Here is a 230,686-nt window from a genome sequence, read left to right on the forward strand (position 1 = left end):
ACAGCGCTAACAGGCCTATTGCCTAACGTCCTATTAGCCAGGGCCAAGCCAGCAGCAGCTGTCTCCATAGAGGTTAGGGGATCGATAACAATCCATCCCGTTTCCCCTTTGATCAAGGTCATATTGGCTAGGTCTAGTGAGCGAACCTGGTAAATCCCTTCAACAACTTCAAACAACCCATTGTTCAAAGCATTAAGTTGAGCCTGCCGCCAAAGACTCGGATTAACTGTATCCTTTGGCGCCCCATCTAGAAATTGCATCTGAGCCAGTCCATAGACCTCTCTTCCCATAGCGTTTGTAACCTGTGCTCCCGGAATCGTGGCAATAAACCCACGTTTGGCTAGGCGGAAATCCAAGTCATTGGAGAAAGGCAATTGCTTCGCTACAGACAAGTTATGCGCTTTGGTAACTTTACTCGCCGGCTTAACTTTGGCATTCAGTTCCTCAGAATGTTTGGTCGCTTTTTGTGAATATTCACCACAAGCCATCAATAAAAGACAAAGCACCCCAAAAATAAAAAAAATACGCATACAGAATCTCCTTATAAATCATTGCCATAGGCTTAGCCCTAGAATAAGAAAATAGAATCATGGGCCAGCACACCTGAACGCAACAGCTTATCTCTGCGTATTGAGGTGGTCTTGTTTTAACTTCCCAAAGAAGCTATCGCTCACACGTCATAAAAGCCACCAATATTAAAAAATAGTGTTATGCTCCCGTATTTATTTCGTCATTTTCAACAATTAAATTTTTAAAGAAGCTTAACAACCAAATAGATTACATTTAATCCTTAGAAATTATTCACCAAAGACACAGGTGATTAGCACCTATAAAATCACGATAGATAAATACGTATAACGTCCAATATCGCCCCCCAAAAAACCACGCTAGTCAATATTATTTATTTATCATCCGCTGGAAATAAAACTCTTTCTCAGCTGCTTGGTCCGACAAAGCTCGCAAAAATCACGTCGCCAATATAGGCTATATACCTCTTTAAATTCGTAAGAAAGACCAAATTAAAAAGCTGTAATCTGCATTCCTTATCGTATGGAGATGATTGCAATGCGATTCTATAGAGCTTCACTCGGTACCGCTCTTTTCATCACACTGTCATTATTGGCGTCAAATACGTATTCTGCTGAGGAGGAGGTAGTGACCGATCCCGTCACCCGCCAGGGCCCTAAGGACTTCCAACCTAAATCAAACCAATTCTGGTGGCCCAACCAGCTGGATCTGCGCCCCTTGCGGCAACACTCCCCAAAGTCTAACCCCATGGGAGGAAACTTTAATTATGCCGAGGCGTTTAAAACACTGGATCTCAAAGCAGTAAAGAGTGACATTGAAACGCTGTTAAAAACTTCCCAGGAGTGGTGGCCTGCAGATTATGGGCACTATGGCCCCTTTATGATCCGAATGGCCTGGCACAGCGCAGGTACATACCGGGTTAACGACGGACGCGGAGGCGCAGGGGGGGGGCAGCAGCGATTCGACCCTCTGAATAGTTGGCCAGATAATGCCAATCTAGATAAAGCACGGCGTCTGCTGTGGCCTATCAAGCAGAAATACGGCGCCAATCTATCATGGGCTGACCTAATGGTGCTCACTGGCAACGTTGCTCTTGAATCCATGGGATTTGAGACCTACGGCTTTGCCGGTGGCCGTATAGACGACTGGGAGCCAGATCTGGTTTATTGGGGCCCGGAAACAAAGATGCTGGCCGATGAGCGCTACACCGGTAATCGCCAGTTAGAAAGACCACTGGCGGCCGTTCAGATGGGATTGATTTATGTAAACCCAGAGGGTCCTAACGGTAACCCTGATCCCAAGGCTGCGGCTATCGACATTCGTGAAACCTTTGCCCGTATGGCCATGAACGATGAAGAAACGGTTGCTCTGATCGCTGGTGGCCATACTTTTGGCAAGGCTCATGGCGCGGTAAAAGCCGATTGCTTAGGCCCAGAACCGGCAGCAGCCCCAATTGAGCAACAGGGACTGGGCTGGAAAAACAAGTGTGGTAAGGGTAATGCCGATGACACAATGACCTCTGGGCTTGAAGGGGCTTGGTCGGCCCTTCCTATTAACTGGAGCCAACAATACTTGGATAATTTATTCAAGTTTAACTGGGTAAAAACCAAGAGCCCCGCTGGTGCAGTACAGTGGATCCCCGATGATCAAGCTGCGGCCAACTTGGTGCCAGACGCTTTTGATAAAAACAAGCGGCATGCACCAATCATGTTTACCACCGATTTATCTTTAAAGTTTGATCCCAGTTACCGGGAAATTGCCAAGCGCTTTCAGGAAAATCCTGAGGAATTTAAACGCGCTTTCGCCAAGGCATGGTTCAAGCTGACTCACCGCGATATGGGCCCACAAGCGCGTTATCTGGGTGTGGAAGTTCCCAAAGAGGATCTGATCTGGCAAGACCCAGTACCAAAAGTCGATCACCCTCTAATAGATGACAATGATGTCGGCCAACTTAAAACGAAAATCCTCTCCTCAGGCCTTACCGTGCCTGAGCTGGTAAGAACGGCCTGGGGCTCTGCTTCAACTTTTCGCGGCTCAGATATGCGTGGAGGAGCAAATGGCGCACGTATACGGCTGGATCCCCAGAAACAATGGCCAGTCAATGACCCAGAGGAACTTGCCAAGGTTCTAGCACAGCTAGAAAAAATTCAGCAAGAGTTTAACAATGCCCAATCTGGGGGTAAGAAAGTCTCTCTCGCCGACCTTATTGTTCTCGGTGGCACTGCCGCTGTTGAGAAAGCAGCTGCGGATGGGGGGCAAAAGATCAGCGTTTCTTTCAAGCCCGGTCGTACCGATGCAAGCCAGCAACAGACTGATGTTAATTCCATCGCCATGCTTGAGCCCACAGCCGACGGCTTTCGCAATTATTTCAGCAGTAATAATAGCCGTACACCCACCGAGATGCTGGTGGACCGCGCCAGTCTGTTGACCCTCACTGTACCGGAAATGACGGTTTTGATTGGCGGTATGCGCGCGCTGAACGCCAATACTGATGGATCGAAAAACGGCGTCTTTACCGATAAACCAGGAATACTCACTAACGACTTTTTTGTCAACTTACTAGACATGTCCACAATATGGAAAAAATCCGATAAAGCAGAGGGGGTTTATGAGGGTAGCGACCGCAAAACCGGTAAGGTAAAGTGGACGGCAACCCCTGTGGATCTAATCTTTGGCTCCAACTCTGAGCTCAGAGCAGTCGCTGAGGTCTATGCCTTCAATAACTCTCAGCAGAAATTCGTGCAGGATTTTTCTAAAGCCTGGACTAAGGTAATGAATCTGGATCGTTTTGACACAGCTAGTCAGTAAATGGTTCTTACGATAATTACTTCAAGGTAAACCAGCATATCAGCCGGTTTACCTTGTCTCTTTTACCCACATCAAACTTTAATCCAAGTTTGCAAAAATTATTTCTCCTTCAATAAATTTCAACTGGTGCGATGATATAACTCTGACATCCTTATAGCCGACTGCAAATAATTTATTTGCCAATCTTTTTGCCCGTGTGCCACTTTTGCAGTAAACCAATACCATCTCGTCAAGACCTATTGTTAAATGCTCTCTCATTTCATCGAAATCACCTAGAGGGACATTAATTGCACCGTTTACATGTCCAGCCTCAAACTCCCCCACTGTTCGCGCATCAACTAGAGTCAATAGGGATTGGTCCTGCATATAAGCAGATAGTAGTTCTGCTTCAACACCCACCATTTCGCGACTTACTTCCTGTGACGGCATCTCTTTTTCAGTTCCAACACCAGCACATCCAAAAAAACTTATCAATGCAGCTAATACAATAAATCTACCACCAATTCTATTCCACATAATTCACCCTAACCCAATATATTCCTGAACAGATCCACCAAAAATCACTTAGTAGATTATTTGCACTCCCAATTTCCTCAAACAACATAATCCATGAGAAAGAAAGTAAACAAAAAATATCAATCACCAAAAATGATTGAACACAATATGAGACAAATAGAGATGTTCTTGGGATGATTGGAGACTTGGTACAAAAAATGTAGAAGGAATAAGGATGGTATCAGTACTTCACTGATCAAACCCCAAGCTTTATTTGCCTGGGGTCCTGATATACAGAAAATAATATAACTAAAATTAGCTATCTTTGCGTAAATGTCGATCAAAGAAATCTCTGATCATTGTGTACTGGTGAATCCGAGTTTGTTTACCGCGCAAACTATGCTTCTTGCCAGGGTAGGTCATCAATTCAAACTGCTGGCCATTATCCTGCAGCTGTTTGATCAGTCGGGTGGTGTTAGTAAACAAGACATTATCATCCGCCATACCGTGATAAATCAACAGGGAGCCCTTAAGTCCCTCAGTGTACGGAAAAACTGATGAAGCCTGATAGGCATCCGCATCGGTCTCGGGTTTCCCCATATAACGCTCAGTATAATGGGTATCATAAAGGGACCAATCGGTAACAGGAGCACCGGATACACCTGCCTTAAAATAGTCACCCGCTTTAAACATACTCATAAGAGTCATATAGCCCCCATAACTGTGCCCAAAGATACCAATATTCTCACTATCGACAAAAGGTAGTGTGCGCAAGAATTTCACCCCAGTAACCTGATCTTCAACTTCAGGGCTACCCATATTTTTAAAAATGGGGTTCTCAAAAGTCGTTCCGCGGTTAGCAGAACCTCGATTATCCAGAGAAAAAACGACATACCCTTGCTGGGCCATAAACTGGTTAAAGGCTTTATCCCAGCTATTGGTAACTACCTGAACATGGGGTCCACCATAGACATAAACCATAACCGGGTAACGCTTTGATGCATCAAAATTAGCTGGCTTATAAAGTCGATAATTAAGCTGGTGTCCCAGAGGGGATTCAATGGTACCGAACTCAGGAGTAATCCAATCAGCTTTGTATGGGTGTAAAGGGTGCCCATTAATAACCGCATTTTCTTCCAGCCAGGTCGTTAGTTCGCCACTGGCATTATGCAAGCTTACTTGAGGCGGGGTATTTACACTGGAAAATTTATCGATATAACCCGAGGCATCTTGGGAAAACTCAATATCATGCATTCCCTTCTTGCTAGAGATACGTTGTATCTTTCCATCCCCATTGAATGGCGCTCGATACAAATGTCGCTCTATCACAGTATCTTTACGCCCGGTGAAATACACCAGGCCCTGATTCTCATCAATCGCTTCAACTTCATCCACTACCCAGTCACCCTGAGTGATCTGGTTCAACAATTTACCACTTAGATCATAGAGATAGAGATGTTTAAAACCATCTCTCTCTGAAGACCAGATAAATTGATCTTTATTCTCCAAGAAGTGAAGATCATCACTCAAATTTACCCAGGTATCACTGAACTCAATCAACAGGGTATTACCAGTGTTCGTCTTCAGATCAAAAGCACGCAATTGCAACTTCTGTTGATTGCGGGACTGCCATTGATAAGTCAGTAGATTATCGCGCGCCCACTGCACGCGAGGAATATAAATATCCTGCTCATTACCAAGGTTTACCCAGCGGGATTTACCGGTTTCTACATTCAGAATGCCCAGCTGAATTTTTACATTCGCTCTCCCTGCGGCGGGATAGCGTTGCTGAATCAGGTCAATGCGATCAGCATAGATTTCACTGCGAGTCACCTTATCCACCGGAGACTCATCCACCTGCAGAAAGGCGATATGACGGTCATCTGGTGACCACCAGTATCCGCTCATGCGCCCCATCTCTTCCTGAGCAACAAATTCGGCCATACCATTTTTAATAGGCCCGTGGCCATCATTGGTTAATGCACGCTCTTTACCATTCTTTAGGTCAACAACAAAAATATCCTGGTCGCGAATAAAAGAAACATAACGCCCTTTAGGGGAAACCCGCACATCGGTTTCGAAAGTTTCAGTTTCAGTTAAGCGCCGCGCGGATTTACTATCCAGGCCGTAGTAATAAACATCTCCAGCTAACGGAAATAACAGGGACTTACCATCTTCCGACCAGCTGTATTCCATAATGCCACTGCCATAAATTCGCTGGCGCTCGCGTCGGGCTTTTTCTTCATCGGACAATTCCTCATGACCACTGTGCAGGCTATCGGAATTCACCAGGATACGGGACTCTTTATCGGCAATGTTATATTCCCACAAATCGTAACGGTTATAGTCTTCATCGCGCCCCTTCAGAAAAGTTACCCGACTACCATCGGGAGAGTACTCAAGGGCACGGGGCGCTGTGCCTCCAAGGGCCGGATCGGAGAATATTCGCTCAATAGTCAACGTATCCGCGGAACAGAGTCCCGCAAAGGTTGTACAGCTAAGTAGGGCAAGCAGTTTTCTTTTCATAGAAGGGCTCTTTGTTTTAGTGTTTTATGCTAGGCGCAAATCTGCGTTAAGAAAGGCGTTAAACCACTTTCTCTGCAAGCAACAAAGTCCTTGAATTCTACAATGTAATCTTCAGATAACGGAGGGCATCGAGCTCTCTTTCTGAATTTAACAGAGTGACAATCAAACCTTCTGCAATTGTCTTACTTTACCGTCATTTACTCTGCATCATCGATATTCGCAGTGCCTGAAGACAATCTTGGGGCTGGCTTTTGGCGAAACAAAATCAGTAAGAAGAACCAACTTACTTCTTCTATTAAAACAGTTCTCACCTCCTTCCATAACAATTTGCCGCCAAAGATATCCAGGTCGCAGCTCTTCCCAGTTTCCACCGCGAACTCAATCACAATCGATCCATTTACTTATCTAACTCTGAGGGAGACTCTATAGTCGGAGCAGGCAAGTTGATAGAGGAACCATCTCAATATGCGGCGATGAAAAGAGTAGCCCCCTAGCAAACTAGGTAATTTAAACCAAAAACAACCAATTAAAGAGCACAAAAAGCCTTACATTGATTCAAAATTTCTGAATAAATTTTATTTTGAAAGAGTATTTTCGATTTCAGTAAACTATTGTGTGTGGCCAATGATTAATAGGTCGTCGGGGCCAATCTCCCCATATAAGTAACCTTTTCCTGATCCCTAGCCTAGAAAATACCAAAACAAAACACCCCTCTTGCATTCCAAGACGATCGGTCATATATTGATCACCAGTTAATAGACGACCGGTCTAATATTCATGGCTCGACCACGTAAAAGCGAAAACACCAAAGAAGCACTGCTAGAAGCAGGCACCGCGATGCTGACCAGCCAGGGATATCACGGCACTGGTATCAAGCAGGTCTTGGATGCAGTAGGTGTACCCAAAGGTTCGTTCTACAACTATTTCCCCAGTAAAGAGGCCTTCGTAGCCAGCATTATTCACCGCTACGGCCAGCAGATTGATGCGGAACTAGCGCAGACGATAATAAACCTCAATCAGGCACCTGGCTTGAACCAGCTCTGGTGCTGCTTTCATAACCGTATTCAAAACAAAGTAAAAGTTGGTCAGTCTTGTGCCTGTCTACTCGGCGCGATGTCGGCCGAGGTAGCCCAGGCCAGTCCTCTTTGCCGTGAAGCCATTGAGTCTGTAGAGCACAGGTGGCTGGAAAATCTTCAGTCGATATTACATTTGGCACAAGATCAAGGAGATCTACGCAGTGACGTCCCCGCCGATAACCTTGCGACACTGTGTTATAGCGTTTGGCAGGGCAGTATTCTGCAATACCAGGTATCCGGTGATCCCAATGATTTACTCAGACAGCTACGGACGTTTTTTAGCACCTTGGTGACGCAACAAGGGGCACAAACACTGGCCAGTATTAAAACTTACAGGCAGGACATTCATTTTGAAAAATAGTATCAACGCCTTAAAAAACACCGATCGAGCTACACCTCTCGCTCGTCCACTGAGTCTTCTGCCGGGAACCAGTGTGAAAAACCGCTTGTTTAAATCTGCTATGAGTGAGCAATTAGCGGATCCCAATCATGCCCCCACCGAGGAGCTGATTCACTTATATCGCACATGGTCAGAAGGAGGCACAGGTTTACTGGTCACCGGCAACGTCATGGTTGATCGAACAGCTCTGGGTGAGCCGCGGAATGTGGTATTAGACGAGAAGTCGGACCTTTCCCTGTTCCGGAAATGGGCCCAAACTGGGCGCCAAAACGGTACACAAATCTGGATGCAATTAAATCATCCAGGCAAGCAAACACCCAACTTTTTAAGTACCGAACCCGTCGCACCTTCTGCAATTCCATTGGCTAATGGCTTAGAGAAAACGTTCAACCGCCCGAGAGAACTCACTGAAAATGAAATAGTAATTATCATTAAAAAATTTGCCTGGGCCGCAGCACAGGCGAAAGAACTTGGATTTACTGGGATTCAGATACATGCTGCTCATGGTTATCTGATCAATCAGTTTCTATCCCCTCACCACAATCGGCGAAATGATCAGTGGGGAGGTACCTTAGAAAATCGCTTACGATTTTTACGCGAGGTGTATAGCGCTATTCGCGAAGCGGTTGGTGAAGATTTTCCGGTAGGCGTAAAACTCAATTCAGCAGATTTTCAAAAAGGTGGGTTCAGTGAAGAGGAATCCATGCAGGTTCTGAAAGCCCTGCAGGATGAAGGTATTAACTTAATTGAAATCTCCGGCGGCAATTATGAAAACCCAAGTATGGTTGGTGCCAATGTGAAAGAAAGCACTATCAAGCGAGAGGCCTATTTTATCGATTATGCAGAAAAGGCACGTGCACAGTTGCAAATTCCTGTCGTAGTCACCGGTGGCTTCCGTTCCGCAGCTGCCATGGAGGCCGCCCTTGTATCAAATGCCGTGGATATGATCGGCCTAGCCCGCCCATTAGCGGTTGACCCACGGCTATCGCACAAACTGTTATCGGATGGCAACCATAAGATAACATTGAAAAAGCTCACCACAGGTATTCCCAGACTGGATTTTATGGCTATGCTGGATGTCACTTGGTACGAACAACAGCTGGCCCTTATTGGCAAAGGAAAGCCAACGAAACCAAATATGAGTGCTTGGACCTCAGTATTAAAAACGCTGACTGCTGTCGGATTGCTTTCTTTTCAGAGACGACGAGCCTGATAAAACTTTATTGCGCCTAGGAAAACTATAGTTCCTCACCGTAAATCACAGTAGATAAGTGAGACAATACAAGGACGTATTGCCGCCGCCGACCAATACCAGGGCGAATTCGTTGAAAAAAGCATTTTTATATGCTTGTGCCACACTTTGTTGTCAGATTATAACTTTTCTACAGGTCTTTGTAACCGAGGACAATTTCCTAGCGCGTCAGAAAAATAGGCCTCTCCAGCTGCCGAGGAGACACTGTGCACCCTAAAATCAAACCCGAAAATCTGCTCTCTATTTCTCCTCTATAAATCGTCATAGAACTATAAAATTATTTTATTCTTTAGGCCCTTATCCCATTATCAAGCCATAGATTAGAGTAAAAATAATCTGGGTAGACCTCTACGCATATATAAAAACACAGATTTCAAGAGTAACTTATTTAGGTAAGAAGAAAATATCCGGTAAAGGCCCCTAAGAAAGAAACACCTTGTTGAATTGATTGACCTTAACAATTGTTTACTCTGCTTAACCGACGTTAGTACAGGGCAAAGGTCATACTGGAAACGAATGACTCACAGGATAACAACAATGAAGGCTAACCTCTTCTCTACTATGGGAGCTTCCCTGCTCATCTTCGGCTGTAGCTCCACGCCTAAGGTTCCCACTAACGAATCTTTTGTTGCTAACATCACTGAACTAGGACACAAACGCTTTGTATATAAGGCAAGCCTGGGGGCAGCGCCCCATGACGATGGAAGCCACGGCAGTAAACATAACGGTGGCCCCGGAATGGGCGGTAAGGGTAAGCCAGCAAGGGGCAAACCCAGCTCTGGTAAACCTGGCCACAGTCAATCAAACTCAGGCGATATTAAGAAAATGGCAATGGCGAGGGTGGAACTCCTCACAAATGAAAATGGATTCTGTTCTAACGGCTGGTTCCTGATTGAACAGACTTTCGAGAAACGCCGGGCAGAGATTCACGGTGAATGTCGTGCAGTTGCCGCTCAATCAGATAGGTGAAAGACACCCAGATAAGCTCGATAAAAAGCTCATGTATTACAACCGGGCAATTATAAAGTGCCCGGTTGTAGCGCAGCTCTAAACGATATGACAGCAGCTTTAGGCAGGAATTTTATCGTTACTCAAGAGGTAATCCGCATGGAAACGCAGGTGTTCCTCAATAAATGAGGCGATAAAGAAGTAGCTATGATCATATCCAGCATGGTGCTCCAGTCGCAGAGGATAGCTACAAGCTTCGGCGGCCATTTGCAGGGCCTCGGGTCGTAACTGCTGCTCAAGGAATTGATCTTCATCCCCCTGGGAGACCAGTATCGGGAGGTGCGTTGTCGCTCGCCCTACTAAAACACTCGCATCGTAACCTTCCCAGCCGGTTGTATCCGCGCCCAGATATGCACCAAACGCTTTCTCTCCCCAGGGGCAAGCGATCGGATTACAGATCGGACTAAATGCTGAAACTGAGGTATATCGCTCAGGGTTACGCAAGCCAATAACCAGGGCGCCATGACCTCCCATGGAATGACCACTGATAGCGCGCTTCTTATTTACCGGAAAATGCCCTTCAATTAGCGCCGGTAATTCAGCCGCTATGTAGTCATACATGCGGTAGTGCTGCTTCCAGGGTTCCTGAGTGGCATTCACATAGAACCCTGCTCCCTGGCCAAGGTCGTAGGAGGGGTCATCGGCAACATCCTCTCCACGAGGGCTGGTATCTGGTATGACCAGCACAATACCCAGCTCTGCAGCCATACGCTGGGCGCCCGCTTTCTGGCTAAAATTAGCATCGGTGCAAGTCAAGCCCGATAACCAATAAAGCACCGGATAGCGATGCCCTTCTTCGCTTTCTGTACCCTGGGGCAAAAAAATAGAAAACTGCATAGTGCAATTCAACACAGCGGAGCGGTGCCGGTATTCTTGTTGCAACCCATCAAACAATCTGGTGCTACTGACAAGCTTAATTGACATAGGTTATCCCACTCAAACGTTTTCGTAATGAATGACGCTGCGAATACTCTTGCCTTTGTGCATCAAATCAAAGGCCTCATTAATATTATCCAAGGGCATCGTGTGGGTAATAAAGTCATCCAACTTAAATTCCCCGGCCAGATAGCGCTCGACATAATCCGGAAGTTCAGAGCGACCTTTCACTCCGCCAAATGCAGTGCCGCGCCACACCCTACCAGTAACCAACTGGAAGGGGCGCGTGCTGATTTCCTGACCCGCACCGGCAACGCCAATAATTACAGACTCGCCCCAACCTTTGTGGCAGCACTCCAGCGCAGACCGCATTGTATTTACATTACCAATACATTCGAAGGAGTAATCCACTCCACCATCGGTAAGGTCGACAATGACTTCCTGGATGGGTTGTTCATAATTTTTGGGGTTAATACACTCTGTCGCGCCGAGTTTTTTTGCCAGGGCAAATTTATCTTCATTGATATCAATGCCAATAATACGCTCAGCACCCGCCATCTTGGCCCCGATAATTGCCGATAGGCCAATTCCACCCAAACCAAAGATTGCAACGGTTGAGCCCGCTTCTACCTTAGCGGTATTCATCACCGCTCCCATCCCCGTAGTGACACCACAGCCAAGAAGGCAAACTTCCTCAAGTGGCGCCTCGGGATTAATCTTCGCCAGGGAGATTTCCGGTAATACCGTATACTCAGAAAAAGTGGAGGTGCCCATATAGTGATAGATGGGCTTTCCATTGATCGAAAAACGCGTGGTGCCATCCGGCATCAAACCCTTACCTTGGGTTGCTCGAATTTTTTGGCAGAGGTTCGTTTTGCCAGACAAACAAAACTTACATTCGCCACACTCGGGGGTATATAGCGGGATAACATGATCCCCAACCGTTAAGCCGGTAACTCCTTCACCCACCGACTCCACAACACCCGCTCCCTCATGGCCAAGGATCGCAGGGAAGACACCCTCAGGATCCTCACCCGAAAGTGTGAAAGCATCGGTATGGCAGACCCCGGTAGCCGTCAGCTTGATACGTACCTCGCCTTTTTGCGGCGGCATCACCTCAACTTCCTCGATAGAAAGCGGCTCGCCCGCTTTCCAGGCCACAGCAGCTTTACAGCGAATCGTCTCTGCACCCATGGTGTTATTCCTTACTAGTCGTTGTTTCAATCAACAGGTGCCCAGCATAGCCTGCCAGTATTTATGAGGCAAAAAGGGAAGGACAAAATAGGATACTGAAATGAGGCGGGACACTGCCGGGTAAATACCCTTTGAAAAACCTAGAAGTAAAAATCAATGTTGTAGCTTGCGCCATTGTAAGGGGGAGTTCCCATGCACAGTGCGAAAAGCTTTGGAGAAGGCACTGGTATCGGTATAACCAAGGCTCGCCGACAGTAGAGCAATATCAATATTTGAGGACCGTAAATGCCATCGAGCCGTTTCCATGCGCGCTTCTTGTAAAAGCTGCTTGAAAGAGGTGCCGGCAGCACGTAAATGGCGCTGCAAAGTTCGAACAGGGGTATCCACCAGTTGGGCAACCTGTGCCAGGTTATGCTGTTGGGCCCCCAATGTCTGCAAGATCAGCGTTCGCACTTGACTCGCTATATCCCCCCTTTGCCCCTGAATGAGCAACTGGGTAAATTCCTCAAAATATTGCATCAATCCCTCACTAGCCGCATTCAAAGGCCTTTCTAACACTTCAGCATCAAACACGAGACAATCATATTCCTGGGCAAAAAATACCTCAGCTTCAAAGTACTCACGGTAACGCTGGAGTGAAGAAACCGGTACATGGCAAAAATGCACTTGGCGCGGGCGAATATCCGCTCCAGCCAACTCCCTAAATAGCCTGCAGGCGGCGCCCAAGGCCAGCTCGCTGTACTGCTCAGTAACTCCAAGCCCTTCATAATGGCTAATGCGATAAGCGTAGAGTCTGCTATCGCGCTCAATTATTCGCCAGTGATCAGCCTGGTTGTGTAATACCATGTAGCGGTGGCTGGCACTCAGCGCGGCATCCAGGTCTTTCTCTTTGAGCACCAACTTACCCAACACTCCAAGCATACGCAGGCCCTGCTGCTCCGCCAGCCGCAAGCCAAAGTCATTGCATTGCAGCTCACGCACACACAGGTTTAACAGGTCGATCAGAGTAGAGATTGGAATCAAGATATCCGGGCGACGCATACAATCCGCGGGTAGGCCAACCTCAGCGAGCAAATCCGAAGGTATTCCGCCCAACTGGGGAACCAGAGTGTTGAAACCCGCGAGGGTGCCGCTGCGAATTTCATAGGTTGGGCTCATCAATCCATCTCCACTGCCTGTCACAGCTACAACCACAGCCATAGCCATGCGCACCAGCTAGCATTGGGATCTACGGGCAATGCCAGGCGGTTAAAGTCCTAGGGAAGTATTTCAGGGATGATAACAGGGCAAATTTATTCCAGTAATCTTTCACAAGACTGAAATGTGACAGGAAACACCCCTTCCCTTCGTAAACTAGTCCTATATCCAAAGCTGGCAATCAATAGAGTTTCAACCAATTTTCTTGACGAACTTAGTCAGAATAACGATACGCTGCCCCTCGACACGCCCTTCAATGTGTTCTGGGTTATCCGTTAAACTGATACCACGAACTGCAGTACCGCGCTTGGCCACCAAACTGGCCCCTTTTACATCCAGATCCTTGATAATGGTCACACTATCACCTGCCTGCAGTTGCACGCCGTTGCTGTCGCGGTGAACAAGAATGTCGCCCGCTTGAGGTAGTGCGCCGGCTTGGGCCCAGTTAAGAAGATCGTCATCCAGGTAAAGCATGTCTAGTAAATCCTGCGCCCAGGTTTCCGTAGACAGGCGCTTGAGAAGCCGCCAGGCCAAAACTTGCACCGCCGGCTCTTGGCTCCACATGCTGTCAGATAAACACTGCCAATGAGCGCTGTCGAGTTCGGCTGGATTGTTCAGCTGATCGCGGCAGGTCTGGCACAGGAGTAAATGGCCCTCCGTCCCGACAGGGGACTCCGGCAGTTCATAAGCTTCCAAATTATCCTGAGCTTTGCAGATTTCGCACTGACCACCACTGCGCTGAAGCAGCTGTTCCTGACTGACCGCCATGGATTACCTCAAAAAGTGCGGAGTATACGCCCTCACTCGCTAATTCGTGCAACCCTACCAGAACCTATGAATCAATAAGAAAGTAAAATAAGACTGGGCCCCATCGGAGAATTCTCCTCACAGGGCCCAGAAAAATAAGTTAAGCCCCATAATGGGGCTACGGAAACTAGTGGTGAGCCGAAACCGCAGAGGCGAAGTGACCACCCTGCTTACTGGCAATGGCTGAGGTGATATCGCCGAGACTGAGAATGCCGACCATGCGCTTCTCACTATTTAGAACTGGCATTCGCCGTAGCAGCTGCTGTTCCATTTTGTGTACCGCGGAGAGAAGGTCATCCTCTTCCCAGCACCACTCAATGCCCTCAGTCATTACATCACGGGCAGTTAGGGAAGAAAGATTGCCTCCCTGCACAACACCGCGACATACGATATCTCGGTCGGTTACCATACCCACTAATCGATCGTTTTCACCGATGGGAACCGCTCCGATATCCTCGTCCCGCAGGATTTTTGCCAATTCCTGTAGAGAGGTATCTGGTGTACACCAGGTCACACCCTGGTGCATTGCCTGTTTCACTTTCATTTCTTTACCTCAACTAATACTGAAAACATACTTTTAAAGCGACGGAAGCCCGTCGCATGAAAAAATCAGTGCACTTCGATACGCTTTCTCTGTGGCGGATGTCCCTCGTGTCTGGGGACAGTCAGCGTCAGAATGCCATCTTTGAAATTCGCATCAATTTCATCTTCTCGAACATCCTCCCCCAGATTAAAACTACGCAGGAATTTGCCATAACGGCGCTCTTGTCGCAGAATCCGGCCATCTTTTTCTTCCTTGATCTCGCGATGTACTTCCGCTTCTAGGGTTAAAACTCCATTCTCCAAAGTGATATTGATATCATTCTTACCAACACCGGGCAGTTCGGCACTGATTTCATATTTGTTTTTCCGTTCACTCACGTCGATACGTGGCGAGAAAAATCCCTCCCTTTCACTGCCGATAGCGCGGCCAGGTGACAACATCTGCTCAAACATATTATCCAGATCCAGCAGGGAACCTCTGGGTATCAGACTCATACTTACAACCTCCATCTACCGCTATGTCGCAAGAGGCGCAAGCTAGACCCATGGATCCGGCTTGCGCCTCTCACATCTTGATTTCATTCTAGGTAATCTCACGCCATTCGGTAGGAATATGTGCCTGCAATAACCATCACAAAAGGCATAAAGACAACTGTGAATATTTAGATTTCATCTATTTGGAAAATCTATAACGCTCTACGAAATGAACCGAAAAGCATCGTAGGCAAATCCCACTCCTCTACCCACCATTAACTCTCCAATATTTTGGAAAATGAAAAAAATCAGATAGTTACCCAATTAAATCCATACAGATAGTGGATGGCGCTGAAATTAACTAGGATAAGAGAGAGTAAAAGAATGAGGATACGCTCATGGCTTTAGCATGGGTTCTTGTGGCCAACCAATCGCAAGCCAGAATATTTGAAGCACAAAAACGCGCCGGCAACCTCCATGAAATTCAAGCCCTACTCCATCCAGAATCCCGACTATCAGGACGCGAAATAGATAGCGATGCACCTGGACGCAGCTTCGACAGCTACGGCCAGGGCCGCCATGCGATGGGAAATTTTGCAAATCTACACCGCCGCAGTGGTGAAGATTTTGCCAGGAAAATTGCCCATACACTGGAGCGTGGGCGCCAAGAAGGCCGCTTTGAAAAGTTATATATTGTGGCTGAACCCTATATGGTGGGGAGCTTGCGCGATGCATTGAAAACGCCTACTCGTGCCACCGTTGCTGGAGAGACCGGTAAAAATCTGGTCGACAGCCAGCCAGATGAAATTCGTGCTCAGCTACCCATCTGGCTTTGATTGATTCCTCATTGAGGAAATCTGTTGGGAAGGCGGGGCTGAAAAAACAGCCCCTCAAGCCTTCTTAAGTAGCACTCCCCATAAAATTAACCTGCGCCTCTTAAGTCCCTTTAGAATCACTCAATAAATTCCCAATCAACTGATCCTTATCCTGCCAAAGTTTATACACCCAATGATTAAATTCAGCACGAAATACCTGATCATTCATATAATCAGCCGTAAAAAATTTATCTGGTATGCGAATCTGCTCCACCCGAACGACTACGCGCTTCACTTTCCCCCCAAGGAAATCCGCAAATGATGGGATACCATCTGGGTAGACAATGGTTACATTTAACAGGCGGTTAAGTTGCTCCCCCATACTTTGCATGGCAAAAGCAATGCCACCAGACTTGGGCTTGAGCAAATAGTTAAAAGGTGAACCCTGCCTATCATGCTTTTCCTGAGTAAAACGCGTACCTTCCAGGAAATTCATAATACTGGTGGGAATTAATTTAAAGCGCTCACAAGCCTTTTTGGTTGATTCCAGATCTTTGCCGCGCATTTCCGGATGCTTCTCCAAATATGCCTTGCTATAACGCTTCATAAATGGAAAATCCAAAGCCCACCAACAGATTCCCATTACAGGGACCTTGATAAGCTCCTGCTTAATAAAAAATTTCAGGAAAGGGATTTTTCGGTTAAAAATTGACTGTAGTACAAAGATGTCCACCCAGCTCTGGTGATTGGAGGTTACCAAATACCAGCCATCTTTTTTCAGCTCCCCCCCAATTTTCACATCCCACTCTGTCTTTTGCGTAAGTTTCATCCAGCCTTTATTCATGGTAATCCAGGCTTCAGCAATCGACATAAAAATGGACGTGTAGATTTTGCGCAGCGCTGAAAATGGAAAAATCAATCGCACTACAACAAAAAACAAAATGGGAATAAAGCAAAGGATCGTGCTGATGACCAGCAACACCGAAGCCAATATCAACAACACTGCCGAGGGAAGAAAATTTAACATCTTATGCTTCTAAAATAGTGGTAAAAGAGATTCCTAACGGACGCCTGAGAAAACCGTTTTTACATAGTAAACTCTGGCGCCCACATTCTTATTCTTATTCAACAACTCGCAGATTCACCAGCCTAGAGGTTAGCCACCTCAATCATCATCGCCGTATACATTTTTAGATTCAGCCGAAACTGTTCAACGGTAATAAATTCATGTTCCGAATGCCCGGAATAAGCAACTCCAGGCATAGAGGGCCCAAAGCTCACAGCATTAGGTAATAGCTTGGCATTGGTGGAACCACCAATCGCGACCGGCTCAGCCTTTTCCATACCGGTGAAATGACGAAAAACTTCTAGCAAAGGTTTCACGTGAGGAGCATCGTCGACTCGGTAGGGGTTTCCCAAAATCACTTTTGTATCTGCCAATGTGATACCCGAAAGTTCCTGCCATTCGGCCAAGGTAGAGTCAATCTCCTTTTCTAGCTGCGGGGCTGTTTTACCTGTGGGGCGACGCAGGTTGAGGTGGCTGACCAGTCCAGATTCAGTCTCTTTCACCATGGTGACTGCCGCCGTCATTGGACCCATAAATGCATCGCGATAAGCGGTACTGCCAAACTTCTCAGCCAGGACCCCTGTGCCCACCAAGTCATTCAGATAGCGCACCGTCGCACCAGCGTCATTGGCGGGCCAATCGTACACACTGAGCGCATCCGCAAGATAGGCGATCGCGTTTACCCCATGTTCAGGCTCTGAGCTGTGGGTAGCCACACCGCGAGCCACTACCTCTAAACTGCCATTACCGCTTTTAAACTCATATGAGACAAGCTTGTTCTGAGCGGCGCGAGCGCGGATAGCCGAAACTAGCTCAGCATTAACATTTCCCAACAATGCGCGCGCCTCATCCGGCACCTGGCTGCGAAAATAGCCACCTGAGAAACTTTTTATATAAGGCTTATCGAAGTTCGCTGCCAGTACACCAGCGGTGGTGACCTGCACCTCACTCCAGCCTTTCTCGGCAGTCACTACCGGATAATTAGCGTCGATAGTGATGTTGTAGGCAGGGATTGGATAAGTTTTCAGGAATTCCTTGAGGGGCTCCCAGTCAGACTCTTCCGCCAAATAGATCAGAAGTTCAACCCTGCGCTTCATGGGCACCGCCTGATCCTTAATCGCTTTCATAGCATAAAGGGCCGTAGCGATCGGACCTTTATCATCCTCACTGCCACGGGCAATCAGCTTGCCTGGCTCACTTTCCGCATCCAACATAAACGGGCTTTTCTGCCACTTGGCCGGGTTGGCTGGCTGGACATCCCCATGGGTAACAATACCCACTTTCTCTGCCCCCTCACCCAGGGCAATTACCACAACATGGCCGAAATCCTGATACTCCAGCCCCAGCTCCCGAGCCTTATCCTGTAGAGTGTCCTTGAAGCCTTTAAACTCAGGGTTGCGCTCCAAAGGCAGGTCTTCGCGAGCTACCGTTTCAAAGCGTACCAAGCTCGCTAAGGTCTCAGTCATGGCTTCTTCATATTTTTCAACTGCATAGTCAGAAGTCTCCTGTGCCTGAGAAGACACACCAGCGACAACAGGTGCTGACAGGGTTGCAGAGAGAAACAGCGGTAAAAGAGCATTTCGTAACTTCATAAGCACCCCAGGTAAATAAAAGTGCCATTGTACATCTCCAGCCAATGGCATGACCCGCCAATTCATCCCAGTCTCTGTGTTAATAATCTCCAGTCACAGTTTCCTGAGCCGAACCTATACCAGTGCTCCACTGCTAAACTAATACCCTGGCAATGTAATAGGTGTTCCAGACCTCCTCAATCAGCACTACTTTAATATTCCTACAATTGAATAAATCTGGCGATAATTCACGGCTCGATTGGATCATAGCCAGCAAATGTGACTTCACTTATCACTTGCCAAGCCTATAAGCCACTAATTAGTGGTTTTTCAGGGTTGCTAAAATTTGGGGAGCTTAACGCGAGGCTGGAGCAGCGCATGACCACATCCAATGGCAAACATTTCCATCGCAAGCAATGGCTGAGTGTCCAACAGGCCGTCAGCCACTTGAGCGCCCTAGCAGAGGAACCCCTAACCAGCATCCATCTTGCAGATTTAGCCGAGGAAAAGCTCCTCGATCTCTACTGGTATCGTCCGGGGCAGAAACTGACCTTTCTCAATCGCGAGGGGCATAGGGAATTGATTGAGCCACTGCGCCTGTGCTCAGAGAACCGCAGTGACTGGCGGGCCCTTGTCGGTATCTTGCGACACAGCCCCGCCCTACCCGCTTATGAGCAAGACACCCCTCTACTCGAGGACGCCGAGGGCAATCGCCTGCGAATCACGTTTGACTATCATCAACGCCCTGAGCCCTTCAGTGGCCGCTGGTACCCTAGCCTGGCAGAGCTGGTATTGAAGCGCAGCGACTTGGAGAGGCTAGAGCCACGGCTGTTCTCCAGCCAGGAAACTGAAGACAAACTGGAGCGGCAGTTAATGCTCGACGTGATCTGGCAGCTTGAACAATTAGCCCTGGACCGCGAACATCACTCCACCAGCTGGCTGGCTGAGCAGCTGGCACAGCGATCTACAGCCTTGGACAGAGGGGCCTGCGAGCGGATTCTTCTTGCCGCAGAACGTGAGGGTAATCGGAGCCGCCACCACTAACAGCACAATTATTGCGCTTTCTGTCTCTTTTATTAGTCACCTGAGCTTAATTGATCTCTCTCGCAAAGATTCCCTTCAGGCATTGGTCATAGACAACAAAAACGATACCCTAGCGCCAAGTTATAATCCGCTAACGGGGTGAGTGCGAATGTAGCCTCTCCAGACCTTCTTCAAGCAGAAAGAAAAACCCTGGCGGGATTCGAGGCTAATCAAACCAGCATACTGAAGCCTCATCTATTTACCCGATCAATAAACACACTTGGAGAAAGAGCTTGCAAGCTCGTAACAACCAAAATAACTACGGCTGGGTCGCGATTATGCTGCATTGGCTAATGGCCCCAGCGATCATAGGCCTCTTTGTCCTCGGCTGGTGGATGCGCCAGCTGTCCTATTATGACCCCTGGTATCAGCAGGCCCCCAGCATCCATAAAGGCATAGGAATTTTGCTCTTGATTGCTCTGGTGCTTCGTTTACTGTGGCGTTCAGTGAATATCACCCCCAGGGCTGCCCCAGGAACGCCTCGATGGCAAGCACTCACTGCCAGTGGCATACACAACCTCATCTACCTGCTTCTATTGGCCATTATGCTATCGGGTTACCTGATATCGACCGCCGATGGACGCCCCATTGATGTATTCGGTTGGTTTAGCGTAGCGGCTACTATCCAGGGCATTCCCAATCAGGAAGACATTGCCGGGAGCCTTCACGAAATTCTGGCCTGGACCCTGATCATCCTGGTCAGCCTTCACGCCCTGGCGGCATTGAAGCATCATTTTTTCGACAGGGACGTAACACTTCGCAGGATGCTTGGGCTATCAGGCATACCCACCCGTTTGAATAAGCAAAACACAGTTACAACCACAAAAAAGGAAATCTCCCTATGAAGAAGCTCACGGCCCTTCTTTTCGCTGCCCTGCTCGGCACCACAGCCCAAGCGGCGGAATATAAAATCGATACCAAAGGCGCCCATGCCTTCGTCCAGTTTCGCATTAAACACCTGGGATATAGCTGGCTCTATGGACGCTTTGACGATTTCAACGGTTCATTCTTTTATGATGACAAGGCACCGGAAAAATCTACTGTAAACGTCAATATCGACGTAACCAGCCTTAACAGTAATCACGCCGAGCGCGACAAGCACCTGCGCGGTTCCGACTTCCTCCACACGGAAAAATTCCCCACAGCAACCTTCAAAAGCACCAGCTTTGAACCAACAGAAGACGGAAAGGCACTGCTGAAAGGTGAGCTAACCCTACGTGGGGTAACCAAGCCGCTAACTATCGACGTTACCAATATTGGGGGCGGTAAGGACCCCTGGGGTGGCTACCGTCAGGGCTTCAGTGGCACTGCAGAGTTTGATCTGAAGGATTTCGGTATCGACTACAATCTGGGCCCAGCCTCCCAGAAGGTTGAAATGATTCTGGATATTGAAGGCATCCGTATCTAAACCTATTTAGATACTCTTATTCCTTTGACAGCCCGATTTACAACAAATCGGGCTCCTATCCCTCAAGCACCCATTTAACACCACTTGGCAGAAACTGCCGCAAAAATGGCATTTTTAAGCGCTAGCAGATCCATTAGATTAGTGCCAAATCGCCTACAGCTCCCTAAAACTAATACTTAAAGAATCTCTCAGCTTTAGCTAAATACTGGAGAAAAGACATCTGACAGCTAGCCCAGATGGCAATAAAGAAACTGCAAGCACTTAAAATTTTAACCAGTTCACAATTAGTAAGCACAAACTATTACGCTACTTTTGACGACAGCAAAGTTTTTCAGTGAAAATAGCAACCATTAGTAGTAGCAGTGATTACAATCATTCCACAGTAGGTATAAAGAACCTCAAACTTATTTACAGCCAGACCCCTAGTGAGTGCCCACTTCTCCCTTAGAGGGGGAAATAGCCAAACTCTCTTGGCCTTGTAGAGCGAATCTCAAAGAATCTGGACAATAGCAGTTGTAGGTTACTTTTTATTGCTGCCGAGTGAGCAATCCCATCTGCAGCATTGAACTGCCAACAATTCTGGCAAGCAGCTCTAGCTCAGCGCCCAACGCAACCCGGAGAAAAAGGACAAGATAATGGCTTGCTTACAGCATCCAGATAGGGACCAACCCGTATACCTGATGGCACACCACACCATCGGCCGCCGTCAAGGAGCCGTGGATACCCGTATCACCAGTGCCGAAATCTCTGGTATTCACGCGGCCATTCAGTGGACCGGCACACATTGGAATATTCGCGATCTTAGTCGTAATGGAACCTGGCTAAATGGCCAGCAACTGGTTCCAGCCAAGAGCTACCCATTGCAAACCGGCGACAAGATCTGTTTTGGGCGAGTCAATAACCCCGCTTGGATTGTCGAGAATCTCGACGCCCCAGAAAACTTGTTGATTGACCTGAAGACTGGTGAAGCCCAGCTATTGGAGCAATACCACCTGCTACCGGACGAGAGCGAGCCCCTCGCCAGCTTGCATTTCAGCCCCGTTACCGCCCAATGGCAATACGAATTTACCGGTAGCACCGGCGAAGGGGGCAGCAAGAGCATGGTCAATCACGGGGATCGTATTGATTGCGGCCTGCAGAGCTGGCAACTGTTTCTCGCCGACAACCAAGGGGCAACCAAAGAACTCTCTTTACAGCAGTTATCCATTACAGATTTCGGCCTGCGCTTCTCTGTCAGCTCCCACGAGGAACATGTACAACTGCAGCTGCAGCGAGAGGGTATGAAGCAGTCCCTGCCCGCACGCATTCACAACTACCTGCTGCTGTACCTGGCTCGAGCACGCTTCCGTGATATGCAAAACGACATGGATACAGACTCCCAAGGCTGGGTTTCCATCCAGGTAGCCACTCACGAGCTGGGCATCACCGTCAACCACCTGAATACCCAGATTTTCCGCGCACGCAAGCAGATCTCTGAATCCTTGCCAGATGCCGTAGATACCTCAAACTTAGTAGAGCGACGCTCCTGGGAAATTCGCCTGGGCTGCCACCAGTTTGAAATCTATAAAGGCACTCAACTGGAGGCGAAGACCGAGCTACAGGAAGCGTAATTTTGGAGCTCAGACCTCATCATTAAAATGTTGATCCGTACCTATAGCAATCACTCTACTAGGTACGGAGCTGATAAAACTACCCTGTTGCAGCTGTATGCAGTAAGCCACTCCTATCGGATGTGACTTTTTGCCGGATCGAGCCCAATTTGGAGATCCGAACACTGAGCCTCTCTCACCTTCCCTTTTAAAAATAAAGCCTTTGCGGACCTATGACTGCTACTCTTTGCAACCGATAGCAATCCAAAAGAAATAGAATAACGTGAACCATTTCCTCTGAAATGGAGACAGATGGCTTCACGAAAATGTACTATCAGGTAGAATCCCCTATCCATCCGAAAAGAACTAAATACAATGGACGTAGTTGCGCTGGAGAAAACTGAGGTATATCAAGGTCGCTATAGGGTAGAGCGCACCCTTGGGGCTGGTGGTATGGGTGTTGTCTATCTGGCTGAAGACGTAAAGTTGGGACGCAAGGTCGCCATCAAGCAATTACGCTCTGATATGACCGGAAACTCCGCCGAGGCGAGATTCCGCAGTGAAGCTCAATTATTAGCCAGACTAAATCACCCCAATATTGTACGTCTATACGATGTTCTGGAGGAAGACCACAATATCGCCCTGGTTATGGAGCTGGTTGAAGGGGTTACTCTCAAAGAGTGGATACGTGAGCATACCGCCACACTGGCCGAAAAACTCGATCTGCTGATGCAGATCTGCCAGGGATTAGGAAAAGCCCATTGCCTGGGGATTATCCACCGGGATTTAAAACCCGAGAATATCCTTGTCACCAATGATGGCGTCGCCAAAATTACCGACTTCGGTATCGCGAAAGCCCTCGATTGCGACCAACAGCTCACTAGAGAAGACCATATCGCAGGCAGCGTGCAGGCCATGTCTCCGGAGCAGCTACAAGGAACAGCCCTGGATGCCCGTAGCGATCTGTTTAGTTTGGGCAGTATCGCCTATGAACTCTTGTGTGGCAGTAAACCTTTTGAGCGTGGCGATAAAAGTGCACTGGCTTTTGCCCAGCAGATTACCAGCAAGCCCCATATTCCGCCGCAACAGGCTTGGCCAGAAATCCCTAAGCCGTTAGCCGCACTATTAGACAGACTCTTGGGCAAGCGTCCAGAACAAAGACCTGAATCTGCAGAAAGGGTTTGTGAAGCTATAGAGCTGGTGAGAAAGCACGGAATCGACAATAGTACTCTACAGTATTCAGAAACGGTTACACAACTACTTATAAAGCCGAAAAAAAAATACAGGCCAGTTAGCTTGAGCTTAATCGGCCTAATAATTATCTGTACCTTGGCTTTTTGGGGCTGGCGAACCTATTTACAGCTACCTCCACAGTATATTGCCGTTCTTCCAGTGCAAATGAACGGGACGGTAAGTGGCGAAGAAAACGCAGAAATACTAGTGAAAGCCATGGTTCGCCAGGCTTTACTAAACGCCCCAGCACAACTTCAATCCAGTGCGCTGGTCAGTTACAACGCTCCAAAAGAAGAAGCGAGTTACGAAGAACAACTTAAGAGCTTGCATAATAAAGGTGTCACAGATGCCTTGCTAGCAAATCTCGAATGCATGCAGCTACGCTGTAATATAGAACTACAAAGAATAAACCCTTCAGATAGTCAGGTTCATCATCAAACCAGCTTTGTATTTCTAAGCGATAAAATCCAAGAAGCGCAATACACTATCGGAAACAGTGCAGTGGAATTATTCCCTAAAAGTTACCGAAAAGAACCCAACCAAGAAATTAAAATGAGCAACGGGGACTATAATCGCTATTTGACCGTTCTTTCCAAAATTGGTGGTGACATAACAGTACAGCCCTCTGATTTAGTTATACTGCAAGAACTAATCGGAACCTACCCACAAAATATTAACCTTTATTCTGCGTACGCAAAGGCATCAGCAACCTTATTCTCAGTCACAAACGATAACAGGCTTCTCTCCGGGGCTCTAGGAATACTCACTAGCGCTGAGGGTTTCGTGGAAAATGAAACATCCCTTCTAGAAGCTAAACTACTCATAAAATCCTTAGGGACAGATCGCAAAGGCTTTGAATCAATACTAAAAAAACTACAAACCAAAGGACATCCCTCAGCACACCTTTTAGCTCAATTTTCCCGCTTTCAATATTTACATGGTAATCACGAGCAGAGCTTAGCTTATGCAAAGGAAGCGGCTGCACTTAGCCCTTCTTTCAACAACCTATATTACATCGCCATCAATGAATTAGCCCTGGGAGACTATGAGCAAGCAAGAACCACACTAAAAAAAATGATTAAAATCTACCCTGAAAGGTGGAAAGCATACAACATTCTAGGGGTAATTGAACTTAAGACAGGCAACCTAACTGACGCAGAAACTGCTATAAGCTCTATCCCTGAAAACCGACGCGATTGGCAAACAAGATCTAACCTGGGAACTACTTTCTTCCTTAAAGGGGAATACAAAAAAGCATTAGTGCAACATAAAAAACTCTATCAAGAGGCCCCAAATAACATAACAACGATTTACCACCTTGCTGAAACGTACTTAATGTTAGCGGATAAGAAAAAAGCTGATGAATATTTTGGCAAAATAATAGCTCTTACAATTGAAGCTAGAGATGTCTTATCAAGAAGATACAGAGCCGAGGCACTTGCACATCATGGGAAGACCGCTGAATCAATCTCACTAATAAAAGATCTTTTACGAGATGCACCTGATAGTACCAACATAATGCAAACAGCTGCACTAGTCTATACACTTGCCGGAGAGTGGCAGTCTGCCAGTTATCATTTGGAGCAATTGATCCAGCGAGGGCTAACCCCAGAATGGTTTTCTCTTCCCGCATTCCAGGGTATCTGTGTCCAACCTCAAGTCTCTCAGACAGTAACTAAAAACATCTGCCCTTAGGGCTATGCTACCTTTCCGATGAGATTATTCTGGCACAGGATTAATGACGGCATCTGGATCGCCAGAGACAAAGTGCATACCAGTCTCAACATCAACACACATCCAGAGGAATGAAAAGTTGTCTGGAATTTGCTCTCTATCTCTGATCTTGATAACCAACTTGGTGAAGTCGCCATCTACCTCTTTTGCTCTGGCGCGGAATTGATGCCGAAAATCCGGGCTCAGAGCAATAATACCATCTAATTTATAGTTTTGCTTATAGCGTACAAACTCTAACTCGCGTCCTGGAACTTCAGACAAATCCAGAGTTACTTTCAGTGTCACCACTCCCCCCTTGTGGATTTTGAAACGCATATTGCCAAAATGCTCTTCCGGATTATCGGCATTAAACAGCGGCCAGTACCGCGGCTCACCATCTTTTTGCTCTCTGGGCCGTAAAACCAGGTCTAGTTTTAAGCCCTCTTTAGGTACCTCGCACTCCAGTACGGGTAAATCGGCACAAGTGCTCATCGTTCATCCCCTTGTAAGCATTTGTTATTTGGTGTCATTCTAAGACGCTTTTACTCATGTAAAATACGTCTGTGACTGCGTCATGATAACCAGTTCAGCTCTGAAAAAAAGCCGGCAGTATAGCCACTGCCGGCCCGGAATGATGGTCCCAACCATCGACGGTTACAACAACACTATCAAGAGCAAAATTTGGCATCCGTGCCTCGGGCAAGCTCATCCACAAGGTCCGACTAAGACTCTGCACCCGTCGGTTCCAGCTTGTCCGCTCAGCTTGCGCTGATTCTTCCCGCTTCTCGCACCTCCGACAGTGCGAGAATACAAAATCCATCCGAAATGTTGTGGGGGCTGCCCATCCGTGGCAGGGAACCGCTTTCACAATCTCCCGTACCCCCTCAACTGGTAGCTACTTTACGAATTCGGGAATTACAGGTCTATCACGGCCAATTACAAGGAATTACACGCCAAGTATTTTATCCTTTCTCTTAGGCTGTTAGAGTCATCTAATAACAAAAAGCATCACCTGATGAGGATACGATGGAAGCGAATCTCGAAGATGTAAAAATTCTCTCTCCCCGACGCAACAGCACTGAGGCCACTAATATTGCGGAGCTTGCTCGGGAGCAACTCCAGCATTTTTGTATTGATCGGGAGTCGGAGCACGGGCGTTTACTGGAGCAAACTGCGGCGCTGTTATATCAAGCACAGGGCAACTTGAACCAGCTGTGGAGTCAGGTAAGCGAAACTCTGAACCGATTGGATCGGTCCGACAAGATTGCCTACTTCAATGCCAAGCGCTTTATGAGTTTCCAGCTGGCAAAACTATTGGACACCCTTCAAAATCCGTTGCGCGCCAGCTTTCAGAGTCTGCAGGGAGATGATTTCAATATCACCACCCGCGGTGGCTACCCACTGTTCGATAATATCCCGGCGATTTTTTCTGCTACGCCGGTGATTGCACGCACCGCCACTTATATCTATGCCTGTACCGAGTGGGTAGACGACGCCTTCCGCGGCCGTGAACCCAGCCACGATATCTACTCGCGCCTACTCAACCCTACCTCGATCTCCCTGGCCAACGCCATTGTGGATTTGGAGTGCGGACCGGCAGCCAATGAGTATATGGCCTGGAACTTCAATTCCGGTATGGCCGCCATTGACGCACTACTCTCCAATCAGCTGCGCCGCGACGATATTTTAATCGTCTCACGCAATATCTATGGTGGCGTACACCAGCTCTTACAGGATTTTTACGCCCGCCCAGACAAACTGGCGATCCAACTGGTTTGGTTTGACGGCACCAGCGGTAAAGACTTCGAAAAACTACTGGCCGACACACAGCGAGATTACGCCGATGCCCTTCAGCAAGGCTCCAAGCTCCACGTCTATATCGAATCGCCCTGCAACCCCCACGGTATCATGTTGGACGTACCCGCTATCTGTAAGGCTGCACACCAGGAAAATATTCTGATCAGCCTGGATGCCACCCTGGCCACCCCCTTCCTCTACCAACCACTGCGACGCCAAGATCGCGAGGAGCGTCCAGACTTTGTTGTGCACTCCTACACCAAAGACATTGGCGGCACCGGTGCCGCAACCGCTGGCGTGGTGATTGGGGAAAACCACCGTATGTTTATTCCCAAGGGCGACAGTGCCAAGGGGCTGAACTGGGATCAGTGCATGTTCTGGGATGTGTATTACATCAAAGGCGCTTTCCTAGATGCGGATAAAGCCTGGGAGGTGCACTGTGGTATGCGCACTCTGGAAATGCGTATGTTGACCAAGTGTATCAATACCCAGTGCCTCAGCCATTTCTTCGCCAGTCACAGCAAAATTCGTGTGAACAGCCATGCGGTGGAAAGCCATCCGAACGCGAAGCTACGCAAAGCCTTGATGCGCTATCAGCTGCCAACCCCATTATTTAGTATTGATATGGAAGCGGCACAGATTCCCACTGAGGCTTTCAAAAGTTTCTTCGATGCGCTGGAGCCCGCGTTTGGACAGATGGTAAGCCTGGGGCAGACCAATACCATGGTACTTTGCCCCGCTCTTACTTCTCACTCCGAACTTTCTCCTCAGGCCATGGAAGCGGCGGGTATATTCGCAACCACAATCCGAATATCGGTGGGAGATGAAAATATGGCTCAGCTAGCGGCTCATGTGATCAGCTGTGCGCGCTTACATCTTGACCCGGTCAGCCCTGGATTTAGTGAGGGCTTTATCTCACCGCAGGAAGCGGATGCTACCTTCACCCGCTTCTATCTGGAATCACATAAAAAAGTTGTAGAAGCACAACCGAAAATCACCGACTACCTGTAAAAATCTGAAAAGCGGGCGCACAGTAATTATCCCCTGCCGTGGCCCGCTTGTTGCACTACCCTATATCCCGTAGTATCACCGCTTCTGTCCATAATTTAATCAAACAAAATGCCGAATTTTTCTGCCCACTTTCTGGCCTGGGTACTCTTCTGTCTCTCAACTCTGGCGCTGGCACAGGGATATGAGCAGCTTTACAGCGACTATCGCGGTAGCCTCTATCAAATACGCTTAATTGAAAAATCTTCTAATTCGAAAGCCGGGCTCGGCTCAGGATTCCAGATTTCCGCCGATGGTCTACTCGCCACCAATTACCACGTTGTCGCGCAAGCAGTTAGCGATCCGGATAAATATATACTGGAATATCTTTCAACCGATGGCACCAAGGGCACCCTGGAGCTCCTGGATATCGATGTCGTCAATGACTTGGCGCTACTACGCCAGGACAAGCCGGGCAAAGAATACTTACAGCTCGCCACCGAAACCCCAAAGCAAGGCGAAACCATAGTCTCCCTCGGTAATCCTCTGGATCTTGGAATGACCCTGATCCCAGGCACTTACAACGGTATCGCCGGAGGTAGTTTTTACGATCGTATTCATTTTGCCGGTTCTATTAATCCCGGCATGAGTGGTGGCCCGGCTATTAATACTCGCGGCCAAGTAGTGGGGATCAATGTGGCAACTGCCGGTAACCAGGTGAGCTTCCTGGTTCCGGTGGATAAACTGATCAATTTGTTAAAGCACTTCCATCAACGCAATGTGGCACTGGACCTACAAAAGGTCACCTACCAGCAGCTGCTCGACAATCAACAGCGTATTATCGACTCCATACTGGAGGCCGATTGGCAGCGCCGATCCCTCGGCGAGGCCAAGGTTGTTGGGGAAATAGTGCCCGCCATTAAGTGCTGGGGCAACAGTGAGGAAGATAGCGACAATCCTATTAAACGCATCGATAAAGGTTGTACTGGGCAGGATGTGATTTTTCTCTCCGACGACTTTAACACCGGTCGAGTGGAGTACGAGTTTTTCTGGCTCGAATCTGAAGGTCTTCTACCGGCACGCTTTTATGCGGAATACGAGCATCAGATGAGCACTTTTTATCCTGGCAACAGTGCCGGTGAAGAGGATGTCACCAACTTCCGCTGCCGCCAGAACTTTACCTCCCAGCCGCGCAATGGCAATGGCCCCGTATCCAAACCAGAGCGCAGTAAAAAACCGCTAATTAGCCGCACCAGTTACTGTGTAAGACGCTATAAAAACTTCCCCGACCTGTACGATATCTTTTTCTTGAGCCTCAGCGTGGACCAGAAGAATCGCGCGCTGGTCAGCCACTTTACTCTATCCGGCTTTACCCGGGAGTCTGCCGACGCCTTTGCCGAGAAGTTCACGAGCGAAATCCAATGGCACTGATAATTGAAGAACTCAACCGCGCTCACCGGGTGCAGGTGCGCTACCGAATGAAAGGTGAAAAGTTCACCCTGGGCCGCGCCTATAGCAACGATGCAATCTTGGAAGACATCCACACAGATGGGCGCCATGCAGAAATTCGTCGGGAAGAAGATGGCAGTTATATTCTGCACGATTTGAATACGGTGAATGGCAGCCAGCTACTGGGGAATCTGAAAGACCGATCGGTTAAGCCTGGGGAGATCTCCTCCCATCAGATTACCTCTGGGGATCTAATACAATGTGGTAAGTCGCGCTTACGAATATTTAATTGCGATGACGATGTTGCCGAGGCCACCCCTCTGCATTCGCTGGAAAATCTGTTTGCCAGCCTATCCAACCCTCTGTACGCCACCCTCCTGGTACTCGCCGTAGCCCTGTCCACGGTACTGCTCAGCTACCTCGGCTACGCGCGTACTTATCAGTGGACCATCGCCGTCAACATCTTAGTCAGTGCGGTGATCGGCTTGGTGATTTATGCGGGTGCCTGGGCTTTTGTAGGCAGGGTGGTTCGCCACGAAACACACTTTTTTGCCCACCTTTCCATCGCCGCTATGGGCGTACTCACTTACGCCGTCTGGGAGTGGTTAGGCAGTATACTGAATTACAACTTCGCCATAGGGGATACCATGGAGGTTCTGGACTTCCTGGTACTCGCTGTCATTTTGCCCACTATGCTCTGGTGCGCTTGTTATCTGGCCACCAACCTAGGGCGCGCCTGGCGCTGGGCGGTAGCACTAGTACTGCCGCTCGGCTTTTTAGGCCTCAGTCTGGTGGAAACGATCAGCTCGATCGATGACTTCCGCGAAACACCGGCTCTCTCCACTGAGCTCAAATACGATAATATGTTGTTGCGTAAACCGGTGCCCATGCAGGAATTTATCACCGGTTCGGCCGCACTATTTGATATTCCTATCAAAAAAGAAGAGCCGGAAAATGAGAGCAAGGAGAGCTCTTCCGCAGAAAACGAGAACGCAGAGGTAGAGCAGTGAATACAGTGTTTTGGAGCCCCGGCCTGGAACAGTTGGAACCTTACACTCCCGGTGAGCAGCCCAGCGGTACAACTCTGATTAAACTGAACACCAACGAGAACCCCTACCCCGCTTCGCCCCGAGCCCTGGCACTATTGACACAGAGAGATTTTGCCGACGCCCTGCGTCGCTATCCCGACCCAGAGTCCTGTGAGTTGCGCGCAGCCATTGCCACGCGATATGGACTGAATGACAGGCAGGTTTTCGTCGGTAATGGTTCTGATGAGGTCCTGGCGCTGAGTTTTTATAGCTTTTTCCGCCGCAACGAACCCTTACTGTTTCCCGATATCACCTACAGCTTCTACCCTGTGTACTGCCAGCTTTTCGACATAGAGTCCCGCAGTATTCCCCTCTCAGAAGACTTTAGTCTCAATGTGGAGGATTTCTCGGGTACTGCCGCTGGAATTATTATCCCCAATCCCAACGCCCCGACAGGACGCTACTTATCACTCGATAGAATTGAAGCACTACTGCAGCTACAACCAGAGCGAGTGGTGATCATTGATGAAGCCTACATCGATTTTGGGGGGGAAAGTGCCGCCCAATTGATCGAGCAATACCCCAATCTGCTGGTCATTCACACCCTGTCTAAGTCTTATGCTCTGGCAGGTCTGCGCCTCGGCTTTGCTATGGGGCAGGAACACCTGATTGAGGGGCTGCTGCGCGCCAAGAACTCTTTCAATTCTTATCCTATCGATGCCATCGCACAGGAAGTGGCTACTGCAGCCATCCGCGATAGGGCTTGGCATGAAAACAACTGCAGCAAGGTTGTCGCCACACGCTCTCGCACAGAAGAGGCACTGCTTGAACTGGGGTTTGAAGTTATACCTTCCAAAGCGAATTTCATCCTGGCGAAGCCCCCTGCCCCTGGTGCCGAGGCCCTCTACCTGGCACTGCGCGAACTGGGCATTCTGGTGAGATACTTCAATAAGCCCCGCATCAGTGAATACCTGCGTATCTCTATTGGCACAGATCAGGAAATGGACCAACTGATAGGGAACTGTAAAGAGATACTTGCGTCACAGAGCTAGTAAACTGTCAGTCTATACTCGTCGGGTCCGCGCCCAGCGCAACCCGACCACCAGACTTATCGGTAACTAGGGATTTATGTCTCTCTTATTTAATCGCCCCAAACTGTTCGCCAATACCAAGCTCTTCGCCAGCGCTCTGGCTCTAGCCACCGCCATCCTGAGCTATCAGGCCCAGGCCAACCCCTGGGAGGAGAGTGAGAGCCCCAGCGCACAGAACCCAGCCAGCATAGGCACCTATACCAATGGCTGTCTCGCGGGAGGAGAAACCCTGCCTCTACGTGGCGAGGGCTATCAACTGGTGCGCACCGGCCGCGATCGCCACTTCGCCCACCCGGACACCATCGCCTTCCTCAAGGACTTTTCCCGGAGTGTCGCACGGAATAACCTCGGCAGAATACAGATCGGCGATATGTCCATGGCGCGAGGTGGTCCCTTTGGCAGTGGAGGGCACAGTAGCCATCAGACCGGCCTTGATGTGGATATTTGGTTTTCACAAGACAAGCGCGCCGCAGAGCGGGCACTGACAGAGTGGGAGCGCGATAATATCTCCGCTATCCCTCTGGCGGATACCCGCGAACATCGCTTGGTCAAAGAAAATTGGGACGAACGAGTCCCCAAGATCCTGCGTATGGCCGCAGAGGATCAGCGGGTAGAGCGGATTTTTGTCCATCCCACCATCAAGCGTCACTTATGTGAAATTTCGGGCGTCGACAATGATTGGCTACGCAAAGTACGCCCTTGGTGGGGACACAATTACCATTTTCATGTGCGGCTTGCCTGCCCGGCCGGCAGCATTGACTGCAAGCCTCAGGCTCCGGTGCGCACCACACCCTGCGGTAATGACCTGGACTGGTGGTTCAGCGAAGAATTCTACGCAATACTGAACGGCACTAAGGCCCAGCCGACAAAACCCAAACCCAAGACGATGCCACAGCAGTGCCAGCAGGTTTTACTGGCGCCTCCAGCTGGCACCACGATGGAATAACTTTATGATCAACACCTTGCTTATCTGCGGCGGTGGCAGCAGCGAGCACGAAGTGTCCTTGCGCACCGCAGATTTTATTGAAGGACAATTGGCCGAATCCGAAGATATCGCCCTGATGCGAGTTGAGATGGATGCTAGCGGCTGCCTGACTGATAAAGAAGGTCGCGTCTATCATATCTTTTACGATGGCAAGATTCGCGATGAAGCCGGCAATGCCTGGGATGTGGATTACGTCATCCCAGCAATTCACGGTTACCCAGGAGAAACTGGCGACCTGCAATCCCAGCTCGAGATGTTCGGCATCCCCTATTTCGGTTCAGCACCGGAGGCGAGCAAAATTTGTTTTAACAAGATTAAAACGAAAATGTGGCTGAGCGCGCTAGGGATCGATAACACCCCCTATCTTTTTCTACACAGCCTGGAGGCTGAAGAGTTGAGTAAGGCCCACGCCGCACTGGAAGAGTGGGAAGCGGTCTTTATCAAAGCTTCAAACCAGGGTTCCTCGGTGGGCTGCTTTAAAGTCAGCCATAAGGAAGATTTGGAAGATGCAATCGCAGAAGCCTTTACCCTCTCATCCTATGTATTGGTAGAAAAAGCCCTCAATGCCCGCGAACTCGAGGTGGCAGTTTACACTTATGGCGAAGAGCTCATAGCCACTCATCCCGGTGAGGTCCGCGCGCCAGCAGATACTTTTTATACCTATAAGGAAAAATATGCCGCAGGCAGTCGCGCCGAGACGTTTATTAAAGCTGAGGGTCTGAGCGAACAGCAATTGGCTTGGATTCAGGAAGTTTCGATACGTACTTTTAAGGCCCTAAAGCTGAAAGATCTCTCTCGCATCGATTTTTTCCTAACAGACGAAGGGGAGCTCTACCTAAATGAAGTCAATACTTTCCCCGGAATGACCCCCAACTCTATGTTCCCCAAAATGATGCAAAACCATGGCCATGATTTTACTGAATATCTGACGGGGCAAATTCGTTCCGCGGTAAAACAATCAGTTAAATAGATACTACCTTGAACTCCACTCAGAAAAGTGACATTAAAAAAAGGGGCTATAGCCCCTTTTTTTAATGTCAGTAAACAAAACACAACTAGTGCAATAACCAATTCTGTTGCCGTCTACGGGAAAATTGACTGCGCAGAAATTCCATCTGATCTCCGCGGATCCGTTCACTATTAATCAAAGCCAGGTATTCTGCAGCATTGGGACAAAAAGGCAGAGCCAGTAATTCCATATCAATATCTTCAAGTAAAAAATTGCCCTTATGCTGATTACAGCGGCGACAGGCTGTGACCACATTTTCCCAAGAGTCCATCCCTCCCTTCGACACTGGGATAACATGATCTCGAGTTAGCTCAGCTGACTTAAAAATACTCCCGCAGTAGAGGCAGGTGTGCACATCACGAAAGAAAAGTGCGCGGTTTGTAAGCGGCGGACGGTTGCGTGGCCGCGCCATTCGAGCACCGCCACAGGCGATAATTGATGCCAGATCCAGAGCCGAACGCTCTCCATTCCGATTAAACCCGCCCCTTACCCTCTGTACTATGCCCCCCAAAGACCAGGTAACCAGATCCCGGACGTATAAACAGGAAGCCTCCTGCCAAGTGAGCCAGTCCAATGGCTGTCCCGCCAAATTCAGGCGCAAAATGCGTGCTTGCATGACTTCGCCTCCCCGCAGTTAGACAGAAGAATCCGGCCTACTACTACAGCTAACCAAGCGGATACTTTTCCGGCACTCAAGTATCTGATTTGACATGCTGCCTGGAAGAAAGAGATAGACAAATAAGCCTGAACTTGAGAGTCCAGTTTGGATAAGGCGTTAAAGTGATAAGGGCGATAACCCGCTGATGATTTCAATGGCGAGAGGACAAGAGCCCGGCAGTGAGAGAATGCCAGAGCGTAAACGGGCACTGCTAATGATTGATTGCTGAATGCGCCATCCTCCACCGGCCCGAGCAATAATGGCCGACCTCTCATCATTAAAGCGGATAAATATTACAAATTCCAGATAGAAGCAGACCTGGCTTACAAAAAGTACCGACCGTGAATAATTAACGATTAGAGAGGATGAAGATTAAGTAAAGAATTACTATTAAAATTTATTTGAACAAATATAAAGTCTTCGAGCATGTAAAACACCGCCCAGGCAATCCGGCCCGGGCGGTGCGTCTCACAGGATGGTGCCCATATCCTTAGGGCGAGCGGCGCATTCCTTTTATCCTTTGCCGCAGAGTTGCAGTCCCTTTTGCGTCCCTGCCAGTTAATTATGGACATCAGGCGAAAAAAGAGTAGGGGTAATCTGCTGAATTTTATGTAAGACATATCTCACAAGGTGAAATATTTCTTTAATAAATGAGAGGGAGACTCGATGAGTACACTGTGCTAAAACGGAGCTCAGTGCATGAGCGCGGCCACTATAAACACCTTTATTTCAAGTTCAATCGAAACAGGGAAAAAGACGTTGAAATATACGCTAATTTTTTTGCTTATCTTCAGCGCCGTTGTTTCAAGCGCCTTCACAGCAGTCTCTTCGGGTATTAGCGTTCCCTGGCGCCAAATCATTGGAGGCGCGAAAACCAGCGAGCAGGAGGTCACTCAAAATTTAACAGCCGCCACTGGCTATCAACTACAACTATTTACAGATAATGTGCCCAATGCTCGCTGGCTGGCAATAACCCGTTCGGGGGATATCCTCGTATCCCAACCCAAGAAGGGACAGGTTTCCCTGTTAACCCCCGATCGTAACGGTGATGGACGCGCCGACAGCCAGCGCATATTAATTGGAGACTTAAACCGCCCACACGGACTTCTACTGCATGAGAACTGGCTATATATAGCGGAAAGCGATGCTGTAGGCAGAGTGCCCCTTGATCACTCCGATGCCCGCCTGGCAGGGCGTTACCAGAGAATCGTCGAAGGCTTGGCAGACAGCGGCCATTGGACCAAAACCCTTGAAAAGGGACCGGATGGCTGGCTGTACCTCAGTAGCGGTTCCAGCTGTAACGTCTGTGTAGAAAAAGATCGTCGACGCGCCAGTATTATGCGCCTGCGTCCCGATGGCAGTGACCTCAAAATATTCGCCACCGGCCTGCGCAATAGTGTGGGGTTTGACTGGTCACCCAAAGATGGCGGCCTCTATGCCACAGATAATGGTCGCGACTGGCTGGGTGACAACCTGCCACCCGATGAACTCAACCTTATCCAAGCCGACAAATTCTACGGCTGGCCCTACGCCTACGGTGACCGGGTACCGGACCCGGACTTTATCGACGATGAAGACCCCACCATCAAAGAAATGATTGCCGCTTCCCTCCCCCCTGTACACGAGTTCGCCGCACATAATGCCCCTCTAGGCATCCGCTTCCTGCGAAGTCCGGAACAACCGACAGGTTATCGCGGCGCTGCCTTAGTAGCACTGCACGGTTCCTGGAACAGAAGCGTGAAAGATGGTTACAAAGTGGTATCTCTACACTGGAATGAAGGCGGGAAAATCACCCAGCGGGATTTCCTCTGGGGCTTCCTCAGTAACAACCGCAAGGAGGTTTCTGGCAGGCCAGTGGCAATTGTCGAAGATGGCAAGGGCAATATTTATATTTCAGACGATTACGCGGGGGCCATCTATCGTCTCTCACCCACCGCTACCCCACAAAAAGTAAAGTTATCCGCGGAGAGAACACCTACCACACCTAGGGTACCCAAAAAACCACCACCAACCGATGCCACCGCCGCGCGCGAGGGAAGAGCGCTATACCTGAGCCACAATTGTGCGCAGTGCCACCAGCAACAGGTACCATTAGCAGGGCTCAACAAAAAGTACACCGTGCAAAGCCTGGCGGACTATTTTGATACGCCAACCCCCCCGATGCCCAGATATGATTTCACCGAGGAGCAGAAAAAAGCATTGGCCCACTACCTGCTTTCAAGGGAGGCTTTGCAATAACTCCCTCTTACCCCTTACTCCGTGCCAATTGACCCCTGCCGCGCCAGCGGCTAAGGTTGCCCCGCAATTACGAGGCGATGCTATGGCGGCAAAGAAAAAATCGGCAAGTTTTGAACAGAGCCTGGAGGCTCTTGAAGAATTAGTAGAACGCCTGGAGGCAGGAGACCTGCCCCTGGAGGAGGCCCTGGCCGACTTTGAGCAAGGGGTCAAACTCACCCGTGAGTGCCAGAAAAAACTCGCCAGCGCCGAGCAAAAGGTCAAAATGCTGATGGAGGAGAACGGTAGTATTCGCGAGTTGCCGTTCGAGGCCGACAACTCCTCAGGCGATTCCTAAGTGAGTTCCCCTACCCTGCCCGCCGAGCTGAGTGCATTCCTCAAGGATTCCTCTCAGCGTGTCGAAAGCCGTATCCGCGACACGCTGGCAGAATCTATTCCCGGTGCCAATAAGCTCTTTGAGGCCATGCGCTATGCCGCACTGGGCCCTGGCAAACGCCTGCGCCCAGCACTCGTGTACGCCTGTGCCCAGGTCTTCCGTGGGGTGGATTTTGATCCTGCCAGATGCGACGCCAGCGCCGCTGCCCTTGAGTGCGTCCACGCCTATTCACTGGTGCACGATGACCTGCCAGCCATGGATGATGACGACCTGCGCCGGGGCCGTCCCACTTGCCATATCGCCTACAACGAGGCCACCGCTATTCTCGCCGGTGATGCACTACAAACCCAGGCATTCGAACTGCTGTTGTCCGATAACACCGAGCCCGCATTGAAGCTACTACTTATTGCGGAGCTCTCAAAGGCATCTGGCAGCCGGGGAATGGTTGCAGGTCAGGCCATCGACCTGGATTCTGTGGATAAAACCCTCACCCTGGCACAACTAGAAGCGATGCATCGCCTGAAAACTGGCGCCCTTATTCGCGCTAGTGCGCGCATGGGCGCGCTGCACGGTGGTGCCACCAGCGACCAACTGGAAGCGCTAACCCTCTACGCAGAAGCCATTGGCCTGGCTTTTCAGGTACAGGACGATATCCTTGACGTCACAGTAGATACAGCCATTCTGGGTAAAACTCAGGGCGCAGACGCCCTTCTCAACAAACCGACTTATGTCTCCCTATTGGGGCTCAAAGGCGCAAAAGAGAAGCTCCAGGGCTTGCGCGGGGAGGCTTTAAGTGCCCTTTCAACACTGCCCGGCGATACACTACTACTGAAGCAGCTGGCCGATTATATCGTCCAACGCGGCCACTAAGTCGGGATCTCTACCCCGTCATTGGGATGCAATATGCCCTTCACAGGCATACAATCCCCTTCACTAATACCATCTGTAGCAATTGAACCGTTTGATGCTCGAAGAAATTCCACGCACACGCCCGCATACGCCGCTGCTTGACGTCATTGACGAGCCGGCACAGCTGCGCGCACTCGATGAACGCCAACTGCCCGAACTCGCCAACCAGTTGCGCGAGTACCTGTTGTATTGTGTCGGCCAAACCGGCGGACACTTCGGCGCCGGTCTCGGTGTGGTGGAGCTGACCATCGCCCTGCACTATATCTACAACACGCCAGAGGACCGCTTGGTCTGGGATGTGGGCCACCAAACCTACCCTCACAAGATACTCACCGGCCGCCGTGAGCAGATGCTCACCATGCGCCAGCAAGGCGGCTTGTCAGGCTTTCCCAAGCGCAGTGAGAGCCCCTACGACACCTTCGGCGTGGGGCATTCCAGTACTTCTATCGGTGCCGCCCTGGGAATGGCCCTGGGCTCCCCCGACGAGCGCAAAGTCGTGGCGGTGATTGGCGACGGCGCTATGACCGCTGGCATGGCCTTCGAAGCACTCAATCACGCATCTCACACAGGCCGGGATATGTTGGTTGTGCTCAATGACAACAGCATGTCGATCTCTAAAAATGTCGGAGGCTTGGCTACCTACTTCGCCAAGATTCTTGCCAGCAAAACCTATCTCAATATGCGCGAGGGCAGCCGCAAGATTTTATCGGCTATTCCCAAGGCCTGGCAGTTGGCGCGCCGCACCGAAGAGCATGTTAAAGGCATGATCACTCCCGGCACACTGTTTGAGGAACTGGGCTTCAACTACGTGGGGCCACTGGATGGGCACAACATGCACGATCTGGTGCACACCCTGCGCAACCTGCGCAGCCAGCCCGGTCCCCAGCTACTGCATATCGCCACTACCAAAGGCAAAGGCTTTGGTCCGGCTGAAGCCGACCCGGTGGGTTACCACGCATTGAACAAGCTGGAGCCAGAGAGCAAAGTCCAGGTGGCTGTGCCGGGCAGGAAGAAGCTGCCCAAGTATCAGGATATTTTCGGCCAGTGGCTGTGTGACACCGCCGAAAAGGACGAGCGCCTAATCGGAATTACCCCCGCCATGTGTGAGGGCTCTGGCATGGTAGAGTTTTCCAACCGTTTTCCAAAACGCTTCCAAGACGTAGCCATTGCCGAGCAGCACGCCGTTACTCTCGCTGCCGGCCTCGCCTGCGAGGGCCAAAAGCCGGTTGTGGCCATTTACTCTACTTTCCTACAGCGCGGCTATGACCAAATGGTGCATGATGTTGCTATCCAAAACCTGGATGTCACCTTCGCCATCGACCGCGCCGGCCTTGTAGGTGAAGACGGCCCAACCCATGCAGGCAGCTTCGATCTGACCTTTATGCGTTGCTTGCCCTACCTCGCCATCGCTGCACCCAGCGACGAGAACGAATGCCGCCAATTACTCTATACCGCATACAAGTACGAGGGGCCCGCCGCTGTGCGCTATCCCCGCGGTACCGGTATGGGCACCGCAATAGAAGAAGAGATGCGCGAGTTACCTATCGGTAAGGGCCGCCTACTGCGTAAAGGCAGCGGCGTGGCCATTTTGAATTTCGGCACCCTACTCGCCCCTGCTACGGCAGCGGCTGAGCGCCTCGGCGCCACTCTCGCCGATATGCGCTGGGTAAAGCCATTAGATGAAGCGCTGATTGATGAACTGGCCGACAGCCATCAGTTGCTGGTCACCATCGAAGAAAATACCGTCGCCGGAGGTGCTGGCAGCGCCGTTATGGAGTATCTCAACAGCTCTGCGCGAACCCTGCCCGTACTGCAACTGGGCCTGCCGGACCGCATTATTGAGCACGGCAAACACAAAGACCTGCTCGCAGAGATAGGCCTCGATGCCGGCGGCATTGAGGAACAAATCCGCCGGCGCCTGCAGCTGCTTAACCGGCACAATTTTAACGACCGCGCCGCAGCCGCAAACTAACCATAAGGGCCCGATAACCATCTGGGATATCGGGCTCCTGAACCACAACTCAGCCGCTTACTATTGATTTGACGATACCGCGTGACTTAACGCCCTTCTATCAATCAATTTCCGCACGCCTTGGGGGAAAGATGTCACTACTCAAGAAAACTCTTGTCGCATCCATCGGTCTGTTCGCCAGCCTCAATGCAACCGCTATGGAACAGGAAGATTTTAAGAAGGCCTATCGGGCGCTGCCGAAAGAGAATGCCTCTGAAAGACTGGTGGCCCTACAGGATCTGCGCTATCGCTGGATTATGGAAAGCTTTCCCAGCCAGGCCACTTATGAGGGCTATCCAGGGCAAAATGATCGCTGGGTAGACAACTCAAAGAGAGGCATTGAGGCTCGACAAGAACAGACTCGTCAACTTTTAGGTGCTACCCGCAACCTCGATGTCAGCGAGTTACCCGAGCAGCAACAACTGGACTACCAACTGCTTTACCAGGATTTGCTCGGTGGGGTGAAGGGCTTCCAGTTCCCCGAACATCTACAACCCATTACCCATATGAGCGGTATCCAGCTCGATGTGCCGAATGTACTCAACAGTATGCCGCGCAGTACGGTTGCTGATTACGAAGATATTCTGGCACGCCTATCAAAGCTACCAACTTTGGTAACACAGACACAGACGCTAATGCAGCAGGGATTAAGAAAAGGGGTTACTCCGCCGCAAATCACTCTGCGTGATCTACCCCGGCAGATCCGCGCGCTGATCCCCACAACTCCCGAGCAGAGTCCTCTACTCAGTGCATTTGCGGAAATGCCCAGCGCCATCCCCAAAGCAAAACAAAAAAGCCTGCGCCAGCGCGCCCTCGCCATCTACGGGAGCCAGTTATTACCGGCATGGCGAGACATAGCGGAATTTATCGAAAGGGAATACATTCCTGGTGCACAGAAAGGCATCGCCCTCAGCAGTCGTCCAGACGGTCTGCGCTGGTATGCCTACAAAGTAGAAAAGAGCACCACCACTCACCTTAGCCCGGAAGAAATCCACCGTATAGGCTTGGCCGAAGTGAAGCGTATCCGTGCAGAGATGCAAGCTGTCATACAGAAGACTGGCTTCCAGGGAGACTTCAAGGCTTTTACCGAATTCCTGCGTACTGATCCACGCTTTTACCACACCAGCCGTGAGGCCCTGTTACGAGACTACCGGGATATTGCCAAGCGCATTGATGGCGAGCTGCCCGCCCTGTTTGGTACCTTGCCCAGGCTGCCCTATGGAGTTAAACCCATTCCCGGCTACTCGGAGCAGTCACAGACCACGGCCTATTACCAGCCTGGCTCCAACGAAGCCGGCCGCGCGGGTATCTTCTTTGCCAATACCTATAATCTGCCCAGCAGGCCGAAGTGGGAAATGGAAGCGCTGACGGTACATGAGGCAATGCCTGGCCACCACTTACAGATTGCCCTGGCCCAGGAGCAAGCTGATATTCACCCATTGCGACGCATGGCTCTCTATACCGCTTTTGTGGAAGGCTGGGGCCTCTACTCCGAAAGCCTCGGTTATGACCTGGGCTTGTACAAAGATCCCTACAGCGAGTTTGGGGCGCTGACCTACGATATGTGGCGCGCCGTGCGTCTGGTTGTAGACACCGGCATGCATCAGCTGGGCTGGAGCCGTGAGCAGGCAATTGACTATTTTATGGAAAATAGTGCCAAGCCTCTGCACGATGTCACCGTGGAAATTGATCGCTACCTGGTTTGGCCTGGACAGGCACTGGCCTATAAATTAGGGCAATTAAAAATTAAGGAGCTACGTGCAAAAGCAGAAGAGGAACTCGACAATAATTTTGATATCCGCAGCTTCCACGATGCCCTTCTTGGCGCCGGTGCCCTGCCCTTAAATATTCTCGAAACACGAATGAACAGCTGGATTGAAAGCCAGGGCTCTGCATCGGCCCAGGTTACTCCCCCTGTAACATCACAAATCTCTGCGGGCTAGATAAACGAAAGGGCAGGTATTTCCTGCCCTTTTTTATGGCTGAAGTATCCGCTAAAAGCCCTCTAATCAAATCACCACTCTGAAGATACAGATAAATAAATTGCGCGTGGCTCCCCAGGAAAATACCTGTCCCCAGCAAAGCTGCTATAGTCCGCTCGCTCTGCGTAAGCCCTATTGGTTAGATTTAACATCCTTGCTGAGAGAGCCCAACGATCAAATTCCCACCGGGCTCGCAGATTCAATAAGTTATGCCCAGAATATTCATGCTGATTTTGGGGGTCGGTGTAATAGCGCCCCTGATACAACCACTCCAGTTCAGCGTTTATACCTTGCCGAGGTTGCCACTGCAGGCGATAGCTACCGAAAGCCCTGGGAGCTGAATCCACAAGATTGCCATCCAGTAGTACTCCCCTCAGCTCTCGCTCATCTCGATAACGGTGCTCCGCATAACTGGAAGAAGCCTCCAGTCGCCAGTCCTGAGCAAATTTATAGCCAAGAGCCATCTCTACACCGCGATGTGAGGTTTTCCCATTAGATTGGTTAAAGTACTCCGTATCCCGAAAAATCACATTGTGCTTGCGCATTCCATAAGCGACGAGCTCATAAGAAAGGTTTTCCTTAATAGCTCGTACCCCCAATTCAATACTGCTGATTTGCTCGGACTCCAATTCGGCAACAGTTTGTTCTCGCTGTAAACGGTAAAGTTCTGCTGCCTGGGGAACCCGATATCCTTGAGTCATATTTACAAATAATTGCAGGCCTGATGTGAAATCGTAAGTAGCTCCTAGTTTGGGTGACCAGTTCTGGAAACTGTCTTTGCGGTCCTCTGGCCGGCTAAACCTACAGCCACCAAAGCCACAAGGGAGACCATCCTCGGCCGTACGGCCAGAAAGCATTTTATTGTTGTAGTCATACTGTACCGACTCAAAACGTACACCGCTGTAAAGCTTTAAAGTATCAGTAACATTCCAGGTAGCCAAAGTAAAAGGAGCAACGCTGTAAGCATTTACTTGATAGTCATAGTGCTTACCTACAGGGATAGTCTCCCGCAAAAAATCTGATCCCTCAGTTGGATCTTTTTGGCGTTCTCGTAAGTAGCCTTGAGTAAATTCTGTATCTAGCCCCATTACTACTTCCAAGTTGCCTGCCCAGCTAAAAAGATAGCTACTCCGCAAGCCGATACTCTCCTGGCCATTTTCTTCCAACGCCTGCCCCGGCAAATAATGCTGCAGAAAACGCATATCTGTTTTTCTAAGATAAGGGGCCAGTGATAGCTTTTTTTCCGAGCCCAAATTAATATCGAGAATGGAGTAAAGCCGTACCGCGGAGGCATCGCGGAATGCTTCTGGATTCGGGTTTTCCCTGTCCCGCTGATCATCCCGATAGGCATTGTATCCTTCGATATAACCCGCTGTTTCCTGATTTAAATTCGTGACTGCCAGACGAGAACGGATTTGTGTCTTCCCTGTAGTGACAGAGTGTAAAAGGCTGAGCTTTTGTTGATCGTAACCAGAGTGGTCCCGATAACCACTATCAGATGCCAGGGAAAGATCTGCTCGCACTCTGCCTTTGTTAGAAAGGTTAGATTCTGCCGAAATACTGGCTCGATAGTAATCGTGAGGACCACCTTCAAAGCCTAAAATGCCAGAGAAGGCCTTGGTATTTTCTTCAATTTCCGGACTCAGAATATTCACGACACCATGCATAGCATTGGAACCATACAGGGTGCTGGCCGGGCCGCGAATAACTTCAATTCTCTGAGCCATTTCACTATGGGATTCAAACAACTCATTAATATTGCAGAATCCATGTGCCCGCAGAGGGATGCCATCCTCCATTGTCAGCACACTGCCACAGGCTCCAGCCCCAGACAGTACTGGCGAACGCAATGCGGGTAAATATTCCTGGCCGTTACCCCTTGCCACATTGGCCCCAGGAACCCGCACTAAACTTTGCTGGATATGATTGTGCTTAATCAGCTTTAACTCGAAACGATCAAGCATGGAGAAACTTTCTGGATAATTCTGAAACTGTTTCTCAACACGACTGGCTGTGACAACGACCGACTCTATTTTCGCCGAATCCGACAAAGCCACCTGACTGACCGACAAAAGTATTAGCACCAGGCTCTTGGTTTTTATTAACATGCTTCCAGCTTATTTTTCCTTCGATATCAGTCAACCATACAGGACCTGGGCAGGGTTTTCCCACACTTCCCCTACTTCTCTCAAAGTCTCCTTCCGCATTAAGCTATCAAGCTCCCTGTCAAAATCTATACCGAAGTAAAAACACGCTATAAAAAGGCGTCATCTGCAAATTAGTCAATCTATTTCCCCTAACTTCTAGGCAAAGTGGCAGATAGCTATTCTCCGACCTAACCTCCAAGAGGAGGTCGAAATAAGATTTTTTAAAAATTACCCTTTAAAGAGGAAAAGCATGGCCTGGTTCTACCTGTTAATGGCCGGTCTTTGTGAAATAGGCTGGGTGCTGGGGCTAAAAATATCCCAAGAGACATCGACTCGCCTGCTGGGTGTTGTAATGGCGGTCGTATTTATTGGGCTCAGTGGGTTTTTATTGTGGTTGGCCCAGCGAGAGATTCCCATTGGCATCTCCTATGCTGTCTGGACCAGTATCGGTGCGGCCGGTGCCTTTCTGATGGGAGTCATTTTCTTTGGTGAGACAGCCAGTCTCGGACGATATCTCGGAGTACTGTTAATTATCGTCGGGGTAGTCACATTAAAATTGGCCCGCTAGCTTGTATAAAGGCTTTGAAGGGCAGCGAATGCTGCCCTTCAAAGCCTGGTTAAATAGCGCTTAAAAAAATAGAGGTGTAAAAAAAGAGGCAGTCATTTTTTCAATCCTCTCCGTGATACTTACGTTTACGCGCCTGGTTTTGCACAGATCGATACATCTGGGATAGCGCTCTCTCCCCTGCCCGTTTCTGCGCGAGAGTTTGACCGTTACGGCTTAGTTCCTGTTGCAGTTTTTGCCAATTGCGCAAGCGCCGCTCATCCAACGAACCGCCCGTTATTGCCTCTTGTACCGCACAGCCTGGCTCTGACTGGTGCTGGCAGTCAGAGAAGCGACACTCTCTGGACAAGGCCTCAATATCAGAAAAAGTCTCCGCCACGCCATCTTCAACATGCACCAACCCCAGCTCCCGCATTCCAGGGCTATCGAGTAACAGCGCCCCCCAACTCAGGGAGTGAAGAGAGCGTTTCCTTGTAGTGTGACGCCCTTTACTGTCGGCTTCGCGAATGGTCCCAGTCTCAGCCAGGGATTCGCCAGACAGCGTATTTAGCAAAGTGGATTTACCCACTCCAGAAGAACCTAACAGCGCGATAGTTTCCCCAGATAAGCACCACTGGCGCAGCTGTGCCACGCTTTCTTGATCCAGGCTATTTACCATTGCAACAGGTAATTCACCGAATGGGCGCAAAGCCTGAAGAAAAGGGGCAGTATCTTCACACAGGTCGGCCTTAGTCAGTATCAAGTGTGGGCGGCAACCGGACTCCCGCGCCAGAACCAAATAGCGCTCAATGCGTGAGAGGTTAAAGTCATCATTCAGGGAGGAAACAATAAAAACACTATCGACATTGGCGGCGATCATCTGCACCTGATGCCCCGCAGGTGCCATGCGCTCAAACTGGCTGCTACGGCTCAACAAACGCATAAAATATCCACTGCTCTTCTCTAACAACAACCAATCCCCCACCGTCGGCAAATTAGCCACAAGACTCCCGGTTAGGGGAAGGGACACAGCCCCCTGCTCACCGGCCAATTCCAGGCGACTGCGGTGTACAGCCATAACCCGCAGCGGCAAACACTGTTCGAGTTCGTCGAGTGTCAGCTGCTGTTGGAAAAAAGACTTCCAACCAAGTTTTTGTAGCGGAGAAGCTTCCCGCTCAATTTTGATAGATGGGGATTTAGTGCCGAATCTATTAACAGACCGGCGGGTAAAGTGAGATTTACTCAAGATTGAAACCCTCTGGGCGCAACAAAGCACCAAGCGACCGCAGATACGCGGCCAACAGAGCTTTCTCAGGGAAAGCCCGACGTCTAGGAATCTATCGCCGGGCGTGGGCAGCTGGAGGCTGCTACTGGACCCGACGGAGGGTTGCAACAATCATCAATCATCCTCCGCAGTTATTGAGTTCTGGATTCCGCCATAGTACCTGGCGGGTTATGGGCAAATTAGCACTACCAGGGGGTAGGAGCAAGGATAATCCCGGGAAGCCTCTCAGTAATTGCCCCGCCACAAAAAGCAAAGCCGGCAAAAGCCGGCCTTCGAATCCGATTACAGCGAGTGCATCACCTTTCTCGACTCACCATAACCCGATCAGTTGAGTATAGATCCGGCTTTTTCTTTCGCCATCACGTTTACTCGGGAAGCATCTTCTCCTGCGGGTGTTTCCACCAAGTGACGAATTTATAAAGGTTTTATGACACCCCCAACCACCTCCCCCAGACCTCCACCTCCTCGGGGTGGGAGGCCGTCAATGCGTGACTGCGATTCAATACCAACTGAGAGAACCGCAACAAGTACAAAAAAAATGGGAAACGCTATGCCAACAACAAAATTTACAGGGCCCGGCACAAGGGTGGGACTGATTCTGGGGGCAGTCTTCTGCTCCATTCAAATACCGGTTTGGGCATCTGACACACCAGATCCCACAGAGGTCAATATTCCCGGCAACCTACAAAGCCAACTGGGCTGCGATGGTGACTGGCAACCAGGTTGTGTCGCCACCCTGCTCAGCTATGACAGCGAAGACAACAAATGGCAAGGCAGCTTTTGGATACCCGCCGGCAACTGGGAGTACAAAGCCGCTCTCAACAACAGCTGGGATGAAAATTATGGGTGGGGCGGCCAGCGGGGCGGCGGTAATATTTCCCTTAGCCTGGATGAGGCCCGCGAAGTTAAATTTATCTACGACCACGAGACTCACTGGATCACCGACAACCACAGTAGCGTGGTCGCCGCTGTAGCCGGCAACTTCCAATCCCTGCTGGGGTGTCCGGGAGACTGGCAACCCAGTTGCCTGCGCAGCTGGATGCAGGATGCCGATGGAGATGGCACCTACACCTTTATCACCTCAGCGCTTCCCGCCGGTTCCTATGAATTCAAGGTAGCACTGCACGAAGGCTGGGAGGAGAGCTACGGCAACAATGGAGCCAACGTCAGCTTTACCGTGGTCGCCGATTACGACGAAATCTACTTTGCTTTTGACTCGAATAGTAAAGAAGTCACCGTCAGCAGTGATGGCTTCGCCAAGGGTGACCTGAGCAGCGATAAAGCGCACTGGGTAGATGCCAACAGCTTTGCCTGGGATATTCAGGTGCAGGAAGATGCAAAGGTTAAATTGCACTACAGCAACAGCGCCGAGCTAAAACTGGAGGGCGGTGATATCCGTTCCGATGGCACCATCGATCTCACCTCTCTCGCCACCCTGCCCGACAGCGCCCAACAAAAATTCCCGCACCTGGCCAGTTTCAGTGCCTGGCAATTGCCAGGGCAGGCCTCCATCAGTGATCTGGTCACCCAGCAGCTGGCCCTCGCCGCTTACGATGAGGAAGGCACGTTACTGGATGCGACTGGTGTGCAGATGGCAGGCGCGCTCGATGACCGCTTTTACTACGAAGGTGAACTCGGTGCCCGTGTCGGCGAGGAGAATATCCAGCTCGATCTTTGGGCGCCCACTGCACGGGCAGTAAAGCTGCACCTGTTTACAGACCCCAGCAGCGATAGCGCCGATCAGGTGGTATCCATGCTGCGCGATGAATCTACCGGGGTTTGGAGTGCCGATATCGATAAGCAGTGGGACCGCAGCTTTTACCTCTACGAGGTCGAGGTGTACTCCTACTTCAGCCGCCAGAATGAAACCAACCTGGTCACCGACCCCTACTCCCTGAGTCTCTCCATCAATAGCAGCAAAAGCCAGATCGTCAACCTGAATGACCGGGACCTGAAGCCGCGCGGTTGGGACCGCCTGCGCAAGCCCATGTTAACTCAGCCGGAAGATATCAGTGTCTACGAGCTGCACGTACGCGATTTCAGTATTGCGGATCAAACTGTCCCCGAAGCAGAGCGCGGCACCTTCAAGGCTTTCACCCGCAAGCACAGCGACGGCATGCGCCACCTCGATAAACTGGCCCGCGCCGGCCTCACCCATATCCACCTGCTGCCGGCCTTTGACTTTGCCACAGTCAATGAGGATCGCACACAGCAGCAGCAAACCCCCGACCTCTCAGACTACGCATCGGACAGCAGCAAGCAGCAGACCCAGGTAGATGCTATTCGCGATACCGATGGCTTTAACTGGGGTTACGATCCATTGCACTACACGGTCCCCGAAGGCAGCTATAGCAGCGATCCCGATGGACCTGCGCGCATTCGCGAATTCCGTCAAATGGTGCAAGGGCTATCCCACTCCGGCCTGCGACTGGTGATGGATGTGGTTTACAACCACACCAGCGCCTATGGCCAATACGACAACTCCGTACTCGATAAAATCGTCCCCGGCTATTACCACCGCCGCAATCTGGAGGGCGGTGTGGAAATGAGCAGCTGCTGCGCAAATACCGCCAGTGAGCACGCCATGATGGAAAAGCTGATGATCGATTCCCTGGTCACCTGGGCCCGGGCCTATAAGGTGGACAGCTTCCGTTTCGATCTGATGGGACACCACAGCCTCGACAATATCCTCAAGGCGCAAGCGGCATTGCAATCACTAACCCCGGCAACCGATGGTGTCGATGGCAACGCTATCTATCTGTACGGCGAGGGCTGGAATTTTGGCGAGGTGGCTGACGATGCTCGCTTTGTACAGGCCCGCCAGGGCAATATGGCCGGCAGCGGTGTCGGCACCTTTAACGATCGCCTGCGCGATTCCGTGCGTGGCGGCAACCCCTTCGGAGGCTTTGAGGAGCAGGGCTTTGGTACCGGTCTGTTCACCGACAGCAACGGTAAGTTTGAGGGAGAAGATGAGCGTGCCACACTGCTAACCCTGGCAGATAAAGTCCGCGTTTCCCTCGCCGGCAACCTAGCGGATTATCCTTTTGAAGATGCCTACGGCAATATCATTACCGGCAGCGAGCTAGTCTATAACGGCCAGCCCACCGGCTATACCGCCGACCCGCAGGAATCCATTAATTATATTGCCGCCCACGACAACGAGACGCTGTTCGACGGAGTACAGATCAAAGCCAGCGACAGCGCCGACTTGGCTGAACGAGTGCGTATCCAGGCATTCAGTAATTCCCTGGTTCTGTTCGCCCAGGGAGTGCCGTTTATCCACGCAGGCCAGGATTTCCTGCGCTCAAAGTCGATGGATCGGGACAGTTACAACTCCGGTGACTGGTTTAATGCACTGGACTTCAGCCTCGCCACCGATAATTGGGGTGCGGGTTTACCTATCGCAGATAAAAACGAAGATAACTGGTCCCTGATGCAACCTTTACTGGCAAACCCAGAATTGGCTCCCGAGCGCCGGCACCGCTTGTGGAGCTCTGCTCTATTCCGCGAGCAGCTGGCGATTCGCAACAGCTCTCCCCTGTTCCGCTTGTCTGATGCAGAGTCCGTAGAAGCACATCTCAATTTCCTCAACACCGGACCCGACCAGATTCCTGGGCTGATTGTGATGGAGTTATCCGATTCCAATGGCAACATCGATCGCCGCTTTGAACGTATTGTGGTGCTGTTTAATGGCGATGACGAATCATTGGAATTTACCAGCGAAAACCTTATTGGTGAGTACCTGTTAAAGCATCCACGTCAGCGCCGCTCTGTAGACTTACGCCTGCACAAAGTAAAATTTGATCGGAGCAGCGGCACCTTTACTCTGCCCGGCCGAACTACCGCAGTATTTGTGCAGCCACGCCGCAGATATTAATTCTCTGCAGAATAAAAAAGGCCGGATTTTCCGGTCTTTTTTTGGATTTTTTAGAAACTTATTTCCGGCTTTCACCAAGTAATAACTCCACAATTGTCATATTCCGCAGATTGATTTAGCTTGTGCCTAAATAATAAATAGGTGTACAAATCATGAAGCGTTTCCTTTTCAGCAGTATCGCAGCGACTCTTTTCTCTTCCTCAGTACTGGCAGAAACCATTATCCACGCAGGCACGCTGCTCACTGTTCCCGGTAAAAAACCTTTAAAAGAGCAAAGCGTAATAATCGAGGATGGCAGGATTACTTCCATCCGCCCTGGTTATGTGAACAGAGATGATGCCGAAGTCATTGATCTTAAGGACAGCTTCGTAATGCCGGGCTTAATGGATATGCACGTTCACCTGCAAACTGAGTTGGGCCCCAAAAACGATTCCGAAGCCCTAAAGATGTCCATGCCATTGACCCAAATGCGCTCGCAAATGTTTGGCATGCGTATTCTGAAATCAGGTTTTACCACTGTACGCGATGCGGGTAATAGCGGTGAAGAAATGTATGCGATGCGCGATGCGATCAATAATGGCTGGGTAGATGGCCCACGTATTATCGCAGCCGGCGGAGTGGGTATTACCGGAGGGCACGCAGATATCAGTGGAGTCAGCCCCGAGTTAATGGCACTGCATGACGATAAAACCAGAACGGTATGCGACGGCCCCTATGATTGCCGCCGCGCGACCCGTCATACGATCAAATACGGAGCTGACTTTATCAAGATCACCTCTACCGGTGGCGTACTTACCGATCGCGCTACAGGTACCGGCCAGCAGATGGAAATCGATGAGCTAAAAGAGGTGGTCCTGGCAGCCCAGCGCATGGGTCGCAAAGTAGCCAGTCATGCGCACCAGGAAGAAGGCATTATCGCCGCACTGGAGGCCGGTGTAGACAGTATTGAGCACGGCACCTACGCAGGTCCCCGCGCCCATAAGCTATTTAAAGAAACCGGCGCTTACCTGGTTCCAACTCTTCTCGCCGGCGATACCGTGGTACAGCTGGCAAAAAATACCGATGTTTTATCTGAGGCTCAGAAGGAAAAAGCCATACGTGTTGGCACAGATATGCGCGGCAATTTCCGTAAAGCGGTCGATGCCGGAGTAAAAATTGCCTTCGGTACCGACTCAGGTGTATCCAAGCACGGCATCAATGCACGCGAGGCTGTCCTGATGAGTGAAGCCGGTATGGACAATATGGCCATCCTACAATCCGCTACCGTTAACGCCGCCGACCTGATCGATATGAGCGATTCACTGGGCACAATTGAGTCCGGTAAGTACGCCGATATTATCGCCACCAATGGCTCGCCACTGGATAATATTGAGGAACTCTTAGACGTGGACTTTGTGATGAAAGGGGGCAAGGTCTTTAAAGATTAGAAGCCCAATATTTTTGGAGCTTCTGAATTATTCAAAGCCGAACTTCAAATACTCGAACTCGGCTTTAATTAATTTCCACAAAAAAAGGCCGGGATTATCCGGCCTTTTTTTGTGGGGGTGCCTGAAGGAGGTTAAAAGTTATTTTTCTTCTTTCCCTTCCTCATCCTCATTTTCAATCAAATGGCCAAGCTTACCTTTCTTGGTGGACAAATACTTGGCATTGTGGGGATTGCGCCCGGACTGGTGCGGCAGGCGCTCAGTCACATTAATACCCAAGTCCTCCAACGCTTTTACTTTGCGCGGGTTATTGGTCATCAAGCGAATGGCATGAATACCCAGGTGGTCGATCATCGCTTTCAGAATTGAATAATCCCGCATATCGGCGCCAAAGCCGAGCTGCTCATTGGCCTCCACGGTATCCGCACCGCAATCCTGCAAATGGTAAGCACGGATCTTGTTTAAAAGGCCTATGCCACGCCCCTCCTGGCGCAGGTAGAAAATAGCTCCACGTCCTTCCATGGCAATGCGGTGCATGGCATGTTGCAACTGGGCACCACAATCGCAACGCAGGGAAAACAGGGCATCACCGGTCAGGCATTCCGAGTGAATGCGGGCCAGTAGGGGCTCGTTGGTATCGAAGTCCCCCATGGTGAGCACCACATGCTCCTTGCCGGTCTCCACTTCCTCGAAGCCGTGCATTTCAAACATACCCCAGGAAGTGGGCAGCTTTGAGGATTCCACATAACGAATGGTCAACTTAATACCTCTTCACGTCAGTTGCGGGCGCGCAGTATCAGCACACCCCTCTGCTGTTCCATATCTAACCGGCCGAGAAAACTGTTTCCCAGAAGCACCACTTGGGGAAAGTTATCAGTGTGCACGGTAGCTTCTACATTGTGCAATTTAATGCCACCGATAGTGACACTGCTGAGATTGATCAAATAAGCACTGGTGATACCACTGGCGGTCGACACCGGTATGCGCTTGGCACCATTAAGATTTAAGCGCAGACGCTGGGCGGTGGGGTAATTGATTGCCAGAGCGGTCGCTCCGGTATCCACCATCACTGGAACCCGCATCCCATTAATCCAGGCATCGGTATTGAAATGGCCACGACTATCTCCCATCAAACGCACTTCGGCGCGCTCAGCCTGGGCATAACTTGCGGCGATGGGCGCATCCAGGGTGAGCTTCTGTTCGCGTCCATTCACGCGAACACGCGCATAACTGGTCGTCGATTCAATCAAGCCAACCCCTTCCGGTGACTGTTGGCCTGCCTTAAGAATGCGTTGGCGGCCATCGATTTCCAGCATGGCGCTATCGCCAAACAAACCCTTCAGCTGTACCTGTTGTGCCCAGGCTGTACTGGAAACCAGAAACCCCAGCAGAAGCCAAAATGCCTTGTGCATCGATAATCCCTATCCGCTAAGCCCCTACAAAAAACACGGTTATTTGCAATATTAAAGCCGCATAAACGGCGGCCAGTATATCGTCGAGCATAATTCCGACGCCACCCTGTACCCGCCGATCTGCCCAACCGATGGGCGGTGGCTTGGCGATATCGAACAGGCGAAAAAGTACGAAACCGTAAAGTGCCCAAATCCAGCCAGCCGGGGCCATAAACATAGTGAGCCAGTAGCCCACCATCTCATCCCAAACGATGCCCCCATGGTCATGTACACCGAGCTTCTTTGCCGCAGCGCCACATAAATAACACCCCACTAAACCCGCCACCACTAGGATTCCCAGGTACCAAGATGGGGGGAGATCTTTCATCAGCCACCAAAAAGGTATGGCAACCAGAGTGCCAAAAGTACCCGGTGCCTTGGGTGCCAGCCCCAAACCAAAACCAAAAGCCAGCAACAGAGTAGGATCGCGCAAAAGCTCGGAAAAACTGGGGTTATGTATTCTCATTGTCTTATTTCCAAAGCCACCACCGGCACTTCCGGGCCAATACCATTTAAAAATGCTGATAGCCAGTGACCGCTGGCGACCAAGGGTTGCCATTATGCCAGCAGCGCACCCCGGTACTGCCCTCAATGAGGGTGCCGATAGCAGTTACTTTCAGGCCCAGTTGGTCCAAATCTGCAACCCGCTGCTGGGGAACGGTAAAACAGAGTTGGTAATCATCGCCACCGCCTGTAGCCAGAGCCATTGCTTTCTCTGCGGCAAGAGTTTGCGCCAAGGGAGAAACGGCCAATCGCTCCAGATGAATATCAGCGCTGACACCGCTGGACTCACAAATATGTCCCAGGTCCGCGAGCAGACCATCGGAAATATCCAGAGCCGCACTGGCCAACTCGGCAATCGCCGCAGCCACAGGGAATTGGGGTTCGGGATAATAGAAGGCGCGTTCACACTGCAGCTGCACATCGGCATTCACCCGCTGCTCTCCCAGCACCACAGGCAGAGCGGCGGCAGCAGCACCTAGAGGACCGCTGACATAAACGTGATCACCGGGGCGGGCACGGTCTCGGCGCAGTGGCGATTCCGTGTGTCCGATCACCTGAATGGTGATCGACAAAGGGCCCGCAGTGGTATCGCCCCCGACCAGAGAAACACCAAACTGTGCCGCGGTCTGCAGCAGGCCATCGGCAAATTTGCGCAACCAAACTGCATCACTGTCAGGCAGGGTCAGGGCCAGGGTAAACCAGAGTGGGCGCGCATTCATTGCCGCCAGGTCACTGAGATTAACCCTGAGTGCACGCGCGGCAATAGCAGCGGGGTCCGCATCAGCCGGAAAGTGGCGGCCTGCCACCAGGGTATCCATAGAGGTGGCCAACTGCCCCGAGGCAGGTGCCTGCAATAGAGCGCAGTCATCACCTATACCCAGAGCAACCCCTTCACCCACAGGAGCACTGGCGAAAAAATCGCGGATAATTTCAAATTCGCCCGGCGCGGTTCCCATCAGCGTGACTTCAGGACTTCTTGTCTGCGGCCACTTCCACAGTGCGCAGGTCTGCAGCAGTCTTATCCAGGATGCCGTTGATGAACTTGAAGGCGTCGGTGGGGCCGAATTTTTTCGCCAGTGCTACTGCTTCGTTAATCACTACTTTGTAGGGCACATCGATGCGGTTTTTCAGTTCATAAGTGGCCATGCGCAGCAGGGCGCGGGACACCGGGTCCAGATCTTCCACTTTGCGATCCAGATGGGAGGAGTAAGCGCCTTCTACTTCGTCGAGGTTTTTGGCAACCCCGTGGAAGATATCGCGGAAATATTCCACGTCGGCTTTGCTCATATCGTTGTCAGTATGGAACTCGGCTTCAATCGCATTGAGGCTGGCGCCGGCCATTTGCCATTGGTAGAGCGCCTGCATGGCGTAGTGGCGCGCCTTGCGGCGGGCAGATGCAGTTACGGTCATTGTCTTTTCCGGTAGATACTTCTCAGAATGGGCAGCGCCGGCGCAACTGGCCGGCGCTGTGGCAATTAGATTTTGCCGAGTAGGGAAACCATTTCCAGGGCGGTTTCGGCAGCTTCACAACCTTTGTTGCCAGCCTTGGTGCCGGAGCGCTCGATAGCTTGCTCAATGGAGTCCACAGTCAACACACCAAAGGTCACCGGAATACCGGTATTCAGGGATACCTGAGCCAGACCTTTGGTGCACTCACCAGCGACATATTCGAAGTGCGGAGTGCCGCCACGAATCACCGCGCCCAGTGCAATAATCGCATCAAATTTTTTGGTTTCCGCCAGCTTTTGCGCGGCCAGCGGGAATTCGAAGGCACCGGGGGCGTAGTAGATGGTGATATCCTCATCCTTGATGCCCTTGCGGCGCAAGGTATCGAGGGCACCGTCTTTGAGGCTCTCAACCACAAAGCTGTTCCAACGGCTCACCAGCAGCGCGTACTTACCTGTACTGCCGACAAAATCCCCTTCAATCACTTGAATGTTGCTCATAATGTCCAATCCGTATTTCTTTCCATACCCGTGCCATTTCAAATGCGCCGGGAAACATTCTGTTATTACTCTTCGACGTTCAAGTACTCTTCCACTTCCAGTTCAAAACCGGAAATAGCGCTGAACTTAAACGGCGCACTCATCAGGCGCATCTTGCGCACCTTGAGATCACGCAGTATCTGCGAACCGGTACCCACCTGCTTGTACACTAAGTCCTGGCTGGGGCGCTGCTGCTTGCCGCTGATCAGCCAATCGATACTCTCCTCGATTTCCTCGGTGGTCTCGTTATGGCAGATCAATACCACCACACCTTTGCCCTCTTTCTCGATGCGCTGCATGGCGCGGCGGAAAGTCCAGGGGACAAATTTTTCATCACCGCGCTGGATGGTGAGTACATCGCGCAGGGTGTTACCCACATGCACGCGCACCAGGGTCGGCTCCTCCGGCGTGGGCTCACCTTTGATAAAAGCGAAGTGGCGCTCGCGACGGGCCTTGTCAAGATAGGTGCGCAGCTTGAACTCGCCAAACTCGGTACGCACTTTGCGCTCATTCACACACTCCACGGTTTTCTCGTTGAGCGCGCGGTAAGTAATTAAGTCGGCAATAGTGCCGATCTTCAGGTTGTGCTCTTTCGCGAACTTCTCCAGATCCGGGCGGCGTGCCATGGTGCCATCGTCATTCATGATTTCAACGATTACCGCCGCCGCCTCGAAACCCGCCAGGCGGGAAAGATCACAGCCGGCCTCGGTATGGCCGGCACGGCTCAGTACGCCACCGGGCTGGGCCATAATCGGGAAAATATGTCCGGGCTGAACGATATCGCTGGGTTTGGCATTTCTATTTACGGCGGCGCGCACGGTACGCGCACGGTCCGCAGCGGAAATACCGGTGGTCACCCCTTCGGCAGCTTCGATAGAAACGGTGAAGTTGGTGCTGAACTGGGCACCGTTATCCCGCGACATCAGCGGCAGGTCCAGCTGCTCACAGCGCTCCTTGGACATGGGCATACAGATCAGACCGCGGGCATGGGTAGCCATAAAGTTAATATCTTCGGCGCGCACCTGCTCCGCTGCCATCACCAGGTCACCCTCGTTTTCGCGATCCTCATCGTCCATCAGGATCACCATTTTGCCCTGGCGGATATCGTCGATCAGTTCTTCAACCGTATTTAATTCCATTGCTAACTCTGGATAAATTAATCAATTGCAAATTGAGCGGCTTTCCCTGCAGTTACACTCACCCGCCCTCACTGGCGCGGCATGCCGGGATAAAGCCAGCTAGCGCTTGTAAAACCCGTTCTGGGCGAGAAATTCGAGTGTCATACCACCGTCGCTGGATTTGGCCGCCTCCTCGCCAAGAAGCAGGCGCTCCAGGTAGCGTGCGATCAAGTCCACCTCAAGATTGACCCGGGTGCCAGCCGCGTAGCCCTGCATAATCGTTTCCTGCAAGGTATGCGGCACAATGGTGAGTTCAAACTCAGCACCGTCCACCGCGTTAACGGTGAGACTGGTACCATCGACAGTAATCGAGCCCTTGTGGGCAATATAACGAGCCAGATTATCCGGTGCGCGCAGGCGAAAACGCTCGGCACGGGCCTCGGATTTACGCCACACCACCTCGCCGATACCGTCCACATGGCCGCTGACAATATGGCCGCCAAGGCGGGTTTGTGGGGTCAATGCCTTCTCCAGGTTGACCCTATCCCCGCGCTTCCAACTGCTGACACTGGTGACATCCAGCGTCTCCGCGGAAACATCCGCCCAATAGCCATCACCGGGCAGCTCCACTACGGTCAGACAGACCCCGTTGGTGGCGATACTATCGCCAAGCTGTACATCGGCGAGGTCCAGCTTGCCGCTCCTAACGCGCACGCGCAGATCCCCACCGCGCGGCTGCAGATCGGCAATCTCGCCGACCGCTTCAATAATTCCAGTAAACATCAGCGCTCGATATCCGTGGTTGCGGTGATGCGCCAGTCGTGGCCGACCGCGCGCATATCGGTAATCGTGATCGGCAGCACCGAGCCCATACGCTCAATGGGCAATTCAAACAGCGGCCGCGCCGTGCTGCCGAGCAGCTTGGGCGCCAGATAGACAATCAATTCGTCTACGTGCCCCCGGTAGAGAAACTCACCGGAAAGGATCGCACCGCTTTCTATCAGTACTTCATTGCATTCGCGTCGGGCCAACTCTTTGAGTAGGGCAAGCAGGTCTACCCGACCGTCCTTGTCCTGAGGCAAAACAACAACTTCGGCACCGGCGTTTTCCAGTCGCTGACGGCGCTCTGGATCGGCGCGCTCAGTAGTGCACACCAGTGTGGGGGCGTCCCCCTGCAAAATAAAGGCCTTTGCCGGCGTACGCAGCTGGCTGTCGACAATAACGCGCAGGGGCTGAACTTCAGCAGCCTGTTCCGCTTCGAGCAGCTCCAGCGCCATCTCATCGGCGCGTACATTGAGATTCGGGTTGTCGAATCGCACAGTCTCTACGCCAGTTACCACTGCGCAGCTGCGCGCACGCAGGCGCTGCACATCGGCGCGCGCAGCCGGGCCCGAAACCCATTTGGATTCACCGCTGGCCATGGCGGTGCGACCGTCTAAACTCATCGCGGATTTGCTGCGCACCAGGGGTAACCCCAAGGTCATACGCTTGATAAAACCCGGGTTGAGCGCGCGGCAGCGCTCTTCCAGCACTGGCCCCTCTACCTCAATGCCCGCATCGCGCAGTTTCTGCAAACCGCTTCCGGCAACCCTGGGGTTCGGGTCTTCCATACCGTATACCACACGTGCAACGCCGGCCTGCACCAGTGCCTCGGCACAGGGACCTGTGCGGCCACTGTGGCTACAGGGTTCAAGGGTCACATAGACGGTGGCGCCGCGTGCCCGCTCGCCTGCATCGCGCAGGGCTTCTATTTCAGCGTGGGGTTCGCCAGCACGCTTATGCCAGCCCTCAGCAATTACTTGGCCATTAGCATCGGTGATCACACAGCCGACCCGGGGATTCGGCATAGTGGTATAGAGACCGCGCTCCGCCAGCTGAATAGCGCGGCCCATCAGTGCCTGGGCACTCTCTACAGCCATTTGACTCATTGCGTTTGGTTTTCCTTACTGGTCAGGCGCTCAATTTCTTCACTGAAGTCGCTGACATCTTCAAAGCGTCGATACACCGAGGCAAAGCGCACATAAGCGACCTCATCCAGCTCGCGCAACTGCTCCATAACCAACTCACCGATGGCCCTCGCGGGCAGCTCGCGCTCACCCGTTGCGCGCAGTGCATGCTTGATTTGGGAGACTGCGGATTCCACCCGCTCGATACTGACCGGGCGCTTCTCTACCGCGCGCTGGATGCCCGCGCGCAATTTGTCTTCATTGAAGGGCTCGCGCTGGCCATTTTGTTTGATCACCCTGGGCAACAGCAGCTCTGCGCTTTCAAAGGTGGTGAAACGTTCATGGCATTCGAGGCACTCGCGCCGGCGGCGCACCTGATCGCCCTCCGCCACCAGGCGGGAATCGACTACTTTGGTTTCTTCTGCGCTGCAGAAAGGACAGTGCATGTGGGATCGTCCCCAGGGGAATGGAAAATGGGCCGCAGTTTATCACAGCCGTTGCCCCCTGTGACTGCACCACGCACCGCTGCGGTGCAGCACACTGTGATACAGCCATAAAAAAAGCGGCTCACCGAGCCGCTTTTTCTAGCAAAGCTAAATTAGGCTTTCTTGTACACAGGAAACTGTGCACAGATCTCCAGAACTTTTTGCTTCACATCGGCAATGGTGGCTTCAACATCGCCGCCTTCCAGTGCGTCCAGGATATCGCAGATCCAATGGGTCAGCTGCTGGGTTTCCTTCACGCCGAAACCGCGCGTGGTAATCGCCGGAGTACCGACACGCAGGCCACTGGTGATGAAGGGAGAACGCGGGTCATTAGGCACCGCATTTTTATTCACTGTGATATTGGCATTGCCCAGGGCCTCATCGGCATCTTTACCGGTGTATTCCTTACCGATCAGGTCCACCAGCATCAGGTGGTCATCGGTGCCGCCAGAAACTATATTGATACCACGGTCGAGGAAAGTCTCCGCCATAGCGCGGGCATTTTCTACCACCTTCTTCTGATAAGCCTTGTATTCTGGGCTCATGGCCTCCTTAAAGGAAACCGCCTTGGCCGCGATAACATGCATCAGCGGGCCGCCCTGACCACCGGGGAATACCGCCGAGTTCAGTTTTTTCTCGATCTCGTCGTTTGCACGGGCCAGGATAATGCCACCGCGCGGTCCGCGCAGGGTCTTGTGAGTGGTGGAGGTCACCACATCGGCGTGGGGAATAGGCGATGGGTATTCACCAGCGGCAACCAGACCGGCTACGTGGGCCATATCTACAAACAGGTAGGCACTCACTTTGTCGGCGATTTCGCGGAAACGCGCCCAATCCATGACTCGGCTATAGGCGGAAAAACCGGCCACGATCATCTTGGGCTTGTGCTCCAGAGCCAGACGCTCCACTTCCTCGTAATCCACCTCACCGGTTTCCGGGTTCAAGCCGTACTGCACCGCATTGTAGATTTTGCCAGAGAAGTTGACGCGGGCACCGTGGGTCAGGTGGCCGCCGTGAGCCAGGCTCATACCCAGCACGGTGTCGCCGGGGGCGCATAGGGCTTGATATACCGCCGAGTTGGCCTGGGAACCAGAGTGCGGTTGTACATTGGCGTAATCCGCACCAAACAGCGCCTTAGCGCGCTCAATCGCCAGGGTTTCCACTTTATCCACATACTCACAGCCACCGTAGTAGCGTTTGCCCGGATAACCTTCTGCGTACTTATTCGTGAGGCTGCTGCCCTGGGCTTCCATGACTTGTGGGCTGGTGTAGTTCTCGGAGGCGATCAGCTCAATGTGGTCTTCCTGGCGAGAATCCTCTTCGCGGATAGCTTCCCAGATTTCGGGATCGTAAGAAGCGAGCGTGACAGATGAATCAAACATGGTGTTCCCTCGGTAATGCGGGCTGAGTAGAGACTGGTGTAACTAGGTAGCACTGTGCTCAGGCCTTGCAACTTGGCCTCAGGCGCCAATAGGCCCCACTGACTACTCAAAGAATCCTGAGCATTTTAGAAAGGCGCGCATTGTACACCAAGGCCACAGGGATTGCGCGAAAACCAAAACCCGGCCAGTTAGCCGTGTTTTGGACTATTGATTGCCTTAGAAATGAGCAATTCAGGGGCCGGACTCATAAGCCACCTCTTTAAAAGCTTGTTTTACTCAAATACCTTGTCACTGCTGGCCCTTAAGCTAAGCCAACGCCAAGACCATACTAGGATCACCAGTCACTGCCTCATTCTCATACCAGTGACTTATACCCGCCACCAGCTTGTGTGGACCGGTAGGACACCAATAACAATGTATGGCCTATCCTCCGCTGATAACCGTGATTAGAGTGCATCACAGCACTCAGTCTACAAAATAAAAGTGAGGAATTAATACTCAAACCCTGTGCGGCAATTAACATGGCTTGAGCCCAATTTCATTATCTCACAGCCTTTGTATGACTCTAACTCGATAACTGGTTTTGGATAATTTTTAAAATGGTGCCCTTTAATTTCTTTACTGCGCCAAAATCCTCAGGTTGTACCACTTTTTTTTCGCTACTTGATCCACATCAATTCCTCTCTCGAGTCTGCTGGCAACAATAAGCTTCGAAACTGATCGCGGAGGTCTGGGATGAACAACATCTACCGACAACTCTGTTTAGACCATAAAAATATGCAGCAAATGCTCAATGCCTTTGAGCGCTTGCTACAGGACCTTTTTGGAACTCATGAGCGGGACCCTAACACACTCTCTCTGATTCTTGACGCACTGGATTATTTTTCTGTTTACCCAGATAAATATCATCATCCGGTAGAAGACTTGATTCTTGCTCGCTTGCTGACCAAACCTGTGCATGACCGAAGTGCTATTTATGAAGCGCAGATGCAGCACGAAAAAATTGCTGCAACCACCAAGCATATGTGTGCACTTTTCTATGCCGTAGCCAATGACGCCATGGTTGAGCGGAGAGTGTTACAAGGGGCTAGTAATAGCTATTTGCAGTTACAGCGAAATCATATTGAGCTGGAAAATTCTGCGATTTTCCCTCAAATAGAGCAATATCTACAGGTAGAAGACTGGAAACAAATATACAAGCAGGTAAAGCAGTTAAAAGATCCCTTTTTCGATAAAAACACCAGAAATGTATATGAATCTTTACGCGAATATCTGACTCAACCAGAAACACCCTCACAAGTATTTGCTTAAGATGACCGGGTCATTTCACAAACTATAAAAAGGCGGAGACATGAAAATCAAGCGTCACGGAATCTCCATTGGCATGGAGAGAATTGATGATGATTTCTTCCTGTACATCAAAGCTGTTGGGCAGTTGACCCATGAGGACTACGAATATATAACGCCTTTGCTAGAGTATGCTCTTGAGGGCGTTAAAAAACCAAAGGTACAAATGCTGATTGACTTGCGGGATTTTGAGGGCTGGGGTCTGCACGCGATTTGGGATGAATTCAAGCTAACCCTTAAACATGGCAATGAATTCTGCCGCATTGCTGTACTTGGGGATGAAGGCTGGCAACAGCTGGCCACCAAAGTTGGAGGATGGTTTGTAAGTGGCGAAGTGCGTTACTTTGAGAAGCAGCACGAGGCCATGGACTGGCTGTCACAAGCACCGGAAGAATTAGAGAAAAAAGGTGCAGAAAAGGAATTAGCTTTCTCCACACACTCCTGATAAGTAGTGGATTCCGGGGGCGTTTTCGCCCCCTTTTTTATTTTTTAATGCTCAAACCCTTATCCTTTCCAGAAAATTTTCGCCACTTCAAAGGCTTCTAAACCTCGCCCTCATAACCACAGTGGGTTCCCGCTATTTCACTAAGCCCCAGTAAATTTTGAATCTGCACTACCCTGCCATTTACTTGGATAACCCCCTGCTTTTGAAAGCGAGTAAACAGACGACTCACCGTTTCTGCAGTTAATCCTAGGTAATTGGCAATATCTGTACGCGACATTGAAAGGATAAATTCATTGGGGGAATAACCGCGACAGGCATAGCGACTGGAAATATTCATAAGCAATGCGGCAAGGCGAGTATCTGCAGAACGTTTGCCAAGCAGCATTAAAATTTCATTCTCCTTGCGCAACTCTTCGGAAAAAATGCTGTAAATCTGTTGCTGCAGGGCCGGAACCTGTTGCGCCAGCACTTCCAGTTGAGCAAAAGGCAGGAGACAGACACTGCTGTCTTCTAACGCCTCGGCATAGCTAGAGTGAACACGGGTACTATAAGCATCGAGGCCAAGTAATTCTCCCGGCAGGGCAAAATGTGTTATCTGGGTATCACCATCTGCGGCAATTACTACATTTTTAAAACTGCCAGAGCGAATCGCGTAGAGATTTTGAAATGAATCGCCAGCCCGGTAGAGAGATTCTCCAGCCTTAATGACCTTCTTTTTTCCAGTGACCTGTTCGAGGCGATCAATCTCTGCCAGAGACAGGCCCGCAGGCAAACAGAGACGCCTGACAGAGCAATTACTGCAACTTACTGCCACTGGTGAATCAGCCATACCCAAATCGCCTTTTAACAATATAGGAAAATTGTAACGGCATTATTGAAAAGCGTCGCCACCCAGAAATAAAACACTAAATATTAAAAAATTAGTATCGAGGCTAACCATCTTTCTAAAACAACGGACCAATATATACTACGTTTACACAATTTCAGACATTACTCTTCTACATAAAAATAATGACTAGCGGGTGCTCCTGGGCTTATCTAAATAAACAAAGCCCTGCGAAAACAATGAACTTTTCGGTAAATCATTGATTGGCAGATAACAGGGTATTTATCACCATTTTCTGCTGAGCTTTACCACTTGGATCTGCATGCGTTTTATAAGCACAAAATTCATTGGCCCAAGGAGAAGTACGGACCCGAACCGGTGGATCTTCACTTTCAACAATATCTAAAACTACCTGCGCCACCTGCCCGGCACTCTGATAAAGACGGGCCGTTTGTTCTGGTGTGCGCCTCTGGATACCACTCATATATTGTTCGAATAAGCCCTGGTAATCTCCTTCTGGCACACCACCATCCACTTGCAGTTGAGATAAAACACTGTTGGCAAATTCAGAGTAAATGCCGCCAGGTTCAACCGCAGTGAATTGAATGTTAAAGCTGGGCTGGATATAGCTAGCCATAGCCTCTGTGTACCCCTCTACAGCAAACTTGGCAGCACAATAAAGTTCATTAAACGGCTGCCCCACTAACCCACCCACAGAAGAAATGTTGATAATCCGACCGCTGCGTTCCTTTCGCATATGGGGGAGTACTGCCTTGGTGCAACGCACTACCCCGTGGAAGTTCACATCCATAACCCACTGTGTCTCTGCCTCTGAGGCCATTTCGGTGGTTTTCACAAAGCCGGCACCGGCATTGTTAACCAAAATATCGATACGCCCCTGCTCCTCAATAATGGTATTCACAGCATGTTGAATACTTCCTGCATCCTGCACGTCTAGCGCTAAAACGTTGAGCTTGTGCCCAAGCCCGGCATCTTTCAGTAGTGGGCCCGCTTTGTCCAAATCCCTCATGGTGGCGTAGACAACATACCCCAGCTTCGCCATTTTGGTGGCCAAACTCTGTCCCAAGCCTGTAGATGTTCCCGTAATCAGTACTACCTTGCCCATAGGTCCACTCCAACACTCAGAAAAAGTATACTGCCTGGTGTACGTTACACCTTTAACCCACAAAGTAAACCGGCTGGTTTACACAGCTGTAGTCTTGCGGCTTCACCAGCCATGCCCGGGCCGGCAGGTTAGCGAATGGCTTTTCAGCCATAAGGAAGAAGCTGTTAACATTACCGCCAATTTTTCCGGCTGTTGAATCGATGCCTCCGGCCCGGGTAACAGCTCCCACACTTATCTTCAATACAGTTATTACTATGAGCATCGCCGATCTGGATTTTATCAAGACTCTCCCCAAGGCAGAGCTGCATTTGCACATTGAAGGCTCGCTGGAGCCAGAACTAATGTTCGAGCTTAGCCGGCGCAATAAAATTGAAATCCCCTTTTCCAGTGTTGAGGAAATTAAGGCTGCCTATAAGTTTCACAACCTGCAGTCCTTCCTGGATATTTACTACCAGGGAGCCTCGGTCCTTATCCATGAACAGGATTTTTACGATCTAACCATGGCCTACTTGCAGCGCTGTCGTGAAGATAATGTTGTGCACACTGAAATTTTCTTCGACCCCCAAACCCATACAGAAAGGGGTATTGATATCGGTGTGGTTATTCGGGGCATCCACAGCGCTCTAAAAGATGCCGAATCTGAGTGGGGAATTAGTAGCCACCTGATTCTCTGCTTCCTGCGCCACCTGAGTGAGGAAGAGGCCATCACTACTCTGGAATCCGCCAAACCTTACCTGGAATTTATTAAGGGTGTCGGCCTGGACTCCTCAGAACTGGGACACCCCCCCAGCAAATTCCAGCAAGTCTTTACCATAGCTAAAGAATTAGGCCTGGAGAGGGTCGCTCATGCGGGGGAGGAAGGGCCAGCTGAATATATTAAAGAGGCCCTGGATTTACTCGATGTAAGCCGCATAGATCACGGCGTGCGCTGTGTGGAAGACGAGGCTCTGATTGAACGACTTATCGATCAGGAAATTCCCCTCACCGTATGCCCTCTGTCCAATACTGCACTGTGTGTTTACGACGATATGAGCCAACATCCCATATTACAGTTATTGGAGCGCGGGCTCTGTGTCACGGTAAATGCCGATGATCCCGCCTATTTTGGCGGTTACGTAAACCGCAATTACCAAGCACTGAGTGAAAGTCTTGGCATGACCCAAAAACAGGCAAAACAGCTGGCTATCAACAGCTTTAAGGCCAGCTATATTTCTCAAGCCCAACAACAAAAATGGGCGGAGGTCATCGCCGCTATTTAATTAAGGCAACTCTAACGTAAATAATTTGAAAAATTTTATAGGGCCTGCTAATTATTTAGCCTGGGCCCTTTTAATCAACTAAGCCTATCAAACTCTGATAGAGTGCTTAATCAGTCTTCATCGTAACCGTAATGGGTTCCGGCCAGTTCACTGAGACTGATCATATCCAGTATTTCCACCGCCCGACCACTTACCTTAATCAGCTTTTCTTTTTGAAAACGTGAAAATAATCGACTTACGGTTTCTGCAGTTAATCCAAGATAGTTGGCAATATCTGTGCGCGGCATAGACAACACAAATTCACTGTGCGAATAACCGCGGCGAGCATAGCGGCTGGAAATATTAATCAGCAAAGCCGCTAAGCGGGTATCAGCCGATCGCTTGCCCAGCAGCATTAAAATATCATTTTCCTGGCGCAGCTCCTCAGAAAAAATACTATAAATCTGTTGCTGCAACGCGGTGACCTGATTAGCCAGTAATTCCAGCTGGGTAAAGGGCAACAGGCAGACACTACTGTCTTCCAGCGCCTCAGCGTAACTGGGGTGTACGCGGCTACTATAGGCATCCAGCCCCAACAACTCACCTGGCAGGGCAAAATGAGTGACCTGCGTATCGCCATCCGCTGCGATAACCACAGTTTTAAAACTGCCTGAACGAATAGCGTAAAGGTTTGCAAAAGGATCACCGGAGCGATACAAGGTCTCACCGGCTTTTACAATTTTCTTACGGCGCGTAACCTGCTCTAGTCGATCGATATCTGCTTGAGATAACCCCGCAGGCAGGCATAAACGTCTAACCGAGCAGTTGCTGCAACTAACCGCTACTGAGGAATCCATCATACTAAACCAGTCGGTAAACTAATTTGCGGCTATTGTACCCGCTGTGAAGACAATCGTCTCCTGTAGAACATTAAAGAACACGAGAATATTGTGCATCAGTTTGCTGACTGTGTAAGTAAATATCAAAAGCCGAGGCAACATTGCGTACAAACCAGCGCCCCTGCTCCGTGACGGTGATCTTTTTTTCATCCTGATAAATAAGACCATCCTCAAACATGGGTTCCAGCCTTTTGAGTTCCTGGAAAAAGTATTGATTAAAAGGTACGCCAGTGCGACGCTCAGCCTCAGTTTTATCCAGGCTTAACCGGCACATCAGTTCAGTAATAACCCACTGACGCAACTTATCTTCATCACTCATTAACCAGCCGCGACACGAAGCATTACCCCGCTCAGTCACGGCCTGGGTATATTCTTTCAGACGGTGCAGGTTCTGCCAGAAACCATTACGGCTGTAGCTGATTGCGGAAGCCCCCAGTCCAACTAACGCATCGGCGGGCATTAATGTGTAGCCCTGGAAATTCCTCTGTAACATCCCCGCATGAGCGGCCTTGGCCAGCTCATCTCCCGGCCGGGCAAAATGGTCCATACCCAGGAATTCATAACCAGCCTGGCCCAAGTGCTCTACCGCAGCCAGCTGCATTGCTACTTTTTCTGAGGCGGAGGGAATAAGTTCCGTATCGATAAGACGCTGAGCTTTAAAACGATGGGGTAAATGCGCATAGTGATAGAGGGCAATACGATCCGGCTGTAAATCTAGCACCTTATCCAGGGTGCTGTGCAAACTGCTGAGGTTTTGTTTGGGCAAACCATAAATCAGATCATAGGAGATAGATTCGAATCCCCGCTCACGCGCCGCAACCGTTAATTCAGTCACCTGGTCGGCACTGCAAATTCGGTTGATGGATCTCTGCACCTCGATATCAAAATCCTGCACGCCCAGGCTCAAGCGATTAAATCCGAGCTCTCTTAGGGTATCCAAGGTCTCCAGCTCCAAGGTGCGTGGATCGGCTTCAATGCTGTACTCCACTCCATCGCCTGGGCATAAATCAAAAATCTCACCCAGTCCTTCCATCAAGCGGCGCATATCTCCATCGCTGAGAAATGTGGGTGTACCACCTCCCAAGTGCAACTGGGTGACCGGTACCTGGGCCACCTTGTCCCGATACCAGCGAGCTTCCTGCAAGAGGTTATCCAGATAGCTGGAGGCGAGACCGTATTGGGAAGTAATTACCTTGTTGCAAGCACAGAAATAACAGAGAGAACGGCAAAAGGGGATATGCACATACAGGGATAAGCTGCGAATATTTTTTAGTGCATCCCAAGGTTTGATACTGCCATCCAGAGGTTTAAATCTGTCGGCTGTGGGATAAGAGGTGTAGCGCGGGCAGGGGCCACTGTATCGGGATAACAGTTGTTCTGATAGGCCACCTATAGTGCTTTTAGTCTCTTGCATCATATTTCCACAACCTCAATCAATTGTTTGCGACAGCCTCCCGCACAAACTAAAAGGCAGTCGCCGAGCTCCCACGGGGAAAACCGCAACGACTGCCACACTCCAAAACTAGAGTGCTGCCACCTTAGAAGCGGTAGCCGAGACCCGCCATATAAACCAGCGGGTCGATATCTACTTTAGCGGTGACATTACCCACACCAGGTACCTTTACGGTGGCGTCGGTATCAATATCCATCCAGAACACAGACATATTAAACAACCAGCGCTGATCTGCGCCGAAGGCGAAATCGATACCCGCTTCAGCCGCCAGACCGAAGGAATTATCGAGAGATAGTTTTGCGTCGTCAGTAGCCTCTAGGGTTTCAAAGACCGCATTAGCAGTACTGCTGATTTCCTCATCGAAGAAAGCGGTGTAATTCACCCCCAGGCCAATATAAGGCTGGATCGCGGACTGAGTATCCATGGGATACCACTGCACCAGCAAAGTAGGCGGCAGATGCTTGGTTTCACCCAGCTCAAAAGTTTCACCCAGACCTTCAGCTTGAATCTCATGCGTAAAAGGAGTGGCGGCTACTAGCTCAAGACCCCAGTGGTCACGGAACATATACACACCGGTTAGGCCCAGAGCGGAGCCGTCATCCACATCTACCCCGGTGCCGTCTTGCTTAGCTCCACCAACATAAAGCGCGCTGGAACTGGTGTCGGGCGCTACTGTGGCCATACCACCGCGCAAAATAAAGCTGCCCTCTTCGTAGGCCAGTACCGGTGCAGAAAGTACGGCGGTCAGGGCGGCTGTCGCACAAGCAGTTATACGATTCATTAACTTCTCCATATAGCGATTTAGCATTTTTCCCGACTTTGGAAGGCCCCCTCCAGGCACAATCACAAGTCGCAGGCAGGTTAACCGCTGGCCGCAATCGTGAGCTTGATCCAAATCAAGCTGTAGAATTTCGGAATTAAAAGCAGCGTATTGCCCATAACGCTTGTCTGGCCAATCATCAGATGACCTTCCGAGCGGGGCTGCGAAGATAGCGATAGGGGTGTAATGAAGGAACGGCTAGGGGGCTAGTAATTGGTACCTATTGCCAATTTTGCGAACTGGTACAAATTTTTAACGTTAGGCGACACTGAAGCAAAGCTCCCTCTCCGGTACTGGCCAGAAACAATCAACTGAGGAGGGAGCCCGCGGAAGCTAGAAATCTACCAGGTCAGGCCACCTGCCGGGCGGCGGAACATATTCTGGATACTGGAGAAATCCAACTTCTGGTTTTCGTCACTGGCTCCATGTAGCTGATAAAGGTTTTTTGCCAGAGCCCCCATAGGCGTGGAAGAGGCACTGGTAGCTGCAGCATCCATGGCGAGCCCCAGGTCTTTCAGCATTAGCGCCACGGTGAAACCACCAGAGTAACCATTTGCCGCAGGTACATTCTCCATAGCACCTGGGTAGGGGTTGTAATTGGCCAGAGACCAATTGTTGCCAGAGCTCTGCATCATGATCTCGCTTAGAACCTTGGGGTCCAAGCCTTTGTCTACCCCCAACTGCAGGGCTTCGGCGGTACCGGTCATATGGATAGCCAGAAGCAGGTTGTTACAAATTTTTGCCACCTGCCCTGCCCCAGCCGAGCCGGCGTGAAAAATCTTGGCGCCCATCGCCTGTAACGGCGCCCGCGCGGCATCTACTGCCGCTTCTTCACCTCCACACATAAAACACAAGCTGCCAGCCTGAGCTGCCGCGGTGCCCCCTGAAACTGGCGCGTCAATGGCGAGTAGACCCCGCTCAGATGCGGCCTCATTTACCAGGCGGGCATCTTCCGCAGAGATGGTTGAGCAATCGATAATCAGAGTATTCTCAGCCAGGCGGTTCAGCAGCCCCTCTTCTCCCAGATAAAGCCCTTTCACCGCCGCACCACTGGGCAACATCGAGACTACAATGGAAGCCCCCTCAGCCGCCTGCATTGGGGAGTCGCAGGGCCTACAGCCATCTTCTTGCGCCTGCGCCAGAGCCGTGGGATTGAGATCGAAAGCCGCCACACTAAAACCGGCTTTCACCAGATTGGCCGCCATAGGGCCGCCCATATTCCCCAGACCAAAAAAGGCTATTTTTTCCATAAAAGCCACTCCATATTTTGTTGTTGGTATCCCGTGCGTAAAGCGGCCCGGGTCGCTTTATAAATCCGCAAGCGGATGCGCCCTGCTCCAGGGAGCAGTAAAACAGCTCTCCAGCTGTTGTGGACTAATTTCCTCCAGGCTAAGGGGCCGCCACTTTGGTGTGCGATCCTTGTCAATCAATAGAGCCCGCACCCCCTCCTTGAAATGACCACTGGCACAGAGGTTTACCGCGAGAATCAGCTCCATCCTAAACACATCGGCCAGAGACAAGTGGCGCGTACGTCGCAACTGCTCCCACACCACCCAGGGGGTCAGTGGCGAACCGCCCGCCAGGGTGGTGGCGGCGCGCTGCAACCATTTATCCACCCCTTGATAGGCGCTGATTGCCGCGCAAACCTCCGGCAGGCTGGCAAAGTCCGTAAGCTGCTGGATCTGATCGTAATGTTCGCGCAGCTGTGATTCTGGCCGCTGCAATGGGGAAAGTTCGCAACTTTTAAGGCAATCGCTTATGAGACGGTGGTTAAAAGCACTACTGGCCGAATAATCCAGCGCCGCCAGCGCCGCCAACACGGTCTCGCGCTGCTCCTGCGCAATAATACGGTCGGCCATACCGGCAAACAGGGCATCGGCCCCATTGAACTGAGCCCCGGTCAGCCCCAAGAAAAGCCCCAGGCGACCCGGCATACGGTTCAGGAACCAGCTGCCGCCCACATCGGGAAATAGGCCGATAGTGATTTCCGGCATCGCCATACGCGTGGTTTCAGTCACGATACGATGGCTGGCACCGGCCATAATGCCGATACCACCACCCATCACAATGCCGCCACCCCAGACCACGATTGGCTTGGTATAGGTGTGTATTTGGTAATCCAGGCGATATTCGCGCGAGAAGAATTCGGTCGTGTAACAATATTCCGGCGTTTCACCGTAGGCGGCCGATTGCTCATACAGCGCCACCACATCGCCCCCGGCACAGAGGGCTTTATCACCACTGCCGTCTATCCATACGGCGGCCACCGCATCGTCATCAGCCCATTGATCTAACTGAGCTGAGAGCAGATCAATCATCTGCAGGTTGAGCGCATTGAGCGCCTTAGGCAGGTTGAGGGTCGCGATCGCCAGTGCGCCGCGCCGAGAGAACAACACCGGGGAGTCCTGATCCATTGCTATCTGTCTTATTGCTCTTGTACTAATTAGCGTCGCAGTTAAGCACAGATCAGATTCAACGTCAGCCACACGCGAGTACAACGGCGACATGCTCTGCGGCGCGGTTGCACTTTTTACGCAAACTGATAAGTTGCGCGCAAAATCTGAGCGATTGCAACACCCAGTTACGGAACCCCAAATGGCTGAATACGTATACACCATGAACCGGGTGGGCAAAGTAGTGCCCCCCAAACGTGAAATTCTGAAGGACATTTCCCTTTCCTTCTTCCCCGGCGCCAAAATTGGCGTACTCGGTCTCAACGGCGCAGGTAAATCCACCCTGTTGCGCATTATGGCTGGGGTCGACCAGGACTTTAACGGCGAAGCCCGCGCAATGCCCGGCATCAAGGTCGGCTATCTGCCCCAGGAACCGCAACTCGATGCCAGCAAGACCGTGCGCGGCAACGTAGAGGATGGTGTACGGGAAGCCATTGACGCCCTCGCCGGCCTGGAACAGGTCTACGCCGATTATGCCGAGCCCGATGCGGACTTCGATGCCCTGGCTAAGAAACAGCAACAGTTCGAAGACATTATCCAGGCCTGGGACGCCCACAACCTGGAGCACCGCCTGGAAGTTGCCGCTGACGCACTGCGCCTGCCTCCCTGGGATGCGGACGTCAACAACCTGTCCGGCGGTGAAAAGCGCCGTGTAGCCCTTTGCCGCCTGCTGCTGTCCCGCCCGGATATGCTGCTTCTCGATGAGCCCACCAACCACCTGGATGCGGAATCCGTATTCTGGCTGGAGCGCTTCCTGCACGATTTCACCGGCACTGTGGTAGCCATCACCCACGATCGCTACTTCCTCGACAATGTTGCTGGCTGGATTTTGGAACTGGACCGCGGCCACGGCATCCCCTGGGAAGGCAACTACACCACTTGGCTGGAACAGAAAGAAAAGCGTCTGGAGCAGGAGCAGCGCGGCGAACAGGCCCGCGCCAAAGCCATGCAAAAGGAACTCGAGTGGGCCCGTCAAAATCCTAAGGGCCGCCAGTCCAAGAACAAAGCCCGCCTGTCTCGCCTTGAAGAAATGCAATCCCAGGACTTCCAGGCCCGCAACGAGACCAACGAAATCTACATTCCGCCCGGCGAGCGTCTCGGCGACAATGTGATTGAGTTTAAAGGTGTGAGCAAAGGCTTCGGCGAGCGCCTGCTGATCGACAACCTGTCTTTCCGCGTGCCCAAGGGCGCAATTGTGGGTATCGTCGGCGGTAACGGTGCCGGTAAGTCCACCCTGTTCCGTATGATCAGCGGCACCGAGCAGCCGGACTCCGGCGAGATCAAGACCGGTGAAACCGTTAAGGTCGCCTACGTTGAGCAGGGCCGTGAGAATCTGGATGACAGCAAGACCGTATGGGAAGCCATCTCAGACGGCCATGATATGCTCAAGATCAACAACTACGAAGTGGGCTCGCGCAACTATGTTGGCCGCTTTAACTTCAAGGGCAGTGACCAGCAGAAGCGCGTAGGCGAACTCTCCGGCGGTGAACGCGGACGCCTGCACCTGGCCTACACCCTCAAGCAGGGCGCCAACGTGTTGCTGTTGGACGAACCCTCCAACGATCTGGATATCGAAACCCTGCGCGCCCTGGAAGAAGCCCTGCTCAACTTCCCCGGCTGCGCCCTGGTAATCTCGCACGATCGCTGGTTCCTGGACCGCGTTGCCACCCATATCCTCGCCTATGAGGGTGAGAGTGAAGCGGTCTTCTTTGAAGGTAACTACACCGAGTACCACGAGGACTTTGTGCAGCGTAAAGGCGAAGATGCTGCACCGCATCGGATGCACTATAAAAAGCTGAAGACCTGAAAAGAAAAAAGCCCGCGAAATGCGGGCTTTATAACAATATGAAAACGCTTAACAGGCTGCAGTTTCAGGTTAGTAAGCCACTGACAAATGCCAGCCATAATCTACATAAGTTATTAAAAAAGAATACCCTAATCACTATCTTTTAACAATTATGGGTATTCTTCTTATCAAACCAAAAAGCCTTAATCCTCTATTAGAGAGAAATTAAGTTTCATCTGGTAATGCAATCACTGCATCTGGGCCAGCAGTAACATCTGTTTCAGTATGCATTTCACATCTCCTTTTAAAAATTGAAATTCGCCCTTAACCAATCATAGCTAAGGACGCCCTACAGCTTAACGCGAGTTAAGCCTATCACACCACAATTAACCAAAAATTATGGGTGAGCGATCACAATTAAGCTATTCGAATAGTTTTGCACACAATGAAACGATCGTCTTAAATTATCTGGATCCAAAGCTGCAAAACTCTCATCCAATACCAACAACTCAGAATTCTGCAAAAGTGCCCGCGCAATAAACAAGCGACTCATCTCACCGTGAGATAATCTCCACCCCATTTCCCCCACCGTCTGTAACATCCCTGCAGGCATTTTTTTAATCAATGGGCTCAAACCTAATTCATCACAAACTTTATAGGCTCTACGAACACTTTCCGCCTTTGGTGGCCATTCATCTCCCATTAATAAATTAAATAAGAAAGAATCGCCAAGTACATGATTTTCATGAAATTGTGGTACTGATGCAACCAGCCTGCGCCAATGCCCAGCACCAATACTGGTTCTATCGTACCCATTGATAAGTAATATACCCTCTCTTTGCTTTTGGATGCCGGCAATCACATTTGAAAAAGTAGATTTACCTGAACCAGAAGCCCCCTGTAAAATTACTCGATCACCGGGATAAATACTCAGCTTACAATTTTTTAAGACCGCCTTATCTTGATTAGGGTAATTAAAACTTAAGTCACGGATATAGCACAATGGCTGCTTGGCCCCTGGTATGCCTGAATGAACTTTATCGGCCACTGAGATAGAGGTAGCGCCCCGCTTTAAAGCCGCCTCCAAGGAAAAAAGTTCACGTACTTTTTCCCAAGTCACCAGGGCGCTGAGTCCACTGGAATACCCTGTCATGCCTTTCAGTACTGCGCGATATCCAAGCAGTACCCCCCCCAAAGCCGCAGCAATTTGCCCACTCTCAGTATTGCTATTGACAAAAACAGGCACCAAGCCAGTTATACCCAATAGCAACCAGAAACGTGGCAAAAATGCGACTAGGCGAGTCATGTTGCCATCCATTGCCGTAGAACTTCGCAAATACTCTTCCAGTTCCTGATCTTCCCCCCGGTGCCAATCCGAAGGTTTCTGCTGTGCCAATCGGGTCCGGTGGCCAAGCATTTTCTCAATTAGACGGTGGGTCATACTCAAACGTTGACCGGTCCAGTATTGACGAGCCAAATACTGGGCACGCCCTAGAGCGATGGCTATAAGTAAAAATAGGGTCAAAATCCCCAACGATATTGGAGTTCCAAGACTTAGCTGTAGCACGATGAAAGCCAATACCAGCTCTACACCACCGAGTAGTAGCATAAAGCTCGCCTGTAGAGCACTGGCTTCTATATTTTCTGCATCATAAACACGCCCAAGTATCTGTCCCGAACCCATATGGCGCACCTTGCCTGGATCTATTCGCAAAGCGCTGGCGAGTAAGCGCTGCTTCAACAAGGCACCTGTTTCTAGCGATATGGAGCCTTGTAACCGAGCAGTTAAGAGTGAAAGGGGTATCTGTGTTATCAGTAATAATACCCAGGCTACCAGCCAGCCACTATCTACATGGCCATCAAGAACAGCACGACCTATCAACCACCAGCTGGCTATAAACAAGAGTACTTGTATTGTGTGGCAGGTGATCATGCTTAGAAAGCGCAAATGCTGGCGATGATGGCGCAGCTGCTGCCAAAAAGAGCGGTGGGAAGGCTGCCGCAACAACCAGCAGTCATTGATTTCTAGCCCTACTAGATTTTCTCGTAATAATGCCTCGGTGGCTTTTTTACGCCGCCGCCCAACTATTTCGGCACTGTCCAGTAGGCGTGCAATACGTTGACGCTGAGGTGTTTCTTGTGCGCTTGTTAGTGCTCTCAACACTTGACCTGGGCGCAGCTTTACGACTTGTTGTGATGGCGTAAGAAAATGTAAAAAACGACGATTACCACCACACAAAGCGATGAAATATTCCTCCTCTGCAAAGCGCAAACGCAGTAAGGCTGGTGCGGCCCGGACCAACATCTGCTCCAACTCCCCATATTTGCAGTTAACTCGCTCAATATTTAAATCGAAAGCTTCTGCCTGTAACTGTAAGCGAGCATCTGTATCCAAATATACTTGCGCTTTATTTTCGAAGTCAGGAACTGCAGGCTCAAGCCCGCTATGAAGAGCCAGAGCTTTCACTGCACCATCTAGCTGGACTGCAGGCCAACAGTGATGGCGCAGCTTGCTTATGGAAGCTTCAGGTTTCACTATGCACCTCTTGAGACTGCACAGCGCCTCTATCTTGAGCCCGTTTTTTTATTGCAGATTGAAGCTCAGTAATTCGCCCTTGTTCCATACGCAGATGGCGCCAATCGGCACTTTGCCAACACTCTTGCCAGAGTCTCTTTTCCGCTGTAAGAAGTTGGACATAACGAGATTCATTTTGTGTTTCCAGATTTGCGGGTGCGTCATCCTCAATAATTTGCCCATCTTCTACCACCAATACGCGAGGAAAATCTTTGGTTTCTGAAATATCATGAGTGATGCAAATTAAGGTGGTGTCTTTCCATACTCGCCTTACACGAGCAAGTAAGCGCTGGCGTTGCCCGCGGTCTAGCCCGCGAAACGGCTCATCTAAAATGACACAAGCTGGAGACTCTCGGCCTAGGGCACGACCTAATCGCACGCGCTGCCCCTCCCCTCCGCTGACAAGCGCACCACTTTCCCCCAAGGTGCTCTGTAAACCATCTGGCAAAGAGGCAACTAGGTTTAATAGATCAGCCTGTTGCAGTGTTGGGAACAAGGAGGATGAGGAGTTATTACCGTAGTGTAGGTTATCCAGCAAACTGCTATTCCAAAGTTGTATTGCAGGGTCGACCCAAGCACAACTTAGACGAAAACGACACAGTAATTCACCCTGTAATTTCTCGCCATTTAGCAATAGGATTCCACTCTCAGGGTTATGCCAACCCAACAATAAACCGGCCAAGCTTGACTTGCCAGCACCAGATGAACCAACAATGGCGACATGCTCCCCGGAGGCAACATTCAGATTAATATTCTTAAGAATGCTTCTACCACTGGCTTTAACACTGACATTATCAAAACGAAATGATACAGGCGCCTTTAAAGGTTGAACCCTTTTATCATTAAAAGGCTCTTCACTAGCACCAACCGTAACCGCTTGCAGCGGCTCTAAAGCTCTCAACAAGGTATTCCTATGACGAGGGTAGCTCCGCATTAACTGTGCGATATCTTCCCCCAGCGGCGGCAGTGCCAATACCCAATAAATTAGCAGAAGTAAGTAGGGACTTGCCCCCAGGATCTGAACACAGTAAATCACCAGTACACAAGTGAGAACCCCATTCACAATCAGCTGCACCGCTTGGCTATTAAGCTGGAAACGCAAAGAGGAATAGCCTGCTTTAATCCACTCGGTGAGCAAACTTTCATGTTCACGGCGAACAGACTCTCCTGCACCGTGTGTACGAATTGGTATTATTCCCAGCAAGGCATCCATATAAAATCTAGCCAGAGCGCCAGTATGGGTCTGGACACGCATATTATGATCACTAAGTACTGGCTGATATAACAGAGGGATAACTACCTGTAACCCCGTCATTAATAACACCAAAGGCGCGGTAGTGGGCGCTATCCAAACGATACCAATAGCTGTTGCGAGCAGTGACAAACCTTTGAACAGTATCCCTCCCCCCAGTAAAGGCAACTCTCTCAGAGCTACTATACGATGACCTCTCTCTGCGGTATCTGAGGTTGGGCGGCTTTGAAAGAAGTGGTCCGGTATTTTCGGCAAGGCGGAAAGAAAGCGCATACGAAAACGACTTTCCAAGTGCTTACCAATAATTAACTGCAGCTTGGTCATCGGCCATTGCACAAGTATGAGCGTCAACATAAATCCCAGTAATAAAGTAACAGCGCCGATTCTCTGCACCTCCGTAGCTAGTTCCGAGTGGATATCGATCAAACCTCGAAATAGCAGTGCCTCAACCATCACACCAAGCACCGCAGCAAACATCGCAAGCATCACGATACTCGGGGCAAGAAAACCATCCTCTCGCAAAAACTCCCATAACTGACCGAGTGGGCTTATTGACTGTACTTGTAAAGCTTTGCTTAGAGCCTCCGACTTAGGTTTGATTTCTTTCCTTTCACGTACCCCCTTTACGCTGACTATTACGGCGCCGCTGAACTCCAACAGCTCTGGTTCAAGCTCAACTGTGTCAACTTCTTCAGTGCCGGGAGAACTGGAAGGGCGTACACACCAATAGCTCTGTGGTACTAGTTGATAAGCGTTAATCCTGTCTTCTGAAAAGTCACTTATCAGCCTTTGCAACAATGCACTTGTTTCTGCCCCTCGTCGCACCGCACCAGAGCCAACGAGCGCTGCCAACATTCTTACACTGGCATCGAGAAAAGCCAGTGAGAGCCAATCCCCTTTCTTCAAGGCTTGCTCACACATTACTTCGCTGATGGATTTAGAAATTCTCAGCTGCTCCATACGCTCTTGCAGGGGATCGATAAAATCTTTTCCTCCAGCCCAACTTCTCCACCCTTGCGGCGGAACACGCATAGTGTGGATATGTAACTCATCGAGAAAGTGTCGCGCACTGGGCCAACGTCTTCCCGAGGCTGGGTCCATAACCTGTATAATTCCCCGGTGATTACGCCAAGCAACAACAAAGTGAGTATTACCATTGGGCAAGCGCACCACCACCAGCCCCGGCAAGTAGCCAGCTGAACCTAACAGCAAGTGATCTTTGGGCACGACCATCTGTGCCGCATCCAACCCCAGCTCAACCGCAATTTTCTCTAGGGTATTAATAGAAGTGCCGTCTACATCAGTTTGACAGGCATCACGCAGGTGGCCGTAGTGTACATTTACACCAAAGCCTTCAAGCAAGCTCTTAAGGGATGCAGGGCCACAATCCATATTGGAAGTTTGCACAACTTCGGGAACCAACCAGCGAACTTGTCCCTTCACTACAGGGTCTCCAACGAATTTACGCTACTTTCTGCTTGGCCTGATAAGAAGTCGCCAGCACTTTGCAATAGCAACTGATATGGTGTCTTTACTCCAGTGGCAATCTCTACCCTTGCTGGTAGGTCATGCAATAGCGGCAACTGTGGGGGAATCTCTCCACGGAGAGATAACTCAACGAGAATCTTTCCTTTTTGCACAGCACTAGCGACCCGCTCTACACGGGCCTGTAACTGACCATAACGCGCCCAGGAAAACCCATCTAATTTTACTCGCGCACTCTGCCCTGAACGAATATGTCCCAAAGCAAGGGCAGGGGAGAAAAACGCCTGTACGGTGATATTACCCTCAGCCTGTAGTGTGGCAATCTGTTGCCCTGCGACTAATACCTCCCCTTCCTGAATATCCGCCAGTGAAGCAAGCTTACCGGAGATAGGCGCACGCAGACGCTGTTCATCTACCGCCAAGGTGCTCTGCTGAATGCGAGTATCCACCTCCGCCAGCTGTCTTTGTAGATCTGCTCGACGCTGTTCCAATTCACTCATGGATAACTGGTACTCGCTAGCCAATTGCTCCCGGCGATCATGGGTTGCTCTTATTGCCGCTTTCGATGCGAGGGTGGCCATGGCCATTTGCTGATAGGTACGTTTAGCTGCAAGGTAATCAAGTTCAGAGCTTTGCTGTTTCTTCAGCAAGCGTTCATAGCGCTCCGCCACATCTGCCTGAATCTGCTGGTTGTTCATCTGAAGTTTGTGCTGTTCTTGGAGCAGCTTCAGCTGATCACTTAAAGCCTTGTCGTCTTCAGTAAATTTTTTATCCCGTAAACGCTCCTCTCGCTCTATTGCCAGTAATTGATCCGAGAGGCTCTGAGATACTCGAAAATCACCATCTAGATCCAAATCAAATGCCCTGGTATCCAGCTCTATTAGCAAGTCTCCTTCTCTCAAGGTATCTCCCAGCGAGGCAGTAATAGCAACTACTCTTCCTGTACTCTGAGTGCTGACATGTACGGTATTCTGCTCTTGTTCAAGTCTCGCCTGGTCACTAACGCTATAAACCGTGATTTCTTTTAAAAAAAACCATATCCCCCAGCCCAGTAATAGAAATACCCCTAATATGCTTATCAGCGCTAGAGAGTAGATTGAGTCGGAGTTGATCGCGCGGGAAGTTTGAATAAACGGAGTTGGCAATAGGATTCACCCTGTTTGTACCAGTTAAGGCGAGTAAGATATTCATTGTATTTATGCGAAACCAGTGTGATCTGTGTGCCGCGGCGCCAAATCTAATTCTCTATTATCTGATAGTCAAATTCGAAGAAATTTTACTTGCAGGAGAAGTTTCACTTCACTATCAAACCCGTGATAACAGCTCAAGCAGGCCTGGAAATATCGAAAAAGGCAAGGGCTGATAAGTCACCCCTCTTTAGATATTTGAAATGTGATCAGGGTATCAAGCAAAACCTTTAGAGCCATCTGAGAGATTCTGCGCCCTATACTGAGTAGATTGACGATAAAATTACAGCCAATTACAAAAACCCTGGTACTGATACACGGTCTGTTTCATAGTGGTTGGTACTGATCTAAAGTCAATCAAAGGCTCGCGCTGGGTCTTTAGCCTAACCCAAACAGGCCTAGGTGAGTGCCAACACCTACTTTCCACTAAAGTGGGTATCAATACTTTCTTTGACGATATAGTCAACCTGATAGCAGGGGAGGAGTTACAAGAAATACTGGTAGTGGGGCACGGCCTTGGTGGGATCACAACCTCCACTTTATCTGATAAATTAAGAGAGCGTATTCAGCATTTGATTTATCACAATGTTGCTACCGCTCACTTCTATAAATAGCTGCCATGAAAACAGGGCCCAGAGATTCGCTATTAGCCTATTAGTTCGGGGAAGCCAATGTTTTATGCCTACCTCAGCCTCCAATTTTGATATAACAAATCCGAATGATATAGCTTAGGTAGAGAGCCACCTTACCCTATCCAGTTAGAACTTATCTAGACTCTGTAAATATATCGAAGCTTGTTGGATCAGGGTTAGACTGCACTTACATCGCGTACAGTAAAACTCTACACCCCTCTTTTTCATTCAAGCAGACACTGGGAAAAAACGAAAATAACTAGAAAATTAAATATACAACAACAGTGCACAGCGCCCCCATTAATGACCCTGATATTGCCAGTGATACCCTAATAGATTTGTAAAATTAGCAGCTCATTTTTTAACAGCTACACTAACTGTATATTAGCTGCACGAAGAAGCGAGAGCCTCTTCAATAGAGATACTAGGAATCCCGCATATGTCCAGCTGTAAAATATTTGTAGAAGTCTCGAAGATAATTCCTGACTCTGCAGCCAATATCTTTAATGAGATAGTGACCAAGCGCTTGGAAACAGAGGGAGAAAAAATTCCAGTTGTCGTGATCGAATCCAAGCAGGTTGAGCCGGCCGGTTGTTATATCGAAATTCTCTGTAATAGAACACCTCATCGCACTCATGAGGTGATACAAAGCATGGCCATTGAGCTTGACAATACGGCTAGAAGGATATTTCAGATTGACGAACCTATCGGAGTAAGGATTCAAATGGTGGATGATGATTTTTTATCCAGCATAAACTAGGCCTTGAGAGTAAACATGAACACTCTCGATAAAGGAGGCCTTCTTTTTATAGAAGACCTCCCGCAAAAAATATCAACTTACAATAAGTTTTAGCTAGAACCTAGCACTTGCCCCAAAGCGAAAATACCGAGGGACTTGATATTCTTGATTTACCCCCCAGCTTGGATCTAACACACCGGGACTTGACTCAGCAAACTCATAAACCTCTGTTTCAGCATCCGCATCAAGAAGGTTAAAGACCTCAGCTCTAAGCTCCACATCAGCCAAACCAATGCGAGTACTATAGACAAGGGATAAATCTATCTGATTGACCCAGCTAGTTCGCCCTCTACTGCCTCGACTTGTCTTAATAAGATTTCCATTTGAGTCAGTCACATAATAAGTATCTCCATAAGCCGGGGTTCCATTGGGATGGCCAGCACCAAAGGAGTTAATTGGGCGCCCTGATTGCAAAAGGAAATTAGCCCCCAACAAAAGATTCTCCATCACCTGATAGTTCCCATAAATTTTTATTTTATGAGTACGATCATTTGGCAAATATCCGTTGGCTCCATCCATCAACTCAGGGAAATCAAAATCTTGGGTAATCCCAGCATCATCCTGGGCGTTGTCCGACTTAACGTACCCCTCACTATTCCCCTTACTCTGAGACCAGGTGTAACTCGCACTTAAACCCCAAATACCATCAAAGGCGCGCTTCGCGGAAAATTCTAACTCCTTATAAGTCCTTTTGGCCTCAGGATAGTTAAGCAGTTCAGCCGAAAATGTTGTCATTTCCAACTCTCCCGTTCCATAACGATCGTAAGGTATGGTGATATCACTTCCCGGGTTTGCAAGCACATAACCATGACCATCACCAGTGTGCTCATATCCCAAAGCATCTACCGCATGGTCAATACTCACATCATCAATATGTGATTTTAAATCACGATAGGTAGCTTTAATTCCCAATGTCCAGTCATCCGCAAAAAGTCTCTCATAACCAAGAATAAACTCATCCTGATACATAGGCTTGAGGTCTTTATCCGAGAGCTGAGCACTATCCGGCACATTACCATCTGAAGTTACCCTTGCGGATCCAACTTCTTCAGATGTAGGAACGCCATCGGCACCAACATTTGTAGGGGCATATGTTTTCGGATCGTATTCTCCATCAAAAATGAAATACCTTTCAAATCCCAATTCACCGCCAGATAAGCGCACATTGGTGTTGGAAGCGATAGGCATAAAGTAACGACCCCAATTGCCATATACTCTGGACTCACCATCACCACCGGGATCCCAAGAGAAGCTTAACCGTGGCGCCCACTGATCATCAATTTCAATAAAAGTATCGCCCTCTCCATTAAAGTTAGAGAAAGTTTCATTACGAATTCCTGCACTTAAAGTAAGTGTATCCGTAATATCCCAGGTATCTTCGATATAAAAAGCTTTTGACTCAACCTCAAAGTCCCCTTCTACATCGCCAACCCGATAAGAGACTATATGCACGGGATCCTCAGCGCCGTTTTCAGAGGGAACTATCGTACCATTGGGTAACTCTTTACCTGGCTGGTATGTTTTATAGGTGTAGAAGACGCCTCCATCGGCTCTTAATCCTGTACCCGAATAGGTTTCTTTGGAGGAGGAGGAGTTAGTTTCCTGATCGTAGCCGAAACGAATTGTATGATCATTAATCACCCACTCTAAATCGATACGATCAGCTACCCTTTCATCACCACCAGTTTGAACCCTAGAACTGGCTTGACAACCCGGTCTGTCATCTGTATTTCCAGGTAAAGCACCGGTACTAAAGTCCCTTACATAAGGGCACTCCATATCTGTTGTACTAATTGTAGTAAGTGAGTATTCATTCTGGCCATGGAGCATAGAAACACTGAAATTATCTGTTATCTGACCATCATAACGAACCAGCCAGTTATCTCCGCCACGCTTATCCCACTTAGTGCCCGTATACTCTTTTTTATCTCTATTAAAATAGTCGTAATCAAATTGATCATTTTCCCTGGTGCGCTTATCAGAGAATTGCATATAAGAGAGGATATGGTTATCAGTTACATTCCAGGTTAAATTGACTCCCCAGAAATCATCATCAATACTTCTATCGTTGTATCTGCTTGGACTTCCTCTTGTAGTGAATTCTTCAACCGTTTCCTGCTGTTCGTAAAGGGCATAGAAAAATAATTTATCCGGAATGATAGGGCCACTAACATAATAATCTGTTGTGTACTTGGACTGCTCATTTTCCGAATTTAAGTCATAGAGAGTCCCATCTGCAGAGAGAGAGTCGGGTGCTTCTGAACGCAAGGCTGCAGGCTCATAATAGGCAACCACACCATATTCAAATTCGTTGCTGCCTTTCTTGGTAACGGCGTTGAACACCCCCCCCAAAGAACGACCAAATTCAGCACTATACCCCCCGGTTTTTATTTGGAACTGGTCATAAAATTCAAAAGGTACCGATGATCCACCCAATCCGTTGCGGAAATTAGTGACATTGAGGCCATCAATATAATAGGCGTTTTCTCCTACGGATGCCCCCCCAAACGATATCAGATCCTTATCTTCACCAAACCCAGAATCGCCTAAAACAGTACCAGGAGCCAATAAAGCAACCGATTCAATATTACGAGCAACCGGTAACATCTCTATATCTGACAAGCCAATATTCAGTGCAGATTCTGCCGTGCCAGTGCGGATCTGGGGAATCGCCTCCCCCACTACAACCACCTCCTCCAGATCTCCCAATATCAACGATATATCTAACTTGGTAGAGCTACCTATTGAAACGGCAACGGCTTCAACTACTGCGGGCTGATAGCCATCTTTCTGAACAGTCACCTTATAGATGCCTGTGGGCAAATTCACCCGGAAGTCACTATCCTCACCCGTGGACATAGTCCTTCTAAAGCCATTTTTATCATTTTCTATAATAATTGTAGCGCCTCTCAGGTCGTTACCACTGCTACTAATAACTGTCCCATCAATAGCCCCATTCACGTTGCCTGCTGCCAACGCCTGCCCCCCAATAACCGGTAAGCTAATAGATGCAGCCAGCAGCACACGCTTGAAGTTCTTCATAAAGCCATCCTTTTGATTATCAATAAATTTATAATTTATTATTTACAAGCTTTACTTAAACCGATGATCGTCCCCCAGCGACCCCATTTTCAACTCTAATAAAATAGTGATTCAACTAGCTAAAACCGCCATATTATTCCCCTTCAAACAATTAACACAACAGGCATAAAAACTTATTTAAAATGAAAAATATTATTAACGCCACAAAATCGACCCCTATAGCCACCCCATTAAAAACAATTTAATAAAATAATTAAAAAGCATTAAAAGCGACGCGAATAAACACACAAACAGGATTTCAAAATCATCACGAAAGAAAAAGAAATAGAAAAATAAAAAGGGAAGTAGTAATAGTCAGCTTCAGATTCAAACCAATAAGCGAAAAGATTTTATTAAGCCATCAAAAAGATGATCATCAATTCATCTTGTCAATTTAAGAATAAGCAGGAAGAAGGAAGAAGGAAGAAGGAAGAAGGAAGAAGGAAGAAGGAAGAAGGAAGAAGGAAGAATATTGAAAACTAGATGGCGAATTCAAGGGGCAGTATTATCTACCCCTTGAAAAAAGCTACTTGCGCAAAAACTCCAGCATCCATTTTGCAACCATATTCTCGTGAATATCGTTTTGCAGGGAGGCCTGGCCCTTTTCCACCACATCAGTACCAAAAGCTTCTCGACGTAACTCCATCAGGCTATTGGAATAAGGTTTGGTAAACTCAGGGTGGGCCTGGAAAGTGAGCATGTGATCATCAACCTGGAGCATCGCCATTGGGCAGAACTCGCTGGAAGCCAGTACTCGACCGCCGGGAGGAAGAGTATCTACTTGGTCCTGGTGAGTAACCAACAGGTTGAAGCTATTCGTAGGCTCCGACATCCAGGAGGGGGTTTCCTGCATTTCATAGGAATGCACTCCCAAACCCCAACCTTTATCAGATTTGCGAGCCCTTCCACCCAGTGCCTGAGCAATCAGCTGATGACCAAAGCAGATTCCAATAGTTGGTTTTTTTTGGTCATGCAGCTTGCGCACAAAGTCCATCAGTGGAGGAATCCATTCCTTGTCATCATAGACACCGGTTTTACTGCCGGTAATTAGGTAGGCATCCACCTCATCGACCTGGGCCGGGTACTGGCCGTGCTGCACTTCATAGGTGGAGAACTCCAGTGTGGGGTCCTGGCTGCGCAATAGATCTGCGAACATCTCCGGATATTCACCGTATTCGCCCACCAGCTCCTTGCGCACATCGTCGGTTTTTAAAACTCCAATCTTCATTATTTCACCGCTGGGTTGACTGCTGAGTTTTCGGATTATGGCATATTCGGGAATGCAAAGGTGGCTTGTCTGTCGCTTGAACAAGTCATCTAAAACGTTAAATACCAGCTCTTAAGCTTCAATTCCCTACGCATAGGTGCTTTTCATTTCCCGCCGCCTGCCAATATAGCCCTCTTCCACGTAGGGCTTTTCGCTTTCCGACTTTGCCGACCCACTAACCAAGAACATTCCGGTGCGGGCATTCTTACCTAAAGGACTTTTGTGTATGATCGCGCACTTAGCACATTTTTCAGCCAATTATTGGGCTAACGGGTATCCCAGAGGCAATTAGGGCTACTCGCCAACTAAATTGAGGACACACAATGACCACAACGACCTCCCCCAGCGACCAGCAGGATAGCCCGCCCGGACGCAAAACGGCCTTTACCCGCTTCCTGGATGTGGTGGAATGGCTCGGCAACCTGCTCCCCCATCCCATTACGCTCTTTGCGCTCTTTGCTGTGGGTGTGGTGATTCTAAGCGGTATAGCCTCCTACTTTGGTCTTTCTGTAGCAGACCCACGCCCAGTGGGTGCTGCGGGACGCGATCCCGATGGGGTAATTGAGGTCTTCAATCTATTAAGTGGCGACGGCCTCCGGATGATCGTCACCGGTCTAGTGAATAACTTTACTGGCTTCGCACCACTGGGTACCGTTCTCGTAGCCCTTCTTGGAGTGGGTATCGCCGAGCACTCTGGATTGTTGAGTGCCGCCGTTCGCGGCTTGGTACTGCAAGCCTCCAAGCGCACAGTCACCGTGATCGTGGTATTCGCCGGCATCATCTCCAACACAGCCTCTGAACTTGGCTATGTAGTACTTATTCCTCTCGCCGCCATGATCTTCCACTCTCTTGGCCGCCACCCCCTTGCCGGTTTAGCTGCTGCCTTTGCCGGCGTATCTGGGGGCTACAGTGCTAACCTGCTACTAGGGACGGTGGACCCACTCCTATCGGGAATCACCGAATCTGCAGCCCATATGATTGACCCAACTTACAGCGTTGGCCCGGAAGTGAACTGGTTCTTTATGATCGTCAGTACCTTCCTGATCACCATTGTTGGCAGCTGGGTCACCATGGCCATCGTTGAACCCAAGCTGGGTAAGTACGATCCCAACGAGGCCTCCGTTGACCTGAGTCAGGACAAACTTGGTACGCTTACCGACGATGAAAAACGCGGCCTTAAGTACGCTGGTCTTGCGGTTCTGGCTGTCTCCGCGGTATTTGCCCTGACGGTTGTGCCCGAGTGGGGTGTGTTGCGCAACCCGGAAACTGGCCTGGTAGCCGGCTCGCCGTTCCTGAAAGGTATTGTGTCCCTTATCCTGGTGTTCTTCGCTATCCCCGGCTTTGTCTATGGCAAGGTGGTGGGCACCATGAAGAATGACCGTGATGTCATTGATGCCATGGCCAAAAGTATGAACAGCATGGGTATGTATATCGTGCTGGTATTTTTCGCCGCGCAGTTCGTCGCCTTCTTCAAGGTGACCAACCTGGGGACTATCTTCGCCGTACTGGGCGCCGATGCCCTGCAGAGCATCGGCCTGACAGGCCCACTGCTATTCCTGTTCTTTATCATGATGTGCGGATTTGTGAATCTGATGCTGGGTAGTGCCTCAGCACAGTGGGCCGTTACCGCTCCAATCTTTGTGCCGATGTTGATGCTGCTGGGCTATGCGCCTGAGGTGATACAGGCTGCTTATCGAATTGGCGACTCGGTTACCAATGTCATTACCCCGATGATGAGCTACTTCGGTCTGATCATCACCTTCGCCGCCCGCTATAAAAAAGATCTGGGTATGGGAACACTGATCGCCACAATGATCCCCTACTCCATCTTCTTCTTTGTTGGCTGGACTGCATTGTTCTATATCTGGGTATTTGCCCTGGGCCTCCCCGTTGGTCCCGGTGCAGCAACTTATTATGGTGGCTAAAACCCACTTATTGAAAAGGCCCGCTTTTTAGCGGGCCTTTTCAATTGTGAAAGAAATATGCACATTTAAGCTCAATTCTGTAATTGAAAGATCTCGAGCGTCTCATCCAAACCTCCACGACCCCTGATATAATTGGTACCATTGAGCCAATATTAATTTTTTTATCCGACCAGACTAAAAAATTTATATTCCCAGTGACGCAGTCGTCATAAAACAAAAAATACTTAAATTGAAAATTTAGGGATAAAATACCTAAAAAACAACAATAAAAAGATTTATTTCCCATTCGGCTACTTCCGGGAAGTACCCCCAAGTTATCTTTGGCCTTTAAAATACCTAAATAAAACGAGTAACATTACGCAGTAATAACGTTTTGCGGAGATCGATACGCGGATTATCGCCAGCATAGACCTGCCCTGATCTAACTATCATTCATTTTTCCGCTCAGGACGAGCACCGTGGTTGTGCCCTACCTTGCCCTTTTGAAGGGTAAAGATTGCTATTGCCCTCCATTACCGACATTACAGGACGTCGACACAGAGCAGGCCCTGGCCAGAGAGACTGTCCTTTAAACCAGTCGTAAAGAAGCCTTCACTAGATAAACAGTTTGAGCCATATGGCTCTTTTTTATCTTTGGCGTCCGCCCAGATCCGATCTATTCCGCTGGATTAACCCTTCTCCACCTGGGAAATGTATAAAAGTAATTTTTTCCAGGGGATTCACAGGATTTATAAAAATTGACTCAACAAATAAGAACGACCCTGTTAACAGGCTTTTACGAGTTGGTGAGCCAATTAAAAGGTAGCCCTGAAGCTCTGCTGATCAGTTCCCGTATTAACCCCCACCAGGTTGAGAGCCTTGATGGGTATCTGGCACTAGATCAAGTGGCTGAGCTGCTGAACAAGACCGCTAGCCAGTTGAACTGCGCCGACTTTGGACTGCGTCTTGCCTATAGTCAGGGGGCTGCCGCACTGGGTTCTCTTGGGGCTGCTGTACTACAGTCCCTTACTTTGGGTGAATTCCTTAACACAGCGATAAAACAGCTAGGCAATGCTCCCTATAATCTGCGAGTTGAACTCACAAAAAAGGGGAAACACACGCATCTAAGTTTTCTGTGTATCGATGACCTGGAAGCTCAGCTTGCCGAGGACGCTCCTCCCCCCCAGCAACAATCCCGCGAGTTTCTACTCGGTGTTTCATTGGTAGCTCTACAACACCTTTGTGGGATTAATTTTCAGCTGGAAAGTGTTCACCTAAAAACCGAGCGCCCCCTACATGACCATTACGAAAACTTCTTTGGGGTTTCCGTACACTTCGGCAAGGAAACTGATGCATTTATCCTGAATAGCAGCTCCCTGCTGCAACCTACAGAGAAATGCAATCCCAGCCTGCGTCCACTATTGAAAACCTATATCGAAGAGCTTCTGCAAAAGGGGGAAGCCAGTTTGGTGGAACAGGTGCAGCAGCTGATTTATTGCCTGATGCCTTTAAAAAGGTGCAGCCTACAAGAAGTCGCCAATCAGCTGGGTATGCACAAGCGTACTCTACAGCGCAGGCTGAGGGACCGGGAATTGGTATTTGAGGATCTTTTGGATCGCATTCGCCGGGAGCGTGCAGAGTATTATTTAAGCGGTAAACAACCCCCCATGTCCCAGATTTCGGATATGCTGGGCTATCGCGAACAGAGCTCTTTCAACCGCGCCTGTTATCGCTGGTTTGCCACCACCCCAATGCGAGTCAGACGCCAGCTGATGGCACAGATAGTAGCCCGCGAAGCCGCACAAGAGTTAGCTGAAGTCGAATAAGCGCTGCTGACAAGAGGCTTTGGCTGCGTAAACCCTGCTTCAGCTTAAGTCTCTATTTAGCTACTCTATTCAAAGCTTCTACTCATTGCACGACTTCACAATCACCACTCTATGCCTCTGCGAGCGGCAATACCGGTATTGAATGCGTGTTTTTCCGCACACATTTCGCTCACAGTATCGGCTACATCCTTGAGGTACTGCTTGGCCCCACGCCCGGTTATAACAACCGTCTGCTCCTTGGGCCGCTGCTGTATCGCCTGTACGACCTCTTCTTTGTCCAACCAGCGGTAATTCAGTGCGTAGGTGAGCTCATCTAAAACCACCAGATAAACTCGCTCATCCCGCAACGCCTCCCGCGCCTTCTCCCATAGTGCCATTGCCGCAGCTTTATCGGCCTCAAAATCCTGGGTTTCCCAGGTGAAATCAGTGCCCATTTGATGCCACTGTAACGGGTGGGCGGCGCCCATTAGAAGATTCTTTTCTCCACACTCCCAGGTGCCCTTAATAAATTGAGTCACCACGGTAGAGTAACCGAAGCCCAGGGCACGGGTGACCGTGCCCATCGCCGCAGTGGTTTTACCCTTGCCATCGCCGGTATAGAGAATCACTATGCCGCGCTCCTCCAGCGCTTTAGAAACCGCCTCATCCACAATTTTTTTACGGTTCTGCATACGTGACTTATGTCGACTCTTTTTATCCTGTGATTCTGAACTCATAAAGACCATCAAACATTTAAAGTAAAGGGAGCGTGTAGATTGCACTCAAGTGTGCGTCGTTATTCAGAGGCTTCTCACTCTGTCATTGCTAAAAATGCAGAAATAAAATCCCAAATCAGATCATCCTGCCAGAGAACATTGTGGCCACCGGAAAAAATGCCCAAGCGCGAATTGGGAATCTGCCGAAATAAAGCCCGCTGATTTTCAAAAGGGGCGACACTATCGTAGCGCCCGGCACAGATCAGCGTTTCTACCTCCAGAGTCGGTAGGCGAGCAAAAGTATCGTGGCCTTTTCTCGCCTGAAGCTGTCGAATACGGCACTGGGCTCCGTAAGGCTTGCTTGCCGCCAGTTCGCAGACCTGGCGATAATACTTATTTAAAAATGCATAGAGTGCTGATTCTGAATGTATACCATCGGCACTTTGCAGGCGGCTATCGCCTGCAGTCACCCATAGATTCACTTTTTCCTCGAGGCTCATAGCCTCAATATCGTATTGATGAAACGGGAATGAAGCGCCTCCGCGGCCTCCGGAGCTGGTTACCAATAAAACCAGTTTTCGCACCAACTGGGGATATTGCAATGCAAATTCCTGAGCGACCATGCCACCAAATGATTCTCCCAGTAGATGCGCATCCCGCCAATCGAGATGATCCATCAGTCGTTTAAGGTCTAGGGCGTAATCGGCCATATTGGGAGAATCGATGGGTGAATTAGACTGACCGATGCCACGGGGGTCAAAGGTTAAGATTTCAAACCGATTCGCCAACGGGGAGTCGAAAATAGTCGGGGCTACCCTGAGATCACTGAGGGTACCAGGGTGAAACACTAAGCGCGGGCCCCTTCCGCGAACTTCAAAATGCAATTCCACGCCATCATTACTAAATACCGCCACAAAATAGCTCCCGGAAAAAACTAGACGCTGCAATAGTAGCCGCCGGGAAGAGAAACACCGGGATTGAATCGTTAGAAGAGAGTGAACAGTGAGATAGCCCAAGGGGCTATCTCTCCAAACATTTTTATAGGCTAAATTCTATACCGGCATAAACTGCTGCGCCTGCTGTGTAATAACCCGCAACTTCGCGATAGTTCCGGTCCAACACATTTTCACCGCGTAGATTAACCCGCATATTGGGGGAGACCCGATAGACGGCATTCAGATCAACCTTACTGTAGTTCTCCAGAGCAATTCCGGTATAACCATCAATACGATCCTCAACCCGCTGCCAGTTACCACTCAGAGTCAACTTATCTCCCAGCCATTGTTGGCTGAGGCCGAAGTTAAATACCCTCTGGGGAACTCCGCCACGCTGAGCGCCTGTGAAGTCCTCTGAGTTCAGCCAAGTGCCAGTTATAGACCAATCCAGGTTGCTATTAAGGTTGCCGCCCAAGGACAGTTCCACCCCCTCAGATTGACTATCACCATCATCCTGCTCATAAGACCAGGTTGTGTAATTATAAAAAATAGCATCGCTGATCTCCTGGTCGAAGTAGGCCAGCTCAGCCTGTAATAATTGTGCCCACTGGTATTCCAGACCCAACTCATAACCACGACTGGTTTCAGCCCCCAAAGAAGCATTGGTAGTATATTCGTACGGGCTCGGAGCACGGTAACCGGTTCCAAAACTCGCGCGATACTTAAGCTGCTGATCATCACCTAGAGAAACAGGTAGAGCTGCAGAGACACGCCAGCTATTGTGATCCTCAGTCTCCAGGCTATCGCGACGGTAGCCTAGGGTATAGAAAACTGTTTCGGCGAAATCACTGTGCCACTCCGTAAAGAAGCCAGTACTTTCCAATACCTCATCGGCAAATTCTGTAGCATATTTCTGCTGTTCATACTCTCCGCCCCACAGTAGTTTTCCACTGCTCAAGGTATTGCTGCCGATATAATTTGCCTCACGAATTTCACCACTTGTTATAAATGGAAAGGCCCCAGGGCTGATACCCTCTTCGCGGTCAATCTCCTGTTGAGAAAGGCTTACTCTATGATTCCAGTTGGCAAACTGGTAATGACTACTAAAGATGAAAAATTCCTGGTCGAAGCGACTCAGGCAATCATTAGGATAATCCGAAAAACAGTTGTCGTACTCGGTCTCAGTATCCACCTTGCGGTACTGACCCTCGAGAGATAGATTTTCATTTATCTGGTAACCGAGACGTGCACTAGTGGTAAAATTATCGTAACCATCTTCCTCACCAGAAGAATCTTTTTCGGTTGCATTAAAACCATCGGTGGAATAGTCAGAAACACTCAAATCGTAGTACCAGGATTCAATGCTTCCCCCAAGGTTCGCACTGGTGTTCTGGCTTCCGTAACGACCCACCTCTACAGAGGCACTGGCGTTAACACTCTCAGCAGGCCTTTTGCTAATAATATTAATCACGCCACCGGCGCCGGCACCGTAAAGCATGCCCTGGGGCCCGCGCAGGACTTCAATACGCTCAATATCGCTAACCTGCAAGTGCTGCAATTGGGTGCTTACCTGTAAACCCGTCGGGTCGGCAATATTCACCCCATCCAGTAACACCAGGGTGCGGAAATTACTTTCCCCACGGATAAACAAGGAACTGACCTTACCCGCTCCGCCGCTATTGCTGACAGCAACACCTGGCAGAGTGCGCATCACATCTAGCAGGCTGGTATAACCCAATCGCTCAATATCGGCAGCATTAAGAATTGAAACAGAGACACCCAGCTGGCTCTTGGGCAGATCCAGACGGCTGGCAGTCACGGTGATTTCTTCCAGGTCCGCAGCCGCAGACAATAGCGGTTGCACCGCGGCAAAGACGGCAGCGGCTAATAAAGTTTTTTTCATTGTGGTTCCCCAATCTCGAACAGAAAAACGGATTGAGGGAGGGTGAGTACAATCGGTGCGCAACCCAGGCGGGCACACTGACCAGACAAAGCCCTCCGCTTTATCCTCGAGGCCGGATATAAAAACTCCGGCTTAGTGCCGAGGGCCGGTATCGGGCTTATCATTTTGTAAAGAAAAATGATTTACCGTTGCGGGGGCAGCGCCGGACTCTGTATACACATCACCGGACTTCCCGTTTACCCCAGCCAAGTGTAAATACACTGCTGGGCACCCAAAGCGGCGGCAAGTATAACAGCGTGGCTGGCGCTTCCCCAGCGAAAGTAAGACGTTAAATCCACGGGGTAATTTTCAATAAAAATCTGTTTTTCAAACACCACTAAGCCCTTACTCGCTTGCACACTTCTTTACCAAAAATCCACATTCCTTGCGCATTCCTGAACTATGTTGGCTATCAGCGGCTGGTTAAAAAACACCTCCCAGGAAGGGGGATACTGGCCGCCGCTAATCGCCCGCGCCTGCTCTTCAGTGCAGACGCTGTCCAGCTGCCTTCAATGGAGAGCACCATGTACAAGGTTTTATTATCTGTCGCCCTAATGGCCATGATTTCCTCTGCAAACGCACAGCCACGCAAACCTCCTCAGGAAGCCTTTGATGCCTGCAAGGCCATGTCGAAGGGTGATGCCTGCAAAGTGGAAACTCCGCACGGTACTCTGGAAGGCACTTGCCGCATGCCCCCTAGAGAAGAGCAACTGGTGTGTGTTCCCACAAAAATGGAAGGCCACAGACCGGGCAAAGATCGGAAAGAAAATAACGAGTAAATCATTGGGGCCCTTGCGGGCCTCGCAGTTCGAGAATGCAGTATGAAAAAGTGGCTATTAGTGGGCCTCACCTGTGTCGCCCCGGCAGCTCTGGGACACCTGCCGGAAACAACCGTGGAAGCCTGCCAAGGGTTAACCTCCGGCTCCAGTTGTAGCATCGGTCATAGTAGCGGCCAATGCTTGCGCTTATCTGAAGATCAGGCTCCGGTCTGTGTGACGGGCACATTGGCTATTGCCAGAATCCCTTCTCAAGAGCGCGCTAACGGCAGACCACCGGCGCGCAGGCATCGGGTGGTGCAGTCGGAGGGATTACAATATAGGGTTCCCGCCGACCACAGCCCAATCACCACCAGCCGCATTAAAGTCACAATCGAGGGGCCCTGGCGGGTGATTGAAGCCAACGGTATCTCCACGCATAAAACCGGTGCCTTCCCAAACTCCGGCAATCCCCACAAAATCGAAACCCAACGCTACAAATACCGAGTACCCGCAGCCCCCAAGTTGGCAAAAAAATCCACACCAGTAAGCCTGCAAAATTTTGGTATTGGCATTAACGGCGTGCCCTTTGATCCCAGCGCCGCAGAGTGGTACCTGGGTAATCGCGGCCTCTGGCGCTATGAGGCGCTCTCCGGTGCGGTTCCCCTCGGCGTTGACGACAACTACGCCCATGTACAGCCCAACGGGGCCTACCATTATCACGGTCTGCCCACCGGACTATTGGCAAGACTACAAGTCACCCCGCAGCAGCATTCACCACTGATTGGTTGGGCCGCAGATGGTTTTCCCATTTACGCACTATATGGTTATGGCGATGGCATGAATGAGGAGACTGATGTAGTAAAAATGCACTCCAGCTATCGGGTGAAATCTGGACATCGGCCAACAAGCAACAAGCAACCTGGCGGCTATTACGATGGCACCTTTGTGGCGGACTACGAATATGTTGAAGGGGCGGGCTCCCTCGATGAGTGCAATGGCCGCTTTGTGCGCACCCCTGATTTTCCCCAGGGTATCTATGCCTATTTCCTTACTGAGGAGTGGCCAATAATTCCGCGCTGCTACAAAGGAACACCCTCCGAGGACTTCCGCCGCGGACCCGCAATGGGGCGGCCACAGCCCCCGCGCAGGCGATTTGGCTGAGACAGGAATTTCTAGCCACTGGATTTTCGCAACAAATCCAGTGGTACAAAGTCTGCGATACCATCGCGCCAACGGAATTCACAACTCACCCCGTAGGCTTCGCCAATCAACGTCGGAGTCAGTACCTGTTGCGGTGTTCCCTGAGCTAACAATTCTCCATCCAGCATCAAGAGAATCCGATCGCAAAAGCGCGCCGCCAGGCTGAGGTCGTGCAGTGCCAACACCACGGTTTTGCCACTGTCGGCCAGGCTGCGGAAGTTCTGCATCAGCTGAAGTTGGTGACGGATATCCAACGCCGCAGTGGGCTCATCGGCGATCAGCAGCGGTGCCCGCCCCACTAACAGGCGGGCCAATTGCACGCGGCGCAGCTCGCCACCGGATAATTGAGTGACCGGGCGCTGGGCAAACTCCTGCGCATCGACCAATAACAACGCCTGTTGAATTCTCTGCTCGCGATCTGGCAGGCGTCCCCAAGGCAGTAAACCCAGGGCCACCATATCCGCCGCACTGAGAGACCAGGCCGGAGTTTCCGACTGCGGTAGGAAAGCCCCCAGCCTCGCGCGCTGGGATGCCGGCAATTGCCCCGCATCGAGACCATTCAGCTCAACATGACCCGCATCGGGGGACAAGACGCCCGATAAACACTGCAACAGGCTGCTCTTGCCGGCGCCGTTGGGGCCCACCACGGCGGTCAGCTCGAAGGGCTTAAAAGCACAATGGATTCCCCGCAGGACACTCTTGCGCCCTCGCTGTAATTCCAGCGCAACGCAGGCGGCCTCAATAGTTGTCTCACTAGCCATATTCACAACCACTGCCCCCTGCGCGCCGTCAAAATCAGCCAGAAGAAAAAAGGTGCACCGATAAAAGCGGTGACCGCGCCAATGCGCAGCTCCTGCGCGCCGACAAAATTAATCACCAGAATGTCTGCCAGCAGCAACAGCAGCGCTCCAGCTAAAGCGCTGATCCACAGTAAACGGGCGGGGTCCTGGCGCACCAGAGGGCGCACTAGGTGCGGCACCACCAATCCGACAAAACCGATGGTGCCAGCTACTGCCACGGCACCACCCACGGCACTGGCGATGCCCAGCAAAATAAGAAAGGGATAGGCGCGGCTCTGGAAACCCAAGGAAGCCGCACTGTCTTCACCCAAGGCCAGCGCGCGCAAATAATTGCGTGTGAAAAACAGGCACAGCACCCCCACGGCCAAAAAGGGCAATGCCAAAAACAGTTGGTCCCAGCCGCGATTGGCCAGCGAGCCCATCAACCAGAACACCACCTCCTGCATGGCGAACATGCTCGGTGCATAGTTAAGCGCCAGTGCAATCAGTGCAGATAAGAAGGCGTTAATAGCCACCCCCGCCAACACCAGCCGCCCGGCACTGGCGCCGCGCCCCGCCAGCAACCACACCGCCGCCGCCGCGCTAAAGGCACCGCCGATAGCCAGAGCCTGCAACAGCCAACCGGATTTCCAGGCGGCGCCGTAATAAAGAAACAGTACCGCCGCCAAAGCTGCACCGCTGGAAACACCTAGCAGCGCCGGCTCCGCCAGGGGATTGCGCAACATCCCCTGCATGGCGGCGCCGCCCATCCCCAAGGCAGCGCCCACCAGTATTGCCAACAGGGCACGGGGCAGTCGCAATTGCCACAGAATCACCGCATCGCTGCTCTGGCCACTCCAGCCCTCAGCCAGCGCATTGGAAAGGTCCACCGAAACCGGGCCACTGCCCAGTGCCCCGAGCAGGGCCAGCGGCAGGGCCGCCAGTAATAACAAAACCGCGTTTTTATTGTACAAGCGCTTCCCTCTTATCCATCAGCTGTTGCAGTGTATCCACCACTGCCAGTACCGGGCACAGGCTCAGCTGCTTCGGCAGGGTATAGGTGCGGCCGCTATCGATATAGCGCTGAAGTACCGGGTGGCGCGCGGCCAGGTAAGCCAGTGCGAAATGCTGCTCGCTGCCATAGAACACCAACAAATCCGGTTGCAGAGCAATCACCTCTTCCAGGCTGATCCGTGCCAGTCCCTGAGTGGTGGCGAGATTGTCAAAACCGGCGCGCTGCAGCAACTGGTGCTCCAGCATGCCGCTGCCGTAAGTGATGTTATTGGCAGAGAGAATCACCGCACTGGCGCGCTGTTTAGCAGCGGGCTGATCGAGTAGTTGTGCCAACGCGCGTTTCTGCTCTTGCAGCGAAGGAAGCGGGCCCAGTACGGCTTGCAAAGCACCGAGTTGTTGTTGCAACTGCTCCAGACTGTAGGCATCGGGGATGGTCACCACATTCATACCCAGTGCCTGCAGCCGCTCAGCCGCACGCTGGGCACCGTACTGCCCGGCAAGCACCAGATCTGGCTTTAATGGCAGCAGCTCCTCGGCGCGGGCGCGATTGAGCTGAACGTGTTCGGGAATCGGCAGGGAGCGATACTGTTCGGCGGCGGACAGCCAAGTCAGGGAGGCAATATCCGCAGGTTGTGCCCAGTTCAGCAGTACTTGGTCCAGACACAGGTTCAACGAAGCAATGCGCTCATAGGCCTGGACTTTCGCGGCCAGAATGAACACTGCACCGAGTAATAGTTGCCAGCAGAGAAGATGACGCCTGGACGTGCGGGTACTCATCCGACTCAGCTCATGTCGATCACGGCGAGGGCTTCCGCCAGGGTTTTTACCGAGTGCATTTCCATACCCTCGATATCGTTTTTCAGGCGATTGGCGGCGGGCACTATCGCTTTGCGAAAACCGTGCTTAGCGGCTTCGCGCAGGCGCTCCTGGCCCGAGGGCACGGGGCGGATCTCACCGGAAAGTCCCACCTCACCGAAGACCACCAGATCCCGCGGCAACACCCGATTGCGAAAGCTGGAAACAACTGCTAGCAAAAGAGTCAGGTCGGCACTGGTTTCCATTACCTTGACGCCGCCTACCACATTGATAAACACATCCTGATCGCCGACCAAGACGCCGCCATGGCGGTGCAGCACCGCCAGCAGCATATTCAGGCGGTTCTGGTCGAGGCCCACCGCTACCCGGCGCGGATTACCGAGGCTGCTGTCATCCACCAGTGCCTGCAGTTCCACCAGCAGCGGACGGGTGCCCTCCCACACGGAAGTCACCACCGATCCCGCGGCAATCTCCTCGGCGCGCTGCAGGAAAATAGCGGAGGGATTAGAAACTTCTTTAAGGCCCTGCTCGGTCATGGCAAATACCCCCAGCTCATTCACCGCTCCAAAGCGGTTTTTATGGGCACGCAGGGTGCGGAAGCGAGAGTCGTGAGTACCTTCGAGCAATATGGAGCAATCAATAATATGTTCCAGCACCTTGGGGCCTGCCAAACTGCCGTCTTTGGTGACATGGCCCACTAAAATCAGCGCAGTACCAGTCTGCTTGGCGAAGCGGGTCAGGTAAGCAGCACTCTCACGCACCTGGGCTACCGAGCCCGGAGCGGACTGCACATCGCTCATATGCATCACCTGGATAGAGTCCACCACCATCACGCGTGGATTGACTTCTTTTGCCGCCAGGCAGATGCGCTCCACATCAGTTTCACTGAGGAGCTGCAGGGAATCAGTGGGCAGGCCCAGGCGTTTGGCGCGCATAGCCACCTGCTGAAGAGATTCTTCACCGGTGATATACAGCGCCGGCATTGAAGTAGCGAGGTGACACAGAGTCTGTAGCAATACCGTGGATTTACCGGCCCCAGGATGACCGCCGATCAGCACCACCGAACCCGGCACCAAACCACCTCCCAGCACTCGATCCAGTTCCGAGGCGGAAGTGGGAATACGCGGCAGCTCACTCAGGTCGATTTCCGAGAGCTTCTGCACCTTGCCAGCACCGGCGGCGCCGGCATAGCCACTCTGGGCATCGGTGAAATTGGCCGCGCGGCTGTCTTTGTGCTCCGGCCCCAAACGCACTTCAGAGAGACTGTTCCAGGCACCACAAGCACTGCACTGCCCCGCCCACTTTGTATAGTCAGCGCCACATTCATTGCACACATAGGCAGTTTTGCGTTTAGCAGCCAAGGTTATTCCCCCAAAGCGTCACCCAGTCAAATTGGCGCACAGTTTACCCCTTATCTCCCTTCAACGGGCAGCGCTTAACAGACAGATATGACTCTCCTTTACCCAAGTGGTGTATTGGCACTTTTTCCCACTTTCTCTGGGGTCTGCGCGATTGATCTAGATCAATTCTTCGTATTTTCACCGGGCTAATATCCGGCGCGTCTCGCCTCCTCCTATAGGCAGAGTCATTACAACATCACCGACTACTCAAAACAGGAAGTAAATATGTCGTCTATTACTCTTCGCAGTGCGCTTCTCGCACTCGTCATGGCCTCGACGTCCGCCCTGGCAGCAGATCACGAAGTTAAGATGCTGAACCAGGGCAAGGACGGCATGATGACTTTCGAACCCGCGTTCCTAAACGTTGCAGTGGGCGATACTGTCACCTTCCTGCCCACCGATATGGCACACAACAGCCGTTCCGTACTCTCCCCAGCCGAGGGCGACAGTTGGAATGGCGGCATGGGTGAGAAAGTCAGTGTGACCTTGAATAAGGAAGGCGTTTACCTGTACCAGTGCGATCCGCACCTGCCCTTGGGCATGGTCGGTGTAATTCAGGTAGGCCAGGCCGGCAACCTGGAAGATGCCAAGAAACACGCTCAAGGAATGAGTGAACGTATCGCCGTCAACAAGGAGCGCCTCAGCCAGTACCTTGACCTAATTAAATAAGAGAGGCCGCGGCGTGGACATTTTATTTGAGCAAGGCCCTCACCTGGTTGCGCGTTTCTGCGATCTGGTTAAAGAACAGAATGGCAGCGATGGAGTGCAGGCCAACCAGTTTGTGATTCGCCGCGGCACCCAAGGTGCGCTAATTGATCCCGGCGGTGATCTCACCTACACACCCCTAACCATTGAACTCAGCCGCCACCTGAACCTGAGCGATCTGGAATATATCCTGGCCTCGCACCAGGACCCGGACATCATTGCCTCACTGCCACGCTGGATGCTGCACTCGCGCTGCAAGGTAGCGGTATCCAAACTGTGGTCGCGCTTCCTGCCCCACCTAGTGTCTGGCTTTGTCGCCTCGCGTGCCGGTAGTGAACGTTGGCAGGACCGTATCATTCCCATCAGTGACAAGGGCGAGGTGCTGCCTTTTGCCGACAGCGAAATCTGGGCCCTGCCCGCACACTTTATGCACTCCTGCGGCAACTTCAGTTTCTACGATCCGGTTAGCCGCATCCTGTTTTCCGGTGACGTGGGCGCCTCTCTCGGTGGAGAGGAGGGCGAAGTCATCGATTTTGATGCGCATATTCCATCCATGGAAGGTTTCCACCAGCGCTATATGGGAGGCAACTGGGCCTGTCGTCTGTGGGTGAAAATGGTGCGAGAACTGAACCCAGCCATGATTGTGCCTCAACACGGCGGGTATTTTGCCTCTGAGGAAGTTAAGGGAGGCTTCCTGAGCTGGTTGGAGCGATTGGAATGTGGACCCGATCTGCTGCGACATCAGGACTATCGCTTGCCGCTGAGGAAACCCTAAAGACCTGTCTAAAGGACAGTCTTTACAAGCGATAACCCTGTAGGCTCCGAATCAATACAGGCATAAAAAACCTAGGGAGAGCGGGACGCTTTCCCTTAACCTCCTCCAACCTCCCGCTGTGCTTGCGCCCCCTGCTGCCCACACATACACTGACCGACATACTTCTCCTGGCCTGCTTTATGTACATTGCCTACCTTCGCACCTTGTTGCTGATACTGCTGTTGGCCTTTGCCGGCCTGGCATCGGCCGTGCCCTGTGCGGAACCTGCAGATATGCTGAGCATGGATATTAGCGAACAGGGCCACTGCGAAGCCGATAAAGCCGATGATTGCCACAGTGAGCACCGCGGTGACTGTGGTATCGAATGCGGCTGCTGCCCGGGATTGAGCAATAGCCTCGCCGTAATCTCCGCCAATATCCCGAATTTTTCGCGGCCAATTTCCCTGGCAACAGCTTACACAGTATTTAAACCTTCCCCCGACCCGGAAAGCGCCCTGCGGCCTCCTATTGCCACCTGAGCCTCGGCTCCAGCAGTAAACTTCGCCGATAAATCTTTTTTGCCCGCCACTAGCTGCACCTATGCTGCACTGACGATGTGGTGGGTCAGTTGATATGAATGACAGGAGTAATTCCATGTACCGATCTTTTTTAGCCGCAATTGCCGCGCTTGTTACCACATTAGCCCTCAGTGCTTGTGCCGAACCCACCGAGCCCAAAGAACCTCAAGCGCAGAACCTAACTACCTATAAATCCGCTACCTGTGGCTGCTGCAAAGTTTGGGTGGACCACGCTCGCAACAGCGGCTTCGAAGTGGTGGCAAAGGATGTCGATGACCTCAACGGCGTCAAAAAACAGCACGGAATCGAACCCCGCTACCAGTCTTGCCACACCAGTGTGTCCAAGGAAGGCTATGTTTTCGAAGGGCATGTGCCAGCCAAGCTGATTCAGCAATTTTTGCAAAGTCCGCCTAAGGGTGCGCTGGGGCTGGCTGTGCCCGGTATGCCTCTCGGAAGCCCTGGCATGGAGATGGGCGATCGCTTTACCCCTTACCAGGTAATGCAGTTAAACAAGGACGGCAGCAGCGTGGTTTATGCAGAAATCAACGCGGCCGGAGAACAGTTCTGAGGACTGTCGATGACAAAACCTCCGCGGTGCGGCTCGGTTTCGCGCCGCACCTTTGTAACCGGAATCAGCGCCGGCTTGGCCCTGCTGGGCCTGCCCGGCTCCCCTACCCCCGCCAGGGCGCGAGTCCCCCCTCCCACGACTTTAACTGGCGAGAATTTCTCCCTGCAGATAGACCAAAGGGCAGTCAACCTGACCGGACAACCCCGCAACGCAATTTCAGTTAACGATTCTATTCCCGGCCCAATCCTGCACTGGCACGAGGGGCAAACTGTCACTCTCAATGTCCTTAACCAATTAGATAAAAACACTTCGATTCACTGGTATGGCATCAGGGTGCCCAATCCTATGAATGGTGTACCAGGGCTCAATTTCTCCGGTATTAGGCCCGGGGAAAATTTTCGATACCGCTTTAAAGTCACACAAAGCGGAACTTACTGGTATCACAGTCACTCCGGCTTCCAGAGGCAGCAGGGACTCTACGGTGCTATCGTCATCGATCCAGCTGGGGAAGACCCGGTGACCTATGACCGGGACTATGTAGTGTTGCTCTCCGACTGGAGCGATGAATCCCCCCAGCGGATTTATTCAAACCTGAAGAAAGATGGCCACTATTACAACCGGCGCCGCCACCGCACCACCACAGATCTCTGGCGAGATGTACGCGCGAAAGGCATAGAGCAAACCTGGCGTGAACGACACCCATGGAACTTCGCAGGCATGTCTGATCGAGATGTGTCTGATGTCACAGGCTACACCTACAGCTACCTGATCAATGGACAAACTCCGGAAGACAATTGGACTGCCCTATTTGCCCCCGGTGAGATAGTACGGCTGCGTTTTATCAACGCCTCTGCCATGACAATCTTCGACCTACGCATTCCCGATCTGGATATGACCGTGGTGACTGCTGATGGCCAGAATATTCAGCCGGTGAGAGTGGATGAATTCCGCCTAGGTACTGGGGAAACCTACGATGTGGTAGTTAGGCCCAGTGGCGACAGAGCCTACACCCTTTTTGCCCAGGCGATCGATCGCGGCGGTTACGCTCGCGGTACCTTAACGCCCGCTCAGAGTCTTTCTGCCGAAGTTCCTCCCATGGATCCAATCCCTATTCTCGATAAGCGCGATATGGGATTCACCCGTGCCAGTGGTGCTAGAGCTGCTGATAGACAGCCCACTGCAGAAGAAGGCAATGCCAAACTGGCCCCCGCTGGCCTGGGAAGCCATAGCCCCATCATCCACCAGCCAACAGAAAAGGGGCATGGCGTAGCCCTGCGCGCGCTCGCTCCCCAAAATGGAATGGATGATCCCGGTGTTGGACTCCGTGAACACCAGCAGCGTTACAACCGCCGCATCCTAACCTACAGGGATCTTCGCAGTCTCACACCATCATTAGACCAACGCCAACCGCAGCGAGAACTACAACTACATCTCACCGGTAATCCAGCTCGTTACCTATGGTCCATTGACGGTGTTAAATATAAAAACGCCACACCAATATTATTGGCTTATGGCGAGCGTCTACGTATCACTCTGGTGAACGACACCCTACTCACCCAGCCCATGCACCTGCACGGTTTATGGAGTGAGTTGGAAACTGGTGACGGAGAGTATTTACCTCGCAAGCACACGGTGATGGTGCAGCCCGGTGCCAAGATCAGTTACCTAGTAAATGCCGATACCCGGGGGCGCTGGGCATTACACTGCCAAATGCTTTATCGCACATACGGTATTTTCCGAGAGGTGCGCGTGGTATGAGGCGCACTCTCTGTACCAAAGCGACAGTGATAATAATTGTTACCCTGTGCTTGCAACTGGGTTTTCAAGCAGCTAAAGCGCAAAATCGGGAAGACCAGCACCACAGCTTCCAAGCCCCCTCAGAAGGATCAGTCGCTGGAGAGGACAATGGTATGGCCGGGGAGGGGGACAAGCCGGTAGCCAAACTCAGCCTTGACCAATTCGAACGGCGCGGTATGAACGGCGCGGCAATCGAAGGCGATTTCAGTTATGGAGATGACGTCAATAAAGTAGTGCTGGAAGTAGACTTTGAGCGGGGAGGAGGAGAAACGGAAAAAAATGAGCGATGACTGGTCTACAGCCGGTCCATTTCCAAAGATTGGAATTTCCTCGCCGGCTTCCGACACGACCTACAGCGGGAAACTACCAGCCGCAACTGGCTGGCGATTGGGCTGGTTGGAGAAACCCCTTACTCATTAGAAATGGATGCAGTGCTATTTTTGGGAAGGAACGGCAGTACAGCTTTTCGCCTGGAAGGGGAATATGATGCAAAGCTCGCAGAAAAAGTGAGCCTTATTCCGCGCTTGGAGCTGAATTTCTTTGGCCAAAATGATGAAATCGCTGGCAGTGGCAGTGGATTGTCTCAAATAGAAATAGGCTTGCGCCTACTCTACGAAATTCACCCTAAATTTTCCCCCTATATCGGCGTTCACCATGAACGAGTTGTGGGCAATGCCGCAGATTTTGCCCGTGAAGAAGGGGAAAAGGTATATAGCACCGTGTGGGTTGTCGGTTTTCGCGCCTGGTTTTAGTTCCCGGTTCTATAAAAAATTCTGTTCACAACAAACTATCCGCCAAGTAAATGCAGCAGGAAACCAGAATTTTTCTTGGCTTACAGTCGCAATTCACACTTTTTCTTAGGATTCATTAATAGAGAGATTTTATCAAATTTGAAAGATTAGAAAGGCAATATGCTTATACTGGTAAATATTCCTTACAACAAGCAAACTCAAAATTTTTAAAATGGCAGAATACAGAAACAACTTCTATTAATTGTATGAAATTATTACATCAGGAAAAAATGGTATAGAAAGGGCAAAAAGTGTCGTACATAAACACTTCAGCTCTACACTTTATTCACTCACCATATGTGCAGCAAGATTTCTCCTCATTGAACCTCATAGGTCGCACCAAGCCTATATGGGGTAAACGGGAGTCCAGACGATACGCAAGTGAAATTCTTCTACGTAAAGTATCAATAACTCCAGCGATTACTATTTCCTTACTAATGGGGATGCTGGCTATCGAAGGACAATCCCAAGAGGATTTACATCATGGCCTTCAGTATCACTCCACATCTGGAAGTAACAATGATGCAACCCTAGGAGAAGACAAACCCATCGCCAAGCTCAGCCTTGATCAATTTGAATTACAAGGTAATAACGGAGCCACCATTGAGGGGGACATCAGCTATGGTACAGACCAAAGTAAGCTATCCGCAGAAGTAGACTACGAGCGTTCCAACGGGGAGACCGAGGAGAATGAGCTATGGGGCATTTACAGCCACGCAGTTTCTGCTAATTGGAATATTCTCGCAGGAATTCGTCATGATTTTTACCTGGAGAATACCAGCCGCAATTGGTTTGCAATTGGTATTATTGGCGAGACCCCCTACTCATTTGAAATGGACGCTGTATTTTTCCTTGGTCGAAGCGGCAGCACTGCCCTTCGCATAGAAGGAGTTTATACATTTAAACTCTCAGAAAAGTTCAGTTTAGCACCCCGTGCAGAATTTGATTTTTTTGGGCAAAATGACAAAAGTTCAGACGGAGGGTCTGGTCTATCTGAAATAGAAATTGGCATACGTTTACGTTATGAATTTCATCCAAAATTCTCCCCATATATTGGCATACATCAATATCGCAATATCGGAAAAACTGCAGACTTTGAACGCGAAGAGGGAGAAAAAGTATACGATACCGTGTGGGTTCTGGGGTTTCGAGCTTGGTTATAAACCAAAGATCATTCCCCCTTAGCGAACATTGGCACTATTAAAATAGCGGCACCTCTGAAAATTTACCATTTTCACCCTATGAACCTTAAATCTTTATGTGCCCAACATCAAACAGGATGGCAAGAATAATTCGCAGAGGTGCAAAAAAAGTCAGCCAAGCAGCTAAAGCGTTAATCTTCTTTAAATATTTCCCTAATTCCGAAATTGTAACCCACCACTGGAACCGTTAGGTGATTCTCCCCCTTAAATACTTTTTTCGACAATTTAAGGCTAGGATAATTGCGCGAATCTAACCTGCGCACAAGTTGTTTCATGTCCTTCACCATAGACCCTTCTTCCTTACCGACAAACATGAATATATGCTTATCCATATCTGCATTATATTCCGCATAATATCGTTCCTTGGCAAGGATCACTTTATCATCCCACCAGACACTAGGGCTTGCTATGATGTAACGATGAAAGCTATCTGGCTGAGTAAACAAAGTATGAAGAGCAAACAATCCCCCTAAAGAATGCCCCATAAAGGTCTGATCCTGTTGATCAGCAGGGAAAGTATTGTTAATAAAGGGCTTTAACTCTTTGTTAATAAACTCAAGAAACTGATTCGCACCACCCCCCTGAACTTCCCCATCCATCTCCACAGCAGTTGGCGTCAAATCGAGACGCCGTAACTTCCCCAAACTATCATCAACATAATCAATGCCCACAAAAATAAAAGCCGGAATCTTTCCTGTTACACTCTGCTTGAAGAAATTTGGAGCCATCATTGGAAAATCGAGATAACCATCCACCATATAAACAACTGGATATTGAACGGTATCGTTCTCGGGATCGTACTCTTTAGGCAATAGAACATCAATTTGATACTGACGCGCCAAGAGGTCTGACTGGTAATGAAAAGACAATATTTCGCCACGAGTAAAAGAGACTGGCTCGGCAGTTCCTGCAGACACCGCCCCCACAGAAACAACAAGTATAAAAACAATCGTTGACAATAATATTCGCATAAACTTTCCCTACCTGAATGAAATTACTATCACCAATGCAATCAGCGACACCCCAGTTTTTAATTCAGAGCAAACCATAATGTCAACTTAGACACAATAATTAATAGCCATGTAAACAGATAGGCATAAAACTCACATTTATTTAAAAACAAAAAACTCGCGGACTGCAGCCTTTCATAACCTCAAGTAAAGATAAACCAACACAACATCCTGCAATTTTGCAAAATAAGACGTCATTGTATCTTTTAAGACAACTTACCCAGGATCCACTCTAATCTTTATCCTATACGTTGAATATGGCGACACACTCGATTCTCAAATAGCCTAAACCCAATATCCAAAACTACTGTTACCCGCTACAAGAAAATATTGAATCACCATTTTAACCCCGGAAATTTAGGCAACCTTTACTAACTGAAGCGTAAAAATACCACTCAGCGGCAACCCAGTATTCTGACGCACCAGAGTCAGCAGGAATATAATACTCCCAGGTTATCAATAGGGTCGAAGTGAATAATCTAGCTCTAGTAAAACAGCAGAATTTTATGTCTTTTCATTACTTACAATACGCTTAAATACTTTCCCAGATAGACGCAGCAGCTGCGCTCGGCTCAATAGTCGAGAAAGTAAAACAAGTGCCCATTTTTGCTTACCTGACAGTACATAACTTTTTTTGGAGAAGAATGCTTTTAGCCCTATTTGAGCGACGTACTCAGCAGTTTCGTAAATACTCTCATCCACCTTGACTTGATTATTCGCCACCTCAGCAAAGTTTGTCTTGGTTCCACCGGGGCAAAGGCAGGTTACTGTTACACCGGTTCCTTGTAGTTCATTGTGCAGAGCTTCCGAAAAATTCAGTACGTAACTTTTGGATGCAGAGTAGACTCCAGCATAAGGTACCGGCATCAGGGCTGCTCCAGAGGCAACATTAATGATACCGCCTGTTTTTTTAAGTCTCATCTCTGGTAGAAATAAGTAACACAGCTCTGTAAGGGTGTTAATATTGAGCTGCAACATATCCCTATAGGTTTCAAGAGTGAAGCTTTCAAAGCTTCCCCACTTGCCAAAACCTGCGTTATTAATGAGAATGTCAACTTCAATACCCATCTCTTTAGTTTTATCAAAGAGCTTTTGCGCAGATCCTTCTACGCTTAAATCCATAGGAATAAAGCTTGTATCTACTGGGTATAATTCATTAATTTTTGTTGCGATATTCGATAAGGAGTCTTCAGATCGAGCAACCAAAATTAGGTTTGCACCCCTTTTAGCACATTCATACGCAAATGCTTCGCCGATTCCCGAAGAAGCTCCCGTAACTAAAACAGTCTTTGATTTCATTTACTACTATCCCAATACAACTCAAATCCTATTTATTTAGGTCGCCCATTCGATCCCGACATCGGGCAGGTGTGCAGACAAAATCCTTTATAGCCAGTGCTCAGGCAGAGCCCTTGCCCATATCCAACGAAGCTCCGGTTATCAATATAAATTGTTTATCCATCTGCATTTCCCTCTCGAAAGATACTCAACTGAGTTGGCAAGACCGTCTTTATGGTTGAGTAGCCAGCTCAACCTGTTCCTCTACAGTAAACTTCCTCCACCAGGCCTGTGTCGGGGCGGGCGTAAGCACATTCACCGGAGCACCGATAACAGGCGTAAGAACTGTTGCCCCATGAGCTTCTGCGGCCATTGACGCGCGCTCTAGGGGTTCAAACCAATCGTGCAGGGCAAGATCAAAGGTACTGTTGTGGATAGGAACCATGGCACGGCCACGCAAATCCAAATGAGCCTGCACACTCTCCTCCGGTAGCATATGGACTTCACTCCACAGATCGTTGTAAGCACCGGTTTCTATCAGGGTTAGATCAAAGGGCCCGAAGCGCTCCCCGATTTCCCGAAAGCCACCGAAATAACCACTATCACCGCTAAAGAAGATTCGTGCCTCGTGCCCTGCAATTACCCAGCTGGCCCATAAAGTTTTATCCCTATCAGTTAGGCCGCGCCCGGAAAAATGTTGCGCCGGAGTGGCCGTAAATTGCAGACTCCCTATTGAAAAGGACTGCCACCAGGCCAGTTCGATAATCTTGCCTGAAGCGACCCCCCATCCCCGTAAGTAATCGCCTACCCCTGTAGGAACAATAAAGCGTTCAACTTTCTTATCCAGGGTGCGCACGCTGGTTTTATCCAGGTGATCGTAGTGATCATGACTGATTATTACGGCTTTTAACGCCGGCAGATCTTGTAGAGACAAAGGTAGCGGATGGAAACGTTTCGGCCCCATCCACTGTACTGGTGAAGCCCTCTCACTGAATACCGGGTCAGCAAGCACAAACTCCCCATCAAGATGGATCAAAACGGATGAGTGCCCCAGGCGATAGATCGTGGGCTGCCCCTCATTATTTGTGAGTATTTCCTTTGTGATCGTCTGTAGCGGAAGAGGTGCTCTAGGTACCGGTGCCGCCCTCTCAGCACGGGCATAGGCTGCAATGATGTCCACCATCTTACCCAGCCCCGCTTTATAAACGGTCTCCGTGTTTTGAAACTTTTGCGGCTGTGTAGCACAGCTATTAAATAGACCAACGGACATACCTATCACTCCTAGCAATAACCACCAGCGCTTCTTCATAGATGCCACCAAGTAAACTATACAGTACAGTTTATTTTCGGTAGAAGAAAAAGTAAACCAGTTAGTGTAAAATTAATCACTTAGATTAATTCCCCGCCAGGTAGCTTTCCTGACGCAAGCAGAGATATCGAGAGTCACATGAGTGAAAAGAAGCTGACCAGAAGCGAAATTAAGCGCCAGGCCATTATTGATGCCGCTAAGCAGGCCTTTCAGGAACTGGGCGTTCAGGGAACCAGTATGGATGAGCTGGCAGCACGTGCCCAGGTGTCCAAGCGCACGGTATATAACCACTTTGCCAGCAAGGAAGCCTTGGTAATGTTTTTGATTGGCGAGCTCTGGCAGCAGGCAACCCAGTCCCCAGGCTGTGACTACAACCCGGATAGCGACCTTTATGCTCAACTACACACGCTTTTGGCGCTGGAAATTAAAACTATCTGCAACCCGCAGTATATTGAACTAAACCGTATGGCCTTCGACTACTTCTTCCACCAGCCGGAAGCCCTGCGTCAGGAAATGGAAAAATACAAAGCCCATGAAACCGGCGTACAACGCTGGATTAAAGCCGCCGCAGCCGATGGCCGACTGAAGCCACTGGACCCAGAAATCGCCAGCGGGCAGATACACAACTTAATTAAGGGAAGCTGTTTTTGGCCACAAATGTTACAACTCTCCGGCCCGCCTAGCTCAACCGAACAAGCCGCACTGGCGGAGCGTACTGCGGAGATGTTTTTGAGTCATTATCAGGTTTAATACTCTGATTGGCAGCTCTAAATAGCAATCAGGATTCCCCAGGAAACTCAACTGCAAAAATAAATCAGGTATGTCAATATCGTATTAATCTTCCCTTAGGCTATTGAGCCTAGGTTTAATGGCTCAGGATATATACTGACAATGATTAGAAGCTACAACCCAAACGACATAGAGCCCATCTTAAATATTTGGCTAAAAGCCTCCATTAGGGCACATAATTTTATCGCAGCTGACTTCTGGGAGTCTCAAATAGGTAATATGCGCGATATCTATATACCAAACTCAGAAACCTATATCTATGATATACACTCAAAGATATATGGCTTTTACTCTCTAGCTGACAATACTTTAGCCGCGCTTTTTGTGGATCCAGAATTCCAAGGCCAGGGCATTGGGAAACGGCTTATAGCACACGCTAAATCACAGAGAAACCCGTTAAACCTAACGGTTTACAAAGAGAATGTTAATAGCTATCAGTTTTACCTATCTCAAGGCTTTCACTCACAAAAAGAGCAAGTAGATAATCATACGGGACATATTGAGTGCTTGATGAGCACAAAGATATAAAGTGCCTACCCCCAAAATATAAGTAAAAGACAATGCTCCCTGACAAGATATATTTAATCGACAAATCAAAAGAGCTGACTCAAGCATGGCACCAGGCTTTTAGTGATATTGAGATTTTTGAAATTATTGAGGGTGATTATTTCTCAAAACCTGCCGATGCAATGGTAAGCCCAGCAAACAGTTTTGGAATTATGGATGGAGGCCTCGACCTGCCGATTAGAAATGAATTAGGGTTTGAGGTGGAAGATCAGTTACAAGAGCGAATTAAATCTGATTTTCATGGTGAACTGCCCATTGGATCAGCAATAGTGATTTCAACCTCGAATGCCAACTGGCCTTACATGATTTCTGCCCCCACTATGCGTACTCCTGAGGACATATCAAATACCATGAATGCCTACTATGCTTTCAGGGCCATTTTAAACTCAGTAAAACTATTCAATAAGTCAGGCCCCACGAAGAAGATAAACTCCATAGTTTGCCCAGGCTTGGGCACTGGCATTGGGAATTTACCGGCTAGGCGTTGTGCTGGCCATATGCGAGCAGCCTACAATTACTTATCCAAACCTCCTAGAATTCCCAGCTTTAAAGAAATTCATGAAACCCATAGAAAACTGCAAATCACATACTAAATAGAGCCAGTGCCCTATTGGAGTAGCTCAACGTAAGTAATGCACATCGTAAAATACAAAAAGGCCCCTAGTGGGGCCTTGTTTGGTTAGTTGGATTTATAGTTTTTCCCAGGCCATCTGCCAGTAGCTACCTCTGCCAGGTTCATACTGGTTTGCACTTCTGCTCCACTGGACACAGTAGCCAGAATTAGGGAAGGGCTTACATTGATAAATATTCCCATCACTGCCCATTACTTTAGTTCCTGCCGTATAGGATTTTAGACCTTCGGGGAAAACAAAGTCGTAGTCACCTGCTGGCGGTGGAGAAGTTTCGTCTTCCATCAAGTGGAAATCTTGTGTAGTTTGATCAATCAAATTGCCATCAATATCTTTTGTCACAATAACGAGCATATGATGGCCAGGTTCAGACTTTGAAAGTGTCAAAGTCCTATCTAATCTCTGACCGTCACTCATGTTGACTTCATAATTAGCCAGTGTTTCACGAGCATGGTTCAAGACTTTTAGCTCAGCCCTGATATTTCCTTTTGCGGTGAGAGCAAGCTGTAGTGAGAGTGGATCATCAGATATTGTGTACATATCCTCAAGTCCTGACACATTTAAATCATAATCTGGTGTTGGACTATTGATTTCATAATGAATTTCAACACGCTCTAAACCGCTGCCATCCTGTAAATATATTGGGTTTGAGCCAAAGACAGGGCTAAATTGATCTTCGCCATTAAACTGGCCTGCGCGAATACTGGTCTGTTCTTGATTGATTTTGGTTGCAAGGTCATGTGCCCAGTTATTAGCCATACCCTGCTCATCAGTAGCAATTTCCAGCACTGTTGCATAAACTGGCTCTTCATTACTGCTACTATAAACACGTGTGGAAACTTTATCGCCAACTTTTAAGTTTTGTGTTGGATTAATTGTTCCACCTTGATTCCATTCTGATTCGGGTATGCCATCGCCATCAAATTCTACGTCGATAACATTGTAAAAGGCCGCGGCTGTATCAGCCACATCCCACACGGCAAGGATAACTTGGTACCCATCTCGCTCAGGAACCACGCATTCGTGATGCATATCAATGGGTGGCTTTTGATTATTTCCATCAATAGTACAGAATGGATTTAAATCAAATGAAGCTCGGGATAATGGTTGATTGGGGTTCCAATCCGGTTTGGTAATATAATATTTCCAGTCACGAGCTACGTGATTCGCGGTAAAGTGCCACTTAAAAGTTTGTTTACCAGCAGTTATGGGAGTTTTCAGCCAGCGGTCAGCAGTTTGTTCATTTAATGGTGACCATACATTACTACCGGCACTAGCGATCATGCCATCAGCAGGGCCACTCTCTGGAAACCCTTCCGGCCCTTCAACACTTTGCGGCTCCCATTGAACGGCTCCACAATTTATGTTTTTTTGACCTGTAGAGGCTAGAGGGTATTTACATAAAGTACCCCGCGCAGATGCCACACCTCCACCATATTCTTCTACGTAGCCATGGCCAATTGTATTAGAGCTGACCCCCACCAGAATCATCGCCAATAGAGTTTTGTTTAATGCAGGTTTCTTCAGTGACGAAACTGCTTTTTTCATTCGTAAAGTCATATCAACAGCCATTATTTATGCATGTGCGATTTCCTTCCTGGGTTTATTTACTTCCTTATTTTTGCCCGACCAAGTAAACATCGCTTTATTTAAAAAATACTTGTGAGGCGTTATTGTCAGGTTAATGGACTTTGACCTTTAGATACGGTTCCAAATAATTTCGCAATTATGCAAACATAGTGAAAATTTGTCACCAAAAGCCATACCGCCATTTTGAGAAAGAAATAAATTATTCATTTAAGGGAATTTCTATTTAAACTTACTGTCCTGATAAAAGAAAAATAAAAACCGCATATAAATATTTAGAAAGATCTAGACAGATAGGCAACGGGAAGTAACTACCTAGACAGCAAGAAAATCTCTCTGAATATATGACTAAAAATTAGGAATTATTCTTAAAAAAATAATCAAGACTAGAAGACCAATAAACACCTCATTTTTATTTAGTAGTCATAAAGCTACACATCCCTGTGTTACCTAGACATATTCACTCAGTAGACGAGTCTTCTAAAAACTGGCTAAAGGGCAAAAAGATTAAATCATCCATATGTTATGCCGCCATAAAAGGTCTACTGAGAGGCAGGGGCAGAAGGAAATGAAACCCTCAAGGCCCAACTGCCAAAGGAGTCATTTATGCTCCAAAATCTAAAAATACTATTCTTTACACCTCAATATCTAAGATTAGACGCAACCCTGTTACTTACCGGTAACTGAGTGACTTAGGTGCTTACGGATATCGATCATTATTAGCAGATTGGCGATAAACCAAAGATCTTTAATAATAAATATGCCACTAGAGGCCAAAACTCCAGGGCTTTGCCAGCTTCCGGGATAGCTGAACAGAAAAGTCTGAGTTGTTACAAACACCGCACCACAGAGCAGTATCCCCGGCCAAAACAGGGGCCGGATGACTAACCCCAAAGCCAGAATGATCAGAGCGATCAAGTCATAAATGCCAATCAGATTGGAGGCCTGTTGTATATTAAAGAAATTATAGAGCCATGCCATCAAGGGTGAACTACTCACCAGGGCCTCAATACCCTGGGCTTCTATTGCAGTGAACTTCATTCCGCCAATCCACAACAGAACCAACCCCACCGGTAAATAGTTCAGCCAGATATAGCGCATTGACTGACAGGCACTGCAGCTCAACAGTGTCAGACCAATCGCTGTGAGGGCAAAGTACTTGATCACGCCCTGCCCGGAGCCAATAGCGGGAAACCCACCAAGGCTATCGATCCAGTGCGCACTTCCGAAGAGACTTAATAGAGGGACCAAGGATATACATATAATCAGGAGTGCCAGAGGGCGAATATATTGTGGTTTTAACAGTGATAGCAGGGCTACAACCGCAGCTACCGCAAAGAGTAGCGCTACGGCAATTCTTACGATATGCAAGCCCGCCTCACTATTAACGCCATAAAATCCGAAAATGGAGGCCAAGCCCCCATTCTGGCCAAGAAACAAGGCAGCAGCAATCAATGTAAATGAAAGGCCCAGCAGGGCCCTAGAAGTTTTTTGCAAAAAGGTGTTCATTATTTAGGGACCAAATCGTAAATAGCACTTCTGGAAAACCTAGTGGCTTCCCCTCTGTCTCCTCCGGGCACTTCCCTATGCTCCGATGACCCATTAAGTGTTCTAAATCGGGTTAGCTGTGAAGGAAGTGCCTGAAGACCTATTAATGTTGTCGGTCCTGACTGGAAAAAATTACACCTTAATTGACTTGTTCTCAGAAAATAAACTGACCTCTTCCGGTTGAGTTCACTTTATTCCAGGGTAAGTGTCCCACGATACATCTGCATCTGGCAGCTAAAGGGATATTTTCCCGGTTTGGCCGCAGGGATTTCTACCGTGGTTTCTTTATTGAGCGCTAGCTCAGCACTGATTTCGAGATCGGGGAAAATCACCCACTCGGAGCAAGGGCTGGGATCTTCCCGTAAAAAATGCAGCGTGGCGGCATGACCCGAGGGCAGGCGAATATGATCCGGCTCATAAACCCCATCTTTGACCAGTATTTGCAGTTGTTCACTGACCGCCACTGTCTTTGCCGCACCGCGCCTCGGGCCCAGCCAGAACCACCAGATGATGGCAATAATTAGCAGTACTCCGATGGTATTTACCAGGGTCGCAATCATTAGTGCACCTCCGAGGGCTTAAAGAAGCGTAGACGGTTGGCATTGCTCACCACGGTGAGCGAGGAGAGTGCCATAGCGGCACCGGCCACGATCGGGCTCAGCAACATGCCGGTGAGCGGAAAGAGCACCCCTGCGGCGATGGGTATACCTAGGGTGTTATAAATAAAGGCTCCAAAAAGGTTCTGTTTGATATTGCCGAGAGTCGCCCGCGATAATTCCACCGCATTGGCGACTCCATGTAGGGAGGAACGCATCAGGGTGACATCGGCACTTTCGATAGCGACATCGGTACCGGCGCCGATAGCAAAGCCCACATCGGCGCGAGCCAGTGCTGGGGCATCATTGATACCATCTCCCACCATGCCCACACGCGCACCGTCTTTCTGCAGTTGCGCCACTATGCGCTCTTTATCTTCCGGCAATAACTCAGCGTGCACTTTATCGATTTTAAGATGGCGGGCAACGGCCTCGGCACTGGCTTGGTTATCACCAGTCAGCATCTCCAGGCGTAAGCCCAACTTACGCAAACGGGCTATGGCCGCTGCGGCATCATCCCGAATCGGATCAGCCACAGCGATAATTCCCTGCAGTACACCATCCACTGCCGCATACATCACCGTACGCCCTGCCTCCGCCAGATTGTTGGCGCGGGCCTTCCAGTCACCCAGGGGAATATTTTCCCGCTGCATTAACTTACTGTTACCGAGCAGTATCTTTTTACCGGAAATAACCCCCATCACCCCATGTGCAGTAATGGCTTCGAAATCACTGGGCTTTTGTAGATCAAGCTTTTTCTCATGGGCCGCAGTCACAACCGCCTCAGCCAGCGGATGCTCCGAGCCCTGTTCCAGGCTCGCCAGCAAACGCAGTAACTCATCGCTATCGCCTTCGCTCTCGATATCGGTGAGGCGTGGTGAGCCTTCGGTGAGCGTGCCGGTCTTATCCACAACCAGCACATCCAGATTGCAGGACTGCTGCAACGCCTTGCCGTTGCGCACCAGCACACCGTACTCCGCACCCTTACCCACGCCCACCATCACCGACATGGGCGTAGCCAGCCCCAGGGCGCAGGGGCAGGCAATAATCAGCACCGAGGTAAGAACCACCAGCATATGGGCGGCGCGCGGATCCGGTCCCAGGTTGAACCAGACCAGTGCCGCCACCACAGCGATGATCATCACCACCGGCACAAAAATGGCCGAGATTTTGTCTGCCAGGCGCGCAATGGGCACCCGAGAGCCCTGGGCGTTTTTAACCATCTCAATAATTTGTGCCAGGCGGGTGTCCGCCCCCACTTTTTCCGCCCGGAACAGCAAGCTGCCGTTCTTGTTCAGGGTGCCGGCAGCCAGATTGTCCCCCTCGCCCTTCTTCACCGGCACCGGCTCGCCGGTGAGCATGGATTCATCCACCAGGCTACCGCCCTCCAGCACCACGCCATCCACCGGGATCTTTTCTCCGGGGCGCACGCGCAACTGGTCACCGGCCTGAACCTGCTCAATCGGCAGATCCACTTCTTTACCGTCGCGCAGAACCCGCGCTGAGGTATCCTGCAGCTCCAGCAGTTTCTCCACCGCCGCACTGGTACGCCCGCGAGCGCGCACTTCCAGTGCCTGGCCCAGGCTGATCAGACCGATAATCATGGCGCTGGCCTCAAAGTACACATGGCGCGCCGCTTCCGGCAACAGGTGGGGCACCAGCACCACCAACATGGAAAAAAGCCAGGCCGTGCCGGTACCCAGGGCCACCAGGGTATCCATAGTGGCGCTGTGGTGGCGTAGCGCTTTCCAGGCCCCGCTGAAAAATTGACCACCACAGAACACCAGAATCGCCAGGGTAATAAGCCCCATGGCGCCCCAAGCCAGCTGATCTGCGAAGCTGTTGACGGACATCTTATCGGTGATCAGGCCCCAGGCCATCAACGGCAGGCCCACACCCAGGGCGATAGCGGAGCGCCACAGTAACTGGTGATAGTGGCGCTCTTCCTGGGCACGCTGCTCTTCGCGCCGCTGGCGCTCGCTACTCTTGGCCACCTCGGCGTCATAACCCGCCTGGCGCACCGCCTCGATACAACTTTGCGGCGCCGCCGCGCCCTGCACCTTAAGGGTTTTATCGGCCAAGTTTATGCGGGCATCCTGAACCCCCGCAACACCCTGCACGGCGCTTTCAATCTTATTCACACAGCCGGCACAGCTCACGCCACTGAGGCGGAATAGTGTCTGCGCTGCTTGCTGTTCTCTCGCCATAATGCTCTCCCGCAATACCGTTTCTGGCGACAAAGTTACAACCTTACCCCAAGGGTAAGGCAACGGGTTACAGCCATAATTTTCCCTGCACTATTTCCGGGTCGCCATTATTCAGCTTAGCGGCTGGACTGGCGCGCCTTGCTCTGGCAAAAGCAGGCCATAAAGAGCCACTGTAAAGGCCGCGCAAGCCCCACGCCGGAGTGTTATTATCGCGCCATGAAACACCCCCTGCTTCCCGAAAGACCCCTGAGTATCTCCCCGACTCTGGCCTCAACTGTTGGCCTGGAGGAAGCGGTATTGCTCACCGCCCTGGGCGACCTGATACCTTTCCTGCCCGCGGAGCCCTACGCTGGGCGGGACTGGTTTACCGCCACCGGCGAGCAACTCTATCTGCTTCTGCCGTTCTGGCAGGCAGCAGATATCCAGCGGGTAGCCACCAGTCTGCGCAATCAGGGCGCCCTGATGCTGGGCGCAGCTCCTTTCGGTAGCAGTGAAGTCCTCAAGTTCACCCTGCCCAGTGAACACCGCCGCCCTACAGCCCTGGCTCAAACCCCGGAACCGAGCCGCACCCCGGCACCAGCCAATCGCAGTGCCAACACCATTGCCCCCAGCTGGCAGCCGGATGCCGAAACTATGGCGCGCATCAGCCAGCTCGGTATCCCGGAACACTTTGTGCGGGAGCAGCTACCGGAGTTTGTCACCTACTGGCGCGAACGAGCCGAGCCACGCCACTCCTTTGGCTCACTGTTCCTGCGCCAGGTAAAGAGCAAATGGGAAGCCTTTCGCGCTACTGCCCAGCGCAAGCAGGCCTTGCCGGATAACTGGCAACCGAACAACGACACCCTGCGCAAACTGGCCGACGAGGGGGTACCCAGTACATTTGTCAGCCGCGGCCTACAGCGCTTCCTCGACTACCACCGTTCCAGCGGCAAGCAATCCATTTCCTGGGATCTGGAATTCAATGACTGGATCATGGAAGACTGGGAGAAACAGGAAACTCCATTTATTGAAAAGCGCAAACCCACTGCCATGACGCGCGACTGGCAACCCAGTGAACATACCTGGGAACAGCTACAGCGCCTGGCAATCAACCCGCGCTTTGCCGCCGAACTGCTGCCGGAATTTATTTACAAGTGGACAGAGCGCGGTGGCCACAGCGCGCGCTGGGGCGAGCTGTTTATTGAGTACGCTCGCGAGGAATGGGCCTACTACTGCCAGGGTATTGAGAAAAACCCGGTAGCCAAACCCATAGCGCGCAACTGGCAGCCCGGCGGTGACTGCCTTAGCCACCTGGTGAACCAGTGCGAGATAGAGCGTGACTTCGCCCTATCACTGGTGCCGGAATTTATTATTTACTGGCGCGGCCAAAACGCCGCGCGCAAAAGCTGGGACGCCGTATTTGTGCGTCACGCTCGCCATCAATGGGCAGAGCGCAACAAGTTGGCAATAGGAAACTCTTATGGCAATCCACAAGACGCCCACAACAGCGCAAACCAGCGCACCCGCGACCGCTCAATCGGCGACATACTCACAGACACAAACTGGTAATGCGCAAGATCAGGAACTACTGAACGAAAAAAAGCGCGCGATTAACGAAGTCTTCGCGTTGTTTAAACTGAATTACCACAACCAGTTCAGTGCCGCATTTCCGGATACCGAAACCCTGCATCACGCAAAACGCCTGTGGCTCGAAGCGCTGGCCGCTTTTGAAGCCCAGGATATTATGCAGGGCGCAAAGCGCGCGATACTGCAGAGCGAATACCTGCCCACAGTTCACAAAATGCTGCAGCTCTGCGCCGCCGGCGAAAACGGCCTGCCAGAAGCCCGCGCCGCCTACCGCGAAGCCTGCAATGCGCCCAGCCCCAAAACCAACCACAATTGGAGCCACCCAGCGGTTTACCACGCCGGGCGTGAATCCAACTGGTATTTTCTCTCCAACAACCCAGAATCTATCGCCTACCCGGTATTTGTAGAGCACTACCGCAAACTTTGTGCACGCGTACTGCAAGGAGAAAAACTCAGCGCCCCGGAACAATTAAAGCTGGAAGAAAACCCCGGCACCCCGCTTTCCAAAGAAGAGAATGCGCAAAAAATGGCAGCCTTGAGGGCTGAGTTAGGTATTTAAATCTTCTTCATCCGGCGCTAGGGAATACCCTTAGCGTCCTCCCCCTCCAACACTCCTATTTCCCCACATACTCTCAAAAAATATGACCGAATCTACTGAAAGATTTAGATCACCTTGATCATTTTTTTTATCGAGCCTCCGCAAAAAGGTAGAACGCCTCTTAAACTTAAAGAATTGTAGATTTATTGCTCTATCAGCCTCTGGTATGCACCATGGAACCATTTAGAAGTGGCAGATTGATTTATTATGTTTTTTGGGAGACATTAGCGCAGAAATGCGTTTGGAATAGAAATCAAGGTGGTAGAGGTCCTGTTAATCACCATATAAATGTTTTTTCTTAGGACTATTAATCGAAAATGTCTAAAGTAAACATTCGCACTGCAAATGAGCTAGATCTGGATAGGTGCTATGAGATTGAGTCTGTATCCTATACCGGTAACGAGGCCGCAACTACAGAAAAAATTTTAAAGCGAATTAAGACCTACCCTGATGGTTTTCTCTTTATAGAAAACAGTGAGGAAATTATTGGTTTTATTAATTCAGGAGCAACCCATAAGGTTGAACTATCCGATGAAAACTTCAAAGAATTAATAGGCCATGATCCGAGTGGAAAGAACATTATCATCATGTCTGTGGTAGTTCACCCTAAATATCAAGGGAAAGGCATGGCAAGTACGTTAATGGAGAGATTTATTGAGTCCATGCGGGATATAGGGAAAATAAAAATTTACCTTATATGTCAGGCTGAACTTGTTGGCATGTATGCCAAATACGGCTTTATACACCTTGGAAAATCGGATTCTGATCATGGCGGGCTTAGCTGGCATGAAATGTCAATTACATTACAAAATACGGAGTGACAAAAAATACCAGCAATGAATATTGGATTAAAAAAATGCGTAGGAAGCGATTAAATCATTATGCAGATATAGTTTGTAAAATGTTTTTCGGCTGGCGCATGAGCAATGACCTAGAAATGATGTCCGACTTACCAGATGGTACTATCTTTGTAAATATTCTTTCGGGCGAAGCTCATCATTCTATTTCTGGCGCCGTAGATCTACATATAGCCAAGCAGATTAAATCTTGGTTTAAGTATCAAAGCAAAAAAGACAGTATTGACATTTCGCAACTAGAAAGTGCCATCCTGGAAGTAGACATCGACACAGGCAAAGTAGCTACAAATAAAAAGAAAATTGTTTTATTCAATATGGAATGTCGCAGCACAATCAAAACTAATGATAAAACTTACAAGGCGATGATAAAGGATATGAAGCAATGGCACACCAGAGTCATAACCTAAAATTTGGTTACCGCCAGAAACAATGGGCAACTACTAAAAACGTAATCACCGGAGTTATATCAAAAAACAATACAAACTAACAGTATGGCCATAGTGCCAGGTGAGTTTAAGGACGTACAATCACTTAAGTACCTAAAAAACACCATTGGTATTATTGAAGTCATTACAGAACAAAGGGGGGTGCTGTAATAGACTTTCAAAACGCTAGGCTCTAAACGCCTGATCAGTGGTCAGATACTTTTTTTGAACCACGGAGACCTTCTTTACAAAAACATGCTTTTCTAATGTAATCTCCGGAGAAAGATGGAATTTGGTTACATCCAAGGGGGATGCGAATATTTTGAATGCCCGACATTAGCCTGGTGGGTTGGCCAGAAAAACATCTTCATGATGGGCATAAGTTGGCAAACAGATTTATAGAAATGTATGCAAAGGGTAAATTCTCGGAGTCCGGTATTGAGATCAAGGTCGAGGGATTGCCAAGAGGTATGCATACACAACTCAAAGATGGACACGAAAACTTAGACTTAAAAACTATCACATTGAGATAAAATACAAAAAAACAAAATAAATTGTAATTTTGAATTGAACACATACACAATGAGGACATATTATTGTAGGGTATACCGACTGGTGAAATTTACACCAGTAATGATTGAGCTAAATATTTTATGACCTTTTCCCGTTAAATGGATTTATTTATGGAAGAAAATCCTAAAAAACTAAAGTCCCTCTCACCAGGAAGATTAGAAGCAGAGTTAAGGCAAAACTTAGAGAAAATTACAGGTTCTAAGTTTCACTCAATTTACATAAGTCTATTCGAATACGCATCAGGGGGATGCTCTGATGATTATGCTATTGAATTTACGATAGAAATTGATTGTAACAACTGGTGAGAATAGAGGTAGACAATGGATTTAGATAGAAATAAAGACTTAATTTGTATTTCTGCAGAAGATCTCGAAAAATCTTTAACTGAAGTTATAGAAAAGATGACTGGAGAGCAATCCTATGAAGTTTCTGTTAGCTCTTTAGTATTCAAGAGATCTGAAGGTGGAAAACAACAGATACGAATGATCGCCAAAGTAGGCGAAAAACATAGTGTTAGTGGATGGTAAATATATATTAATGGTTAGCTGTAATTATAGCCGTCACCCCCTAACGATACTCATCCGAGCATAAAATTTCAACACCAAGCCCCCTAAGTTCCTGGCAGTTTAAGTTGGACTTAGAGGGCTCGGCCTAGTTAATAAGTGAAAGTGATATTGTGATAATGCTTATTCCAGCTTCAGACACCACATAATATCATGACGAAAAAAGTGTATGCGACTGTATCAAATAATGTCAGACTTATTAACTGATTTTGAGCATCAGGAAGTTATTTAGATCTCGGAAAGATCGCCGTATGCAACCTTAAAGAAAAGCTTAAATAAATTGAGAGGATAAAAAACAACTTTCATCTAAGCGCCCTCTACCAGACAAGAATAAGATAACAATTCAAAGATGCCAGCAAGCCTGCTACTTAAGCCATAAACAACACTCTATGTTTAAAGCTTACCCTATCTGGATCCTAAGGCTTTGAAAATCCTCCGTGAATAAATTGGCAATTTAAAAAGTATATTTTTCATGCCTACAGAAAAAAACTAACAATAAAATGACCAATTTTAAGTATTACAAAAAAAGGAATGATATGTTTGACCCTTGGACATGAACTTCAACATTAATTCACAATAATAGTTTTGGCATCTGTTGCAAAAAAGCATTAGAGTGGAAATTAAATCTGTCATTTAATGATACTCAGCAAGAGCCTTACTGCTCACATGGTTGCTTATGGAATAGCTTAGGTAAACTATATGATCTATTAAAACCGACATTAGGTGAAATAAGAACTAAGATAATCGAGCATTCATAGGCATTTATTCCATTAGATATTGAGTTACTTGATAAAAAACGTTACTGGCCAACACTTTCAAACACATATGACTCTGAATTGCGTATTTTAAGAAGCAATGAATCACTTTTTTATGATGATTGTGAACTTTATACTTATTGTGAATTATTGGTAGCCATAAAAGAGGCAAATATACATAGGTTACTGCTATGGGTTAGTTAACCTGATATCCTTTTAAACAACTTATCATCTTCAGTAGCATCATTTGTGTCAAGAAAGGGAGGTCACTTTATGACCAATCGTCGTAATTTCGTTAAGGTTCTAGGTGCTTTTACTGCAGCCTCTCTACTGAGTGGCACCAAGGAGTCATTTGCAGTAATGAATAGTAAAAGTACTTGGTACATGCCAGATGAGGGTGAGCCTCACCTGCGTACTTGGATGGCCTTTGGTGCAAGCCGCAAAATTTGGGGACGGAAACTCCTGAGGGAAGTCCAGCAGAATTTGGCAACAATTGCGCTGACGATTGCGGAGTACGAGCCCGTTTCAATGCTGGTTCGACAAGCAGACCTCCCACTTGCCCGGCGACTAATGGGAGATAAGATCGAACTAGTTGTTTGCCCTCTAGATGACTTGTGGATACGTGATACAGGCCCCGTTTTTATTGTAAATGAAAACGGTGATAAAGCGGCTATTGACTTCAACTTCAATGGTTGGGGAGAAAAGCAGGATTTTGATAATGATGCAGAGGTTGCTGCATTCACTGCTCAGTCGGCCGGTGTGCCCAGTATCCAAACTAACCTGATACTCGAAGGCGGCGGGATAGAGGTTGATGGGTATGGTACCGCGATCATAACCGAGAGTTGTGTGCTCAACGATAACCGTAACCCAGGTGTTAGTAAGCAACAATGCGAACGGGAATTAAAGCAGCTTCTTGGTCTAGAGAAAATTATCTGGTTACCTGGCATTAAAGATATGGATATCACTGACGGACATACAGATTTTTATGCCCGTTTCGTACACCCAGGTGTAGTTGTTGCCGGCTTTGATCCCGATCCCAACTCTTTCGATCACGCCGTAACAAAGCGGCATCTTGAGATTCTACGCTCTGTAACGGATGCCAGTGGCCGCGAATTAGAAGTTATTGTATTAGAGGCACCTTCAATAGTTCGAGAGCGGTTTGACAACAGGGATTTCGCCGCTGGATATATTAACTTCTATGTTTGCAATGGCGCGGTCATAGCCCCTGAGTTCGGCGATCATTATGCAGATGCCTCAGCCAAGCGAAAATTACAAAGAGCATTTCCTAATCGCGATATTATACAAATTAATATTGATGGCATAGCAGCCGGTGGTGGAGGTATACATTGTACAACCCAACAGGAACCGGAAATTTAACTGCTCTTAACTTAAAGTGATTAACGGATATTTAATATATATAAATACTTGCTACCTTAGATATTCGCCATAAAGAAGTGTGTATTTATTTTGAGTATATTTGAGCAGCAATAATTTAGCCTATAAATACATTGGCTGCATAAATATCCATGAAAAATAGAAATTACAAATAATTACATTTCTATAGTAAAACATCCTTCTTTCAAGAATCTATGGCAAGATAACAGTCTTGCTATAACGTTGATCATATTCTTTATAAAAAAGACAATTCAGCTATAAAGCTCCCCCAAGATTGGAAAACAATAAGGATATATTGTTTATGAATTATACGCTTCGATTACTAACTAGACTACGCTTAACAATTCTAGCTGTTGTTATGATATCCATCAGTTTTCCAGCATATGCAGACTCTGTGGATAATCTTATCAAAAGTATCATGGATAAGCGCCAAATCCCTGGTCTCCAATTGGCCATCGTTAAAAACGGTGAAATAATCAAACTGGGAAATTATGGATTATCTAATTTACAAGACAATGTGCCGGTAAGATCCAACACTGTATTTCCAATTAACTCAATGACTAAGGCGTTTACGGGTGTTGCATTGCTACAGCTCGCAGAGCAAGGACGCCTTTCCTTAGATGATGAGATTGGCAAACACCTTACTGACTTACCTGCCAACTGGAAGTCAATAAAGATAAAACATTTAATGGCACACACTTCTGGGCTGCCCAATATTTTCAGTGGTTATCTTGCTGACTTGGTTGTTCGTGGCAACCCAGATGCTGCATGGAACAAAGTAAAAGAATTACCTTTAAAATCTGAAGTAAACACACAGTTTAGTTATAATCAGACGGGTTATGTTATTATCGGTAAAATAATCGATAAATACGTACAAGGTGGCTTCCCAAAATTCATTACCGATAATCAGCTTAAAATCGCCAATATGAAATTAACAGCTGATGCCGGCTTTGAACACATGACGCGTCCTATTAACAATCATGCAAGGCAATATCTCTACGATTCCGATAAGGGCCAGCACAAAAATAACTACGTTGAATTCCCTTACATATTACAAAGTGCAGCTGGCATGAATTCAACAGCAACAGAAATTGCGCAATATCTTATTGCCTTGCAGTCTAAAAAGCTGCTCAAAAACCTCCATTCTCTTTGGACACCGATCACTTTAAAGAATGGCCAAACTGCTGGGTTTAATCATGTAGAGAATGGTTATGCTATTGGATGGCAAGTTATCGATCGGGAACATCACCGTGCAGTTAGTGCGAGCGGCGGAAATGCGGCAACTATGATTCACTATCCGGAGGATAAACTATCCATAGTTGTTCTTACAAATTTAATTGGCGGATTGCCAATCCAGTTTGTAGATAAAATTGCAGCTGAATATATTCCTGAATTTAAGCTTTAAAGTCGCAGGGGCAGTTAGTAGCTGGGATTTTAAAGAGCTGGTTAATAAGCAAATATATCACCTATACAAAACCTGCCCCAACAATTAATCCATTAATAAGTCAAAAATCATTATCGGGGATGCAGCGGAGCCTCTAAATAATTCCTTAATGCCTCTGCGAGTCTTAGGGATTACAGGTTAGCCGCGGATAGTACTAACCCTCTGTAAGAGCTGGAACGTGGCAGATATGGCCTGCCCCTTAAGGGTTTCAGAGCGATTTACATTTGGTATTGCAACTTCTTGGAAATTCTAGGTATTCCTGCAAAGCAGCATTTTGATTGAAAACTACTCTGAAGGCCAAAGGAATCGCGGAATTATTCAGAGATCTCCTAGATTTAATCTTTCACCAAATTTTGTTTTTTTGGCTCAGATGGAAAATTTAATCAAAATCACTATAACCAACAACGCTAGATCATAGCTTGGAGCAGGAAATATAGAAAACAATTTTTATTATGTATATCAGGTTTATAGCAAAGACGAATCCCGATATTTTTCATAGCAATTCTATAGAAAATTCCATCAGGTTTTTGTCATAAAAAATATAAATGGTTAATTTTTAACAAAGACCGACAAACCCAATGCCTCACTCACCGTATACCAATCAATAAATTTGAAATTCTGCTTGGCATTGGGCAGACGATTCCTGCCATCTTGGACAACAAGCAAACCCATTGGATATTCCGGCCCAAGATTCAGGCTGGTAACATCCAGACCATCGGTTTCAGAACTTCCATCGATACCTGAGCGTATATTCATTGTTACCCTAAAATGACCAACAAAGTCATTACCATCACGTGTGAATAACGCATAACTGTCATTACCCTGGCTAGAGGCGATCAGGTAACCACTATCCTCTGTTAGGTAGAGGGCGAGCCCTTCCACATCATCCACCAGGGTCTGACCATCCACTTCAGCAACCAATTTAGCCTGGTATTCACTATTCTGTTGCTTTTTAAGGCCCAGTGACCAAATCCCCCGATCCTCCTCAGCAAAAAAGAGCCTCTGCCACTTATCATCGACGACACAGCCTTCAACCTGGCTATTTACGACTATTTCTGTATGCTTTTTTAACGAAAATTCTGTAGGATTCTCGCCAAGATCAATTTCAAACTGGTGCAAGGCAGCATCTTTATCCGATACCCAAGCAAAAAACTGATTATTGGTTTTCTGCAAACATAGGCCATAAGGATCTTGCAAATTTATAGTGCGTAGCCCCAGGTGCTCAACATGCCCTTCAGCCGTGATGGCAAAGAGGTTTACCCCGGGGGTCGAGCGGTTAGATGCTGCCGCTAATGCACTATAATGAGGATGTTCAATACTGCGGATATCCACATTGTTAACACGCCCCACAGCAAAATGTTCGAGCAGCTTTCCCGATAAATTGTAAATATTCAGGCCACTTTTTTTGTCCGTTGCCAAAATCAAGCTATTCTGTGGCTGGGATTTATTGGCCCAGATAGCAGGATCATCAGCAGCATCACCAAATGACTCTACCGGGTCCGTCTGATTGCGAGCAAATACACTGACGATTGAATCACCGCTCTCGGGATCAAATCCTGTAGACTCAGTTTCTAAGTAATCAATTTCCACATCATCAAAAACCAACAGCTGATCCCGACCAACATCCAGGGCCCAGAGCTGACCATTTAAGAATACTGGGGAGACTGCCGAGTGGTTCTCGTTAATATGAAGTTGCCACTCTGGCTCCTCTGAGGAAAAAGGCAGTCGGTAGCGATGTATCTGATCACCTGCGCTCAGCCACAGACTTTCACTACGAGCATCAAACCATAGATTGCCGAAGTCTTCACCAAGCCATTGAGCACTGAGGAATAATTTACGCTGCTCATCTTTTTCCGCGTTCGTATTTAAGCTCAGGATTCCAATGGGTGGTTGAGATACTAGCAGGCGTTGGGAGTGTGGGTTTACTGCGCAAGCATTAACTTGTTCACCAAAATAGAGTGGACGTACTTCTTGCATCTGCCACTGTTGTTGGGCTGGGAATAATAAATATTCACGACCTATGCCATCTTCACCAATGCTAAACAAATGAGTGCGCTGTTCTTGTTGGGAAAAGCACAGGGCACTCTGTAGCGTTGGCATTTTCTGGCTACCCAGTAGCCTAAAATTTACGTTATTTGAACCATCACTGTGGCGTATTTCATGTAAATTTATTTGCGCCAGGCGCTCATCGTAGGAGGCCACCAGTAAAGTTTCATTAGGCAGAGCTTGTACGGCTAGGCGTTCCACCCTTTCCTCTTGGGAGGCGAGTATTTCTCCGTAGGAATTTATTACAAGCAAACCGCGACGCTCGCTGGCAAGCAATAAATATTGCTCAGTCCCAACCCGTATCGGCAGAATCTGTTCTGCGTCTATCGCACCCAAGGGAATTACCCGTTGCGGCAAGGCCTTTTTAATGCGTAAAACAGAATCCACATCGTGACCACAGCTAACGAGTAGCGCAGCGGCGAGCATGATCGCAATAATAAAATGCAGTTTTTTCATGGAAAGCCATTCAATTCCGGAGAAAGAGCCCCACCTGTGTGAGGCTCCTTGCAGTGCATAAACACCGTAATTTTATTAAAAATGTTTTAGATGTTGTCCCGCTAGAAAGTACTGAAACTCAGGCCCAGGGCATAAGTCGGCCCGTACTCTTCATATTGACCGTTGAAACCAGAGTTATGCACATAATAAGGCTCATCGGTCAAATTCACTCCGGTGAATGTCAGCAGTAAACCGTTGTTCAAGTGGTAGCGCACAGAGAGATCCAATTGCAAGTGATCCTCTTCATAACGATCACGGGATGCATCCTCCATACCTACCTCCAGCAATCGCTCGCTGCGAAAAGCAGCAGACAAGCGCAGGCTAAAAGCATCTCGCTCATAACCGACAATAAAATTTCCCACCAGATCTGCTTGGGATGGCATAGAAATTTTGTCGCTGCGTTGACGATCCGGCCCCAATCCTAGACTGGCTTCAGAGTCTGTGTAGGTTGCGTTAGCACGCAGTAGAAAACCATTATCGAAGCCCTGTGTCCAAGCCAGTTCCGCACCGTTAATCCGTGCCCTTTCACCATTGATAGGCTGAAGTATTTCGGCCTCTTCCACTATCAGGTTACCGATATACTGAGTAAAGTCCGCGCTACTGGAAACATCGGACATCACAATAAAGTTATCGATAGACTTGTGGAACAATCCCAGCGATAGCATACCCAGATGATCCGCGTAGTATTCTGCGGAGAAATCCAGGTTGCGAGATTCATAAGGTTGCAGAGCTGGATTGCCGGCTTCCACTTCCAGCTCACCATCGTCGTACTCAATTTGCACCGGCGAGGGATTCAGATGGCCAAACGAGGGGCGCGACAGGGACTCGGTGTAGGCCGCACGCAGCACAATATTATCGCTGTAATCAAGCTTGAAGTTTACACTAGGGAAGAAGTGATCGTAATCGCGCTGATAATTGACCGCACTTGCATAGACCTCATCGGCAATGAATTCGGCACCGGGTACTGGCTCTTCGGATTCAATCACACGCATTCCTTCGGCACTGAAATCGGTGCGTTCATAGCGCACTCCAAAGACCCATTGAGCGCGATCAAGTTCGATGGTATTCATTACGTAAAGCGCACTGATATCTTCCTGCATCTGGTAATCACGCGCAGAAGAGAGGGCGGTTTCAGTTTCATCCATCTCAAAACTGGCAATATTGCGATTAATAAATAGATTGAGATTGCCTGGATTAACTCCCGGTCCGAAGGTATCGAGACGGTAATCAATATCGTTACGAACAAAATCTGCCAAGGTATAGTCACCGGCAAAACCATCATAAACGCTGGCATTCAGATCACCGCGTTTTTCCCTCTGGCGTTCGTGCAGGCCAAATTGCACAGTTGAGTCATAGGTGCCCCAGTTTATCTCCCTGGTAAAATCCAGACGTAAACTCAACTCTTCATCCTCGGAGAAATTATCCTCAATAACCAACTCGTCCAGTTGATAATTGGCGGGATCTAATATTTTTTCAGCGTCGCTACTGTCCACTTCCATACGCGGAGTTTTTCCCGCTTCCACATAACCCAGGCGCAGTGGTTCAAGGACAAAGTCGGTATCGCGGCGATGTGGCTCAGATTCCTCCGCGTAAGAATAACCCAGCACGTAGGCAAGACCCCATTGTTCGAAATTATGCTCTCCACCCAATACTGTTGAAATAATCTCCTGTTCTTCCAGACGATCTTTCAAGGATTTTTCCAATGCCGCCTCTTCCCAAATGGCGCTATGTCTGGAGATCGTCTCTGGCTCATCGCGCTCTGCATCCAGTTTCCAGGAATTGCGTTGACGGATCTCCTGATCTGAGAAGTCGGAATAGAGATTGTGCAGATAGATTCGTGCACCACTACTCAATTTCAGGTCGAAATTCGCGGCCATACCGGTGCGCTCACGAGTAATGGTGTAATCCCGCTGTTCTATTTCAGTTGCCCCAATCCCCTCACTACCGTCCTCGGCCACAAGCGCTTCCCAGCTACCATCGGTTTCAATATTTTCAGAACCGAAACCTCGCTGCTGATGACTGACTGCCAGAGCGACACCAAAGCGCCTGTTGCCATCAAGATCGAAAACATTGGTCATGGTGGCTGCATATTTTGGACTGTGCTCCTCTTGCAGGTCGCTATAACTGTTTTCAACACTGAATTTATAGCGACTGCCATCGTAGTCCAGCGCGTTAATACTCTTGATTTCTATGGCCCCGCCGATGGAGTCTGCACTCATATCCGGTGTAAGGGTTTTGAATACTTCTAAGCTGGCAAGTAGGTCTGAGGGGATGACATCCAGAGCCACAGCGCGACTGCCAATTTCTGGTGCGGGCAGACTGACGCCATTGATGCTGGCGGCATTCAAGTTGGGATCAATACCGCGCACCCCCACAAAACGTCCCTCACCCTGGTCGCGGGCAATAAAAACTCCAGCCATCCGCTGCAGGGCCTCTGTTACATTGGCATCCGGCAACTCACCAATGGCATTAGAAGTTTGTACTGCCACCAGCTGGTTGGAGTCACGCTGGCGATCCAGGTCGCTGCGCGCATTGTTGGCCTGAGCGGTAACCGTCACCGTTTCCATGGTGCGGGTCTGGCTCTCTTGTGCATAAGCATTGGCACTCAAGCCGTTATTAGCACAAAAAACTGCTATGGAAAGCGCGGTAACGGGGGTGTTGAGCGTTCGAAAATTGATGGTTGTGCTTTTCATGGCGTCCCACTCCAATTAGTGCCGGCGGCGTATTTATTGGGGCGCAGACTAGTAGGCGACTATGAACTTTACATGACGATTTTTTTAAGCTGTCATCAAGCTTTCAGAAATAGCTGGAAAAATTCCCAGATAAATTAAATATTCTTATTTATTTATCGCTTTTTATTAACCTCTTTTAATTAATCGATTGCGTAAAAGATATGTCATCGATTTAATTAGGTCAGGTTAATTTAATTTTATTAGGTTCCCCGCAACGGAGCAGCAGCAATGAAAGATTCTCCTGAAAACCCTGATCGTAGAAAGCTATTGAAGGCCATTGGTGGTGCCACGGCTGCGGGCGCCGCAACCAGCTTTATGCCTGGCTGCGGATCGGAGCATCATCGGGAGAATCTCTCATTTCAGGAAGTTCCCCACAGCTTGGACTTCAAACATCATTTACCGCAGGGTTACAGCGCCGATATCCTGCTACGGTGGGGCGACCCCATTGTCGCTAACCTCAAAGAATTTGAGCCGAAACAATTGACGGCGAAGGGGCAATCTCAACGCTTTGGCTATAACAACGACTTTATCGCCTTTATGCCATTGGCGGAGAATACCCCTGCCGGGCACGGAGATATCCACTGCCAGAGTGGTAACAGCTATCGCGGCCTACTATGTGTAAATCACGAGTACACCCAACCACACTTGATGTTCTCTGGTTACAACGATGAGTATAGTGCCACGCGGGGAGTCAGTGCCGAGCATGTAGCCATAGAACTAGCCGCCTGTGGCCACTCGGTAATAGAAATTACACGTACCGACAAAGGCTGGCAGCCGGTTTTGGAGAGCCCCTACAATCGCCGCATCACGGCGACCACGCCGATGCAAATTAGTGGCCCCGCCGCCGGAGACAAACGCTTGCAAACAACCGCAGATCCCTCTGGCACCCAGGTGCTCGGTACCATTGGCAACTGCGCCGGTGGCAAGACTCCCTGGGGCACAGTATTGATGGCCGAGGAGGGATTTGGTGGCGCCTTCCAAGGAGATCCCAACAAAGTCGAGGATACTCGCGAGGCGCGCAATCACCGTGACTTCGGCGTAAGACCCCACAATCGCAACCTAGGTGATTACGACCAACGCTTCGATATACAGCAAGAACCCAACGAACCCAATCGTTTTGGTTGGATGGTGGAATACGACCCCTACGACCCGCAATCTATACCGCGCAAGCTGACCACCCTAGGCCGCTTTGAACACGAGGGCTTTACCCTGGCCTGTAAGCCGGGCCAACCAGTGGTGGCCTATGGCGGCGATGACGACGAACATCAGTTCGTTTACCGCTATGTCTCCAAAGAGGCTTATCTGCCCAAAGATCCAACCCACAATCGCAATTTACTGACCGAAGGCACCCTCTATGCGGCACGCTTTGATGCGGATGGAAGTGGGAAATGGTTGCCACTAGTTTTTGGGCAGGGCCCTCTAAACAGCAACAACGGTTTTCACAATCAAGCAGATGTCTTGATTGACGCACGCCAGGCCGCTGTACTGCTGGGCGCCACTCCTATGGACCGCCCGGAGGATGTAGAGACCAATCCCCACAACGACTGCACCTATGTGATGTTAACCAAGAATAAAAGCCGCGCCGAAGACGGTGTGGATGCAGCTAATCCCCGTCACCAAAATACTGCCGGGCATATTTTGGAAATTGTGCCCCCGGCCATGCCTGGTAAAAAAACCGGCCGAGATCACACCAGCGACCAATTCCGCTGGCACCAGTTTTTACTTGGCGGCAATCCCAATGCGGAGAATCCCGTGGAGCGCGGCGCTTACGGGCAGCAATCCACTTACAATATTTCTAATCACGGCTGGTTTACCAACCCGGACAATGTCGCCTTCGATCCTCATGGCAACATGTGGGTGGCCACTGACGGCTGCGAGCGTTTCGGCTTCCACGACGGCCTCTGGGCCATGGCCACCGAGGGACAAATGCGCGCCGCACCCAAACACTTCTTTGGATGCCCGCAGGGCGCTGAGGTGTGCGGCCCCGAGTTTACTCCCGATGGCACAACTCTGTTTATCGCAGTGCAACACCCTGCCGACGCCCTCAACTCTACTTACGACCACCCTTTACACCGCTGGCCGGATAACAACCCGGAACTGCCACCGCGCCCCTCGGTATTGGCCATCTATAGGGACGATGGCGGTGAAGTGGGCAGCTAGTCATCCCAGAACGGCGCGCTTTCACACGAAGCCGCCGGTCCTGCTAGAATTTTTTAATCGAAGCCTATTTTTGGCGGCTCGTCGCTGGTCTCCAATAAGAGACCGGTGACCCTTTAGTTGAGGTAGCCCATGTTATCAAGGTACACCGCGGTACTACGCCGCCTTGTAGCCATACTGGCGGTGACCGCTGGCATTTCACTCTTCGGCCTACAAGTGCAAGCCCAGGTGCCAGAAAACCCCGTTAATCTGCGCGGCAGTGGCGCCAGTTTCCCCTATCCGATTTATGTGGAGTGGTTTCGCCAGTTTACCCACCGCGAGAACAATATTTTTATTTTTTACGAAATGAGCAGCAGCGGCGACGGCATCAGCGATTTTCTCGGCCATACTGTTAATTTTGCCGCCTCAGATGCGGCCATTGAAATCGATGAACTCAAGAAGCTTAAGGAGGGAGGTGTTGTATTACCCGTCACTGCCGGGCAAGTGGTGTTAGTGTTTAATTTACCGGGTATCGATAAATTGAAGCTGTCGCGGGAAGCCTATGTGGGCATTTTTATGGGCAAGATCCGCCATTGGGACGACCCGATCATCGCCGCCAGTAATCCAGATATTAAATTACCACGCACAGATATTTCAGTGGTTACCCGCTCCGAGAGCTCCGGAACTTCCTATATTTTTTCCGGCCACCTCAGCGCCGTTAGTGAAGAATTCCGTGAGAATATTGGACTGGACCGCACACCCGACTGGCCCCGGCTGTCGACCTTTAAAATCGCACCAGGTAACCAGGGTGTAGCGGCCAAAGTACGAGAAATACCCGGCGCTATCGGTTATGTGGAGCACGGCTTTGCCAACATCGTCAATTTACCGGTAGCAATCCTGGAAAATCGCGCGGGCCAATTTATCGAAGCCAATGCCAAGAGCGGAGTAGCTGCTTTAGAAGAAGTGGAATTTCCCGATAGTAAACTGCCTGTGAGCGGCGCACCCAACCTGATCGCCTGGGTCTGGGACCCCAAAGGGAAAGATGCCTACCCGATTACCAGCTTTTCCTGGTTGCTGCTCTACGCCAATCAGAAAGATGATGTTGCTCAGGCTCTAAGACAGATGCTGGTCTTTATGTTGAGCCAAAATTCCCAATCGGAAGCCGGCAATATCGGTCTGGTACCTCTACCGGAAAACGTGCGTATCAGGGTGCTCAACGCAGTGACCTATGTGCAGTAGCTCAGCCCTCCGCCACCGCATACTCTAATACACGATTGCGGCCGGTCCTTTTGGCCCGGTAGAGAGCGTTGTCGGCGTGCTGCAATAATTCCAGCACGTCTCTCTCTCCCTGCAGCTGGGCCACACCGATGCTAGCGGTAAACTGCACCGGCCCCAGAGCGGACTTGATCATAATTTTGGCGATATCTTCATGGATACGCTTGGCAACAGCCAGCGTACCTGGGCCATCGGCACTAACCAACAGTGCAAATTCCTCACCGCCTATGCGCCCAAACACATCCACTTCACGCACATGCTGGGCTATTACCCGGGCAGTAGCACACAAGGCCTGATCACCGATCAGGTGGCCGTGGCGATCATTGATTGATTTGAAGCGGTCTATATCCAACATCAATATACCCAGGGGAATTTGCTTGCGTTGAGCCAATTTGAGCAAAAGATTGGACTCCTCAAAAAAACTGCGGCGATTGTGAATGCCGGTAAGTGGATCGGTACGTGCCTCCAACTCTGCCCTGGCCTTGGCAGCCTCCAACTCCCGAGTGCGTGACTGCACCAACTCCTCAAGATCGATCTTGGATACTTCCAGCTGTTGCAGGTATTTTTTTTCCGCCCGATCCTTCTGCAACCGCAGGCGCTGCACCATTAAACCGATCGCTGCCATAATCGCCAGCATCTCCACAAAAGAGGCCACCGGCGGCCAATAGTAGTTGACTGGGTTGTGCACCACATAACCGAGATCACGCATAGCCTGCACCAGTAGTCCCAGCACTAGGGTGGCCCACCCCAAGGCAAACACTCCTGCAGCATTCTCTCCCTGGCGCCAGCGAATCATCGCGATCGGCACGACCAGGGGATAACAAAGCAACGCGATGATCATGGATATTTGGGAAAGGGCCTTCAGCTCTAAAAACACGCAACCAATCAGGAAAGCACCGTTGAGCAACATCAGCTGTAAGAGGAAGTCCAACTTTGGCGTGAACTGACGAGTTTTGAGAAATGTCCGTGCAAAGACAAGCCCGGCCATAATTGCCACAGCTCCACTAAGAGAGCCGTATCCCCAGTGGAAGCTGCCGATCATCAGGTATTGATGGGTATATCCCAGCACCGTGCCCCACACCAGGATTTTGCTGGCGCAGTAGAAAGAATAGATATAGAGAATCTTTTCTTTGATTGCGATCGCTCCCACCAGGGCAAAGACCGCCATTAAAAAGTAGCCTCCAAACAGAAAAGCGATCAGGCTCGTCTCACCCTTACTGTTTTGTTGCAATGCCTGGGGGCTCCAGATACGCAGACTGGGAAAGACCACACCCAATTCGCCAGAATCGAACCTTACCATTAGCTCCTGAGTGGTCCCCGGTGCGATGGTCACTGGAAAAACAAAACGGTTATGCGCCACCTGCCGACGGGCAAAAGGCTCATAAATAGAAAGGTTGCTCACTTCGCGGAAGAGATCACCACTGCCCGCCTTCCGACTAAAAGCTTGCAAACCGACCAGCTGGTGATCGACATACTCAATATTTAGGGTTAGCGGGTGGCTGTCGCGATTGCGCAACGTAAAGTGAGACCAGAAAACACCGGCGCTTAGACCGGTGGAACCCGCTGTTTCCAAAGTGCGAAACTTCCCCTGCTCATGAGCTTGTCGTGCACTATAAATATCACTCTCTCCACCCTTGTCGTGCCATATCGCATGGAGTCCGGTGGAATTTTCCCCCTGCTCATTGGTGTTCACGTCCAGGGGAGTATGCGCCCATACCGGAATCTTGGGCAGGAAAAGGACATAGAAGGTTAAAAGTAGAAAAACATAGAAAGAGGGACGGATGTACCAATACTTAAAAATAGAACGCCAAAGATCCAGTAACCGCAGTCTTATTATTCTGTCTTTCATAGTCTTGGCGCGCGGGGATAACACTTACCCCTTATAATGCCTTCCTCCAAAGCAGTAAATGACAGCCTCTCACTTAACGCGAGACATTCTGGCTAGCTAACGCTTTCACAGTGATCAATCCGCCCCCTCAATGAAGTTTTGCGTATCTTTTGGCTCTCAATCGGAGCACCATAGGTACTAGCAACCACTAAAGTTCGAATTTACATAAAAGACACAACATTGCAGCAATTCCCCTATTCATTACTAATCCTTAATCACAGAGATTACTCCACTGTCTCAATGCTTATCGGTATAGGCTCGTTTTGCGACTAGTACATAACTGAGTAAGGTGATATCAGAAAAAATATCGGGTCTTAACTGAACAATTTGTGTCAAAGATCGTAATGCGAGAAACACTCCACAAATGAACATTAGAGCGAGCATATAGTAATGAAAGCGCTGTGTACTCATACGCAAGATGCGATGCTTAGCAAGGTAAACTCCAATAATCCCTCCAATACCAATAGCAACGCCATAACTTGCCAAATCCATGGTGATAGCACCAAAGCTAAGATAGGTCATTATTTTGGTGGCCTGTAAGACCATGGTGTTCAACGCCTTGGTTGCAATCAAATTTTCCTTATCAACACCGTAATTGATAAAGAAGGGATTCTGCACCGGACCAATAGCACCAATAACCCCAGAAAGAAATGCGACTACTACACCAAGTAAGAAAAAGTAGGGTAAACGCATTGGAAAAGAAGATTGTTTTCTACCGAGCCGATATTGAACCAAAGTGGACATCAAGAAGATGCCCACAAAGAGCTGAAGCCATATTGGGTGCATTTGACTATAAATATAGGCACCAACCATCGCCCCCAGAATACTACCGGGTAGCATCCAGCGAATAACGCTCCAATTAATATATGGCCAAAACAACAACACGCGGGAAGGTGCAGCAATAACACTACCAATCGTAATCGTAGGGGCCACCAAATGTGGCCCTATCAAGAGGCCGACCAGCGGTATCATCAGCATGGCCCCACCACCGGCAGCGAGGGTGCAGATATACCAGGAGAGGGCCCCAAAGATTAGTAAAACTGGGATTAGTATCATGCTCTTATCCGCAGCTCAATAATGCCTCTACTAGGTAGGCAATAAGTTTGCTGGCGATTGATAGCCCGGAGAGTCAGTCAATATAGACCATAGAAAGATCAGTAGGAATAACGAAGAAAAGTCACTTGCTCCAGTACACTTAGTCTTCACCCCGAATTACCCAGGGAGAATTTACTAGCGGTTGTCCCGTCTCAGCCACCTCACACTCTAGAGTTGTCCCCTTTGCAAAGCCAGAGATGTCTATAGAAAAACCGACGAAACCACCTCGGCCTGCACCATTTGCGCGTAGATCAGCACGATATTCATTCGCTAGAACTTCGCCCTTATAGGCCCCATCAACTTTCACACGAAGCACAACCGCCTCATTATTTTGTTCGGGAATAGCGCAACCTCTAATACGTTTATTGGATTGACTAAAAATAGAACCCGCCACAAACCTCTCCCCTCGCCGGGAAAGTAAAACCCTCCATTCAAACTGTGACACCGCTTTTTTATACAGAGTAATTTCACCTGCATTCAGAATACGCAACTCTTCCAACTCATCTTGGGGAATATCATATTTTTCCTCAAGCTTTTCACGCCCTAGATTCTCTGCCAGATACGGGATTTCCAAACCAAATTTTTTATTAAGCAACTGTAGAGACTCATCATATCTCTCTGTCAAACCGACAAACCCAAGAGCAGGCCAAGATAAGCCCCTAAAAATTTTTAGCTGTCGATTAGTAAATGATGGCTTACTGTAAAAGGACCTGAAGGCACCTTTATATCTATTGTGACGAGAAAAGTGTTTATACTCTGATACCACTCTCTGTATTGGATCTCTCAATATCGTCACTGTATTTTCCAGACCAAATACCGGGACATAACGTATTGCATTAAAATGACCCGAGAGCATTTTTCTATTTTCGTATTTCATCTCCTGGAAAAAGGACCATGGATCTGGGATTTCCCCCATCCATTTTTTTACAACATCGCTGGTCTCCATTGACTCCGGTCCATAATCAAGACAAATACTGCCATCACCAAAATAAGCTGATGCGCCGAACCGAAAACTTGTTCCCGCTGTTTTAGGAACATGAACAAATAAGAGAGGATTCACTGCCGTAAAAGGTCCTTACAATGAAACACAACATGTCTCCAAAACTCCTAAACAGTAACAAGAAAAGAGCAAGGGAACACATCAAGTAAATGATAAAGGGTTGTCTTTTGAATATCTTATCTCTTAGCCAATTCATTTCTTGTAAAACAATTACTTATCATTATGCATCACTTAATCATAGTTAGGTTTAGTGATGTGAACAACCATCTGACTATTGCCTAACAAACAAAGGGCGTAACTGTGACTACAGTCTTCTTTTGGCCATTAGTTAATGATATTTAGACAACAAAACAATAAGTCATAGAATATTGCTCAGGTGTATTTTGGCTGTACTGGCACAATAAAGCCACAGAGAAAGCATGCTTCACCACAGTACAACACAGTAATCAGTAGCATCTCGTTATTGAGTAAAACGCATCCTTCATGGGGGAATCGAAACACGGAATAATCGAAACGAGTCGACGAGAAAACTTGTGCAGACACCCCAACTGACGTTCGGGGTGCCTGTTCATTCTGACTGGGCAGCTTAGATCGAGAAGAACTGCTGTATACCCAGCAGTACATTGGTGGTGGCTACCGAGGCGAGTATCAGCCCCATCACCCGGCTGACGATACTGGCGCCAGCATCCCCTATAAACCGATAGATCCAATTTGCGGTTAGTAACAGTGCAATCACAATCCCCAATACTGCCAGCATCGCCGTGGCAGTGTTGAGTTGATGCATCATATCAAAGCGATGATTATCGGTAAGTACCACTGCCGCCAGCATGGCGCCCGGCGAAGCTATTGAGGGCACCGCCAGCGGGAATATCGCAGTCTCATGGCCCTCGCGGACAATCTCCATCTCCTGCTCAGGTTTACTATCGCCAAATATCATGGTGAGGGCAAACAGGAACAACACTACGCCACCCGCCACCTGAAAAGCTGACAGCGGTACACCGATTGCCTCCAACAGGAATTGACCGACCAATAAAAAGAACAGCAAGATGCCAGCGGCTACCAATACGGCCAGCCAGGCGATTTTGCGTTTTTGCCATTCGGCGTGACGGGAAGTGACCGCAATAAATACCGGCAGAGTGCCCACCGGATCGATCACCGCAAAGAAAAAGACAAAACTACTTATCCAATCGTTCAACTGGTACTCCGGCGTGCCGTGCTACTATCCGCTTATTCCCTGCCGCGGGGAGATCGGCAAGCGCCGGGGCGGTGGAATCTGGTAAGGCGCGGGTTAACCCCGTCAGCCACCCCAAATGCTCCCCAGGCAGATGCTTAACCTGAAACTCAAAAACCAAGTCTAGTGCATGACCAATCACTCACCGACCGCCCGCCGCATCGCGAAGACCATCCTGAATGGTTTTGATGCGTATTTCGCAGACTATCAGAACATCACTCTGGGCGCCAAGGCGCGCTTTGAGACCGCTTCCTGGCAGGCCGCACATGAGGCCAACAAGGAACGCATCGACCTGTACAAAACCAAGGTCAACCAGGTGCTCAAACTGGTGCACTCAGTTACCAGTAAAGATACCAGCCAACTGGAATTGTGGCGGGATGCCCGCGCCACCTACGCACAACTAATCGCCAATCACAGCAACTACGAGATTGCCGAAACTTTCTTCAATTCGGTCTTTTGCAGCCAATTCCGACACGCGGATATTCACGACAAAAATATTTTCGTCAAACCCTCTCGCGCACCAGACGACAAACCGCTGCGGGATTACAGCATTTATATCAGCTATAGCGGGCGTGATGGACTCGAATATATGATCGAGGACATCCTCAAAGACTTCAGCTTTTCCGCCCCTTGGGAAAATATGCAGCGGGATATCGAAAATATCTGTGCGCTTTTACGCGAGGCGCCGCTGGCCAAGCTGGAGAATGAAAAACAGCTGCGTGTAGATATGCTGGAGTCTGTGTTCTACCGCAACAAGGCCGCCTATTTAGTGGGTCGCATGATTTTTAATGGCGAAGTGGTACCTATTATTCTGCCCTGCTTGAATAACGGCCGTGGTGGTATTTTTGTGGATACCCTGCTGCACAGCAATGATTCCGCTAGTATTATCTTCAGCTTCACCCGTTCCTATTTTATGGTGGATGCGCCCATTCCCTCGCGGTTCGTACGCTTTCTCTCCACTATTATGCCGCTCAAGGAAAAGTCGGAGCTGTACAACTCCATCGGTTTCCACAAGCACGGCAAGACCGAGTTCTACCGCCATATCCTTGCTCATATGAAGGTGAGCAACGATCAGTTTGTGATAGCACCCGGTATCAAAGGCATGGTAATGAGCGTATTTACCCTGCCCTCCTATCCAGTGGTGTTCAAAGTCATTAAGGATCGCTTCGATCGCCCCAAAACCGTCACCGAAGAAATTGTGCGGGAAAAATATAAATTTGTATCCCGCTCAGACCGCGTTGGGCGTATGGCCGATACTCAGGAATACACCAATTTCATCTTCTATCGCAATCGCTTTAGTGAGGAACTACTGCGTGAGCTACAGGAGGTAGCGCCCTCCAAGCTAGTCATTAATGAGAAGTGGGTAATTATCCGGCACCTCTATGTAGAACGGCGCATGGAACCTCTCAACCTCTATTTGCAAACCTCCAACGAAGAGGAAACTCGAGAAGCGATGGAGGAATATGGCAATGCCATCAAGCAACTGGCGGCAGCCAATATCTTCCCCGGCGATATGCTTCTTAAGAACTTTGGTGTGACCCGCCACGGCCGTGTGGTCTTCTACGATTACGACGAGCTGTGCCCGCTGACGGAGTGCAATTTCCGCAAGATTCCCGAAGCGCAAACACCTGAGCAGGAACTGGCAGACAAACCTTGGTACACCGTGGATGAAGCGGACGTCTTCCCCGAGGAATTCCGCCTGTTCTTCTCCGGTAATCCCACCGCGCGCTCAGCTTTTGAGAGGTTGCACAGCGACCTCTACGATTATCGATACTGGAGACGCCTGCAAGATCGTATCCGCGCCGGGCATGTGGAGAGCGCCTTCCCCTACCGGCGTAAGTGGCGCTTCCATCGCCGTGCTCCGGCCATCGCCCGCAACAAATAAGCACTCAATCTATGGCTATATTGGTAGGAGGCCCCCACAATTCGAATAGGTGATCAGTGCGCATACTTGCATGGGCCGCAACTCTAGCGGCCCTGGCTCTATTAACGGCCAGTGGCTGCGGTTATCTGCCCAGTGAAATGACCATTCCCGGCAAGGAAAAGGCGCCGCCTCCTCACGCCCGTATCACTGGAAAACCCCAAGTAGTCAGCTGCGCAACGCCAGCACAGGGATTTCGCCCAATTCCATTCGACAACCTCTACACCTTCACCGGCAGTGAACCCCAGCCTTTTCAGGAAAAGGCCAGTGTGCCAATGCAATACGATGTACTGGCCTATGTTTGGGGTAGCGAACCCTGCGCACCCAGCGCCTTTTGCAAAAGAGGGGATTACTATTGGCTGATCGGGCGAGGACCTGGCAATGATTTCCAGACCTGGGTAGTTACCCCACAGTTTCCACGTATGATTATCCAGTCGACTTGCTATGAATGGCTGCAAATCGGACAACGCTATCGCTTTTCATTCAGTCGAGGAAAGTTGGTGGGGTTCAGCCGGGACTAAGTGAGCCAAATTACTGTGAGTGCTTTTAAAGCTTGCAAACCAGTTCTTGTCGAAACCAACTAAGTTCAAGCGTCAGACTGCTTCTTCAAATAGCGGTATATAGCATCCTGGGAACGACAGTTTTTTTTGCCAGAGTTGGCAATTTTAGTATTACTCTGTCTCGCATCCACAATCCGAGCTTTTTGATTATCACTCCATTGCAGCTCCAAAATTTTTCGAATCGTCTCACGGTGATCAGTATTCATAATTGGAAAAGTCACTTCCACCCGGTGATCTAAATTACGAGTCATAAGATCTGCTGAAGAGAGCCACATTATCTCCTCTCCACCGTTATAAAATATATAAACACGCGCATGCTCCAGAAACTTATCTACCAAACTGACAACTTGAATATTGTCAGAAAGACCCGCTGTCTCACACACTAAGGTGCACATACTTCGTACAATGATTCTTACTTTTACTCCTGCGGCACTTGCACTATAAAGCCGCTCCACTACCTGGCTGTCCACCAGGTTATTACACTTAAAAAACAACTCAGCTCTATCGCCCCTTTCTGCCGCCTCAATTTCTCGATCTATTGCCCCCAAAAGCGCTGCACGGTTTGTCAGAGGTGAAACTGCGATATGCTGAAATACCGGGCGACGTCGAGTACGTCGAATAAATTCAAAAACATTGTAGACATCCTGGCCCAACTCCTGATTATTAGTTAACAAACTAAAATCACAGTAAATTCGCGCAGTACTCTCATTAAAATTTCCTGTTCCCAAATGACTGTAAAGCTTATCCTTACCCTCTTCTCGACGAAGAATAGAAATCAATTTACAGTGAACTTTCAATCCTGGAACACCATAAATAACCTCTACCCCCGCATCGGAAAGCTCCTTCGACCAGTGAATGTTTGCCAACTCATCGAATCGCGCGCGCAACTCAACAACGGCAATAACTTTTTTATTATTTCGCACTGCATTGATCAAAGCAGCCACCACCCGTGAATTCTTTGCAACCCGGTAGAGATTGATCCGAATTTCTCGCACCTGTGGATCAATTGCTGCAGATGCGAGTAAATTGGTGATTACGCGAAAATCATGATAAGGGTAATAATAAAGTCGATCGGCACTGCGAATATGTGCAAAGGCGCCCCCCTTACCAGGTAACGTTGGCAGCGGTAATAGTGGCTTATAGATATAACTCCCAGAATCTGCGGGGAACTTCATCAGATCTTTGGAGTTGTGGTAGCGCCCACCGGGCGTATAAGTATCATAGCGCCCCATTTTTAATTTTTTCTTCACCATATTTAGGAGCACTTCAGGCATTTCTGCATCGTAAGCAAGGCGCACCGGATCGGCACGCTTACGCCTCTTGAGAGATTTCTCCATACGGTCCACGAGGTTTTGGGTTATCTGTTCACCCAATTCAAGCTCAGCATCACGACTAATCTTAAACATATACGCTTTGGCTGAGCGAATCGGCAAAACCTGGCGAAACACCTCCACCAAGCAGGCCCGTATAATATTGTCGAGAACGATATATACTTTTTCACGCTTCCTCTCACGGGGTGGAATCACAACAAAACGCGATAAAGTATTAGTGGGAATTTCCATTGCCGCATAACGCTGGATACCATCTTTTAGGCGCAGAAAAATGGCAAAATAGATACTCGCCTCATTAAGCAGCGGCATAGTATCAAGATCATCAATAAAAAAAGGCTCCAGCTCTGGCAACACTTCCCGATGGAAATATTCTTCGACAAAGGTGCGTTGGTGCTCAGTTAGCGTGGTTTCCCTAACTACATGGATATTGTGTTTATCGAGATCTGCCAGTGCTTTAGCGTAAGCTCGTGCATAACGTCGTTGCAGGCGTAGTACACGCTCATTAATTTGCCCGAGTAGTTTGGCAAAATGTCTTTTCTCCTGTTCAGCCCCTGCGAACGCGGCAAGACGGCGCACATCTGCTACACGTACACGGAAAAATTCATCGAGATTGTTAGAGAAAATTCCCAGGAAACGCACCCGGTCAATAATGGGTACAGTTTCGTCTTCAACCTCCTGTAGCACTCGCTCATTGAAGGACAACCAGCTCAACTCTTTTGGGTATAGAGGGATATCGTTAGGTATTGAAGGTTTGTAAAACATATTCAACCGGAGTGAATTTCCCTGCCTCAAGAATTCGATGCCAATTCAGGGGAAGTACATATCGAACAACTTATAGGGGCACAGGCATCAACCTATGACGAGCTATTTTCGCGAAAGGAAGATTTACGCGCATTTTCGTCACGACCAGGGGGAAGACCCCGCCAGATTGAAATAATCAATATGAGCACAAGGTTATACAGTTAATAGTAGAGTAGCTTGCCGTCTTAACTAACACGGGCCTAAGGATGTCGATGCAATCACCAAGTGAGCGCTACGTTGCGCTCGACCTCGGCTCCAACAGCTTCCACCTGTTGTTAGCGGAATTTCGCGATCAACGCATGGTACGCCTGCATACCGACCGCGCCATGGTGAGACTGGCAGAGGGGCTGGACGCCCACCGCCACCTAAACCCCGTGGTATCGGAGCGAGCCCTGACCGCGCTCACTCGCTTTCAACCTGTACTACAAAAACTACCGGTCGATCATATTCGCGTCGTCGGTACCAATACCCTGCGCGCCGCCGCGGCTAATGCCGATGGTTTTCTCGAAGAGGCCGAATCCATTCTCGGCGTGCCCGTGGAAATTATTAGCGGTATTGAGGAGGCACGCCTGATTTACAGTGGCGTAATGGCCGCCGCCGACGGCCCACCACGGCTTCGCTGCATTATCGACATCGGCGGTGGCTCCACCGAACTGGTGCGCGGCAGCGAATCCCCCCAACAGTTACAAAGTCTGGAAATGGGTTGCGTTTCCTACAGTAGGCGCTTTTTTGCCGATGGCCTGATCAGTGAAAATACCGTCAACCACTTTAAGCGCGCACAGCGCGCCGCCCGCGCCGAGTTGCAAGGGTTACAACACATTGCCGCCGAAGCGGAAGTTATCGGCTGCTCTGGCAGCGTGAAGGCGGTTTCACGAGTACTGAATGGAGGAGAGGTGGCGGATATCGTGCACGAGGATATCGACCGTCTCGCCAAAGAAGTTGCCAAGGTGGAGCATATCGCCGAACTGGAGCTGCCCGATCTCGACGAGGAGCGGCACCCGGTATTCGCCGCCGGCCTGGCAATCCTGCACGCCATCTTCTGTGAATTGGATATCCAGCGCATGGAGGTTTCGCCCTATGCCATCCGCGAGGGCATAGTGCATGACCTGGCGGGGCGGCTGCACGGTGGCGATCGCCGTGCCAGTACTGTAGACGCTGTGGTACAGCACTGGCAGATTGACCAGAACCAAGTGCGCCGAGTGAACGACACCGCCCTCAAACTATTGCAGCAATTGCGCCCCGAATACCCGCTGGAGGGAAGGCAACGACTGCGCTGGGCCATCCAGCTACACGAAGTGGGGCTGGCACTCACCCACAGCAGCTTTCGCAAGCTCGGTGCCTATATGATCAAGCATGCGGATATGGCTGGATTCTCCAACGGCGAACAGGAGCACCTGGCCTACCTAGTGCGCAACCAGCGCGGTCCAATCAAAGCACCAAAAGAGCACTACGGTTTTCACCCGAGCCCAGATTTACTCCTGTGTCTGCGCCTTGCCAGTATTATTCACCGCGACCGCACAGAGCGCACTTTGCGGGGAATCAACTTGGCAGACCAGGGAGATGCCTATCGCTTGCAAATTGAGCGTGAATGGCTGGATAGCAGCCCGGCGATAGAGGAATTGCTTTACCAGGAGGAGCAGCACTGGCAATCACAGACACGCCCTCTACGCCTACTTGCGGTATAAGCGTCCCTGCGAATAGTGATTAATGCCGGTAACATGCCTGGCAACATTTATTTTTAGCCCAAACCCAAAATCTATGAAACTCAGCGAAGTTACCCTCAGCCACCGCTACGCCGATATGGGTGATGCCTTTGGCCGCCGCATCAACCCCACTCCCTTCAAGCATCCACAGCTTATCGATATCAATCCCGCTGTGCTGCAGCTGCTGGGTATCAATGCCGCTGAGGCGAGTAATCCCGACTGGGCCCAACTGGGGTGTGGTGCCAAATTGTTTCACGGCAGCCGACCCTTTGCCATGAAGTACACAGGCCATCAATTCGGCGTCTACAACCCGGATCTGGGCGACGGCCGCGCCCTGCTGCTCGGGGAAGTTGAACACCAGGGCAAAAGCTGGGAATTACACCTGAAAGGCGCCGGCCAAACCCCCTATTCCCGCTTTGGCGACGGCCGCGCAGTGATGCGCTCCACCATTCGCGAATATCTCGCCGGCGAGGCCCTAAGTGGCCTGGGCATCCGCTCTACCCGCGCGTTGAGTATCGTCGGTAGTGACGAACCGGTAACCCGCGAGCAAATTGAAAAGGGCGCCATGTTGATCCGCGTAGCCGAAAGCCATGTACGCTTCGGTCACTTCGAATACCTGTTTTACACCAAGCAGCTGCAGGCCCAACAACAGCTTATCGGCGAGATCTGCCGGCGTTTTCTCCCCGACTCCCAAGAACTCAGTATCGGTGAACAGGCCGAGGCCATGCTGCGCTTTACCACCAGACGCAGTGCCGAACTGGTAGCGGGCTGGCAGGCAGTGGGTTTCGCCCACGGCGTATTGAATACCGACAATATGTCGATTATTGGAGACACCTTCGACTACGGCCCCTATGCCTTTCTCGATGACTACGACCCCACCTTTATCTGCAACCATTCGGACCATACCGGCCGCTACGCCTTCGAGCAGCAGCCCGGTGTGGTACTTTGGAACCTGAATGCTCTAGCCCACGCTCTCTCCGGCTTCGTCAGTGTGGAGGCACTGCGAGACTGCCTGGAGCAGTTCCAACCCCAGGTGACCGATGCCTTTGCTGCGAGGATGCGCGCCAAATTGGGGCTCACCACCGAGGAGGAGGGCGATCAGGCTCTCTGCTCAGATCTATTGCAGTTGTTACAACAGGGGGAGGCAGACTACACCCTCTTCTTCCGCGCCCTATCCCACTACCGCGGAGAGCGTCCCGCCCAAGGACTTCAGGAATGTCTCGCCGAGGCTCAGCACAGCGTCCTTGAGCAGTGGCTGGGGCACTACGATCGACGCCTGGCGCGTGAGTACAGTGATTCCTGCGTCCGCAACCGAGCGATGCTGGCGACAAACCCCAAATACCTATTGCGCAACTACTTGGCGCAGAAGGTTATCGAAGCCGCCGAAACCGGTGATTACCAACCCTTGCATACCCTGCGCCAGCTACTGCAGAGCCCATTCGACGAACATCCTCAGCACGAAGTCTGGGCCAGCGCTCCCCCAGAATCCGGCAAGCGTATCCCGTTGAGCTGTAGCTCTTAATAGGGCCAAATTGGTACAACTTGCGAACAAATTGCCGGTATTTGCGGTCAAATGTTGTCTGTATGCGGTTATTTTTTTACCCGATGATGACTTATGCGGTGTCGCTGCAAGTGACTTGCTGTAAGATCTGGGTCACCCACTGAATAGAGGAAAACCTACAGATGATCAGAAACCTGCTCCTGGCCACATTCGGCCTGTTGTTCGCCCTGCAGGCCAATGCCGCAGATGTTGTAGGCAAGTGGCGCACTATTGATGACGAATCCGGCAAGCCCAGATCCATCGTGGAAATTTATGAAAAGGACGGTAAGTACTTCGGCAAGATCGTTCAGCTGTTGCTGAAGCCCAATGACACCATTTGCGAGAACTGCCCTGGTGACCTAAAGGGCAAGCCTCTGGTAGGAATGGACGTGATCACCAATATGGTGCAGAAAGGCAAGAAATACGAAGGCGGGGAAATTATGGACCCGGTGAAAGGCAAGGTGTACGACTGCAAGCTCTGGCTGGAAAACGACAACACCCTGAAAGTGCGTGGGTACCTCGGTTTTCTCTACCGCACCCAGACCTGGCACAGAGTCGAAGAGTAAATTATAGGGCCCGCATTGCGGGCCTTTTTTTGGCCGGTTGCCACTGGTTAGCCAGATTCTAACAGCCAAACCGACCGCTCCAACGCACAGCACAAATCCCAGCCACTGAAGTGCTTCTAGAGAACCACCCTGCCACTCTCATCGGTAGAGGCGCGTGCGGATACTACCTTGGCATCCTCACTGGTATCGATACGCACTTTAGCGCTCATACCCGCACGGAGCGGCGGCGCATCCTTGAGGGGGTAGAGGCGCAAACGCACCGGTACCCGCTGTACTACCTTGTGCCATTCACCGCTGGCATTCTGCGGCGGAGTAGGTGAAAACTCACTGCCACTGGCCGGACTCATGCTATCCACCTGGGCCTGCCATTCAAAGTCCGGGTAGGCATCGAGGGTCACCTCCGCCTGCTGGCCCGTGCGCACCCTGGCCAGTTCGGTTTCTTTAAGGTTGGCCTCTACCCACAGGCCGCTGGTGCCCACCATATACAGAAGGCTCTCGCCGACGGTGGCCATCTCTCCGACTTGTGGCAGGGTATTGGCGATCACGCCATCCATAGGCGCAATAATGCGGGTACGCGACAGTTGATAATTGGCCTTGTCCAACTGCGCCTGGGCCACCTTGAGGTCGGCCTGCTCTTCCAGGGCTACACTGGGGTCGCCACCCAGCTCGGCACGCAGGCTGGAGAGCTTCTCCGCATTGATGGTGATCTGTGCGCGGGCCCGCTCCAGCTGCTGGCGGGCGCTATCCAGCTCCGCTTCAGAGAAGGCCACCTTGCCCAGTTTTTCATTGCGCTCCAGTTGGCGCCGGTAGAAGTCTGCATCTTTGCGTGCCTGCTGCAGGGCGGCATCCGCCTCGGCATATTCGGCGCGGCGCGCCAGCAGATCATTGCGCACCTGAGCCAGGCGCGCCTCAGCTTCGGTCACCGCCAGCTCATAAGCCGTGCGGTCAATTTGAATCAACAACTGGCCCTTAAAAACCGGCTCATTGGCACTGACCAACACCTTGGTCACCACACCATGTACTTCTGGTGCCAGGGAAACCTTATCCGCCTTTACATAGGCGTTTTGCGTCTCGACGATATCGCCGCCGCCATACAGGCTCCAGCCGGCCGCCAGGGCGACAAACGCCAATCCCAGGGCGGCCCCCAGCTTGCGCATCGCACTCGGCTTTAGCTTCAGGTGCAGCTTGTCAGTCACATTCAATCTCTTCGCCTATCAGATTCTTGCGCAGCCGCCCGAGCAGCGTCTGCAGTTGTCCTATTTCCGCCGCAGTAAAGCCATCCAGGGCATGACTGCGGGTCTCCTCCGCCAGGTCTCCCAGCAGCGCCATGGCCGGCTGTGCCCGGTCGGTCGGATAAATCCTAAAACAGCGCCGATCCTGTGGATCGGGCCGTCGCTCCACCAGCCCTTCGCCCTGCAACTTGTCGAGCAGGCGCGCCAGGCTGATCGGTGCCATCTCCAGGCGTCCCGCCAGTGCAGTTTGCTTCAGTCCCTGCTCTCGCGTGAGATGCCAGAGCACCTGCCAGCGGGCATCGCTGAGGCCGTGATCCCGTGCGCGGCGGTCAAAGTTACGCCGCAGCAGGCGTGCCGCGCTGTGCAGCGCAAAGCTCATCTCGGTTGCGCTGTCTTTTCCGGACCCGCCCATCCCTGACATAGTCTCACCCCTTTTTTGAGGGCGCTCATTATAAGCCTGCTTATTATTTCATCAATGCGCGGCTTATCAATACTAAAAACTGACAATAAAAAAGCGGTCGCAATGACCGCTTTTACCGTGCCACATCAGTAAAGGCTTATTTTTCCAGCACCTCAATGCTATCGACCTTCTGAAAGCCCCGTGGCAGCTTGTTACCCCGTCGGCCGCGCTCACCGCGGTAGTGCTCCATCTCCGAGATCTTGATCTTGGTATGGCGCTTACCGGCATGCACGACCAGCTGGTTTTTACCCTCCAACACGGCGATTCCCACCACCACTTCCTCGCGGCTGGCAGCCCGCGCGGCAGTGATATTGATAATCTTATTGCCCTTGCCTTTCGATAATTCCGGCAGCTCTGTGACAGGGAATACCAGCATGCGTCCCTCCGAGGTTACCGCCGCCAGCAGCGCTTCTTCTGGACTGTCTAACAACTGTGGCGGCAAAACCTGGGCACCTTTGGGCAGGGTCAGCATGGCCTTGCCCGACTTGTTGCGCGACTGCAGGTCGGCGAGCTTGGCGATAAAGCCATAGCCCGCATCGGAGGCCAACAGAACCCGCTGGTCGTCCGGCCCCATGAGCAGCCCCTCAAAGGTGGCACCGGAAGGTGGGTTGATACGGCCACTCAATGGCTCGCCCTGGCCCCGCGCTGATGGCAAGGTATGGGAGGCGATGGAATAACTGCGCCCGGTGCTATCGAGCAACAGCGCCGGCTGGTTACTCTTGCCGCGCGCGGCAAAACCGAGATTGTCACCGGCCTTATAACTCAGTGCCGCCGGATCAATCTCATGACCTTTAGCGGCACGAATCCAGCCTTTCTCAGAAACCACCACGGTGATGGGGTCGGAAGACAGCAGCTCCGATTCGCTAAATGCCTTGGCTTCCTCACGGGCCACAATGGGCGAACGGCGTTCATCGCCGAACTCCTTAGCCGCAGCCAGTAATTCCTTCTTGATCAAGGTTTTGAGGCGGCGCTCGCTGTCCAGGGTCTTAGTCAGGGTATCGCGCTCTTTCTCCAGCTCTGCCTGCTCACCGCGGATTTTCATCTCTTCCAGGCGCGCCAACTGGCGCAGCTTGGTATCGAGGATGTAATCCGCCTGGATATCCGTCAGCTCGAAGCGATCCATCAGCTCCTGCTTGGGCTCGTCGCTGGTACGGATAATCTCGATCACTTCATCGATATTGAGGAAGGCTACCAACAAGCCGGCCAACAGGTGCAGGCGCTTCTCTACTTTGTCCAGGCGGAACTGCAAGCGGCGGCGCGTGGTAGTGGCGCGGAAGGTTAACCACTCGCGCAGGATCTTATCGAGGGACTTCACCTGCGGGCGGCCATCGATACCGATCATATTCATATTGACCCGGTAGTTGCGCTCCAGGTCGGTGGTAGCGAACAGGTGATTCATCACCGACTCCATCTCCACCCGGTTGGACTTGGGCACAATCACCAGGCGGGTGGGATTTTCGTGATCCGACTCATCGCGCAGGTCGCTCACCATCGGCAGCTTCTTCGCCTGCATCTGCTGAGCGATCTGCTCCAGCACCTTGGCACCACTCACCTGGTGGGGTAGCGCGGTAATCACAATATCGCCATCTTCCTTACTCCACAGGGCGCGCATTTTGATAGAGCCGCGACCACTGGTGTAAATCTTACGAATGTCTTCGCGCGGGGTAATAATCTCCGCCTCGGTGGGCATATCCGGACCGAGAATATGCTCACACAGCTCTTCCACTGTGGACTTGGGGTTCTCCAGCAGTGCCACCGTCGCGTTGACCACTTCGCGCAAATTGTGCGGTGGAATATCGGTGGCCATACCCACGGCAATACCGGTGGTACCATTTAACAGGATATTCGGCACCCGCGCCGGCAACACACAGGGCTCATCCATGGTGCCATCAAAGTTTGGCTGCCAATCCACCGTGCCCTGGCCCAGTTCCGACAGCAGCACTTCCGAATATTTGCCCATGCGCGACTCGGTGTAACGCATCGCGGCGAAAGACTTGGGATCATCCGGCGAGCCCCAGTTGCCCTGGCCATCAATCAGCGGGTAACGGTAGCTGAACGGCTGTGCCATCAATACCATCGCCTCATACACGGCGCTATCGCCGTGGGGATGGTACTTACCGATCACATCGCCAACCGTGCGCGCGGACTTCTTATACTTGGCGGTATTCTTCAGGCCCAGCTCGCTCATGGCGTAGACAATACGCCGCTGCACCGGTTTCAGGCCGTCACCAATATTCGGCAGGGCGCGATCCAGGATCACATACATGGAGTAATCCAGGTACGCCTTCTCGGTGTACTCCTTTAACGGCAGGCGCTCTGTGGCCTCATAGACAGAGGTGTCGGTCATACAGCACTCGTTATTCGATTCGGAAGGAGCGGATTATGGCGGACTGGGGCGGGAGGTTCAAAGGGGGTTAAGTTACTATTGCTAGGCCAATATCTCTAGATTGGGAAGAACCTCGACATCAGTAAGCTTGAAAAGCAAAAATTATTTCACCCGGCTACCCGACTAAAGACTGCTACAACTTGCATCTGCTGAGTTTGCCAGATCCAAGCCTGAACCTGGTTACCTGTCCACAGCAAAACTTATGAGAAGTAGATCAAGCTTATTAGCTCTGTAACACTTTCATCTCTGGCAAAAGCTTCTACTTACAAGCCTAAAGCCTTTTAACCATCCATAAATCGCTTATTATGAATTTTTTACAAAGTTAATTTTTTTGTTTTAAAGCAATAACTACTATCTTTTATATGCCGAGTAAACGGCATCAAGATCTTCAAAAAAACTTCATACTTGGCAAAACAATCCTGATTACCTACTTTTCACTCAACTCTTGATTACATATATACCGTAGGCAGCTCTAAAAAATGAGGCTTTTGCTTAGAACTCCCTAAAAGCAAAGTAAACGCCCGGCGAACTTGATTAAAAGGGTAAGATGTGTAGAGCAATGAACCCCTTCATCATGTTGGACTATTTGAAGAGCCTGCTAGAACCGCCAAGCTTGCTTTTCAACGAGCCACTCGTCTTCACTACTAAACTTTCCTAACAACATTCAGCCCGATCAGCCTAGAAAGCTCTTTAGCTTCAGGGTCTACCGACCTTGCCGCCCGACTAGCATCAGCCATGGCTTGCCCACTTATCGCGGACCACTCCACAAAGTAACCGTTCTGACTGGCCAACTGATCTACAAATACCCGCTGCAAACGTCCATTGCCCTTACGAAAAGCATGGATCTTATTGATCCAACCTGAATAGAAACCCGCTCTCTGTCCAAATGCTCTTGGATCAAGGCCCTGCAGTTATCCTTCAGAGGCCAGCTGTTGGAAGCACTTGTTGCTCTCTTTCTCAATCGAGCTGTAAGGGAGAAAAAGCTTATTACCTTTACTAGTCTTTACTTTTCTTGTTTTCCCCGCGAATGGGTACACATGCCGAAATAAGCGTCAATGGATCTCACATAGATGTACAAGATCAAAGGCAGGAGTACGGGGGAGGCTATAAGATCCGCCAATTTGCGTTGAGTGATCACCCACTCTACCTCATCAAGAGATGTCGTATCGGGGAATCCTAACAAGTTCTTAAAGCATTCTGAGTTGGGTAGCAGGTACGGGTCATGCTAAGAAATAGCATACTGGGCGTAGGCATCCATGCCTAAAAACTCTAATGGTCTAAAAGCTAATAAATTTATTTTTTCGTTTTGGTGTTTTGAGCTTTGAAGGCATCCACTATTTTCTGAATATCTTCTTCTGCATCAACTTTTCCAGAAATGATATCTCTCATCCGCTCTTCCTCTTCAGGAGCCACCTTGAGGCCTTCTATTCGGCATGAACCCGCAGCCTGAGCAGCGAGGAATTCAGCGGTGATACGCTTATCCCGCGCTTTCATAAAATCCTCCCGTATTCTTGGGAAATACTGTTTTGGACGTTCGATCTATTGTAAGGCTTACCTTAGGACCTCTGCCCCTTCCTGTCTATCAGGTGGTTTTAGGATAAATTTTGTGATGACTGACACTCATTGCGCCACTATCAAATCCTAGACTAACTGGTTTTCAGATAAGTCTTTATAAAGCATTGAGCCCCAAAGTCTCATCAGTAGTTTCCCACTTAAGCCATGTCTGACCGCGGCCTAACTGCCTTATCAGTCAATCTCCCTTTACCTAACTAGCCATATACACTGGATGTGCTATCCTGTAGCACATTATATCCCTCTTTTCTTCCACCTAAGAACCTGTCTTGTGTCAACCCATTTCACTGATTCTAAGCTTAACCTCAAATTGGCATATCACACTTGACCTAACTGAAAAGACAGCCGAAAGATTGATACATCCAAGCGTTTTGAAGAAACTTATTTCTTGACCTAGAGAAGCAGCCAACCAGGTGAAAAAACCAATCAAACTAACTCATATTTATAGTTACACTGGGTAAATGAAAAGCAAAAATCTACATAAGCATGCATCAGGACCTTCTCACCAACACTAATTCAACATACTCACCGGACTCGACAACATTCAGTTTGACCCTCCTTTTTTACCTTTAAAACAATGCAACAATTAAATTATTTGGCAACAAAAACTTCGTCTATCCAAAACAAACAGGATTATAAAATTTTTTTAAAATTTATCTTAAAAACTTTTTCAAGCACCCTCAACCAACCACTCACATAAATATTTTCAAAGCAGCACTAAATTCAGCCGCTTTTTATAGGCAGACCCAGCACAATTTCCTACAGGGAGATTTTCACCTAACAATCTTTCGAGATTGCTATTCTTCATCAGAGTTCATGAATACCAAAAGAAGATAGGCCTCCAGTGAGATTCACCCCCTATCAACCCATTCTAAAATCATATTAACAACTGACACAGATAGCAGCTACTAAAAATATTAGCATGAAAAATTTAACCCATTAATATGACATTTAGCTTCCAAATTATTTCATCAGGAAAATTAATATTCTGGTTATAATATCGTAGCAGGTTTATTTATAGAGAACAGATTTATCCCTCAGTCCTTAAGAAGCCTAGAAACCCAATAAATAGAAGTAAGCAACAAGAATCATGTCTAAACTACATATAGAAAAGCTGAGTAACGATTTACTTCAGAAAGTAGATCTAGCTATAGCACCAGGCGAAGTTGTTTGCTTATCTGGCCCCTCAGGATCTGGTAAAAGCCGCTTACTACGTGCCATCGCCGATGTCGATCCTCACAACGGCCAGATCTCTCTTGGCAATAATTTACAAGAGGCTATGTCTGGTCACCAGTGGCGCCGCCAGGTTATGTTGGTACCGGCACAAAGTGCCTGGTGGTACGAGACAGTGGGCGAACACTTTAATCAGCCGATGGAGCAAGCGTTAAAAATATTGGGGTTTCCCGAGGAGGCAACAAAGTGGCAGGTAAGCCGGCTCTCTTCCGGGGAGAAACAGCGTTTGGCGCTTATTCGTGCGCTTTCCTACACTCCACAGGCACTTTTACTGGATGAACCTACTGCCAATCTGGATGCAGATACTACGAGTAAAGTAGAAACATGGCTTATGGGTGAAATCAACAAGCACCAATACCCCGTCATCTGGGTGGCGCATAATAGAGAGCAAATCCAACGAGTAGCCAGCAGACATATTGAAATTCAAGGCAGCTGTCTTGTCGAGCGGGAACTATCTAAATGAGTATGATCGACCTTTCCTGGTGGCAGTTATCGCTGGCTGCAGCACTGGTAGTTGCCCTGGCAATTTGCACCCATATTGCCCGATTACAGCTCGGTAAACCGCTGATTATTGCGGCGGTGCGCACGGCGATACAGCTGGCGCTTGTAGGAATCATACTGGAAGCGCTATTCGCCGTAGGCACCCTGTTATGGGTGAGCCTGTTAGGGCTGGCGATGTTATTGTTTGCCGGGCAACAAGTCGTCTCACGGCAAAAATATCGTCTACGCGGAGGCTGGAGTTTTGCCATTGGCACTTTATCCATGCTGGTTTCCGCATTTAGCGTGACAATATTAAGCTTGGTGATTCTCATTGGCCCTCAGCCCTGGTACCAACCGCAATACTCTATTCCACTACTGGGGATGCTTCTGGGGAATACCATGACCGGTGTTGCCCTGGGCCTGGATCGACTAACAGAAAGTATGCGGCGTTCACAGGATATTATTGAAAATCGTCTAATGCTGGGGGAAACCTGGCGGCAAGCCAGTATTGAATTTCGACGGGATGCGATGCGCGCGGGGTTGATGCCAACGATCAATATGATGGCTGCAGCCGGTATTGTCTTTCTACCCGGTATGATGACCGGGCAGATACTAGCCGGTACCGCGCCTACTATCGCGGTGAAATATCAGATTTTGATTATGTTTACGATTGCTGCGGGTACTGGGTTTGGTACTTTCGTCGCAATCACATTGTGTGCGATACATTTATTTGATGATCGTGAGAGATTGAATATGGGCAAGCTAAAGGTGAATAGTCATCTCTAAATTATTGAAAGTCTCACTCAAACCATTGATCGAATACAGAAAAGCTCAAATCTTCCGATGTAATAAATTTTATTTTGTAATTTATGTAACAGTGCAAATATTCCTTAATATAGATGAGCCATCTTTACCAAATAATAGTATTTTTATACTCCATAAGACTTGCGAGAAGAAATCTTACCCCCTAAATATTTACACTCAAAACCAGTGATGTACACGCGACAGAAGAAGGTGCTGAAATATTTAAGAGGGGACAGTAGCCCCTTTATCCCAGCACCTTCAATGAAAAAACTTGCTCCCATCAAAGAAATATTATTTTAGCTTGTTCACAAGAACAATCTCTACTTAACATTATTATGCTCGAAAGTCTCGTGCTCATAAATTTCAAGGATTATTTTCACCAGGAGGCTCCACTATACTCCCCCCACCAACATTAAAATAAAAAATATTTGAATACTCTAATGATGCTCCGGACACACCCCCTTCAAAAGGCATAGCATCAAAAAATCTCGCTTTAAGCTGAAGCAAGTAAGATCCATCACTAGAGGAATCTATGTCATACCCCTTCGTTAGCGAATACCTACACCATAGTTTCTCTAACGGCTTCAACTCAAACACACCAGCCCCTCGATTAACGTAAAGTCCAGAAAATGGAACTCTCACTTCCCTATCAACCGCATCTCGCTTATAGACCCAAAAGGAATTCCTTTGAAATATATCCCCTGCCTTACAATTAACAGAATCACTCACGTATAGCATATGAGAAGTTAAATTTCTAACAGAATATTCAACAAAAACTTCTCCTTCATCTATTGAGGCACTTAATATTCTCAGCTCCAATTTTTGACTTTCAACTGCCATCACTATATTAAACAGAAAGGCATCTATACAGAAGAACATTAAAATATAGAGTCTATTCATTCCCTCCCCTCAAAATAAACTTCCCAATTCATAGCATCTTTATCTCTCGGAATATCTTCTTTTAAATCATAATTATCTATCGTACCTAGATGATGGGTTACCTCATGCAACATAATAGCTTTTTGAGAAACCCTGGATCGATTAATGAAATTTTTCTTTACAAAAAGGACATCTCTGGACATTTTCGGATCCGTTATAGCCTTGGTGACAACTTTTTCTCCCGAAAAGATATTTATAGTTCCATCACCATTTTCAAGAATATCGATATACTTAATAAGATCCGAGTCTGGTAACTCTGACGATCTAGGAAAACTTCTTAAGTTCTCAAGTGTCACCCACTTCATATCAAGATTATCAATCATAACCCTAGATTCCTCGAGCGTCTTAATGATAGCAGGTAAATCAAGAGTTCCATCCTCCGCTTCAAAGACTACTTGAACATTTAATACTTCACTAGCACTTCCATTCTTCAAGGCATGAACAATTGAATCTAGATCTTTAACTAGCTCTTTAGATAAACTAATTAAATATGGCGGGGTTGCAGAGCCTTTACTACCCAGCCCATTTTGTTTGATTGCAGTTTCCCCATTGGGATCCACATAATTAATTGGATTATTTCGCGCATAGCGATAAGGCGTCCAACGCTGTGGATCCGTAAAACGCCCCGAGTGGTTTAGCACCGGATCCGGGCTGATAAAGGTACCAAAGTCAGACTGCAGGTAGCGACGCTCGAAGTAACCTAACCCCGTAGATTCATCCAGCTCTTTACCCGCATAGCGGTAAGGTGCTGCGGTACTATCGCCGAAGATATTTTCCAGCTCGCCGTAAGACTTATAGGTAAAGGCATTAACGATCTTGCCAGCCTTATCCAGAGTCAGGTCGGTAGAACCCACGTGTGTGTGCAGGTAATACTCAGTCGGCGTGAACACTTCTCCACTCTGGTCACTGCGGGCAATACGTTTCTGGCCAACACTGATGTACTTCAGTAATTTGCCATCACGTACTTCACTATCTCCGTCAATATACAGGGTGACACTGCGGGCTCCGCCTGCACGTTCGGTGATTTTAAAGCGGCGCTGGTGTTTAAAGTCATAACCGTACTGGTCAGCGGCTTGCTGATTACCGGCGTAAGTCAGGCGCTGGTCGTGGTCCCAGTGGTAGGTCTGGTCACCGGCTTGCGTACGATTACCGTTGTCATCGTATTCAATCAGGCCTTCAGCCCAGCTCAACGCTTGGGGTCCGGGCAGGCTGCCACGGCTGCTGCGGTTGGAAGCGCCAGTGTTGCCATTGTCATGGCTGCCGCCGTAACGCAGATCTGTAATCTGGGTATTCCCAGCGGTGGCCATATCTACCAGGTCGACGCTCGCGCGACCCACTTGCAACAGGTTGCCAATTTTGTCGTAGCTGTAATAAACCTGCTCGATATCGTCGGCAACACCGGTCAGGCGATAAACATCGTCGTAGCTGTAGACAATATTTTTTGCCAGGAAGGCTGCCTGGGCACTGGTTGCGCCGAGTTCGGCAGCCATTGCGGCGAGAGCGTCGCTGGGGCGTTTATCGTCGATGCCGAGTACATTAGAGACGGCATCAAAACGGTAATCCCACTGTTGCAGTGACAGGGCATCCCCGCTGCGTTGGGTGCGCAAGCCAGCCAGTCGCTGGCGCTCGTCAAAGCCCCAATCAGTTTCAACACCATTGGCCAGCCCTTGGTGCTGCAAAACCCCATTGGCGGTATAGTCCAGGCGCTCTACCACTCCCGGGATGCGCTCGAGTAAACCGCGGGTGTTGTATTCGAAGTTCACCCGGCTATTGTCGGGGTAGAACTGCTGTGTCATACGCCCGGCGCTGTCGTAGGCGAAGCGCGTGGTGTAGAGGGGGCTGTTAATTTGCGGGCCGATGATCTTGCGCTGGCGCTGAACCACTCGGCCGCGTGCGTCATAACTCCATTGCTCGAAGCCGGCTTGGTCGGTCACTTTGGCCAGGCGCCCAAGCAGGAAGGCACTGTCCTCTTCTTCGCGCTGGTCGTACTGGTAGCTGACTACCGGTGAAGTAGAGCCCAGTTGTAAGTTTGGTTGCCAATTTGCGCCGGTAGGAGATTCTCCCCGTGGTGACAGATGGTACTCCGCAAAAATACGGTTGGCGCCATCGTAGCGATAGTGCCGCTCCTGCCCCAGGGCATCGCGGGTGGCCAGCAGGTTGCCAGCATCGTCAAAGTACTGCCAGCGCTGTCCGCGGTTGGGGTCGTCCAAGAAGCGCATGCGCCCCAGGTCGTCGTAGTGCATGGTGCGCACATTATTTTGCGCATCCTGCAGGCGGGTAAAATTACCATTGAGGTCGTAGTCGTAATAGGTGGACCAGGTGGCACCACCGATGCCGCCCTGGGTATTGGCTCCAACAATTTCATCGACTTGCCTCAGTCGATATTCGCCCTGCGCCGTTTGCAGGCCATCAAACACCAGTTTTTTGGCGGCGCCATGGTGAACACTGTTCGCACGGGTTTGCTCTTCATCTTCCAGCACCTGTGCCATAGGCAAATAGGTGATGCGATTGAAGACACTTTCCCCACTTTGCGCGGTATAGGGCTGATAAACCTCCTGGGTACGCCCTTGGGCGTCGTAAAGATATTGTCGGTGGTGCTGGCCTTTATCATTGGCGCGGTAGGCGAGACCCTGGGCAAAGTAAGGCAGCGCGGTCTGTACTACCTGGCCCCGCGCATTAAAGTTACTGTGATCGCTAACTACAACCTGTCCCGGCTGCTCGGCTTCACTACGCACCATCAGGGTACGACCCAGGCCGTCGTAAAAACGGCGGCTGTCGATGGTACCGTTAGCACCACTCCGCTCACGCTGGCGAGTCTCTACCCAGCTGATACGGTGACCATCTACCATCTGCGCCAGCTGGTAATCGTACTCGACCGTGGGGAGTTGCAGGCTATCCCCCGCTTCGGCCACTGCGGTGAGGCGCCCGTGGCTGTCGTAGTCATATTGAGTCTGCTGTCCGTTAAAGTCGGTGTAGTCGGTAAGTACACCCAGACCTTTGTCGTAGCTCGCACTAGCGGTGAGCCAGCGGCTGCCGGTATGCAAGCCCACTTCTGTTGGGAAGGTGTGATATTGCGAGTCGTAAGTGACTTTGGTTTGGTGGCCTGTGTTGGAGTCCCACAGGGGGTCATAACTTTGAATACGGTTGCCAAAGGTGTCGTAGACATGGCGCTCTGCAGCAACATAGGCATCTGCACTCTCAGCATCGTGCCAGAGTCGACGCAGGGTCAGGTTGCCCTTGGAGACCGCGCCTAAATTACCAGCAGAGAAACTTTCATCATCGTAGAACCACTGCTCTTTGGCCACAGCGCGGCCCGACAGGTCGGTAACCTTGCGCTCTAGCGGTAGGTGCAGGAACCAGTGGCCCTGTGCAGAGGCGGATTCCGCACTGAAGCGCAATTGGGTAATACGCTCATCCTGCCAGTTGCCATCGGTACGGCCCAGCTCTTTGATATAAGTGGTATTGCCGTAATTATCGTAGTCATACTCCCAGGCAAGGGTCACTGGGGTACCACTGCCCCGCTCCAGCATATGCTGCTGGCGTTCGGTCATAGCCGCAAACTCGACTTTGCGGCTTTCCTCGGCATAACCGGACAGCAGTTGGCGCAACTCCCACTGATTTTCCTCGCGCCAAAAAATTCCGCCGAAGGCATCGCGGGTTTCTATTTGTTTGATCTTGCCCTGTAGGGCTTCCTGTTCGGTGCCATCGGCTTTTTGGCCCAGGTGGAATTCGTAGCGGGTTGCCAGTGTCGGGGTACTGGCATCGCCCACGCGACGCTCTTCACTGTGTGCAAAGCCCTGGAATTCTTTATCGGCAGCATCGTAAAAGCCGTCCCAGTAATCCATCTCGGTGGTTTGCTGTTCACCACCGCGGCCATCATCCACAACAACGCGCTTAAGTACCTGCATTGCCACAGGGATACCCTGCGGCCAGGGGCTATTACCCTCGCGGTCTCTCACCATCTCCTCGACAACAGAGCCGTATTCCAGGGTTGTCAATGCACCCAGGCCATTGTCGATCGTTTTTAGCTGATTCGGTTGCTCATTGGGGAATAGCTCTGCGAAATAAAAAGTATTAGCACCGCGACCGGGGCTGTACCAAACAATATCCGTAGAGCCGTTACCATTAATATCGACCAGGCGCACCTCTTCGGGAGCAACATTGCCTTGGGCCTGGATCAGTTGTGGCTGGCTAAATTGGGCCAATTGATGTTGGTTGCTGTTCAGTCCCTGGTTAAGCCAGATGGATACATGGGTTCCATTCAGATATACCAGGTCAGCGCGGCCGTCGGCATTGATATCAGTAACACGAACATTCTTGAGGTTGTGTAACGTATCGGGACTATTGGCAAACACTACTGCGGGAGCAAAACCCTGCAGGCCACGGTTAGCGTAGTAAGCCGCGTAGCCATTGCTGACCCAAACCAGATCCGCCATGCCATCGCCGTTCATATCCCGGAGAAATACGTTGGGGTTACCCAGACGCATAGCCGAGGTGCCCACTGGCATAGGTAATTGAATAGGCTGCGACCAGCCATCGGGGTGATTTAACTGAACAACATGGGATAAAACTTTACCGCTGCTGTTCACTATCGTTGCAAAGACATCAACACGTTTGTCGTTGTTGATATCAAGCATATCCACATGGGGGCTATCAAGGGGGATTTGCAGCCCATCTATAGCGCCGCTGTACTGCCAACTATGATTATCATCCAGATGAAAATAGTGTGTACTGCCCGAACCATACTGCAGCATATTCACTGCACCATTACCGTCGATATCAGCCCAGGTGACGGCATCATAGGAAATACGGCTGGTGGAGAAAGTATTCATTTCGCGATAACTCTGCCATTGCGGCAGGCCATCTTTATCAGGACCTAAATTAAGCCAGTAAATGTCTTTATTCGGTGCCGTGTTAACAACATCTGGCAAACCATCCCGGTTAATATCCAAGAAGGCAACGTCGGGGTTATTCAGTGGTACCTGACTCGCAGCCGGCATCGGTGACATAAACACCTGATCCTGCTGGTAGTGGGTATAGCCATAGCGCACTGGTGGCAGGGTTACCGTAGATTCGCCCTCGCCTGCACTGGAATGGACTTCCTGTAACAAAGAAAGGCTTTGCCATTCCGTTAGCGGCTGATAGGAAAATTCGTATTTACGTAAGTGGCGCCCGGCAAATTGTGTTTCCACGCGCTGCAAGCGATAAGCGGTTTTAATCTCAAAACCCGCTTTATAATTTGTTAGGACGTCAGGGCGGTCTTCATAGTGAAACTGCACCGCCATATCGCCATTCGTATTATATTGAATCCTGTCCAGATAAATCTGAACGCCATCATCCAACTTGCGATATTGATAGTCGATACGATTGCCATGGGTATCTTCTACCGCCTCTAGATACCAGGAAAATACCGATGTGCCGTTGTTACCACTGACTCGGCTATTAGAGTCTTGTCCCAAATACCAACGCAGACCGTTGGACTGTGTCACCAGCCAACCCTTCGACAGGCGCTCGTAGCGAGCAAAATCACTGGCATTTTTGGTGCGATAAACACCGTCTTCCACCAGAACTAATTCTTCGCCCAGGTGATTGATAAACGTATCAAACTCATCAAACTCATCGGTGCGACCATCGCGGTCATTATCCTGCCGATCAGCCTGACCCCACTCTGAATAATTAGGCAGGCCCTTGTCGGTTTGACGCTGGATATAGGGGATAACCAGTTTATGCCCCAGTCCCAATAGCCCGTTACCAAACCCGCTGTTGTATTCCAGTGATACATCCGGAGCCAGTCCATTACGCCCAGGGGGCACAGCCAAGTTCACTAGACGTGAACTGGTGCCGGTATTTAAATTAGGGGTGAAAGCCTCACCGAGCCCGGAGATACTGCCCGGGCCTGTCGGCAGATTGAGAACGGGCGCTTGCAAAGCGGTGTGTTCATCAGCGGCAACAACAGTCGTTGATAATATAAGCAAGCAGCAATAAAGTAATATGTTACGCAAAATAACCCCCACATGAATTAGGTATTCTTTTAATTTCTTAAAATTATTCTTTATTAGTGGCATGTCAAAAATTTCAACTAAACAGCGAAGGGTAGCAATCCGGTACAACAAAAATCACCGGATTACAGAATAAATATCCTACTAATAAACTAGACCTTACCTAACTTTAGTGAGTTATGACATCTTCAGGTAGTACGAGAGGACCTCCACCATCAGTATCACATGTGTCAATATTTCTGGATTTAAAACGGTGATTAAAGATTAATTCAATATCTTTAATAGAGTCTAGATCGACAAAATCTCCATATCTATCCGATAATTTTACCGACAAGCGCCAACCCGTAGCTGCAACACTACGCTCTTTAAATACACTGGTGATCGTTGAGCTAGAGCTAGACCCGCTACCAAATGCATCCAGATTCGCGGCCATAGGGACGCGATAGCTATTACGAAATGCCAAGCTAGATCCTTCAACTGTATCCCAGAAACGGGCACTATAGGTAACCAACTCATCTTTAATACCAACTCCTTCGTCACTCTCGACCAATATTCCTGGAGTTTTACTTCTCAAAAAGCTAGTACCACCATAGGTGAGATAAGCTGGTGTTTCAGTTTCACCACTAAGGTTATATAACAAGGGAATATTTAATTGGACTGTTTCAATTTTATCTAGGTAGGATCCGCCACTAGCCAGACAGCTTATATCCCCATTGTCAACAATAACCGGGCCTAAGAAAAAATTACTGCGCGGCAATTCTTTAACAGTGCTAAATTCTACTGTGATCCACACATCAGAACCGAAAGATCGTGATAACAAACGTAACTTTTCTCGAAAAGCCTCTTCAGAGCTCAAAAGTGGCCCCCCTTGCTGATCTGGATCGGGATGTGGATATGATTGCGATATTCCATTGATATCATCTACATAACCAAATACATCATCTTTTACTGAAAATGTATCAGTGACCTGCATAGTACCATTTAAATTGCGGAATTGATCAAAAGCGAGCATTTCACCATATAGGTCTCGAAGTTCTTCAGCATTTCTCAAACGATAAATAGTCTCTTTTATCGATCCACTTGCTGGATCTTCAAAAGACTCCTGCCACTTGTACTCAAGGGCATTAACCGTATAAAACAACCACTTCTGAGCCTCTTCGAATTTACGCTCTGCACGTAGCAGATCCGTACTTAAACGAACAGCGTGGATTGGATCTGCAAAATAACGCTCCGCCAAATTACTATTGGCAACAAACATTTGATTCACAATCCTCTGAGCTTGGCTAAACATACCCGCCAAGCGTTCAATCTCCTGTTCTAGAGTTGCTTCCGTTTGAGCTATATCTAGAGCAATAGTATTTGCTTCCAACCACATGGTCTGTACACGTGCTTTACTTTCCACATCAAGAAGCATGTTAGTGCTGTCATTTAACTTGGCTCGCTCTTCCGCTGCCAGCCGTATACTCTCCGCCTCTAGCTTACCGACTTCCTTCAAGGACTTGATATTACGATTGCTCTCTATTATTTGATCTTTCCCTTGAGCAAGAAGACTCCAATCTCCAGTGTAGTAAGCCAACACAGCACCACCAATCGTTTTAAAAATACCGTGTCGCTTTCTAGACTCTTCGGCTTTCTTACGAATTTTAGAAATCTGTAGAGCGATTGTCGCTTGTTTAGAACCATAGTCCAGAATGATTTTGGACATCCCATCAACGATTCCTTCTTCTTCTGCACGTCGCTCAATTTCGATTTCAATCGCGCTTAAAAGGTCTTCCATACGCTGCAAGTTTCGATCCATTGCGATTTGAGCAATATCGATATTGCTTGCCTGCAGCGAAATTTCACTACCATTTTTCGCATCCTCCGTGAGAGTGGCACAATCCGCTGCAAAGCATCCATCAGGAAAATCAACGCCTAATAGGTTGAATAACCAGTTACTTAATTGCTGATGCCTGTCGGTATATTCTGTAGCCAACTTATCTGCACTGTGCCGATAATTTTCATAACTTACCTTAGCTTCAGCAAGACTGTTTTGAGCCAAAGCAATAGGGCCGCTACTATCATTAGCAAGAAAATCACTTAACGCATCAAAAGAGTCAAATTCAGTGTTGCCATCAACGCCATAGCCTTGCACTAGAAGTACAGTATCATGGGGCAGACCAAGAATATTTGTTTCGCCAGTAAGCCAGCTCACAGCATTTTCTAAATCACTAACATGGCTCTGCCATTCATTGATTGCTTCAGGTAAGCCAGAGAAACCTTGTACCTGGGTGAAGTCGGTATCCGGAAAAATCGCACGTAATGATTGCTCTTTAGCAATCAACTCACTGCGCAGAGCATCCAACTCATCAACCATTTGTGCCAAAATGGTAGTATTGGTTTGTCCTGAAACAACCAATAAGCGCGCTTGCTGTACCTTTGTAGAAGCCAACTTGCTCATCAGTTGATAGAGCATGGTGACATCTTTGTAACCGGTGAACAGTAATTCTGCCGGAGTTACATCTTTTTGTGCCAGGTCGTTAGGGTCATAGTAACGAGGACTAATTTGACCACGGGAGGGTCCCCACTGCGCTAAAAACTCCGGTGCATAAGTCAGCAGGGAGTTGTACTGCTCTAGAGCGTCTTTCAACAACTGGTGTGCAATTTCTATATGACCAACTTCAACCTCAATTGCTTCATTGCGCAGGCGGCTGATACGGGCATTATCCAGGGCCTCATTGGCCAGGATCATTTCCGCTACCGCACGATCATAGTAAACATCCAGCGTGAAACGCTGTAGGTTTTCATTGTTGGGGTGATGAGTCAGCTGCTCGAAAATAAATGCTTCCACATCTGTGGCACGGTTGCGCTCAGCAGTATCATACAGGCTACTAAATTCTACAGTCGTATCGCCACTGGCATAGGGATTAATGATCGTACTGGTATCAGTATCAATAACATACATCAAATCCAGATAGCGGAAAGCAGCCAAATCTCTCGAAAAAATTCCTAGAGCTGGATTTTCTTGATTCGCTGGAACAGAGTCCGCTTCATTATAATAAAGCTGCTTACGAATCTGGACTGTAGGATCGACCTCCATGGTCAAAGTAAAAATATCACTAAAATCCGATAGACCCGCTTGATTAACCGCCTGCACACGATAATCATGTAAGCCATATTCCACTGGTGAAGATATATAGTCAAACGTCGTATCGAAACCATTATAGACAGTTTGCCAATCACCATCATTTAACCGGAACTGTAGTTTATAACTATCAGCCTCATCTACCGAAGGCCAACTAACAGAGTATGCCTCACCAGTGGATGATGGCAAAGTAATATAGGCTGGAGCTTCTGGCGGATACAGTAAAGCAACATCTACACAGGCTTGGGGCGAGTAACTTGATTGGTCGGTAGAAGTCATTGCTCTCACACGATAGCAATAGCGACCATCATTAAGATTACTAAGTTGATAACTACGGGAATTTCCCCGGTAAACTTGGTTACTATCGCTATCAATTACTTGATATTCTACACTAAGATTGCCCTTGGTTATCTCTGTCCAGCTTAACGTCACATTACCATCAATGCTATTTGTTGGAGTCATTGATAGAATCGGCACTCCAACAGCTCGATCTACATCAACTGCTACTTGTGATGAGTAAGCTGAGCAGGTTCCTTTCGCATTACATGCTCGAACTTTATAGCTATAATTACCATTATTGATTCCAGAAAAATCTTTATTCAGGGCTGAACCGCTATATATCGAAGCCCCATCAGAATCTACCAACTGGTAGCTAGTAGCAAATGGCATTACACTCCAGCTTACCGTATATTTCCCATCAAGGCTGATGGTTGGTGAAATACTTGGACTTGGCACTCCAGGTTTGTAGTACACTTCCAAGTCTGAGCTCTCACGATAAGAAGAGCAAAAGGTGGCGCATGCACGTACTCGAAAGCGGTAAGTACTTCCATGTGAAAGTGATGTGACGTTTGTATTGGTAGCACTTCCTGAATAGATGGCACTGGACCAGCTACCATCATCTTTACGCTGATCAAGTTCATAGTAAGTGGCGCCACTAGCGCTAGCCCAGCTCAGGCTGACACTACTAGAAGATATATAATCTGGGACGTTAATGGATGCAGGAACCGGAGGAGGTCCGACAATAACTGCTCCCCCCGTTTTATAACCACTGCACATATTAGGTGTACAAGCACGTACACGATATTGGTACTCACCTGTAGACAGACCACTTTCATTGTAGCTGGTACCCCCAGAATTGTAGATACGACTCCATGAACCACCATTAATTCTTCGATATAGTTCATAGCGATCCGCACCTGGCCGTGATGACCAGCTGATTGAGAAAGCTCCATCTAGATCAGCGTCTGGATAACTCAGTGTGGCTGGTGTAGAAGTGACTGCTGCATTCTTGCAGGTTTCTATTGTTTTACCTTCACCTGAGGCTACATAACAAAAAGAATATGCTCCATCATTTGTTAGGTTCACAACTCTGGACCCTGTTAAGGGTGGGTCATTATCAAGAGTCGTTTGCGTACCATTTACTCTTTGTATAATTTTATAATCTTCAAATCTCTTATAAACCCCACCACTCGTAGGAAGGTCATACTCTACCCAACTCAGGGTCACCTTTCTATTTGAATAATTTAAGCTATAACTTTTTGGCAGCACAAGCCAACAATCCCAACCCTGTTGAGATCCAGGCTCAGCCTCCCAACGACATCCTGCTGAAGCATGGTTTGAAATTCCACTTAAAATCACAAAACTTATTGCAGACAAAATCCCTATTAACCTCGACGATATAATCATTACATTTTTTCCAAGTATTTATTTTCATAAGACAACAACTATTTAGCTGACTGAAAAAAACTTCAACCATAAACGCTCAAGCTCCAACACCAGAAAGCATTATAAATTACTTAAAGCTACCAACAGAAAATCAAAAGACAGCCAGCAACCAAAACCAGACATCAGACCCCAAAAACTACATCCATAGTTAAATTCAGGATCGACAACATCAATACAACTTGCACAAAAGAACCAATTAGAAAAAGTCACAATATGTAGTGCGCGCAATTTATAAGAAAATAAAATAAAAATATCAAGCATTAAGTTAAGCTATAATTTGACAACCCCTGCAAAGACATAAAAAAACAAACACGAGCAGGACAAATCATAAAATAACGGTGTTAATTAACGCCAGGCAACCTGCAGAAATATGGACCACCAGAAAACACAGATATTACCCGGGAATGTTTACTGCAAATAGCTAACAAATAACAAAGAAAATTAAACTAACTGCATGAAAGGTATTCAGACAACAACAAATACCAACAATAAAAATAGAGCTGTACTATAGTCTCAAAACATAAAAGTCATATTTCCCCCTAAAATTCCCTCACAATAAAAAACTAAATTTTATACACTTAAGAATGACTAACCTACCAATTTATATATAAATAATTACATTCAACAAGAGGAAAGCTAGATATTGAACAGAGCTTCACCCACCAAACACTCAAAAGTGCACTTATAAATTATCGAGCATTTCTTTAAATGCAATATGCTAAATATAAAAATAGTGATTAAATAAGTCATTAACTCCATTTATATATGGCTGGGCGTGACTGCAAATGATTTGGCCTACAGACTACTTCAGCAAATCACTCCACTTTTGTATAAAGAACCTAGATTGCTAATATAAGTGACACATGCCTGCCCGCCAGAAATTCCAGCGGACTCAAATAATTTAGTCTCCTCCTTGGGCGATTACTGATTCGGAACACTGCACCAACCATGCGCCTTTTGGGTATCTTGCCAATTTCATACCTTTTGGGAAGAAACGCCTTAGTAGACCATTCGTGTTTTGTTCAGTCCAAACTCCCAAGAGTGATCCTGCAAATTCATCTCTATTATCGAAGATTATTGTTTTACATATTACCTGATAGGGCTTCAAAATCTGCTTAATTACCCAACTTACTGCCCTATTATTATTGTGAACAGCAACTTAGAGACTTGCTCAACTAATATCACAAGATAGCTATCTTGACCGTAAACTGTATAATCCTCCCAGTGGCCAAGTTCGGTGATTTCATCAACAATTGTTAGTCGTTCTTCAATATCAATGCGCTCCGGAATGAGCTTTACCCTTCCTCAGAGCCTATACGCTTGCAATAAGCTTTATCCTTTCTCTAGAAGCCGTAGCCTACAGTTAGTCTGAATTATCCAGCTGTAAGCTGTTTGATAATTGACCATTTCTTCACGCTTCTCAAGTTCTATCCGCCCAGCAATTTACTCGAGGCTAGCATTTTTAGCTGACGGTCGATTTGCACCTTCATGACGAAATTGAGTTTGGTGTACTTACGAGTCCCATGCCACCTCTGTAACGCCAGGCAATGAGCGCTAGAATGAAAGCGATTATGCAGTTTTGTTGGAGCGATTGAGAACTTCGGTTGTAGTACTCAGCTATTTCCGGACACTAAGTTAAGTTTTCTTTCCGCTTTCGCAGGCGGTATTCCATTATTGTGCTGGTGGGGACGCTCCCAATTGTAGTAAGTCATCAGGTAATTACTGATGTCTCACCCTTCTTCTGTGATAGATGTGTAACCGAGAAACGGTATCCATTCACTTTTCAGACTCCGGTACTGACGACTCGTATACTGACACCCTTGATCCTAGTGGAACATAATCTCATCGGATTTTCCTCGCTGTTTCCAGACCATTTCCAGTGCTTTCATAGTTAATGCTGTATCTGGTTCCCCTGAGAGGGCCCAGCTAACGAACAGCGAGCATGTAAATCTATAGCGGCAGCTAGATAACACCAGCTTGAACCAGCCCAGATATAGGTAATATCAACACACCAAATTTGGTTGGGTTTATCTACATTAAACTGGTGGTCAAGTTTATTTGGTATATCTAAGTGCTCTACGATTGCTCTCTTATACCCAAGGGGACTTGGTTTCTTACACAAAAAACGCGTCTCACTCATGAGTCTTCGGACTTTAAAGTGTCCGATTGATATCCCCTACTCAAAAAGTAAAGCTACGATTGTGCGATTTCCAGCAGAGCCACGACTACGCTCGAAGAGTTCAATGACTTGCGAAGTTGCATTCTGGGTACATCAACGGAGCTCTTCTTTTTCCTATATTCGTAACAGCATGATCGAAGTATTTCAAAAGCTTTACAGGCCAGTTTCACGAACTCCTGCTCACTTAATCGGTCTAACAACGCGTACGATTTATCTCGTCGGACATCAAGAGAGCTGTTGTAGGTTCAACCTGTCAAGGCAACACCCTGTTTAATAACCTGCTTTGGTGTCGCAAAGCTCAGTGTTTTTCTTGGCCTGCTATTAAGCTCGTTAGCAACTTGATTGAGTTTCCTCTGAGTATGCTGCACCAAGCATGTCTTTTTTGGAAAGTACTGGCGGATTAAGCTGTTGGTATTCTCATTCGTTCCCCTTTGCCAGGGGCTCTGAGGATCGCAGAAGAAGACAGGAACACCTGTCTTTTCCGTAAATTCAGCGTGCTTCGCCAGCTCCATTCCTCGGTCCCACGTCAGTGATTGGCAAAGCTCTTTTGGCAGTTTTTTAAACTTAGCAACAAGCGCCTGGTTCACAGAAGTCGCATCTTTCCCTTTCAACTTAAGAATGATCGTATACCGCGATTTTCGTTCAACAAGCGTGGCAATATGAGTGTTGTTTGAACCTGACACTACGTCACCCTCCCAATGACCTAAAACACATCGTTCTTGTATCTCCTGAGGACGCTCCCCTATCGATGTACCGTTGACGATGTTGATAGTACCGCTCTCGCCTTTACGTGAATGTTGTTTGCTGTGACGAAGACTGTGGGACCGACGCAAATACTTTACTAGCTTATGATGAAGTGCTGAACGCACACGGAAGTACAGTGTTTTATAGATAATCTCTGCTGATATCTTCATAGATTCATCAGCCTGATATGTCTTCCGTAACCAACCCGATATCTGCTCTGGTGACCAGTTCAACTCTAATTTTTCCAAAACAAGCTTCTTTAGCCTCGGGTTTTGCTCCAGCAAATACGGCTTGGGACGCCTTGCCATCCGTTTTGCACGGTTGTTTGCGTCTACTGCTTTATAGTATCGTCGCGCCCGATTTCTCTGAATCTCACGCGAAATTGTGGATGGATTCCGATTCAAGGAGCGAGCGATTGCTCGAATACTTTGTTTTGCTGAAAGCCCTGTACGTATTTCTTCGCGTTCGGCTAATGTGAGGTGTTGAGGAGATGGCTTTCTGGGTATTGGTTTAATTCCGCCAGTACCTCTCAAAACAGTAAAAATGGTTCCTGGCTTAGAATCTATGGCATTGGCAATTTCACTAAAGCCAATGCCCTTTTTCCAAGCGTCGAAAATCCACTCTTTTTCTTCTGCTGTAAATATGCGCTTCATTCAATAATCCCCCGATAGGCCATATTCCTACAGAGGTGTTGCACTGATCAATTGAATCTACAGTAGCCTTTTTAGTATCTCTTTCTCCCTTTCTAGACGATTAATACGGGCTTCAAGCTCTTTAATTTTTTGTTGCTCAGCGGTAAGTGTCTACCTGTAGGTGTCTCTCCATCACGCTCTGCCTCTAGTTGCTTCACCCAACTTCAGATGCCCGTTGTCCCAACATCCATCGACCGGGCCACTTCAGGGATTGAGTAGCCTCGATTTACTACTAGGCGGGCAGCATCTAGTTTAAACTCGAAGGAAAAGGATCGGCATTGTCTGCTCATTAAACACCTCTTTCTTCAGTGACAATTTTGCCTCCTAAATTGATGTCCGGGTTTAGTAGACCACTACACACTACAAATTTAGTGCCAAAGGAATAATAAGCCCGCTAAAGCGGGCCTATTTTACATCTTATCATTAGAAAAATAGAGCATTTCTAAATTTCCTTTATCTCCACATCTCCCCAGTCTCTTTCTTTAGTGATATGGGGATATACTGAGCAGCTATTTTATCTGGGAATTCCAACTTTTGGTTGGAACCCACATATAGCTCTCCAGTCGCATCATAGTAACAAAATGCCAAAGCCACTCCATTTTCATTAAACACCCAATAGCGTTCCGTACCTGAGTGTGTACGAGATGCATCAGTCTCAATAAAATGCTCTTTTTCTAAGTATTTTAAAACCTCAGTATATTTAATTTTGCATCGACCAAAACAATTGACAATTCCAGTTTTCCCTTTCCAAATTATTTTAATCATATTTTACCCCTCAAAATTAACAGTTAACTTTCGTTACAGTACAGGAAATAATGGCTTGATCATCAACAGTTTTAACATCTGGGTTATGTCCATTACCTGACCAGGTAGGTTTACCCGGCACATGTCCCCTGTCCGGTGTTGCAGGAGTAGTAAATTCAAAGCCTTTTGCATTAGCGGGTAACGGTCCTTCATAAGCCTGTACTTTTGGAATATCACTTGCAAAAGTGTTTCTTGGTGCATTCCCCCTAAGTTCACCACTCTTAGCAATTGCTTCAATACTCTCCTTAGGGTCTCCCAGACGGTGGTAAACCCGCTCCGAACCTTTTGTTGCCTCTGTCGCCTCTACAGTTCTTGTGGCCTTTGGGGCCTTTAGGGTTTTCGTAGGTTTCCCCAGTCCCCTCAAGTCACTAAACTCCCCATCATTAAACTCCGTACCAAGCAATACATCTGAAGCAGCACCAAGCTTATCTCCAAAACCCGCTTTGCCATCAAGGAATATTGTATTCAGGTCGTCCGCAACCCCTACTAACTCATCAAGACCAACCTCTTTTAAAGACTTGGCATCCAGTTTTCCGGTCTTACGGAATTGCCTGTAAGCTTTAAATGCTAGTTTTGCAGCAGTCACAGCCAGCTTAACTACTGACTCCCCATTAGGATCCACATAATTAATTGGATTATTTCGCGCATAGCGATAAGGTGTCCAACGCTGCGGATCCGTAAAACGCCCCGAGTGGTTTAGCACCGGATCCGGGCTGATAAAGGTACCAAAGTCAGACTGCAGGTAGCGGCGCTCGAAGTAACCTAACCCCGTAGATTCATCCAGCTCTTTACCCGCATAGCGGTAAGGTGCTGCGGTACTATCGCCGAAGATATTTTCCAGCTCGCCGTAAGACTTATAGGTAAAGGCATTAACGATCTTGCCAGCCTTATCCAGAGTCAGGTCGGTAGAACCCACGTGTGTGTGCAGGTAATACTCAGTCGGCGTGAACACTTCTCCACTCTGGTCACTGCGGGCAATACGTTTCTGGCCAACACTGATGTACTTCAGTAATTTGCCATCACGTACTTCACTATCTCCGTCAATATACAGGGTGACACTGCGGGCTCCGCCTGCACGTTCGGTGATTTTAAAGCGGCGCTGGTGTTTAAAGTCATAACCGTACTGGTCAGCGGCTTGCTGATTACCGGCGTAAGTCAGGCGCTGGTCGTGGTCCCAGTGGTAGGTCTGGTCACCGGCTTGCGTACGATTACCGTTGTCATCGTATTCAATCAGGCCTTCAGCCCAGCTCAACGCTTGGGGTCCGGGCAGGCTGCCACGGCTGCTGCGGTTGGAAGCGCCAGTGTTGCCATTGTCATGGCTGCCGCCGTAACGCAGATCTGTAATCTGGGTATTCCCAGCGGTGGCCATATCTACCAGGTCGACGCTCGCGCGACCCACTTGCAACAGGTTGCCAATTTTGTCGTAGCTGTAATAAACCTGCTCGATATCGTCGGCAACACCGGTCAGGCGATAAACATCGTCGTAGCTGTAGACAATATTTTTTGCCAGGAAGGCTGCCTGGGCACTGGTTGCGCCGAGTTCGGCAGCCATTGCGGCGAGAGCGTCGCTGGGGCGTTTATCGTCGATGCCGAGTACATTAGAGACGGCATCAAAACGGTAATCCCACTGTTGCAGTGACAGGGCATCCCCGCTGCGTTGGGTGCGCAAGCCAGCCAGTCGCTGGCGCTCGTCAAAGCCCCAATCAGTTTCAACACCATTGGCCAGCCCTTGGTGCTGCAAAACCCCATTGGCGGTATAGTCCAGGCGCTCTACCACTCCCGGGATGCGCTCGAGTAAACCGCGGGTGTTGTATTCGAAGTTCACCCGGCTATTGTCGGGGTAGAACTGCTGTGTCATACGCCCGGCGCTGTCGTAGGCGAAGCGCGTGGTGTAGAGGGGGCTGTTAATTTGCGGGCCGATGATCTTGCGCTGGCGCTGAACCACTCGGCCGCGTGCGTCATAACTCCATTGCTCGAAGCCGGCTTGGTCGGTCACTTTGGCCAGGCGCCCAAGCAGGAAGGCACTGTCCTCTTCTTCGCGCTGGTCGTACTGGTAGCTGACTACCGGTGAAGTAGAGCCCAGTTGTAAGTTTGGTTGCCAATTTGCGCCGGTAGGAGATTCTCCCCGTGGTGACAGATGGTACTCCGCAAAAATACGGTTGGCGCCATCGTAGCGATAGTGCCGCTCCTGCCCCAGGGCATCGCGGGTGGCCAGCAGGTTGCCAGCATCGTCAAAGTACTGCCAGCGCTGTCCGCGGTTGGGGTCGTCCAAGAAGCGCATGCGCCCCAGGTCGTCGTAGTGCATGGTGCGCACATTATTTTGCGCATCCTGCAGGCGGGTAAAATTACCATTGAGGTCGTAGTCGTAATAGGTGGACCAGGTGGCACCACCGATGCCGCCCTGGGTATTGGCTCCAACAATTTCATCGACTTGCCTCAGTCGATATTCGCCCTGCGCCGTTTGCAGGCCATCAAACACCAGTTTTTTGGCGGCGCCATGGTGAACACTGTTCGCACGGGTTTGCTCTTCATCTTCCAGCACCTGTGCCATAGGCAAATAGGTGATGCGATTGAAGACACTTTCCCCACTTTGCGCGGTATAGGGCTGATAAACCTCCTGGGTACGCCCTTGGGCGTCGTAAAGATATTGTCGGTGGTGCTGGCCTTTATCATTGGCGCGGTAGGCGAGACCCTGGGCAAAGTAAGGCAGCGCGGTCTGTACTACCTGGCCCCGCGCATTAAAGTTACTGTGATCGCTAACTACAACCTGTCCCGGCTGCTCGGCTTCACTACGCACCATCAGGGTACGACCCAGGCCGTCGTAAAAACGGCGGCTGTCGATGGTACCGTTAGCACCACTCCGCTCACGCTGGCGAGTCTCTACCCAGCTGATACGGTGACCATCTACCATCTGCGCCAGCTGGTAATCGTACTCGACCGTGGGGAGTTGCAGGCTATCCCCCGCTTCGGCCACTGCGGTGAGGCGCCCGTGGCTGTCGTAGTCATATTGAGTCTGCTGTCCGTTAAAGTCGGTGTAGTCGGTAAGTACACCCAGACCTTTGTCGTAGCTCGCACTAGCGGTGAGCCAGCGGCTGCCGGTATGCAAGCCCACTTCTGTTGGGAAGGTGTGATATTGCGAGTCGTAAGTGACTTTGGTTTGGTGGCCTGTGTTGGAGTCCCACAGGGGGTCATAACTTTGAATACGGTTGCCAAAGGTGTCGTAGACATGGCGCTCTGCAGCAACATAGGCATCTGCACTCTCAGCATCGTGCCAGAGTCGACGCAGGGTCAGGTTGCCCTTGGAGACCGCGCCTAAATTACCAGCAGAGAAACTTTCATCATCGTAGAACCACTGCTCTTTGGCCACAGCGCGGCCCGACAGGTCGGTAACCTTGCGCTCTAGCGGTAGGTGCAGGAACCAGTGGCCCTGTGCAGAGGCGGATTCCGCACTGAAGCGCAATTGGGTAATACGCTCATCCTGCCAGTTGCCATCGGTACGGCCCAGCTCTTTGATATAAGTGGTATTGCCGTAATTATCGTAGTCATACTCCCAGGCAAGGGTCACTGGGGTACCACTGCCCCGCTCCAGCATATGCTGCTGGCGTTCGGTCATAGCCGCAAACTCGACTTTGCGGCTTTCCTCGGCATAACCGGACAGCAGTTGGCGCAACTCCCACTGATTTTCCTCGCGCCAAAAAATTCCGCCGAAGGCATCGCGGGTTTCTATTTGTTTGATCTTGCCCTGTAGGGCTTCCTGTTCGGTGCCATCGGCTTTTTGGCCCAGGTGGAATTCGTAGCGGGTTGCCAGTGTCGGGGTACTGGCATCGCCCACGCGACGCTCTTCACTGTGTGCAAAGCCCTGGAATTCTTTATCGGCAGCATCGTAAAAGCCGTCCCAGTAATCCATCTCGGTGGTTTGCTGTTCACCACCGCGGCCATCATCCACAACAACGCGCTTAAGTACCTGCATTGCCACAGGGATACCCTGCGGCCAGGGGCTATTACCCTCGCGGTCTCTCACCATCTCCTCGACAACAGAGCCGTATTCCAGGGTTGTCAATGCACCCAGGCCATTGTCGATCGTTTTTAGCTGATTCGGTTGCTCATTGGGGAATAGCTCTGCGAAATAAAAAGTATTAGCACCGCGACCGGGGCTGTACCAAACAATATCCGTAGAGCCGTTACCATTAATATCGACCAGGCGCACCTCTTCGGGAGCAACATTGCCTTGGGCCTGGATCAGTTGTGGCTGGCTAAATTGGGCCAATTGATGTTGGTTGCTGTTCAGTCCCTGGTTAAGCCAGATGGATACATGGGTTCCATTCAGATATACCAGGTCAGCGCGGCCGTCGGCATTGATATCAGTAACACGAACATTCTTGAGGTTGTGTAACGTATCGGGACTATTGGCAAACACTACTGCGGGAGCAAAACCCTGCAGGCCACGGTTAGCGTAGTAAGCCGCGTAGCCATTGCTGACCCAAACCAGATCCGCCATGCCATCGCCGTTCATATCCCGGAGAAATACGTTGGGGTTACCCAGACGCATAGCCGAGGTGCCCACTGGCATAGGTAATTGAATAGGCTGCGACCAGCCATCGGGGTGATTTAACTGAACAACATGGGATAAAACTTTACCGCTGCTGTTCACTATCGTTGCAAAGACATCAACACGTTTGTCGTTGTTGATATCAAGCATATCCACATGGGGGCTATCAAGGGGGATTTGCAGCCCATCTATAGCGCCGCTGTACTGCCAACTATGATTATCATCCAGATGAAAATAGTGTGTACTGCCCGAACCATACTGCAGCATATTCACTGCACCATTACCGTCGATATCAGCCCAGGTGACGGCATCATAGGAAATACGGCTGGTGGAGAAAGTATTCATTTCGCGATAACTCTGCCATTGCGGCAGGCCATCTTTATCAGGACCTAAATTAAGCCAGTAAATGTCTTTATTCGGTGCCGTGTTAACAACATCTGGCAAACCATCCCGGTTAATATCCAAGAAGGCAACGTCGGGGTTATTCAGTGGTACCTGACTCGCAGCCGGCATCGGTGACATAAACACCTGATCCTGCTGGTAGTGGGTATAGCCATAGCGCACTGGTGGCAGAGTTACCGTAGATTCACCCTCGCCTGCACTGGAATGGACTTCCTGTAACAAAGAGAGGCTTTGCCATTCCGTTAGCGGCTGATAGGAAAATTCGTATTTACGTAAATGGCGCCCGGCAAATTGTGTTTCCACGCGCTGCAAGCGATAAGCGGTTTTAATCTCAAAACCCGCTTTATAATTTGTTAGGACGTCAGGGCGGTCTTCATAGTGAAACTGCACCGCCATATCGCCATTCGTATTATATTGAATCCTGTCCAGATAAATCTGAACGCCATCATCCAACTTGCGATATTGATAGTCGATACGATTGCCATGGGTATCTTCTACCGCCTCTAGATACCAGGAGAATACCGATGTGCCGTTGTTGCCACTGACTCGGCTATTAGAGTCTTGCCCCAAATACCAACGCAGGCCGTTGGATTGAGTCACCAGCCAACCCTTCGACAGACGCTCGTAGCGAGCAAAATCGCTGGCATTTTTGGTGCGATAAACACCGTCTTCCACCAGAACTAATTCTTCGCCCAGGTGATTGATAAACGTATCAAACTCATCAAACTCATCAGTGCGACCATCGCGGTCGTTATCCTGCCGATCAGCCTGGCCCCACTCTGAATAATTAGGCAGGCCCTTGTCGGTTTGACGCTGGATATAGGGAATAACCAGTTTATGCCCCAGTCCCAATAGCCCGTTACCAAACCCGCTGTTGTATTCCAGTGATACATCCGGAGCCAGTCCATTACGCCCAGGGGGCACAGCCAAGTTCACTAGGCGCGAACTAGTGCCGGTATTTAAATTAGGGGTGAAAGCCTCACCGAGCCCGGAGATACTGCCCGGGCCTGTCGGCAGATTGAGAACGGGTGCTTGCAAAGCGGTGTGTTCATTGGCGGCAACAGCAGCCGTAGATGACACAACCATGCAGCAAGAAAGCAATAAATTGCGTAGCATAAGCATCCTTGTTTTTAAAATCAGTGTTTCCTCAAAAAACACTTTAAAGACTCGTAGTATTTATCGATAGACTCCAGCGTGAGTCATGCTGTAAAAAATAATCTTCAATAAAGACGACAACCCAGCAGTATGATTACTGCTGGGTTGTCGAATTAATACTCTAATTATTAGGCATTAAAAAAGAGAGTTAGTGGACTACCGGCTCGCTCAGTAGTAACAGTGGACCAATATCATCATCACCACAGGTATCAATGTTTCTCGATTTGAAGCGATGATTAAAGATCAGCTCAACATCTTTAACCGCGTTGAGATCCACCAGCGAACCAAAGCGGTCTGCCAATTTAATTGACAAGCGCCAGCCAGTAGCAGCGACACTACGCTCTTTAAAGACGCTAGTCATTGAAGAGCTGGAACCTGTGCCACTATTAAACGCATCCAAGTTCGCAGTCATGGATACACGGTAGCTACTACGGAAGGCCAGATTAGTTCTATCAGTAGTATCCCAGAATCGAGGTGTATGGGTGATAAATTCGTCTTGAATACCAACACCGTCCGCATTTTCTACCAGGGTTCCCGGAGTTTTATTGCGCAAGAAGCTGGTACCACCATAGGTTAGGTAGGCCGGAGTTTCTGTTTCACCACTGACGTTGTGTAGCAGAGGAATATTAAGTCCTACAGTTTCGATTTTATCCAGGTAATTTCCGCCGGTTGCCAAGCAGGCAAGATCTCCATTACCCGCAATAACTGGACCCAAGAAGAAATTACTGCGCGGTAATTCTTTCACCGTACTAAATTCCACCGTTACCCAGGTATCACTTCCATAAGTACGCGACAACAGACGCAGTTTCTCTTGGAAGGCTTGCTGCGGACTTAAACGAGGCCCCCCTTGTTGGGCGGGGTCTGGATGTTGGTAGGTCTGTGCAATACCGTTGATATCATCTACATAACCAAACACATCGTCCTTCAACGAGAAGGTATCCGTCGCCTGCTGAGTCCCGTTAAGGCTGCCTAACTGATCAAAAGCCAGCATTTCACTGTAGAAATCTCTCAGCTCCTCAGCATTGCGCAAGCGGAAAATATCTTCCTTCCTTGAACCCGTGATCGAGCCAATAAAAGATTCCTGCCATTTATACTCCAGCGCACTGGCCGCGTAGAACAACCACTTCTGCGCTTCCTCAAAATGACGCTCCGCACGCAACATTTCTGTAGTCAGACGGCTGACGTGAATCGGATCGGCAAAATAGCGCTCAGCTAGATTACTGTTGGTGGTGAACATCTGGTTGAGAACCCGCTGTGCCTGATTCAGCATGCCAACCAATCGCTCCATTTCTTGCTCTACAGTCGCTTCCGCCTGAGCGATATCCAGAGCGATGGTATTGGCTTCCAGCCACATGGTGCGTACACGCGCTCGGCTTTCCACATCCAGCAGTTTATTGCTGCTGTCATTCAGTTTGGCTCGCTCTTCTGCGCCCAAACGAATGCTCATTGCTTCCAGCTTACCAATATCTTTGATACTTCTAATATTGCGATGAGCTTCCGCGACAAAGTTCACTCCTTCCTGAAGCAAAGAGGTATTGCCGGTATAGATGGCTAGTACCGTACCGGCCACTGTTTTTAAATAACCATGCCGCTGCCTGGACTTAGCTTCCTCTTTACGAATCTTGGCGATCTGCTTCGAAATGGATTCCTGCTTGGAGCCATAATCCAGGATGATCTTCGACATGCCATCGACGATTCCCTCTTCCTCCGCGCGTCGCTCGATTTCGATTTCGATTGCACTCAGCAAATCGTCCATGCGCTGCAGGTTGTTGCTCAGTGCAATTTGTGCAAGTTCAATATTATTTGCCTGCAACGCAATTTCACTACCTTGCTGCGCAGAATCTTCCACAATAATGCAGTCTTCGCTAAAGCAGTTGCTCGGGAACTCCAGGCCCAACAGGCTGTACAGCCAGTTGCCCAACTGCTGGTGGCGGTCGGTATATTCCGTGGCCAGCTTGTCGGCACTGTGGCGATAGTTCTCGTAGCTGGTTTTTGCGGCGGCGAGACTATTCTGTGCGGCGGCAATAGGGCCACTGCTGTCATTACCTAGGAAGTCACTCAGTGCATTGAAGGAATCAAACACTGTGTTGCCATCGATACCGTAACCCTGTACCAGCAACACTGAGTCCTGTGGCAGGCCCAGAATATTGGTTTCGCCCGTGAGCCAGCTCACGGAGTTTTCCAAATCGCTGAGGTGGCTTTGCCATGCATACACCGCTTCAGGCAGACCAGAGAAACCCTGCACCTGGGTAAAGTCGGTATTCGGGAAGATCGTACGCAATGATTGCTCTTTAGCAATCAACTCGCTGCGCAGCGTATTCATCTCGTCAACCATTTGTGCCAGCAGGGTGGTATTGGTCTGTCCGGCAACGACGGCCAGACGCGCTTGCTGCACTTTAGTAGAAGCCAATTTGCTCATCAGCTGATAGAGCATGGTGACATCTTTGTAACCGGTGAACAGTAATTCTGCTGGGGTTACATCTTTTTGTGCCAGGTCGTTGGGGTCGTAGTAGCGGGGGCTAATTTGACCACGGGAGGGACCCCATTGTGCTAAAAACTCCGGTGCATAGGTCAGCAGGGAGTTGTACTGCTCCAGGGCATCCTTCAACAACTGGTGTGCAGTTTCTATATGGCCAACTTCGACCTCTACCGCTTCGTTACGCAGGCGGCTAATACGGGCATTATCCAGGGCTTCATTAGCCAGGATCATTTCCGCTACCGCGCGATCGTAGTAAACATCCAGCGTGAAACGCTGCAGGTTTTCATTGTTGGGATGATGAGTGAGCTGCTCAAAAATAAACGCTTCTACCTCTGTAGCGCGGTTACGTTCGGCAGTGTCATATAGGCTGGAAAATTCAACCGTGGCTTCACCACTCGCATAAGGGTTAATCACCGTATTGGTGTTGGTATCAACGATATACATCAGGTCCAGGTAGCGGAAGGCCGCTCTATCCCGGGAGAAAATACCCTGGGCAGGATTTTCCTGGGCCGCAGGTACCTGATCGGCTTCGTTGTAGTACAGCTGCTTGCGAATCTGTACCGTGGGATCCAGCTCCATCGTTACCGTGAAGGTATTACTAAAGTCGGAAGAGCCCGCTTTGTTCACGGCCTGTACACGATAATCGTGCGTACCGAATACTAATGGAGAGGCATTGTATTTATAGCTATTGCCAGCACCGTTATACACGGTTTTCCAGCTGCCATTATTAATACGTTGCTGCAGCAGATAACTATCAGTTTCGGCAACTGATGGCCAGCTCACAGTATAAGCTTCACCGGTAGAGGAAGGCACAGTGATATAGCTCGGCGCTGCTGGCGCTTGTAGTAAATCTACGGTGGCACAGGCTTCCGGTGAATAGTTGGACTGATCGGTTGAGGTCAGTGCACGTACCCGGTAGCAGTGGCGCCCGTCTTGCAAGTTACTCAGCTGGTAGCTGCGTGCAGTGCCGCGATAAAGCTGCTTATTTGCACTGTCTACCACTTGATATTCAACGGTGAGACCGCCTTTATCAATTTCTGTCCAGCTTAGTTTTACTTTGCCATCCCAGCTGCTAGTGGGTGCTGCTGACAGTACCGGTATACCAACAACACGATCCACTATAACGCTGACCGGTGAAGAGTAGTTGGAGCAGGTGCCTTTAACATTACAAGCGCGCACCTTATAGCTGTAGGTACCATTGCTAATGTCAGTAAAACTCTTGCTCAGGTCAGAACCATCGTAAACAGAGGAGCCATTGCCATCTACAACCTGGTAGCTGGTGGCAAACTGCTCAGCGTCCCAATTAAGCTCATATTTACCATCGAGGCTGGTGCCCGGATTTAATTTTGGTGACGGTACACCTGGACGGAAATAGACCTCCTGATCTCCGCTTTCCCGATAACCAGAGCAAGTAGAATTACAGGCACGCACTCTGTATTGATAGGTACTGCCATGTACCAGAGAGGAGACCGTTTTACTGGTAGAGGAGCCTGAATAAATACCAGACCAGCTACCATTATCTCTACGCTGCTGCAACTCATAGCGCGTAGCTGTACTACTGGCAGACCAGCTGAGGTTTGCACTGCTGGAAGAAGTATAGCTGGGAACGCTGATAGAAGATGGTGTTGACGGTGTCTTCTCTACCTTCAGGGTTCCACCCGTTTTATAACCACTGCACATACTAATAGTACAGGCCCGTACACGATACTGGTAATTACCGTTAGATTTACCGCTTTCACTAAAGCTGGTCCCCGAAGAATTATAAACTCGGCTCCAGGCACCCCCGTTTATACTGCGGTAAAGTTCGTAGCGACTGGCAGCAGCACTGGAGGACCAGCTAATAGAATATGAGCCATCACTATCAAAAGCCGGATAATTTATAGATCCAGGCGTAGTAGTAACTGCTGCTGAGCCACATATCTTCTTTCTTTCCGATTTCCCCATTTTTTGTGTTGTAAAGACACCGGTAGGACCAAACGCCTCGTAACAGAATTCATAATTAACACCTGTTGTCAAGCTAACAACATGAGAACCTGCCACTGAAGCATTAAGACTCAAGTATGTGGTGATTCCATTTCTAATTTGCTTAATGCTATTTGATTCCCTCTTTATTTCCGTAGATCCAGCAGAGTACGGTTTCCAGCTCAAGGTTACTTTTTGGTTTGAATAACTAACATTAAAATAATCAGGTAAATCAACTGTGCAATATTCTACAGGAATGGCACCTGGTTCCGGCGGCTCAATCTGACAAGCTGCCGAGGCCCCTCCTGAAAAACCAAGTAAAACCGCTGCTGCGGTAGCAGTTTTAGCTAAAGACATTAAGTTTTTCATCTTATTAAATCCACAAGCGCTTTTGATATTAAAAAACTCTATGAACATTAAAATCATTTGGGATAATTTCTTTAGATATACTACTAAATTTATCACCCCTAATTTCAGACGCCACTAGAGTAATAATTTAATTTTTATAAGTTTGTATATTTCAAATTATTGAATCTTAAAAATAAATTACGGTAAAAAAATGAGCTCCCCACTTTAGAGTAGGGATCTCACTAATGAACTGATAAAACTAATGCACTACTGGTTCCTGCAGTAACAACAGTGGGCCACCGCCATTACCACCGCCGCAGGTATCAATGTTTCTTGACTTGAAACGATGATTGAAGATCAACTCAACATCTTTAACCGCATCAAGATCTACCAGCAAACCAAAACGATCTGCCAATTTAATTGACAAGCGCCAGCCCGTAGTGGCAACACTGCGCTCTTTAAATGCACTGGTAACTGTAGAGCTGGACCCCATACCACTATTAAACATATCCAGATTTGCAGCCATAGATACACGATAGCTATTGCGGAACCCCAAGCCAGTTCCCTCTACAGCATCCCAAAAGCGAGTAGTATGAGTAATCAATTCGTCTTTGATGCCTACATCATCTGCCGTCTCCACCAGAGTACCCGGCGTTTTACTGCGCAGGAAGCTGGTACCACCATAAGTTAGGAATGCAGGTGTTTCAGTTTCACCGCTGACGTTGTATAGCAATGGGATATTGAGCCCGATAGTCTCAATTTTATCCAGGTAATTACCACCTGTGGCCAGACAAGACAGATCACCGTTATCTGCAATAACCGGGCCCAGGAAGAAGTTACTACGCGGTAACTCTTTCACAGAACTAAACTCTACGGTTAACCAGACATCAGTACCGAAAGAGCGTGAAAGTAAACGTAATTTCTCCTGAAAAGCATCCTGCGGACTCAACTCCTGTCCACCTTGCTGATCAGGATCTGGGTGCGTATAGGTTTGTGGAATACCATTAATATGATCCACGTAGCCGAACACATCATCCTTCAAAGAGAAAGTATCGGTTGCCTGCTCTATGCTCCCTAAGTTATGTAACTGATCAAAAGATGCCAATTCACTGAAGAAATCTCTCAGCTCCTCAGTATTGCGCAACTGGAAAATAGCTTCTTTTCTAGAACCACTAACCGGGCCGATGAAAGATTCCTGCCACTTGTATTCCAGCGCACTGGCGGTATAGAACAACCATTTCTGCGCTTCTTCAAAGTGACGTTCCGCACGCAGCATCTCTGTGGTCAGGCGACTGGCGTGAATCGGGTCGGCAAAATAGCGATCGGCCAAGTTGGCGTTGGTGGTGAACATCTGGTTCATAACCCGCTGAGCTTGGCTTAACATGCCAACCAATCGCTCCATTTCTTGCTCAACTGTCGCTTCCGCTTGAGCAATATCCAGGGCAATAGTATTTACCTCCAGCCACATGGTGCGTACCCGCGCGCGGCTTTCCACATCCAGAAGTTTATTGGTGCTGTCATTCAGCTTGGCACGCTCTTCCGCCGCCAGACGAATACTCATAGCCTCCAACTTACCAATATCTTTAATACTTCTAATATTGCGGTGAGCTTCTGTAACATAGTTCACCCCCTCCTGAAGCAAAGCTGTATTGCCCGTATAGATAGCAAGCACCGTACCAGCCACTGCTTTTAGATAACCATGACGCTGCCTGGATTTTGCCTCCTCTTTACGAACCTTGGCGATTTGCTTCGAAATGGATTCTTGCTTGGAGCCATAATCCAGGATGATCTTCGACATGCCATCGACGATACCCTCTTCCTCCGCACGTCGCTCAATTTCGATTTCAATCGCACTCAGCAGGTTTTCCATACGCTGCAGGTTGTTACTCAGCGCAATTTCCGCGAGCTCGATGTTATTCGCCTGTAGCGCAATTTCACTACCTTGCTGCGCGGACTCTTCAATAATGATGCAGTCTTGGTTAAAACAATTGCTTGGGAATTCCAGGCCCAGCAAGCTGTACAACCAATTGCCCAGTTGCTGGTGGCGATCGGTATATTCCGTAGCCAGCTTGTCAGCGCTGTGACGATAGTTCTCATAGCTGGTTTTCGCAGCTACCAAACTGTTTTGCGCTGTGGCAATAGGGCCACTGCTGTCATTACCAAGGAAGTCTCTCAGTGCATCGAAGGAGTCAAACACGGTGTTGCCATCAATACCGTAGCCTTGTACCAGCAACACAGCATCCTGGGGCAGACCCAGAATATTGGTTTCGCCCGTGAGCCAGCTCACGGAGTTTTCCAAATCGCTGAGGTGGCTTTGCCATGCATACACCGCTTCAGGCAGACCAGAGAAACCCTGCACCTGGGTAAAGTCGGTATTCGGGAAGATCGTACGCAATGATTGCTCTTTAGCAATCAACTCGCTGCGCAGCGTATTCATCTCGTCAACCATTTGTGCCAGCAGGGTGGTATTGGTCTGTCCGGCAACGACGGCCAGACGCGCTTGCTGCACTTTAGTAGAAGCCAATTTGCTCATCAGCTGATAGAGCATGGTGACATCTTTGTAACCGGTGAACAGTAATTCTGCTGGGGTTACATCTTTTTGTGCCAGGTCGTTGGGGTCGTAGTAGCGGGGGCTAATTTGACCACGGGAGGGACCCCATTGTGCTAAAAACTCCGGTGCATAGGTCAGCAGGGAGTTGTACTGCTCCAGGGCATCCTTCAACAACTGGTGTGCAGTTTCTATATGGCCAACTTCGACCTCTACCGCTTCGTTACGCAGGCGGCTAATACGGGCATTATCCAGGGCTTCATTAGCCAGGATCATCTCCGCTACCGCGCGATCGTAGTAAACATCCAGCGTGAAACGCTGCAGGTTTTCATTGTTGGGATGATGAGTGAGCTGCTCAAAAATAAACGCTTCTACCTCTGTAGCGCGGTTACGTTCGGCAGTGTCATATAGGCTGGAAAATTCAACCGTGGCTTCACCACTCGCATAAGGGTTAATCACCGTATTGGTGTTGGTATCAACGATATACATCAGGTCCAGGTAGCGGAAGGCCGCTCTATCCCGGGAGAAAATACCCTGGGCAGGATTTTCCTGGGCCGCAGGTACCTGATCGGCTTCGTTGTAGTACAGCTGCTTGCGAATCTGTACCGTGGGATCCAGCTCCATCGTTACCGTGAAGGTATTACTAAAGTCGGAAGAGCCCGCTTTGTTCACGGCCTGTACACGATAATCGTGCGTACCGAATACTAATGGAGAGGCATTGTATTTATAGCTATTGCCAGCACCGTTATACACGGTTTTCCAGCTGCCATTATTAATACGTTGCTGCAGCAGATAACTATCAGTTTCGGCAACTGATGGCCAGCTCACAGTATAAGCTTCACCGGTAGAGGAAGGCACAGTGATATAGCTCGGCGCTGCTGGCGCTTGTAGTAAATCTACGGTGGCACAGGCTTCCGGTGAATAGTTGGACTGATCGGTTGAGGTCAGTGCACGTACCCGGTAGCAGTGGCGACCATCCTGCAAATTGCTCAGCTGGTAGCTGCGTGCAGTGCCGCGGTAAAGCTGCTTATTGGCACTATCCACCACTTGATATTCAACGGTGAGACCGCCTTTATCAATTTCTGTCCAGCTTAATTTTACTTTGCCATCCCAGCTGCTAGTGGGTGCTGCTGACAGTACCGGTATACCAACAACACGATCGACTTTAACTGTTACTAACGAGGAGTAGTTGGAGCAGGTGCCCTTGGCATTACAAGCACGAACCTTATAGCTATAAGAGCCATTGCTAACACCAGAGAAACTCTTACTTAAACCAGAACCATTGTAAACAGAGGAGCCATTACCGTCTACAACCTGGTAGCTGGTGGCAAACTGCTCAGCGTCCCAACTAAGCTCATATTTACCATCGAGACTGGTGCTCGTATTTAATTTTGGCGACGGTTCGCCAGGACGAATATAAACTTGCAGGTCGCCACTTTCCACATAGCCGGAGCACGTGGTATTACAGGCGCGTACTCTGTATCGATAGGTACTGCCATGAACCAAGAAGGAAACCGTTTTACTGGTTGCAGAGCCTGAATAAACATCTGTCCAACTGCCGTTATCCCTGCTCTGTTGCAATTCATATCGTGTGGCTGTGCTGCTGGCAGACCAGCTGATGTTGGCACTACTAGAAGAGGTATAACTGGGAACAATGATAGAAGGTGGGGTTGATGGAGTTTTCTCTACTTTGAGGGTCCCACCGGTTTTATAATCACTGCACATATTGGATGTACAGGCTCTTACGCGATATCGGTAGCTTCCATTGGATTTACCAGTTTCATTAAACTTGGTGCCAGATGAATTATAAATTCTACTCCAAGACCCCCCATTTATACTGCGCTCAAGTTCATAACGACTGGCTGCAGAACTTGATGACCAGCTAATGGAATATGAGCCATCGCTATCAAAAGTCGGATAATTTATAGTAGAAGGCGTAGAGGTAACAGCTACCTCACGGCAGGTTTCTCTGGTCATTGGACGCCCAATAAACCCAGGCCCAACCAAGCCCGCCTCCCCTTCCGCTTTATAACAAAAAGAGTAAGTACCATTGGCTGTTAAATTAACAACACGAGAACCAGTTAAAGGCGGATAGTGATCTAAAACTGTCTCTTTGCCATTAAATGTTTGAATAAGAGAGTAATCTTCATGTCTGGTTTCTCCGCTGGTGAGCGTATACTCTTTCCAGGCTAATGTCGCCTTACGATTTGAATAGCTGAGTGTGAAGCTAGATGGCAATTGAACAAAACAATCGTAAACAACATCCCCCCTGGGCCCGCCTATAGAATGCTCACCATCAATCCTACACCCAGCCTGGGCATGTTGTGGCAAGAAACTAAAAGATACAAACCCAACGGCAAATAGTGGGCCTGTCAATTTGAATATCTTTATCATGCTAAATATTAAATACTCTATTCATAAAATAACCTAACAAGCACAGCGAAATAAGCACAAAAACTTAAGCACAAGAAGGTTAAGAAGATTAACGATGCACCTCACATAATGTGAGATGCATCTATTTATAAGATTAATGAACTACAGGCTTACGTAGTAGCAACAATGGACCAGGGCCATCATCGCCACCACAGTTATCTATATTTCTTGATTTGAAGCGGTGATTAAAGATCAATTCAACATCTTTAACCGCATTGAGGTCTACCAGTGAGCCATAGCGATCTGCCAGCTTGAGCGACAAGCGCCAGCCAGTGGCGGCGACACTACGTTCTTTAAATACATTAGTCACCGTAGAACTAGAACCTGCACCACTATTAAGTACATCTAAATTAGCGGCCATAGGAACCCGATAACTATTACGGAAAGCCAAGTTGGCTTCATCAACAGTATCCCAGAATCGAGTGCTATGGGTAATAAACTCATCCTGAATACCTACGCCATCCTCACTCTCCACCAGAGTTCCTGGTGTTTTACTACGTAAAAAGCTGGTACCGCCATAAGTTAGGTAGGCTGGAGTTTCGGTTTCACCACTAACGCTAAATGCAAGGGGAATATTGAGCCCAATAGTCTCAATTTTATCCAGGTAAGATCCACCTGCAGCTAAACAACTCAGATCGTTATTGTCTGCAATAACTGGCCCCAGGAAGAAGTTACTGCGCGGTAATTCTTTCACAGTACTAAATTCCACGGTTACCCAGGTATCACTGCCGTATTTACGCGATAACATGCGCAGCTTTTCCTGCAGTGCTTGCTGCGGACTTAAACGAGGCCCCCCTTGTTGGGCAGGGTCTGGATGTTGGTAGGTCTGTGCAATACCGTTGATATCATCTACATAGCCAAACACATCATCTTTCAGCGAGAAGGTATCCGTCGCCTGCTGAGTGCCACTGAGATTGCGCAACTGATCGAAGGACAACATTTCACTATAGAAATCCCTCAATTCCTGGGCATTGCGCACTTGGAAAATATCTTCCTTTCTGGAGCCAGTGACTGAACCCACAAATGATTCTTGCCACTTGTATTCCAGGGCACTGGCCGCGTAGAACAACCACCTCTGCGCTTCCTCAAAGTGACGCTCTGCACGCAACATTTCCGTAGTCAGGCGGCTGGTATGGATCGGGTCAGCAAAATAACGCTCAGCCAGATTGGCATTAGTAGTGAACATCTGGTTCATAACCCGCTGTGCCTGATTCAGCATGCCGACTAAACGTTCTACTTCCTGCTCAACCGTAGCTTCCGCTTGGGCAATATCCAGCGCGATGGTATTTGCCTCCAGCCACATGGTACGCACGCGCGCTCGGCTTTCTACATCCAACAATTTATTGCTGCTGTCATTCAGCTTCGCTCGCTCTTCTGCACCCAAGCGAATGCTCATTGCTTCTAGCTTGCCAATATCTTTAATGCTTTTGAGATTGATATGACTAGAAACCACCTGATCGATACCTTGCTCTAGCGTGCTTGTATCTCCGGTGTAGTAGGCTTTAATTGCACCACCCACTACTTTCAGGAAACCATCGCGTTTTCTGGATTTCTCCGCTTCTTTACGAATCTTGGTGATTTGCTTAGAAATGGATTCCTGCTTGGAGCCGTAATCCAGGATGATCTTCGACATGCCGTCGACGATACCCTCTTCCTCCGCACGTCGCTCGATTTCGATTTCAATCGCACTCAGCAGGTCTTCCATACGCTGCAGGTTGTTGCTCAATGCGATTTGCGCGATATCGATATTGTTTGCCTGCAACGCAATTTCACTACCTTGCTGTGCAGACTCTTCAACAATAATGCAGTCTTTGCTGAAGCAGTTACTTGGGAACTCCAGGCCCAACAGGCTGTACAGCCAGTTGCCCAACTGCTGGTGGCGGTCGGTATATTCCGTGGCCAGCTTGTCGGCACTGTGGCGGTAGTTCTCGTAGCTGGTTTTTGCGGCGGCGAGACTATTCTGTGCGGTGGCAATAGGGCCACTGCTGTCATTACCGAGGAAGTCACTCAGTGCATTGAAGGAATCAAACACGGTGTTGCCATCGATACCGTAACCCTGTACCAGCAACACTGAGTCCTGTGGCAGGCCCAGAATATTGGTTTCGCCCGTGAGCCAGCTCACGGAGTTTTCCAAATCGCTGAGATGGGTTTGCCATGCATACACTGCTTCGGGCAGACCCGAGAAACCTTGCACCTGGGTAAAGTCGGTATTCGGGAAGATCGCACGCAATGATTGCTCTTTAGCAATCAACTCACTGCGCAGCGTATTCATCTCGTCAACCATTTGTGCCAGCAGGGTGGTATTGGTCTGTCCGGCAACGACGGCCAGACGCGCTTGCTGCACTTTAGTAGAAGCCAATTTGCTCATCAGCTGATAGAGCATGGTGACATCTTTGTAACCGGTGAACAGTAATTCTGCTGGGGTTACATCTTTTTGCGCCAGGTCGTTGGGGTCGTAGTAGCGGGGGCTAATTTGACCACGGGAGGGACCCCATTGTGCTAAAAACTCCGGTGCATAGGTCAGCAGGGAGTTGTACTGCTCCAGGGCATCCTTCAACAACTGGTGTGCAGTTTCTATATGACCAACTTCGACCTCTACCGCTTCGTTACGCAGGCGGCTAATACGGGCATTATCCAGGGCTTCATTAGCCAGGATCATTTCCGCTACCGCGCGATCGTAGTAAACATCCAGCGTGAAACGTTGCAGGTTTTCATTGTTGGGATGATGAGTGAGCTGCTCAAAAATAAACGCTTCCACATCTGTGGCACGGTTACGCTCGGCAGTGTCATACAGGCTGGAAAACTCAACCGTGGCTTCACCACTGGCATAAGGATTAATCACCGTATTGGTGTTGGTATCAACGATATACATCAGGTCCAGGTAGCGGAAGGCCGCTCTATCCCGGGAGAAAATACCCTGGGCAGGATTTTCCTGGGCCGCAGGTACCTGATCGGCTTCGTTGTAGTACAGCTGCTTGCGAATCTGTACCGTGGGATCCAGCTCCATCGTTACCGTGAAGGTATTACTAAAGTCGGAAGAGCCCGCTTTGTTCACGGCCTGTACACGATAATCGTGCGTACCGAATACTAATGGAGAGGCATTGTATTTATAGCTATTGCCAGCACCGTTATACACGGTTTTCCAGCTGCCATTATTCATACGTTGCTGCAGCAGATAACTATCAGTTTCGGCAACTGATGGCCAGCTTACGGTATACGCTTCGCCAGTAGAGGAAGGTACGGTGATATAACTAGGTGCTACGGGCGGCTTCAGCAACGCTACGGTGGCGCAGGCTTCCGGTGAATAGTTGGACTGATCTGTTGAGGTCAGTGCACGTACCCGGTAGCAGTGGCGCCCGTCTTGCAAGTTACTCAGCTGGTAGCTGCGTGCAGTGCCGCGATAAAGCTGCTTATTTGCACTGTCTACCACTTGATATTCAACGGTAAGACCGCCTTTATCAATTTCTGTCCAGCTTAGTTTTACTTTGCCATCCCAGCTACTAGTGGGTGCTGCAGACAGCACCGGTATACCAACAACACGATCCACTATAACGCTGACCGGTGAAGAGTAGTTGGAGCAGGTGCCTTTAACATTACAAGCGCGCACCTTATAGCTATAAGAGCCATTGCTAACACCAGAGAAACTCTTACTTAAACCAGAACCATTGTACAGAGTGGAGCCACTGCCATCGACCAACTGATAACTGGTGGCAAACTGCTTGGTATTCCAGCTGACAGTATATTTACCATCGAGGCTGGTGGTGGTATTTAATTTAGGTGTTGGTACGCCAGGACGGAAATAGACTTCTAAATCTTTACTTTCTCGATAGCCAGAACAAGTGGTATTACAGGCCCGTACTCTAAAGCGGTAAGTACTACCATGGCTCAGGGAAGAAACCGTTGTACTGGTAGATGAACCAGAATAAATATTGCCGGACCAACTGCCGTTATCCTTGCGCTGTTGTACCTCGTAGCGAGTAGCCCCGCTGCTGGCAGCCCAGCTGATATTAACGCTGCTAGAGGAGGTATAACTGGGAACAGTGATAGAGGTTGGGGTTGATGGAGTCAGCTCTACCTTTATGGTTCCGCCGTTCTTATAAGCACCACATAAATTCTTTGCGGTGTTACAGGCTCGTACACGATATTGGTAGTTACCACTAGAGCGGCCACTTTCATTAAAGCTAGTTCCAGAACCGTTATAAACCCTGCTCCAGGAGCCACTATTTACCCTACGGTAGAGCTCATACCGGCCTGCACCAGTACTGGAAGACCAGCTAACCTTGTAAGCCCCATCACTATCGAAAGTGCCGTAATTGATACTGGAGGGCGCTGCTGGTTGAAATATAACGTTAACGGTATGAGTACCTAACTTAACTTTTTTAAACTGATTTGCCGGACACGATGTAACCTCTTCTGGTGGAAATCCAATATCACCTACTTGGCAATACTCATGCCAGTACTCATAATAATATTTACCCGCCGAAGATACAGTTATATAAGCTCCTGAGGGATCACCATCACCTGGAGACATCAAAGAGATATTTCGGGTGTAGTTCCCATTTTTGTATTCTCTCAAATAAAGAGCCATCGTACCAAATTTAAAGGTACTCTGAGGCTGTAGAAAATACTTACCATCAATATCTATGTCCGGCCCGCTCAAGGCAGACCCATAAGCAATAGCACTGACACTTAAAACCTGCAGCACAAAAAAGTTACGAACAAAAGTCAACATGTTAAAAAACCAAACGACAGAGATCTAAACAGATCGAAAAATAAAAACCTCAACCTCAAAAACAACAGCAAATAGAAAGCTCTTCACCTTTAAAGAACCCAAAAGCAGCTACTAAAAACAACAACACATGTGACTTTCCTCCCTTAAGCACCCATCATTCCTTTAAAGACAGTTTATTGCGGAATTTCCAACAATAAAATACACGCCGAATTCTATCGACGAGCATGGATCTCTTTCAAGAAAAACACGCCAATTATTTTATTTATTTTTATTTCCATACACAGAAAAAGGATATTAATAACCTCAAAATGGTACAAATATCCTATTTAAAAACTGAGAAATAGATTTTTCTCCATTAACCTAAAAAACAAACAAGCCTAGCAAAAGCTTTTACACAAAAAAAACGAACAAAATTAAAATTTCAGAAAACCTTAAACAAATTCAATAAGAACAATTAAACACCCCACTCAAACCGACATCAAAACTTAAGAGGTTCCTGCAATTAAAAAAAACCACAATACAGAAATAATTAACCCGAACAAAAATAACTTATATTTTCAACACCCTAAAAACAAAGCAACATCAAAAAATTATATATAGAACCTTTAAACACAGAGCAGGCATCAACACTAAAGTTAATCACACTCAACCTTAAAGATTAAAAAATGTAATCTCATAAATCCTGCAATTAAAACAGCCTGCAGTAGCAAAGAAATGTAGCAGGAAAATGTAGTAGGGAAATACTTCTGGAGAGATACGCGCTACTTAAAAGTAACGCGCAATAAATCTAGCGGCCTAAAAATAAAACCAAAATAGCAATAACCAAACCAACCAACAACACCCATACTCCTCGAAGCATCAAAGAGCGAGCATACTCCGCTTCTTTATACCGCAACGCATAGGGAATTCCGGTAATCGGGCCAAGAAATATAGTGACAATTCCCCAAACCCAGTGCTTATTACCCAAGGCAGTCAATGCAGCCATTAGGCCCCCAAACCAACACAGGGTCACACCTATGACACATACTACTAAGGCGATTATGGACCACCACTGATTGGCCAGGAAAATTTCTACTATCTGTGTTTCTGTCATGGCACTCTGCCACTCCCTATTACTACTTGATCATTGCAAATTTTCAGGCCCTTTTCACAGCTTGATAATGCTGCTTCCAGATAGCCCAAATTACCCACGATTTGCCATGGGCACAGCCGCTTTCAAACCGATAGCGCTGTTAACGAACAATAGTAACCTTAAAGGGGGACAAATGGTCCCCCCAAAAGTAATCAGGAGTGTGTGATCACTTACTCTCCGGAAAATTCAGTGACCAGCTCTAGGCCGGTTATGTTTCTGGTCTCATTGGCAAAGCTATAGTATGTGGGCTTTTCATCAATAAATATCTGATGGGTCATTGTCACTTCAGGGGGAAGTTCGAAGATACCCGCAGGAACCGAATACTGCTGGGTTTCCTTTAGTCGGTAGAAGAGATGGGAGCCACAATTGGAACAGAAACCGCGTTCAGCCCAGTCCGAAGAGTCAAATACAGATACATGCTCCTCACCAGAGATTTCCACACTGGTCTGGCAGTCCACCGCCAACAGTGGACCACCGCTCCACTTTTTACACATGCTACAGTGACAGACTCCAAGGTCAGAAGAAGGCAGCTCGGCCTTGATGGTCACAGAACCACACAGGCAGCTTCCCTGTGCTGGATTAGTATCACTCATATTTTCCTCTCTCTTCTGTAAAGCTATAGAAGCGTACACTTACTAACTGTTGCCACAGGGCAATCTAAGACTCATAAAACTTACAACGGCGCTTGAACCAGTTAATTCTTTTAGTGTGATTCTCTGGGCAGTTTTCCATACACTGGCTACCAAGCGCTTTCAGGGTGATTGCCTCTGGGTAATTTGCCACTACTTCCCCCGCAACGATATGACGAAAACCTGGTTCGTCTGCCGTAATAAGAAAGTGGTTTTCTTTATTACCAATTAAAATTTTTTCTCTGGCCATAGCATAAACCTGGAATTCCCACATCCCCCAGGAGCTCCATTTATTCATAACCAGGCATGTAGACATGGTTTTTAGAGGCTGCTGCTGCTGCTGCTGCTCAATAGCAAATGAAGAACTTGAGAACAGCAGTAGGAAAAATATAATTATTCTCATATTCAATCCCTGAATACTTATAGCAGTAAATAAGTTGACAGATAGTCGCAATATCAGTAGTAAATAGCACTACCCAAAGAGAGGTATACTCATCCCAACTATGTCACAAAAATGAGAAGCACTTCAAGATATGGTAATATGATTTACCTTTTGGGCATTTATAACCCAAACTTCACTGAAAAAGCATAGAAATATCTTGCAGATTTTATTGATAAATAAAGCAAGTTAGAATATAGAAAGTATTTCATTTATTAATAACAACATATCTACACACTGATAAATATAGCCACTGACACTTCCACTAAACACTCATCCAAGAGGATGATATATCTCCAGCATAGAGAATAAGGCACCCCACCAAATATCAACTTTCCTTAGAAATAAGTCACTGACATTAATTAGAAAATTCAACTCTTGGATCACCAAAGTCACGTCCCATATAATCCGGTGCGCAAGGAATAAGCTCAGCAGCTGGGATACCTGCATCAATCAAATAGCGCTCAACTTTTCGACTGCGCTCTAAGGCTAACTTCTCAAATTCTTCACGCAAGAAAATCGGCGGCCTACGGTAGAAATTTGATAAAAATCTGCGACTACCACGTAGACCAATTGTTGAATTTGGGTACATTGCATTCCAATCCCTGGCATTGGCAATACCACAAACACCAGGACGGGCATCTGGATGTTTATGTAACACTGCAACCATTTGCTGAAGTTGTGCCAGCGCCAATCCACTTAACTCCGCACTGCCGGGAGCAAAATCGATAGAATCAAAGGACTTCGCCATAAATCGCCCCCAGGCCAATTTAGCCAAAAGATAAATACCATAGGGGGTGAAGTAACTAAACAAAGCATCCATAATGGCTTTATGTAGTAACTCGCTGAAGACATACTCCATAGAAAACTTTGGATCGCGGATATTACCGGTTACAGGCATACCAAATTTCACATTCCCCTTACCGTCTTTTAACAGCCAAAGGGCAAGGTTCAGAGGGATAAACCTCTTCTTAACTGATAATTGATCATCTTTTCGTACACGCCGAACCTTTATTTTTTCCAAGACCACATCGGCAAAGGCATTTAATTGATTTTCATAGACATGGATATTCACCACCGCATCCATCTGCCCCTGCAGTATCTTGAAACCAAGTAGCTTGGCCATATAAGGCGTAGCCGGTATCAGATTTACATTAGCCAGATAACCGGTCAGATCCGCATTCCATTTTTTTTGTCCCAAGTAGTCTATTGTCCCGCCTAATTGAATATCGCCAAATCCACCGGGGCGGCCATTCGCGACAATCACAGCTGGAGGATGCTCCCCCACATTGCTGATATCACTGAGATTAAGATTGATATCGCGTACTGGCAGCCGTGCGCGAAACTCATGTTTTCGATCCACCCAGGTAAAAGTACCATGGCGTAGGTGGATATCACCAATATGGTATAAGAGTGGAGGCCGGTGTTTTTTCTTCCTATGCAGATATTGATTAATCGGTATCCCTCGCAGTTCGGCAATCTCCCAGGTTACCGGAAACTGACCCTGCTCATCCCTCAACAAGATAAAACGTGGGCGCAGGAAATCGATAAAATCAATCGTCAATAACTCCATACGCTTATGGAAACTCAAGCCTTTAATATGCAACAACCTAAAGTCCCCAACGGTACTGTGGCGTTCAAACTCGGGAACCCCAGGATCCCGGTTGAAGAAATGGAAATGTACGGCCTCCCCCCAGGCGAAGTACCATTCTTCTGAATTCATAGAAAAGTGGGCAATCTCAATACTTTCCCCCTCTACTAATAATTCGCCTCGTGGTGAAAAAAGATCAATATTCTCAACCTTAAACAGTGGAAGAGTTAGCCCGTGTACGCCATTGAAGTTACCATCCAACTCAACAGCTCCGAGTTTGAAGCAATGAATCCCTTGATCAAAATAACCAGTGGGAATACAGCTGGCGATACTCAGAAGCCGTAGTTGCTGTACTCCTAGAGATCGTCCCTCCAAACGCAATTGCTCCACTTGCAATCTCTGCGTCTTCAATAACGGGAAAGACAATGCTTGCGTAAAGCCCTTCTCATGCATTTGTATTTCCACCACACTGATGTCCCTGAGCAGAAAAATCCTTCCGGTCGCCCCTTGTAGACTTTCCATACCTCCCAAGCGTAATTGGCTCAACTGATAACAAGGCGCAATATTTTTGTCTTTCAAAAGTCCGGCGGGTAAACAGCCACTGGCACCCTGCACCCGTACCAGTGCCTCCCCCTCAAGAGAGATATTATCCAGCTGAAAGTTGGGTATTTTAATTGGCTCAGTATTTTTGCGTGGAATAGAGAGACCAGCTAAATGTAAGGAGCCCTCAAGAGTAAAAGGCCGACTTAGGGATACGCGCTGCAAACCTGGCATATACAGCTCATCGACGCCATAACAGCTCCGCGTATCTCCAGCTCTGGATCGCTCAAGCCTTTCTATCGTTACAATCTTGCCGGAGTCTGGCAGGCACACCCGGGTATTGAGAATCTTTAAGTCGGCAACAGAAAAGTCCTTCCCACCATTCCAGTTGACTCCCCGCAAACTCAACTGTTGCAGGCCTGCCTGCAGGAAATCTCTGCCTTTTTGCCAAAAAGCGATTGGACCAGTGTAAACAGCGCCAGAACTAATCCGATCAATGCTACTTTCAAAGCCAATACTAATTGGGTTACCCGTAAATTTTATCTGTGGTGTTTCAATACAGTCAGCCAGGTTTGCCCTATCGATTTCACTAGGGAACAGGCGCTGTAAACCACAAACTAAGATATTGTCGATCGTTAAATCGTAGAGATCGATGGAGCCGGGGGAAAAATAAATCCGAGGAATGTCAAGTTTTGCAAACTGCCAAATGGGCTCGGCAGAGGCAGCACGGGTAAATTCTGTCACTCCCAGTGACACCCCACTGCTATTGATAGAGTGCAAGTCCCGACTGTATATACAATGGGGGAGTTTTCCCATTATGCCCTGTCGCTGTGGGAGACAAGCCAATAGGGACTCTGCAGACAGCTTGTCAAACTTTATTTCTGAAGTGGCAGCACCATTGCGGGACCAGAGAAATTCTAATTCTGGCAGAGAAAGCTGTTGAATATCCAGTGCAGCTATTCCGTCCATCTCCAGCAGTTGAATCTGAGCAATGCTGGAGTCATTCAAATTGGCCGATGCTTGCTGTCGACCAAACTCCAAGTGGAAGGCTTCGCCTAAATGCAACTTCTGCAGGTCTATACAGCGAATGTGAATATCAGAAAGTACCGCGATATCCGGTAGGCAAATATCCAGTATTTGCAATGCACTTTCAGGCAAGGCGATATAAGTGCTGAGCGCCGCAGACGGTAAATAACGGATTCTAACTAATGGGAAATTCAGGTCTTCAATATTTAGCAGGGAGCGATTTTGTGTCGTGTGTGCCAGAGCACGCTCGATAGAAAATTCTGCAGTGGCAATATCAAAGCCTTCGCGCCAAGCAATGCGAAGAGGCTGTTGCTGGCGCAAGTCACGAAAGTCAAAGCAAGTGGGCATTTTCTCAAGCGGCAGGGAGTCCCGGTAAATTAACCGCGCCCAAGAATCTGGTAAGCAACCATCTAAGCGCTGCAAACTGGCATTTTCCAATTTGAAGTTTGGCGCATTGACACTGGCCATTTGGTTACTGGCTTGAGGCCCCTGCTCCTCTAGATTGCCCTTCTCCGTACTATAATCCGCGTCTATCGAGCCGATACTTGATGCCATGGCGCTGGCAGCCCAGGGGTCTTCAACGGCTTCGCGGCGAAAATATCCGCTGCCATTGGCCATTTTCTGTAATAAAAGCCCTTTATTACCGCTGGGGCTATCCCCCAACATAAGTCGTTGCACCCCCAATTTGCCAAAAATGGCATACCCATCCTCACCCGTTTGCAGGGCAAAGTTACCCTGTCCCTTAAGACTGTTGAGTTGGGCGCACAAGGGCCCCAAGCCCTCAGGCAGCAAGCCACGCGATAAGCAGCCAGACAAGGATTCCAGGGAAAAATCCTGAATTGAGTAAGGTGTATCCGATGCTAAAGTGTCGATACCCTCCCACTTTAATTGACGCAGTCGTAGCCTCTCTTCTGCCAATCCCTCTAGCTGCATCTGTCCCAGATACATTGGCCCACTGGCAACTCCCCAGGAAACCGACTTGGGCTTCGAACCAAAACGAAGCGCCACTTTTTCCTCTCCACGTAAACCAGCTAAGCGCACGCAGTGATCGGGTTTACCCCACAATTCACCGGGCACACAGCCGCTGGCACTATCCACCGATAAACTGCCCACCGAGAGAATTCGGCTGGCCTTATCAAACTCCAGTGGACCCAGCCGAGCTTGCTGTGCTGTCAGAGGCTGCCTGTGGGGCTGGGCGACATCCACATAGCGCACCTGTTGGGCGCGACTGGGACCGGTAATTATTTTGAGCGGTTGATTCCAGTCAAACTTGGTAGGACCGGGGAGATTCAGGGTAGTGGCTCGCACACAAAAGTGGTGTTTGGCATCGCGTAAGTGCTGTGGACACCAATCGAAGGCGGTAGCGCCCGCACGACGCCAGCGCAGCCGTTTAATCGGGCGAACATAATCAAAATCGCGGATAGTAATGGTTTCTGCGCGCCAGTCCTGCCAACGCTGATCGCTGCGCCGTAATATAACGCCTTCGCCATTGGCACGGCGCCACTGCGCCATAGCGACACGACCAAAATCAAATTTTAAATCCCCAGCGGCTTTCAAACGACGCGCTGCGGCACAGTGGCCGATCAAGCGCTGTAATCCGTGAATCGCATCAGCCCACTGTTGTGGCGGGCAACTGGAAAAAAATTCTGCGTGGAAGGCATCCGCTTCGGTGCGCAAACTAGGCCAACGAAAATCCCCAGACTTCAAGTGCAGATGCGCCAAAGTCGTGTTATATCGCGCAGACTTTCTCTCTCTGGCTAATAATTCGTGTAATTCAATCCCAGCAGCGGCAATATCAACTTTTAGGGGAACGTTTCCTTTGCGCCACAGCCCCAGGGTGAAATCCCGCGCTCTTATATCGCCAATGTAAACGCAGGAGGCTGTAGACCAGATGGGCTTGTGTAAATAGCAGAGTTCGCTATTACGAATTCGTGCTCGCTCGATTGCCAGCTTAAAATCCCTATCCTTGCGCTCAACCTGTGCCAAATCCCAGCCGCCCACCTCCCATTCTCTGCGCCATTCTCCCGGCACAGATTGCAGATCCATATAGGCGCCACTAATAGAGACTCGAGGCAGATTGGCGCGACCACGCAGCAACTGCCACCAACTGTAATCCAGCAGAATTTCCTGGGCGGAAAACCCTCTCCCCTCGCGGTTGATTGCACGCGCATCTACAAGCAACAAGCTTAAATCCAGCAGAGACACTCGAAAGTGTTGTGCCTGAAAATCCAGGCCGCGCTCGGCCATCCATGAACTGGCCTTATCGCGTACCAAACCGGAAAGCACGAATGAAAAGCCTTCCAGCAATAATAATCCGCCAATCAACCACCACAGCAAGTGATGAAAGCGGGCATTATGACGGGCAGGCTCTGTTGGCATTGGAAAAATCGCGCCGCGAAATGAGTTGAACGCAAGCTGCAACGACAGCCAAGCCCATAAAGTAAAGACCAGCCCCAGAGTTTTTTTTACCCTGGCGTCGCGATTCGCGATAATGAAGGCTGACGTCGTGTGATCAGTCTCGCCGCAACTCACGCTGTCTAAAATTTATCCAGAAGTGAATTTGCGCGGCGGGAGAATTTGGCTGGCGGGCAATGGCTTTACCCCAGCAACTGTTGCAGAAATCAGTAGTGAGCAAAAATGCAGGAGCATCCTAACTACCAGGATATCGTTCTGGTCGGCGGTGGCCACACCCATGCCATAGTGTTGCAAATGTGGGCAATGAACCCGCTGCCGGGTGCGCGCCTGACATTGGTTTCTCCACAAATCCAAACCGCCTATTCCGGTATGTTGCCGGGGATGGTAGCGGGCCACTATTCACTGGATGACACCCATATCGATCTGGCGCGCCTGTGTCGCGCTGCAGGCGCTCGTTTTATTCAGGCCTGTGCCCACCATATCGACGTAAAGGCGCACACGGTATCCCTGCTCGGGCGTCCACCATTAGAGTACGACCTCTTGTCCCTGGATGTCGGTGCCACCCCGGTGCGTGAGCTGCCCGGCTCAGAATTGGCAATCCCCATCAAGCCTATCGGACATTTTTACAACTTCTGGCAAAAACTGCAGAGACATGTACAGAAAAATCGCACATCTCTGCGCCTGGGTATTGTCGGCGGCGGTGCCGGTGGTTGCGAACTGGCCATGGCAATGGCTTATAGCCTGGAGGAGCAGATCTATTCCGGGCGAGTACAAATACACCTGATACACGGAGCTGATGAAATACCGCAAGGCTACCCTTTCCTCGCGCGAAAATTAGTGGCCCGTGAGCTCGATAGCCTCGGCGTAGAGATACATCACAACTGGCCGGTATCAGAAATTACTGAGCAGGGCGTACGCAACAACAATAGCGAGTTACTCAACCTGGATCAGGTGCTGCTCTCAACCAACGCCTGTGCTCCCCCCTGGCTGGCGGATTCCCAGCTAGCTCTGGACGATAAAGGCTTCGTAGTAGTAGACCGTAAACTGCGTGCCCAGGGGCACCAGGAAATCTTTGCCGCCGGTGACGTGGCCAGTTTTTCCGCCGGGCCGCTGCCCAAGGCGGGTGTCTACGCAGTGCGGCAAGGGCCGGTGCTATTTCACAATCTGCGCGCCACTCTCACCGGACAGCCATTGAAAAATTACCGGCCGCAAAAGCGCTTTCTGAGCCTGTTGGCCTGTGGCGGCAAGCGCGCGGTTGCGGTGCGCAATGGACTTGCCGCAGTGGGAGCCCCCCTGTGGCGCTGGAAAGACCATATTGATCGCAACTTTATGCAGCGCTTTAGCGATCTGCCCATCAGCATGGAAGAGATGCCTAGCGCCCATCCTCGCGAGATACTCAACCAGCGCCAGGGCATCTCTCTGGCGAGCATGCGCTGCAATGGCTGCGGTGCCAAGGTAGGCCCTGAAGTACTACGCGGCGCTCTGGCCAAGCTTCCCATACAGCAATCTGAGTACCTACTGCGCGGACTCGGAGATGATGCCGCCGTGATGGACCTGCCCGCCTCGCAATTATTGGTGCAGAGTTCCGACCAACTGCGCGCCCCGGTTGCAGACCCCTGGCTGTTCGGGCGACTTGCCGCTTTGCACGCACTCTCTGACCTGTTCGCTATGCATGCCCGCCCGGTGAGTGCACAGGTATTGGCCACCTTGCCCACCGCGGCAGAAGAAATCACCCAACGGGACTTACAACAGCTGCTCGCCGGTACGATTTACGAACTCAACCGCCACCATTGCGTACTCTCCGGTGGCCACACTGCCGAAGGAGCGGAGATGCAGTTGGGCCTCACTGTGAACGGCCTGGCTGAGCGCGAGCAACTGCTGGAAAAATGTGGGGCTCACACAGGAGACTGTCTGATATTGAGTAAACCCTTGGGCATCGGCACCATTCTCGCCGCCGAGGGGATGGGAGAAGCCAAAGGTCGCTGGCTGCAAAAGGCATTGGAGACCATGCTGCACAGCAATGCCGCCGCTTCCGGGGTTTTCGCCCAACACGGCGCCCACGCTCTCACTGATGTCACGGGCTTTGGTTTACTCGGCCACTTATTGGAAATGCTGAAACCCGATGGGCTCAGTGCCACTCTAATCGCCGAGCCGCTGCCACTGATTCCCGGCGCCCGTCAGTGCATTGAGCGCGGCTGGTTATCCAGCCTACAACCGCAGAACGCCAGTGCCTATTCCTTTGTGGAAAACCCCCGGGAGTGGCAATCCCTACCACACTGGGCGCTACTCACTGATCCACAGACCTGTGGTGGCCTGCTCGCCGCTGTTCCTGCCAGTAAGGCTGAAGCCTGCGTTCGCGCCCTACTACAGAGTGGCTGCAGCCAGGCCGCCATCATCGGAGTGATCAACACTAGTGGCAACCCCCAGCCAAAGGTACATCTACGTCGGGATGGCCACTGGCGGCAGTTAATCACTCACAATAGCGAGGCGGAACACAGCCAAGTGTAATCATCCCGCTTTTACTTCTACTTATCATCACTTGTTGGGGCCTGTTGATATCACTGCCAATGCGGAGGATACTGGCAGAAAACAAGCGCCGCTAACCATGTATTGCGGCGATAGGTCTTCACAGATTGGGGAGTCGGCTTATTAGTAATCGACAGGAAGACCACCCACCATGAAAAAAATTGTGATCATCGGCGGCGGCGCTAGTGGGCTACATCTAGCCACGCGGCTCGGGCACTATTTCAGTTTTACCCCGTTCATGGGAAAAAGACGCAACTCTCCCACAGCACAAATTACTCTGGTCGATAAGAATCGTACCCATATCTGGAAGCCCCTGCTCCATCAAGTTGCCGCTGGCGCATTAGACGCCAATATGGACGCCCTTAACTATCAAGTACACGCCCGCGCTAACGGCTATGAATTCCAGCTCGGCGCCCTACAGTCTCTCGACAGAAAGCGTCGGGTTGTCACTTTAGGGGCGGTGTTGGATGACGAGGGCCATGAGTTGGTGGCTTCCCGCGAACTGGAATACGATTATTTAGTTCTCTGTATCGGCAGCAAGAGCAACGATTTCCACACTCACGGCGTACGCGATCATTGCGTCTTTCTCGACAGCAGTGAGCAGGCACAGAAATTCCACCAGCAGCTTCTCAATCATTTTTTGCGCCTGGAAACCCACACTAACAACAGCTTGCAGATTGCCATAGTTGGTGGCGGCGCTACCGGAGTGGAGTTGTCGGCAGAGCTGGTGGATGCAAGCAAGCAGATGGGCAACTATGGGCGAATCAGCTCGGATGCTATTGATATCACCGTAGTCGAAGCCGGGCCGCACCTGTTGCCGGCTCTGCCGGCGCGCTTGGGCAATAATGCCGAGCGCGAACTGAGCAAAATGGGAGTGCGCGTACTCACCGGTTGCAGTATCGCGAGTGCCAATCCCACGGGTCTCACCACCGGTGACGGCATGGAAATTCCTGCAGCGATTCGCGTCTGGGCTGCTGGGGTCAAAGCTCCCGATTTTCTCAACCGTCTCGATGGGCTCGCCACTAATCGCCTCAATCAAATAGAGGTGAAAACCACACTGCAAACTCAAACTGATCCAAGTATTTTTGCCATGGGAGATTGTGCCAGTTGCGTCGATGGTGACGATCAGCGGGTACCGCCGCGCGCTCAAGCAGCACAACAGATGGCCAAACTCACCGCCTCCAATTTGATCGCTTTGATTGAGAACAAACCCCTGGAACATTTTTACTATCGCGATCGAGGCTCCCTGGTTTCACTGAGTAAATACACTGCGGTAGGAAATTTGATGGGCACCCTGGTAAAAGGCAGCCTCACCGTAGAAGGGCGTATTGCAGGTTTTGCCTACCGCTCACTCTATCGCATGCACCTTGCGGCAATCCACGGCTGGCCAAAGGCGATGTTGCTTTATCTCATTGGACAGGCCAACCGCGCGGTGAGCCCTCGCCTTAAATTACACTGAGGAAACCAAAAAAGTTATCTCAATAAATTAAGCGGTCAATCTTGGTCGCTTTAACTTGGCCATCTGATTTATGCCTATCAACCGTAATATTTTTCTTGCTCTACATAACTAAAGCTTTCAGGCTTTCGATGAAATATTGATCCCCGTAAACTGTTCAATATATTTTTATGCCCTAATCACAGCAGCTTGGCGAAATTATTTCCTATGCAATATCAACGTATCGTGGTGCTGACCGGCGCCGGTATCTCCGCAGAATCTGGTATCCGTACTTTTCGCGGGGCCGACGGCCTATGGGAAAACCAACGTATCGAAGATGTCGCTACCCCCGAAGCTTTTGAGCGCAATCCCCAACTGGTACAGCGTTTTTACAACGAACGTCGTCAACATCTAATATCTGGAGATGTAGTACCCAACGCAGCTCATCGGGCTTTAGCCGAACTGGAAAAAGAGTTCACCGGGGAGTTTTTGTTGGTTACCCAAAATATCGATGACCTCCATGAGCGCGCCGGCAGCCATCATCTGATCCATATGCATGGCGAACTGCTCAAAGCCCGCTGCAGCAGCAGCGGCCAGCTGTTTTCCCTGCGGGAGGATCTGTTGGTTAGCGATCACTGCAACTGTTGTGGACTGTCAGGTACCTTGCGCCCCCATGTGGTGTGGTTTGGGGAAATGCCGCTGCAGATGGAGGCGATTTACGAAGCCCTGAGCCAGTGCGACCTGTTTATCAGTATTGGCACCTCCGGCAATGTCTATCCGGCTGCCGGATTTGTAGAATGTGCCAACCTGGCGGGAGCACACAGTGTGGAATTAAATTTAGAACCCAGCAGTGTGGGTGATGCTTTCACCGAGCACCGATACGGACCGGCCTCGGCGATTGTTAGAGATTTTGTGCGCGAGCTGCTCGACTAGCGTATACACAACTAAGCAGCTACTGCGTTTGCGAAAGTTCAGCTACGTGTTGTTGTCTGCTGTCCTTACCGTAGCGTTGTAACAGAGTGGTTACCTGGCCTCGGTCACGAATAACAATATAGAGGCGATCGTATTCATCGGATTCTCTAATTGGAGCACCTTGTTCCCCTCCGAGAAGGGCCACCATTTCCGGCGTAGTATTACTATGCCCAACGACCAAGATTCGATCGCCGGCCTGGTCCAAATCCACGGCAAACTCTTTTAATTTACGGTAATCATAGCTTTGTACCGGCAAACCTCGCTGTTCAGCCAATGGGCGGGCAGTTTCCCTGGTGCGAGTAAAATCGGTGCTGTATACCGCATCAATTTCCACACCTTTGAGTATCCGCGCCAACTGCTCGGCACGGGCCTTGCCAGCTTTTGCTAGTTGTGGATCTTTGCCAGCATTAGGCCCCAGCTCCTTTTCCCCATGGCGCACCAAATAAATAACCTGGCTATTGGTCTGGCTATTGGTATTTGATGTCGCGCTTTCCGCCCAAGTGTTGACCCAAGGCGAACTTATAAAGCCAATGATTAGCAGACTGGTAATTCGGGTAAACACAAGAAGATACTCTCAATCCAATAGTGGTTGGAGGTTATGCAAAGGATATAGGGGCAGTAAACCCATATTCGATGAAATACAGGAGAATGCGTTTAAATTTTTAAGAAATGTAAAGAATACCCTGGTGGAGATTATCCAGCACCGGTATTACCGATGCTGGATAGGAAACCTGAGCAGAATTAGATCTTCCACTCTTTAACGGTTTCCAGACCGTATTCATCGATCCACTGGCTCAGCGCTTTAGGGTTGCGCTTTTTCTTCTCTACAGTGGCACCGGTATACGGATTGCGGTAGTGGCCGGTTTCCAGCTTCGGCTCTGCAGACTTGCTCGCAGTAGCTGCAGCACGGCGGCCGCGACGGGGGCTATCACCCTCTTTTTTCAGGTGACGGGCAACGCGAGACTTAAGAGTCTGTACGTAGTCAGGAGCGTCTTCATCATTCAGCTGGTCTACCAGCCACTCAACGACCTGGCGGCCACGTGCAACGAAGAATTCCTCTTCTTCCATCTGATATTCGGCAGCCAGATTAACCAGTGCCTTATCAAACGCGATAACGCCATCTTTTTTGCGTTCTGCCTGAGCCATTTGCTCCTGCAGTTCTTCGATTCTTGCCTGATGCTCGGCAATTTGCTGTTCGAGTTGTTCGTATTCCTGGAACATTCAATAAACCTCAACGACGGTTATTAAAAATACAGAGAAAACACTGTGGCGGAGGCCGACACAGAGTCGAGTCCGGTTATTCGAAATATCAAAATTGTTAACAGCACCACTAGCCGATTACTGGCGGTTAAGTGATGTTATATTCGGCATATTACGAATTAGCCGAATGAAAAACGAGATACCCTTGCACCGGTCGACTCCAGCGCTAGATATATTCGGCAAATGCATTATTAAAAGCTAGCCGACTTCAGCCTTTTCCGGTATTGAAACCGAAACACTGATTATATTTCTCGGCTGAGGTCGCGAATAATAATCTTTCGCCAACAAATATCAACCGTTTACGCTCTATCATTTGAATATAATAGGAATCTTCACGGTTATTGCTAACAAAATGTAACAAAGGCGTGGATATTCGCCTGAACAAAAGGATATTCAAACATCCCTATTTTGGCTATATTGTAACCGCAGTCGCCAATTGCAAATTATTGCGCTGACTTTTGTTATAGCGCTCATTGCCAAAAACCATTGGATACCTGACGCTCGCTATGTCCAATACCCATAATATTCATCACATGCCCACTTTAGCGGCTCTGATGACGCCGTTTCCCTATCACATCGATATTGATGCAACCGTTGAGGATGCCCTTGCGCTAATGGAAGAGCACAAGGTGCGCCATCTGCCAGTAACCCGAGCCGGCGATCTGGAAACGGTCATCTCCAAGGGAGATATCGAAAGGGCCAACGCCCCCGGACACCGACTGGAAGAGCAACAACTCTATGTCCACGACCTGTGCGCGCGCCGGCCCTTTATTGCCGATATCCATGATCCGTTGGATAAAATCCTAATGGCTATGGCCGATACGGGTATCGGCTCGGTGCTGGTCATGCGCGAAGGAGAACTGGTGGGTATCGTCACAGTGACCGATATACTGCGCTTTTGTAGCAACTATCTTGCGGAATTAGCGCAGCCTGTGGACGACTCCATCGCCTGAGCTTAGAGCGGCCATACCCACAGCAACATGGGGATACTTACAAGCACCACCAGTATCTCCAGGGGCAGCCCCATGCGCCAATAATCTCCAAAATCGAACCCCCCCGGCCCCAGAATCAAGGTATTGTTCTGGTGGCCCACCGGGGTTAGAAAAGCGCAGGATGAGCCGATGGCCACAGCCATTAGAAAGCTGTCCGGATTCACCGCCAGTTGTTCAGCGGTACTAATGGCAATTGAACACATCACCGCCGCAGTAGCCACATTGTTCATAAAGTCCGACAATGTCATGGTAACGATCAATATCAACACCAGAGCCAATACCGAACTACCCTGAGCCAAACTATCCAGCAGCACCTGTGCCACCAAGTCCGCCGCCCCTGTACTTTCCATCACCTCTGCCACGGCAATCAATGTGCCCAACAAAACAATCACAGAACCATCCAAGGCCTCGTAAATGTTTCGCAGCGGCACAACCTTGAGTGCCATAAAAGCCAGCACGCAGGTAGCAAATGAGACCGCTGCGGGGACCAGGCCAAAGGCTGCACCCGCAACTCCCAATGCCATAGCAAGCAGGGCAATGACTGCCTTCTCCTTGTTCGGCATGCCGATATCCCGCTGAGCCAGAGGCACGCAGCCCTGTTCCCGGGCAAACCTATTGAGATGATTATCCGGACCCATCATCAGCAGGGCATCGCCCGCCTGCAACGGCGTAGAACGCAGGCGCTTCACCGATCGGCGCCCCCGCCGGGAGAGGGCCAGCAGATTAATCTGGTAGTTGGTCGAAAGGTGTAAAAACTGAGTCGAACGCCCCACCAAAATAGAATTGGGCATTACAACCAATTCGCGCAACTGCATTTCCTCACCGGTGGGGCCGCTCTTTTCCTTACTCTTATCCCGAGAATCCTCGTCCTGCAGCGGCTTTGCCCCTCCCAGCTGTACAACCACTTTCTTGTCTTTTTCTGTCTCAGCCCCACCAACCATGGTGAGTCCAAGCCTGGTAAGACTCGCTGCTAAGGATGCGGGCTCTGCCTCGATTACCAGAATGTCCCCGCTTTGCACCCGCTGCCAGGGCGCTACTGCCGCTACCCGAGCATCGCTTTGCACCAACCCGACTACCTGTGCATCCTCAGCCCCCAGTACCTTGCCAATTTCACCCAGGCTCTTACCCACTGCCGCACTCTTTTCCCCAACCAGTGCCTCAGTAAGGTAAGTCCCGGTATCGAAACTGGACGCACCCGCTTGGCCGCGACCTGGCACCAGGCGCCAGCCAAGCAGGCCGATAAAGAGCAGGCCAACCAGGGTCACTGCCAAGCCCACCGGGGTGAAATCGAACATGCCGTAACTGCCGGCCCCGGCGCTGTCGCGGAAACCGGAGACCACCAGGTTTGGCGGCGTGCCAATCAGGGTGGTCATGCCACCGAGTATCGTGGCGAAAGACAAGGGCATTAGCACCTTACCCGGAGCCAGGCCCTGTTTTTCCGCCATATCCGCCGCTACCGGCATCAACAGCGCCAAAGCCCCCACATTGTTCATAAACCCTGATAGAAGAGCACCGAGCCCAGTCAGGAGTAACATTGATACTGTGATATTGCCGCTTCGAGGCACTACCCGCTGGGCCAGGGCTCCCATAGCTCCGGTATTCTGCAGGCCACGACTGAGGATCAGCACGCAGGCCACAGTGACCACTGCCGGATGACCAAATCCAGCAAATGCTTTTTCAGGGGGAATTAATCCAAAAAACACACAAGCGAGCAGGGAAGAGAGCGCCACCATATCGTGGCGCCAAGGCCCCCAGATAAACAGCGCTATCGTAATCGCGATAATGATTAGAATAAGCAACTGATCTAGGGTCATAAATACGTATTTCCTGAATGAAGCACTCGTGAAGAATTCCACGGGGCAACTCATTCAGGGTATACAAGGATAAGGTATTGACGGGAATAAAGGCGCCGGAAGACCACTCTTCACTGATCGTTTAGAGGCATAATTTGCGCCAACCAAGTTCAATGGCTCGGTTTCAATGGAAGTCGAGAGCAATCTTCCAATAGTTTTATGGACCAATAGGAAATCTATATTTCTTATTACGATTAAGGGAAATTTTAATTGGACTTATGCTAATAGGGCAAAGTGTAAAATTAGATAAAAATATTGGAATATCCGGAGATATTTTCTGCCCAGGTATTTTAGTGGCGTCAAATTTCACCAAAAATTATGATATCCAAACCATAACGGATACCAAATTATTAATAACTGCTCCCTATTGAAATTCTCACCCTATTACTAACCATATCTTTTCTTCTTATTTGTTAATTGAGCATAAAGGGCCCTGCCCTAAATTAACCCAAAGCGTTACATACACCTTCAGCTAATTAGCCACAAGTATTCACGACTAATGCTCTACTAGCTCCTCAATTATTGGTGGTGACATACCCTGGAGCCATTTTATTCGGTTAACCGCTAAAGTGGATTGGCGTACAAACAAGCAAAAGCCTTACAATCGACCAAAGTTTCTTTGATTAACTCTATAAGAGCCTCAGAGTGGTCAGCCCTCATTAATGAGTGAAGCTCTCCACAGCAATATTGGAGACCCTCCTTGCGCAAAAATACTACGAATTACCGTGATCTATTCCTACACGATATTCCGCTGATGGATGTACGAGCACCGGTGGAGTTTCAGCGCGGAGCATTTCCCCATGCAGAAAACTACCCGTTATTAGACGACCAACAGCGGGAGTTAATTGGTACCGAGTACAAACAGCAGGGGCAACAGGCCGCTATTGATTTGGGATGGCAACTAGCCACGGATAAAGTCGTAGAGCATAGACTCAACGCTTGGAGTACATTTATTCATCGCCACCCCCAAGGTTACCTTTACTGTTTTCGTGGCGGCCTGCGCTCGCGCACTACACAGAAATTATTGCGAGATGTGGGAATTGATTATCCACTAGTTGATGGTGGCTACAAGGCTATGCGCACCTATCTGCTCAGCAAGCTGGAAGGCCTGAGCCAAGAGCTGCCGCTGATCGTTATTGCCGGTCACACCGGCAGTGGTAAGACAGAGTTAATTCAGGGTGCAGAACGGGCACTCGACCTGGAGGGGATTGCCAGGCACCGCGGCTCCAGCTTTGGCCGTACGGGTTGTGATCAGCCTTCTCAAATTGATTTTGAAAACCAAGTGGGTATCGATTTACTCAAGCTGTCGCAAGCTACCGGACCAGTTTTTATCGAGGATGAAAGCCGGCTTATTGGCCGCTGTGCCCTGCCCCCAGTATTACAAAATGCCATGAAAAGCGCTCCCAGAGTCCTGGTGGAGGAACCGCTGGAGCAACGAGCCCGGCGTATTGTGCAAGATTATGTGTGTGAGGCCCTGCCGCGCTTTAAAACTGCTGGCAACTCCGCAGCAACATTGGGAGAAGAACTGCGCAACAACCTGAGTAAAATCCGCAAGCGCCTCGGTGGATTACGCCATCAAACATTGGATGCACAACTTATGGATGCAAATCGAGAATTACAACAGAGTGGAAACAGTGAGGCCTATATTCCACTGGTGATGTGTTTATTGCGAGAATATTACGATGGTGGTTACAACCACCTGATGGAAAAGCGTGACAGCCCTATCCTATTTCGCGGTAGTTTTTCAGAAGTGAAGGACTGGCTGAATCACAGGCGCGACTGTTAGTTAATGGCTAAAAATTTTATGTGGATAATTTTAGTAATGCATCGAGCAGAAAAGTAATTAATCACTCAAATGAAAAACACCGGGGAGGCAGTCCTAAGCCTCACTTATACCTTGTGCGCCAAACGGTTTAACTTGAAACGGCGCAATAAAATCCAGTCCCGCAATTTATGCGGTAACCAGCGCGCAAGCCAGGGCAACAGGCGGCTGCGATTGCCGATACGCACCAGTGTGCGCGGCCGTTTACGTAGTAGTTCACGTACTAACTTACGTGCCAGGGAACTGGCCAGGGTGGCATTTTGTTGAGATTCCTGTGCGCGGGCGCGCACCACTTCCTCCTGGCGCTTATACATTGAATCCGGAGGCAGGAGACCGCGCAGTGATACTTCCGCGTGGCGGCCGAACTCCGAGGCAATAGCCCCGGGCTGTACCGTCATAACGCGAATCCCAAAAGGTTTCAGTTCCAGGCGCAAGACTTCCGAGAGTGTGTGCAGGGCCACTTTGGAAGCGCAGTAGGCCCCAGAGAAAGGGGTAGCCAAAACACCGGATACGGAACCGATATTACAAATTACAGCGCCCTTGCCCGAGCGCATCAACGGCACGCTGGCACGCGCCAGTGCCAGTGGGGCAAATACATTGGTGCGAAACTGATTTTCCAGGGAGCGGGTATCCAGCTCCATCAGCGGGCCCATCTGCCCGTAACCGGCGTTGTTGATCAATATATCCAGACGACCATAAGCGGCCTTGAGAGCGTGTAGCACCCGGTTAATATCTGCCTGGCTATTAACATCCAAAGCTTCGGTAGCGATGCCCAGGTCCGCCAGTTCCTGCAGGCTTTCCGGGCGTCGCGCGGTAGCGATAACAATAGTACCGCGGCGATGCAAGGCCAGGGCCAGCTCGCGACCAATACCACTGGAACATCCCGTAATCAGAACGACTCTGTCTGGCGCCACATAGCCACGGCCAATTTGGGCAAGGCTCTCTGCGGCAAAGCTATCAGGAGATTTTCGAAAACTGGAAACTGGTGGTTTGTTCACGGGGACTGCTCCGTTTACTGGTTCGAATCCTCCGACACGGCCTGGGATTGCTCAATCAGGCCAATAATATTGCCGTAAGGATCGAGAAAACTCGCCATCAGTACGCCCTCGCCAACATCCACCACATCGCTGTGTTGTCGCGCACCCATGGCTCCAAGACGCTCGACCTGTGCGGCCATATCCGCAACCGCCCAGTAGGCGATCACCCCATCCGCGCGGCTGATCGCGCTGCGCGCATCCGGATTCAGGCCCAGTTCACAATGGCCGAGATGAAAACCCACATAGCAATCGCTATCGAAATAGGGCTCTTTCTGCAGCAGCTGCGCATACCAGGCACGGGCCTCTGCAATATCTGTTACACCGTAAATTACTGTACGCAGGCCGAGAAACTGCTCCATTAAGACACCCCGTTGTTTAATTTTTATCCGCTGGGTGGGGCACTATGGCGCAGCTTATTGCAGCTCCTGCTCCAATTGCTCCAGCAGGTCGATGGGTTCCAGCTCCACACCTTCCAGCTCATTGTTCCAGTTCAGCCCCACCAGCAGTACATCCTCGTGCATACCGGTGAGCCAGTCATCCATAAATTCTTCCAGGTCGATAGCTACCGCTTGGTATTCCGCCCAATCGCCCTCACAGTGTGCCTGGGCAAATTCCCGCTGGGACCAAAAGGGCATCACTTCGGTCTGTGGGCGCTTTTCGGATTCGCACAACGCAAAGCCCTCTTCCCCCTGCAGCGCCCAGACGCAGCCCTGTTCGGCAGCCTCTGGCAAAAAACGTGCGCAGTTTTCTTCAAAATCATCAGTTAAGGGTTCGCTTTGCATAACATCTTCGCTTGATAAGTTTGCCAGCAGTTTACGCCAGTTTGCCCCCCGCACCAACGCACAGGCCACTGCTCTGGCATCAGGTAAAACTGCTTTACCTCCGCTCCTCAGGACTTTTTAAATGACACACAGAGACGGAAAAAAATTGAATAAATGGCTTTAGGAATCCAGCTCAAATACCGCCATGGATTCCACATGGGCTGTTTGCGGAAACATATCCATAACACAGGCCTGCTTAAGACGGTAACCCAGCTGGGTCAATTCTCCCGCATCCCGCGCCAGAGTCGCCGGGTTACAGGAGACGTAAACAATTTTCTGCGCCTTGAAACGGGCAATGCCACGCACCGCCTGCAGGGCGCCATCGCGCGGTGGGTCCAGCAAAATTTTATCGAAGCCGTCGCTGGCCCAGGCCTTTTTCACCATTTCCTCATTCAGGTCGGCAGTGTGAAAGCGCACATTGTTCAGCCCATTAAGTTCGGCATTATCCTTGCCCCTTTGAGTGAGAGCACCCAGGCCTTCAATACCGATGACCTCCCCGGCGCGGCGTGCCAATGGCAGGGTGAAATTTCCCAATCCGCAGAAAAGATCCAACACCCTCTCGCCGGGTTGCGGGTCCAATAACTGCACAGCACGACTCACCATCTGTCGGTTGACCTCGAAATTCACCTGGAAGAAATCCATCGGCTGGAAGTGCAGGCTCAGGTCAAATTCCGGCAGACGATAACTGAGGTAATTCTCGCCAATCTGTGGCCACAGAGACTGTATCGAAGCCGCATCACCAGGTTGTATATACATGTGTATACCTGATGATTCAGCGAAGTCTTGCCAGCGCTGTCGATCCCTTTCCGATAAAGGCTGCAGGTGTCGTAACACTAAGGCCGCCACATCATCACCGACCGCCACTTCCAACTGGGAAAAGTGCGCGCGCCCCTCACTCTCCGCCACCAGTAGCTTCAACGCGGAAATATGTTGAGCGATGGAGGGGTGCAAAACATGGCACTCATCGATATCGGTCAAATCGTTGCTGCGCTTTTTGCGAAAACCAAAAACGAGTTTTTTACCTTTTGCCGATTTCACCAGGCGAATACCGATACGCGCCTTGCGCCGGTAGCCGTAAGGTTCTGCTAGTAGTGGAGGCAAAATTTCCTCAGGTTTAATACCACCAAAACGGGCCAGCTGATCCAACAAGATTTTTTGTTTTTCGACAATTTGCGCATCGGCCTGCAGGTGTTGCAGGGAGCAGCCCCCGCACAGGGACACATGGGGGCAGCGCGGTTCACAGCGCAGTGGCGAAGCCTGAATTATCTCACTGGTAACACCTTCATCGAAGTGAGCCCGATGAGTGCTATAACGAAAACGCACTTCTTCACCAGGCAGGGCATTATCGATAAATACTGTTTTTTTACCCACACGGGCAAGACCGCGCATATCGTGGCTGAATTTTTCCACGCAGGCTTCTGCCTGGGTGGGCAAAGATTTTTTTACCGTCTTACGCGGAGTGATAAAACGCGGTTTTCTGCTCATAGGAAATTACTGAATATTCAAAACATCTGAAATCAATGGGACCTGTCGGTAAAGTCTATACCGTGAGGCGGTGGCCATTATCGCGCAACCAGCGGCGCAGCTCCTTATAGCGAGGGCAAACACTCTGTACCAGCAGCCAAAAATCGCGGCCGTGATTATGGTGACGCAAATGGCTGACCTCATGGGCCACCAGATAATCCACCACCGGTTCCGGTGCCAGGCATACCAACCAGTTGTATTGCAGGTCTCCACGAATACTGCAGTGCCCCCACTTACTCTTGGTGCGGCGAATTCGCAGCGTGGAAAACTGCAAGTCCAGTTGTTCGGCCAAGCGCTGGGACTTTTCTGTTAACAGGGCCAACGCCTCGCGCTGGTAGAGGCGCTGTAGGCCCCCCTGTAATTGCTGCGCTGTGGGGGTTGGCGATAAGGTATAGAGATGAATGGCCTCTTCGGTGATTGCCGCACCACCTCGATTAGACGCGCGCTCCAAGGGGCGCATTTTACCCAGCCAAGGAAAGTGCTCACCAAACTCAAACCGATATTGTGGCACCTGTGCTGCACGCTGGTTGGCAGCGAGCAATTGGGCGCGTACCCACTGGATATTTTCCTGCAAAAACTGATGGCCGTGGCGGGCAGCGCAGCGCTGAGGAATACGTACTTCCACGCCGGATTGAGCCAATACCAGACCCAGGCGCTTGCGCCTTGCCGAACGCACCAGGCGGTAGGGAATATCTTCAAAAAAATATTCCCGCACTTCACTCATAAAAACCGCCTCAATAAAACCCGGTAAAGTTTATCCAGCGGCATGAGCCACAACTGCCATGGTAATTCGGGAGATACAACTCAGTTTGCCATTGGGGGCGTAAATCAGAATTTCCCACACCTGGCTGGTGCGCCCGATATGTACCGGCTTGGCCCGGCCAGTAACTTCACCCTCCGGCACAGGACGCAGATGATTGGCATTAATCTCCTGGCCAACGCAGTAAAACTTACTGGTATCCACCAGCAGATTGGCACCGATAGATCCCAGGGTTTCCGCCAACACCACATTGGCACCGCCATGTAGAATACCGAACGGCTGGCGAGTGCGATGATCCACCGGCAACTTGCCCTCCAGATAATCCTCACCGATTGCGGTAATCTCCAGGCCCAGATACCCGGGCATACACTGGGCGGTGCCCCGGTTAATCTCTTCCAGGGTGGGAGTAACGTGCCAAATTGCCATGGGAATAACTCTCTTGAAAATCCAAACTGGGATCGGGGGAAATGACTGAATTGACTAGCCATATCAGCCCACTAAATTCACCAGTAAAAAAAACCGGATGAAAAAAAGCCGCGCGGATAAAAACCCGGCGTGAAATAGTCTGGGCCAAAAAGGCCATAGCGGTGCAGTTCTAAATCCAACATGCGCAACTCCCATTCGAGTCGGCTGTGCTGGAAGTAAAGCGCACGCCTCTGCTTGTCGCTATCACTGTGCCTAAGGGCGCGATGTAGGGAATAAAGCTCACGTTCTAAATTATCCCGACGCCACAATAAATCGCGATACTCCTGCGCTACGCGATAGTCGGCCAGGCCACGCTGGTAATTCTGCAAAAAAATATCTGCGGTGGGCCCAGTGCATACGCCCTCATATTTTCGCCCCTGACGTCCCTGAGCGTAGCCATTTTCAGCGGTACAAAATTGTTCCACACCCTCTTCGTGGCCCCTCAACCAAGCCTCGCTGTCCACATAGATTTCGTAACTTTGGCATTCCTTGGCGATATCGTACACCAGCTCTTGGGAGCGCCCGCGGGCGCCGTCATGTAGGCCGCGCTCATACCAGAGCCCACTGCGGCAATCCGCCTCGGAAATAACAGCGCAACCACTAATAGCAGTGGCCAGAATCAACAGGAAAACACTCAGCTTTACAGGCATGGGAAGGGTCTCCCGATGGATTATTGTTTTACCGGTACCGCCTATCAGCCGAAACGTTTATCGGCGACGAACGGATTGGTCTGACGCTCCTGACCAAAAGTGGACATAGGACCGTGACCCGGGACAAAGCGTACATCGTCACCCAGTGGCCACAGGCGCTCGGTGATCGAACGAATCAAGGTATCGTGATCCCCCTGGGGGAAATCGGTGCGGCCAATAGAACCAGCAAACAGCACATCACCCACCAGTGCCAACTTGCTCGGACGATGGAAAAAGATCACATGTCCCGGGGTATGGCCAGGGCAGTGATGCACCTCCAACTCCTGGTCGCCGACAGTCACGGTATCGCCCTGCTGCAACCAGCGATCCGGGGTGAACACCTCCACTGAAGGAAAACCGAACATCTGCGCCTGCACCGGCAACTGCTCGATCCAGAAACCATCGCCCTCATGGGGGCCCTCAACCGGCAACTGTAATTGCTTGGAGAGCGCCGCAGTACCACCCACGTGATCCAGATGACCGTGGGTAAGCAGGATTTTCTCAATGTTGAGCCCGCGCTCTTGCGCAGCCGCCAGAATTTTGTCGAGGTCGCCACCTGGATCCACCACTGCGGCACGCTTGCTGTCTTCGCACCAGAGCAGGGTGCAATTCTGCTGAAAAGGAGTGACCGGGACCGAGTGAAATTGCAGCGACATGGTAAAACCCATCCTTATTCGGGAGTAGTGGCTAGTGCCGCGATTATACCGCGACTGCCCGCCGAGATCGCTGTGCGGATGCGCCTGCCTTCGGCTTGGTGTTTTGCAGAAGAGTGCTCAGGTCCTTGCCGAGCTGCTCCCACACCAATTCATTGCGCCAGTAATCCTCCGGTGGCAGTAGCTGCGGACCGGCCAGGGCCTCGTCTGGATCGGACAGTGGCCTTGTCGCGTAATCCCGAAATACCGCTTGGTTATAACTGGGGCTGAGAGGCTTTAGGGGCCAGCCGAGCAGGTCATCTGGATGGTAGAAATTTTTCCAACGGAATTGATACCCGCGGGAGGCCGTAGCCACCGCCTGGATCTGATCCCGCTGCTTGGCCCCAAACCACAACGGCGTGCCGGCCCCGAGGGTATACCAATGGCTGAGGGTTTTCAGGCGCAAAAAGCGCTCCCGCGCGGAGCCCTTGCGCACCTCGGCTGGCCCGCCATCGCGCCAGACACCGTGGTTAACGCTGGGCCGCTGGGCATCCCACAAATAGTTGGACAAGCTAATACAGCTGGCCGAATGACTGATAAGCAACACCGGAGCGCAATCGCCAGCGGCGGCTGCAGCCTTTTGTAGAGTTTGATAAATGGCTGTCTGGGTCCTCTCGTAGAGACCACTACGGCTATGGATATCCCCCAATTGCGCCGAGTTCTCAGCCAGGGTGTTAAGCAGGAATTTGCGCGCGCGCAGACTATCCACCTCGCATTTGCGCATATCTTCAAATACTCGCTGGGTATTACTTGGCAGTGCTTCCACATTAGGAAAAGTATCGCAATGAAGGCGCGACCAGTCTTCACCCAGGGTTTCCCTGAGCATGGAAAACAACGGCTTTATACAATCTCTTTGAGCACCCATAACCGGCGCCGCCAAAACCACAATATCGGCCATAACTCCCTCTTTTTATTATTGTTGTCGAAGCCGCACCTACCTCCCTGACGGCATCAGTTATTCACCAAATTTTTTTCGGAAATAACTCTGTTTTTTCATAATCCAGTGATCCAAGAATCCCCCACTGCGTACAAACGTTCGTGTATTACGGCAACGAATGTCAGCCGGGAAAGCAGATAGCGCTGTCGGGTAGCTCTACGCCGGTCTCGGTGAACACAGGGATGTGTTCCTGACACCGGACACCGGACACCGGACACCGGACACCGGACACCGGACACCGCAAGCCAAAAACTGGCCGCAGGGTCTCTTTCTGATGGTTTTGTCTCTTTGAGCTGGATCGATAATACTCATTGGATCCGCCAATCAATATACCGTCATAAGCAAAGCCTCTTCTAGTATTAGCCAAAGAGAATCTAGCAAGTCGTCCTATCCTCAGCGCAAATTTGTCACAAAAGCGCTCCGCTAGTGCATAATATCCCTGTATAAAAATCAGACATTTAAAACAATCCTGCCCGCAGCGATGCTTTTAACTTCCAAATACAGCCTGCCGGACTGCCCTGAGCATACCCTAGTGCGCCCGCGCTTACTGGCACTGCTCGACGACAGCCACAGCGACCAGCTGCTGCTTGTGACGGCACCGGCGGGCTACGGTAAAACCACGCTGGTCACTTCCTGGGCCTCGGCGCAGGAAAATCCAATGGCCTGGTATACCCTCGATGCCAGCGACAATGAACCGAACCAGTTTTGTCGCTATCTGGTAGAAAGCGTGCATCGCGCTACCGGCAATGGCGTACCGCAAACCTGTCGCTTATTGGCGGCGCCACAAAGTCCGGATCCAACAACTGTCATCAGTCATCTGCTGGGTGAACTGCGCAGCTTGCCCAGCGAACTGCGCATAGTGCTCGACGACTACCACCATATCGACAACCAGGCAGTGCACAGCGTCACTCGCTTCCTGTTGCGCCACGCACCGCCAGGCGTCGGGGTCCTTCTCACCAGCCGCAGCCAGCCGCCCCTGGGGCTAGCCACCCTGCGCGTACAAGGCCGCCTATTAGAGCTGGGCAGCGATCAACTGGCCCTGAATACCGAAGAGATCGCACGTCTTCTCAAGCAGCGCTTGCCATTTAATCTCGATGGCGACCGCGCCGCTCAACTGCACCACCTGAGCGAGGGTTGGCCACCGGCGGTACAACTGTTCGCCCTGTCGGTGCGCGATCGCCAAGAAGTAGACCGCTACCTGACGGAACTGGAACAGGGCCACAGCCATATCCTCGACTATCTGGCCGAAGAAGTGCTGGAAAGGCTGGAGCCAGAGCTGCGTGAGTTACTCGCGCGCACTTCGATCCTCACCCGTGTCAATGCCCAGCTGGCGGAACGCCTGAGTGGCCGCAACGATGGCCAACAACTGCTGGAAGAGGCGGCGCGGCGCGGACTCTTCCTGCAGGCACAGGACTCCAGCCGCCAGTGGTTCCGCTTCCACCCGGTATTCGCCCGCTTCCTGCAGCGCCAGCTCACTAATCGAGAGCAGCTGTTGCACCTGCACGCTCTCGCTTGTGATTCCTGGCAGGAAATGGAACAGCCGGTGGAAGCCCTGCGCCATGCACTCGCCGGCAGTGACCGCGAGCGCCTGTCTCAGCTGCTCGATAGCCAGGGAGAAATACTGCTGCGCGGCGGGCAGTCGCGCCTGTTGCGTGATTGCCTGGAATGGCTCGGCAGTGAGGCGTTGCAGCAGAGTGCGCGCTTCACCCTGCTCTCGGCAAAAATGGCGCGGGAGAATTTTGAATACGACCAGTGCGAGAAAATGCTCGCCACCGCCGAGAGCTGGCTGCAGCGGCAGGACCCACAGCAATGGCGTCAGTTTGAAGGGGCCTTCGCCACCATGCGCGCCCAGGTGGCCATCGCCCGCGGCCAGACCCTGCTGGCCAAAGAGTATGCCGAAGAGGCCCTGGGACTTTTACAGCCCAACCAACTAGGCGAGCGGATTTCGGCACTGCTTGTCACCGGTGAAACCAGTTTTTGCCTGGGCGCATTAGAGCCCGCCGCGACCCATATGTTGGAGGTGGAGGCCCTGGCCATCGCCGAGGGAGATATTCCCAGCGCTGCCTGGGCCATCTGCCAACAGAGTGAGATCGCCTTCGCCCAGGGGCTTCTACAAAAATCTGCCTCACTGCAGAAAAAGGTGTCCAACCTGGTGCAGAAACACCACCTCTCCACCCTGCCCATCGCCGAGTTTGTCTGCCGCCTGCTCGGGCAGCTGCAGTGGGAAAAGGGGGATTTGGAGAGCGCCGAGCACTCGGCCCGGCGGGGAATGCAGATCAACCGCAAGGTGGGTGAACACTGGCTACTGCCGGAATACACGCTGCTCCTGAAACTCGCCCAGGCGCGCGGAGAAAAAGAGGAGTCGCTGGAGTGGCTGACCCGCATCGACCGCTTACTCTCAGATGGGCGCTACCACCGCGACTGGGTTGCCAATGCCGATGCCGCGCGTATTCGCACCTGGCGCGCCCTGGACAACCAGCAAGCCATTGCCAGCTGGTTGGAGCAAGCTGCACCAGTTGCGGACAGGCCCAGTAATCACTTTGAACAGTGTCACGGCCGCAACCATGTGCGCGCACTGATCGAACTGCACCGCTGGTCCGACGCCAATCGCCTGCTCAGCCGCCTGCAACAGGTCGCGGAAGAGTGTCATTTAGTCACCGATCGCCTGCGCAACCGTGTGCTGGAGTCTCACCTGTTGTGGCTGCGCGAACAGCACGGTGAAGCCGTGGAGGCCATTAGCGAGGCGCTACTGCTGGCCGCAGGCAGAGGATTTCGCGCCAGCTTTCTACAAATTGGCAAACCCCTGATTGTGATTCTCAAGGCTGCGCTGGAACGGGGCTTGGATGAGGCACCCACCGACAAGGCCCAAGTACTGATTAAACTCGCTCAGCAGCAACCTGAGTTGGACGGTGGCATTCGTATTGAGCTGGACGACACTATTATTCGCGAGATTCTCGCCAGCGACGCGGTACCGGATTTTCTGCGTCACTCACCACTCACTCCGAGGGAGTGGCAGGTTTTAAACGCTATTCATTCAGGCCTTTCGAACGAGCGTATCGCTAGGCACTTCAAAGTGGCACCGAGTACCATCAAAACCCACATCCGCAGCCTCTACCAAAAGCTGGATGTCAAAGACCGCCAGGAAGCGATTACCCTGGCCGAACAAATGCTGCGCTCGGTGCAGGACCGCCCATAGGAATAACTGCGAGTCGGGGCACAAGGATGTGCGCAAAACTCCACCGCAGGATTTCTCCACATCTCTATTTGCGCAGTTCCCAAAACTTGTTACTCCTGTTCTAAATCCCCCCGGTCAGCCCCTCCCCCCCTCTATGGGGAGGAGGAACGTGGCTCCGCCCTTCGCCATACTCACCCTATCCTTTCCTGAGTGGGCCCGCCCACCCTTCGAATAATGAGACAAGGCAGTAATCCATGAGCGGCAACAGCACCGAGTGGTGGCGCAACAGCGTTATTTACCAGATTTACCCCCGCAGTTTCTGCGACGCCAATGGCGATGGTATCGGCGACCTGCCAGGTATCACCCAGAAATTGGATTACGTGAAGTCCCTCGGTGTGGACGCTATTTGGATATCCCCCTTCTTTAAATCCCCCATGGTGGATTTTGGGTATGACGTGGCGGACTACCGCGATGTGGACCCGATTTTCGGCAATCTGCAGGATTTCGACTGCTTAATTGAGGCCGCCCATGCCCGCGGCCTGAAAGTTATTATCGATCAGATTCTGAGCCACACCTCCGATCAGCACCCCTGGTTCGAGGAGAGCCGCTGCAGCCGCGACAACCCCAAAGCCGACTGGTATGTGTGGCAGGACCCTAAAGCCGATGGCAACCCGCCCAATAACTGGGTATCTGTTTTCGGTGGTGGCTCCTGGCGTTGGTGTACCCGCCGCCGCCAATACTACCTGGCCAACTTCCTCAAAGAGCAACCGGATCTCAATGTGCACAACCCCGAGGTGCAGGCGCAGTTGCTGGCGGATATGAAATTCTGGCTGGATCGCGGTGTGGATGGTTTCCGCCTGGATGCGGTGAATTTTATCTTCCACCAACAGTCCCTCAGCGATAATCCTCCCCGCCCGCTTAAGCTGGATAAGAAAGGACTGCCGCCGGTCAATCACTACGATTACCAATGGCACAAGAACGACAAATCCCAGCCCGAAAACCTGGTGTTTTTACAGCGTGTGCGCCAGCTGATGGATCAATACCCGGGTACCGTTACCGTGGGCGAAGTGGGTGACGATAATACCCATAAGATCATGGCGGACTACACCACGGAACAGCGCTTACATATGGCCTATTCCTTCGATTTATTAACCGAGGATTGCAGCGCGCAATTCCTGCGCGAAACCCTGGAAAAGAACCGCGCGGTAATTGAAAAAGGATGGCCCTGCTGGTCCATTAGCAATCACGATGTGCCGCGCTCTATCACCCGCTGGAACCGCGGCCTTAGTCCGGAGCTAGCGCAAAAGCGCGCGCCGCTGTTCCTACTGATGCAACTTGCCCTACGCGGTAGCGTATGCCTGTATCAGGGGGAAGAACTGGGTCTGGCGGAAGCGGATATCGCCTTTGAGGATTTGGTGGACCCCTACGGTATTAACCTTTGGCCCGAGTTCAAAGGTCGCGATGGCTGCCGCACGCCTATGCCCTGGACCGATACCGCTGATCAAGCCGGCTTCACCAGCGGGAAACCCTGGTTACCGATTTCCCAGAGTCACCGGAACTTAGCCGTGAATCTGCAGCAAGACAGCCAGCACTCCATGCTCAATCAGTTCCGTGCATTGATCAAATGGCACCGGCAACTACCCCAAAGTCTGGCAACCGCACAACAGGAAGTACTCGATACCGGCAATGATTTATTGGTGTTCGTGCGCCGCGCAGATAAGGAAGTGTACCTGGTCGCCCTGAACCTAGGCGCCACTGAGGAAAGCTACGCTCTGCCACAAGAGTTTTTTGGGGCCGAGGATATTACTCCAGGCCTGTTTGCAATGGAGCGGAGAGAAAACACGCTGGTTTTGCCCGCCGCTGGCGCCGGTGTATTGCGAAACAATAATTAATTTCAGGCTTTAACAGCCCGTCAAAAAATTTTACCAGCTGGTGGCAACAACCACCGGCTGCCAATTTCAGAAAAACGGCAGTATCTCTTCCAGGGCTATAAGTTGGTTTTTCTGTCTCTCTGCAACGTCATTTATCCTTTCGACGTCAGCTTCTCCGCCGGCCCAAAGCCGGCTTTTTTTTACTTTGCTTTATTTTACTTTGCTGTGCGCCTCATAGATCAGATTGCTTCCAGAGCTACCTTAGCCTGAGTTAAGGCAGTCTCTTTGTGGTCATCCCCCATATTCAGCCCTTCAGCATAAATGACCGTGACATCGTCAATGCCAATAAATGAGAGAAAATGCTTGATGTAGGGCACATGAAAATCAATAACAGAATCTTTATAGAAACCCCCAGATGTCGTGACCAAGACCACTTTGGTATCTCTAATCAAACCCTCTGGTCCATTTTCTGTGTACGTAAAAGTCACTCCGGCCCGCGCTAAGTGATCAAACCAAGCTTTCAGAGTAGATGGGCTACCAAAGTTATACATGGGTGCTGCAATCAGTACCGTATCTACATTTTTGACCTGTTCAATAAGATTGTTCGAATACTCCGTTAGCGCTTTCTGGGCTGCACTTTTCTGTTCCTCAGGGGTGAAGAAGGCACTTACCATTTCACCGCTTAAATGCGGAACCGGGTTAAGACTTAAATCCAACTCGGTGACTTCAGTGGCAGCCTGTCGTGACAGCCAGTGCTTGGCCAGTGACCTGGAAGTCGAATGGTCCCCTAAGGCAGAGGCATAAACGGCAAGAATTTTGTGACTCATAGTCTCTCCAGCTAGTGAACATCAATGATGCGGAGACTATAATCTCTGCAAATTGGCAACTAAATTATCAATTTATGCAATTTATAATTGCATAAATGCAAAATGATGGACTGGAACGATCTTCGATACCTGATAGCCGTGGCAGATCACGGCTCCCTACAGAGTGCAGCCAAAGCCTTGGGGGTAAACCATTCCACCGCCTGGAGGCGTCTACAGGCCTTGGAAAAAGATCTTGGCTGCCAGCTTTTCGTGGCAGACAGGCAGGGCTATTTCCTCACAGACGAAGGGAATGCGGCTTTAGAACATGCCAGAAGAGCCGCCGAGAATATCAATGCCATTGCCTTGAATACCGGCATTAAAAACCTGGAAATGGAAGGCATTATCCGTATTACCTCAATCGGCTCTTACTCTTATGAGGTGATCCCAAAACTCTGTGCCGCCTTTCGCTTACACCACCCCAAAGTTGAATTTGAACTCATAGACTCGGCGGAACACCTATCACTGGAGAAGAGGGAGGCGGACATTGCCTTTCGTGGATCACCTAGCGCTCCGGATAACCTCATTGCCAAGAAGCTCTTTGATATCAACTGGCATATTTTTGCCCATCCAGACTTGGCTAGCGGTCCAATGACACTGGATGAGATTAAGCAGCAGAATATTATTGGTTATCGCGGTTTGAGTTTGCCGATTGGTCGCTGGAGTGAAAAAATATTTAAGAATAGCCGCAAAGTAATTTACTGTAATTCGGTAATGGCGGCGGCAGGTGCAGCCAATGCAAAACTGGGTTTTGCCATTTTGCCCGAAGGGGACCAAAAAATGGTGCAACCTTACAAACTAAAGAAAGTATTCGAGCTTAAAGAGTTCCAAAGCCATTTCTGGTTACTTTCTCATCCTCAAATGCGCAATTCAGCACGCGTTAAAGCCTTTTGGGACTTCAGCCTGGACACCTTTAAAAAAGGATGTCTTTAAGCTGATCAAGGTGAAAATTATTAGCTACGGGTGCCCATCAGATCACAGCCTATAATGTTCAATTAATATGGATACACCGCCCAATCATTCAATAATGATTAGCCGTATTTAACCCCAACTGTCGTTAACAGGCGGACCATTCGACGGGAAATTTTTTTCAACAGGCGGAATCGATCCGTGCCAATACCCGGGCCAAAATCCGAAAGCGGAAACGCCAGTAAAGCCGACTTAAAAGGCTCCCAGGTTGACCTGCAGAAAGCCGATTTACCCTCCATTTACCAGGCACTCAACACCTCACCTCAGGGGTTAAGCCAGTCTGAGGCCGAGACACGTCTGCAACGCTATGGCCCCAATAGCATCCAGGAGAAAGAACAAAGCGCACTACTCAAGTTTCTGCGTTTTTTTTGGGGGCCCATTCCCTGGATGATCGAAGCCGCCGCCCTGCTATCGGCACTTATCGGTCACTGGCCTGACTTCGCCATTATTATGGCGCTACTACTTTACAACGCCGTCGCGGGATTTTGGCAGGAGCACAAGGCCTCCAATGCCCTGGCCGCGCTCAAGGCCAGCATGGCGCCGCAGGCGGAGGTGTTGCGCGATGGTAGTTTTCATACCATTGACGCCGCCGATGTGGTTCCCGGGGATATTGTACGAATCAAGCTCGGCCAAGTGGTGCCCGCAGATGTGCGCTTTGTCGACGGCAAATCCATCAGTATCGATCAGGCAGCTCTTACGGGTGAGTCATTACCGGTCAGTAAAAAAATAGGAGACATCGGTTATTCCAGTAGTATCGCCAAGCGCGGCGAAATGACCGCCGTTACAATTGGCACCGGGCGTAATACTTTTTTTGGCCGTACCGCAAAGCTGGTAGCCGGTGCCGGACAGGGCGCCTCCCACTCGCAAAGAGCCGTTACTCATATTGGCGATTTCCTGATAGTGCTGTGCCTGGTGCTGGCTTTGTTACTGGTAGGTACCCAGCTCTATCGGGATATCGTAGTGGCCCCCAGCTGGCACTGGTCGGACATTATTAATATTTTACGCACAGTCCTGGTGCTATTAATTGCCTCGATTCCCGTGGCAATGCCCTCCGTAATCACTGTCACTAACGCACTCGGTGCCCTGGCGCTATCCCGAAAAAAAGCCATAGTCTCGCGACTGGAGTCTATAGAGGAGCTTGCCGGGGTCGATATTCTCTGCTCCGATAAAACCGGAACGCTCACCAAGAACCAACTAAGCCTGCACGACCCCAAATTATTTTTCGCCAAGAGCCCGGAACAGTTAATTCTCGCCGCGTCACTCGCCTCGGAAAAAGGTTCTAGTGATCCGATCGATCAGGCAATTTTTGCCGGCCTCAAAGATAAGAAAGCACTTAATGATTACCAGCTCAAAGAATTCACTCCTTTCGACCCAGTAATCAAGCGTGCCCAGGCCCAAGTAGTCGATGACAGTGGAAATTCTTTGTTTTATTGCAAAGGTGCGCCCCAAGCGGTGATGCAATTGTGCAAGCTCAGTGGTGATAATGAAAAGAAAGCCTCAGACTGTGTGCAGGAACTCGCCGCACGGGGTTTACGCTCCCTGGGTGTGGCGAGTTCCAATGATGGGAAAAGCTGGAACTTTCTTGGCATCCTCTCTCTAGAAGATCCGCCTCGTGATGATTCCAAACAAACCATCAGCCGGGCCAGGGAGCACGGGCTGCAGGTAAAAATGATTACTGGCGACGACGTCGCTATCGGCAAAGAAATCGCTGCTCAGGTGGGGATTGGGCAGAATATTTACGCCGCCGCCGATGTTTTTACCGACTCGGAGAATATGGACCACTTATCCAAGCAGGTGGTCGATTGTGTTGAACGCGCCGATGGCTTTGGCCGTGTTTTCCCCGAACATAAGTACGCAATCGTAAAAGCCTTACAAGAGAGAGGGCACCAGGTGGCAATGACCGGAGACGGTGTCAACGATGCGCCAGCCCTAAAGCAAGCTGATTGCGGAATTGCCGTTAGTGGCGCCACCGATGCGGCCCGTGCCGCAGCGGCGATTATTCTCACCGCTCCGGGCCTCTCCACTGTAGTGGATGCTATTGACGAAGCACGCAAGATCTTTGAGCGCATTATTAATTATGTGCTCTTTCGGGTATCCATGACCCTGGATATTATGGTGGTGGTGGTGTTTGCCACTATCCTCTTCGGTTTTTCTCCCCTCACCCCAGTCATGATCGTATTAGTAGCACTGCTCGACGATATTCCCATTATGACTATTGCCTACGACAACACCCTGCTGCCGAAAGAGCCGGTGCACTGGGAAATGCGTGATTTATTACTGGGTTCAACCATTATCGGCATTTTTTCTATCGCACAAACCATGGGGCTGCTTTTGATTGGTATGGAATGGCTACAAAACAGCCAGTGGCAATCCTGGGTACCCCTGGATAAGTCACAGATCCAAACGATTATTTTTTTACAAATTGTTGCCGGCGGCCATTTACTACTTTTTGTCGTGCGATCTCGCTCTGCCTTCTTCGCAAAGCCACTGCCCGCAATGAAGTTATTTATCGCTATTGTCGGTACTCAGGCGCTCACGGTTTTAATGTGTGGATTTGGTTGGCTGGTACCTGCTATTCCCTGGCGTATTATCGGGCTCGTTTGGCTCTATATGATTTTGTGGATGTTTATTCTGGATCTGGTGAAGAAGCTACTCTATCAACGTCTGCAAGATATTTAATCCAACCTGCATGGACAAATCATTTAACTTATCGTGAAGAAATAAAACTATGAATTGTTTCGAGGCATTCCAGGTAAAATCTGGCAGCAAGGTACAGTTAGATAAGATCGATGCCAGTTTTAAAGATTGCTATAAAAATCGCGAAGAGGCCCAGCCAGTCATTGATAAATTGGATGAAAGAATTCGCGCACAGCAATATCTTATGTATGCCGAGCACAAGCGCTCCCTATTGATCTGCCTACAGGGTCGGGATGCCTCCGGTAAAGATGGCACTATTAATCATGTGCTTGGAGCAATGAATCCCCAAGGCTGTACAGTAACCAGCTTCAAGCAACCATCTAAAGAAGAAGCCGCCCATGATTTCCTGTGGAGGTGTCACAAAGTCACCCCTGCACAGGGACATGTGGCGATTTTTAACCGATCCCACTATGAAGATGTATTAATTCAACGGGTGCATAATATGGTACCAGAGAGCATCTGGTCCAAGCGCTACGATCATATCAACCACTTCGAACAATTATTAGCCGACCACAACACCCTGGTATTAAAATTTTTCCTGCATATTGATGCAGATGAACAACTGAAACGCTTTAAACAGCGTATTGATGACCCAAGCAAACACTGGAAAATCAGCGAGAGCGATTATACGGAGGCAAGCTACTGGGATGCCTACACCCAGGCTTTTGAGGATATCCTAAAAAAATGCAGCCACTCTCATGCTCCATGGTTTGTCATTCCCGCAAACCACAAATGGTTTAGGAATCTTGCGATTGCCTCCATAGTGGCAGATGCAATGGAGTCCTTAAAAATGACTTTTCCCAAGCCCAGCGTGGATATCAATGAAATCAAGAGGAAATATCACCAGCTGGACAAAAAGGAACTACAGGAAGGGCTAATTAATACCCTCCCTTCAAAAAACAAATGATCTTAATATATAAAACCACTTGATCAACAAATCAGGACATAATACTACTGCCTACTTGCACCCAATTAATCCTTTTTATCACCTAAATATTTAGTATTAAAAATTTTATCAAATGCATCATATACAGCAAGATGCAGCGTATCGCCATGATCCAGCTGTTCAAAATAACCGAAGTGTATATTATTTTTATTATTATCTAACTTATTAAATAAAGCTCTTGCCAGCCGTTCCATGACCTCCCCTTCTTTCCCCACACCTACATAGACCGACTTATTATCACAGCAATCTTTAGGAACTTGTTTCAAAAGAGACTCTCCGCTCCACCACAAGCTTGGACTAATAATGATGTAATTATCGAAGAGATCTGCATGTTTAAATAGAATTTCTGTAGCTAAAAGCCCCCCAAGGGACTGGCCAATCAAAGTAGAATCCCCGTTTACACGATAATTATTTTCAATTAGAGGCTGAACTTCTCTATCAAGAAAACCTATAAAATTATCCGAACCACCAGAGGTTGGAAACTCTTGCCTATCCAGCTTCTTAGCCGAGGGAAATGTAAAATCCCGCTTCCTGTCTACATTTACGACTCCAACAAGAATTGACTCCGGCAGCATATTAATCCAGGAAAAGGACCCAAATTGCAACAAACCAGCTATATGAACAAAATCTTCATTCATAGAACCATCTAAAAGATAGATTACCGGGTAACTTCTTTTAGTGTCACGTTGATAACTCGCTGGTAGGTAAACATTCAACGTGCGCTTTTCATCTAAGATTGCGGATGAAAAGCTTATCGAATCGCCAACTATCAATGGTGACTTATCAATCTCTACCCCCAAAGAAAAAGAGGACATCAAAAATAAATACGCAAAAATCCAACATCTGAACATGAGCTCACCCCATATGTAATTTTATTTTTATTAATAAAAAAGTAAGGCTTACCCAAATTCACACCTATCAAACCAACAATGTTTAACTTTAAGCCAGCCTCAACCTTACTCGATATACTACATCTATTCGGGGGAACACTTAACCACAAAAACAACAAACTGAAAAGATATTGATGATGCAGAAATCACCTTCTATCTATAATTTTTCTAATCTTCCCTGACTTCTGACTAATTATACCAGGCTGCAGGATATCTATATTTAGTCTTGAAGCAGACTCAAGCCCAAGGAATATCATACGAAGCGTTAGATCAAAACTAGTCAACTCTCTATAAAACTCACCTGCCAAATACTCTTTCTCCTGATCATCAACATTATCTTTAGCTTCAATTTTAAATGATAATTGATCGTGCCCATCAATCTTATCAATAATGCAATGGTAAAAGGAGCTGAGTCCAGGAATGGCTGTAACAATATTTTCCAACACAATTGGATATATATTTCCCCCATTGATTGTGAACATATTATCGCGACGCCCTCTGATGGGGCCCAAATAGGCTCCAGTTTGGCCACACTCACATGGCTCCTTATACACTTCAACCAAATCGTGTGTGTTATAACGAATCAAAGGAAGAGCTTCACGTTTCAGCGCTGTTATTACTAATTCCCCTGTAACGCCATCTTCACATAACTTACCCGTATCTGGATCAATAACCTCTACATGAAAAAAATCTTCCCAGACATGTAAGTTATGATATTGGCATTCACTCGCTATTAGCCCAAATTCCGTATTTGCATACATGTTAATTAACTTGGCGTTGAATACCCCCTCATAGTAACTCCGAAAAGTCTCTGAAAACAATTCACCCACTACGAATATTTTCCTGACACTCAAAGACACGGGCGATATGTTTTTTTCCAGACAGTAACGCTCCAGCCTTGGTAACAATGAAGGTAAGCAAACCATATAATTCAGCTTATCTTTTTGTAGACTCTGTAGCTGATGATCAATTCCTAGAAAAGAATCTGCAGGAATAGTGAGACCAAAAATTTCACTGGCAGCATGACAGATCATCCCACTAGGCCAGGGACCATAAGTCATTGCACATAAACACTTATCGAATGGTTCTACACCTGCAAGCAAATAGCTTCGAGCCTGAGAGATTATTGCCAGCTCAATATCTTTACGTGTATAAGGCACGCGCTTGGGTGCACCGGTACTGCCTGAAGTATGACAATAGCGAACAACATTGTCATAATTCATACTAACTTCTGACATAGAAGTTGAAAACAATTCCGAACTTATAATCGGTAGCTTATATAAATCTTCACAACTTCTTATTTCCTCTATATCAATGTTATTATTTATAATTAGCTTGCGATAATAATCAGATTTTTCAAAGGATTCACGCAATAACCGTCTCACCTGTTCATCTTTTAAACTCTGCCTTTCAATTTCAGGCTGACTATTGACATGTAAAAATTCAGCTCGCAGCTCATAATAATTCATAAAATCCACCAATTAATCACTTATAGTACTTAATCGGTTTTTCAGCAGAAAAATGTACACGATGTAATTCTCGTCGTTGATTGTAATCATTGACGGCATAGTGTAAGACTTGGTGATTATTCCAAATAACCAAGGTCCCAGGACGCCATTGCACTCGACAATTGAATTCTGGTTTTTCTATATGCTGAAATAAATAATTCAAAAGCCCCATACTCTCATCGCATGTCATTCCCTCAAATTGCGAGGTGGTAGTTCGGTTTAAGTAGAGAAAAGGCTTACCGGTTACAGAATTTTTACAGACTGCTGGATGTATAGCAGATTCTAGTGGCATCAATTTTAGTGCTCGTTCTATACTTGAATCATCTCCATCTTTACCTTCTACTGATTTCTTCAGCGGCTGTTTTTTAAGCATCAACTCTGTCGTATGTATCACATTGAGTGAACCGACTAACTGTTGCATTACAGTTGACAGATTCTCATAAGCAAGCGTTGAACTTGTAAATAGGGTATCACCACCCCTAGGAGGAATATCAATACCGTACAATGCGATACCTTTTACCGGGTTGGAGTAATAGCCCTGATCGTGATGC

The 230,686-nt window shown here is 49.5% G+C and carries 165 protein-coding genes, 1 pseudogene and 1 riboswitch (2 of these 167 only partly in view); of the genes and pseudogenes, 71 read left to right on the plus strand and 95 right to left on the minus strand.

What is annotated here, in order from left to right:
* Positions 1–530: the start of an alkyl/aryl-sulfatase gene (locus ACJJJA_RS19880; protein ID WP_444903156.1), read on the minus strand. 1,459 nt of this gene lie to the left of the window's left edge; 530 of the gene's 1,989 nt are visible here — the first part of the coding sequence; it begins with the start codon at positions 528–530; its stop codon lies off the left edge, out of view.
* Positions 531–1,065: 535 nt separating this feature from the next.
* Here ACJJJA_RS19880 and katG point away from each other — a divergent pair.
* On the plus strand, positions 1,066–3,336 hold the full coding sequence (katG, locus tag ACJJJA_RS19885; RefSeq protein ID WP_444903157.1) for a catalase/peroxidase HPI: 2,271 nt from the start codon (positions 1,066–1,068) through the stop codon (positions 3,334–3,336).
* A gap of 78 nt (positions 3,337–3,414) precedes the next feature.
* On the opposite strand, the gene ACJJJA_RS19890 is transcribed toward katG, so the two are convergent.
* Together ACJJJA_RS19890 and ACJJJA_RS19895 are read right to left on the minus strand one after the other, a co-directional pair.
* Entirely contained in the window at positions 3,415–3,852 is a 438-nt protein-coding gene (locus ACJJJA_RS19890; protein WP_444887194.1) for a rhodanese-like domain-containing protein, read from the minus strand.
* Between the two features lie 294 nt (positions 3,853–4,146).
* Positions 4,147–6,357 (minus strand): S9 family peptidase, encoded by a 2,211-nt coding sequence (locus ACJJJA_RS19895; RefSeq protein ID WP_444903158.1) that lies wholly within the window; start codon positions 6,355–6,357, stop codon positions 4,147–4,149.
* 777 nt (positions 6,358–7,134) lie between these two features.
* Here ACJJJA_RS19895 and ACJJJA_RS19900 point away from each other — a divergent pair.
* The 3 genes from ACJJJA_RS19900 to ACJJJA_RS19910 all read left to right on the plus strand — a co-directional run bounded on the left by ACJJJA_RS19900 (position 7,135) and on the right by ACJJJA_RS19910 (position 10,054).
* Positions 7,135–7,794: a TetR/AcrR family transcriptional regulator gene (locus tag ACJJJA_RS19900; protein WP_444903159.1), complete on the plus strand. Its 660-nt coding sequence runs from the start codon at positions 7,135–7,137 to the stop codon at positions 7,792–7,794.
* Positions 7,784–9,046 (plus strand): NADH:flavin oxidoreductase/NADH oxidase family protein, encoded by a 1,263-nt coding sequence (locus ACJJJA_RS19905; RefSeq protein WP_444903160.1) that lies wholly within the window; start codon positions 7,784–7,786, stop codon positions 9,044–9,046. Before ACJJJA_RS19900 ends, ACJJJA_RS19905 begins: the two co-directional genes overlap by 11 nt.
* Before the next feature lie 576 nt (positions 9,047–9,622).
* Positions 9,623–10,054: a hypothetical protein gene (locus ACJJJA_RS19910; RefSeq protein ID WP_444903161.1), complete on the plus strand. Its 432-nt coding sequence runs from the start codon at positions 9,623–9,625 to the stop codon at positions 10,052–10,054.
* Positions 10,055–10,153: 99 nt separating this feature from the next.
* Here ACJJJA_RS19910 and fghA read toward each other — a convergent pair whose 3' ends face one another.
* The 6 genes from fghA to ACJJJA_RS19940 all read right to left on the minus strand — a co-directional run bounded on the left by fghA (position 10,154) and on the right by ACJJJA_RS19940 (position 15,205).
* Positions 10,154–11,017: an S-formylglutathione hydrolase gene (fghA, locus tag ACJJJA_RS19915; protein WP_444903162.1), complete on the minus strand. Its 864-nt coding sequence runs from the start codon at positions 11,015–11,017 to the stop codon at positions 10,154–10,156.
* 12 nt (positions 11,018–11,029) lie between these two features.
* Positions 11,030–12,163 (minus strand): S-(hydroxymethyl)glutathione dehydrogenase/class III alcohol dehydrogenase, encoded by a 1,134-nt coding sequence (locus ACJJJA_RS19920; protein WP_444903163.1) that lies wholly within the window; start codon positions 12,161–12,163, stop codon positions 11,030–11,032.
* A gap of 153 nt (positions 12,164–12,316) precedes the next feature.
* Positions 12,317–13,363: an AraC family transcriptional regulator gene (locus ACJJJA_RS19925; RefSeq protein WP_444903164.1), complete on the minus strand. Its 1,047-nt coding sequence runs from the start codon at positions 13,361–13,363 to the stop codon at positions 12,317–12,319.
* 189 nt (positions 13,364–13,552) lie between these two features.
* Positions 13,553–14,128 carry a PhnA domain-containing protein gene (locus tag ACJJJA_RS19930; RefSeq protein ID WP_444903165.1) on the minus strand — a complete coding sequence of 192 codons (576 nt, stop codon included), beginning with the start codon at positions 14,126–14,128 and terminating at the stop codon, positions 13,553–13,555.
* A gap of 166 nt (positions 14,129–14,294) precedes the next feature.
* Positions 14,295–14,711 carry a CBS domain-containing protein gene (locus tag ACJJJA_RS19935; protein ID WP_252083319.1) on the minus strand — a complete coding sequence of 139 codons (417 nt, stop codon included), beginning with the start codon at positions 14,709–14,711 and terminating at the stop codon, positions 14,295–14,297.
* 65 nt (positions 14,712–14,776) lie between these two features.
* Positions 14,777–15,205, minus strand: a complete 429-nt coding sequence (locus tag ACJJJA_RS19940) for an Hsp20/alpha crystallin family protein (protein WP_252083320.1) — start codon at positions 15,203–15,205, stop codon at positions 14,777–14,779.
* Positions 15,206–15,582: 377 nt separating this feature from the next.
* On the opposite strand from ACJJJA_RS19940, the gene ACJJJA_RS19945 reads away from it, so the two are divergent.
* Positions 15,583–16,020: a host attachment protein gene (locus ACJJJA_RS19945; protein ID WP_252083321.1), complete on the plus strand. Its 438-nt coding sequence runs from the start codon at positions 15,583–15,585 to the stop codon at positions 16,018–16,020.
* 100 nt (positions 16,021–16,120) lie between these two features.
* Here ACJJJA_RS19945 and yihG read toward each other — a convergent pair whose 3' ends face one another.
* Positions 16,121–17,026, minus strand: coding sequence for a 1-acylglycerol-3-phosphate O-acyltransferase, YihG family (yihG, locus tag ACJJJA_RS19950; RefSeq protein ID WP_444903166.1), 906 nt, complete (start codon positions 17,024–17,026; stop codon positions 16,121–16,123).
* A gap of 122 nt (positions 17,027–17,148) precedes the next feature.
* Positions 17,149–18,657, minus strand: a complete 1,509-nt coding sequence (locus tag ACJJJA_RS19955; protein WP_444903167.1) for a dipeptidase — start codon at positions 18,655–18,657, stop codon at positions 17,149–17,151.
* Positions 18,658–19,014: 357 nt separating this feature from the next.
* Between ACJJJA_RS19955 and ACJJJA_RS19960 the strand changes: the two genes are divergently transcribed.
* The 5 genes from ACJJJA_RS19960 (at position 19,015) to ACJJJA_RS19980 (ending at position 25,644) form a co-directional block, all read left to right on the plus strand.
* The gene (locus tag ACJJJA_RS19960; RefSeq protein WP_444903168.1) at positions 19,015–19,680 is read left to right on the plus strand and encodes a hypothetical protein; all 666 of its coding nucleotides are present in this window, start codon (positions 19,015–19,017) and stop codon (positions 19,678–19,680) included.
* A gap of 272 nt (positions 19,681–19,952) precedes the next feature.
* Complete coding sequence (locus ACJJJA_RS19965; RefSeq protein ID WP_444882769.1) at positions 19,953–20,564, plus strand: cytochrome b; 612 nt, start codon at positions 19,953–19,955, stop codon at positions 20,562–20,564.
* A complete protein-coding gene (locus ACJJJA_RS19970) occupies positions 20,561–21,127 on the plus strand; it encodes a YceI family protein (RefSeq protein ID WP_252083326.1) in 567 nt (188 codons plus the stop codon). The genes ACJJJA_RS19965 and ACJJJA_RS19970 overlap by 4 nt, the downstream gene beginning before the upstream one ends.
* A gap of 635 nt (positions 21,128–21,762) precedes the next feature.
* Positions 21,763–22,737 (plus strand): FHA domain-containing protein, encoded by a 975-nt coding sequence (locus tag ACJJJA_RS19975; protein WP_444903169.1) that lies wholly within the window; start codon positions 21,763–21,765, stop codon positions 22,735–22,737.
* 354 nt (positions 22,738–23,091) lie between these two features.
* Positions 23,092–25,644 (plus strand): protein kinase domain-containing protein, encoded by a 2,553-nt coding sequence (locus ACJJJA_RS19980; RefSeq protein ID WP_444903170.1) that lies wholly within the window; start codon positions 23,092–23,094, stop codon positions 25,642–25,644.
* A gap of 24 nt (positions 25,645–25,668) precedes the next feature.
* Here the strand turns inward: ACJJJA_RS19980 and ACJJJA_RS19985 are convergent, their stop codons facing one another.
* Positions 25,669–26,154 carry a hypothetical protein gene (locus ACJJJA_RS19985; protein WP_444903171.1) on the minus strand — a complete coding sequence of 162 codons (486 nt, stop codon included), beginning with the start codon at positions 26,152–26,154 and terminating at the stop codon, positions 25,669–25,671.
* Between the two features lie 534 nt (positions 26,155–26,688).
* Here ACJJJA_RS19985 and ACJJJA_RS19990 point away from each other — a divergent pair.
* From ACJJJA_RS19990 to ACJJJA_RS20015, 6 genes are all read left to right on the plus strand, one after another.
* The gene (locus ACJJJA_RS19990; protein ID WP_444903172.1) at positions 26,689–28,470 is read left to right on the plus strand and encodes a trans-sulfuration enzyme family protein; all 1,782 of its coding nucleotides are present in this window, start codon (positions 26,689–26,691) and stop codon (positions 28,468–28,470) included.
* A gap of 108 nt (positions 28,471–28,578) precedes the next feature.
* On the plus strand, positions 28,579–29,877 hold the full coding sequence (locus ACJJJA_RS19995) for a S1C family serine protease (RefSeq protein ID WP_444887207.1): 1,299 nt from the start codon (positions 28,579–28,581) through the stop codon (positions 29,875–29,877).
* Positions 29,868–30,905 carry an FHA domain-containing protein gene (locus ACJJJA_RS20000; protein ID WP_444887208.1) on the plus strand — a complete coding sequence of 346 codons (1,038 nt, stop codon included), beginning with the start codon at positions 29,868–29,870 and terminating at the stop codon, positions 30,903–30,905. The genes ACJJJA_RS19995 and ACJJJA_RS20000 overlap by 10 nt, the downstream gene beginning before the upstream one ends.
* Positions 30,902–31,975, plus strand: coding sequence for a histidinol-phosphate transaminase (hisC, locus tag ACJJJA_RS20005; protein ID WP_444887209.1), 1,074 nt, complete (start codon positions 30,902–30,904; stop codon positions 31,973–31,975). Before ACJJJA_RS20000 ends, hisC begins: the two co-directional genes overlap by 4 nt.
* A 76-nt stretch (positions 31,976–32,051) precedes the next feature.
* Complete coding sequence (gene mepA / locus ACJJJA_RS20010; RefSeq protein ID WP_444887210.1) at positions 32,052–32,960, plus strand: penicillin-insensitive murein endopeptidase; 909 nt, start codon at positions 32,052–32,054, stop codon at positions 32,958–32,960.
* Between the two features lie 4 nt (positions 32,961–32,964).
* The gene (locus tag ACJJJA_RS20015; RefSeq protein WP_444882778.1) at positions 32,965–33,969 is read left to right on the plus strand and encodes a D-alanine--D-alanine ligase; all 1,005 of its coding nucleotides are present in this window, start codon (positions 32,965–32,967) and stop codon (positions 33,967–33,969) included.
* Positions 33,970–34,054: 85 nt separating this feature from the next.
* Here ACJJJA_RS20015 and ACJJJA_RS20020 read toward each other — a convergent pair whose 3' ends face one another.
* Positions 34,055–34,624 carry an HNH endonuclease gene (locus tag ACJJJA_RS20020; protein ID WP_444887211.1) on the minus strand — a complete coding sequence of 190 codons (570 nt, stop codon included), beginning with the start codon at positions 34,622–34,624 and terminating at the stop codon, positions 34,055–34,057.
* 801 nt (positions 34,625–35,425) lie between these two features.
* On the opposite strand from ACJJJA_RS20020, the gene ACJJJA_RS20025 reads away from it, so the two are divergent.
* From ACJJJA_RS20025 to ACJJJA_RS20045, 5 genes are all read left to right on the plus strand, one after another.
* Complete coding sequence (locus tag ACJJJA_RS20025; protein WP_444903173.1) at positions 35,426–36,904, plus strand: DUF7133 domain-containing protein; 1,479 nt, start codon at positions 35,426–35,428, stop codon at positions 36,902–36,904.
* An 82-nt stretch (positions 36,905–36,986) separates the two neighbouring features.
* On the plus strand, positions 36,987–37,238 hold the full coding sequence (locus tag ACJJJA_RS20030) for an exodeoxyribonuclease VII small subunit (protein ID WP_444882781.1): 252 nt from the start codon (positions 36,987–36,989) through the stop codon (positions 37,236–37,238).
* Positions 37,239–38,147, plus strand: a complete 909-nt coding sequence (locus ACJJJA_RS20035; protein WP_444903174.1) for a polyprenyl synthetase family protein — start codon at positions 37,239–37,241, stop codon at positions 38,145–38,147.
* A gap of 94 nt (positions 38,148–38,241) precedes the next feature.
* The gene (dxs, locus tag ACJJJA_RS20040; protein ID WP_444903175.1) at positions 38,242–40,158 is read left to right on the plus strand and encodes a 1-deoxy-D-xylulose-5-phosphate synthase; all 1,917 of its coding nucleotides are present in this window, start codon (positions 38,242–38,244) and stop codon (positions 40,156–40,158) included.
* A gap of 131 nt (positions 40,159–40,289) precedes the next feature.
* Complete coding sequence (locus tag ACJJJA_RS20045) at positions 40,290–42,140, plus strand: DUF885 domain-containing protein (RefSeq protein ID WP_444903176.1); 1,851 nt, start codon at positions 40,290–40,292, stop codon at positions 42,138–42,140.
* 71 nt (positions 42,141–42,211) lie between these two features.
* Here the strand turns inward: ACJJJA_RS20045 and ACJJJA_RS20050 are convergent, their stop codons facing one another.
* Positions 42,212–44,287: a TonB-dependent receptor gene (locus tag ACJJJA_RS20050; protein WP_444903177.1), complete on the minus strand. Its 2,076-nt coding sequence runs from the start codon at positions 44,285–44,287 to the stop codon at positions 42,212–42,214.
* Positions 44,288–44,576: 289 nt separating this feature from the next.
* Here ACJJJA_RS20050 and ACJJJA_RS20055 point away from each other — a divergent pair, with 289 nt between their 5' ends.
* Complete coding sequence (locus ACJJJA_RS20055; RefSeq protein WP_252083343.1) at positions 44,577–44,894, plus strand: DMT family transporter; 318 nt, start codon at positions 44,577–44,579, stop codon at positions 44,892–44,894.
* Positions 44,895–44,994: 100 nt separating this feature from the next.
* Here the strand turns inward: ACJJJA_RS20055 and rsgA are convergent, their stop codons facing one another.
* The gene (gene rsgA / locus ACJJJA_RS20060; RefSeq protein ID WP_444903178.1) at positions 44,995–46,116 is read right to left on the minus strand and encodes a ribosome small subunit-dependent GTPase A; all 1,122 of its coding nucleotides are present in this window, start codon (positions 46,114–46,116) and stop codon (positions 44,995–44,997) included.
* Between the two features lie 589 nt (positions 46,117–46,705).
* On the opposite strand from rsgA, the gene pulA reads away from it, so the two are divergent.
* Together pulA and ACJJJA_RS20070 are read left to right on the plus strand one after the other, a co-directional pair.
* Positions 46,706–50,032 (plus strand): pullulanase-type alpha-1,6-glucosidase, encoded by a 3,327-nt coding sequence (gene pulA, locus ACJJJA_RS20065; RefSeq protein WP_444903179.1) that lies wholly within the window; start codon positions 46,706–46,708, stop codon positions 50,030–50,032.
* 152 nt (positions 50,033–50,184) lie between these two features.
* On the plus strand, positions 50,185–51,459 hold the full coding sequence (locus ACJJJA_RS20070; RefSeq protein ID WP_444903180.1) for an amidohydrolase family protein: 1,275 nt from the start codon (positions 50,185–50,187) through the stop codon (positions 51,457–51,459).
* 138 nt (positions 51,460–51,597) lie between these two features.
* On the opposite strand, the gene ribA is transcribed toward ACJJJA_RS20070, so the two are convergent.
* The 11 genes from ribA to glyA form a co-directional block, all read right to left on the minus strand.
* Positions 51,598–52,215, minus strand: a complete 618-nt coding sequence (gene ribA, locus ACJJJA_RS20075) for a GTP cyclohydrolase II (protein ID WP_252083347.1) — start codon at positions 52,213–52,215, stop codon at positions 51,598–51,600.
* Between the two features lie 17 nt (positions 52,216–52,232).
* Complete coding sequence (locus ACJJJA_RS20080) at positions 52,233–52,868, minus strand: retropepsin-like aspartic protease family protein (RefSeq protein ID WP_444903181.1); 636 nt, start codon at positions 52,866–52,868, stop codon at positions 52,233–52,235.
* Positions 52,869–52,884: 16 nt separating this feature from the next.
* On the minus strand, positions 52,885–53,373 hold the full coding sequence (locus tag ACJJJA_RS20085; protein ID WP_444903182.1) for a phosphatidylglycerophosphatase A family protein: 489 nt from the start codon (positions 53,371–53,373) through the stop codon (positions 52,885–52,887).
* A gap of 46 nt (positions 53,374–53,419) precedes the next feature.
* The gene (gene thiL, locus ACJJJA_RS20090) at positions 53,420–54,367 is read right to left on the minus strand and encodes a thiamine-phosphate kinase (protein ID WP_444903183.1); all 948 of its coding nucleotides are present in this window, start codon (positions 54,365–54,367) and stop codon (positions 53,420–53,422) included.
* A gap of 10 nt (positions 54,368–54,377) precedes the next feature.
* On the minus strand, positions 54,378–54,821 hold the full coding sequence (nusB, locus tag ACJJJA_RS20095; protein ID WP_444903184.1) for a transcription antitermination factor NusB: 444 nt from the start codon (positions 54,819–54,821) through the stop codon (positions 54,378–54,380).
* A 65-nt stretch (positions 54,822–54,886) separates the two neighbouring features.
* Positions 54,887–55,357 (minus strand): 6,7-dimethyl-8-ribityllumazine synthase, encoded by a 471-nt coding sequence (gene ribH, locus ACJJJA_RS20100; RefSeq protein WP_152454910.1) that lies wholly within the window; start codon positions 55,355–55,357, stop codon positions 54,887–54,889.
* A 65-nt stretch (positions 55,358–55,422) separates the two neighbouring features.
* Complete coding sequence (gene ribBA, locus ACJJJA_RS20105; RefSeq protein WP_252083351.1) at positions 55,423–56,535, minus strand: bifunctional 3,4-dihydroxy-2-butanone-4-phosphate synthase/GTP cyclohydrolase II; 1,113 nt, start codon at positions 56,533–56,535, stop codon at positions 55,423–55,425.
* A gap of 99 nt (positions 56,536–56,634) precedes the next feature.
* Positions 56,635–57,297, minus strand: a complete 663-nt coding sequence (locus tag ACJJJA_RS20110) for a riboflavin synthase (protein ID WP_252083352.1) — start codon at positions 57,295–57,297, stop codon at positions 56,635–56,637.
* Positions 57,297–58,442 carry a bifunctional diaminohydroxyphosphoribosylaminopyrimidine deaminase/5-amino-6-(5-phosphoribosylamino)uracil reductase RibD gene (gene ribD / locus ACJJJA_RS20115; RefSeq protein WP_444903185.1) on the minus strand — a complete coding sequence of 382 codons (1,146 nt, stop codon included), beginning with the start codon at positions 58,440–58,442 and terminating at the stop codon, positions 57,297–57,299. Before ribD ends, ACJJJA_RS20110 begins: the two co-directional genes overlap by 1 nt.
* Positions 58,439–58,906 carry a transcriptional regulator NrdR gene (gene nrdR / locus ACJJJA_RS20120; RefSeq protein ID WP_252083353.1) on the minus strand — a complete coding sequence of 156 codons (468 nt, stop codon included), beginning with the start codon at positions 58,904–58,906 and terminating at the stop codon, positions 58,439–58,441. Before nrdR ends, ribD begins: the two co-directional genes overlap by 4 nt.
* Before the next feature lie 152 nt (positions 58,907–59,058).
* On the minus strand, positions 59,059–60,327 hold the full coding sequence (gene glyA, locus ACJJJA_RS20125) for a serine hydroxymethyltransferase (protein ID WP_444903186.1): 1,269 nt from the start codon (positions 60,325–60,327) through the stop codon (positions 59,059–59,061).
* Positions 60,328–61,062: 735 nt separating this feature from the next.
* Here glyA and ACJJJA_RS20130 point away from each other — a divergent pair.
* Together ACJJJA_RS20130 and ACJJJA_RS20135 are read left to right on the plus strand one after the other, a co-directional pair.
* Entirely contained in the window at positions 61,063–61,638 is a 576-nt protein-coding gene (locus tag ACJJJA_RS20130; RefSeq protein WP_444887222.1) for a hemerythrin domain-containing protein, read from the plus strand.
* Positions 61,639–61,678: 40 nt separating this feature from the next.
* The gene (locus ACJJJA_RS20135) at positions 61,679–62,119 is read left to right on the plus strand and encodes a SpoIIAA family protein (protein WP_444887223.1); all 441 of its coding nucleotides are present in this window, start codon (positions 61,679–61,681) and stop codon (positions 62,117–62,119) included.
* A 97-nt stretch (positions 62,120–62,216) separates the two neighbouring features.
* Here ACJJJA_RS20135 and fnr (ACJJJA_RS20140) read toward each other — a convergent pair whose 3' ends face one another.
* The 3 genes from fnr (ACJJJA_RS20140) to ACJJJA_RS20150 form a co-directional block, all read right to left on the minus strand.
* Positions 62,217–62,948 (minus strand): fumarate/nitrate reduction transcriptional regulator Fnr, encoded by a 732-nt coding sequence (gene fnr, locus ACJJJA_RS20140; RefSeq protein ID WP_252083357.1) that lies wholly within the window; start codon positions 62,946–62,948, stop codon positions 62,217–62,219.
* A 253-nt stretch (positions 62,949–63,201) separates the two neighbouring features.
* Positions 63,202–64,071, minus strand: coding sequence for an SDR family oxidoreductase (locus ACJJJA_RS20145; RefSeq protein ID WP_444903187.1), 870 nt, complete (start codon positions 64,069–64,071; stop codon positions 63,202–63,204).
* Positions 64,072–64,123: 52 nt separating this feature from the next.
* Entirely contained in the window at positions 64,124–64,300 is a 177-nt protein-coding gene (locus ACJJJA_RS20150; RefSeq protein ID WP_444903188.1) for a hypothetical protein, read from the minus strand.
* 25 nt (positions 64,301–64,325) lie between these two features.
* Between ACJJJA_RS20150 and ACJJJA_RS20155 the strand changes: the two genes are divergently transcribed.
* Positions 64,326–65,330 carry an adenosine deaminase gene (locus ACJJJA_RS20155; RefSeq protein WP_444903189.1) on the plus strand — a complete coding sequence of 335 codons (1,005 nt, stop codon included), beginning with the start codon at positions 64,326–64,328 and terminating at the stop codon, positions 65,328–65,330.
* Positions 65,331–65,440: 110 nt separating this feature from the next.
* On the opposite strand, the gene fnr (ACJJJA_RS20160) is transcribed toward ACJJJA_RS20155, so the two are convergent.
* The 5 genes from fnr (ACJJJA_RS20160) to ACJJJA_RS20180 form a co-directional block, all read right to left on the minus strand.
* Positions 65,441–66,169: a fumarate/nitrate reduction transcriptional regulator Fnr gene (gene fnr, locus ACJJJA_RS20160; protein WP_444887226.1), complete on the minus strand. Its 729-nt coding sequence runs from the start codon at positions 66,167–66,169 to the stop codon at positions 65,441–65,443.
* Between the two features lie 70 nt (positions 66,170–66,239).
* Positions 66,240–67,625 carry an oxygen-independent coproporphyrinogen III oxidase gene (gene hemN, locus ACJJJA_RS20165; RefSeq protein ID WP_444903190.1) on the minus strand — a complete coding sequence of 462 codons (1,386 nt, stop codon included), beginning with the start codon at positions 67,623–67,625 and terminating at the stop codon, positions 66,240–66,242.
* A gap of 121 nt (positions 67,626–67,746) precedes the next feature.
* Positions 67,747–68,442 (minus strand): OmpW/AlkL family protein, encoded by a 696-nt coding sequence (locus ACJJJA_RS20170; RefSeq protein WP_444903191.1) that lies wholly within the window; start codon positions 68,440–68,442, stop codon positions 67,747–67,749.
* Between the two features lie 380 nt (positions 68,443–68,822).
* Positions 68,823–69,731: a 3-hydroxyisobutyrate dehydrogenase gene (gene mmsB, locus ACJJJA_RS20175; RefSeq protein WP_444903192.1), complete on the minus strand. Its 909-nt coding sequence runs from the start codon at positions 69,729–69,731 to the stop codon at positions 68,823–68,825.
* Between the two features lie 57 nt (positions 69,732–69,788).
* Positions 69,789–70,895, minus strand: a complete 1,107-nt coding sequence (locus tag ACJJJA_RS20180) for an enoyl-CoA hydratase/isomerase family protein (RefSeq protein WP_444903193.1) — start codon at positions 70,893–70,895, stop codon at positions 69,789–69,791.
* A gap of 181 nt (positions 70,896–71,076) precedes the next feature.
* On the opposite strand from ACJJJA_RS20180, the gene ettA reads away from it, so the two are divergent.
* Complete coding sequence (ettA, locus tag ACJJJA_RS20185; RefSeq protein ID WP_444903194.1) at positions 71,077–72,741, plus strand: energy-dependent translational throttle protein EttA; 1,665 nt, start codon at positions 71,077–71,079, stop codon at positions 72,739–72,741.
* A gap of 376 nt (positions 72,742–73,117) precedes the next feature.
* On the opposite strand, the gene ACJJJA_RS20190 is transcribed toward ettA, so the two are convergent.
* From ACJJJA_RS20190 to ACJJJA_RS20200, 3 genes are read right to left on the minus strand one after another with little or no spacing between them, the layout of a single operon-like run.
* A complete protein-coding gene (locus ACJJJA_RS20190; RefSeq protein ID WP_444903195.1) occupies positions 73,118–75,256 on the minus strand; it encodes an ATP-binding cassette domain-containing protein in 2,139 nt (712 codons plus the stop codon).
* Positions 75,246–77,990 (minus strand): ATP-binding cassette domain-containing protein, encoded by a 2,745-nt coding sequence (locus ACJJJA_RS20195; protein WP_444903196.1) that lies wholly within the window; start codon positions 77,988–77,990, stop codon positions 75,246–75,248. The genes ACJJJA_RS20190 and ACJJJA_RS20195 overlap by 11 nt, the downstream gene beginning before the upstream one ends.
* Positions 77,990–79,177, minus strand: coding sequence for an HlyD family secretion protein (locus tag ACJJJA_RS20200; protein WP_444903197.1), 1,188 nt, complete (start codon positions 79,175–79,177; stop codon positions 77,990–77,992). The genes ACJJJA_RS20195 and ACJJJA_RS20200 overlap by 1 nt, the downstream gene beginning before the upstream one ends.
* A 1,113-nt stretch (positions 79,178–80,290) precedes the next feature.
* Between ACJJJA_RS20200 and ACJJJA_RS20205 the strand changes: the two genes are divergently transcribed.
* Positions 80,291–80,611, plus strand: a complete 321-nt coding sequence (locus ACJJJA_RS20205; protein WP_252083370.1) for a hypothetical protein — start codon at positions 80,291–80,293, stop codon at positions 80,609–80,611.
* 93 nt (positions 80,612–80,704) lie between these two features.
* Here ACJJJA_RS20205 and ACJJJA_RS20210 read toward each other — a convergent pair whose 3' ends face one another.
* A complete protein-coding gene (locus ACJJJA_RS20210; RefSeq protein WP_444903198.1) occupies positions 80,705–83,692 on the minus strand; it encodes a TonB-dependent receptor in 2,988 nt (995 codons plus the stop codon).
* A gap of 565 nt (positions 83,693–84,257) precedes the next feature.
* A complete protein-coding gene (locus tag ACJJJA_RS20215) occupies positions 84,258–84,959 on the minus strand; it encodes a glutamine amidotransferase-related protein (RefSeq protein WP_252083372.1) in 702 nt (233 codons plus the stop codon).
* Between the two features lie 362 nt (positions 84,960–85,321).
* Here ACJJJA_RS20215 and ACJJJA_RS20220 point away from each other — a divergent pair, with 362 nt between their 5' ends.
* Positions 85,322–86,923, plus strand: coding sequence for an AbgT family transporter (locus ACJJJA_RS20220; RefSeq protein ID WP_252083373.1), 1,602 nt, complete (start codon positions 85,322–85,324; stop codon positions 86,921–86,923).
* A gap of 737 nt (positions 86,924–87,660) precedes the next feature.
* Positions 87,661–88,728 carry an AraC family transcriptional regulator gene (locus ACJJJA_RS20225; protein ID WP_444903199.1) on the plus strand — a complete coding sequence of 356 codons (1,068 nt, stop codon included), beginning with the start codon at positions 87,661–87,663 and terminating at the stop codon, positions 88,726–88,728.
* A 101-nt stretch (positions 88,729–88,829) separates the two neighbouring features.
* Here the strand turns inward: ACJJJA_RS20225 and cobO are convergent, their stop codons facing one another.
* The 3 genes from cobO to ACJJJA_RS20240 form a co-directional block, all read right to left on the minus strand.
* Positions 88,830–89,444, minus strand: a complete 615-nt coding sequence (gene cobO / locus ACJJJA_RS20230) for a cob(I)yrinic acid a,c-diamide adenosyltransferase (RefSeq protein ID WP_444903200.1) — start codon at positions 89,442–89,444, stop codon at positions 88,830–88,832.
* 74 nt (positions 89,445–89,518) lie between these two features.
* Positions 89,519–90,337, minus strand: coding sequence for an alpha/beta fold hydrolase (locus tag ACJJJA_RS20235; protein ID WP_444903201.1), 819 nt, complete (start codon positions 90,335–90,337; stop codon positions 89,519–89,521).
* A 124-nt stretch (positions 90,338–90,461) separates the two neighbouring features.
* Positions 90,462–92,261: a TonB-dependent receptor plug domain-containing protein gene (locus ACJJJA_RS20240; protein ID WP_444903202.1), complete on the minus strand. Its 1,800-nt coding sequence runs from the start codon at positions 92,259–92,261 to the stop codon at positions 90,462–90,464.
* A 126-nt stretch (positions 92,262–92,387) separates the two neighbouring features.
* A riboswitch (cobalamin riboswitch) is annotated at positions 92,388–92,551 on the minus strand.
* 273 nt (positions 92,552–92,824) lie between these two features.
* Here ACJJJA_RS20240 and ACJJJA_RS20245 point away from each other — a divergent pair.
* Entirely contained in the window at positions 92,825–93,079 is a 255-nt protein-coding gene (locus tag ACJJJA_RS20245) for a hypothetical protein (RefSeq protein WP_444903203.1), read from the plus strand.
* Between the two features lie 42 nt (positions 93,080–93,121).
* Complete coding sequence (locus tag ACJJJA_RS20250; protein WP_444903204.1) at positions 93,122–94,219, plus strand: YHYH protein; 1,098 nt, start codon at positions 93,122–93,124, stop codon at positions 94,217–94,219.
* A gap of 11 nt (positions 94,220–94,230) precedes the next feature.
* Here ACJJJA_RS20250 and ACJJJA_RS20255 read toward each other — a convergent pair whose 3' ends face one another.
* Genes ACJJJA_RS20255 through radA form a run of 4 tightly spaced genes read right to left on the minus strand, consistent with a single transcriptional unit; the run spans position 94,231 to position 98,228 of the window.
* Positions 94,231–95,019, minus strand: a complete 789-nt coding sequence (locus ACJJJA_RS20255; RefSeq protein WP_444905265.1) for an ABC transporter ATP-binding protein — start codon at positions 95,017–95,019, stop codon at positions 94,231–94,233.
* Positions 95,020–95,021: 2 nt separating this feature from the next.
* A complete protein-coding gene (locus ACJJJA_RS20260; RefSeq protein ID WP_252083381.1) occupies positions 95,022–96,011 on the minus strand; it encodes a FecCD family ABC transporter permease in 990 nt (329 codons plus the stop codon).
* Positions 96,001–96,828, minus strand: coding sequence for an ABC transporter substrate-binding protein (locus tag ACJJJA_RS20265; RefSeq protein ID WP_444887242.1), 828 nt, complete (start codon positions 96,826–96,828; stop codon positions 96,001–96,003). Before ACJJJA_RS20265 ends, ACJJJA_RS20260 begins: the two co-directional genes overlap by 11 nt.
* Before the next feature lie 5 nt (positions 96,829–96,833).
* The gene (gene radA / locus ACJJJA_RS20270) at positions 96,834–98,228 is read right to left on the minus strand and encodes a DNA repair protein RadA (RefSeq protein ID WP_444882823.1); all 1,395 of its coding nucleotides are present in this window, start codon (positions 98,226–98,228) and stop codon (positions 96,834–96,836) included.
* 264 nt (positions 98,229–98,492) lie between these two features.
* Between radA and ACJJJA_RS20275 the strand changes: the two genes are divergently transcribed.
* The 8 genes from ACJJJA_RS20275 to ACJJJA_RS20310 all read left to right on the plus strand — a co-directional run bounded on the left by ACJJJA_RS20275 (position 98,493) and on the right by ACJJJA_RS20310 (position 104,623).
* On the plus strand, positions 98,493–98,936 hold the full coding sequence (locus ACJJJA_RS20275; protein WP_444889350.1) for a pseudoazurin: 444 nt from the start codon (positions 98,493–98,495) through the stop codon (positions 98,934–98,936).
* Between the two features lie 13 nt (positions 98,937–98,949).
* Complete coding sequence (locus tag ACJJJA_RS20280) at positions 98,950–99,747, plus strand: oxygen-binding di-iron domain-containing protein (RefSeq protein WP_252083385.1); 798 nt, start codon at positions 98,950–98,952, stop codon at positions 99,745–99,747.
* Positions 99,748–99,926: 179 nt separating this feature from the next.
* Positions 99,927–100,265 carry a hypothetical protein gene (locus tag ACJJJA_RS20285; RefSeq protein WP_444903205.1) on the plus strand — a complete coding sequence of 113 codons (339 nt, stop codon included), beginning with the start codon at positions 99,927–99,929 and terminating at the stop codon, positions 100,263–100,265.
* 115 nt (positions 100,266–100,380) lie between these two features.
* Positions 100,381–100,872: a DUF411 domain-containing protein gene (locus ACJJJA_RS20290; protein WP_444903206.1), complete on the plus strand. Its 492-nt coding sequence runs from the start codon at positions 100,381–100,383 to the stop codon at positions 100,870–100,872.
* Positions 100,873–100,881: 9 nt separating this feature from the next.
* Positions 100,882–102,630, plus strand: a complete 1,749-nt coding sequence (locus tag ACJJJA_RS20295; protein ID WP_444903207.1) for a copper resistance system multicopper oxidase — start codon at positions 100,882–100,884, stop codon at positions 102,628–102,630.
* Positions 102,627–102,959 carry a hypothetical protein gene (locus ACJJJA_RS20300; RefSeq protein WP_444903208.1) on the plus strand — a complete coding sequence of 111 codons (333 nt, stop codon included), beginning with the start codon at positions 102,627–102,629 and terminating at the stop codon, positions 102,957–102,959. The genes ACJJJA_RS20295 and ACJJJA_RS20300 overlap by 4 nt, the downstream gene beginning before the upstream one ends.
* Positions 102,960–103,421, plus strand: a complete 462-nt coding sequence (locus ACJJJA_RS20305) for a copper resistance protein B (protein WP_444905266.1) — start codon at positions 102,960–102,962, stop codon at positions 103,419–103,421.
* Positions 103,422–103,711: 290 nt separating this feature from the next.
* A complete protein-coding gene (locus tag ACJJJA_RS20310) occupies positions 103,712–104,623 on the plus strand; it encodes a copper resistance protein B (RefSeq protein WP_444903209.1) in 912 nt (303 codons plus the stop codon).
* Between the two features lie 170 nt (positions 104,624–104,793).
* On the opposite strand, the gene ACJJJA_RS20315 is transcribed toward ACJJJA_RS20310, so the two are convergent.
* The 3 genes from ACJJJA_RS20315 to ACJJJA_RS20325 all read right to left on the minus strand — a co-directional run bounded on the left by ACJJJA_RS20315 (position 104,794) and on the right by ACJJJA_RS20325 (position 108,259).
* The gene (locus ACJJJA_RS20315) at positions 104,794–105,633 is read right to left on the minus strand and encodes an alpha/beta hydrolase (protein ID WP_444903210.1); all 840 of its coding nucleotides are present in this window, start codon (positions 105,631–105,633) and stop codon (positions 104,794–104,796) included.
* A 543-nt stretch (positions 105,634–106,176) separates the two neighbouring features.
* A complete protein-coding gene (locus ACJJJA_RS20320) occupies positions 106,177–106,971 on the minus strand; it encodes an SDR family NAD(P)-dependent oxidoreductase (RefSeq protein ID WP_444903211.1) in 795 nt (264 codons plus the stop codon).
* 211 nt (positions 106,972–107,182) lie between these two features.
* Complete coding sequence (locus ACJJJA_RS20325; protein ID WP_444903212.1) at positions 107,183–108,259, minus strand: MBL fold metallo-hydrolase; 1,077 nt, start codon at positions 108,257–108,259, stop codon at positions 107,183–107,185.
* A 138-nt stretch (positions 108,260–108,397) separates the two neighbouring features.
* On the opposite strand from ACJJJA_RS20325, the gene ACJJJA_RS20330 reads away from it, so the two are divergent.
* From ACJJJA_RS20330 to ACJJJA_RS20340, 3 genes are all read left to right on the plus strand, one after another.
* Positions 108,398–109,009 carry a TetR/AcrR family transcriptional regulator gene (locus tag ACJJJA_RS20330; protein WP_444903213.1) on the plus strand — a complete coding sequence of 204 codons (612 nt, stop codon included), beginning with the start codon at positions 108,398–108,400 and terminating at the stop codon, positions 109,007–109,009.
* 141 nt (positions 109,010–109,150) lie between these two features.
* On the plus strand, positions 109,151–109,576 hold the full coding sequence (locus ACJJJA_RS20335; protein ID WP_444903214.1) for an N-acetyltransferase: 426 nt from the start codon (positions 109,151–109,153) through the stop codon (positions 109,574–109,576).
* 32 nt (positions 109,577–109,608) lie between these two features.
* The gene (locus ACJJJA_RS20340) at positions 109,609–110,208 is read left to right on the plus strand and encodes a macro domain-containing protein (RefSeq protein ID WP_444903215.1); all 600 of its coding nucleotides are present in this window, start codon (positions 109,609–109,611) and stop codon (positions 110,206–110,208) included.
* Positions 110,209–110,304: 96 nt separating this feature from the next.
* Here ACJJJA_RS20340 and gbpA read toward each other — a convergent pair whose 3' ends face one another.
* The 4 genes from gbpA to ACJJJA_RS20360 all read right to left on the minus strand — a co-directional run bounded on the left by gbpA (position 110,305) and on the right by ACJJJA_RS20360 (position 116,182).
* Positions 110,305–111,816, minus strand: a complete 1,512-nt coding sequence (gene gbpA, locus ACJJJA_RS20345; protein WP_444903216.1) for an N-acetylglucosamine-binding protein GbpA — start codon at positions 111,814–111,816, stop codon at positions 110,305–110,307.
* A gap of 684 nt (positions 111,817–112,500) precedes the next feature.
* Complete coding sequence (locus ACJJJA_RS20350) at positions 112,501–113,340, minus strand: DUF417 family protein (protein ID WP_444887259.1); 840 nt, start codon at positions 113,338–113,340, stop codon at positions 112,501–112,503.
* 230 nt (positions 113,341–113,570) lie between these two features.
* Positions 113,571–113,939, minus strand: coding sequence for a cupredoxin domain-containing protein (locus ACJJJA_RS20355; RefSeq protein WP_444887260.1), 369 nt, complete (start codon positions 113,937–113,939; stop codon positions 113,571–113,573).
* The gene (locus tag ACJJJA_RS20360) at positions 113,939–116,182 is read right to left on the minus strand and encodes a heavy metal translocating P-type ATPase (protein WP_444903217.1); all 2,244 of its coding nucleotides are present in this window, start codon (positions 116,180–116,182) and stop codon (positions 113,939–113,941) included. Before ACJJJA_RS20360 ends, ACJJJA_RS20355 begins: the two co-directional genes overlap by 1 nt.
* A 216-nt stretch (positions 116,183–116,398) precedes the next feature.
* Here ACJJJA_RS20360 and ACJJJA_RS20365 point away from each other — a divergent pair, with 216 nt between their 5' ends.
* The 8 genes from ACJJJA_RS20365 (at position 116,399) to ACJJJA_RS20400 (ending at position 124,319) form a co-directional block, all read left to right on the plus strand.
* The gene (locus ACJJJA_RS20365; protein ID WP_444889336.1) at positions 116,399–117,730 is read left to right on the plus strand and encodes a DnaT-like ssDNA-binding domain-containing protein; all 1,332 of its coding nucleotides are present in this window, start codon (positions 116,399–116,401) and stop codon (positions 117,728–117,730) included.
* Positions 117,642–118,307 (plus strand): replication protein P, encoded by a 666-nt coding sequence (locus tag ACJJJA_RS20370; RefSeq protein ID WP_444903218.1) that lies wholly within the window; start codon positions 117,642–117,644, stop codon positions 118,305–118,307. Before ACJJJA_RS20365 ends, ACJJJA_RS20370 begins: the two co-directional genes overlap by 89 nt.
* A 356-nt stretch (positions 118,308–118,663) precedes the next feature.
* Positions 118,664–119,167, plus strand: coding sequence for a GNAT family N-acetyltransferase (locus ACJJJA_RS20375; RefSeq protein WP_444903219.1), 504 nt, complete (start codon positions 118,664–118,666; stop codon positions 119,165–119,167).
* Positions 119,168–119,202: 35 nt separating this feature from the next.
* Entirely contained in the window at positions 119,203–119,610 is a 408-nt protein-coding gene (locus ACJJJA_RS20380; RefSeq protein WP_444882845.1) for a hypothetical protein, read from the plus strand.
* 701 nt (positions 119,611–120,311) lie between these two features.
* Entirely contained in the window at positions 120,312–120,506 is a 195-nt protein-coding gene (locus tag ACJJJA_RS20385; protein ID WP_444903220.1) for a hypothetical protein, read from the plus strand.
* A 15-nt stretch (positions 120,507–120,521) separates the two neighbouring features.
* Complete coding sequence (locus tag ACJJJA_RS20390; protein ID WP_444887267.1) at positions 120,522–120,728, plus strand: hypothetical protein; 207 nt, start codon at positions 120,522–120,524, stop codon at positions 120,726–120,728.
* A gap of 1,064 nt (positions 120,729–121,792) precedes the next feature.
* Positions 121,793–122,896 (plus strand): agmatine deiminase family protein, encoded by a 1,104-nt coding sequence (locus tag ACJJJA_RS20395; protein ID WP_444903221.1) that lies wholly within the window; start codon positions 121,793–121,795, stop codon positions 122,894–122,896.
* Positions 122,897–123,308: 412 nt separating this feature from the next.
* The gene (locus tag ACJJJA_RS20400) at positions 123,309–124,319 is read left to right on the plus strand and encodes a serine hydrolase domain-containing protein (RefSeq protein WP_444903222.1); all 1,011 of its coding nucleotides are present in this window, start codon (positions 123,309–123,311) and stop codon (positions 124,317–124,319) included.
* Positions 124,320–124,907: 588 nt separating this feature from the next.
* Here ACJJJA_RS20400 and ACJJJA_RS20405 read toward each other — a convergent pair.
* Entirely contained in the window at positions 124,908–126,860 is a 1,953-nt protein-coding gene (locus ACJJJA_RS20405) for a phytase (protein ID WP_444903223.1), read from the minus strand.
* Positions 126,861–126,961: 101 nt separating this feature from the next.
* Complete coding sequence (locus ACJJJA_RS20410; protein ID WP_444903224.1) at positions 126,962–129,592, minus strand: TonB-dependent receptor; 2,631 nt, start codon at positions 129,590–129,592, stop codon at positions 126,962–126,964.
* Positions 129,593–129,859: 267 nt separating this feature from the next.
* Here ACJJJA_RS20410 and ACJJJA_RS20415 point away from each other — a divergent pair, with 267 nt between their 5' ends.
* Both ACJJJA_RS20415 and pstS read left to right on the plus strand, forming a co-directional pair.
* Positions 129,860–131,791, plus strand: coding sequence for a PhoX family protein (locus tag ACJJJA_RS20415; RefSeq protein ID WP_444903225.1), 1,932 nt, complete (start codon positions 129,860–129,862; stop codon positions 131,789–131,791).
* Positions 131,792–131,920: 129 nt separating this feature from the next.
* Positions 131,921–133,006 (plus strand): phosphate ABC transporter substrate-binding protein PstS, encoded by a 1,086-nt coding sequence (gene pstS / locus ACJJJA_RS20420; protein ID WP_444903226.1) that lies wholly within the window; start codon positions 131,921–131,923, stop codon positions 133,004–133,006.
* Between the two features lies 1 nt (position 133,007).
* Here pstS and ACJJJA_RS20425 read toward each other — a convergent pair whose 3' ends face one another.
* From ACJJJA_RS20425 to ACJJJA_RS20440, 4 genes are all read right to left on the minus strand, one after another.
* On the minus strand, positions 133,008–134,891 hold the full coding sequence (locus tag ACJJJA_RS20425) for a diguanylate cyclase (protein WP_444903227.1): 1,884 nt from the start codon (positions 134,889–134,891) through the stop codon (positions 133,008–133,010).
* 276 nt (positions 134,892–135,167) lie between these two features.
* Positions 135,168–135,986, minus strand: a complete 819-nt coding sequence (locus ACJJJA_RS20430) for a sulfite exporter TauE/SafE family protein (RefSeq protein ID WP_444903228.1) — start codon at positions 135,984–135,986, stop codon at positions 135,168–135,170.
* Between the two features lie 139 nt (positions 135,987–136,125).
* Positions 136,126–137,085, minus strand: a complete 960-nt coding sequence (locus ACJJJA_RS20435; RefSeq protein WP_444903229.1) for a sulfotransferase family 2 domain-containing protein — start codon at positions 137,083–137,085, stop codon at positions 136,126–136,128.
* Between the two features lie 526 nt (positions 137,086–137,611).
* Positions 137,612–138,220: a MarC family protein gene (locus ACJJJA_RS20440; RefSeq protein ID WP_252083411.1), complete on the minus strand. Its 609-nt coding sequence runs from the start codon at positions 138,218–138,220 to the stop codon at positions 137,612–137,614.
* A gap of 166 nt (positions 138,221–138,386) precedes the next feature.
* On the opposite strand from ACJJJA_RS20440, the gene aceK reads away from it, so the two are divergent.
* Positions 138,387–140,141 carry a bifunctional isocitrate dehydrogenase kinase/phosphatase gene (gene aceK, locus ACJJJA_RS20445; protein ID WP_252083412.1) on the plus strand — a complete coding sequence of 585 codons (1,755 nt, stop codon included), beginning with the start codon at positions 138,387–138,389 and terminating at the stop codon, positions 140,139–140,141.
* A 56-nt stretch (positions 140,142–140,197) separates the two neighbouring features.
* Positions 140,198–140,698, plus strand: coding sequence for a hypothetical protein (locus ACJJJA_RS20450; RefSeq protein ID WP_252083413.1), 501 nt, complete (start codon positions 140,198–140,200; stop codon positions 140,696–140,698).
* Between the two features lie 65 nt (positions 140,699–140,763).
* Here ACJJJA_RS20450 and ppk1 read toward each other — a convergent pair whose 3' ends face one another.
* A complete protein-coding gene (gene ppk1 / locus ACJJJA_RS20455) occupies positions 140,764–142,830 on the minus strand; it encodes a polyphosphate kinase 1 (protein WP_444905267.1) in 2,067 nt (688 codons plus the stop codon).
* A gap of 251 nt (positions 142,831–143,081) precedes the next feature.
* On the opposite strand from ppk1, the gene ACJJJA_RS20460 reads away from it, so the two are divergent.
* The 3 genes from ACJJJA_RS20460 to ACJJJA_RS20470 all read left to right on the plus strand — a co-directional run bounded on the left by ACJJJA_RS20460 (position 143,082) and on the right by ACJJJA_RS20470 (position 146,678).
* Complete coding sequence (locus tag ACJJJA_RS20460; protein WP_252083415.1) at positions 143,082–144,554, plus strand: Ppx/GppA phosphatase family protein; 1,473 nt, start codon at positions 143,082–143,084, stop codon at positions 144,552–144,554.
* Between the two features lie 73 nt (positions 144,555–144,627).
* A complete protein-coding gene (locus ACJJJA_RS20465) occupies positions 144,628–146,094 on the plus strand; it encodes a protein adenylyltransferase SelO (RefSeq protein WP_444903230.1) in 1,467 nt (488 codons plus the stop codon).
* Positions 146,095–146,255: 161 nt separating this feature from the next.
* Positions 146,256–146,678, plus strand: coding sequence for a DUF2147 domain-containing protein (locus tag ACJJJA_RS20470; RefSeq protein ID WP_444882859.1), 423 nt, complete (start codon positions 146,256–146,258; stop codon positions 146,676–146,678).
* Between the two features lie 116 nt (positions 146,679–146,794).
* Here the strand turns inward: ACJJJA_RS20470 and ACJJJA_RS20475 are convergent, their stop codons facing one another.
* The 5 genes from ACJJJA_RS20475 to ACJJJA_RS20495 form a co-directional block, all read right to left on the minus strand.
* Positions 146,795–147,874, minus strand: coding sequence for an HlyD family secretion protein (locus tag ACJJJA_RS20475; protein WP_444889313.1), 1,080 nt, complete (start codon positions 147,872–147,874; stop codon positions 146,795–146,797).
* Complete coding sequence (locus ACJJJA_RS20480; RefSeq protein WP_444903231.1) at positions 147,867–148,331, minus strand: MarR family winged helix-turn-helix transcriptional regulator; 465 nt, start codon at positions 148,329–148,331, stop codon at positions 147,867–147,869. The genes ACJJJA_RS20475 and ACJJJA_RS20480 overlap by 8 nt, the downstream gene beginning before the upstream one ends.
* A gap of 136 nt (positions 148,332–148,467) precedes the next feature.
* The gene (gene parC, locus ACJJJA_RS20485; RefSeq protein WP_444903232.1) at positions 148,468–150,717 is read right to left on the minus strand and encodes a DNA topoisomerase IV subunit A; all 2,250 of its coding nucleotides are present in this window, start codon (positions 150,715–150,717) and stop codon (positions 148,468–148,470) included.
* Between the two features lie 683 nt (positions 150,718–151,400).
* Entirely contained in the window at positions 151,401–151,667 is a 267-nt protein-coding gene (locus ACJJJA_RS20490) for a Fic family protein (protein WP_444905268.1), read from the minus strand.
* A gap of 382 nt (positions 151,668–152,049) precedes the next feature.
* Positions 152,050–152,250, minus strand: coding sequence for an antitoxin VbhA family protein (locus tag ACJJJA_RS20495; protein ID WP_444903233.1), 201 nt, complete (start codon positions 152,248–152,250; stop codon positions 152,050–152,052).
* A 1,168-nt stretch (positions 152,251–153,418) separates the two neighbouring features.
* On the opposite strand from ACJJJA_RS20495, the gene ACJJJA_RS20500 reads away from it, so the two are divergent.
* Together ACJJJA_RS20500 and ACJJJA_RS20505 are read left to right on the plus strand one after the other, a co-directional pair.
* Positions 153,419–154,024: an ABC transporter ATP-binding protein gene (locus ACJJJA_RS20500; RefSeq protein WP_444899740.1), complete on the plus strand. Its 606-nt coding sequence runs from the start codon at positions 153,419–153,421 to the stop codon at positions 154,022–154,024.
* Complete coding sequence (locus ACJJJA_RS20505) at positions 154,021–154,827, plus strand: ABC transporter permease (protein WP_444903234.1); 807 nt, start codon at positions 154,021–154,023, stop codon at positions 154,825–154,827. Before ACJJJA_RS20500 ends, ACJJJA_RS20505 begins: the two co-directional genes overlap by 4 nt.
* Before the next feature lie 381 nt (positions 154,828–155,208).
* Here ACJJJA_RS20505 and ACJJJA_RS20510 read toward each other — a convergent pair whose 3' ends face one another.
* The 14 genes and pseudogenes from ACJJJA_RS20510 to ACJJJA_RS20575 all read right to left on the minus strand — a co-directional run bounded on the left by ACJJJA_RS20510 (position 155,209) and on the right by ACJJJA_RS20575 (position 199,395).
* Entirely contained in the window at positions 155,209–155,745 is a 537-nt protein-coding gene (locus ACJJJA_RS20510) for a hypothetical protein (protein WP_444903235.1), read from the minus strand.
* On the minus strand, positions 155,742–161,786 hold the full coding sequence (locus ACJJJA_RS20515; RefSeq protein WP_444903236.1) for a toxin TcdB middle/N-terminal domain-containing protein: 6,045 nt from the start codon (positions 161,784–161,786) through the stop codon (positions 155,742–155,744). The genes ACJJJA_RS20510 and ACJJJA_RS20515 overlap by 4 nt, the downstream gene beginning before the upstream one ends.
* Positions 161,787–161,952: 166 nt before the next feature.
* A complete protein-coding gene (locus ACJJJA_RS20520) occupies positions 161,953–166,593 on the minus strand; it encodes a fibronectin type III domain-containing protein (RefSeq protein ID WP_444903237.1) in 4,641 nt (1,546 codons plus the stop codon).
* Positions 166,594–169,056: 2,463 nt separating this feature from the next.
* The gene (locus ACJJJA_RS20525; RefSeq protein ID WP_444903238.1) at positions 169,057–170,208 is read right to left on the minus strand and encodes an IS30 family transposase; all 1,152 of its coding nucleotides are present in this window, start codon (positions 170,206–170,208) and stop codon (positions 169,057–169,059) included.
* 66 nt (positions 170,209–170,274) lie between these two features.
* Positions 170,275–170,537 (minus strand): annotated as a pseudogene (locus ACJJJA_RS20530) (transposase); the annotation flags it as partial.
* A gap of 163 nt (positions 170,538–170,700) precedes the next feature.
* A complete protein-coding gene (locus tag ACJJJA_RS20535) occupies positions 170,701–171,012 on the minus strand; it encodes a hypothetical protein (protein ID WP_444903239.1) in 312 nt (103 codons plus the stop codon).
* Between the two features lie 16 nt (positions 171,013–171,028).
* Entirely contained in the window at positions 171,029–177,118 is a 6,090-nt protein-coding gene (locus ACJJJA_RS20540; RefSeq protein WP_444903240.1) for a toxin TcdB middle/N-terminal domain-containing protein, read from the minus strand.
* 187 nt (positions 177,119–177,305) lie between these two features.
* Complete coding sequence (locus ACJJJA_RS20545) at positions 177,306–181,580, minus strand: fibronectin type III domain-containing protein (RefSeq protein WP_444925249.1); 4,275 nt, start codon at positions 181,578–181,580, stop codon at positions 177,306–177,308.
* A gap of 625 nt (positions 181,581–182,205) precedes the next feature.
* On the minus strand, positions 182,206–186,870 hold the full coding sequence (locus ACJJJA_RS20550; RefSeq protein ID WP_444903242.1) for a fibronectin type III domain-containing protein: 4,665 nt from the start codon (positions 186,868–186,870) through the stop codon (positions 182,206–182,208).
* A gap of 151 nt (positions 186,871–187,021) precedes the next feature.
* The gene (locus tag ACJJJA_RS20555) at positions 187,022–191,659 is read right to left on the minus strand and encodes a fibronectin type III domain-containing protein (protein ID WP_444903243.1); all 4,638 of its coding nucleotides are present in this window, start codon (positions 191,657–191,659) and stop codon (positions 187,022–187,024) included.
* 787 nt (positions 191,660–192,446) lie between these two features.
* Positions 192,447–192,644, minus strand: a complete 198-nt coding sequence (locus ACJJJA_RS20560; RefSeq protein ID WP_444903244.1) for a hypothetical protein — start codon at positions 192,642–192,644, stop codon at positions 192,447–192,449.
* 317 nt (positions 192,645–192,961) lie between these two features.
* Complete coding sequence (locus tag ACJJJA_RS20565) at positions 192,962–193,384, minus strand: GFA family protein (protein WP_444903245.1); 423 nt, start codon at positions 193,382–193,384, stop codon at positions 192,962–192,964.
* Between the two features lie 64 nt (positions 193,385–193,448).
* Complete coding sequence (locus tag ACJJJA_RS20570; protein WP_444903246.1) at positions 193,449–193,823, minus strand: hypothetical protein; 375 nt, start codon at positions 193,821–193,823, stop codon at positions 193,449–193,451.
* Positions 193,824–194,217: 394 nt separating this feature from the next.
* Positions 194,218–199,395, minus strand: a complete 5,178-nt coding sequence (locus ACJJJA_RS20575) for a DUF748 domain-containing protein (protein WP_444903247.1) — start codon at positions 199,393–199,395, stop codon at positions 194,218–194,220.
* Positions 199,396–199,653: 258 nt separating this feature from the next.
* Between ACJJJA_RS20575 and ACJJJA_RS20580 the strand changes: the two genes are divergently transcribed.
* From ACJJJA_RS20580 to cobB, 3 genes are all read left to right on the plus strand, one after another.
* Positions 199,654–201,939 carry a slr1591 family oxidoreductase gene (locus tag ACJJJA_RS20580; protein ID WP_444903248.1) on the plus strand — a complete coding sequence of 762 codons (2,286 nt, stop codon included), beginning with the start codon at positions 199,654–199,656 and terminating at the stop codon, positions 201,937–201,939.
* Positions 201,940–202,108: 169 nt separating this feature from the next.
* The gene (locus ACJJJA_RS20585) at positions 202,109–203,416 is read left to right on the plus strand and encodes an NAD(P)/FAD-dependent oxidoreductase (protein ID WP_444899727.1); all 1,308 of its coding nucleotides are present in this window, start codon (positions 202,109–202,111) and stop codon (positions 203,414–203,416) included.
* A 204-nt stretch (positions 203,417–203,620) separates the two neighbouring features.
* A complete protein-coding gene (gene cobB / locus ACJJJA_RS20590) occupies positions 203,621–204,325 on the plus strand; it encodes a Sir2 family NAD+-dependent deacetylase (protein ID WP_444903249.1) in 705 nt (234 codons plus the stop codon).
* A gap of 19 nt (positions 204,326–204,344) precedes the next feature.
* On the opposite strand, the gene ACJJJA_RS20595 is transcribed toward cobB, so the two are convergent.
* Positions 204,345–204,926 (minus strand): SixA phosphatase family protein, encoded by a 582-nt coding sequence (locus ACJJJA_RS20595; RefSeq protein ID WP_444903250.1) that lies wholly within the window; start codon positions 204,924–204,926, stop codon positions 204,345–204,347.
* Between the two features lie 179 nt (positions 204,927–205,105).
* Positions 205,106–205,585 carry a DNA binding protein gene (locus ACJJJA_RS20600; RefSeq protein ID WP_252083443.1) on the minus strand — a complete coding sequence of 160 codons (480 nt, stop codon included), beginning with the start codon at positions 205,583–205,585 and terminating at the stop codon, positions 205,106–205,108.
* 545 nt (positions 205,586–206,130) lie between these two features.
* On the opposite strand from ACJJJA_RS20600, the gene ACJJJA_RS20605 reads away from it, so the two are divergent.
* Entirely contained in the window at positions 206,131–206,577 is a 447-nt protein-coding gene (locus tag ACJJJA_RS20605; RefSeq protein ID WP_252083444.1) for a CBS domain-containing protein, read from the plus strand.
* 2 nt (positions 206,578–206,579) lie between these two features.
* Here ACJJJA_RS20605 and ACJJJA_RS20610 read toward each other — a convergent pair whose 3' ends face one another.
* Complete coding sequence (locus tag ACJJJA_RS20610; protein WP_444903251.1) at positions 206,580–208,430, minus strand: SLC13 family permease; 1,851 nt, start codon at positions 208,428–208,430, stop codon at positions 206,580–206,582.
* Positions 208,431–209,169: 739 nt separating this feature from the next.
* Here ACJJJA_RS20610 and mnmH point away from each other — a divergent pair.
* Complete coding sequence (gene mnmH / locus ACJJJA_RS20615; protein ID WP_444903252.1) at positions 209,170–210,255, plus strand: tRNA 2-selenouridine(34) synthase MnmH; 1,086 nt, start codon at positions 209,170–209,172, stop codon at positions 210,253–210,255.
* 104 nt (positions 210,256–210,359) lie between these two features.
* On the opposite strand, the gene ACJJJA_RS20620 is transcribed toward mnmH, so the two are convergent.
* The 9 genes from ACJJJA_RS20620 to ACJJJA_RS20660 all read right to left on the minus strand — a co-directional run bounded on the left by ACJJJA_RS20620 (position 210,360) and on the right by ACJJJA_RS20660 (position 217,177).
* Entirely contained in the window at positions 210,360–211,289 is a 930-nt protein-coding gene (locus ACJJJA_RS20620; RefSeq protein ID WP_444903253.1) for an SDR family oxidoreductase, read from the minus strand.
* A gap of 14 nt (positions 211,290–211,303) precedes the next feature.
* Positions 211,304–211,687 carry a VOC family protein gene (locus ACJJJA_RS20625; protein ID WP_444887301.1) on the minus strand — a complete coding sequence of 128 codons (384 nt, stop codon included), beginning with the start codon at positions 211,685–211,687 and terminating at the stop codon, positions 211,304–211,306.
* A gap of 54 nt (positions 211,688–211,741) precedes the next feature.
* A complete protein-coding gene (locus ACJJJA_RS20630; protein WP_252086029.1) occupies positions 211,742–212,110 on the minus strand; it encodes a DUF2750 domain-containing protein in 369 nt (122 codons plus the stop codon).
* 159 nt (positions 212,111–212,269) lie between these two features.
* Positions 212,270–213,634, minus strand: a complete 1,365-nt coding sequence (gene rlmD, locus ACJJJA_RS20635; RefSeq protein WP_444903254.1) for a 23S rRNA (uracil(1939)-C(5))-methyltransferase RlmD — start codon at positions 213,632–213,634, stop codon at positions 212,270–212,272.
* A gap of 55 nt (positions 213,635–213,689) precedes the next feature.
* Complete coding sequence (locus ACJJJA_RS20640) at positions 213,690–214,397, minus strand: M48 family metallopeptidase (protein WP_444903255.1); 708 nt, start codon at positions 214,395–214,397, stop codon at positions 213,690–213,692.
* A gap of 30 nt (positions 214,398–214,427) precedes the next feature.
* Positions 214,428–214,859 (minus strand): hotdog fold thioesterase, encoded by a 432-nt coding sequence (locus ACJJJA_RS20645; protein ID WP_152455066.1) that lies wholly within the window; start codon positions 214,857–214,859, stop codon positions 214,428–214,430.
* A gap of 77 nt (positions 214,860–214,936) precedes the next feature.
* Positions 214,937–215,548, minus strand: coding sequence for a DUF2799 domain-containing protein (locus ACJJJA_RS20650; protein WP_444903256.1), 612 nt, complete (start codon positions 215,546–215,548; stop codon positions 214,937–214,939).
* A gap of 44 nt (positions 215,549–215,592) precedes the next feature.
* A complete protein-coding gene (locus tag ACJJJA_RS20655) occupies positions 215,593–216,243 on the minus strand; it encodes an MBL fold metallo-hydrolase (RefSeq protein WP_444882889.1) in 651 nt (216 codons plus the stop codon).
* A gap of 43 nt (positions 216,244–216,286) precedes the next feature.
* A complete protein-coding gene (locus tag ACJJJA_RS20660) occupies positions 216,287–217,177 on the minus strand; it encodes a hypothetical protein (RefSeq protein ID WP_444903257.1) in 891 nt (296 codons plus the stop codon).
* 520 nt (positions 217,178–217,697) lie between these two features.
* Between ACJJJA_RS20660 and malT the strand changes: the two genes are divergently transcribed.
* A complete protein-coding gene (gene malT, locus ACJJJA_RS20665; RefSeq protein ID WP_444903258.1) occupies positions 217,698–220,412 on the plus strand; it encodes an HTH-type transcriptional regulator MalT in 2,715 nt (904 codons plus the stop codon).
* Positions 220,413–220,645: 233 nt separating this feature from the next.
* The gene (locus ACJJJA_RS20670; RefSeq protein ID WP_444903259.1) at positions 220,646–222,283 is read left to right on the plus strand and encodes an alpha-amylase family glycosyl hydrolase; all 1,638 of its coding nucleotides are present in this window, start codon (positions 220,646–220,648) and stop codon (positions 222,281–222,283) included.
* A gap of 218 nt (positions 222,284–222,501) precedes the next feature.
* Here ACJJJA_RS20670 and ACJJJA_RS20675 read toward each other — a convergent pair whose 3' ends face one another.
* The gene (locus tag ACJJJA_RS20675) at positions 222,502–223,089 is read right to left on the minus strand and encodes an FMN-dependent NADH-azoreductase (RefSeq protein WP_444903260.1); all 588 of its coding nucleotides are present in this window, start codon (positions 223,087–223,089) and stop codon (positions 222,502–222,504) included.
* A 102-nt stretch (positions 223,090–223,191) separates the two neighbouring features.
* Between ACJJJA_RS20675 and ACJJJA_RS20680 the strand changes: the two genes are divergently transcribed.
* The 3 genes from ACJJJA_RS20680 (at position 223,192) to ACJJJA_RS20690 (ending at position 227,698) form a co-directional block, all read left to right on the plus strand.
* Positions 223,192–224,058 carry a LysR family transcriptional regulator gene (locus tag ACJJJA_RS20680; protein WP_444903261.1) on the plus strand — a complete coding sequence of 289 codons (867 nt, stop codon included), beginning with the start codon at positions 223,192–223,194 and terminating at the stop codon, positions 224,056–224,058.
* 177 nt (positions 224,059–224,235) lie between these two features.
* Complete coding sequence (locus tag ACJJJA_RS20685) at positions 224,236–226,773, plus strand: plasma-membrane proton-efflux P-type ATPase (protein ID WP_444903262.1); 2,538 nt, start codon at positions 224,236–224,238, stop codon at positions 226,771–226,773.
* Between the two features lie 49 nt (positions 226,774–226,822).
* Positions 226,823–227,698 (plus strand): polyphosphate kinase 2 family protein, encoded by an 876-nt coding sequence (locus ACJJJA_RS20690; protein ID WP_444889277.1) that lies wholly within the window; start codon positions 226,823–226,825, stop codon positions 227,696–227,698.
* Positions 227,699–227,763: 65 nt separating this feature from the next.
* Here the strand turns inward: ACJJJA_RS20690 and ACJJJA_RS20695 are convergent, their stop codons facing one another.
* The 3 genes from ACJJJA_RS20695 to ACJJJA_RS20705 all read right to left on the minus strand — a co-directional run.
* Positions 227,764–228,588 carry an alpha/beta hydrolase gene (locus tag ACJJJA_RS20695; RefSeq protein WP_444903263.1) on the minus strand — a complete coding sequence of 275 codons (825 nt, stop codon included), beginning with the start codon at positions 228,586–228,588 and terminating at the stop codon, positions 227,764–227,766.
* Positions 228,589–228,773: 185 nt separating this feature from the next.
* Positions 228,774–230,096, minus strand: coding sequence for a phenylacetate--CoA ligase family protein (locus tag ACJJJA_RS20700; protein WP_444887314.1), 1,323 nt, complete (start codon positions 230,094–230,096; stop codon positions 228,774–228,776).
* A 16-nt stretch (positions 230,097–230,112) separates the two neighbouring features.
* A protein-coding gene (locus tag ACJJJA_RS20705) for a TauD/TfdA dioxygenase family protein (RefSeq protein ID WP_444903264.1) crosses the window boundary here: on the minus strand, positions 230,113–230,686 show its 3' portion. It continues 287 nt past the right edge of the window; 574 of the gene's 861 nt are visible here — the last part of the coding sequence; the start codon falls outside the window, past its right edge; its stop codon occupies positions 230,113–230,115.

This window comes from Microbulbifer mixtoriginis (SeqCode), assembly GCF_052466865.1.

Coding starts and splice junctions, on each gene's coding strand:
- katG (WP_444903157.1), top strand. CDS start 1,066: ATGCGATTCTATAGAGCTTCACTCGGTACCGCTCTTTTCATCACACTG.
- ACJJJA_RS19890 (WP_444887194.1), bottom strand. CDS start 3,852: ATGTGGAATAGAATTGGTGGTAGATTTATTGTATTAGCTGCATTGATA.
- ACJJJA_RS19895 (WP_444903158.1), bottom strand. CDS start 6,357: ATGAAAAGAAAACTGCTTGCCCTACTTAGCTGTACAACCTTTGCGGGA.
- ACJJJA_RS19900 (WP_444903159.1), top strand. CDS start 7,135: ATGGCTCGACCACGTAAAAGCGAAAACACCAAAGAAGCACTGCTAGAA.
- ACJJJA_RS19910 (WP_444903161.1), top strand. CDS start 9,623: ATGAAGGCTAACCTCTTCTCTACTATGGGAGCTTCCCTGCTCATCTTC.
- fghA (WP_444903162.1), bottom strand. CDS start 11,017: ATGTCAATTAAGCTTGTCAGTAGCACCAGATTGTTTGATGGGTTGCAA.
- ACJJJA_RS19920 (WP_444903163.1), bottom strand. CDS start 12,163: ATGGGTGCAGAGACGATTCGCTGTAAAGCTGCTGTGGCCTGGAAAGCG.
- ACJJJA_RS19925 (WP_444903164.1), bottom strand. CDS start 13,363: ATGGCTGTGGTTGTAGCTGTGACAGGCAGTGGAGATGGATTGATGAGC.
- ACJJJA_RS19930 (WP_444903165.1), bottom strand. CDS start 14,128: ATGGCGGTCAGTCAGGAACAGCTGCTTCAGCGCAGTGGTGGTCAGTGC.
- ACJJJA_RS19935 (WP_252083319.1), bottom strand. CDS start 14,711: ATGAAAGTGAAACAGGCAATGCACCAGGGTGTGACCTGGTGTACACCA.
- ACJJJA_RS19940 (WP_252083320.1), bottom strand. CDS start 15,205: ATGAGTCTGATACCCAGAGGTTCCCTGCTGGATCTGGATAATATGTTT.
- ACJJJA_RS19945 (WP_252083321.1), top strand. CDS start 15,583: ATGGCTTTAGCATGGGTTCTTGTGGCCAACCAATCGCAAGCCAGAATA.
- yihG (WP_444903166.1), bottom strand. CDS start 17,026: ATGTTAAATTTTCTTCCCTCGGCAGTGTTGTTGATATTGGCTTCGGTG.
- ACJJJA_RS19955 (WP_444903167.1), bottom strand. CDS start 18,657: ATGAAGTTACGAAATGCTCTTTTACCGCTGTTTCTCTCTGCAACCCTG.
- ACJJJA_RS19960 (WP_444903168.1), top strand. CDS start 19,015: ATGACCACATCCAATGGCAAACATTTCCATCGCAAGCAATGGCTGAGT.
- ACJJJA_RS19970 (WP_252083326.1), top strand. CDS start 20,561: ATGAAGAAGCTCACGGCCCTTCTTTTCGCTGCCCTGCTCGGCACCACA.
- ACJJJA_RS19975 (WP_444903169.1), top strand. CDS start 21,763: ATGGCTTGCTTACAGCATCCAGATAGGGACCAACCCGTATACCTGATG.
- ACJJJA_RS19980 (WP_444903170.1), top strand. CDS start 23,092: ATGGACGTAGTTGCGCTGGAGAAAACTGAGGTATATCAAGGTCGCTAT.
- ACJJJA_RS19985 (WP_444903171.1), bottom strand. CDS start 26,154: ATGAGCACTTGTGCCGATTTACCCGTACTGGAGTGCGAGGTACCTAAA.
- ACJJJA_RS19990 (WP_444903172.1), top strand. CDS start 26,689: ATGGAAGCGAATCTCGAAGATGTAAAAATTCTCTCTCCCCGACGCAAC.
- ACJJJA_RS19995 (WP_444887207.1), top strand. CDS start 28,579: ATGCCGAATTTTTCTGCCCACTTTCTGGCCTGGGTACTCTTCTGTCTC.
- ACJJJA_RS20000 (WP_444887208.1), top strand. CDS start 29,868: ATGGCACTGATAATTGAAGAACTCAACCGCGCTCACCGGGTGCAGGTG.
- mepA (WP_444887210.1), top strand. CDS start 32,052: ATGTCTCTCTTATTTAATCGCCCCAAACTGTTCGCCAATACCAAGCTC.
- ACJJJA_RS20015 (WP_444882778.1), top strand. CDS start 32,965: ATGATCAACACCTTGCTTATCTGCGGCGGTGGCAGCAGCGAGCACGAA.
- ACJJJA_RS20020 (WP_444887211.1), bottom strand. CDS start 34,624: ATGCAAGCACGCATTTTGCGCCTGAATTTGGCGGGACAGCCATTGGAC.
- ACJJJA_RS20030 (WP_444882781.1), top strand. CDS start 36,987: ATGGCGGCAAAGAAAAAATCGGCAAGTTTTGAACAGAGCCTGGAGGCT.
- dxs (WP_444903175.1), top strand. CDS start 38,242: ATGCTCGAAGAAATTCCACGCACACGCCCGCATACGCCGCTGCTTGAC.
- ACJJJA_RS20045 (WP_444903176.1), top strand. CDS start 40,290: ATGTCACTACTCAAGAAAACTCTTGTCGCATCCATCGGTCTGTTCGCC.
- ACJJJA_RS20050 (WP_444903177.1), bottom strand. CDS start 44,287: ATGTTAATAAAAACCAAGAGCCTGGTGCTAATACTTTTGTCGGTCAGT.
- ACJJJA_RS20055 (WP_252083343.1), top strand. CDS start 44,577: ATGGCCTGGTTCTACCTGTTAATGGCCGGTCTTTGTGAAATAGGCTGG.
- pulA (WP_444903179.1), top strand. CDS start 46,706: ATGCCAACAACAAAATTTACAGGGCCCGGCACAAGGGTGGGACTGATT.
- ACJJJA_RS20070 (WP_444903180.1), top strand. CDS start 50,185: ATGAAGCGTTTCCTTTTCAGCAGTATCGCAGCGACTCTTTTCTCTTCC.
- ACJJJA_RS20080 (WP_444903181.1), bottom strand. CDS start 52,868: ATGCACAAGGCATTTTGGCTTCTGCTGGGGTTTCTGGTTTCCAGTACA.
- ACJJJA_RS20085 (WP_444903182.1), bottom strand. CDS start 53,373: ATGAGAATACATAACCCCAGTTTTTCCGAGCTTTTGCGCGATCCTACT.
- thiL (WP_444903183.1), bottom strand. CDS start 54,367: ATGGGAACCGCGCCGGGCGAATTTGAAATTATCCGCGATTTTTTCGCC.
- nusB (WP_444903184.1), bottom strand. CDS start 54,821: ATGACCGTAACTGCATCTGCCCGCCGCAAGGCGCGCCACTACGCCATG.
- ribH (WP_152454910.1), bottom strand. CDS start 55,357: ATGAGCAACATTCAAGTGATTGAAGGGGATTTTGTCGGCAGTACAGGT.
- ribBA (WP_252083351.1), bottom strand. CDS start 56,535: ATGGAATTAAATACGGTTGAAGAACTGATCGACGATATCCGCCAGGGC.
- ACJJJA_RS20110 (WP_252083352.1), bottom strand. CDS start 57,297: ATGTTTACTGGAATTATTGAAGCGGTCGGCGAGATTGCCGATCTGCAG.
- ribD (WP_444903185.1), bottom strand. CDS start 58,442: ATGAGTCAAATGGCTGTAGAGAGTGCCCAGGCACTGATGGGCCGCGCT.
- nrdR (WP_252083353.1), bottom strand. CDS start 58,906: ATGCACTGTCCTTTCTGCAGCGCAGAAGAAACCAAAGTAGTCGATTCC.
- glyA (WP_444903186.1), bottom strand. CDS start 60,327: ATGTTTGATTCATCTGTCACGCTCGCTTCTTACGATCCCGAAATCTGG.
- ACJJJA_RS20130 (WP_444887222.1), top strand. CDS start 61,063: ATGAACAACATCTACCGACAACTCTGTTTAGACCATAAAAATATGCAG.
- ACJJJA_RS20135 (WP_444887223.1), top strand. CDS start 61,679: ATGAAAATCAAGCGTCACGGAATCTCCATTGGCATGGAGAGAATTGAT.
- fnr (WP_252083357.1), bottom strand. CDS start 62,948: ATGGCTGATTCACCAGTGGCAGTAAGTTGCAGTAATTGCTCTGTCAGG.
- ACJJJA_RS20145 (WP_444903187.1), bottom strand. CDS start 64,071: ATGGGCAAGGTAGTACTGATTACGGGAACATCTACAGGCTTGGGACAG.
- ACJJJA_RS20155 (WP_444903189.1), top strand. CDS start 64,326: ATGAGCATCGCCGATCTGGATTTTATCAAGACTCTCCCCAAGGCAGAG.
- fnr (WP_444887226.1), bottom strand. CDS start 66,169: ATGATGGATTCCTCAGTAGCGGTTAGTTGCAGCAACTGCTCGGTTAGA.
- hemN (WP_444903190.1), bottom strand. CDS start 67,625: ATGATGCAAGAGACTAAAAGCACTATAGGTGGCCTATCAGAACAACTG.
- ACJJJA_RS20170 (WP_444903191.1), bottom strand. CDS start 68,442: ATGAATCGTATAACTGCTTGTGCGACAGCCGCCCTGACCGCCGTACTT.
- mmsB (WP_444903192.1), bottom strand. CDS start 69,731: ATGGAAAAAATAGCCTTTTTTGGTCTGGGGAATATGGGCGGCCCTATG.
- ACJJJA_RS20180 (WP_444903193.1), bottom strand. CDS start 70,895: ATGGATCAGGACTCCCCGGTGTTGTTCTCTCGGCGCGGCGCACTGGCG.
- ettA (WP_444903194.1), top strand. CDS start 71,077: ATGGCTGAATACGTATACACCATGAACCGGGTGGGCAAAGTAGTGCCC.
- ACJJJA_RS20205 (WP_252083370.1), top strand. CDS start 80,291: ATGTCCAGCTGTAAAATATTTGTAGAAGTCTCGAAGATAATTCCTGAC.
- ACJJJA_RS20210 (WP_444903198.1), bottom strand. CDS start 83,692: ATGAAGAACTTCAAGCGTGTGCTGCTGGCTGCATCTATTAGCTTACCG.
- ACJJJA_RS20215 (WP_252083372.1), bottom strand. CDS start 84,959: ATGAAGATTGGAGTTTTAAAAACCGACGATGTGCGCAAGGAGCTGGTG.
- ACJJJA_RS20220 (WP_252083373.1), top strand. CDS start 85,322: ATGACCACAACGACCTCCCCCAGCGACCAGCAGGATAGCCCGCCCGGA.
- cobO (WP_444903200.1), bottom strand. CDS start 89,444: ATGAGTTCAGAATCACAGGATAAAAAGAGTCGACATAAGTCACGTATG.
- ACJJJA_RS20240 (WP_444903202.1), bottom strand. CDS start 92,261: ATGAAAAAAACTTTATTAGCCGCTGCCGTCTTTGCCGCGGTGCAACCG.
- ACJJJA_RS20245 (WP_444903203.1), top strand. CDS start 92,825: ATGTACAAGGTTTTATTATCTGTCGCCCTAATGGCCATGATTTCCTCT.
- ACJJJA_RS20250 (WP_444903204.1), top strand. CDS start 93,122: ATGAAAAAGTGGCTATTAGTGGGCCTCACCTGTGTCGCCCCGGCAGCT.
- ACJJJA_RS20255 (WP_444905265.1), bottom strand. CDS start 95,019: ATGGCTAGTGAGACAACTATTGAGGCCGCCTGCGTTGCGCTGGAATTA.
- ACJJJA_RS20265 (WP_444887242.1), bottom strand. CDS start 96,828: ATGAGTACCCGCACGTCCAGGCGTCATCTTCTCTGCTGGCAACTATTA.
- ACJJJA_RS20275 (WP_444889350.1), top strand. CDS start 98,493: ATGTCGTCTATTACTCTTCGCAGTGCGCTTCTCGCACTCGTCATGGCC.
- ACJJJA_RS20285 (WP_444903205.1), top strand. CDS start 99,927: ATGTACATTGCCTACCTTCGCACCTTGTTGCTGATACTGCTGTTGGCC.
- ACJJJA_RS20290 (WP_444903206.1), top strand. CDS start 100,381: ATGTACCGATCTTTTTTAGCCGCAATTGCCGCGCTTGTTACCACATTA.
- ACJJJA_RS20295 (WP_444903207.1), top strand. CDS start 100,882: ATGACAAAACCTCCGCGGTGCGGCTCGGTTTCGCGCCGCACCTTTGTA.
- ACJJJA_RS20300 (WP_444903208.1), top strand. CDS start 102,627: ATGAGGCGCACTCTCTGTACCAAAGCGACAGTGATAATAATTGTTACC.
- ACJJJA_RS20315 (WP_444903210.1), bottom strand. CDS start 105,633: ATGCGAATATTATTGTCAACGATTGTTTTTATACTTGTTGTTTCTGTG.
- ACJJJA_RS20320 (WP_444903211.1), bottom strand. CDS start 106,971: ATGAAATCAAAGACTGTTTTAGTTACGGGAGCTTCTTCGGGAATCGGC.
- ACJJJA_RS20325 (WP_444903212.1), bottom strand. CDS start 108,259: ATGAAGAAGCGCTGGTGGTTATTGCTAGGAGTGATAGGTATGTCCGTT.
- ACJJJA_RS20330 (WP_444903213.1), top strand. CDS start 108,398: ATGAGTGAAAAGAAGCTGACCAGAAGCGAAATTAAGCGCCAGGCCATT.
- ACJJJA_RS20335 (WP_444903214.1), top strand. CDS start 109,151: ATGATTAGAAGCTACAACCCAAACGACATAGAGCCCATCTTAAATATT.
- ACJJJA_RS20340 (WP_444903215.1), top strand. CDS start 109,609: ATGCTCCCTGACAAGATATATTTAATCGACAAATCAAAAGAGCTGACT.
- gbpA (WP_444903216.1), bottom strand. CDS start 111,816: ATGGCTGTTGATATGACTTTACGAATGAAAAAAGCAGTTTCGTCACTG.
- ACJJJA_RS20350 (WP_444887259.1), bottom strand. CDS start 113,340: ATGAACACCTTTTTGCAAAAAACTTCTAGGGCCCTGCTGGGCCTTTCA.
- ACJJJA_RS20355 (WP_444887260.1), bottom strand. CDS start 113,939: ATGATTGCGACCCTGGTAAATACCATCGGAGTACTGCTAATTATTGCC.
- ACJJJA_RS20360 (WP_444903217.1), bottom strand. CDS start 116,182: ATGGCGAGAGAACAGCAAGCAGCGCAGACACTATTCCGCCTCAGTGGC.
- ACJJJA_RS20365 (WP_444889336.1), top strand. CDS start 116,399: ATGAAACACCCCCTGCTTCCCGAAAGACCCCTGAGTATCTCCCCGACT.
- ACJJJA_RS20370 (WP_444903218.1), top strand. CDS start 117,642: ATGGCAATCCACAAGACGCCCACAACAGCGCAAACCAGCGCACCCGCG.
- ACJJJA_RS20375 (WP_444903219.1), top strand. CDS start 118,664: ATGTCTAAAGTAAACATTCGCACTGCAAATGAGCTAGATCTGGATAGG.
- ACJJJA_RS20380 (WP_444882845.1), top strand. CDS start 119,203: ATGCGTAGGAAGCGATTAAATCATTATGCAGATATAGTTTGTAAAATG.
- ACJJJA_RS20385 (WP_444903220.1), top strand. CDS start 120,312: ATGGAAGAAAATCCTAAAAAACTAAAGTCCCTCTCACCAGGAAGATTA.
- ACJJJA_RS20390 (WP_444887267.1), top strand. CDS start 120,522: ATGGATTTAGATAGAAATAAAGACTTAATTTGTATTTCTGCAGAAGAT.
- ACJJJA_RS20395 (WP_444903221.1), top strand. CDS start 121,793: ATGACCAATCGTCGTAATTTCGTTAAGGTTCTAGGTGCTTTTACTGCA.
- ACJJJA_RS20405 (WP_444903223.1), bottom strand. CDS start 126,860: ATGAAAAAACTGCATTTTATTATTGCGATCATGCTCGCCGCTGCGCTA.
- ACJJJA_RS20410 (WP_444903224.1), bottom strand. CDS start 129,592: ATGAAAAGCACAACCATCAATTTTCGAACGCTCAACACCCCCGTTACC.
- ACJJJA_RS20415 (WP_444903225.1), top strand. CDS start 129,860: ATGAAAGATTCTCCTGAAAACCCTGATCGTAGAAAGCTATTGAAGGCC.
- pstS (WP_444903226.1), top strand. CDS start 131,921: ATGTTATCAAGGTACACCGCGGTACTACGCCGCCTTGTAGCCATACTG.
- ACJJJA_RS20425 (WP_444903227.1), bottom strand. CDS start 134,891: ATGAAAGACAGAATAATAAGACTGCGGTTACTGGATCTTTGGCGTTCT.
- ACJJJA_RS20430 (WP_444903228.1), bottom strand. CDS start 135,986: ATGATACTAATCCCAGTTTTACTAATCTTTGGGGCCCTCTCCTGGTAT.
- aceK (WP_252083412.1), top strand. CDS start 138,387: ATGACCAATCACTCACCGACCGCCCGCCGCATCGCGAAGACCATCCTG.
- ppk1 (WP_444905267.1), bottom strand. CDS start 142,830: ATGTTTTACAAACCTTCAATACCTAACGATATCCCTCTATACCCAAAA.
- ACJJJA_RS20460 (WP_252083415.1), top strand. CDS start 143,082: ATGCAATCACCAAGTGAGCGCTACGTTGCGCTCGACCTCGGCTCCAAC.
- ACJJJA_RS20465 (WP_444903230.1), top strand. CDS start 144,628: ATGAAACTCAGCGAAGTTACCCTCAGCCACCGCTACGCCGATATGGGT.
- ACJJJA_RS20470 (WP_444882859.1), top strand. CDS start 146,256: ATGATCAGAAACCTGCTCCTGGCCACATTCGGCCTGTTGTTCGCCCTG.
- ACJJJA_RS20480 (WP_444903231.1), bottom strand. CDS start 148,331: ATGTCAGGGATGGGCGGGTCCGGAAAAGACAGCGCAACCGAGATGAGC.
- parC (WP_444903232.1), bottom strand. CDS start 150,717: ATGACCGACACCTCTGTCTATGAGGCCACAGAGCGCCTGCCGTTAAAG.
- ACJJJA_RS20495 (WP_444903233.1), bottom strand. CDS start 152,250: ATGAAAGCGCGGGATAAGCGTATCACCGCTGAATTCCTCGCTGCTCAG.
- ACJJJA_RS20500 (WP_444899740.1), top strand. CDS start 153,419: ATGTCTAAACTACATATAGAAAAGCTGAGTAACGATTTACTTCAGAAA.
- ACJJJA_RS20505 (WP_444903234.1), top strand. CDS start 154,021: ATGAGTATGATCGACCTTTCCTGGTGGCAGTTATCGCTGGCTGCAGCA.
- ACJJJA_RS20510 (WP_444903235.1), bottom strand. CDS start 155,745: ATGAATAGACTCTATATTTTAATGTTCTTCTGTATAGATGCCTTTCTG.
- ACJJJA_RS20520 (WP_444903237.1), bottom strand. CDS start 166,593: ATGATTATATCGTCGAGGTTAATAGGGATTTTGTCTGCAATAAGTTTT.
- ACJJJA_RS20525 (WP_444903238.1), bottom strand. CDS start 170,208: ATGAAGCGCATATTTACAGCAGAAGAAAAAGAGTGGATTTTCGACGCT.
- ACJJJA_RS20535 (WP_444903239.1), bottom strand. CDS start 171,012: ATGATTAAAATAATTTGGAAAGGGAAAACTGGAATTGTCAATTGTTTT.
- ACJJJA_RS20540 (WP_444903240.1), bottom strand. CDS start 177,118: ATGCTACGCAATTTATTGCTTTCTTGCTGCATGGTTGTGTCATCTACG.
- ACJJJA_RS20545 (WP_444925249.1), bottom strand. CDS start 181,580: ATGGGGAAATCGGAAAGAAAGAAGATATGTGGCTCAGCAGCAGTTACT.
- ACJJJA_RS20555 (WP_444903243.1), bottom strand. CDS start 191,659: ATGTTGACTTTTGTTCGTAACTTTTTTGTGCTGCAGGTTTTAAGTGTC.
- ACJJJA_RS20560 (WP_444903244.1), bottom strand. CDS start 192,644: ATGGCTGCATTGACTGCCTTGGGTAATAAGCACTGGGTTTGGGGAATT.
- ACJJJA_RS20565 (WP_444903245.1), bottom strand. CDS start 193,384: ATGAGTGATACTAATCCAGCACAGGGAAGCTGCCTGTGTGGTTCTGTG.
- ACJJJA_RS20570 (WP_444903246.1), bottom strand. CDS start 193,823: ATGAGAATAATTATATTTTTCCTACTGCTGTTCTCAAGTTCTTCATTT.
- ACJJJA_RS20575 (WP_444903247.1), bottom strand. CDS start 199,395: ATGCCAACAGAGCCTGCCCGTCATAATGCCCGCTTTCATCACTTGCTG.
- ACJJJA_RS20580 (WP_444903248.1), top strand. CDS start 199,654: ATGCAGGAGCATCCTAACTACCAGGATATCGTTCTGGTCGGCGGTGGC.
- ACJJJA_RS20585 (WP_444899727.1), top strand. CDS start 202,109: ATGAAAAAAATTGTGATCATCGGCGGCGGCGCTAGTGGGCTACATCTA.
- cobB (WP_444903249.1), top strand. CDS start 203,621: ATGCAATATCAACGTATCGTGGTGCTGACCGGCGCCGGTATCTCCGCA.
- ACJJJA_RS20600 (WP_252083443.1), bottom strand. CDS start 205,585: ATGTTCCAGGAATACGAACAACTCGAACAGCAAATTGCCGAGCATCAG.
- ACJJJA_RS20605 (WP_252083444.1), top strand. CDS start 206,131: ATGTCCAATACCCATAATATTCATCACATGCCCACTTTAGCGGCTCTG.
- ACJJJA_RS20610 (WP_444903251.1), bottom strand. CDS start 208,430: ATGACCCTAGATCAGTTGCTTATTCTAATCATTATCGCGATTACGATA.
- ACJJJA_RS20625 (WP_444887301.1), bottom strand. CDS start 211,687: ATGGAGCAGTTTCTCGGCCTGCGTACAGTAATTTACGGTGTAACAGAT.
- ACJJJA_RS20630 (WP_252086029.1), bottom strand. CDS start 212,110: ATGCAAAGCGAACCCTTAACTGATGATTTTGAAGAAAACTGCGCACGT.
- rlmD (WP_444903254.1), bottom strand. CDS start 213,634: ATGAGCAGAAAACCGCGTTTTATCACTCCGCGTAAGACGGTAAAAAAA.
- ACJJJA_RS20640 (WP_444903255.1), bottom strand. CDS start 214,397: ATGAGTGAAGTGCGGGAATATTTTTTTGAAGATATTCCCTACCGCCTG.
- ACJJJA_RS20645 (WP_152455066.1), bottom strand. CDS start 214,859: ATGGCAATTTGGCACGTTACTCCCACCCTGGAAGAGATTAACCGGGGC.
- ACJJJA_RS20650 (WP_444903256.1), bottom strand. CDS start 215,548: ATGCCTGTAAAGCTGAGTGTTTTCCTGTTGATTCTGGCCACTGCTATT.
- ACJJJA_RS20655 (WP_444882889.1), bottom strand. CDS start 216,243: ATGTCGCTGCAATTTCACTCGGTCCCGGTCACTCCTTTTCAGCAGAAT.
- ACJJJA_RS20660 (WP_444903257.1), bottom strand. CDS start 217,177: ATGGCCGATATTGTGGTTTTGGCGGCGCCGGTTATGGGTGCTCAAAGA.
- malT (WP_444903258.1), top strand. CDS start 217,698: ATGCTTTTAACTTCCAAATACAGCCTGCCGGACTGCCCTGAGCATACC.
- ACJJJA_RS20670 (WP_444903259.1), top strand. CDS start 220,646: ATGAGCGGCAACAGCACCGAGTGGTGGCGCAACAGCGTTATTTACCAG.
- ACJJJA_RS20675 (WP_444903260.1), bottom strand. CDS start 223,089: ATGAGTCACAAAATTCTTGCCGTTTATGCCTCTGCCTTAGGGGACCAT.
- ACJJJA_RS20680 (WP_444903261.1), top strand. CDS start 223,192: ATGATGGACTGGAACGATCTTCGATACCTGATAGCCGTGGCAGATCAC.
- ACJJJA_RS20690 (WP_444889277.1), top strand. CDS start 226,823: ATGAATTGTTTCGAGGCATTCCAGGTAAAATCTGGCAGCAAGGTACAG.
- ACJJJA_RS20695 (WP_444903263.1), bottom strand. CDS start 228,588: ATGTTCAGATGTTGGATTTTTGCGTATTTATTTTTGATGTCCTCTTTT.
- ACJJJA_RS20700 (WP_444887314.1), bottom strand. CDS start 230,096: ATGAATTATTATGAGCTGCGAGCTGAATTTTTACATGTCAATAGTCAG.